General features: G+C 70.5%; 147 protein-coding genes and 4 pseudogenes (1 of these 151 running past the window's edge). 82 read left to right on the forward strand and 69 right to left on the reverse strand.

Annotated elements, in window-relative coordinates; translation table 11 throughout:
• From IPI43_08820 to IPI43_08860, 9 genes are all read left to right on the forward strand, one after another.
• Positions 1-1114 carry the 3' portion of a glycine--tRNA ligase subunit beta gene (locus IPI43_08820; protein MBK7774231.1) on the forward strand. It extends 950 nt beyond the left edge of the window, so only the last 1114 of its 2064 coding nucleotides appear in the window; its start codon lies beyond the left edge, outside the window; its stop codon occupies positions 1112-1114.
• A gap of 39 nt (positions 1115-1153) precedes the next feature.
• Positions 1154-3880, forward strand: coding sequence for a pyruvate, phosphate dikinase (locus IPI43_08825; GenBank protein MBK7774232.1), 2727 nt, complete (start codon positions 1154-1156; stop codon positions 3878-3880).
• Between the two features lie 203 nt (positions 3881-4083).
• Positions 4084-5637 (forward strand): protein kinase, encoded by a 1554-nt coding sequence (locus tag IPI43_08830; protein ID MBK7774233.1) that lies wholly within the window; start codon positions 4084-4086, stop codon positions 5635-5637.
• Positions 5638-5753: 116 nt separating this feature from the next.
• On the forward strand, positions 5754-7262 hold the full coding sequence (locus IPI43_08835; protein MBK7774234.1) for a hypothetical protein: 1509 nt from the start codon (positions 5754-5756) through the stop codon (positions 7260-7262).
• On the forward strand, positions 7262-9763 hold the full coding sequence (locus IPI43_08840) for a hypothetical protein (protein MBK7774235.1): 2502 nt from the start codon (positions 7262-7264) through the stop codon (positions 9761-9763). Before IPI43_08835 ends, IPI43_08840 begins: the two co-directional genes overlap by 1 nt.
• 12 nt (positions 9764-9775) lie before the next feature.
• Positions 9776-12397, forward strand: a complete 2622-nt coding sequence (gene mutS, locus IPI43_08845; GenBank protein ID MBK7774236.1) for a DNA mismatch repair protein MutS — start codon at positions 9776-9778, stop codon at positions 12395-12397.
• Positions 12398-12490: 93 nt separating this feature from the next.
• A complete protein-coding gene (gene hisC, locus IPI43_08850) occupies positions 12491-13606 on the forward strand; it encodes a histidinol-phosphate transaminase (GenBank protein MBK7774237.1) in 1116 nt (371 codons plus the stop codon).
• The gene (gene aroA, locus IPI43_08855; GenBank protein MBK7774238.1) at positions 13603-14955 is read left to right on the forward strand and encodes a 3-phosphoshikimate 1-carboxyvinyltransferase; all 1353 of its coding nucleotides are present in this window, start codon (positions 13603-13605) and stop codon (positions 14953-14955) included. The genes hisC and aroA overlap by 4 nt, the downstream gene beginning before the upstream one ends.
• On the forward strand, positions 14952-15638 hold the full coding sequence (locus tag IPI43_08860; GenBank protein ID MBK7774239.1) for a (d)CMP kinase: 687 nt from the start codon (positions 14952-14954) through the stop codon (positions 15636-15638). Before aroA ends, IPI43_08860 begins: the two co-directional genes overlap by 4 nt.
• Positions 15639-15668: 30 nt before the next feature.
• Here the strand turns inward: IPI43_08860 and IPI43_08865 are convergent, their stop codons facing one another.
• Positions 15669-16214 (reverse strand): hypothetical protein, encoded by a 546-nt coding sequence (locus IPI43_08865; protein ID MBK7774240.1) that lies wholly within the window; start codon positions 16212-16214, stop codon positions 15669-15671.
• A 74-nt stretch (positions 16215-16288) separates the two neighbouring features.
• The gene (locus IPI43_08870) at positions 16289-17371 is read right to left on the reverse strand and encodes a 23S rRNA (adenine(2503)-C(2))-methyltransferase RlmN (GenBank protein MBK7774241.1); all 1083 of its coding nucleotides are present in this window, start codon (positions 17369-17371) and stop codon (positions 16289-16291) included.
• 105 nt (positions 17372-17476) lie between these two features.
• Between IPI43_08870 and IPI43_08875 the strand changes: the two genes are divergently transcribed.
• Both IPI43_08875 and IPI43_08880 read left to right on the forward strand, forming a co-directional pair.
• On the forward strand, positions 17477-18736 hold the full coding sequence (locus IPI43_08875; GenBank protein ID MBK7774242.1) for a HipA domain-containing protein: 1260 nt from the start codon (positions 17477-17479) through the stop codon (positions 18734-18736).
• Position 18737: 1 nt separating this feature from the next.
• On the forward strand, positions 18738-19016 hold the full coding sequence (locus tag IPI43_08880) for a helix-turn-helix transcriptional regulator (protein ID MBK7774243.1): 279 nt from the start codon (positions 18738-18740) through the stop codon (positions 19014-19016).
• Here IPI43_08880 and IPI43_08885 read toward each other — a convergent pair.
• The 5 genes and pseudogenes from IPI43_08885 to IPI43_08905 form a co-directional block, all read right to left on the reverse strand.
• The gene (locus tag IPI43_08885) at positions 18960-20495 is read right to left on the reverse strand and encodes an outer membrane protein transport protein (GenBank protein MBK7774244.1); all 1536 of its coding nucleotides are present in this window, start codon (positions 20493-20495) and stop codon (positions 18960-18962) included. The two genes, IPI43_08880 and IPI43_08885, sit on opposite strands and share 57 nt — an antisense overlap.
• The gene (locus IPI43_08890; protein MBK7774245.1) at positions 20495-23971 is read right to left on the reverse strand and encodes a hypothetical protein; all 3477 of its coding nucleotides are present in this window, start codon (positions 23969-23971) and stop codon (positions 20495-20497) included. The genes IPI43_08885 and IPI43_08890 overlap by 1 nt, the downstream gene beginning before the upstream one ends.
• A gap of 153 nt (positions 23972-24124) precedes the next feature.
• A pseudogene (locus IPI43_08895) lies at positions 24125-24657 on the reverse strand (gamma-glutamylcyclotransferase).
• A gap of 59 nt (positions 24658-24716) precedes the next feature.
• Positions 24717-25739 carry a hypothetical protein gene (locus IPI43_08900; protein MBK7774246.1) on the reverse strand — a complete coding sequence of 341 codons (1023 nt, stop codon included), beginning with the start codon at positions 25737-25739 and terminating at the stop codon, positions 24717-24719.
• Positions 25740-25749: 10 nt separating this feature from the next.
• Complete coding sequence (locus IPI43_08905; GenBank protein ID MBK7774247.1) at positions 25750-26391, reverse strand: hypothetical protein; 642 nt, start codon at positions 26389-26391, stop codon at positions 25750-25752.
• Between the two features lie 577 nt (positions 26392-26968).
• Between IPI43_08905 and IPI43_08910 the strand changes: the two genes are divergently transcribed.
• The gene (locus IPI43_08910; GenBank protein ID MBK7774248.1) at positions 26969-28753 is read left to right on the forward strand and encodes a 30S ribosomal protein S1; all 1785 of its coding nucleotides are present in this window, start codon (positions 26969-26971) and stop codon (positions 28751-28753) included.
• A 118-nt stretch (positions 28754-28871) separates the two neighbouring features.
• On the opposite strand, the gene IPI43_08915 is transcribed toward IPI43_08910, so the two are convergent.
• Together IPI43_08915 and IPI43_08920 are read right to left on the reverse strand one after the other, a co-directional pair.
• Positions 28872-30281: a hypothetical protein gene (locus IPI43_08915; protein ID MBK7774249.1), complete on the reverse strand. Its 1410-nt coding sequence runs from the start codon at positions 30279-30281 to the stop codon at positions 28872-28874.
• Positions 30278-31237 carry a hypothetical protein gene (locus tag IPI43_08920; protein ID MBK7774250.1) on the reverse strand — a complete coding sequence of 320 codons (960 nt, stop codon included), beginning with the start codon at positions 31235-31237 and terminating at the stop codon, positions 30278-30280. The genes IPI43_08915 and IPI43_08920 overlap by 4 nt, the downstream gene beginning before the upstream one ends.
• 97 nt (positions 31238-31334) lie before the next feature.
• On the opposite strand from IPI43_08920, the gene IPI43_08925 reads away from it, so the two are divergent.
• Positions 31335-31826, forward strand: coding sequence for a nitroreductase family deazaflavin-dependent oxidoreductase (locus IPI43_08925; GenBank protein MBK7774251.1), 492 nt, complete (start codon positions 31335-31337; stop codon positions 31824-31826).
• Between the two features lie 6 nt (positions 31827-31832).
• On the opposite strand, the gene IPI43_08930 is transcribed toward IPI43_08925, so the two are convergent.
• The gene (locus IPI43_08930) at positions 31833-33215 is read right to left on the reverse strand and encodes a carotenoid oxygenase family protein (GenBank protein ID MBK7774252.1); all 1383 of its coding nucleotides are present in this window, start codon (positions 33213-33215) and stop codon (positions 31833-31835) included.
• Between the two features lie 43 nt (positions 33216-33258).
• Positions 33259-33504 carry a DUF1244 domain-containing protein gene (locus tag IPI43_08935; protein MBK7774253.1) on the reverse strand — a complete coding sequence of 82 codons (246 nt, stop codon included), beginning with the start codon at positions 33502-33504 and terminating at the stop codon, positions 33259-33261.
• Positions 33505-33591: 87 nt separating this feature from the next.
• On the opposite strand from IPI43_08935, the gene IPI43_08940 reads away from it, so the two are divergent.
• Genes IPI43_08940 through IPI43_08955 form a run of 4 tightly spaced genes read left to right on the forward strand, consistent with a single transcriptional unit; the run spans position 33592 to position 37781 of the window.
• On the forward strand, positions 33592-34323 hold the full coding sequence (locus IPI43_08940) for a hypothetical protein (protein ID MBK7774254.1): 732 nt from the start codon (positions 33592-33594) through the stop codon (positions 34321-34323).
• A 17-nt stretch (positions 34324-34340) separates the two neighbouring features.
• Positions 34341-35402, forward strand: coding sequence for a MaoC family dehydratase (locus IPI43_08945; GenBank protein ID MBK7774255.1), 1062 nt, complete (start codon positions 34341-34343; stop codon positions 35400-35402).
• Positions 35403-35458: 56 nt separating this feature from the next.
• The gene (locus IPI43_08950; protein ID MBK7774256.1) at positions 35459-36892 is read left to right on the forward strand and encodes a hypothetical protein; all 1434 of its coding nucleotides are present in this window, start codon (positions 35459-35461) and stop codon (positions 36890-36892) included.
• Between the two features lie 7 nt (positions 36893-36899).
• On the forward strand, positions 36900-37781 hold the full coding sequence (locus IPI43_08955) for a hypothetical protein (GenBank protein MBK7774257.1): 882 nt from the start codon (positions 36900-36902) through the stop codon (positions 37779-37781).
• A 9-nt stretch (positions 37782-37790) separates the two neighbouring features.
• On the opposite strand, the gene lipB is transcribed toward IPI43_08955, so the two are convergent.
• The 3 genes from lipB to IPI43_08970 are packed head-to-tail and all read right to left on the reverse strand — an operon-like array spanning position 37791 to position 41052.
• Entirely contained in the window at positions 37791-38492 is a 702-nt protein-coding gene (gene lipB / locus IPI43_08960; protein ID MBK7774258.1) for a lipoyl(octanoyl) transferase LipB, read from the reverse strand.
• Entirely contained in the window at positions 38489-39901 is a 1413-nt protein-coding gene (gene lpdA, locus IPI43_08965) for a dihydrolipoyl dehydrogenase (GenBank protein ID MBK7774259.1), read from the reverse strand. The genes lipB and lpdA overlap by 4 nt, the downstream gene beginning before the upstream one ends.
• Positions 39902-39936: 35 nt before the next feature.
• Positions 39937-41052 (reverse strand): 3-methyl-2-oxobutanoate dehydrogenase, encoded by a 1116-nt coding sequence (locus tag IPI43_08970; protein MBK7774260.1) that lies wholly within the window; start codon positions 41050-41052, stop codon positions 39937-39939.
• Positions 41053-41106: 54 nt separating this feature from the next.
• Here IPI43_08970 and IPI43_08975 point away from each other — a divergent pair, with 54 nt between their 5' ends.
• Both IPI43_08975 and IPI43_08980 read left to right on the forward strand, forming a co-directional pair.
• Entirely contained in the window at positions 41107-41637 is a 531-nt protein-coding gene (locus IPI43_08975; GenBank protein ID MBK7774261.1) for a hypothetical protein, read from the forward strand.
• A gap of 38 nt (positions 41638-41675) precedes the next feature.
• A complete protein-coding gene (locus tag IPI43_08980) occupies positions 41676-41930 on the forward strand; it encodes a hypothetical protein (protein ID MBK7774262.1) in 255 nt (84 codons plus the stop codon).
• A gap of 32 nt (positions 41931-41962) precedes the next feature.
• Here the strand turns inward: IPI43_08980 and IPI43_08985 are convergent, their stop codons facing one another.
• From IPI43_08985 to IPI43_09015, 7 genes are read right to left on the reverse strand one after another with little or no spacing between them, the layout of a single operon-like run.
• Positions 41963-42460, reverse strand: a complete 498-nt coding sequence (locus IPI43_08985) for a Mov34/MPN/PAD-1 family protein (protein MBK7774263.1) — start codon at positions 42458-42460, stop codon at positions 41963-41965.
• Complete coding sequence (locus IPI43_08990; protein ID MBK7774264.1) at positions 42450-43370, reverse strand: cysteine synthase family protein; 921 nt, start codon at positions 43368-43370, stop codon at positions 42450-42452. Before IPI43_08990 ends, IPI43_08985 begins: the two co-directional genes overlap by 11 nt.
• A gap of 16 nt (positions 43371-43386) precedes the next feature.
• Positions 43387-43761: a hypothetical protein gene (locus IPI43_08995; GenBank protein ID MBK7774265.1), complete on the reverse strand. Its 375-nt coding sequence runs from the start codon at positions 43759-43761 to the stop codon at positions 43387-43389.
• Between the two features lie 4 nt (positions 43762-43765).
• Positions 43766-44044, reverse strand: a complete 279-nt coding sequence (locus IPI43_09000; protein MBK7774266.1) for a MoaD/ThiS family protein — start codon at positions 44042-44044, stop codon at positions 43766-43768.
• Between the two features lie 11 nt (positions 44045-44055).
• Entirely contained in the window at positions 44056-44805 is a 750-nt protein-coding gene (locus tag IPI43_09005; protein ID MBK7774267.1) for a HesA/MoeB/ThiF family protein, read from the reverse strand.
• On the reverse strand, positions 44802-45728 hold the full coding sequence (gene cysK / locus IPI43_09010; protein MBK7774268.1) for a cysteine synthase A: 927 nt from the start codon (positions 45726-45728) through the stop codon (positions 44802-44804). The genes IPI43_09005 and cysK overlap by 4 nt, the downstream gene beginning before the upstream one ends.
• Before the next feature lie 13 nt (positions 45729-45741).
• Complete coding sequence (locus IPI43_09015; protein MBK7774269.1) at positions 45742-46197, reverse strand: Rrf2 family transcriptional regulator; 456 nt, start codon at positions 46195-46197, stop codon at positions 45742-45744.
• 952 nt (positions 46198-47149) lie between these two features.
• On the opposite strand from IPI43_09015, the gene IPI43_09020 reads away from it, so the two are divergent.
• Positions 47150-48820, forward strand: coding sequence for a protein kinase (locus IPI43_09020; GenBank protein MBK7774270.1), 1671 nt, complete (start codon positions 47150-47152; stop codon positions 48818-48820).
• A 15-nt stretch (positions 48821-48835) separates the two neighbouring features.
• On the opposite strand, the gene IPI43_09025 is transcribed toward IPI43_09020, so the two are convergent.
• From IPI43_09025 to mutL, 6 genes and pseudogenes are all read right to left on the reverse strand, one after another.
• Entirely contained in the window at positions 48836-50749 is a 1914-nt protein-coding gene (locus IPI43_09025) for a DUF2723 domain-containing protein (protein MBK7774271.1), read from the reverse strand.
• Positions 50746-51741 carry a flippase-like domain-containing protein gene (locus IPI43_09030; GenBank protein ID MBK7774272.1) on the reverse strand — a complete coding sequence of 332 codons (996 nt, stop codon included), beginning with the start codon at positions 51739-51741 and terminating at the stop codon, positions 50746-50748. The genes IPI43_09025 and IPI43_09030 overlap by 4 nt, the downstream gene beginning before the upstream one ends.
• Positions 51738-52406, reverse strand: a complete 669-nt coding sequence (locus IPI43_09035; protein ID MBK7774273.1) for a hypothetical protein — start codon at positions 52404-52406, stop codon at positions 51738-51740. The genes IPI43_09030 and IPI43_09035 overlap by 4 nt, the downstream gene beginning before the upstream one ends.
• Positions 52403-53368, reverse strand: coding sequence for a tRNA (adenosine(37)-N6)-dimethylallyltransferase MiaA (gene miaA, locus IPI43_09040; protein MBK7774274.1), 966 nt, complete (start codon positions 53366-53368; stop codon positions 52403-52405). Before miaA ends, IPI43_09035 begins: the two co-directional genes overlap by 4 nt.
• Positions 53369-53371: 3 nt before the next feature.
• The gene (locus tag IPI43_09045; GenBank protein ID MBK7774275.1) at positions 53372-54094 is read right to left on the reverse strand and encodes a hypothetical protein; all 723 of its coding nucleotides are present in this window, start codon (positions 54092-54094) and stop codon (positions 53372-53374) included.
• A 142-nt stretch (positions 54095-54236) separates the two neighbouring features.
• Positions 54237-55217 (reverse strand): annotated as a pseudogene (gene mutL, locus IPI43_09050) (DNA mismatch repair endonuclease MutL).
• 178 nt (positions 55218-55395) lie between these two features.
• On the opposite strand from mutL, the gene IPI43_09055 reads away from it, so the two are divergent.
• The 4 genes from IPI43_09055 (at position 55396) to IPI43_09070 (ending at position 61601) form a co-directional block, all read left to right on the forward strand.
• Positions 55396-57042, forward strand: a complete 1647-nt coding sequence (locus IPI43_09055; GenBank protein MBK7774276.1) for a protein kinase — start codon at positions 55396-55398, stop codon at positions 57040-57042.
• A 47-nt stretch (positions 57043-57089) separates the two neighbouring features.
• Complete coding sequence (locus IPI43_09060; GenBank protein ID MBK7774277.1) at positions 57090-59498, forward strand: Smr/MutS family protein; 2409 nt, start codon at positions 57090-57092, stop codon at positions 59496-59498.
• 60 nt (positions 59499-59558) lie between these two features.
• Positions 59559-60548, forward strand: a complete 990-nt coding sequence (locus IPI43_09065) for a tetratricopeptide repeat protein (GenBank protein MBK7774278.1) — start codon at positions 59559-59561, stop codon at positions 60546-60548.
• A 75-nt stretch (positions 60549-60623) separates the two neighbouring features.
• A complete protein-coding gene (locus IPI43_09070; GenBank protein MBK7774279.1) occupies positions 60624-61601 on the forward strand; it encodes a hypothetical protein in 978 nt (325 codons plus the stop codon).
• Positions 61602-61950: 349 nt separating this feature from the next.
• On the opposite strand, the gene IPI43_09075 is transcribed toward IPI43_09070, so the two are convergent.
• Positions 61951-63165 carry an SRPBCC domain-containing protein gene (locus tag IPI43_09075; protein MBK7774280.1) on the reverse strand — a complete coding sequence of 405 codons (1215 nt, stop codon included), beginning with the start codon at positions 63163-63165 and terminating at the stop codon, positions 61951-61953.
• A 275-nt stretch (positions 63166-63440) separates the two neighbouring features.
• On the opposite strand from IPI43_09075, the gene IPI43_09080 reads away from it, so the two are divergent.
• Positions 63441-67022, forward strand: coding sequence for a hydantoinase B/oxoprolinase family protein (locus tag IPI43_09080; GenBank protein MBK7774281.1), 3582 nt, complete (start codon positions 63441-63443; stop codon positions 67020-67022).
• Positions 67019-67615, forward strand: coding sequence for a DUF2062 domain-containing protein (locus tag IPI43_09085; protein MBK7774282.1), 597 nt, complete (start codon positions 67019-67021; stop codon positions 67613-67615). Before IPI43_09080 ends, IPI43_09085 begins: the two co-directional genes overlap by 4 nt.
• On the opposite strand, the gene rsmA is transcribed toward IPI43_09085, so the two are convergent.
• The 4 genes from rsmA to IPI43_09105 all read right to left on the reverse strand — a co-directional run bounded on the left by rsmA (position 67612) and on the right by IPI43_09105 (position 72290).
• Positions 67612-68460, reverse strand: a complete 849-nt coding sequence (gene rsmA / locus IPI43_09090; GenBank protein MBK7774283.1) for a ribosomal RNA small subunit methyltransferase A — start codon at positions 68458-68460, stop codon at positions 67612-67614. The genes IPI43_09085 and rsmA overlap by 4 nt on opposite strands.
• A 105-nt stretch (positions 68461-68565) precedes the next feature.
• Positions 68566-70035 (reverse strand): DUF58 domain-containing protein, encoded by a 1470-nt coding sequence (locus IPI43_09095; protein ID MBK7774284.1) that lies wholly within the window; start codon positions 70033-70035, stop codon positions 68566-68568.
• A 1-nt stretch (position 70036) separates the two neighbouring features.
• Positions 70037-70939 carry a MoxR family ATPase gene (locus tag IPI43_09100; protein ID MBK7774285.1) on the reverse strand — a complete coding sequence of 301 codons (903 nt, stop codon included), beginning with the start codon at positions 70937-70939 and terminating at the stop codon, positions 70037-70039.
• Between the two features lie 97 nt (positions 70940-71036).
• Positions 71037-72290 carry a hypothetical protein gene (locus tag IPI43_09105; GenBank protein MBK7774286.1) on the reverse strand — a complete coding sequence of 418 codons (1254 nt, stop codon included), beginning with the start codon at positions 72288-72290 and terminating at the stop codon, positions 71037-71039.
• Positions 72291-72525: 235 nt separating this feature from the next.
• Here IPI43_09105 and IPI43_09110 point away from each other — a divergent pair, with 235 nt between their 5' ends.
• The gene (locus IPI43_09110) at positions 72526-72705 is read left to right on the forward strand and encodes a hypothetical protein (protein ID MBK7774287.1); all 180 of its coding nucleotides are present in this window, start codon (positions 72526-72528) and stop codon (positions 72703-72705) included.
• 2 nt (positions 72706-72707) lie between these two features.
• Here the strand turns inward: IPI43_09110 and IPI43_09115 are convergent, their stop codons facing one another.
• A complete protein-coding gene (locus IPI43_09115) occupies positions 72708-73598 on the reverse strand; it encodes an SDR family oxidoreductase (protein ID MBK7774288.1) in 891 nt (296 codons plus the stop codon).
• Here IPI43_09115 and IPI43_09120 point away from each other — a divergent pair.
• From IPI43_09120 to IPI43_09135, 4 genes are read left to right on the forward strand one after another with little or no spacing between them, the layout of a single operon-like run.
• On the forward strand, positions 73597-74322 hold the full coding sequence (locus IPI43_09120) for a DUF1361 domain-containing protein (GenBank protein ID MBK7774289.1): 726 nt from the start codon (positions 73597-73599) through the stop codon (positions 74320-74322). The two genes, IPI43_09115 and IPI43_09120, sit on opposite strands and share 2 nt — an antisense overlap.
• Before the next feature lie 32 nt (positions 74323-74354).
• Positions 74355-75647, forward strand: a complete 1293-nt coding sequence (locus IPI43_09125) for a dipeptidase (protein ID MBK7774290.1) — start codon at positions 74355-74357, stop codon at positions 75645-75647.
• The gene (locus tag IPI43_09130; GenBank protein ID MBK7774291.1) at positions 75644-76840 is read left to right on the forward strand and encodes an FHA domain-containing protein; all 1197 of its coding nucleotides are present in this window, start codon (positions 75644-75646) and stop codon (positions 76838-76840) included. Before IPI43_09125 ends, IPI43_09130 begins: the two co-directional genes overlap by 4 nt.
• 57 nt (positions 76841-76897) lie before the next feature.
• A complete protein-coding gene (locus IPI43_09135; protein ID MBK7774292.1) occupies positions 76898-77338 on the forward strand; it encodes a CoA-binding protein in 441 nt (146 codons plus the stop codon).
• Between the two features lie 24 nt (positions 77339-77362).
• On the opposite strand, the gene IPI43_09140 is transcribed toward IPI43_09135, so the two are convergent.
• Positions 77363-78418, reverse strand: a complete 1056-nt coding sequence (locus tag IPI43_09140; protein MBK7774293.1) for a 3-oxoacyl-ACP synthase — start codon at positions 78416-78418, stop codon at positions 77363-77365.
• A gap of 148 nt (positions 78419-78566) precedes the next feature.
• Here IPI43_09140 and IPI43_09145 point away from each other — a divergent pair, with 148 nt between their 5' ends.
• Together IPI43_09145 and IPI43_09150 are read left to right on the forward strand one after the other, a co-directional pair.
• Entirely contained in the window at positions 78567-79499 is a 933-nt protein-coding gene (locus tag IPI43_09145) for a M48 family metallopeptidase (GenBank protein ID MBK7774294.1), read from the forward strand.
• 7 nt (positions 79500-79506) lie between these two features.
• Positions 79507-81246 (forward strand): dynamin family protein, encoded by a 1740-nt coding sequence (locus IPI43_09150; GenBank protein MBK7774295.1) that lies wholly within the window; start codon positions 79507-79509, stop codon positions 81244-81246.
• A gap of 14 nt (positions 81247-81260) precedes the next feature.
• On the opposite strand, the gene IPI43_09155 is transcribed toward IPI43_09150, so the two are convergent.
• The 6 genes from IPI43_09155 to IPI43_09180 form a co-directional block, all read right to left on the reverse strand.
• A complete protein-coding gene (locus IPI43_09155; protein ID MBK7774296.1) occupies positions 81261-81683 on the reverse strand; it encodes a hypothetical protein in 423 nt (140 codons plus the stop codon).
• On the reverse strand, positions 81680-82810 hold the full coding sequence (gene carA / locus IPI43_09160) for a glutamine-hydrolyzing carbamoyl-phosphate synthase small subunit (GenBank protein MBK7774297.1): 1131 nt from the start codon (positions 82808-82810) through the stop codon (positions 81680-81682). The genes IPI43_09155 and carA overlap by 4 nt, the downstream gene beginning before the upstream one ends.
• The gene (locus IPI43_09165; GenBank protein MBK7774298.1) at positions 82807-84105 is read right to left on the reverse strand and encodes a dihydroorotase; all 1299 of its coding nucleotides are present in this window, start codon (positions 84103-84105) and stop codon (positions 82807-82809) included. Before IPI43_09165 ends, carA begins: the two co-directional genes overlap by 4 nt.
• Positions 84106-84175: 70 nt before the next feature.
• Positions 84176-84442 carry a hypothetical protein gene (locus tag IPI43_09170; protein MBK7774299.1) on the reverse strand — a complete coding sequence of 89 codons (267 nt, stop codon included), beginning with the start codon at positions 84440-84442 and terminating at the stop codon, positions 84176-84178.
• A gap of 238 nt (positions 84443-84680) precedes the next feature.
• The gene (locus tag IPI43_09175) at positions 84681-86087 is read right to left on the reverse strand and encodes a hypothetical protein (protein ID MBK7774300.1); all 1407 of its coding nucleotides are present in this window, start codon (positions 86085-86087) and stop codon (positions 84681-84683) included.
• 127 nt (positions 86088-86214) lie between these two features.
• Positions 86215-86829: a hypothetical protein gene (locus IPI43_09180; GenBank protein ID MBK7774301.1), complete on the reverse strand. Its 615-nt coding sequence runs from the start codon at positions 86827-86829 to the stop codon at positions 86215-86217.
• Between the two features lie 292 nt (positions 86830-87121).
• Here IPI43_09180 and IPI43_09185 point away from each other — a divergent pair, with 292 nt between their 5' ends.
• Positions 87122-88084: a homoserine kinase gene (locus tag IPI43_09185; GenBank protein MBK7774302.1), complete on the forward strand. Its 963-nt coding sequence runs from the start codon at positions 87122-87124 to the stop codon at positions 88082-88084.
• A gap of 55 nt (positions 88085-88139) precedes the next feature.
• Here IPI43_09185 and IPI43_09190 read toward each other — a convergent pair whose 3' ends face one another.
• Positions 88140-91208 carry a PDZ domain-containing protein gene (locus IPI43_09190; protein ID MBK7774303.1) on the reverse strand — a complete coding sequence of 1023 codons (3069 nt, stop codon included), beginning with the start codon at positions 91206-91208 and terminating at the stop codon, positions 88140-88142.
• A gap of 210 nt (positions 91209-91418) precedes the next feature.
• Between IPI43_09190 and IPI43_09195 the strand changes: the two genes are divergently transcribed.
• From IPI43_09195 to IPI43_09220, 6 genes are all read left to right on the forward strand, one after another.
• On the forward strand, positions 91419-94067 hold the full coding sequence (locus IPI43_09195; GenBank protein ID MBK7774304.1) for a tetratricopeptide repeat protein: 2649 nt from the start codon (positions 91419-91421) through the stop codon (positions 94065-94067).
• A 27-nt stretch (positions 94068-94094) separates the two neighbouring features.
• Entirely contained in the window at positions 94095-95504 is a 1410-nt protein-coding gene (locus tag IPI43_09200; GenBank protein ID MBK7774305.1) for an HD domain-containing protein, read from the forward strand.
• Positions 95501-96235, forward strand: a complete 735-nt coding sequence (locus IPI43_09205; protein ID MBK7774306.1) for a protein tyrosine phosphatase — start codon at positions 95501-95503, stop codon at positions 96233-96235. The genes IPI43_09200 and IPI43_09205 overlap by 4 nt, the downstream gene beginning before the upstream one ends.
• Positions 96236-96255: 20 nt before the next feature.
• A complete protein-coding gene (locus IPI43_09210) occupies positions 96256-97344 on the forward strand; it encodes a flippase-like domain-containing protein (protein ID MBK7774307.1) in 1089 nt (362 codons plus the stop codon).
• A 146-nt stretch (positions 97345-97490) separates the two neighbouring features.
• Positions 97491-97937: a hypothetical protein gene (locus tag IPI43_09215; GenBank protein MBK7774308.1), complete on the forward strand. Its 447-nt coding sequence runs from the start codon at positions 97491-97493 to the stop codon at positions 97935-97937.
• Between the two features lie 64 nt (positions 97938-98001).
• The gene (locus tag IPI43_09220) at positions 98002-98916 is read left to right on the forward strand and encodes a hypothetical protein (protein MBK7774309.1); all 915 of its coding nucleotides are present in this window, start codon (positions 98002-98004) and stop codon (positions 98914-98916) included.
• A 20-nt stretch (positions 98917-98936) separates the two neighbouring features.
• On the opposite strand, the gene IPI43_09225 is transcribed toward IPI43_09220, so the two are convergent.
• Positions 98937-100577 carry a hypothetical protein gene (locus IPI43_09225; GenBank protein ID MBK7774310.1) on the reverse strand — a complete coding sequence of 547 codons (1641 nt, stop codon included), beginning with the start codon at positions 100575-100577 and terminating at the stop codon, positions 98937-98939.
• A gap of 91 nt (positions 100578-100668) precedes the next feature.
• On the reverse strand, positions 100669-101700 hold the full coding sequence (locus tag IPI43_09230; protein MBK7774311.1) for a hypothetical protein: 1032 nt from the start codon (positions 101698-101700) through the stop codon (positions 100669-100671).
• 145 nt (positions 101701-101845) lie between these two features.
• Here IPI43_09230 and IPI43_09235 point away from each other — a divergent pair, with 145 nt between their 5' ends.
• From IPI43_09235 to IPI43_09250, 4 genes and pseudogenes are all read left to right on the forward strand, one after another.
• Positions 101846-102499 carry a hypothetical protein gene (locus tag IPI43_09235; protein MBK7774312.1) on the forward strand — a complete coding sequence of 218 codons (654 nt, stop codon included), beginning with the start codon at positions 101846-101848 and terminating at the stop codon, positions 102497-102499.
• Positions 102500-102698: 199 nt separating this feature from the next.
• Positions 102699-103139: a host attachment protein gene (locus tag IPI43_09240; protein MBK7774313.1), complete on the forward strand. Its 441-nt coding sequence runs from the start codon at positions 102699-102701 to the stop codon at positions 103137-103139.
• Between the two features lie 75 nt (positions 103140-103214).
• Positions 103215-108688: pseudogene (gene uvrA, locus IPI43_09245) on the forward strand (excinuclease ABC subunit UvrA).
• Positions 108685-110130 (forward strand): AI-2E family transporter, encoded by a 1446-nt coding sequence (locus tag IPI43_09250; GenBank protein MBK7774314.1) that lies wholly within the window; start codon positions 108685-108687, stop codon positions 110128-110130. The pseudogene uvrA and the gene IPI43_09250 overlap by 4 nt, the downstream one beginning before the upstream one ends.
• A gap of 7 nt (positions 110131-110137) precedes the next feature.
• Here IPI43_09250 and IPI43_09255 read toward each other — a convergent pair whose 3' ends face one another.
• On the reverse strand, positions 110138-110896 hold the full coding sequence (locus IPI43_09255) for a serine/threonine-protein phosphatase (GenBank protein ID MBK7774315.1): 759 nt from the start codon (positions 110894-110896) through the stop codon (positions 110138-110140).
• A 199-nt stretch (positions 110897-111095) separates the two neighbouring features.
• Here IPI43_09255 and IPI43_09260 point away from each other — a divergent pair, with 199 nt between their 5' ends.
• The 4 genes from IPI43_09260 (at position 111096) to IPI43_09275 (ending at position 115840) form a co-directional block, all read left to right on the forward strand.
• Positions 111096-112178 (forward strand): trypsin-like peptidase domain-containing protein, encoded by a 1083-nt coding sequence (locus IPI43_09260; GenBank protein ID MBK7774316.1) that lies wholly within the window; start codon positions 111096-111098, stop codon positions 112176-112178.
• A gap of 47 nt (positions 112179-112225) precedes the next feature.
• The gene (locus IPI43_09265; GenBank protein ID MBK7774317.1) at positions 112226-113608 is read left to right on the forward strand and encodes a tetratricopeptide repeat protein; all 1383 of its coding nucleotides are present in this window, start codon (positions 112226-112228) and stop codon (positions 113606-113608) included.
• An 82-nt stretch (positions 113609-113690) separates the two neighbouring features.
• The gene (locus IPI43_09270) at positions 113691-114263 is read left to right on the forward strand and encodes a hypothetical protein (GenBank protein ID MBK7774318.1); all 573 of its coding nucleotides are present in this window, start codon (positions 113691-113693) and stop codon (positions 114261-114263) included.
• A gap of 11 nt (positions 114264-114274) precedes the next feature.
• On the forward strand, positions 114275-115840 hold the full coding sequence (locus IPI43_09275) for a matrixin family metalloprotease (protein MBK7774319.1): 1566 nt from the start codon (positions 114275-114277) through the stop codon (positions 115838-115840).
• Here IPI43_09275 and IPI43_09280 read toward each other — a convergent pair.
• Entirely contained in the window at positions 115800-117464 is a 1665-nt protein-coding gene (locus IPI43_09280; GenBank protein ID MBK7774320.1) for a hypothetical protein, read from the reverse strand. The two genes, IPI43_09275 and IPI43_09280, sit on opposite strands and share 41 nt — an antisense overlap.
• 122 nt (positions 117465-117586) lie before the next feature.
• Here IPI43_09280 and IPI43_09285 point away from each other — a divergent pair, with 122 nt between their 5' ends.
• The 5 genes from IPI43_09285 (at position 117587) to IPI43_09305 (ending at position 120847) form a co-directional block, all read left to right on the forward strand.
• A complete protein-coding gene (locus IPI43_09285) occupies positions 117587-117925 on the forward strand; it encodes a P-II family nitrogen regulator (protein MBK7774321.1) in 339 nt (112 codons plus the stop codon).
• A gap of 267 nt (positions 117926-118192) precedes the next feature.
• Positions 118193-118870 (forward strand): MotA/TolQ/ExbB proton channel family protein, encoded by a 678-nt coding sequence (locus IPI43_09290; GenBank protein MBK7774322.1) that lies wholly within the window; start codon positions 118193-118195, stop codon positions 118868-118870.
• On the forward strand, positions 118870-119349 hold the full coding sequence (locus IPI43_09295; protein ID MBK7774323.1) for a biopolymer transporter ExbD: 480 nt from the start codon (positions 118870-118872) through the stop codon (positions 119347-119349). Before IPI43_09290 ends, IPI43_09295 begins: the two co-directional genes overlap by 1 nt.
• 9 nt (positions 119350-119358) lie before the next feature.
• Complete coding sequence (locus IPI43_09300; protein ID MBK7774324.1) at positions 119359-120180, forward strand: TonB family protein; 822 nt, start codon at positions 119359-119361, stop codon at positions 120178-120180.
• Positions 120181-120241: 61 nt separating this feature from the next.
• On the forward strand, positions 120242-120847 hold the full coding sequence (locus tag IPI43_09305; GenBank protein MBK7774325.1) for a hypothetical protein: 606 nt from the start codon (positions 120242-120244) through the stop codon (positions 120845-120847).
• Positions 120848-121373: 526 nt separating this feature from the next.
• On the opposite strand, the gene IPI43_09310 is transcribed toward IPI43_09305, so the two are convergent.
• The 3 genes from IPI43_09310 to truD all read right to left on the reverse strand — a co-directional run bounded on the left by IPI43_09310 (position 121374) and on the right by truD (position 125109).
• Complete coding sequence (locus IPI43_09310) at positions 121374-123101, reverse strand: methyltransferase domain-containing protein (protein ID MBK7774326.1); 1728 nt, start codon at positions 123099-123101, stop codon at positions 121374-121376.
• Complete coding sequence (psd, locus tag IPI43_09315; GenBank protein ID MBK7774327.1) at positions 123098-123850, reverse strand: phosphatidylserine decarboxylase; 753 nt, start codon at positions 123848-123850, stop codon at positions 123098-123100. Before psd ends, IPI43_09310 begins: the two co-directional genes overlap by 4 nt.
• A gap of 200 nt (positions 123851-124050) precedes the next feature.
• Entirely contained in the window at positions 124051-125109 is a 1059-nt protein-coding gene (truD, locus tag IPI43_09320) for a tRNA pseudouridine(13) synthase TruD (protein ID MBK7774328.1), read from the reverse strand.
• 92 nt (positions 125110-125201) lie between these two features.
• On the opposite strand from truD, the gene IPI43_09325 reads away from it, so the two are divergent.
• The gene (locus IPI43_09325) at positions 125202-126272 is read left to right on the forward strand and encodes a beta-lactamase family protein (GenBank protein ID MBK7774329.1); all 1071 of its coding nucleotides are present in this window, start codon (positions 125202-125204) and stop codon (positions 126270-126272) included.
• Here the strand turns inward: IPI43_09325 and IPI43_09330 are convergent.
• The 4 genes from IPI43_09330 to IPI43_09345 form a co-directional block, all read right to left on the reverse strand.
• Positions 126254-128446 carry an ATP-dependent RecD-like DNA helicase gene (locus IPI43_09330; GenBank protein ID MBK7774330.1) on the reverse strand — a complete coding sequence of 731 codons (2193 nt, stop codon included), beginning with the start codon at positions 128444-128446 and terminating at the stop codon, positions 126254-126256. The two genes, IPI43_09325 and IPI43_09330, sit on opposite strands and share 19 nt — an antisense overlap.
• 11 nt (positions 128447-128457) lie before the next feature.
• Positions 128458-129663: a lamin tail domain-containing protein gene (locus tag IPI43_09335; GenBank protein ID MBK7774331.1), complete on the reverse strand. Its 1206-nt coding sequence runs from the start codon at positions 129661-129663 to the stop codon at positions 128458-128460.
• 108 nt (positions 129664-129771) lie between these two features.
• Positions 129772-130380, reverse strand: coding sequence for a septal ring lytic transglycosylase RlpA family protein (locus IPI43_09340; protein MBK7774332.1), 609 nt, complete (start codon positions 130378-130380; stop codon positions 129772-129774).
• Positions 130380-132065: a hypothetical protein gene (locus tag IPI43_09345; GenBank protein ID MBK7774333.1), complete on the reverse strand. Its 1686-nt coding sequence runs from the start codon at positions 132063-132065 to the stop codon at positions 130380-130382. The genes IPI43_09340 and IPI43_09345 overlap by 1 nt, the downstream gene beginning before the upstream one ends.
• Positions 132066-132255: 190 nt before the next feature.
• Here IPI43_09345 and rpsP point away from each other — a divergent pair, with 190 nt between their 5' ends.
• The 10 genes from rpsP (at position 132256) to IPI43_09395 (ending at position 143703) form a co-directional block, all read left to right on the forward strand.
• Positions 132256-132513, forward strand: coding sequence for a 30S ribosomal protein S16 (rpsP, locus tag IPI43_09350; GenBank protein ID MBK7774334.1), 258 nt, complete (start codon positions 132256-132258; stop codon positions 132511-132513).
• Positions 132514-132606: 93 nt separating this feature from the next.
• Positions 132607-132846: a KH domain-containing protein gene (locus tag IPI43_09355; GenBank protein ID MBK7774335.1), complete on the forward strand. Its 240-nt coding sequence runs from the start codon at positions 132607-132609 to the stop codon at positions 132844-132846.
• The gene (rimM, locus tag IPI43_09360) at positions 132843-133406 is read left to right on the forward strand and encodes a 16S rRNA processing protein RimM (GenBank protein MBK7774336.1); all 564 of its coding nucleotides are present in this window, start codon (positions 132843-132845) and stop codon (positions 133404-133406) included. Before IPI43_09355 ends, rimM begins: the two co-directional genes overlap by 4 nt.
• Entirely contained in the window at positions 133406-134176 is a 771-nt protein-coding gene (gene trmD, locus IPI43_09365) for a tRNA (guanosine(37)-N1)-methyltransferase TrmD (protein MBK7774337.1), read from the forward strand. Before rimM ends, trmD begins: the two co-directional genes overlap by 1 nt.
• On the forward strand, positions 134173-134748 hold the full coding sequence (locus tag IPI43_09370) for an RNA methyltransferase (protein ID MBK7774338.1): 576 nt from the start codon (positions 134173-134175) through the stop codon (positions 134746-134748). Before trmD ends, IPI43_09370 begins: the two co-directional genes overlap by 4 nt.
• 100 nt (positions 134749-134848) lie before the next feature.
• A complete protein-coding gene (rplS, locus tag IPI43_09375) occupies positions 134849-135208 on the forward strand; it encodes a 50S ribosomal protein L19 (protein ID MBK7774339.1) in 360 nt (119 codons plus the stop codon).
• Positions 135209-135335: 127 nt separating this feature from the next.
• Complete coding sequence (locus tag IPI43_09380) at positions 135336-136043, forward strand: hypothetical protein (protein MBK7774340.1); 708 nt, start codon at positions 135336-135338, stop codon at positions 136041-136043.
• Positions 136044-136084: 41 nt separating this feature from the next.
• The gene (locus tag IPI43_09385; protein MBK7774341.1) at positions 136085-137827 is read left to right on the forward strand and encodes an ABC transporter ATP-binding protein; all 1743 of its coding nucleotides are present in this window, start codon (positions 136085-136087) and stop codon (positions 137825-137827) included.
• 47 nt (positions 137828-137874) lie between these two features.
• Positions 137875-139686, forward strand: a complete 1812-nt coding sequence (locus tag IPI43_09390) for an ABC transporter ATP-binding protein (GenBank protein MBK7774342.1) — start codon at positions 137875-137877, stop codon at positions 139684-139686.
• 21 nt (positions 139687-139707) lie between these two features.
• Positions 139708-143703 carry a protein kinase gene (locus IPI43_09395; protein ID MBK7774343.1) on the forward strand — a complete coding sequence of 1332 codons (3996 nt, stop codon included), beginning with the start codon at positions 139708-139710 and terminating at the stop codon, positions 143701-143703.
• A 21-nt stretch (positions 143704-143724) separates the two neighbouring features.
• Here the strand turns inward: IPI43_09395 and IPI43_09400 are convergent, their stop codons facing one another.
• Complete coding sequence (locus IPI43_09400; GenBank protein MBK7774344.1) at positions 143725-145476, reverse strand: amidohydrolase family protein; 1752 nt, start codon at positions 145474-145476, stop codon at positions 143725-143727.
• A 58-nt stretch (positions 145477-145534) separates the two neighbouring features.
• Positions 145535-146401 (reverse strand): NAD(P)-dependent oxidoreductase, encoded by an 867-nt coding sequence (locus IPI43_09405; GenBank protein ID MBK7774345.1) that lies wholly within the window; start codon positions 146399-146401, stop codon positions 145535-145537.
• A 65-nt stretch (positions 146402-146466) separates the two neighbouring features.
• Between IPI43_09405 and IPI43_09410 the strand changes: the two genes are divergently transcribed.
• Both IPI43_09410 and IPI43_09415 read left to right on the forward strand, forming a co-directional pair.
• Positions 146467-147702, forward strand: coding sequence for a beta-lactamase family protein (locus IPI43_09410; protein MBK7774346.1), 1236 nt, complete (start codon positions 146467-146469; stop codon positions 147700-147702).
• An 81-nt stretch (positions 147703-147783) separates the two neighbouring features.
• Positions 147784-148974, forward strand: coding sequence for a beta-lactamase family protein (locus IPI43_09415; protein MBK7774347.1), 1191 nt, complete (start codon positions 147784-147786; stop codon positions 148972-148974).
• Between the two features lie 2 nt (positions 148975-148976).
• Here the strand turns inward: IPI43_09415 and IPI43_09420 are convergent, their stop codons facing one another.
• The 3 genes from IPI43_09420 to IPI43_09430 all read right to left on the reverse strand — a co-directional run bounded on the left by IPI43_09420 (position 148977) and on the right by IPI43_09430 (position 152047).
• The gene (locus IPI43_09420) at positions 148977-150554 is read right to left on the reverse strand and encodes a hypothetical protein (GenBank protein ID MBK7774348.1); all 1578 of its coding nucleotides are present in this window, start codon (positions 150552-150554) and stop codon (positions 148977-148979) included.
• Between the two features lie 70 nt (positions 150555-150624).
• Positions 150625-151116, reverse strand: a complete 492-nt coding sequence (locus IPI43_09425; GenBank protein MBK7774349.1) for a pyridoxamine 5'-phosphate oxidase family protein — start codon at positions 151114-151116, stop codon at positions 150625-150627.
• Positions 151117-151150: 34 nt separating this feature from the next.
• The gene (locus tag IPI43_09430) at positions 151151-152047 is read right to left on the reverse strand and encodes a MerR family transcriptional regulator (protein ID MBK7774350.1); all 897 of its coding nucleotides are present in this window, start codon (positions 152045-152047) and stop codon (positions 151151-151153) included.
• Between the two features lie 108 nt (positions 152048-152155).
• Between IPI43_09430 and IPI43_09435 the strand changes: the two genes are divergently transcribed.
• The 3 genes from IPI43_09435 to IPI43_09445 are packed head-to-tail and all read left to right on the forward strand — an operon-like array spanning position 152156 to position 155413.
• Positions 152156-152542 carry a DUF393 domain-containing protein gene (locus IPI43_09435; protein ID MBK7774351.1) on the forward strand — a complete coding sequence of 129 codons (387 nt, stop codon included), beginning with the start codon at positions 152156-152158 and terminating at the stop codon, positions 152540-152542.
• A complete protein-coding gene (locus IPI43_09440) occupies positions 152542-153696 on the forward strand; it encodes a flavin-dependent monooxygenase (protein ID MBK7774352.1) in 1155 nt (384 codons plus the stop codon). The genes IPI43_09435 and IPI43_09440 overlap by 1 nt, the downstream gene beginning before the upstream one ends.
• 34 nt (positions 153697-153730) lie before the next feature.
• On the forward strand, positions 153731-155413 hold the full coding sequence (locus tag IPI43_09445; protein ID MBK7774353.1) for a formate--tetrahydrofolate ligase: 1683 nt from the start codon (positions 153731-153733) through the stop codon (positions 155411-155413).
• A 10-nt stretch (positions 155414-155423) separates the two neighbouring features.
• Here the strand turns inward: IPI43_09445 and IPI43_09450 are convergent, their stop codons facing one another.
• Both IPI43_09450 and IPI43_09455 read right to left on the reverse strand, forming a co-directional pair.
• A complete protein-coding gene (locus tag IPI43_09450; protein MBK7774354.1) occupies positions 155424-156011 on the reverse strand; it encodes a DNA-3-methyladenine glycosylase I in 588 nt (195 codons plus the stop codon).
• 52 nt (positions 156012-156063) lie between these two features.
• A complete protein-coding gene (locus tag IPI43_09455; GenBank protein MBK7774355.1) occupies positions 156064-157371 on the reverse strand; it encodes a proprotein convertase P-domain-containing protein in 1308 nt (435 codons plus the stop codon).
• A gap of 228 nt (positions 157372-157599) precedes the next feature.
• Between IPI43_09455 and IPI43_09460 the strand changes: the two genes are divergently transcribed.
• Positions 157600-158526 carry a DUF3829 domain-containing protein gene (locus tag IPI43_09460; protein MBK7774356.1) on the forward strand — a complete coding sequence of 309 codons (927 nt, stop codon included), beginning with the start codon at positions 157600-157602 and terminating at the stop codon, positions 158524-158526.
• A gap of 10 nt (positions 158527-158536) precedes the next feature.
• On the opposite strand, the gene IPI43_09465 is transcribed toward IPI43_09460, so the two are convergent.
• Complete coding sequence (locus tag IPI43_09465; protein ID MBK7774357.1) at positions 158537-158860, reverse strand: hypothetical protein; 324 nt, start codon at positions 158858-158860, stop codon at positions 158537-158539.
• 255 nt (positions 158861-159115) lie between these two features.
• On the opposite strand from IPI43_09465, the gene IPI43_09470 reads away from it, so the two are divergent.
• Entirely contained in the window at positions 159116-159781 is a 666-nt protein-coding gene (locus IPI43_09470; GenBank protein ID MBK7774358.1) for a hypothetical protein, read from the forward strand.
• 21 nt (positions 159782-159802) lie between these two features.
• Here the strand turns inward: IPI43_09470 and IPI43_09475 are convergent, their stop codons facing one another.
• The 4 genes from IPI43_09475 to IPI43_09490 all read right to left on the reverse strand — a co-directional run bounded on the left by IPI43_09475 (position 159803) and on the right by IPI43_09490 (position 165464).
• Positions 159803-161173 (reverse strand): MFS transporter, encoded by a 1371-nt coding sequence (locus tag IPI43_09475; protein MBK7774359.1) that lies wholly within the window; start codon positions 161171-161173, stop codon positions 159803-159805.
• Complete coding sequence (locus IPI43_09480) at positions 161166-161990, reverse strand: hypothetical protein (protein ID MBK7774360.1); 825 nt, start codon at positions 161988-161990, stop codon at positions 161166-161168. Before IPI43_09480 ends, IPI43_09475 begins: the two co-directional genes overlap by 8 nt.
• Positions 161987-162919 (reverse strand): hypothetical protein, encoded by a 933-nt coding sequence (locus tag IPI43_09485; GenBank protein ID MBK7774361.1) that lies wholly within the window; start codon positions 162917-162919, stop codon positions 161987-161989. Before IPI43_09485 ends, IPI43_09480 begins: the two co-directional genes overlap by 4 nt.
• A gap of 847 nt (positions 162920-163766) precedes the next feature.
• On the reverse strand, positions 163767-165464 hold the full coding sequence (locus tag IPI43_09490; GenBank protein ID MBK7774362.1) for a hypothetical protein: 1698 nt from the start codon (positions 165462-165464) through the stop codon (positions 163767-163769).
• Positions 165465-165537: 73 nt separating this feature from the next.
• Here IPI43_09490 and IPI43_09495 point away from each other — a divergent pair, with 73 nt between their 5' ends.
• The 3 genes from IPI43_09495 (at position 165538) to IPI43_09505 (ending at position 170610) form a co-directional block, all read left to right on the forward strand.
• Positions 165538-166206 (forward strand): TetR/AcrR family transcriptional regulator, encoded by a 669-nt coding sequence (locus IPI43_09495; GenBank protein MBK7774363.1) that lies wholly within the window; start codon positions 165538-165540, stop codon positions 166204-166206.
• Positions 166207-166269: 63 nt separating this feature from the next.
• Positions 166270-167430: an efflux RND transporter periplasmic adaptor subunit gene (locus IPI43_09500; GenBank protein ID MBK7774364.1), complete on the forward strand. Its 1161-nt coding sequence runs from the start codon at positions 166270-166272 to the stop codon at positions 167428-167430.
• 3 nt (positions 167431-167433) lie between these two features.
• The gene (locus IPI43_09505) at positions 167434-170610 is read left to right on the forward strand and encodes an efflux RND transporter permease subunit (protein MBK7774365.1); all 3177 of its coding nucleotides are present in this window, start codon (positions 167434-167436) and stop codon (positions 170608-170610) included.
• A 16-nt stretch (positions 170611-170626) separates the two neighbouring features.
• Here the strand turns inward: IPI43_09505 and IPI43_09510 are convergent, their stop codons facing one another.
• Positions 170627-172018: an amino acid permease gene (locus IPI43_09510; GenBank protein ID MBK7774366.1), complete on the reverse strand. Its 1392-nt coding sequence runs from the start codon at positions 172016-172018 to the stop codon at positions 170627-170629.
• A 74-nt stretch (positions 172019-172092) separates the two neighbouring features.
• On the opposite strand from IPI43_09510, the gene IPI43_09515 reads away from it, so the two are divergent.
• Entirely contained in the window at positions 172093-174567 is a 2475-nt protein-coding gene (locus IPI43_09515) for a hypothetical protein (GenBank protein MBK7774367.1), read from the forward strand.
• 48 nt (positions 174568-174615) lie between these two features.
• Positions 174616-175014 (forward strand): DUF302 domain-containing protein, encoded by a 399-nt coding sequence (locus IPI43_09520; GenBank protein ID MBK7774368.1) that lies wholly within the window; start codon positions 174616-174618, stop codon positions 175012-175014.
• A gap of 49 nt (positions 175015-175063) precedes the next feature.
• On the opposite strand, the gene IPI43_09525 is transcribed toward IPI43_09520, so the two are convergent.
• Positions 175064-176056 carry an NAD(P)-dependent alcohol dehydrogenase gene (locus IPI43_09525; protein ID MBK7774369.1) on the reverse strand — a complete coding sequence of 331 codons (993 nt, stop codon included), beginning with the start codon at positions 176054-176056 and terminating at the stop codon, positions 175064-175066.
• Positions 176057-176129: 73 nt separating this feature from the next.
• Here IPI43_09525 and IPI43_09530 point away from each other — a divergent pair, with 73 nt between their 5' ends.
• The 4 genes from IPI43_09530 (at position 176130) to IPI43_09545 (ending at position 180841) form a co-directional block, all read left to right on the forward strand.
• Positions 176130-177044, forward strand: coding sequence for a LysR family transcriptional regulator (locus IPI43_09530; GenBank protein MBK7774370.1), 915 nt, complete (start codon positions 176130-176132; stop codon positions 177042-177044).
• Between the two features lie 701 nt (positions 177045-177745).
• Entirely contained in the window at positions 177746-178453 is a 708-nt protein-coding gene (locus IPI43_09535) for a hypothetical protein (GenBank protein MBK7774371.1), read from the forward strand.
• Positions 178454-178743: 290 nt separating this feature from the next.
• On the forward strand, positions 178744-179199 hold the full coding sequence (locus tag IPI43_09540; protein ID MBK7774372.1) for a hypothetical protein: 456 nt from the start codon (positions 178744-178746) through the stop codon (positions 179197-179199).
• Between the two features lie 106 nt (positions 179200-179305).
• On the forward strand, positions 179306-180841 hold the full coding sequence (locus IPI43_09545) for a hypothetical protein (protein ID MBK7774373.1): 1536 nt from the start codon (positions 179306-179308) through the stop codon (positions 180839-180841).
• A gap of 212 nt (positions 180842-181053) precedes the next feature.
• Here the strand turns inward: IPI43_09545 and IPI43_09550 are convergent, their stop codons facing one another.
• Entirely contained in the window at positions 181054-181917 is an 864-nt protein-coding gene (locus IPI43_09550; protein MBK7774374.1) for a hypothetical protein, read from the reverse strand.
• 40 nt (positions 181918-181957) lie between these two features.
• On the reverse strand, positions 181958-182176 hold the full coding sequence (locus IPI43_09555) for a hypothetical protein (GenBank protein ID MBK7774375.1): 219 nt from the start codon (positions 182174-182176) through the stop codon (positions 181958-181960).
• Between the two features lie 79 nt (positions 182177-182255).
• On the opposite strand from IPI43_09555, the gene IPI43_09560 reads away from it, so the two are divergent.
• Entirely contained in the window at positions 182256-186284 is a 4029-nt protein-coding gene (locus tag IPI43_09560) for an AAA family ATPase (GenBank protein ID MBK7774376.1), read from the forward strand.
• Between the two features lie 457 nt (positions 186285-186741).
• Here the strand turns inward: IPI43_09560 and IPI43_09565 are convergent.
• Positions 186742-186903: pseudogene (locus IPI43_09565) on the reverse strand (ISNCY family transposase).
• Between the two features lie 852 nt (positions 186904-187755).
• On the opposite strand from IPI43_09565, the gene IPI43_09570 reads away from it, so the two are divergent.
• On the forward strand, positions 187756-190286 hold a 2531-nt coding region (locus IPI43_09570), incomplete at its 3' end, for a hypothetical protein (GenBank protein ID MBK7774377.1).

Genomic DNA, 190286 nt, shown 5'->3' on the forward strand with positions numbered 1-190286 from the left:
CCGCGTGCTGCGCGCGCGCCTGGCCGACGCGCAGTTCTTCGTGCGCGAGGACCGCAAGGTGCCGCTCGCCAGCCGCATCGCGCGCCTCGATCAGGTCACCTTCCAGACCAAGCTCGGGTCGGTGGGCGCCAAGATCCGGCGCGTGGAACAGCTGGCCCGCGCGCTCGCGCCCGCAGCGGGGGTGCCCGTGGACGAGGCCTCGCAGGTGGCCATGCTGTGCAAGATGGATCTCGATGCGCTCATCGTGTTCGAGTTCCCCGAGCTGCAGGGACTGATGGGCCGCTTCTACGCGCTCGCCGAGGGGCTCCCCGCGCCCATCGCGGACGCCATCGCGGACCACTACAAGCCCACGGGCGCCTCGGACGCACCCGCGCCCACGGCGCTCGCCAGCGTGGTGGCGGTGGCCGACCGCGCCGACACCCTGGTGGGCTGCTTCGGCATCGGGCTGGTGCCCACGGGCTCGGCCGACCCGTTCGCGCTGCGCCGCGCCACGCTTTCGCTGGTGCGCACCGCCGTGGACGGCGCCATCGACGTGAACATCACCGCGCTGCTGGCAGCCGCCTACGACGGCTTCCCCGAGGGCGTCCTGGCCCCGCGCGCCGAGGTGCTGGCCCAGCTGGACGAGTTCGTGCGGGCGCGCCTGCGCGCGTTCTACCGCGAGCGCTTCCCGGGCGACGTGGTGGACGCCTGCGTGGCCGCCTGGCCGGGCGGGTCCGTGCGTGACGTGCAGGCTCGCATCGTGGCCGTGGACGCGTTCCGCACCCGCCCCGAATACGAAGCGCTGGCGGTGGCCTTCAAGCGCGCCCACAACATCACCAAGGACGTGGCCCGCAGCGAGGTCTCGCCCGCGCTGCTCGAGCCGGGCGCCGAGCAAGCGCTGGCCGAAGCCTGGCGTGGGGCGCGCGCGCTCATCGCGACCGCCACCGCCGAGGGGCGCTATCAGGACGCTCTGGCCGTGGTGGCCACCGACCTCCGCGGGCCCATCGACAGCTTCTTCGAGACCGTGTTCGTCATGGTGGAGGACGAGGCGCTGCGCCAGAACCGCCTCGGGCTGCTGGCCGAGATTGCGGACACCGTGAGCCGCGTGGCTCACTTCCATGCCCTTTCCACCTGAGCTTGCGTATGCTGCGGGCGGACGCTGCTCCGCCTGCTCATGTCTGCTCTGACCTACAGCTTCGATCACCCGGCCGGTGAGCCGCTCGACGCGCTCTGCCTGCGCTTCGGCGCCAAGGCCGTGGGGCTCATCGAGATGACCCGGTTGGGGCTGCCCGTTCCGGCGGGTTTTGCCATCAGCGTGGACGCGGGTCGTCCCCTGATGGACCCGGACGCCGCTTTCCCCGATGTGCTGCGCGACGCTGTGCACGACGGGCTCTCGCGCATCGAGGCCGCCACCGGGCTGCGCTTCGGCGACCCCACTCAGCCACTGCTGGTGTCCGTGCGCTCCGGTGCTTCGGCGTCCATGCCGGGCATGCTGGACAGCGTGCTCAACGTGGGGCTCGACCGCGGGACGCTCCCGGGCCTCGCGCAGCGGGGCGGGCGGCGCTTCGCCTTGGACGCGTACCGCCGCCTCCTGCAGATGTTCGGGGACGTGGTGTTGGGCGTCCCGCGCGACGTGTTCGAGAAGCTACTGGCGGGCGCGAAGACCCGCCTCGGTCGCCCGGCCATGCTGGACTCCGAGCTGGACGAAGCCGCTCTCGACGCGCTCACCGCCGCGTTCGAGGCCCAGCTCACCAACGCGCAGCCCGCGCTCTTTCCGTGCAGTCCGCAGCGCCAGCTCGAGCTGGCCATCACCTCCGTCTATCGCTCGTGGAACAACCCGCGCGCGCGGCGTTACCGGGCGCTGCAGAACATCCCCGACGAGCTCGGCACCGCCTGCGTGGTGCAGGCCATGGTGTTCGGCAATCACGGCGCGCGCAGCGGCGCCGGCGTGGCGTTCACGCGCAACCCCAGCACGGGTGAGCGGCAGCTCTACGGTGAGTTCCTAGCCGAGGCGCAGGGCGAAGACGTGGTGGCCGGCGCGCGCACCCCGTCGTCCCTGGGGGTGCGGTCCGCCGTTCCCGGCCGCGAGGAGCGCTCGCTCGAGCGCACGGATCCCGAGGCCTTCGCCCGCGTGGAGCAGCTCGCGGCACAGCTCGAAGCCCACTTCCGCGACGTCCAGGACATCGAGTTCACCGTGGAGGACGGGCGCGTCTACCTGCTCCAGACGCGCAGCGCCAAGCGCACCGCAGAGGCCAGCGTGCGCATCGCCGTGGGGCTCGCCGACGAGGGCAAGGTCACGCGCGACGAGGCGCTCGCGATGGTGGACGCCAACGCCATCGCCACGTTGCTGCGCACGCGGCTGCCTTCCGCCGAAGACCTCTTGGCGCGCGACATCCGGCCCATCGCCACTGGCCTCGCCGCCAGCCCCGGTGTGGCTGTGGGGCGCATCGTGTTCGACCCCGAGGCGGCCGAGCGCATGGCGGCCGAGGGGCAAGACGTGCTCTTGGTGCGGCGCGACACCACGCCGGAAGACATCGTCGCCATGAAGGGAGCGCGCGGCATCCTCACGGCAGCCGGTGGGCTCACGTCGCACGCAGCGGTGCTCTCGCGTGCGCTCGGGAAGTGTTGCGTGGCCGGCGCGAGCACGCTGCAGGTGGACTACGCCGCCGGCACGCTGACCGCTCGCCCGCGCCGCGGCTCGAACGACGCACCGCGCACCTTCAGCGTGGGCGACACGCTCACGGTGGACGGCAGCACGGGGCGCGTCTACGCGGGCGCACTCGATGTGGTGGCGGCCAGCACGCTCCCCGAGCTGGACACGCTGCTGGCCTGGGCCGACGAGCGCCGCACCATGCGCGTGCGCGCGAACGCCGACACCCCGCGTGACGTGCGCGCGGCCGCCGCCTTCGGAGCCGAGGGCATCGGCCTGTGCCGTACGGAGCACATGTTCTTCGCCGACGAGCGCCTCGAGGCGCTGCGCTGCGTGGTGCTGGCCAGCGACGAGCGTGAGCGCGAGCGCTGGGTGAACCGCATCGAGAGCATGCAGCGCGGCGACTTCGAAGAGATCTTCGAGGCGATGGCGGGGCACCCCGTCACCATCCGCCTGCTGGACTGGCCGTTGCACGAGTTCATGCCGCGGGACGATGCCTCGCTCGCAGCCGTGGCCACGGCGCTGGGGGTGCCGCTGCGCGAGGCACGCCGCCGCGCGGGCAGCCGCAACGAGGTCAACCCGATGATCGGCCACCGCGGCGTGCGGGTGGGGCTCACCATCCCGGCCATCTACCGTGCGCAGATCCGCGCGGTCGTCAGCGCGGCGGTGACGGTCTCGTTGCGTGGGCTGCCAGTCGCCCCCGAGCTGCTCATCCCGCTCACCGCCGTGGGTGAAGAGGTGCGGCGCGTCGCCGAGGCCGTGCGTGCCATCGCGGAGGAGGTGTTCTCCGAGCTGGGCGCGCGGGTGGCTTTCAAGGTCGGCACCATGATCGAGCTGCCACGCGCCTGCCTGGTCGCTGGCGAGATGGCACGCCACGTGGACTTCTTTTCGTTCGGCACCAACGACCTCACGCAGACGGCCTTCGGGATCTCCCGCGATGACTCCACGCACTTCATCCCGGCCTATGTGGATGAGCTCGCCGTGCTGCCCCAGAACCCTTTCCGGACGCTGGACATCGTGGGCGTGGGCGAGCTCATCACCATGGCCATCGATCGCGGTCGCGCGGCGCACCCGGCACTCGAGCTGGGGGTCTGTGGCGCACAGGGCGGGGAGAGCCGGTCCATCCAGTTCTTCGCGGACCACGGAGTGGACTACGTGTCCTGCGCCTTGTCCCGCCTGGTGGTGGCTCGTCTGGCAGCCGCCCAAGCCGCCGGGCGCCTCGACCCAAGGACGCCGCCGCAGCCGGGGTAGGAACGCTGTGGCGCAGCGTACCAAGGGCGCCATCGGGCTATGCGGACTTGACGGTTTGTATAACCCCTGAGAGGCTGTGGGAGCCTGGCATGGGTTCCAACCGCAGGCTATCTTTGCTAGCACCGTTGTTTTATTGAAGTCGCTTTGTGTGTGCACGCGGCTCCAAAGCCGCCCGTTCGACCGCACTGCCCGAGGAAATCAGCATGACCCAAGAAGCGAGCACCCAAGCGGATCTGCGCGTGATCGAAGGCGAAACCAAGGGAAACACCGACCCCCTCATCGGCACCACCATCGACGGACGCTACTTCGTGGAGCGCGTGCTCGGCGAAGGCGGCATGGGTCTGGTGTACCTCGGGAAGCACATCGTCCTGAACAAGCCCCTCGCGATCAAGGTCTTGCGACCGGACGTCTCGAAGGACCAGGAGATCATCACGCGCTTCCGCCAAGAGGCGCAGAGCGCGTCTTCCATCGGTAACCAGCACATCATCGACATCTCGGACTTCGGCACCCTGCCCGACGGCTCCACGTACTTCATCATGGAGTTCCTGGACGGCACGGACCTCTCCGGCGCCATCGAGAAGGCAGGCCAAATGCCTGCCAATCGCGTGGTGCACATCGCCAAGCAGCTGGCGCAGGCGCTCGGCGCCGCGCACGAGAACGGCATCGTCCACCGCGACCTGAAGCCGGACAACGTCTACCTGATCAAGCGCGGCGGCGACACGGACTTCGTGAAGGTGCTCGACTTCGGTATCGCCAAGGTGGGCGGCAGCAACAGCAAGCTCACGCGCGCCGGTCAGGTGTTCGGCACGCCGCATTACATGTCGCCCGAGCAGTGCTCCGGCAGCAACGTGGACCACCGTACGGACATCTACGCCATCGGCGTCATGCTCTACGAGATGGTCACGGGTGATGTCCCGTTCGACGCCGACAACTTGATGGGCATCCTGACGAAGCACCTCTACGAGGATCCCGTCCCGCCGACGCAGCGCAACCCCAACCTGCCGCGTGAGATCGAGGCCGTCATCCTCAAGGCGATGTCGAAGCAGACCGAGACCCGCTACCAGAACATGGCGGAGTTCTTCGACGACCTCGTGCGCGTGAGCGAGGGCCTCCCCGCGCTGGCCATGGCCGACGGCACGGGTGCGTACTCCACGCGGCGCGCTGCGCCCACCGTCGGTGGCATCACCGCGGCGCCCACGTCGGCTCCCAGCAACAAGGGCATCATCGTGGCCGTGGTGGGCGCCGTCCTGCTGCTCGCCGCCGGTGGCGCGGCGTTCGTGGCCATGAACGGCCAGCCCGAGGAGCCGGCGGTCGCCGTGGTGACGATCCCCGAGCCGGTCGCCACGCCGCCGATCCCCGTCCCGCCCACGCAGGCCGAGGCTGCCAACACACCTCCTCCGGTCGCGGAGTTCCTCATCTCCATCTCCTCCGAGCCCGTTGGCGCGCAAGTCTGGCGTGGCAACGAGCTCATCGGCACCACGCCCTTCCAGCTGCCGCGCCCCGCCACCGAACGCCTGGACCTCCAGCTGCGCCTCGATGGCTACGAGAGCAAGGATTTCGCGGTCTCGCCCCTCACCCGGGCCGAGAGCATCAGCTTCTCCCTGGACCCCGAGCGCCGCAGCAGCAGCGGTGGACGCCGCCCCGGAACCACCACGGGCACCACGGGGACCACGACCCAGGCCGCCGAGCCCCCGCCCGCCATGACCACCGCCATGCGCCCCACCGGCTCCGAGGTGCTGGACCCCTGGGCCAACTGAGGTCCTCGACCCCGTTCCGCACGAAAGAAGGCCTGCGAAAGCAGGCCTTTCCTTTTTTGGCGCAGCGCCGCGGCGCCGGTTGCTCCCCCCATGGGTTCCGACTACCTTGCGCGCCGATGTCAACCGACCTTGCCCCGTCCCCCGACCGCGCGCCGCGCGTCGCTTCGAGAGAGGGTCGCGGGCTCAGCCACGTCCTCGGCCGGGCGCGCGCGCTGCGCCTCGCGCTCCTGAGTGGGCTGCTCGGAGGCTGCCTCAGCAACCCGGGCGCGCCGCCCCCGGAGGGGCTGCTGCTCTCGCCCATCGCGGTGGCCATGCGGCAGCCGGACACGGGCGCGCCCACGCACCTCATGGTGCTCAACTCCAACTTCAACCTGCGCTACAACGCAGGCTCCCTCCAGAGCTACGATCTCACCGTCCTCAACCAGGCCATCGACGAGGTCTGTGTTGCACCCCGGGCAGGCCTGACCGACGAGCAGTGCCGCGACACCGAGGGCTGCGCGGTCGCCGCGAACTGCGTCATCGTGCCCGACGTGCTGGACCAGGTGGACGATGCTGGCGGACAGCTGCTCATCACGCGGCTTCCGGGGCTCATCAGCGGTGAGGTGCGCGTCGGCAGTTACGGCTCGACCATCGCGCTGAACGCCACGGGCGACCGCGCTTACCTGGGCATTCGCTCGGACGCCGACATCACCTCCGTGGACGTGGACCTGGCCTCGGGCGGCCTCGCCTGCGGCGACAGCGCGGACGTGGTGCACCGCTGCACTGGTGCCTTCCGGCACGTGGATCAGTCGTTCGCCGCGGCGCGTGACATCGAGCTGCCCACCGACCCGCTCGGCATCAGCGTGCGGCCCCTGGACGAGCTGGTCGCTGGCGAGACCGGCAGCGCCCTGTTGGTGGTGCATCGCGCTGGCGCGGTCAGTTACCTGATCGACCGAGGCGATGGCCTCGTGCTCGTGGACACGCTCACGGGGCTCAGCGACGAGCTGCTCGCGGCTTCCTTCGGGCCAGACGAGCGTGTGTGGGTGCCGAGCGCCGTCTCGCCGCTCATCACGCGGGTCGGGGTCACGTTGGACGGCATGGCGGACCAAGTGGCCGAGGACGGTCTGGTCTACAACGCGGGCATCGCCCGTGTGGTGGGCGTCACCGGTGACGGAACGCTCGACGCGCGGGGCGTGGCCTTCGACAGCGCCGGTAACGCGCTGGTCCTGACGCGGCAGCCGGGCACGCTGGTGGTCGCGAACGGTGGCATCCAGCCCGACGGAACGCTGTCCATCGCGGACAGCATCGAGGTGGGAGTGGGACCCTCTCGCCTGCGGGTGGCCACGCTGCACGGGCGGGAGTTCGCGTTCGTGAGCTGCTTCGACAGCCGCGACGTCTATGTCGTGGACCTGCTCACGCGCGAGGTCGCGGCCGTGATGCGCGGCATGTCCGGCCCCTTCGAGTTCGAGATCGACGCGGTGCGCGAGCGCGTCTACGTGGCGGACTTCCGCACGTCGGTCATCCGCGTGGTGGACCTGGCCCCCATGCTGGCCTGCCTCGATGAACCCGGGATGATCGACCGCGAGTGTGCGCCCGAGCTGCTGGGCCTCGTGGGCCGCCCGACCACCCTCGATGGAGGCCTCTGATGTCTGCTGCCCGTGAGGCTTCCTTGGCGCGCTACACGCCGCTGCTGGTGCTGCTGGCGGTGCCCGCCCTGCACCTGCTGACGGCTTGCGGCAACACTGGCACCGTCATCCAGCCGCGCACCTTCGACCGCCCCGAGCGTGTGGCGTTCGCTTGCTACGATCGTACCAACACCAGCTTCGTCCCGCTCGCCAGCTGCGATGCCGTCGAGCTCGACCGCGACAGTGAAGCCTTCGCGCTGATCGCGCTCGTCACACAGACCGCGCAGGGAGAGATCGCTGCGGTAGACTTGGACGAGCGGCTCGTGCTGGACGCCGATGTTCGCGTCCCGGGCTTCACCTTCGTGCTGGTGGGCGAGAACCCCACCGCCGTGGTCGTCCCCGCGCTCACCGCCCGGCACGCCTATGTGGCGAACCAGACCAGCCGCACCATCTCGTGGCTGCCGCTCGCGCAGTTCCACCCCGACGCCACGGCCACGTCCGATGTGGGCGGCGAGCTAGCGCTCCCGGGCTCCCCGGCGGACATGGTGCTCTCGCCCAGCGAAGACTTCTTGTACGTGGCGCTGCCCGACAACGGCACCATCGGCGAGATCGCGGTGGACGCCACCAACCCCACCGCGCCGCTGACGTTCGTGCGTGAGATCCCGCTCGACGCCACCGTCCCGGCCGCGGTGGCCGAGGTGGCGGGTGACGCGCCGTACCAGCGCTACTGCCCCGAGGGCTTCGAGGCCAACATGCCGCGCCCTGCCGTCGGCGCGCCGCGCGTCCCCACGCAGCTGGGTGCCACGCCCCGGCCCGTGCAGCTGGTGGTAGACCCCTTCGCCACGCCGCCCGTGTTGCTGGTCGCGGACGCCAACCTTCCGCGTATCCATCGTTTGGTGCTGGACCCTGCGGGTGCGGACGCCGCGCTGCTCGCCGCGCTCGCGCCAGCCGTGCCCACGCGCGAGGTCGCGCTGACGCCGCCGGTGCCGGCCTCGGTCGGGGAGCGCAGCGCCACCCAGCGCTATGTCTACGCCATCGACGCGCTCGACAACTCGGTGCTGGCCATGGACTACACGGAGGGCTCGCTGAACTTCGGGGCCGTGCTCGCGGTCAACACGGGCCACGAGGCCAACGACCGCATCGCCACGCGCGCGGGCGTGGGGCGCCTGCGCGTCATCACCCCCGGCTACAGCGTGGCCAGCGGAATGGCGCCCGAAGAGTGCGACCCAACCGTGACCACGGAGGCCGAGGAGGCGCTGCCCGCGGCCCTGCGCGGCGTGTTCCTGATGGCCGGGCAGGTGGACGGCAACCTCACCATCGTCGACGTCTACGACCTGGACGCGACCTGCCGCGGCGGCGCAGGTTGCAACGACCCAGAGCAGACCAACGACGTCAACGTGCGCATCGAGCGGCATCGTCCACGCATCGGCGGGCTCGTCGAGGACGATCCGACTCTGCTCGGTTTCCCCACGCTGACGTTCGACGGGAGCCCCGGCCAGATTCAGGACGACGGCATCGCGTCCACGCTCTCCGGGCCGCGGCTCGAGCCCTTTGCCACGTGCCCCAGCGGCATGGTGCGTGCGTTCCCGGAGAGCGGCACGTCCATCGTCTGCGTCTCGGCCGACCCGTGGTCCAGCCCGTCTCAGACGTGGGTGGGCGACTGGGAAGGCCAGCTCCCGTTCGCCGTGGGCGCAGGGCGCTTCGACGCCACGGACGGCACGCTCTTCCGCACCTCCGACGGCAACTTCTGCGGCTGGGGTGTGCTGGGTGAGGCCGACGTCGCCGCCTCGGCGCTCTCCGCCGATGACCCGCTGTCGGGCTACGTGGGCGACCGCATCGTGTTCACGGGTGCACTGAGCCCGTCGGTCCAAACCGCGCTGGCAGCCGGCACCGACTCTGCTTTCGAGCGCTGCCGTCCGTTCCTGGACGTGGAAGACCGTGACCCGGTGTTCCTCGAGATCGTGGAAGCCCGCGAGGGTGAAGCGGTGCTCCGTGCACCGATCCTACGTGACGTCACAGGCAGCCCCGTCGCGGGCGACTCGCCCGTGGCCTACACCCTCGAAGACGTGCAAACGTGCTTCGCAGGGGTGACACCGTTCGCGGTGCACTCGCGCACGTCGTACGTGGTCCGCAGTTCGTTCGCTTCGTATCTGCACCGCGTGGTCTCCGTGGGCGGAAGCTGCCGTGTGGACGCCACGCTCCCGGTCGACCCGGCCAATCCGCAGACTCGTGTGGAAGGCCGCGCTTTCGCCAACCGGGCCTACATCAACCCCTACGTGGCGTTCCACATCGGCGCCCGTCGTTCGGACGGAACGGCCATCACCACCATGGAGGGCCTGACCTCCACGCTCACGATCACCACGCGTCTGCTGCCGCCCATTGCGCTGTTGGACCTGGGCCGCATCGTGTCGGACCTCACGCTGACACCCAACGGGCAGGACATGCTCGTCATCGACGCGTCGTCGGCTTCGCTGGCGCAGTACGCTCTAGACCCACTCATCCGCATCACCACGGTGCAGTAGGGCGGGGGTCCGGTGGCCGCGAGCAAGGGTCACTCCCCCGTCATCCTGCAGTTCCTGCGGGCCAAAGAGCAGTACCCCGACGCGCTGCTGTTCTTCCGCATGGGGGACTTCTACGAGCTCTTCTTCGACGACGCCGTGCGCGCCGCCGAGCTGCTGGGCATCGTGCAGACGTTCCGCGGCAAGGACCCCGACGGCAACCCCATCCCCATGGCGGGCGTGCCGCACCACGCCGCCACGGGCTACCTCACGCGCCTCCTGCGTCTCGGACAGAAGGTGGCCATCTGCGAGCAGATGGCGGACCCGTCCACCGTGAAGGGCGTGGTGCCCCGTGAGGTGGTGCGCGTGATCACGCCCGGGCTGTGCCTCGAGCCGGACGCGCTGGACGACCGCGCGGACCACTATCTGGTTGGCCTGCATCCCGGGCGCGAGCGTGTGGGCTTGTGCGCGTTCGATCTCTCCACCGGTTCGCTGAGGGCCTGCGAGCTACCCGACGTGCGCGCAGCGCTGGCGGAGCTAGCTCGCTTGGACCCGCGCGAGATCCTGCTGCCTCTCCTCGAGGGGGCGCTGCCGGACGCGCTGCGCGAACAGCTCCCGGCCACCCCGCTGCAGCTCGCGGCGCCGCTGACGGCCTCGCTGCTGGACGAGGTGCTGGGTGCGACGCAGGCCGCGGACACGCGCGCCGCGTTCGGGCGCGAGGCGCTCGCAGCCATCGAGAGCGTCATGGCCTATGCCGCTGCCAGCCAGCCCGGCACGGCCCTCTCGGTGCAGCGCGTGGGCCTCTACGACCCGAGCGAGCAGCTGATCCTGGACGAGGCCGCCGTGCGCAACCTGGAGCTCGTGCGCACGCTGGGTGGCGAGCGGCAGGGCTCGCTGCTGCATCACCTCGACGCCACGAAGACCGCCATGGGTGCGCGGCTGCTGCGCCGCCGCTTGCTGGCGCCGCTCACCGACGTGGCGCGCATCCGCCGGCGGCAAGACAAGGTGGAGGCGCTGGTGGGCGACCCGCTGCTGCGCGGAACGTTGCGCGCGATGCTGGCCCAAGCGGGTGACCTCGAGCGTCTGGCCACGCGCGCCGCGATGGGCAGCGCCACGCCGCGTGACCTCGGGCAGGTGCGGGCCACGCTGCGTGCGGCCCACGACATCGCTGAGCTGCTGGGCGGTGCCGGTGGTGGGCTCATGGATGATCCGCTGCGCGATGCCATGCCGCGCGCGCTGCAGCCGGTGCTGCACGGCCTGCTGGCGGCCGACCTGGTGGACGACCCGCCCACCAGCGAGCGCGGCGGCGGCGTCATCCGCGAGGGCGTGGACGCGGAGCTGGACGAGCTGCGCGGCCTGTCCGAGTCGGGCAAGGACGTGGTCCTCGAGCTCGAGCGCAAGGAGCGCGAGGCGAGCGGTATCGGCTCGCTGAAGATCCGCTTCAACAAGGTGTTCGGCTACTTCTTCGAGATCACGCGCTCGAACTTGGCCAACGTGCCGCCGCACTTCATCCGCAAGCAGACCATCGCCAACGGTGAGCGCTTCGTGACCGAAGAGCTGGTGGTGTTGGAGGAGCGCATCCTCACGGCCGATGACCGTGCCAAGGCGCTCGAGGCCACGCACTTTGCGCGGCTGTGCGAGGCGGTGCGTGCGGCCGCCGATGGACTCCGCGCGCTAGCCCTCGAGCTGGCCGTGCTGGACGTCCACGCGGCCCTGGCCGAGGTGGCGCACCGCTACGACTACGTGCGCCCCACCGTGGACAACTCGAGCGGGCTCAGCTTGCTGGAGTCGCGCCACCCCATCGTGGAGCGCCTCGCAGCGGCGGGCGAGTTCGTGCCCAACGACGTCCAGCTCGACACGGATGGGCAGCGCCTGATGATCCTCACGGGGCCCAACATGGCGGGCAAGTCCACGGCCATGCGGCAAGTGGCGCTGGCCGTGATCCTGGCCCAAGCGGGCGGCTTCGTGCCTGCGAAGAGCGCGCACATCGGCGTGGTGGACCGCGTCTTCACGCGCGTGGGGGCCAGCGACAACCTCTCGCGCGGGCAGTCCACCTTCATGGTGGAGATGAACGAGACGGCCGCCATCCTGCGCGGCGCCACAGCGCGTTCGCTGGTCATCCTCGACGAGATCGGGCGCGGCACCAGCACCTATGACGGCCTCAGCATCGCCTGGGCGGTGGCCGAGCACCTGCACGACGCCATCGGTTGTCGCGCCATCTTCGCCACGCACTATCACGAGCTGTGCGAGCTGGCGGAGACCCGCCCGGGGGCCGTGAACTTCAACGTGGCGGCGCGTGAGCACGGGGAGACGGTGGTGTTCCTGCACAAGCTGGTGCCGGGCAGCGCCAACCGCAGCTACGGCATCGCGGTGGCTCGGCTGGCAGGCGTTCCGCCGATCGTGCTGGCGCGCGCCAAGGCGCTGCTGCAGGACCTCGAGCGCGGGGCGGCGCTGCCGTCTGGCGCCCACGCGCGCATGCGCCCGGTAGACGAGGCGGGCAAGGCTCAGCTGTCGCTGTTCGTGCCCGCCAGCGAGGCCGTGCGTGGCCCGTCCGAGGTGGAGCGCACGCTGGCCGAGCTGGACGTGGACCGCATGACGCCCGTGGACGCGTTGGTGGCCCTCTCGCGCCTGCGCGGCCTCCTCGCGCGGCAAGAGTAGCGCCGCCGGAAACGTGGTTGCTGGCAGGGCGCGAGACAGCATACTGCGGTGGCCAGCGCGGACCCGTCGGCCCCGCCGGTACAGAGAGAGCCGATGTCCAGCCTCGTTCCACCGCACATTCAGCGCCTCGCGCCCTACGTCCCAGGGACGCCCATCGACCAGATTCGGCGCGAGTACGGCATCGAGCATCCCGTGAAGCTGGCCAGCAACGAGAGCGCCATCGGGGCCTCGCCGCGCGTGGCCCAGGTGGTCACGCGGCTCATGGCGGAGGTGCACCGCTACCCCGACCCACGCGCCCACGACCTGCGCACCGCCGTGGCGGCGCACTGGGGCATCACCCCCAGCGAGCTGGCCTTCGGCAACGGCAGCAACGAGCTCATCGACCTGATCAGCCGCGTGTTCGCGGGCGGTGACGACCACGTGGTGTTCGGGGACCCGTCGTTCCTCTGCTACCGCATCGCGTGCGTGGCGGGCGCGGTGCCCTTCACGGACGTGCCGCTGCTGAATGGTCTGGCTTGGGACGTGCCTGCCATGCTCGCGGCGGTCACCCCGCGCACGCGCATCTTGTTCCTGTCCAACCCCAACAACCCGACGGGAGCCTACGTGGGTGGGGAGGCGCTGCGTCATCTGCTCACGTCCCTCCCGCACGAGGTCATGCCCGTGCTGGACGAGGCCTACGCCGAGTTCGTGACGGCGCCCGACTTCGTCAGCGGCATGGCGCTTCGAGACCTGCACCCGCGCACCATCGTGCTGCGCACCTTCTCGAAGGCCTACGGCCTCGCCGGGCTGCGCGTGGGCTACGCCGTGGCTCAGCGCGACACCATCGACTGGCTCGAGCGCCTGCGCGCGCCGTTCAACGTGAACCTGCTGGCCCAGGCGGCCGCCATCGCGGCGCTGGGTGACCACGAGCACTTGCAGAAGGCCATCGCGCTCAACGCCAGCGAGCGCACGCGCGTGGTCGCCGCGCTCACGGCCCAGGGCTACGAGGTCGCCCCCAGCGAAGCCAACTTCGTGCTGGTCAGCGTCGACGCGCCCTCTCCCGTGGCCTACGAGTGGTTCCTGCGCCGGGGCGTCATCCTGCGCGCGTTCGGGCCGCCGCTCGGACACCACCTCCGCGTGAGCCTCGGCTCGCCGGCCGAGAACGACACCATGCTGGAAGCCTTCGCCGCGTTCCGCGCGCGCGACACCGAGCCCCCAGGGACCCCATGAAGCGCTACAGAGTTCAGAAGAGCGGCCCCCTGCGCGGCTCGGTCGCCATCCCCGGCGACAAGTCCATTGGCCACCGCGCCATCATCTTCGGCGCGCTCTCGCGCGGCGAATGCCACGTCACGGGCCTCTCCGGCGGGCTCGACAACGTGGCCACGGCCGATTGCTTCCGCGCCATGGGCGTGGACATCCAGCTCGGCGACCGCTCGGCGCGCATTCGCGGCGTGGGCCTGCGCGGCCTGCAGATGCCCAAGCAGGTGCTGGACTGCGGCAACTCCGGCACCAGCATGCGCCTGCTGGCGGGGCTCTTGGCGGCCCAGCGCTTCGGCTCGCGCATGGTGGGTGACCACTCGCTCATGCGGCGCCCCATGGGGCGCGTCATCGAGCCGCTGCGCGCGCGCGGGGCCCACATCGCGGGCACGTCCGGCGCAAAGCCCAACGCGCTGTATCCGCCCATCTCCATCGCGCCCCTGGTGGAGGGCGAGTCGCTCAGCGGCATCGAGTACGACATGCCCATCGCCAGCGCGCAGGTGAAGAGCTGCATGCTGCTGGCTGGCCTCTACGCCAGCGGCCCCACCATCATCCGAGAGCCCGTGCTCAGCCGCGACCACACCGAGCGCATGATGATCGCCCTCGGGGTTCCGCTCGAGACTGTGGGCTCCATGTGCAAGCTGGACCCCAACGACCCCAGCTGGTCGGGCGGCTGGGACCCGTTCACCTGGGAGGTGCCGGGCGATCCGTCGAGCGCCACCTTCATGCTGGCCGCGGCGCAGATGGTGCCGGGCAGCCGCGTGTGCACCACCGGCGTGGGCGTGAACCCCACGCGCACGGGCTTCTTCGACGCGCTGCGCTTCATGGGCGTGGCCCCCGACATCGAGTCCCAGGGCGACGGCGCAGGTGGCGAGCCCGTGGCCAACCTCACGGCGTCGTTCGCGCAGGCGCGCGGCACCACCGTGGGCGGCGAGCTGCTGGTGCGCATGATCGACGAGGTGCCCGCGCTGGCGGTGCTGGCCGCCACCGTGAAGGGCCGCACCGAGATCCGCGACGCCGAGGAGCTGCGCGTGAAGGAGAGCGACCGCATCGCGGTCATGGCCAAGGCCCTGCGCGACTTCGGCTGCCCGTGTGAAGAGCTGCCCGACGGCATGATCATCGACGGGGGCGGTCCGCTGCACGCGGCGCGTGTGGAGAGCCAGGGCGACCACCGCATCGCCATGAGCGCGGCGCTGCTGGGCTTGTGTGCCGAGGGCGAGACCATCGTGGACGACGTGGAGTGCGTGGAGACCAGCTTCCCCGGTTTCCCCGAGCTGCTGCGCTCCCTGGGCGCACGCATCGAGGTGGAGGTGGTCTCGTGAGCGCCGGTCGCGCGCGGCCCGTGGTGGCCATCGACGGTCCGGCGGGTGTGGGCAAGAGCACCACGGCACGCAAGCTGGCGGCGGAGCTGGGCTTCGTGCTGGTGGACACCGGCGCGCTCTACCGCGGCGTGGCGCTCGCGGCGCAGGACGCGGGCATCGCGTGGACCGACGCCGAGGCGCTCGGCAAGCTGGCCAGCGAGCTGGACCTCACCTTCGTGCTGAGCGCCAGTGGCGAGCCGCGCCTGCACATCGCCGGCGTGGACCGCGCCGACGAGATTCGCACCACCGACATCGCGGCCGGTGCCAGCAAGGTGGCCACTCATCCGCCCGTGCGTGACGCGCTGCTGGGGCTGCAGCGGCGTCTCGGCGCCGAGGGTGGGGTGGTGCTCGAGGGCCGCGACATCGGCACCGTGGTGTTCCCCGACGCCGAAGTGAAGGTGTTCCTCACGGCGGCCGCCACGGAGCGCGCCAAGCGCCGCGTGCTGGACCTGGCCGAGCGTGGGCAGGTGGCCAGCGAGTCCGACATCCTGCAGCAGATCGAGGCCCGTGACGCGCAGGACAGCGGCCGCGAGGTGGCGCCGCTTCGTCCAGCCGCTGATGCCGTGCACCTCGACAGCACGCACAAGAGCATGGACGCGGTCATCGCCGAGATCGCGGCACTGGCGCGGGCTGCCGGGGCTTGAGACAAGGCCTGGATGGCGGGTGTGGTGGGATCAAGCCGCGCGACGCGCAGCCCACAGCAAGAACGGCAACGCCAAGAGCACCCAGGTGAAGCCGCTGCACAGGCCCACCACGGGCGGCAGCACGAACGGCGCGACGCCCATCATGACCGCGGCGACCATGAACAGGACGACGTCGATCGGGACGGTCACCAGGTAGAGCACGGATCCTGCCCAGCCGTAGTGATCCCACAGCCAGCCGGTGAGGATGAAGTCGACGGGGTCCTCGTCGAGCAGTGCCGTGAGCAATGTCTGTTCGCTGACGAACAGCAGCCCGATGGCGAGCCCGACGGCAACCCACGCCACGATGACGCCAGGGCGCCCAAAGCCACGTGGCAGCATGCCGAGCAGCGCGCCCAGCGGCAGCCCCGTGACGAACGTCGCGCCCGCTGCGAGCAGCACAGCGGAGGCCACCTTGGTAGCGTCGTGGACTTCGCCGTGGGCGAGCATGACCACGTAGGTGTTCACGCCCACCGCCAGCGCGAAGAGGGCGCTCCCCAGCCAGAACAGCAGCTGCGTGGAGCGTGGGGTGGGGGTCATGACGCTGCCATCCTCGCACCGGAAGAAGCACGCTGTACACCAGCTCAGTCGGCCACCGCCTGAATCGATCTGCCTCAGTCCGTCGTTCGCCCGCCTCGCCGCTCCAACAGCGACTGCGCCTTCACCAGCTGACCACACGCCGCTTCGATGTCGCCACCCAGGCTGCGGCGCACCGTGGTCGTGCGCCCGGCCTGCTTCAGGCGCGCGGCGAAGCGCCGGCAGTCCTCCATCGTGGTGCCCACCAGCTCGGGCGCGCTCGCGATGGGGTTGTAGGGGATCAGGTTCACGTGGACGCTCAGCCCCTCGCTCCACGCGAGCAGCGCTGCCAGATCCTCGTCGGTGTCGGTGAGGCCAGCCAGCATCAGGTACTCCAGCATCACGGGGGCGGGCTGCAGCGCGTTGAGCGCCGCCACGCCGCGCCGCAGGTCGTCCAAGGGGAAGCGCTTCCCCAGAGGGACCAGCTGCTCGCGCACGTCTTGCCTGGTGCTGTGCAGGCTGAGCGCCAGCCGCACGCGCGGGAAGCGTTGGGCCAGGCGCAGCATGCCGTCCACCACGCCCACGCTCGACACCATGACCTTCTCGGGCGCCAGGTTGAAGCCCGCGGGGTCCACCAAGAGCGCGATGGCCTCGGTGACGTGGGTCTCGTTGTGGAAGGGCTCGCCCATGCCCATGAACACCACGTTGCGCAGCCGCCGGCCTTCCTCGCGCAACAGGCGCCCCGCGATGACCACCTGCCCCAGGATCTCGTCCACCGCCAGCCCGCGGGCGACGCCCATGCTGCCTGTGGCGCAGAAGCGGCAAGCCGCCGCGCAGCCCACCTGGCTGGACACGCACAGGGTGGAGCGCCCACTCGCCGCGCGCAGCACCACTGCCTCGGTGAGCTGCCCAGCGGTGGTGCGCAGCAGCAGCTTGGAGGCGCCGTCCAGCGACGAGTCGTGTCGTTGCGTCAGGACGATGGTCTCGAGTTGGATACGTTGCGGCTCGGGGAAGCTGGCGAGCGCGGTCTGCACCGTGGCAAAGTCCTTCAAGTAGGCGTTTCGAACGGCACGGAGGTGCTGCGGGTGCAGTCGCAGCGCCTTGCGCAGCTGGTCGAGACCGCCCGTATCAAAGATGCTCGCCTGCGCTGGAGCGCCCTCCGTTACCCGGGCTTCGTCCATTATATGAATGCTTTGGTTTGCATTTGACGCTTCGTATCGCCAAGTCTTGCCGTTAATGGTCTGTATGATAGTCTTTTGAAAGTGACCGAATCCTGCTCTATCGAAGTGTACGTCCAGAACGCCTTTCATACCGGCGCAAACGTCCTCCTGTTGGGTGAGCGGCGGGACTCTGGAGCAGCCAGCCTCCTGGACTACGACCTCATCTACGTGGAGCAGGCGTTGGGGGCTCGTGACTGCCGAGCGGTGTCCGTGCGCCACCCCGTGACCTACGAGCACTGGCGCTGCACAGGTTTCCCCGCGTTCCTGATGGACATGCTGCCGCAGGGCGAGGCGCGGCGCGAGGTGGTGGCCAAGCTGCGGCGAGATGGCCTGCCCACCAGCGACTGGCACGTGCTGCAGGCGGGCGCTCGCAACCCTGTGGGCAACCTGCGCGTCAGCGCCGCCGTCACGTCCACCGAGGAGAGCCTGGACGGGGTCGAGCTCGCCGAGATTGTGGCCCGAGGCGATGCGTTTCGCGCGTGGGCCGAGAGCCAGCGCATCCCCATGACCGGCTCCAGCGACACGGGCGGGGCGTCTCCCAAGCTGCTCATGACGGCGGACCCTCATGGCCGGCTCCACGCCGATGGCGCGCTCCCCGATGCGCGCGCCCACCAGCACTACATCCTCAAGTTCCCACGCGGACGCACGCGTCAAGACGGCGCCGTGCTGGCCAACGAGGCGCCGTACCTGGAGGTGCTGCGCGCGCTCGGCCTGCGCTGCGGGCAGCCGCTGCGTCACGTGGACGGCACGTTGGTGGTGCCGCGCTTCGACCGGCGGCGCGTGGGCTCCGTGGTCCAGCGGCTGGGCATGGAGAGCGCCTACTCCGTGATGGGCGTCATCGAACCAGGGGCCAGGCTCCTGTTCGAAGAGCTCGCGGTGGCCTTCGCGGCCGTGGTGGACGACCCCCGCGCGGACCTCCTCGAGCTGCTGCTGCGCGACGTCGCCGCCCTGGCACTCGGCAACCCCGACAACCACGGGCGCAACACGTCTCTCTTGAAGCACGCCGACGGGCGCGTCGAGCTGTCCCCCGTTTACGACTTTGCGCCCATGTTCCTCGACCCAGACCTCATCACGCGACAGACGCGCTGGGAGTCCGAGCGGGGAGGCCCCCCCGATTGGAATCACGTGGTGACGGGGCTCGCGCTGCGCCTGCCCGCCGTCGTGCCACGCGAGGTCACCGCGCCCGCGCTGCGTGCGTTCGGGGTGCGGCTGAGCACGGCCGCCCAGCTCATGCGGGAGGCCGGCGTGGACGCCGACGTGGTCACGCGCCGTGAGCGGGCCATCGCCGACACCTGCGCCGCGCTCGCCGCGGTGGAAGGAGGCTGACATGGGCCGGATGAAGAAGCTCAGCGTGCAGGAGCGCCAGGCCGCGCGCGTGGCGCTGTTCGAGGACCTCGACGCCGGACGCCTGGACCTCGCGGAGACGGTGCGCCGCATGCGCCAGGTCACGGGCATGACCCAGGGTGAGTTCGCCGAGAAGGTGGCGGGCGTGTCCCGGCTGACCATCGCGCAGATCGAGCGCGGCGAGGGCAACCCCACGGTCGAGACGCTAGAGCGCGTCGGGAGCGCCTTCGGGCTGCGGCTGGGGTTCGTCCGCGCCAGTTGAGGGCGCAGCTTCGGGCTCGGCCGGCGGGGGCTCGGCAGGCGCGTCCCCCGCGTCGAACTGGTACCGCAGCCCCACCGCGAACATGTCGGCCGACCACTCGTAGCGGCCGTTGCCGATGTAGACCGCGTCGGCCCCGCTCGTGGGCGGGCGGATGCCGTTGGGCTGCTGCACCGCGCTGTTGGTGACCGTGCGGTTCTGGAGAAACACGTGCGCGTAGGTGACGTCCAGGTAGAAGCCCGGGGTCACCTGGATGCTGCCGCCGAAGCCGAGCGACACCTTGCGCGTGTCGATGGTCATGGCCGTGAGCGTGCGGTTGTCGAAGCCCGAGCTCTCGAACGCCACGCCGGCGCGGAGGTCCATGCGCCCGTCCAGCACGCTCAGCTCGCCGCCGAGGCGCAGGGAGATGGTGTCGTTCATGTCGCGCAGGATGCTGAGCGCGCCCACGGCGTAGTCACCGATGGCGGTCACGTCGGTGAGCGTCACGTCGATGGGCTGGATGGAGATCTCCTCCTGCCGCGACCAGCGCTCCCACACGAACGCGCCCTCGAGGCGCAGGCTGTCCAACAGGCGCACCTCGGCGCCCACCCGGAAGATCACGGGCAGCTCGATGTTCACGCGTGCCTTGTCGCCGTCCACCGCAGCGCCCTCGAAGAACGGGTCGGCGGGCAGCCGCACGCGCAGGTCCGCCGTGCCTTGTATGCCCCGCGGATAGAAGCGCAGCGAAGCCCCGAGGCGCAGCTTGTCGAGGTCCACGATGACGCCCACGTGCGGCGCGAGGTCCCAGAAGCGCTCGAGCGACATGGAGGCGCGCGCGTCGAAGTCCGGGTTCTCACGCTGCGCGCAGATGGCGTTGTCGCAGGCGCTCAGGCCCACCTCGGCGTTGAAGTTCCCGAGCAGCACGCCCAGGCCTGCGCCGAACGAGATGCGCGGGTGCGGACGCCACGCGAGCGCCATGTCCAGCTGCACCAGCGCCGTGCCCGCCAGGCTGTAGAGCGAGTAGCGCTGCGGTGCGGCCTGACATGCCGGGTCCTCGTCCGGGTTGCAGGGCGCGCCGTCCGCCGTGACGCCATCCGGGTAGTCCCCCAGCAGCGCGTTGGGCACCAGGAGCCCCACGCCGAGCGTGAACTCGTCGCTCAGCGGGTGGCTGTAGGCCAGGCCCGGGATGGGCAGCGGGATGGTGTCGAGGTCGATGGTGGGCAGCGTGTTGCCGCCCGAGTCCACGCGCGTGTACTCGCCGCGGAACCACGTGAAGCTCACGTCCAGCAGCAGCTGCTGCCCCGAGTAGGCCAGGCCCGCCGGGTTGTAGTGCAGCGCCTGCGGGTCGTCGGCGCCGGCCACGAAGGCGAACCCGCGCCCGGCTGGGCGAGTGCCGCGGTCCTGGAAATAGAAGCCGCCGGCCTGCGCGGGAGACGCGCTCCCCAGCAGGCCCAGCAGCAGGCCGAGGCTCGCGGCGCGAAGCATCTTGTTCTGTCGGGTCATCACTCGCCCTCCCGGGACTGCACCACGGCGTAGAGGCGCTCGAGCCCGCGCTCGGGATCGAGCAGGAAGTCGCTCACCTCGTGGAAGAGGACGGTGTGGTCGGCCGCCCGGAAGGGCGTCTGCGTGTGCGGCGCCGTGCGGTTCACCTCCGCGATGACGTCCAGCAGCGTGTCCATGGGCGTGCTCACGTCCGTGTCGCTGCGTGGGGTCACCGCGCGCGCCAAGAGCTCCGGAAGGGTGTCGTTCGCGTCCAGCGCCGCGAACTGCCGCAGCAGCTCCACCGTCTGGTCCGCCACGCTTCCGTCCACCTGCACGGGCGCGCCGCTCGCGATGGCGTCGCGCACCTCGGACGCCAGCGCCGTGGCCAGCACGCTCCCGAGCGGGCGCATGTTGTCGTCGTCGTCCAGCACCTGCAGCAGGTCGTGCGTGGCCACCAGCGTGGTGAGGTAGCCGCCGTCCTCCGCGATGAGATGCGACAGCAGACCGAACAGGCTGCTGCGCGCCGCCGGGTCGGCCGACATGGCATCGAACAGGTGCAGCAGCGCGGTGGGCAGCGGACCGCTCAGCGTGGTCTCGAGGCGCGCGGTCAGGCCACGCGCCCAAGGGCCAAGGTCCCCGTCCGCCACGTGCTCGTCGATGCGCTCGGTGAGGAAGTCCACCACCACGCTGAGGATGCCCAGCGCGCGTCGGTTGGTCAGGCTGAAGTCGGTGCCGCTGTGAGTGACCGTGAGCAGCTGGTCCACCACCGTGCCGCGCGCGCGCAACCAGCGCTCGTGCTGCTCGGGCGCAGCCTCCCACGCGTCGTCCACGGCGGAGAGCGCGTCGAGCAGCAGGTAGACCGGCGAGTAGTTCACGGTGCGGCTGCCACTGTTGGTCTGGGTGGTGCGGCTGCCCCCGCGGTTGCGCAGGGTGGGGTGCTGGCTGCTGTCCACCGCCATCTCCGTCACGGCCGTCAGCGCGTCGATGCCGTCCACGCCCGCGCGGATGGTGAGCCCGTCGGCCGTGCGGAGCAGGCGCCCGAGGCGCGTGATGAGCTGCGCCGCCGCGCTGGGCTGGCACACGCGAGGCCCGCCCGCCGTGACCCACGCGCAAGCCCCCAGCAGCTGCGTGAGGATGGGCTCGTAGGCCACCGCGCCGTCAGCGTGCGCGTAGCCCACGCCGGCCGGGTTGGTCTCTTGGTACATGCTGTTCGCGGCCGTGGGGTAGTGCTGGTGCAGCGCCCCCGACAGCGCGCCGAACAGGTAGTCCCCCGTGCGCGTGGCGGCCGGGTCGAAGTCCGTGAACACCGAGAGCAGCGGCGTGAAGGCCTCGTAGAACGTGATGTTCTGCACCGCGCCCGCGCAGGTCTGGCCGCCCTCCAGCAGCTGGTCCCCGCAGAAGCGGAAGTTGCGCTCCCACGCCAGCAGCACGTTGCCGCTGTGGCGCGTGGCCACGTCCACCCCGTCGCGCGTGGTGGGGCGCTCCAGCATCTCGGTCAGGAACTCGTTCCACTGCGAGTACACCAGGCGGTTCATCGCCTCGGGCGTGGGCGTGGTGGTCAGCCCCGGGATGCCGCTGTTGTCCTCGAGGATGCCGTCCAGCGTGAGCGCGCCGATGTTGAGCGCGTCGGCGATGTCGGTCAGCAACGTCAGGTAGCCCGGCAGGGCCGCGCTGATCTGCGGCTCGAGATCCAGGCGCCCCTGGATGGACAAGACATACGCCTCGGTGGTGTTCTCGAGGCGCAGCAGCTCGCAGCGGTCGAACGGATCCAGCTCCAGCCCGAAGACGCGGAGGATCGCGTTGTCCATCAGGTCGATGCGCAGGCCCGCGACCCGGATGATCATGTGCGCGTCCTGCTTGTTGCAGAACTCCGCGCCGTTGAGCTCGTGCATGGCGCTCAGCGTCTGCTGCAGCAGGCTCTGGTTGGCCCCGTTGTCCGGGCTGCTGCGGTTGACCGCGGTGGTCCACTCCTGACCACGGAGCAGCGGCGTGTCGCGGCCGCCGTTGGCCGCCGCCAGCGTGGGCCGGTCGCGATGACGCGCCATGTCCGCCAGGATCTGGCCCAGGCGGTCCGAGCGCGGGTCACTCAGCGCACGCAGCAGCGCCTCCATCATGCCGGGCCGCCGCGCCATGCGCTCGGCCACGGAGAGCACGTCGTCCCATAGCTCGTTGTCCGTGCGCAGCGCCACGTCCGGGAAGTCTTCGGCCACGGCGTCACCAAAGAGGCCAGCGTCGATGAGCGCCGTGAGCTCGCTCTCGTGGTCGGCGAACAGCTGCTGCGCCAGCGTCAGGGCGTCGCGCGTCTCGGGCTGGTCCAGCAGCGCACCGGTGGCGTGCACCAGGTCGAACGCGGGCCCCGCGCTGGTGTCGAAGCTGGTGTACGGGTGCGCCAGCTCGCCGAAGTCGCGCGTGGTGGCCACCTCCGGCCCCAACTGTGCGGTGAGGGCCACTGCGGCGTCCTCCACCACCGGTGTCTCCCCCGCGAGCCACGGGCGCGTCTCGCGCAGCAGCGCCGCCAGCAGCGTTCCGTCCGCGTTGCGAGCGGTGTACATGGGCAGCCCGCCTTCGCCCGCGGCCAGCCCACGCGCGTCACGCAGGGCCGTGTCACCGATCGCCTCGAGCGCGGTGGCGTACGGCGTAGGCAGGAACAGCTCCTCGCCGTCGGCATCCACGAAGCGCGCGTCCGCGTTCACGTCCGCCAGGCCATCGCCGTCGCCATCCACGAAGCCGTTCACACCCAGCGCGCGCGGCACCGGCAGGCCGCGCTCGTCGCGCACCGCGTACCAGCCCTCGAGCCCGCCAGAAAGCGTGGGGTGCGTGCTGGCCAGCAGCGCCCGTGACACGTCCAGCGTCCCCGCCTCGGACGGGTCGTCGGCCTGCAGCGTGGCCAGCTCGAGTGCCAGCGCGCTCGTGAGCTCCACGAAGGCGCCCTCTGCGACACCGCCATCACCCAGGGCGCCCAGGGCGGTGCGCGTCACGCCGGGCAGGTCGGGGTAGAGCAGGGCGGGGGCCATCACCCCCAGCTGCAGCTCGGTGCTGCGCAGCCCGCGCCGCGCGGCCATACGGCCCAGCGCGTTCGTGGCTTCGGTGTCGGCCTCCATGCGCTGCAGCAGGGCACCCAGCTCACGCGTGTTGGACGGCAGCACCTCGGCGGGCAGGTCGTACAGCGACAGGATGTTCACGAGCATGGCCTGCAGGTCGTCCTCGGCGCTGGCGGGCAGCACGCGGTCGAGGGCCTCCACGGTGGCGCCGCGCTGCTCGGCCAGCGCCTGCAGGCGACCCGGGGCGGCCGTCTCCGGGCCCGCGAGCCCGCGGCACAGCTCACGGCTCAGATAGCCGCTCACATCGCTGGGGTAGGCCTCCCGGGCGATGCGCTGACAGGCGATGCGATAGACCTCCTCGCCCAGGGTCCCGCGTGCCACCGCCTGGCGCTCGGTGTCCATGGTGGGCGCACACGCCAGGAGCCCCAACACACCTGCCCCAAGCGCGATTCTCATTCCTACTCGTGTCATGGCCTCTGACCTTTTCCCACGTTGTAAGCGCCACCCGACATGCACCGAAATGTGTGCCGAACGCAGTTCAATTAGTGGATTATTGTCCACCTGTCAACCCCATTCGTGGGCCCCCCTCCTGGGCGGCGTGGCCTCCGCTCAGCCCGCCGCGGTCAGCAGCCGCGCCAGCGCTTCCACGTGTTCGTCGCTTGCCTGATGCTCCCGAAGGGCCTCGGCCAGGCGCAGCACGTAGTCCACGTTGCTTCCGCTCGGCCCGTGCGAGGCCCGCACTTGCGCCGCGATCTCCTCGAGCGGCGCCTCCCCCAGGTACTCCTCGTTCTGGGCCGTGGCCACGTACACGAGCGCCTCCACCACCTCGCCCCCGGCCAGCTCCACGTCCGCCGCGTGCCGCGCATAGCCCCCTGCTCACGGTGGTCGAGCATCCCCAGCACCTCGCTCCGCAGCTCCTCCGCCACGAGATAGGCCACCCCCCAACACCGCGTCCCGGCCTCGGGCACCAGCGTCACCACCCGCCCCGGAGCCCCCGGCACCCCGCGATGGTCCGTGCTCCCCTGCCAGAACCGCCGCGCATACCCCGTGACCCACCCGGGCTCGCGCCGCAGAAAGGCGAACGCCGGCCGGAACACGAGCGACCCATACCCGAACACCCAGAGCGGAGCCTCAGCCGACACGGCGGGAACCTAGCACTACAAGCCGAGCCCGCCTGGACCAGCGGCTCGCTCGCGTGGTGCTAGCGCCTGACCTGGAGCACCTGCCCGGCGGTCACGGCCGCCAGCGCCCGACCTGCAAGGTGCTCCACGGTTTGCTCGACAGCTGGCTGCCACGCGTCCGGTGCGTCGCTGAGGCGGAACGGGAGCGCCCCCACGGGAGGTGACGTGGGGCCGAGCAACCGAACGGACAGCAGCTCCAGCAGATCGACGTCGACTCGGTCGCAGCCACATTCGCGGGCCATCGCCGTGAGTCCGTCGACCATGAACGCTCCCTGTCGTGCCCAGTCCACTCCTAGGGCGCGGTCGAAGACAGTTCGCACTCCGTCGCAGTCTCCGATCGCAGCCGTCATGTAGTCGGCGAAGCCATTGCGATCCGCACGACCGTCGAGCTCCAGCTCGATCTCGCGTAGGCGGTCTCTGCCGCCCTCGGGCGCGGCCGCGCGCGGTGTCCACGGCGCCGTGCGCACCACGAGTTGGAGCTCGACGTTGCCCGGCAGGGCAGACAGCCACGCGGTCAGCCCCGCGACGGGCACCCGCGCACTGGCCAAGACATACACGGGCCACGTGTGGCGCACCGAGTCAGGGTGAAGGATGCGATAGTTCTCCATGACGCGAACCACCCGCTCCGCAACCGCCTCGGGTAGTGGCGCATCGATGACGCCGACCCGCGTCCCGTCCACATAGACCACCCCATCCTCGAAGCGGAGCTCCATGGCCTGCGTGTCGGGTGGGCGCACACCAGGTAGCAAGGGAAGTTGGTCGAGCGGCGGACCGAAGAGCATCCGGCTCGGGTGAACGTCGAGCTCTTGCAAGCGGCTCTCGAAGCGGGCGAGGCGTCGCGGACAATCCGCCGCGTCCGCTTCAGACCATCCCGTATCGAGCGGGGTTCCCAGCGGCTTCGTCCCGTCCTGCTGCGGGGTGGCCAGCGGTTCAGCGGCTTCATGCCCTGCGCTCGACTGGGCTGCCGGCGCGCTGCGGCTCGTGCATCCGCCCAGGAGGCAGCTGATGAGCACGAAAGCCGAGAGTTGCGTGTGGGAGCTCATGCAGACCTCGCTAGGGACGCGACATGTGGGCGATGGCCGCCCCCCACACGATGTCTTCGGGGAGCGCTGGTTCGATGGGGAACACGACCGTCACGTCGTGAAGCAATGGCAAGGATTGCCCCAACACAGCAGCTTCGACGCAGGTGCTCGCGGGGGTTTCCCCGACGAGCGGCCCGAGGCTGGTGCCACGCACGGCGGCGCTCGTCACCACGCCTGTGTCCGAGATGACCGCCCGCACGTAGAACGTCTCCCTCGAGGCTTCGGGGACACACGACCGGAGGCTCGGACGCACGCGCACGCCGGATCTCCCTGGATCGCCATGCTCTTGGGGGGCGGTACGCTGCTCGGTAATGCGCGAGTCATCCTCGCGCGTGGCGTCGAAGTAGGATATCGCGAAGCCGACCGCCAGGGAGCCGAGGACTATGGCGACCGAGACCCCCGAGCGCTCTCTTGCGGGGCTCGGGGCCTTTGCAGTGATGTCTTCGCCGCTCAGAGCCTTCTCTTCTGTCGCGACTTCGCACACGCGGGCGAACTCATCCTCGACCGCGTCCTCGGCCTTCAGAGCCTCCAACTCCGCCGTACGCTCTTCGAGATCCCTCCGAAGGGCATCGCGCTCTGCGATCAGCGCTTCGCGATCATCCCTGTAGCCCATGCCGGTCCCTAGCATACCGAGCGGGAGGACCCAGTCCCAAGCCTTCGCTGTCCATTCCAGGTCCGCGCAACGGCGCGCGCCGTCTGGTGACGGACACCGAGGTGTCCTCGAGCGAGGGGTTCACGCCAGCGCCCCCCGCGTTCCCATGCAGGCTCACCCGGATGCCGACTCGAGACGTCACCAGCAGCCGGGGCGGGGCGGGGGTCAGCAAGGGCGTGGGGGGACCCGGAAAACAAACGGAGCGCAGCGAAGTGCGGTTTTCCAGGGAGTCCCGACAGGACGCGCCAGCGCGTCCGTGCCCGCCGCGACCCCGCCGCCCCGGCGGATCGATCACGCCACCCACGCGCCACGGCTGCGTGCATTGACACGCCACCCCCCCGCTGCTATCGATTCGGCCCCCACGGGTTTCCCGCGGGTTCATGCTCCAATTGGCCGGTGGCGCTGCCACCCCTGCTTCTCCTGACGGGAGCGCGCGGACAGAAGCGCAACGTGGTCGGCCAAGCGGATATTCCCAACACCCCAACCGGGCTTCGGGCCGGGACCATTCTGGTCACCCCCAAGGCACGTAAACCACTACATGACCGACACAACTCAGGCCCGCACGGCCAACCCCGCCGCCGAATCGTTCGCGGCACTCTTCGAAGCGTCCACCACCCAGTCCGATCAAATCCAGGAAGGCGACATCGTCTCTGGTTCGGTGCTCAAGGTCGGCAAGGACACCGTCGTCGTCGACATCGGCTACAAGTCCGAGGGCGTCATCTCCATCCACGAGTTCTACGACGCCAACGGCGCCGTGAACGTTGCCGTGGGTGACCGCGTGGACGTCCTCGTCGAGAGCAAGGAGAACGAGCACGGGCTCGTCATGCTCTCCAAGGAGAAGGCGGACAAGCTCAAGGTGTGGGACGAGATCAGCGCCGCGTGCGAGCGTGACGAGCTGATCGAGGGCACCATCACCCAGCGCGTGAAGGGCGGCCTCTCGGTCACCATCCCGGGCGGCGTGAAGGCCTTCCTCCCCGGCTCGCAGGTCGACCTCCGCCCCGTGCGGAACCTCGACAAGCTGCTCGGCCAGACCTTCGACTTCAAGGTCATCAAGTTCAACAAGAAGCGCGGGAACATCGTTCTCTCGCGCCGCGTCCTCCTCGAGAAGGAGCGCGACCGCTTGAAGGCCATGACACTGGAGAACCTCCAGGAGGACCAGATCGTCACCGGCACGATCAAGAACATCACCGAGTACGGTGCGTTCGTGGACCTGGGCGGCATCGACGGCCTGCTCCACATCACGGACATGAGCTGGGGCCGCGTCAACCACCCGTCGGAGATGTTCGACGTGGGCGACGAGGTCACCGTGCGCGTCCTCAAGTACAACGCCGAGACCGAGCGCGTCTCTCTGGGTCTCAAGCAGACCATGGAAGACCCGTGGAACCAGGCCGCGGACATGTACGCGCCGGGCAAGAAGATCTCCGGCAAGGTCGTGTCCATCACGGACTACGGCGCCTTCGTGGAGCTCCAGCAGGGCGTCGAGGGCCTCATCCACGTCAGCGAGATGACGTGGACCAAGCCCAAGCACCCCAGCAAGGTGCTCGACATGGGCCAAGAGGTCGAGTGCATCGTCCTCGACATCGACGCGCAGAACAAGCGCATCAGCCTCGGCCTCAAGCAGCTCGAGCCGGATCCGTGGACGGTCTTCACCGACAAGTACAACCCCGGTGACGTCATCCTCGGCAAGGTGCGCTCCATCACGGACTACGGTGTCTTCATCGGCATCGAGGACGGCGTGGACGGCATGGTGCACAAGTCCGACCTCAGCTGGACGCAGCGCATCAACAACCCGGCGGAACTCTACCGCAAGGGCGACGAGGTGCAGGCCATCATCCTCTCGGTCAACGACGAGGAGAAGAAGGTCAGCCTCGGCATCAAGCAGCTCTACGAGGACCCGTGGATGTTCATCCCCGACCGTTACCCCGAGGGTACCGTCGTGGAGGTCCGCGTCGTCAGCACCAACGAGTACGGCGCCCACGTCGAGCTCGAGCAGAACGTCGAAGGCAGCATCCCGCGCGCCGAGATCCACCACGACCTGTCGGTGGACCCGGGCTCGGTGCTCAACGCCGGCGACATCGTCAAGGCTCAGGTCATTCGCCTGGACGACGAGGACCGTCGCATCACGCTGTCCCTCAAGAGCGCCGAGGGCTCCGAGGTCCGCAGCGAGATGAAGTACGACCCCGAGGCTCAGAAGTCGCGCCCGCGCGTGGCTGCCCCGAGCTCGCGGCCGAGCGCGGCTACCCTGGGCGACCTGCTCAAGGGCAAGCTGGGCGGCCTGAGCGTGGCGCCTTCGGCCGACGCGGACGACGACGACGACGAGTGAGACATGGAGCGTGCGTGAGCGCGCTCCCCTTCGGCGCGGGCCGGCCTCTTCGGGGGTCGGCCCGTTGCCGTTTAACCTCGCTGCAGTGCGCCTGACTACGACCCGGCGACGTGCGTCCTCACTGCCGCGGTCCTGCCACGCTGAGTCGCTGCACGGCCCGCAGGGTGTCGACGTCCACGGAGGGCGCCTCCTCCGCGGGGCCCTGCAGCCGGATGGCATAGGGCTCTAGGCCGAAGTGATCGTCCTGGAGGGTGAGCTTCCACAGGCTGAAGCCCCGCAGTGAGGGCAGCGCGCCGTCGGCCAGCACGGCCGCCAGTGCGTCCAGCGCGCGGACGCGCTCACTCGGGTCCAACGGCTGCCGCGACCACTCCACGCACTCGCGCTGGCCCTCAGACGCGCTCGGGAGCACCTCGAAGCCCTCGTAGGACCAGGGGCGCACGGCGCTGCCCGCGCGGCGCGTGAAGCCCAGCTCGCCCAAGTACACAGGCAGGGCGGGACGGCTGGGGCGGGCTTCGGCCACGCGCGCGAGGTTGCGGAGGTGGCGCTTCCACGCGGCCTCGAAGTCGCCGCGTTCACCTGCGCGGCGCAGCCCGAAGTAGGCCGTGGACACGATGGCGTCGGTGGCGTCCCAGAAGCCCACCTCGGCGTAGGTGTCGAAGCCGGCGCCGTAGCTGAGCAGCCCCGGAAAGCGCGCGCGTGCCTCGTCCAAGAGGGTGCGCCAGTGGTCCTCGTGGCGTTGCCGCCGCTGCCGTAAGCGCGTGGCGCGACCCGTGTCGGGGCCAGCCACCGCGGCACCCCACGCGCGCAGGGCGCGGTGCTCACCGGCGACCGCGCTCGGGAGGTCCGGGTAGGTGCCTCCGTCGTGCCAGGTGACGGGGCCCGTGGCTGCGCAGGTCGCGAGGTCGTTCGCTTCGCGGTCCAGCTGCGCGTCGCTCAGCGCGTGGGCCAGCACGCCGGGCACGTCCACGGCCGTGCTGGTGAGCGCGTTGAGCTCGTTGCCCACCACCAGCAGCGCCACACCTTCCTGAGCGGCGAGGTCGGCCGCCCACAGCACGTAGTCGCGGTACTGCGCGAAGAACGCGTCCAGCTCTGCGTCACGCGGCCAGGCCAACCCATGCCACAGGTGGCGGTTGGGCGGGCTCGCAGGGTCCAGCCGCACGCGCAGCACCAGCATGACGGAGAGGCCCGCCTCGCGTGCCGCCCGCAGCCGCGCTTGCAGCGCACCGGGCTCGGACTCACCGAAGTCGAGCGACGCGCGGTCCCACTCGCGCAAAGTGGCCTCGTGCGACACCTGCAGGGTGGTGAGCCCCACGGCACGCATGGCGCGGGCCAGGGGCACGAGGTCCGTCTCGCCCACGTCCACGCCTCCGCTCAGCCATGGCGCGTTGGCCAGGGGGCTGCCCGCGCTCGCTCCGTGGTCTGCACCCTGGGCGCCCTGCTGCGCCATGTTCCCCAGCAGGAGCGCCCCCAGAAGCACCGCCGCAGCGAACGCGAGCACTCCACGCCGGGAGTGGGGGCCCAGCCTCATGAGGAGGCGCGGCGCCCCACCTGGAGCTTGGTGCGCGAGGCGATGGCCGCCAGCAGCGGGTGCCGGGCCCGCACCGCCTCGAAGATGTGGTCGAGCCAGAGGATGTCCTCGGTCTCGTCGTTGGTCCCCACCACGATGGGCAGGATCCAGTTCTCGCCCTCGGACAGGGCGGTGAAGGCGCGGTTGAACCCACGCGGGATCACGATGGTGTCGAGCCGCCCCAGCTCTACCTTGTGCTCGCCGTGGTCGCCCCAGCTCACCTCGAAGCGGCCCTCGAGCACACAGAACATCTCGGTGCTGAGCGTGTGCACGTGCAGCGCCGGGCCCGTCCCGCGCGGCGTCTGCACGAACACGGCCACCAGCTCGTCGGGGCCCGCCACGCGGAAGCCGACGGGGCCGCGCGCCGTGGGTCCCAGCGCCAGGTACAGGTCGCGCGGGCTCAGGAAGTCGCCGATCTCGTCGGGCACCAGCGAGAAGGGCGGGCGCGAGCGGAGCGGGCGCAGGTCGCGCTGACGCGCTACGCGACGCCCCGGCACCAGAGGCCGGCCGGTGCGCGGCACGAAGGTCAGCTGCAGCACCTCGGCGGGGGTGTCGCCATTGGCCAAACGCACACGCTCCCCGGGCTCCGCCAGCAGCATGCTTCGCGCAGGGAGCGCCTCGCCACTGCTGCTGCGCAGCTCGCCGCGCACCACGATGTAGACGCACACGCGGGCGGGCTCGTCGGCGGGGGTCAGCACTTCGCCCGGGGCCACGCGCTGGAGGGCCAGCGAGAACCCTGGCGGTCCCTGCACGGCTTGCTGCGAGGCGGCCGCGGCCTGCCGCGCGGGGGAGGGCTCCTGAATCAGGAAGGTGCGCTCGCCACCTGCGGCCTCTTGTTGCGCGATGCGCCCGACCGCGGCGTGCACCGGCTGCGGGTCGGCGGCGGCGGGGAGTTCGAGCGTGTGCATCGCGAGCATGAGGAGCCTCCGGGTCAGGGCTGGGAAGTATGCCACTTCTGGTGGTCGGGTTCCGTGCCGCGTTGCGCCTCCGCGAGCGTGCCTTCACAACCGGCGCATGGCCAAGAAGCAAGTCGTCCGCGAGCGTCCCGAGGGGCTCGACAAGCCCTGGGTGAAGCCCTTCATGAACCGCATGACCAAGGCGAACGTCTGGGTCTACCAGAAGACCAACGGGCTGATTGGGTCCAAGTGGCGCGTGGGCGCCGCGTTCCCGCAGGGCGTTCCCGTGTGCCTGCTGACCACCACGGGCCGCAAGAGCGGTGAAGAGCGCGTGGTGCCGCTGCTCTACCTCATGGAGGGCGAGAGCGTGGTGGTGGTGGCCTCGACGGGCGGCATGCCCAAGAACCCGGCCTGGTTCTTCAACATCAAGGACAACCCCGAGTGCGAGGTGCAGGTCATGGGCAAGAAGTGGCGTGCCCGGGCCCGCGTCGCCGACGCCGCCGAGCGCGCGCAGCTGTGGCCCAAGCTGGTGGAGCTCTACTTCGACTACGACAACTACCAGCGCTGGACCGACCGCGTGATCCCGGTGGTGGTGCTCGACCCCATCTGAGAGCCGCTAGCCGGGTGCTCCTGGCGCCCACGCGCCGTGAAAGCTGATGGGCAGCGGCGCGTCGAACCACAGCTTGCAGACCGGGCCGTCCGAGAGGCGGTCCGCGTGCAGCACGGTCACGCAGGTGCGGTCGCGCGTGAGGTCGAGGCAGTGCGTCAGCACGTAGGCGTCTTGTTCGGGCTCGCCCACGGGGGCCAGCACGGGCTCACCCAGCCACTCGTCGGCGCCCGCGGTGTGGGCCTCGAGGGCGCCCGTCTCCGTGTCGATGCGCAGGATGCCGCTCGGCGTGTCGCGCCCCTCGGCCTGGCACCAGATGTACCGATGGCGGTGGCCCACCCGCTCGGCGCGCACCACCGGGAACTCCGCCGGCAGGTCCGAGAAGCGCTCGAAGCGGGCCACGCCGGAGGCGCTCACCGAGAGCCGCTCCATCATGGGCGGGGCCGACTTCTTGCCCGAGCCAATCTCCTCGAGGCTGCCCAGGTCGGGGTACTTCGACAGGTCGATGACCAACCCCTCGCCGTCCTCGAAGGCGTTGGCGATGTGCCACGTCCAGAAGGGCTCGAGGGGCACCGTGCGGAACTCGCTCGGGGCCGACAGCGGCGCGATCAGGAGGCGCGCACCCAGCTCCGGGTGGAAGCGGAACCAGGTGTCGAAGGAGCCCAACCGCAGCACCGCGCGGTGCGTCACCAGCTTGGCCGGGCAGAGCAGCACGCACACGTGCTTGTCGGTGACGGCGAAGTCGTGGATGAGCCCGGCCCAAGGGAGCGTGAAGCCGCCCAGCTGGCGCACCGGGCCGCTGTCCGGCAGCGCAATCAGCTCGAAGCGCGGCTCGCGGCCGTACTGCACGTGGAAGTTGAAGGTGGTGCGGAGGCTCGCCACGCGGTGCGGGTGCGCGCTCATGCCCTGGGTCAGCACACCTCCGAAGTTCTGCTCGCCCAGCGTGTGGAGGTCGGCGGAAAGCTCGGTGGGCAGCGAGAGCTCCACCTGCGCGAATAGGCGGTCCTGAAACAGGACGGGGCTGGTGTTGGCCACGTTCTTGGTGAGCCCGCGCAGCGACCGCGGCAGGCGGTCCACCAGGCGCGCGCGGCTGCTGTAGAGGTGGCGCCCCGCGCGCTCTTCTTCTTGGAAGCCGCGACCACGCACCACGCGCACGGCCCCTTTGGCCTGGCCGTCGGCGATGCGCACCGCGCTCATCGCGCCGTCGGCCTCGAACGGGTGGTTCACGCGGCGCCCGAAGCGCTCGAAGAGCCCGGGGCCCACGCGGTAGAGCGTGCCCTCGAGGTCGGGTGGGAGTGTCCCCTCCACTTCCATGGGCTCGAAGCCGTGCTCACGCCGGAGGTTGCGGGTCAGGGCGGCGTGGATGGCGCCCGCGGTCGTCGTGCTCTTCATTGCCTCTTCCCATACCCGGACATGCGGGTAGTGCGCCAGCCCCTCAGCGCTGGTGCTTCGCCTTCCACTCCTCGTAGGGCATTCCGTAGACCAGCTCGCGCGCGGCCGGGTCGCTCAGCGCCACACCGCGCTCCTCGGCGGCCTCGCGGTACCACTTGGACAGGCAGTTCCGGCAGAACCCCGCCAGGTTCATGAGGTCGATGTTCTGCACATCGGTGCGACCGCGCAGGTGACCGACCAGGCGGCGAAAGGCGGCGGCCTCGAGCTCGGTACGGGTGGCGGCGTCCATCGAAGGCGTGGTGATGTCTTGCTGGGTCATGGGCCGAGCATGCCCAGCCCGTGCTGGGGGCGCTAGCCGCGTGCTAGGGTGCTGCGCATGGAACAGCGTGTTTGGGGCTTTCGTGTAGTGGTCATGGGGGTGCTCGCCCTCGCGTCGCTGCCTGCCACGCGGGTTGCGGCGCAGGGGGACCCCATCGCGCCACCGCCCGGCGGTCAGGACGACTACTACGTGCCGCCGGGGTACGCGAGCGATCCGCCGCCGCCCGCGCAGACGTACCCCGCCCCCGCCCAGCCGTATCCGGCGCCCGTGCAGCCGCAGCCGTATCCGCAGCAGCCGTACCCCGACCAGCCGTATGCGCAACCGTATCCACAGCAGCCGTCCGCGCAGCCCTACCAGGACCCGGCAGCTCAGCCCTACCGCGGGCGGCGTCGCCTCGAGCGCCTGCGGGGCGACGAGCCGGTGCCTGCTGGCGTGGAGGTCATCGAGCGTCGCCGCCTGGTGCTGTCGCTCATCGGTGTCGGCGTGTTCGCGGGCTCCTACATCCTGCCCGTGGCCGTCATGGTGGACAGCGGCCTCGACAGCCGGCGCGTCTTCGTGCCCGTGGTTGGTGCCCTGCTCGAGAACGGCCACAGCGACTATCTCTTCGGTGGCTACTGGGGCCTGGCGGTCTTGGACGCCGGCGTGCAGGCCGTGGGGCTCACGCTCTTCGCGCTCGGCATGCGCCGCCAGCGCTACGCGGTCTACTACGTGGACACGGCTCGCGGCCGCACCCTGGCGCTGTCCCCCGGCGCCGGCCCGCGCGGGCTCTCGCTGCACATGGCCTTCTGACGTGGTAGACGCGGGGCATGTCGCTGAAGACGAACCCGGGCAACTACTTCGAAGACTTCGTGACCGGCGCCACCTTGGTGCACGCCGTGCCGCGCACCATCACGGAGGGCGACCAGGCTCTCTACGTGGGCCTCACTGGCGACCGCTACCCGCTGCACTGCTCGGCGGAGTTCGCGCGCACGCTGGGCTACCAGCGCGAGACCGTGAACGACCTGTTGGTCTTCCACATGGTCTTCGGCAAGACGGTGAACGACGTCTCGCTCAACGCCGTGGCCAACCTGGGCTACGCGTCCGTGAAGTTCCACCTGCCGGTGTATCCCGGTGACACGGTGCGCACGGTCAGCGAGGTCATCGGCAAGAAGGAGAACAGCAGCGGCAAGAACGGCGTGGTGTGGGTGCGCAGCACGGGCACCAACCAGCGCGGCGAGACGGTGCTCTCGTTCTACCGCTGGGTGATGGTCAACAAGCGCGACGGCAACACCCCCACGGGCGCCAACGACGAGCCCGCCATGCCGAAGGAAGTTCCGGTCAGCGAGCTGGTGGTCCCAGCGCACCTCGACCTCTCCCACTTCCCCGCGTGGGCCGCCGGTGGCCGTGCCTTCCTCGACGACTACCAGGTGGGCGAGCGCATCGACCACGTGGACGGCATGACCATCGAGGAGTCCGAGCACGCGATCGCCACGCGCCTCTACCAGAACACCGCCAAGGTCCACTTCGACTCGCACCAGGCCAAGAACACGCGCTTCGGCAAGCGGCTCATGTACGGCGGTCACGTCATCAGCGTGGCGCGCGCGCTGTCCTACAACGGGCTCGAGAACGCGCTGGGCATCCTGGCGTGGAACGGCGGCGCGCACGCCAACCCCACGTTCGCAGGCGACACGCTCTACGCCTACAGCGAGGTGCTGGACAAGCAGCCGCTGCCCGGCCGCACGGACTGCGGCGCGCTGCGCGTGCGCCTGGTGGCCGTGAAGAACGTGGACCTCGCCACCGAAGAGGTGCCGCTCAAGGTGGAGGGCAAGTACCACCCGAGCGTGGTGCTCGACCTCGACTACTGGTTGCTCATGCCCACCGGCAAGTGAGGGCAGGGCGCGCGGGCACGGTTGCCGCCCCGCACGGCGTGGGCGAGTATTCAGCCATGCGCCGCTCCGCCCTCGCTCCCGCTGTCGTCTCCCTGGCGCTGGTCCTCGCGCTGCAGTCCACGGGCTGCGGCGGGAACGACAACACCCCAACGCCCGACGGGGGCGACATGGGGGGCGGGTTCCGCGACAACGGTATGATCGACATGGGGCCGGACCTCGGGCCGCTGGTCTGCACGGCCAGCGCGCTGGCTGGGGAGATTGGCGGCGCGTGCCGCGGCGTGGCGCGGGAGTGCAACGGCACCCAGGTGTGCATCGGCGAGCTGCGGTCGACCGTGGGCGGCGTGCAAGACCCCATCTTGGACGTCCCCGATGGCGGCCCCGAGAGCTTCGAGCTGGTCGACTTCCCGGGAGACTACTGCGCCCCCGCCTTGGCCACGGCACTGCGCTGCTCCACCGCGGACCGCGCGGCGTGCGCCTCTGTGTGTGGGGTGTGCGTCAGCAACATCTTCAGCGACGCCAACCTCTGCCTCAAGCAGTGCACGCCCAACGCGGTGGACAACGACATCTGCCGCAACAACTACGAGTGCAACATGCTGAACGGCGCCTGCGACACGGGCTGCGCCTCGGATGACGAGTGCCGCACCTCGCGCGAAGACACCGACATGAACGGCATGATCGAGCCGTTCGATGTGGACACCGGCCTGGGTGACCGGATTGTGTACCGCCCCGAGTCTCAGGCCTTCTGCAGCCCAGACACCTTCCGCTGCGAGCACCCAGGCACCCCCGGCGCCGAGGCGGGTGACCCGTGCGAGTCGAACGACGAGTGCGAGGCCAACGGGCGCTGCCTGGACGAGGTGCGCTTCGAGTTCCCGGGTGGCTATTGCAGCAAGTACCGCTGCGACTTCGAGGGCAACAGCTGCGCGGGCGCGGGCTCGGTGTGCAACAGCCGCGGTGTGGGCTTCCCGTCGTGCTTGGCGGGCTGCACGCTGGGCACCGGCGTCACGCAGGGCGACACCTCCACGTACCTGAACAACACGCAGGGCTGCCGCACGGGCTACGCCTGCGTGTGGGACGGGCGCAGCGCGGCGGAGCCCATGAACGGCAGCTGCTTGCCGGGTGAGTACAACAGCGTGACCGAGCCGAACATCGGCGCGCCGTGCAGCACCACCGACGACTGCTACTCGCCCTTCGGCCAGGGCGTGTGCCTGACCACGGGCTACCCCGGCGGCTACTGCTCCGTGCTGGACTGCGGCACCGTGGGCATGCCCGCCGACCTGTGCGGCCCCTCCGCAGCGTGCGTCATCATCGGCGCGGGCACCCGCGTGTGCCTGGCCAGCTGCAGCACGGCCGATGACTGCCGCCTGGGCTACGCGTGCGGAGACATCGACAGCGACCCGCTCACCCCGGGCTCCACCTGCTTCGCCGACTGCCTCTCGGACGAGGAGTGCCGGGACGGCGAGACCTGCGTGTCGGGCTCCTGCGCGGACTGAACCCCACATGACGCAACCACCGTGGCGCACTGAGCTCGAGGCCGGACGAATCGCCGTCCGTTCGTCGCTTCGTCGCGGGGAGTGGTTGGTGCGGGGTGTCAGCGGATACTTCGAGGTGCGCTTCGACGTGGACGAACTCGTGGCGCTCGTCCCGATCCCACCTGACCAGGCGCGAGAGTTTCTCGACGGAGAGGCCGCGAAGGACGACGTCATCACGCTGCCTCTCCACCCGTGGAAGCACGCCGACGTCGCGGCGAAGACCGACTTCGACCGGTACGCGGAGGTGCTCGAGACCTCAGCCATCAGCATGAAGTGGGGCTCCACCAGCGAGAGCGGGGGAGGGACGTCGTTCACGTCGCCCGAGCAGCTCGCCACGTTCCACACGCGCCGTAGCGAGCTCCTGATCTTCGCGCTCGAGTTCACCCCGAAGGTCCCCGGCTCGGGCGGGGCGAGGCTCACTGCGTTGGTCGACGCCGTCCGTCGGCGGGAGGCCACCGTGATGGCGTCCCTCGGGCCAGAGCACGGCGCGCTCGTCGCCGCGCCCGCGTCGTTCGCGGGACACCCGTTCGGCTTGGCCACGTTCGATGGCGACCGCGTCGTTCGGCTGTTGCTCCCTTTTGGCACGGGCCTCCTCGACGGCATTCGGAAGCGGATGGTCGCAGAGGACGTGCCCCTCGTGCGGCTGAGCGCTGCGCAAGCGCAAGAGCTGGCGCGTAAGGGCGACCTCGCCCGCTACGGCGAAGTGCTCGCTGTCGAGTCCGTCACGCTCCACGGAGCGGTGAGTCCGGCGCCAACCTTCGACTCCCCCGACCGCGTTGACGAGCTCCGTGCCGCGGTCCGCGCTGCGTTCAGCTCACGCCTCGAGTTCACGGTGCGCTCACCCAACTGAGCGGGCGGGTCAGGCCGGCGTCTCGGGGAGCACGGGCGGCCCCTCGTGCCAGCTCACGTCCGCTTCGTAGATGGACGCGAAGTGGTGCGCGGCGCGGTCTTCCAGCTCCCGCATGGGCACGCCCTGACCCGTCTCACGCTCGAGCGAGGTGACGCCCTTGTCGGTGATGCCGCACGGCACGATGAGCTGGAAGTGCGACAGCTCGGTGGTGTTGTTGAGCGCGAAGCCGTGCATGGTGACCCAGCGGCTGATGCGCACCCCCACCGCGCCGATCTTGCGCTCGCCGTCCACCCAGGCGCCGTTGAACCCCTCCATGCGTGCAGCCGTGACGCCGTAGTCCGCGGCCGTGCGGATCATGGTCTCCTCGAGCGAGGCCACGTACTTGCGCACGTCCTGGCGGTCGGGGTGCAGGTCGATGATGGGGTAGCCCACCAGCTGCCCGGGGCCGTGATAGGTCACGTCGCCGCCGCGCCCCACTTCCTCCACGCTGACCCCTTGAGCCGTCAGCACCTCGCGGCTGAAGAGGATGTTGTCGGCCTTGGCGCCACGCCCGAGAGTGAGCACCGGGAGGTGCTCCAGCAGCAGCAGCGTGTCGCCGATGGTGCCCGCCTTGCGCGCCTCCACTAGCGTGCGCTGGAGCGCGTGGGCCGCGTCGTAGGGCATGACCCCCACGCGGTACACGTCGAGGTGGCGTGGCGCGCGCGGGATCACTTCTTGTTCATCACGTGGACGGCCTCGCCGATGGCGTGCTTGAACGACTCCATCATGCCTTCGCCCAGGGTGGGGTGCGGGTGCACGGTGAGCGCCACGTCCTCCGCGAACGCGTCCATCTCGATGGCCAGGGCGGCCTCGCTGATCAGGTCGCTGGCCTCGGGGCCCACGATGCCCACGCCCAGCACCTGGTTGGTGTCGGCGTCCACGATGGTCTTGATGAAGCCGTCGGTCTCGCGCACGGCCATGGCGCGACCGCTGGCCGCGAACGGGAACTTGCCGATCTTGATGTTGCGACCCGCCGCGATGGCCTGCGTCTCGCTCATGCCGGCCGTGGCGATCTCCGGCTCGGTGAAGATGGCGGCGGGGATGCTGCGCCAGTCGGTGGCGCGGTTGTGGCCCGCGATGACCTCGGCGCAGATCTCCGCCTCGGCCGACGCCTTGTGCGCCAGGTAGGGCCCGCCCTTGACGTCGCCGATGGCGTAGATGCCGTCCACGTTGGTGCGCAGCTGCTGGTCCACGATGACGTGGCCGCGCGGGTCGAGCGCCACGCCCACTGCGTCGAGCCCGAGCCCTGCCGTGTTGGGCTTGAAGCCCACCGCCACGAGCAGGATGTCGGCCTCGATGGTCTCTTTCTTTCCGCCACCCTCGACGGTCACGCGCACGCCACCGGCGGTCTTCTCGCAGGCCACCGCCTTGGTCTCGAGGCGCACGTCCACGCCGCCCTTCTTGAGGTGCTTCTGCACCACCTTGACCATGTCGAGGTCCACGCCCGGCAGCAGCTGGTTGGTGAGCTCCACCACCGTGACCTTGGTGCCGAGCTTCATGTAGACCATGCCCAGCTCGAGGCCGATGACGCCACCGCCGATGATGCACATGCTCTTGGGCGCCGACTGCAGCGACACGGCCTCGCGCGCGGTGATGATGGTCTCGCCGTCCGGCTCGAAGCCGGGGATGCGGATGACCTGCGTGCCCGTGGCGATGACGATGGCCTTGCTGGCGTCGAAGGTGAGCGTCTCGCCCGTGGCCGTGACCACCTGCACTTCGCGCGGGCCCGTGAGCGCTGCGTCACCGATCACGATGTCCGCGCCGTTGCCCTTCACGAGCGAGGTGATGCCGCCCGTGAGCTTCTTGACGATGCCGTCTTTCCAGGCCTGCATCTTGGCCACGTCCACGGACACGTCGCTGACCGTGATGCCCATGTCGCTGGCGGTCTGGATCTTCTGCACCAGGTTGGTGGCCGCGATGAGCGCCTTGCTCGGAATGCAGCCCCAGTTGAGGCAGATGCCGCCCATCTCCTCTTTCTCGACGCACAGGGTCTTGATGCCCAGCTGGGCGAGACGGATGGCGGCGACGTAGCCACCAGGGCCGCCTCCGATGACGATGGCTTCGTAGGACTTGTCGGACATGGTCAATCGCTTCCGGGGGTATCGGTCGGGTTCGGTTAGGCGCGAGGGTAGCGCAAGAGCTCGTCCCGTTGGGACTCGAGGTGCGGTGGGCGTGCTGCGTAGACGTCGTCCATGAGCCCCTCGCGTGACACGGGGGGCTGGGCCTCGGTGGCCCGGATGGCCACTGCGATCTCGGCCTCGAGGGCGGCGTCGAGCGCCTGCTCGCCTTCGGGCGTGAGCTGGCCCGTGTGGCGCAGGTGGGCGCCCAGCCGCGCGATGGGGTCCCGCGCGCGCCAGCAGTCCACCTCGGCCTCGTCGCGGTAGCGGGTGGGGTCGTCGCTCGAGCTGTGCGCGCCGATGCGATAGGTCAGACACTCCACGAGCGTGGGGCCCTCACCGCGGCGCGCGCGCTCGGTGGCGCTGTGCACCACCTGGAACACCGCCAGCGCGTCGTTGCCGTCCACGCGCACGCCGGGCATGCCGTAGGCGCTGGCCTTCTGCGCGAAGGTGGCCGAGGCCGTCTGGCGCGAGGCCGGCACGCTGATGGCCCACTGGTTGTTCTGCACCACGAACACCACCGGCGCGCGGAACACGGCGGCGAAGTTGAGCGCCGCGTGGAAGTCGCCTTGGCTCGTGGCCCCATCGCCGCTGAACGCGATGGCCACCATGTCGTCCCCGCGCCGCACAGCCGCCATGGCGGCGCCCACGGCCTGCGGCAGCTGCGGGCCAATGACGGATGACCAGCTCACCACACTCGCGCTGCGGCCCGCCATGTGGCTGGGCATCTGGCGGCCCTTCGCCACGTCGCCCGCGTTGCCATAGACCTGCGCCAGGTACGTCTCGAGGGGGAAGCCCCGGGTGAGCAAGATGCTGCTCTCGCGCAGGGCCGGGAACACCCAGTCCGTGGGGCGCGTGGCGAACCCGCAGGCGATGGGCACGGCCTCTTGGCCCGTGACCGACCCGTAGAAGCCCACCGCCCCCTGGCGCTGCTTCGCCAGCATGCGCTCGTCGAGGCGTCGCAAGAGCCGCATGCCGCGGTACATGGCCAGCTGCGTGGGGCCATCGGGCAGGGCTCCGAAAGCCCCCGCGTCCGCTGCGCCGGGCACCAGCTGACCCTCGTCGGTGAGGGCCCGAAAGAGGCCGAGCGCGGGGTCCTCGTGCGGCGCGTGCATCGCGCGAGATATTGGTCCCTGGGTGCGTGTGGGTCAACGTGCTATCCCCTCGCCATGAGGCAGCCGACGGCTCTGGGACCGCGAGCGCGGAACTCGGTCCACCTCGCGGCCGAGGCTCCCCGGCTGGCGGTGTTGCTGCTCGCCCTGCTGTCGCTGCTGGCCTGCCAGGAGGCGCCCCCGCCCGGGCCTGCGGACACGGTGCGGACCTTCTTGCGGCTCATGGACGAGAGCGGCATCCGCAGCGGACCGTCCGGTGAGGTGCTGGCCGACGAGGTGGCGCTCCAGGAAGCGTTCCAGCTGCTCTCGAACCGCACGCAGAGCGCGCTGCGGGAGCGCGCGGACCTCGCCGCGTCGCTGGCCGGGGGCGAGTACCAGGCCCACAACATCCTCATCCCGGGCCGCTTCCGGCTGCGCTTCGAGCCCGTGACCTTCGACGAGATCATCCAAGAAGAGCGGCCCCGGCGCGCCACCGTGCGCGTGCGTGGACGCGGCCCGGGCGAGCTGGCCGAGATCCCGCTCGTGGAAGAAGATGGCCGCTGGCGCATCCCGCTGGACATCCCGCCGGCCGCTGAGAGCAGCTTCTAGAGAGCGACGCCTAGACCTCCCGGTGTATCGTGCGCCCCATGCGCAACTTCCTCCTCGGTCTCTCCATCGCCGGTGCATTCATCGCTGGCTCGCTCTTCTCGGGTGGCTCCCCTCAGTCAGCGGACGCGCAGCAGGGCGTCCAGCGCTGGGAGTACCACTGCACGGAGGGCTACAACGCCCCCACCATCATGGAGCGCGCCAACGCCGCAGGGGCGTCTGGTTGGGAGATGGTCAGCGCCGTGGGTAGCACTCGTGTCGCTGGGCTCTGGTGCTTCAAGCGTCCGAGGCGCTGAGCAAGCACAGCCGCGCGCGTGGTCTCGCCTCGCTACACCAGGGTGAGCGGGCTCTCCACGAAGTCGTTGGTGCCGGGCACGTGCACGTGCAGGCGGTGCTCGGCCACCTTGCCCTGCTGGATGCTCACCACGATGTACGCGCAGGGCCACATGAGCTGGCCGCTCTGCGCGAACGTGGCCGCGTCTTCGGCGCTGAAGTAGGCGCCGGCGTCGCAGTGCGAGTGGTAGATGACCTTGAGCGGCCGGCCGCTGTCTTCACCCGCGGTGAACGCCCGCTGCGCGCGCAGCTCGTTGATCTTGAAGTACATGGCGCTCGTGCGCGGGAACGTCTCGGGGTCTAGCCGGTGGTACTTGTCCGCCTCGTTCTCCTCGCGGCGCGCTTCGTCCAGCAGGTCGGGCTCGCCCGCGGGCCCCATCACGAAGCCGCAGGCCTCGCTCGGGTAGCACTCGAGCGCGTGCGCCTCGATCTCGGCCATGACGGCGGCGGGGATGCGCAGGTTCCCAGCGATCCAGGGCTTGTCACCAGACATACTTCTTCTCCCACTTCAGCGGCGCGAAGTACCGGTCGTGCCGGTCGCACGCGATGGTCACCACACAGCCCGGCTCGCCCTTGGCCACCAGGCGCTTGGCCAGCGTCAGCGCCGCCGCCACGTTGGCGCCGCTCGAGTGCCCCACCATCAGGCCCTCTTGCTCGGCCAGACGGTCCGACATGTCCCAGCCATCGTCGGTGCTCACGGGCAGGATCTCGTCCGGCAGCGTGGGGTCGTAGATGGCGGGCACGATGCTGCTGGCCATGTGCTTGAGGCCCTCGAGCCCGTGCAGCGCCTCTTTGGGCTCGGCCGCCACGCACACGATCTTGCGGTGGTGCTCGCGCAGCCGGCGTGTGGTGCCCATGGCCGTGCCGCTGGTGCCGAGCGCGGCCACGAAGTGCGTGATGCGGTCGCCCACCTGCTCCAGGATCTCGACGCCCGTGCCCAGGTAGTGAGCACCCGGGTTGCTGGGGTTGCTGTACTGGTCCGAGTAGAAGTACTTGTCCGGGTTCTCGGCCACCAGCTTGCGCACCAGCCGGATGGCGCCGTCGCTGCCCTCCATGGGGTCGCTGTGGATGAGCGTGGTGCCGAACGCTTGCGTGATGTCCTTGCGGGGCTTGCTCACGTTGGCCGGCATCACCAGCGCAATCTTGTAGCCCAGCGCCGCGCCGAACAGGCTGTACGCCACGCCCGTGTTGCCGCTGGTGGCGTCGATGAGCGTCTTGTCCTTGGTGAAGCGCCCGCTCTCGATGGCGTCCAGCAGCATCTGGCGCGCGGGGCGGTCCTTCACGGAGCCACCGGGGTTCATGTACTCGAGCTTGAGGTACAGCTCCACGCCCGGCACGTCACGCTCGATGGCGTGGAGGCGCACCATCGGGGTCTGACCCACGGCCTCGATGATGGATTCCATTCGGCGGAAGCGCACTTCAGTCGTCTCCAAGCAGGAAGAGGTTCGCGGGCAGCTCCGCGGGCTGGCCCAAGTCCAGCAGTTGCTTGATGCCCTCGACGGCCGTGAGGGCGCCGAGCAAGAGGTCTCTGGCGGGCCCGAGCGCAGCAGGCGCCAGGAGCGGCCCCAGCAGCTCGAGCGGGAGCAGATCGACCTCCTCCGCGGCGGAGTCGGGGTCGGTGTGCACGCTCACGCCCGCGCGCTGCAGGTAGTCCGCAGCGTGGGCACGCGAGGCCGGGGTGCCGCCGAACAGCCAGACCACGGCGTCGTCGAGGACCGCTTGGCCCTCGGCGCCCACCTCCGCGAGCATGCGCTGGCGGACGTGACGTGCTCCGTGGTCGGCGGGCAGCGTCATGCGCTCAGCGGCCGCCTGCGATGGCCGGCACCACGCTGATGGAGTCGCCGTCCTTCACGGGCGACTCGAGGCCGTCCAGGAAGCGGATGTCGTCGTCGTTGAGGAAGATGTTCACGAAGCGGAGCACCTTGCCCTCGTCGCTGAGGACGCGCTCCCGGATGCCGGGGTGAGCCGCCTCGAGCGCCGCGATGGCCGCGCCAACGGTGGCGCCCTCGACCTTGATCTCGTCGGCGCCGCCGGTGAGGGTGCGGAGCGGGGTGGGAATGCGAAGCGTGACGGCCATGGTGCAGGTTCCTAGTTGGGGGGCGGGACGTAGCGCTCCATGCGCAGGTCCTTGATCTCGCCCGCGCAGAGCGGGCAGCCCGGGCGCGGCCGAGCTTGAAACCGACGCAGCTTGCCGGCAAGCGCGTCGTAGTGGAAGAGCGTGCCGAGCGCGAACGGGTCGCCGGCCAGGTGCGCCAGCACCAGCGCGCTCTGGAGCGCAGCCACCACGCCCACCACGGGGCCCATCACCCCGGCGGTGGCGCAGGTGTCGGCGCGACCCGTGGGCAGGTCCTCGAACACGCAGCGCAGGCACGGGCCTTCTGCCGCGGTGCCGGCGCTCAGCAGCGCCCAGCCCGACCAGCGCACGGCGCCCGCGTGGGCCACGGGCACGCCGCGCAGGCGCGCCGCGTCGGCCGTCAGGAACTTGGTGGCGAAGTTGTCGGCGCCCTCGATGACCAGGTCTTGTTCGGCCAGCAGGTCTGGCGCTTCGGCGGGGCGCAAGCGTCCCTGCACGGCCACCACCTCCGTGGACGAGTCGGGGTGATCCGCACGCAGCCGCTCGGCCGCGCGGGTGACCTTGTCATGGCCCACGTCGGCGTCGGTGTAGAGCGTCTGGCGGTGGAGGTTGCTCACGTCCACCGCGTCGTCGTCCAGCAGGGTCAGGCGTTTCAGCGCACCACTCGCCATGAGCACCCGGCTGGCGGGCGAGCCGAGGCCGCCGCAGCCCACCACCAGGGCGCGCGTGATCGTGCTGCGCGACGTGGCGGGGAGGGCGCTCACTCGAAGTACTCGGCCAGGCTGAAGTAGCGCTCGCCCGTGTCGCACAGGAACGTGACCACGTTGCCGCCCGGGCCAATCTCGCGCGCCAGCTGGCACGCCACGCTCACGTTCGCGCCCGCGCTGATGCCCACCAAGAGCCCCTCTTCGCGGCTGAGGCGCTGCTTCATCTTCCATGCCTCGGCGTCTTCCACCGTGCGCAGGGCGGTGACCACGCTGGGGTCGTAGTTGTCGGGCACGAAGCCCGCGTTGAGCCCCTGGATCTTGCTGGGGCCGGGCGCCCCACCGCTCAGCACGGGGCTGGCCGCGGGCTCCACCGCCACCACCTGGATGCCCGGGCGCGCCTCTTTCAGCACGCGGCCCACGCCGGTCACCGTGCCGCCAGTGCCCACCGCCGCCACCAGCGCGTCCAGCCGCAGCCCCTCGAACGCCGCGAGGATCTCTTGCGCCGTGGTCTCCCCGTGCACCGTGGGGTTCGCCTTGTTGGTGAACTGCTGCGGCATGAACGCCCCGCGCTCCTCCGCGATGCGCAGCGCGGCCTCGAGGGCGCCGTCCATCACGCGCTCGGGCTCGGTGAGCACGATCTCCACGCCGTAGCTCTTGAGCAGCTCGCGCCGCTCGAGCGACATGCTGGCCGGCATGGTCAGCACCAGCTTGTAGCCCTTCTTGCGGCACACGATGGCGAGGCCGATGCCGGTGTTCCCGCTGGTGGGCTCCACCACGGTCATGCCCGGCCGCAGCGTGCCATCGCGTTCGGCGGCCTCGATCATGGCGAGGCAGATGCGGTCCTTCACAGAGCCGCCCGGGTTCAGGTGCTCGCACTTGACCCACACGCTGGCGCTGCCTTCTTCGACGACGCGGCGGAGGCGGACGATGGGGGTGCGACCGATGAGATCGAGGACGCTCGAGACGACGGGTGCGGACATGCGGGCTCCGGAATCAGATCGAGTAGACATAGCGCCTGGGTGGCCCGCGTCGAACGCCATCGGCTTCGCTGCGCGCGCACAGATCCTGAAGGTTGAGGGCGTCGAAGCACGCCTCGATGCTGGCCGAGAGCTCCTCGAAGACGTCCTGCGTCACGCGCCGGCTCAGCGGGTCCCCGCCCACCAGCTCGTCGCTGTCCGCCTCAATCTGCGTGGGCCCTTCGAGCGCCCGCACGATGTCCCCCACGCGGATGTCCCCGGCGGGCTGCGCCAGCGCATACCCCCCACGCGGCCCCCGCTTGCTGGTGACCAACCCCGCCCGCTTCAAGTCCTGGAAGATCTGCTCCAAGAACCGCGGCGGAATGGCCTGCCGCGAGGCAATATCCTTGATCTGCGTGGGGCCGCCGTCGTTGTGGAACGCGATGTCGAACATGGCGCAGACGCCGTAGCGGCCTTTGTTCGAGAGCTTCACACACCGTATATGCGTTTCCCCATCGGTAACGTCAAGAACATCCTTCGGGCGCTTGCTCACCTGCTGGCCGGTCGGGGCTTCCCTGGCAGTTCTGGAGGCGGGATCGTGAGGGGAGGTGGCCGGCAGACCTGCCTGCGGGGCCGGTCGCGCTGGCGCTCCCTCGGGTGCCTCCGCCCAATTCGGCGCGTCGTTCCGACGCTTGAATTGGGGCCCCCCCCACCCCCGCTGGCAGGCCCGCCGGCCCCCTCCCCGCGCGAGCGCCTGGCGGTGCGCGTGGAGCCCGACGGGGAACGGGTGGGGCGCACCCGGGGATGTCCTCTCCTGGGCGGGATTTACGCGACTGAGCGTGGGGAGCTCGCCGAGCCCAAGGGACACAGCTCGATGCGCCGCCGCCCCCCCGACGGGCATGTGCGCGCCGGAGCCGGCTGCCGCACTCAGCCGCACTTGGAGTGACCCTGCCCGACCCCTCGCGGTCCGAGCCAATCCGCACTCCGTCGAGCACCCGCGGGCACCCCCCATAAGGTCGTGCAAACTCCCGCGGCCCCGCCCGCACCGGAGGGCCGAGCCGAGTCCATCCCCGCTTCGGTGCACGCCCCGGATGCCCAGCCGAGACGGTTGCGTGGGGCCGGGGTGGGACGGGCCTCCGAGAGGGGGTGGGGGGGGCCCCAATTCAAGCGTCCGCAGGACGCGCCGAATTGGGCGGAGGCACCCGAGGGAGCGCCAGCGCGACCGGCCCCGGCAGGAGGCCTGTCCCACCCCGGCCCCTCACGATCCCGCCACCGCCTTGAACACCCGCCAGGTGAGCCCACTCGAGCAGGGGATTTACACAGCGCCACCCCGGTGCGACCATGAACCCACTGTGAAAGTTTGCACGATCTGCCGTGCCCGGTATCGAGGCAACCCCACGTCTTGTCCGCTGGACGGTGGGGCGCTTCGGGATCTGCCCGATCCGTTGATCGGCCGCACGGTGGCGGGGCGCTACCTCATTCAGGAGCGCATCGGGCAGGGCGGGATGGGGACCGTGTATCGGGCGCGACACGAGGTGGTGGGCCGCGACGTCGCGCTGAAATTCCTGTCGAGCGACCTCGCGCATCGCCCTGCGCACAAGACGCGCTTCCTGCGTGAGGCGCGCGCGGCGAACCGCATCAACCACGAGCACATCATCGACATCACGGACTTCGGCGAGACCGACGACGGCTTGGTCTACCTCGCGATGGAGTTCTTGGACGGCGTCCCGCTCAACAAGCAAATTGCCAAGCGCGACCTGAACGTGACGCGCTCGTTGGGCATCGCGCTGCAGGTGGCGCAGGCGCTCGGGCGGGCGCACGAGCTGGGCGTCATCCACCGCGACATCAAGCCGGACAACATCTACCTGCTGTCGGGGTACGCCACCGACTTCGTGAAGCTGCTGGACTTCGGGCTGGCGCAGATGAAGGGCGAGCTGCGCGTGACGGCCACGGGCACCGTCTTCGGCACGCCCGAGTACATCGCCCCCGAGCAGGCCCGTGGCGCGCCGCTCACGCACGCGTGTGACCTCTACGCGCTGGGGTGCGTGTTGTTCGAGATGCTGACCAGCGAGCTTCCGTTCCAGGGCTCCACGTCCGAGCTGGTTCTGGCGCACCTGCGCACACCGCCGCCCACCCCGTCGAGCCGTGGGGTGAACGTGCCGCCCGAGCTGGACGCGCTCATCTTGCGGCTCCTCTCGAAGCAGCCCGAGGCGCGCCACCCGAGCGCCTATGCGCTGGCCGGTGAGCTCAGCGACATGCTGCAAGCCATGGACGCCGCGACCGTGGAGCCCATCCCGCTCACCCGCAAGAGCCTGGCGCCGAAGCCCGGTGAGCCGCGCAAGGCGGTCAGCAAGGTGGAGGAGAACATCGGGCTCGACGGGGTCATCTCGTCTTGGGAGAACCGCCTCGAGGTGCTCGAGGACGTGAGCCGCAGAGCCCACGTCGGGTCGCAGGCGCCCGCTTGGCTGGACGAGCACCTGACGCGCATGCGTGGCCACGTGCAGGCCATGACCAAGGCGCGTGCGCGGCTGAACACGCAGGCCGGCGCCATCACGGAGGACGAGCGCAAGGTGCGCGAGCAGCGGCTGCAGATCGGGCGCGCTCTCGACGCGCTCGGTGGCGACGAGGCGCGCGCGGCGCAGCGCATCGAGGAGCACGCCGTGGCGCTCGGGAAGGGCCGCATGCACCTGGACCAGGCCCTGGTGGCGTGGCGTGCCGCGCGCATCGAGCTGGTCTCGCTGGTCCCCACGTTGCCCGACACGGGGCTGAACGAAGCGCAGCTCTCGGTGCTGGCGCAGGTGGGCCAGGTCGCCGAGCGGCAGCTGCAGGCCAAGCGCGCCATCGACGCGAACATGCGCGAGCTGGCCAAGGCCCGCGCCGAACACGAAGACATCCGCTTCCAGATGGCGCAGCTGAAGGGCCGCATGGGCTCGTTCAGCGCGGGCGCCGAAGTGGACATCAGCCCGGCGCGCGAGGAGCTGGTCGCGCTCGAGCGCGAGATCCGCGAGCACCTCGATCAGGTGCTGGGTGACGCCGAGCCGGTGGTGCGCCACCTCATGTCCTTCCCGCACCTGCGGGACCGCATTCGCGCCGCTGCCGAACCTGCCGTGGGCTAGCGGAGCACCGCACGCTCAGCGCGGCGCGGTCTCGGCGTGGGCGCGCAGCAGCATGGCGAGGCCCGGCTGGTGGGCCGCCTGCGCGAGTTCGGCCGCTCGGAGCAGGTTGCGCTGCTCGGACCCGAGACCGTCCGTGGCAACCTCGCTCGGCGGCAGCTGGAAGGGCGGCACGCGCTCGGGGACGGCGCGGAGGTCCAGCTCGCCCAGCGTGAACGTGAGCAGCTGGAGCGCCGCGCGTGCGTGCCCTTCGGCCGCCAGGGCCTGCGCACGCGCCTCCGCCACCTGGGCCAGCAGGCCGGCGGTCCCGGGCGCGCCGTTGCCCAGCTGAGCATGAGCCTGGCGCAGCAGGGGGAGCAGGCCATCGGCGGGCGCCGTTCCCGTGCACGGCGCGAGCGTCAGCAACACACCCGTGATGCAGCTCGGGGCCCCCATCCGGCGCGCTAGCTCGGCGTCCGTGGTGAAGCGTGGGCGCTCGGGGTGGGCGTCCAGGAAGCGCCGCACGCGCGGGTCACGACCACCGGGGCCGCGCAGCGCGAAGGGGCGCAGGTCGGGGTGTCGCCGGTACACCAGCTCCCATAGCCAGCCCGAGCTCGCGAGCCCGAGAGGGATGACCACCACGTCGGGTCGCTGACCCTCGACCTCTTGCAGGTACATCAGGGGCGCCGCGTTGTGGTCGGCCTCCACCAGCAGCACTGCGTTAGGGGGCAGCTCTGCGAGGGCGGCCTCCGCCAGCACGCGGGTGAAGCGGTCGTCCACGCGCGTGCGCTCCCAGGGCGCGGGCGTAGCGAGGCCCGCCACCGCCAGCAGCGTGATCAGGGCCGCCACGTGCACCACACGACCACGCGTGTGGGCCCACTCCGCCGTGAGCGCGCAGCCTCCCGCCATGAACCAGAGCGGCGCGCCGAGGTACCCCAGGTAGTCCAGCACGCCCGGTGCGAACGGGTCGTAGCGCGCGTACCAGCCAACGTTCAGAAGCAGCAAGAGCGCACAGGGCAGCAGCAACCGCCGCGCGCGCAGCGCCACCCCCAGCAGCCCCAGCAAGGGCAGCGCCAGCAAGCCCACGCGTCCCGCCCAGCTCACGAACGCGCCCACGTTCGCCGCGAAGCCCGCCGAGGCCAGCGCCACCGACTTGCCCTGGTAGTCGGCGCCGCTCAGGTAGGCGCGCAACGTGGGCCAGTCGCTGGGGCGACCCCAAGCCACCACGTCGGGGTCGCGCGCGGCCAGCGGGACGTAGAGCCAGATGAGCATCCCCAGCAGCGCCGCTCCCACCGCTGGGGCGAGCGCGCGCAGGGGCAGCGTGCGGCGAAAGAGGGCCAGCAACACGAGCGGCGACATGGCGAGCGCGAAGAACGACGCGGTGACCGCGTTCGCTCCGCTGGTGAGCGCCAGCAGCAGCCCTGCGAGCGCCATGAAGCGTGTCCGGGTGCGGCCCTCGGGCGCATCGAGCGCGGGCAACAGACAAGCCAGCGACAGCGCGCCGAGCAGTGTCCCGAGAGGATAGACCTCGATGCGCGAGGCCGGCTCCCAGAGGCTGGCGTGCACGCCCAGCAGCGCCACCACGAACGGACGCGCGCGGCCCACCCAGCCGGTGGGGCAGGGCGCCACTCGGTCCAGCACGCTCACCACGGGCACCACGGTCAGCGCGCACGCCAGCGCCGAGAGCAGGTTCAGGCACACCAGCGGCGCGACGCCCAGCAGCCCACCCAGCCCCACCAGCCCGTGACCCAGCAGCGTGTGCAGCGGCTGGCCGATGGGGTGACCCACGCCTCCTTGCACCGCCACCAGCGCCAGCTCGGGGCTGTCGTAGAAGCCCATGTCGCGCGACATGCTGAGCGCGTAGTAGAGCCCCAGCGCCGCACACGCAGCCGCGGTCTCGCGCGGGTGAGCGAGGAAGCGTGGGGTCTCGATGGGCTGGGTGTCGGCCGTCATGCGGGCGGCTCGGTGGCGCGTGGGGCCGGAGAGAGGAGGCTCAGCAGCCCGCCAACGCCCGACACGGCGAGCTGTGTGGCGAACAGCGCGAGCGAAGCCGCCACGGCCACGGCGCCCGGCACGCCCAACGGCCGGTACAGCTGCACGAAGGCCCCCTCGCGGATGCCCGCGCCGGCGTGTGTGAGCGGGAAAAAGGCGGAGACGGCCGCCAGCGACACCACGGTGAGCGAGTGCGTCACCGCCACATTGGGCGCCAGGTCGGCCACCAGCACATGACCGCTCAGCGCGGTGAAGGTATGGGTGAGCGTGGACAGCGCGAGGGCGAGCACGAAGGGGCCACGCCGCTCGAGGGCCGGTACACGTGCCGTGATGCGCGCCAGGAATGCGGGCAGGTGGGGCGTGAGCTTGGGGGCCAGCGCCACGGCCAGCACCCCGCCCAGCGCCGCCAGGATGGCCAGCCCCGCGTACACGATGGGGACCTGCACGCCGGGCAGCGGCCACAGCGAGAAGCTGACGCCCACGAAGAAGAAGAGGCCAATCAGCCCGCACAAGCGCTCCACGAACACCACCGTGAGGCCCGCGGTGGCGCCTGCGTCGCCGAACACCTCGCGGCTGGCCACGCCGCGCACCAGGTCACCGCCCACCCCGCCAGGCAGCCACAGGTTGTAGAAGAACCCCATGAAGTAGAGCGAGAGCAGCCGGCCCGGGCCCGGCAGGTGCTGCGCCCCGTAGGCCCGCATGACGGCGGCCCAGCGCCAGGTCCCGATCACGGCCGTGAGCGCGATGAGCGCGGCGCTGCTGAGGAACGCCTGCGCGGAGATGCCCTGTAGCGCACGACCCAGCTCGGTCGGGTCATTCCGCACGATGACGAAGGCCAGGATGCCCACCGAGAACGCCACCTTCACGGCCAGCCACGTGTAGCGGCGGGTGCGCGACGCGCTCTTGGTTGCGACGCCGCTCGGCTCGCTCGTGCGTTCGTCGCCGGGGCTCATCGCGCAGTTGTAGCGTGGGAGCGATCCGGCCGCAGCAGTTCGTGCTGCTGGAGGTGCGCCATGAGCGTGTCGGCTTGGCGCTCCACCTCCGGCGCCAGCGTCTCCAGCACCTCGGCCACGCGCGCGCGGTCACCCGGCTGGAAGCACAGCCGCGGCCGGCGGGAGAGCGCGCGCTCCAGGAACTCGGCTACGCGCACAGGCTCGCGGTAGGCGTGCGGGGGGCCGGCGTCCCGCAGGCGGCGCAGCAGCAGCTCGAAGCCCACGCCCTGGTCACGGAACCCGAACACCAGCGGGTCGTGCTGCGCGATGGCGTGCGCGGCCTCGAGTGCTTCCACGTACGGCTCGCTCGCGTGGCGTGTCAGCAGCACGCCGTCCAGCAGCAGCTCGGTGCCCACGTGGGCCACCGCGCGCGCCGTGCCCCAGCCCACCTCGCGCTGCTCGAGCGCCTCGCGCGCGATGCCGGACAGCAGGAGGAACGTGGGCGCAGCGTGGAACGCATCGTCGGTGCGGTGATGCAGCGCCACGCCTTCCGCCACGCGCGCCTCCGTGACGGTGGAGAGGCGCGTGCCCGACATGGTGGCGAAGTCCGGCAGCATGCTGCCCAGCACGAAGCGTGGCTCGCGCTCGAACCAGCCCGCGACCACGGCGTGACCGAAGAAGTTCATGGGGCCTCCGGCGCGCCGGACAGGAAGCGCTCCAGCTGGGCGAAGCGCTCCCCGCCCAGCAGCGCGCTCGCGTCGCTGAAGAGATCCACGCTGGGGTCGCTTCCGAACCACGTGCGCTGCCGCCGCGCGTACGTGCGCGTGGCCTTGCGGATCAGCCGGCGGGTCTCGTCGAGCGACACGCCATCGCGCAGGTGCGCCACCACCTCTTTGTAGCCCACGCTGCCGAACGCGCGCGCGCTGTCGGCATGGCGCTCCCGCAGCGCGCGCACCTCGTCCACGAAGCCCCCGCTGAGCATGGCGTCGAGGCGCTGCTCGATGGCGCGCGTGAGCTGGTCGCCCGGCGGGTCCAGCACCACCATGAGGGACGCGTAGCGCCGGCCCCCCAGCGCGTGCTCCGCCTGCAGCTCCCCGAGGGCGCGTCCGGTCTGCTGGTACACCTCGAGCGCGCGCACGATGCGCAGCTGGTCGTTGGGGTGCACGGCGGCGGCCACCTTGGGGTCCACCAGCGCCAGGCGCGCGTGCAGCGCGGGAGCACCGAGGGCCGCGCTCTCGGCCTCGAGCGCCGCACGCAGCTGGGCATCCACCGGGGGCAGGGACACCAGCCCACGCAGCAGCGCCCGCAGCCACAGCCCCGTGCCGCCCACCACCACGGGGACCTTGCCGCGCGCGCGCACGTCCGTGATCGCCGCGCTGGCGCGTCGCTCGAACTCGCCCGCGTCCATGCCGTCTTCCGGCGCGAGGATGTCCACCAGGTGGTGCGGGAGCTGCGCGCGCTCGCTCGCCGTGGGCTTGGCGGAGCCGATGTCGAACCCGCGGTAGACCTGCACGCTGTCCGCGCTGATCACCTCGATGGGGAAGCGTTCGGCGAGCGCGAGCGCCACGCGCGTCTTGCCGCTGGCGGTGGGGCCGGCCAGCACCAGCAGCCTGTCCTCCGGCGCGCGCTCGTTCGGGGTCTCGGTCATGGCTCAGCGCCCCAGCCGCTTCTCGAGCTCGGCGAACGAGACGTCGTAGACCACCGGGCGCCCGTGCGGGCAGTGGCCGCGGAACTCGCCCACCTCGTCCATGGCGCGCAGCAGCGCCTGGCACTCGGGCACGCTCAGCGTGTCGCCGCCCCGGATGGCCGCGTGGCACGCCATGGTGGCGATGGCCATGTCCACAGCGTCCCCGTAGGCCCGCTCGCCCGCGCGCGAGAGCTCGTCCAGGAGGTCCTTGATGAGGCGCTCGGGCGAGGCCCGCCGCAACAGCGTGGGCACGGCGTGCACCGCCAGGGTGCGCGCGCCGATGGCGCTCAGCTCGAAGCCCGCGCGGGCGATGGCGTCGTGGGCCTCCTCGGCCAGCGCCACGTCGTGCTCGGTCAGCTCGATGCGCTCGGGGAACAACAGCCGCTGCGTGCTGACGCTCTTGTTCGCGAACGCGGCCTTCATGCGGTGGAACACCACGCGCTCGTCGGCCGCGTGTTGGTCCAGCACCACCAGGCCGTGCTCGCCTTCGCACACGATGAGCATCTGGCGCACTTGCCCCAACACGCGCAGGCGGCCGAACACGCCCTGCGGCGGGAAGAGCACGGCATCGCTGGCCGAGGGGAGGGCGGGGCCTGCCTCGAACACGCTCGAGAAGCTGGCCTGCGCCGGCTGCCCACGTGCTGCCGACGAGCCTCCCCACCAGGCCCACAGGCTGCGGCCCAGCAACGGCGAGCGACGCCCCCGCGTAGGGCACGGGCGTGGCGCCGGCCGAGAGGGGAGGCGTGGGCGCGGCACCCAGACCACCGAGGCGACCCTCCCAGAACCCGCTGCTGGAGCGGCTGGCCGGCCCGCCGAAGGCCTGCGTCCCCAGCTCCTTAGCGAGCACCCGTGTGACCGCCTCGTAGGTGGCCGAGCCGGCGGCGAAGCGCACCTCGCTCTTCTGCGGGTGCGCGTTCACGTCCACCTCTTCGGCGGGCAGGTCCACGTGCAGCACGCCCGCCGGGAACCGCCCGGGCGGGATCACGCTGCCGTAGGCGAACGTCACGGCGCGCGCGAGAGAGGCGTCTCGCACCGGCCGCCCGTTCACGAACAGGTAGAGGTTCTTTGCCCCCGTGCGCGCCCGCTCCGGCGCGCCCAAGGCGGCCCGCACCCCCAGGCTCGCGCGCTGCCCCTCGATGCGCTGCAGCGTCTCGTCGCCGAAGTTGGCCTGCGCGCGCGCGAACCAGTCCTTGGCCGGCAGCCACTCGCCCACGCGCCGCTCGTTGCTGAACACGTGCAGCCGCAGCTCGGGGTGGGCCAGCGCCACGCGACGGCACACGTCCATGACGTGGCTGGTCTCGGTCTGCCTGGCCTTCAGGAACTTCCGCCGCGCCGGCACCGCATGGAACAGGTCGCGCACGCTGATGGTGGTACCGGGCGCGCACCCCATGGGCTGCAGGGGCTGCACGTCCCCGCCATGCACGCGCACGCGCACGCCTTCCACGTCCTCGGCCCGCCGCGTGGTCAGCTCGAACCGGCTGACCGACGCGATGGAGGGCAGCGCCTCGCCCCGAAACCCCAGCGTCTTGATGTGCGTGAGATCGTCGAACGAGCGGATCTTGCTGGTGGCGTGCCGCTGGATGGCCAGCGCCGCGTCCGCGGGCCCCATACCGTGCCCGTCGTCGTTCACCACGATGCTGTCCACGCCGCCCTCGAGGATGGTGACCGTGACGGACGTGGCCCCTGCGTCGAGCGCATTCTCCAGCAGCTCTTTCACCACGCTGGCAGGCCGCTCGACGACCTCGCCCGCTGCGATCTGGTCGATCAGCGCGTCGTCCAGCAACCGGATGCGCGGCTCGGCCTGACTCATGGCAATCCGGGTACCAGAGGCGGGCTCGCCCCGCAACGTTCGCGGTCGCTGTGCCCAAGGGTGGTTGGTGTTTGAGTTTCCAAGCAGTTAGCGTGACTTGGGCAGGGCCTTTCGTTGACCCCCAAACACCCCGGTGATACGGTCCCTCGTCCTGCGCTAGCCCGTTCCCTGCTTAATGATGGCCACCAAGATCTGCCCAGTTTGTAAGAGCGAGTACGAAGGCGGCGAGGTCTTTTGCCCGCTCGACGGGGCCCGCGTGGTGACCCACACGCAGATGGAGTCGGGCGACATCCCGGACGATCCGCTCATCGGGCAGATGCTCGACAAGTACAAGGTCATCCGGCAAATCGGCGAGGGCGGCATGGGCCTCGTCTACGAGGGCATCCACACCGTCATCGAGAAGCGCGTGGCCATCAAGCTGCTGCGCGACGACTTCTCGAGCCGTCCCGAGGTGGTGGCGCGCTTCCGCCAAGAGGCCAAGAGCGCGTCGCGCATCGGCCACGAGCACATCGTCGACATCAGCGACTTCGGCGAGACCATCACCGGCGCCAGCTACTTCATCATGGAGTACCTGGAGGGCGAAGACCTCGCCAACGTGCTGGAGCGCGAGGGCGTGCTGGCCGTCCAGCGGGCCATCGCCATCGTCAGCCAGTGCTGCCGCGCGCTCGGCGCCGCGCACTCGAAGGGCATCGTCCACCGCGACATGAAGCCCGAGAACATCTTCTTGGTGTCGCGCCACGACAACGCGGACTTCGTGAAGATCGTCGACTTCGGCATCGCCAAGATGTCGGACATCGAGACCCCCGGTGAGCCCGGTCGCAAGCTCACCAAGACCGGCATGATCTTCGGCACCCCCGAGTACATGTCGCCCGAGCAGGCCGCGGGTAAGCACCTGGACCACCGCGTGGACGTCTACGCCATGGGCGTCATCCTGTTCGAGTGCGTCACCGGGCGCGTGCCGTTCGTGGGTGACTCGTTCATGGGCATCCTGACGCAGCACATGTTCGAGGACCCACCTCCGCTGGCCGAGGTGAACCCGCACGTGGAGTGCAGCGCCGAGCTGGAAATGGTCATCTACAAGGCGCTGGCCAAGGCGCCCGAGGATCGCTACCAGGACATGCCCGAGCTGCTGGAGGCGCTCGAGGCCGCGTCCGAGGGCCGCGTCGCCAAGTCCACGCTGGCGGGCTACGGCGAGCCCGTCAAGGCGCAGCGCAAGGCGCCCCGCTCGCTGGCTCCCGGCCGAGCCGTGGCCCCCGTCGCCGCCCCCGAGCGCAGCAAGCTGCCCATGATCCTGGCCATCGTCACGGTGCTGGCCCTCGGCGGCGGCACCGCGGCGTGGTTCATCAGCCAGCGCCCCGTGGTCGTGGCCGAGACCCCCGACGTGAACACGCCGCCCGACGCGGCGATCGTGGACGCGGGTGGGCAGCCCCAGGTGGCGGTCGCGCCCGAGACGGGCCTCGCCGAGGACGCTGGAGCAGAAGGCCCGGCCATGACCATCGTGCGCGTGGAGACACGCCCCGAGGGCGCCAGCGTGCAGGTGGCCAACACCCAGCAAATCTGCGGCCCCACGCCCTGCACGCTGGAGGTGATCTCGGGGGTGCCCATCGTGCTGCAAGCGCGTCACGGCCTCTCTGTGGGTGACCTCGAGATCACGCCCGAGGGGTCCAGCACCACCGTGCAAATGGCCCTGGTGCGGCGCACCGGCGCGGGTCGCCCGCCCACCACCATGGGCACCACCGAGACGGGCAGCGACACGCGCATGACCGACGGGCAGACCAGCACCATGATGAGCGGCGACCTGAAGGTGCCGGACATCTTCCGCTGACGTCGGCGCTTGCGCTTGGTGCACCGGGGCCCCAGGGTGCCCGCGCCATGACGCGCCAGGATCCGGATACCCTAGAAAAGACGCTCGCCGACCTCGAGTGGGACCGCCTCTCGCAGGCCGTGGCGGAGCGCTGCCGTGGCCCGCTGCGCGCGCGCTTGCATCGCCTGCCCATCGCCGAGACACGCGAGGGCACGGTGCTGGCGCTGGCCGAGACGCGCGAGGCCATGACGCTCGCGTCCATGGGTGAGGCGCTGCGCGTGGACGGCGCGCGTGAGGTGCTGCCGCAGCTGCAGCGTCTCGAGAAGCGTGGCGCGCTGGACGGGCCCGCGCTGCGTGACCTGATGAGCGTGCTGGGCGTGGCCCGTGCGCTGCGGCTCTTCCTGGGGCGTCACCGGCACGTGGCCCCCACGCTGCATGCGCGCTGCGCGCTCGACCCCACGCTGGACGTGCTGCTGGACGAGCTCGAGAACGCCATCGAGTCGGATGGCAGCGTGTCGGACCGCGCCAGCCCCGAGATTCGGCAGCTGCGCACCGAGGTGGCCAACCTGCGCGCGCGCTTGATCGCCAAGCTCGAAGAGATCCTGCACGAGAAGGCCGCCATCCTGTCCGACGGGTTCTACACCGAGCGCGATGGTCGCTATGTGGTGCCGGTGCGGCGCGACGCGCACGAGACGCTGCCCGGCATCGTGCACGGCACCAGCGCCAGCGGGCACAGCGTGTTCGTGGAGCCGCGCGCGCTGGTGCCCTTCGGCAACCGCCTGAAGATGGCGCAGGGCGAGCTCGACCGCGAGATCACCCGGTTGCTGGCGGTGCTGTCCGAGCTGGCCGCCGAGCGTCTGCCCAGCCTCATGGCGGCGGCCGATGCCATCGATCACGCGGACCTGCGTGGCGCTTGCGCGCGCCTCGGCGAAGACCTGCGGGCGCGCGTCATCGACCTCTGCGACGACGCCGAGATCGACCTCAAGGCCGCGCGCCACCCGCTGCTGCTGCTGGACGGCGTGGACGTGGTGCCGAACGACCTGCCCATTGGTGCGGGCCGCGCGCTCGTGCTCTCGGGGCCCAACGCGGGCGGCAAGACGGTGGCGCTCAAGACGCTGGGGCTGGCGGCGCTCATGATGCGCGCGGGCCTGCCCATCCCGGCCGCAGACGGCAGCCGCTGTGGCTTCTTCACGCACGTGGCTAGCGACGTGGGGGACGACCAGAACCTCCACAAGAACCTGTCCACCTTCTCGGCGCACGTGACGCGGCTGGTGCGCATGCTGGACGAGTGCCAACCCGGCGCGCTGCTGCTCATGGACGAGCTGGCGGGCGGCACGGACCCCGAGGAGGGCAGCGCGCTGGCCTGTGCGCTGGTGGACACCCTCTGCCGGCGCGGCGGGGCCGTGGCGGTCACCACGCACTACGAGGCCTTGAAGGCCATGGCCATGCGCGACGACCGCCTGATGAGCGCCGCGGTGGGCTTCAACGTGGCGGCCATGCTGCCCACGTTCGAGGTCACGCTGGGCATGCCGGGGGCCTCGAGCGCGCTCGACGTGGCCCGCCGCTTCGGGGTGCCCGAGATCGTGATCGAGCGCGCCCGCGCCGTGCTTCCGGAACAGACGCGTGACTTCGACCAGCTGGTGCGCAGCATCGAGGTGCTGCGTGAGCAGACGCAGCGCAGCCTGAGCAGCGCGGCCGAGCGTGAGCGCGCCGCCGAGGCCCTGCATCAGAAGGCCCAGGCCAAGCTGGACGCGCTCATGGTGGCCGACCAGCGCAGCGTGGAGCGCGCCACCACCAAGCTCTTCGACGACCTGCGTGACCTGCGCGAGCGCATCAAGGAAGCGCGCAAGAGCCTGCGCGAGGCGCGCGACGAGCAGACGCTGCAGTCCCTCCTGAAGAGCGCCGATGACGCGCTGCGGGGCGCCAACAACCTGGTGGCCGAAGCGCGCGCGGGCCGCGAGGAGCCGCGTGGGGACGCAGCGGCCGTGACGCCGGCCGGTGAAGCCGACGTGGCGGTGGGCAAGACCGTGCACGTGGCCCGCCTCGGGCGCAGCGCCGTGATCGTGGAGGGGCCGCTCAAGGGCAAGGTGCGGGTGGCGGCCGGCGCCCTCAAGCTGTGGGTGGACGTCAGCGAGCTGGGTGGCGCGCCCAAGGACAAGGCGGCCGAGCGCGCCGCCCCGCTCGAGCCGCTGAGTGTGCCGATGAGCGCGGCGCCCAGCACCCCCACGGCGGACAACACCCTCGATCTGCGCGGCATGCGTGTGGACGACGCGCTGGCCCTGCTGGAGGCGTTCCTAGACCGCATGTTCGGCGCCGGGGAGACCACGGCCTACGTGCTCCATGGGGTGGGCAGCGGCGCCTTGCGGGATGCCGTGCGCACCCAGCTGCGCGAGCACACCCGCTATGTGCGGGACCAGCGACCGGGGGAGCGCGACGAGGGCGGCGAGCGCATCACCGTGGTCCACCTGGTGCGGTAGTACCGCCTCATTCCCATCAACACGCTTGAACCCGCCGCAGGGCCCGGTTATAGGAACGACGTGAGCGAACGCGGGCAACCCACTGTGAGGGAGCTTCAGCATCGAGCCGAGCGCGCGCTCGAGGGCGGTCGACGCGCGGATATCGAGCGCACGCTCATCGAGCTGGCGCGCGTGGCCCCGGTGGGCAGCGACGCGGCGTTGTTCGCGCACCGCCACCTCGCCGAGCTGCACCTCGAGGACAACCCCTGGCGCGCGGCACTCCACCTGCGGCGGGCCATCGACGCCGGGCACCCGCGCCACGGCGACGTGCTGCACGCGCTCATGGGCCTCTGCCAGGCGCTGCTGGGCAACTATGCATACGCCGCTCGCTGCTACCGCCGCGCGCTGAGCTTCGCGCCCGGCACCCCGTGGTATCACCACAACCTTGGCCACCTGCTGGACGTGGGCCTCGACGACCTGCCGGGCGCCGAGCACCACCTGCGCCTCGCTTACGAACAGGAGCCCCTGCACGACGAGGTGGTGGCTTCGCTGGCGCACTGTTTGGCGCGTCGCGGCAACTTGCCCGAGGCGCTGGTGCTGGCACGCGAGGCCGTGTCCCTCGCGCCCCGCCACAAAGAGCACCGGGCCCTCAAAGACTGGATAGAGCAGGGGGCGCCGGCCAAGCGTCCCCGCACCGTGAAGCGCGTCATGGGGCGCGTGGGCGGTGCACCCAGCGCGGGCGCCGAGTTCGACGTCGACGCCTCCGCCTACGAGGACGAGTTCTCGGAGTCGGTGGCCGCGCTGCTGGTGGACCAGATGATCGCCGGTGGCTTCGACCCAGACGACATCACCTGCGCGCGCGATGTGCTGGACGACTACATCGGCCTGCGAGACGCGGTGGGCAGGCCCGACGTGCTGGCCGCCGCCGTGGAGTACACGGTGTCGCAGCTGCGCGGGCTGGGTCGCAGCCAGCAGAACATCGCCGACCGCTACGGCGTGACGCGGGGCGCGCTGGGCCACCGTTCGCGCGACATCCGCACGGCGCTGTCGCTCCATCCTCAGACGCGCTGAGCCGGCGCTGCTCTTGTCCGCGTCCCAATCGCCGGAAAGTTGCCGGCGATCGCCGCTCCGTCGTATGCGTGGCTCGTGGATCGACTGCCTGCCGCCACCTCCCTCTCCCGTGCCCTTCTGACGCTCTCACGCTCGTCGGCGACCGGAGTCTTGGACGTCGTCGCGAGCGGTGTGGAGCGTGGCCCGTCTCGAGCCCGCGTCAGCGTGGTGGCAGGGACGCCGCGCGCCATCGCGCTGTCTGAGCCGGACGGTGACTCTCTCGGCGACCTGCTGGTGGCTTCGGGTGCGCTGCGCGTGGCGAGCGCGCTCGGCATCGAAGCGGCGCTCGGCGGCGAGCACTCGGCCATGCGCCCCGTGGGCGAGTGGTTGGTGGCGAGCGGGCTGGTCTCACAGCGCGACGTGGAGACCGCGCTCACGCTCCAGCTGCGCCGCCGCTTGATGCGCCTGTTCGCGTTCCGCGACGCGGACTACCGCTTCACGGCAGGCACCCCCGAGGTGGGCGTCCCGCTCATCGATGCTCCCGTGAACGTGTCCGAGCTGGTGCTGGGCGCCATGCGCGAGGCGCTGTCCGACGAGAGCCCCACTCAGCTGCGGCGCCGCTTGGGCGAAGAGCTGCTGGAGCTCACGCCGCTCGGTGAACAGATGTTGGAAGAAGCCGCGCTCGATCCGAGCGAGCTGGCCATGGTCTCGCTGCTGCGCGCGAGCGCGTGTCAGGTGGAGTCCGTGCTGGCGGCATCCAACGGCAGCTTGCGCGCGCTGCGCACGCTGGCCTCGTTGAAGCTCGTGCGTGCGGTCGCGCCGCGCGGGCCCGACTCCTACGGGCTGCTGCTGCGCAAGCACCGCGAGGTGCAGCGCCACGCGAGCGCCTGGACCCTGCTGGACCTGCCGTCCACGGCGGCGCCCGATCAGGCACGCGCAGCGCTGCGTCGCCTCGCGCGCAGCCTGCACCCGGACCGCTTCCAGGGCAGCGGCTCCACGTCGGCGCAGCGCATCTCGCACGAGGTGCTGACCGCGCTGGTGAGCGCCGAAGCGGACCTGCGCTCCGGTCGCTGAGGGCGCTCGCAAGCCGTCAGCGGAGAGTCAGAGCGCATCGTGAGCGTTGTCGTGAGCGTTGTCGCGTCCCTACCCGGCCCTCAATCGGGCCCGGACTTGGCGGGAGGTTCCAACCGCAGGGGAAGTCAGCCCAACGGCCCGACTGGGAGTTCCGAAGCCCTGGATGAGGCTGAAATCGAGACCCATCCAGCCTTGAACCACGCAGTCCGCGCCCGGTAGGGTGTCGGTGACTTCCGTCGCCGTCGCCGTCGCCGTCGCCGACAACGATCACGTCAACGGCTACGCACGGGCTCGTTTCGAGGGTACGTCCTGGCGCCTCTGTGGACCCATACGGTCCAGACCGCGCGACCTAGCGGCGCGCCTTCTTGGGCGCGGGCTTCTTTGTGGCTTTCGCCTTTGGTGCGGGCTTCTTGGGAGCAGCCTTCTTCGCCACGAGCTTGGCCTTGGGTGCAGTCTTCTTGGGCGCGGGCTTCTTGGGAGCAGCCTTCTTCGCCACGAGCTTGGCCTTGGGGGCAGTCTTCTTGGGCGCGGGCTTCTTCGAAGCAACCTTTGCTGCGGGCTTCTTGGGCGCAGCCTTCTTCGCCACGGGCTTGGCTTTGGGCACAGGCTTCTTGGGGGCAGCCTTCTTGGCTGCAGCCTTCTTGGGCACAGCCTTCTTGGGGGCAGCCTTCTTGGGGGCAGCCTTCTTGGGGGCAGCCTTCTTCGGAGCGGGCTTGGCCTTGGGGGCAGGCTTGGCCTTGGGGGCAGGCTTCTGCGCGGGCTTGGCCTTCCCCGCTGGGGCAGCCGTCTTGGCCGGCACCGTAGCCACGCCGGTCCTCGCCGCCGCGGCTTTTTCCACCGCTCCGCTCGTGGCGCCGGATGCGGGCTTCGCAGCCGCAGGCTTCACGGGCGCAGCAGCCACCACCGTTGGCACCACGGGCTTGGCCACCAGCGTGACCGGCTTGAGGTTGGCCGGCTTCAGCGCGGGGGCCTTGGGCTTCTCCACCGGGCTCGGCGGACGCTCCGAGGCGGAAGCCCCGCTCCCGCTGACGACTCCGTCCTTCTTCTTGCGCAGGATGACGCGGCGCGGCTTGGTGCGGCCCTCGTCGCTGGCGCTCGAGCTCGCGCTGGTGATCGCTGGAGCGCTCACGTTCCCCGCCGAGGTGATGGGCGTCAGCGCGTGGCGCATGCCCACCATGTCGGCCGTGGGCATTTGACCTGCGCGGGTGGCCGCGCGGTGCGCCGCTTCCATGGCGCCGGTCTTGCCGAAGTAGCGCTTCATGGGGTCCAGATACAGGCTGCGCCAGATCTCGCGCGCGGCGGCCGCATGCCCCGCCGGGATCTGCGAGTGCTGGATGCTCACCTTGGTGCCACCGGCCGCAGGCTGCAGCAGCACATCCACCTGAGAGTCTGGTGCGTCAGCGGGAAAGTCTTGCGTCCGCCAAGCCAGGAGGATGCGCTTCCCGGTCTCGAGCTTCACGTGGGTGGCCTCGATGAAGCGAGCACGGGCGGTGACCCGGCCTCCGACCCACGGATTGATCACTGCCACCGAGCCCGTGATGGCGCTGTGCCGCCGAGAGTCCATCCACGCAGCGTAGATGGCGTTCGGGCTAGCCGGTATCAGTGATGAGACTTGAACCTCTTCGAGGGACATGGCGGTGCTGATCCGTCGCGTGTCACGAGAAAGAAGTCCACAAAAACCTTGACTCGCTCACCAACTTTGCAACGGGGCGTTTCAAAAACGCGAACAATTTCAATGTGACAATTATCAGCCAGTTGTCGCCGTTCGACGATCGTGGACACACCCCCGGATTCCTGCGCGCTCGCCTCGGCCGGCCATTCGCTCTAGTCTCGCGCGCGGTGACCCCTCGTCTCCATCCGATCTACCTCGACCGCGGCGGCACGTTCTGTGACGGAGTCACGCGTGATCCGCGCACCGGGGCCGTGCGCGTTGCGAAGCAGCTCTCCACGGACAGCGCCCCGCTGGACGTCATCCGCGAGCTGCTGGAGCTCGCACCCGGAGCACCCATCCCGGCCTGTCACGTGCGCATGGGCACCACGCTGGCCACCAACGCCCTGCTGGAGCGCCGTGGGGCGCGTACGGCGCTGGCGATCACGCAGGGCTTCGGGGACCTGTTGCGCATCGGTGACCAGTCCCGCCCCAAGCTGTTCGAGCTCGACATCGTGCGCCCGGAGCCGCTGTACGAGCGCGTCATCGAGCTCCACGCGCGTGTGGCCGCCGACGGTGCGCGCTGCGTGAGCTTCCGTGCCGACGCGCTGCGCCGCCATCTCGAGCGACTGCGCGCCGAGGGCATCCAGTCGCTGGCCGTGGCGCTGCTCCACTCACCCACGGCGCCAGAAGACGAGCTCTCCGTGGCCGCGCTGGCGCGCGAGGTGGGCTTCGAGTGGGTCACGCTCTCGCACGAGGTGGCACACACGCTCGGGTTCCTGGCGCGCGCCGAGACGTGCGTGGTGGACGCGTACCTCACACCGGTGATCCGGGCCTACGTGTCCGAGCTGGAGCGCGCGCTGCCCGGCAGCCGCATCGAGCTGATGCAGAGCGGCGGCGACATGATGGAGGCGGCACGCTTTCGCGGGCGTGACGCGGTGCTGTCGGGGCCGGCGGGGGGCGCTGTGGCCGTGGCAGACGTGGCTCGCCGCGTGGGGGCGCGCGAGGCCATCGGCTTCGACATGGGCGGCACCAGCACCGATGTGTGCCGCTTCGCGGGTGAGCTCGAGCGCGTCTACGAGGCGCGTGTCGCCGGGGCCCGCCTGCGCGTCCCCATGCTGGACATCCACACCGTGGCGGCGGGGGGTGGCTCTCTCTGTCGGCTGCAGGGGCGCCGCTTGGTGGTGGGGCCCGAGAGCGCAGGCGCCCGGCCCGGCCCGCTCTGCTATGGCGACCCCAACGCCACCGAGCTGGCGCTCACCGACGTGGCGCTGTTCCTGGGGCGTGTGCCCGACACGCGCTTTCCATTCCCGCTGCGGCGCGAGCGGGTGGCGCGGCGGCTCATGGAGCTGAGCGACAGCCTGGGCTTCGGTCAGCACGAGCAGGGCGCGGCCCGCGTGGCCGAGGGCTTCCTGGAAGTGGCCGCGGCCACCATGGGCGAGGCCATCCGCAAGGTGTCGGTGGCGCGTGGCCACGACGTGCGGGACCACGCCTTGGTGGTGTTCGGCGGCGCGGGCGGTCAGTACGCGTGCCGTGTGGCGCGCACGCTGGGGGTTCGAACCCTGGTGTTCCATCCGCTGGCGGGTGTGCTGTCGGCCTATGGCATGGGTGTGGCGGAGACCGCCTGGCACGGGCTGCGCGATGTGGCGGGCGTTCCGCTCGAGGAGGCCCAGCTGCCGGCGCTCCAGCGCCTGGCCGACGAGCTGGCCGAGGAAGGGCGCAGGCTGCTCGCGTCGAGCGACGTCACCGAGGCAGGCTTCGACGTGGAGCAGAAGGTGGACCTGCGCTCGGCCGGCACGGAGACCTCCCTGTCGGTCGCACTCGCTGACGCCGCCGGCATGCGCGCCGCGTTCGAGCGCGCTCACGTGGCGATGTTCGGCTACGTGCGTGCGCAGCCCGTGGTGTGCGCGGCCGTGCGCGTGCGGGTGGTGCTGCGCGCCACGTCGCTCGGCCCGTCGAACGACGCCACTAGCGTCCCTCCGGTGATGCCAGACCACCCCACCACCCGAGAGGCGGCGACCACCTCGCTCTTCCTGGACGGTGCGTTCCGTGATGTCCCGCTCTACGCACGCGAGCAGCTGCCTACCGAGGTGGCGGGCCCCGCGGTGATCACGGAGGCCACCGCCACGCTGGTGATCGAGCCTGGCTTCACCGTGCACCGCCGCGCCGATGACATCTTGGTGTGCACGGACGAGCGCGACCCCCGCGCGGGCCTCGCCCCCGTGCAGGAGGACACGCGTCTCGACCCAGTGCGCCTCGAGATCTTCCACCATCGGTTCATGTCCATCGCCGAGCAGATGGGGGCTGTGCTCGAGCGCACCGCCATGAGCACCAACATCCGCGACAGGCTGGACTTCAGCTGCGCCATCTTCGACCGCGCGGGCGCGCTGATCGCGAACGCGCCGCACATCCCCGTGCACCTCGGCGCCATGAGCGAGTCCGTGTTGGCCGTGTGTGCGGCGCATCCACGCATGGCGCCGGGAGACGTGTTCGCCACCAACGACCCCTCGGGCGGCGGCTCGCACCTGCCCGACATCACGGTGGTGACTCCCGTCCACCTGGACGACACGGGCCCCGCGTACTTCGTGGCGTCGCGTGGCCACCACGCGGACGTGGGCGGCATCACGCCCGGCTCCATGCCGCCGTTCTCCCGCACCCTCGCCGAAGAGGGCGTGGTGCTGCGCGCGCTGCAGGTGGTGGTGCGCGGTGAGTTGCAAGAAGACGACCTGCGCGCGGCGCTCGGCTCAGGCCCACACCCGGCGCGCCGCCCCGAAGAGAACCTGGCGGACCTCGGCGCACAGATCGCCGCCAACCAGCTGGGCGAGCGGCTGCTGCGCGAGCTGGTGGCGCAGGTGGGCCAGCCCGTGGTCGATGCCTACATGGCGTACGTGCAGGACGACGCGGCCGCGTCCGTGGCCGAGGCCATCACCGCGCTCCCCGACGGAGAGCATCGCTTCGAGGACGCGCTCGACGACGGGGCGCCCATCTGCGTCAGCGCACGCATCACGGGCAGTCACCTCGCGCTCGACTTCACGGGGACGGGGCAGGCGCTCGACACCAACCTCAACGCGCCGCGGGCCGTGACGCGCGCCGCCGTGATGTACGTGCTGCGCTCGCTGGTATCGCGTGAGATCCCACTCAACGCAGGCTGCGTGCGCGCCGTCACGCTGACCATCCCGCCCGGATCGCTGCTGGACCCGCCGCCCGAGTGCGCTGTGGCGGGTGGCAACGTCGAGACCTCGCAGCGCGTGGTGGACGTGCTGCTGGGGGCGCTCGGCCGCGCCGCCGCCAGTCAGGGGACCATGAACAACCTCACGCTGGGCGACGACCACTTCGGCTACTACGAGACGATTGGCGGTGGCGCCGGTGCCAGCGCGGCCCATGCTGGCGCCTCGGGCGTGCACACGCACATGACCAACTCTCGGATCACCGACGTCGAGCTCCTGGAGGCGCGCTACCCCGTGCGTGTCCGGCGCTTTGCGCTGCGGCGAGGCTCGGGTGGCGCAGGCCGGCACCCGGGGGGCGAAGGGCTCGTGCGCGAGCTGGAGTTCCTGGCCCCGCTCACCGTGAGCGTCATCTCCGAGCGCCGCACGCGTGCTCCCTTCGGCCTCGCGGGCGGGCAACCCGGCGCCCCGGGAGCCAACTTCCTCAACGACGCTGCATTGCCGGGAAAGTGCTCGGTGCGCGTGGCGAGCGGCGACGTGCTGCGCATCGAGACCCCCGGGGGCGGCGGCTTCGGGCCTCCACCCATGGCGGGAAAAGCGCAGCCGTGAAGCTCTGGACGCGGCTCAAGAACGTCGTCGTCAGCGGCATCCTCGGGCTCGACGACTCGCCGCAGCGCATCGCGCTCGGGGTGTTCTTGGGCTTCGTGGTCGCCATGACCCCCACGCTGGGGCTCCAGATCGTCATCTACGTGGCGCTCGCCGCGCTGCTGCGCGTGAACAAGGTGGCCGGTGTGCCCATCTTGTTCATCACCAACCCCGTGACGGCCGTGCCGGTCTACGGCTTCTGCTGGTGGCTGGGCAACCTGGTGCTCCACGGTGGGAAGGGCGAGTCCAGCTGGGAAGAGGTTCAGGCGCGCCTCATGGCAGCCGAGTCGGGGAACAACGAGAGCCTGTGGGAGCAGATGCTCTCCGCCGACTTCTGGAGCCGCGTGGGCAGCGCCATGGCGCAGCTGGGGGGCGAGCTGTGGCTCGGCTCGCTGGTCAGCGGCGTGGCGCTCGGGCTCCCAGCCTACGGCCTGGTGCTGTGGGGGGTGGGCGCCTATCGCAAGCGCACGCGCGAGAGCGTGAATCCCGAGCCCGCGCTCCCCGAGGCCATCGTGCGCAACGAGCGCTCGACGCCCCCGCCACCGCCACCGCGCTAGACCAGCTCGGCCGGCAGCAGCTCCGCGAGCCGCGCGAACTCTTCCACGCTGAGGGTCTCGCCGCGACGCTGGCCATCGATGCCCGCTGCCGCGAGCGCCGCGTCCAGCTCCGTGGTGTCCGGGAAGAGCCCGCGCAGCGCGTTGCGCAGCGTCTTGCGGCGCTGGTGGAAGGCGGCGCGCACCACGGCCTGCAGCTGGGGGGTCTCTTCGGCCCGTGGCACGTCGAGCGGCGTCAGCCGCACCACCGCGCTCTCCACCTTGGGGGCGGGGTGGAACGCGCCGCGCGGCACGTCCAGCACGTGGTCGATGTCGTAGACCGCGGACAGGAACACGGACGGCGCACCGTACGGTCGCTCACCCGGCGCCGCCAGCCAGCGCTCGGCCACCTCGCGCTGCACCATGACCACCACGCGCGCGATGCTGCGGTGCTGCTCCACCAGGTTGCGCGCGATCATCCCGGTGATGGCGTAGGGTAGGTTGCCCACCACCACCACGCGCTGGTCACTGCCCGGGTCCATGAAGCTTCCGAGGTCCACGCTCCCGGCGTCCCCGTCCACCACTCGGAAGTTGGGCGCGTTGCCGTACTCCTGCCGCAGGACCGCGATCATGTCGGGATCACGCTCGAGGCCGATGATCTCGGCGCCCGAGTCGATGAGCGCCCCCGTGAGCGTGCCGAGGCCGGGGCCCAGCTCCACGCAGCGCTCGCCGGGCGAGAGCCCTGTGGCCTGGGCGATGCCGCGCACCGTGACCTCGGAGATCAGGAAGTTCTGCGAGTAGTGGCGCTTGGCGCTCAGGCGGTGGCGCCCCAAGACGGCCCGCGGATCCTCGAATTGCCAGGTGTTCACGAGGCGAGCCTGCCAGAGGGCGAGGCATACGCCAGCGCGGACGCGGCGTCGGCCCCGTCCGACACCCGCAGCGGCACCCCCAGCCGTCCGAAGAAGGCGCGCGCCTCACGCAGCTGGCGCGCCTCGGTGCGCCCGTGGACGGCGGCCTCGAGCGGGGTCTCGGGGCGGCTGGTCAGCATCAACACCGTGAGCGCGTGTCCGTGGGCCTGCAGCAGCTGCACGGTGCGCCGCAGCGCGTCGGTGTTCACCACGCCGTGGAAGTCGGTGATGAGCGTGATGGAGCGCGGCGCGCGCTCGCGTGAGGCGGCCAGCTGCAGCGCCTCGGCCAACGCCGTGCCCTTGCGCCCGTAGTCCGCCTCCGGGGCGGTGAGCGAGCGGCAGCCCGCGGCTGCGACAGAAGGCCCGCAGCGTGCGCGCCTCGGGCGTGTCGGCGTGCACGTTCTGCTCGAAGGCCTCGCGGTCGAGCGATGCGTGCACGTGCCGCACCAGCGAGCGGTAGCGCCCCGACTTACCCGGCGAGAAGTCGAGCCCGTCCTGATGCCGGATGTAGCGCGCCACCAGGGCACCCACCTGATCGTCGTCGAAGGCCGTGAGGTCCGCGTCCACCACCTCGGTGGCCGCCAGCATGGCGTCGTACAGCTTGGGCAGCTGCATGGCGCCTTCTCCGACGGGCACGTGCGCGATGGGACGCTCGTCCGCCAGCACCAGGCCCACACGGTCTCCGTCGCGCAGCGCCCGCAGCGAAAGGGCCGCGCAGGCGTCGATGGCGTGGTCCAGCTTGCGCGCGCCCGGCTCGCCGCCGCGCATGCTGCCCATGACGTCCAGCACCACCACGTGCGCCTCTTGGACCTCCTGCTCCACCTCCTTGATCAGCAGGCGCCCGCTGCGCGCGCTGGCCTTCCAGGCGATGGACTTGAACGAGTCGCCGGGCTGCAGCTGCCGCAGCTCGTGGAAGTCGGTGCCGCCCCCTCGCCGACGCTGCGCCGTGCGGCCCGCGCGGCTCGCGGCATAGCCCGTGCGCGGGTGGCTGCGCCGGGCCAGCGCCGCCGCGCGTGGCAGCACGCGCACCACCAGCGGGTTCGGGAAGTAGAGCGGCATGCTGAAGAGGCCAAAGGGACCGCGCAGCGAGACGGCGAGCCCGTGCAGCACCACACGCCCCACGGCCCGCGCGCTCAGCCGGCAAGTGAACTCGGTGCGCGAGCTGGGACCCACCCGCAGGTCGCTCTCGGGCAGCGGCAGCAGGTCCACCGCCTCGGCAGCCAGCGGCCGCACGTCGGTCAAGGCCAGCGGCTCACCCCCGCGGTGACGCACGTAGCAGCGCACCTGGAAGGGCGCGCCGGGGACGATGGTGCCGCTGCTGCCGCTCGCGCGGTCCAGCCACCACGCAAACTCGAGCCGCTGTTTGCGCACGCGCCGACCGAGCGGGACCGTGCGCGCCGCCGAGAAGGCCAGCGTCAGCAGCGTGGCGGACGCCAGCGCGACGGCCGGCGCCGAGGACAAGACCAGCCCACACCCCAGGAAGCCCACGGCCGTGATGAAGAGCAGGCGAGCCTCGAGTGAGGGGACGGGCAGCATCTCAGCCTCGCCGCAAGCTCACGCGCGAGAGGGTCTGCGTCAGGATGTCGTCCGCGCTGGTGCCGTCCATCTCGGCCTCGGGAGTGAGCACCAAGCGGTGCGCCAGCACGCTCGCGCTCAGCTGCTTCACGTCGTCGGGCAGCACGTAGTCGCGCGCGTCGAGCAGCGCCTTGGCTCGCGCCGCCTGCACCAGCGCCAGCGCCGCGCGCGGGCTGACGCCCAGCAGCAGCCGGCCGTGCGAGCGCGTGGCCCGCGCCAACCGAACCACGTACTCCAGCACCTCGTCCTCCACGTGCACGCGCTCCACCAGGCTCTGCAGCTCGAGGATGGTGGCCGGGGTCAGCACGGCGGGCGGCATCTGCGGCGGGCGCGCGAAGCGCCGCAGCACGCCCAGCTCGGCTTCTTCGCTCGGATAGCCCAGCACGATGCGCACCAGGAAGCGGTCGATCTGCGCCTCGGGCAGCGGGTAGGTGCCGCCTTGCTCCACGGGGTTCTGGGTGGCCAGCACCAGGAACGGCTGGGGCAGGGCGCGCGTCTCGCCCTCCACGGTCACCTGGCTCTCCTGCATGGCCTCGAGCAGCGCGCTCTGGGTCTTGGCGGGCGCGCGGTTGATCTCGTCGCCCAGCACCACGTTCGCGAAGATGGGGCCCGTGCGCAGCTCGAACGTGCCGTTGCGCGGGTCCAGCACGTACGTGCCCGTGATGTCGGCCGGAAGCAGGTCGGGCGTGAACTGGATGCGCCGATAGCCGCAGCCCAGGGTGGAGGCGAAGGCCTTCACCAGTGTGGTCTTGGCGACTCCCGGAACGCCCTCGAGCAGCACGTGGCCACGCGCCAGCAGGGCCACCAGCAGCAGCTCGGGCACCTCGCGCGGGCCCACGTAGACCTGCTGCACGGCCTCCACCACCGCGCGTGCGCGCTGCGCGGCGTGCTGAAGGAGGTCTGCCGGGATGGCGGGGGTGTGAGGACGCGCGAGCGCGTGAGCGGGGTCGTTCACAGGTGGGTCATCCGGCGAGTTCGGGGGTGGAGTGGCCCAGCGGGCCCGTGGTGGTGCTCGGCTCTGGCAATGCGCGCAGCAGCGCCTCGCCTTGTTCTACCATGGAAGCGAGCGTGGCCCGGCTGAGCCGAGGGGGGCGTTGGGGGCGGTCCACTTGGTCGGCCAGGCGGTCGAGGCGCCGCAGCGTGCTCCCACCTGCGGCCACCAGCTTGGGTGGCAGCCCGGCCGTGGTCAGCGCGCGCAGCACGTGCGGGGTGGCGGTGTCCGGGTGGAGCCGCAGGCGACGACGCAGCTCCACCAGCAGCTCCATGCGGTAGACCAGCGCGGAGGGCAGCGCATCGCCGCTCCCGCGCAACTGGTCGAGCCGACCGCCGGTGCCACCCAGCTTGGTGGGCGGCGAGGGCAGGAAGATGCTCCTTTGATACGGGGACGTGCGCGGCAGGGCGGACGCGGCGAACAACAAGAGGATGGCCGCGATGGCCCCGGCCAGCATGCGCACCATGACATCCGGCAGGTCCAGCGCGGTGGCCCGTGTCAGTGCGAGGCGCGTCCGCTCCAGCGGCCGGTCGGCGTTCAGCGTGCCGAAGCGCCCGTGGAGCGTGGCCTCAGGCAACATCAAGTAGACCTTTCCGGAGCCGCCATTGGAGGTCAAATACTGAAGTAGATTCAGAGCGAAACGCTTGTTTCCTCGAAACTGCATCATGTTGTTGATGAGCACGCTGGGGTCGCCCAGCACAATCAGCCGGCCCGAGCTGACGGCCCCCGCCAGCACCACCGCTTCGGGCGGGTCGCCCACCGAGAACACCGGCACCAGCTCGGGATGATGCAGGGTGGTGGGGTGGTTGGTGACCAACGCGCTGACGCCGGCGGTGATGGGATGGGACCCCCGAGGGGCGGCGATGGGCAGGTTGGGGTTGCCCCGCAGACCGCTGGCCGAAGTAGCCTGACGACGGATACCGAAGCTGGTGAGGAAGTCCCCCGCCGCCCCGAAGTCGTCGGCGATGGCCACGCGCCCGCCCTCGGCCATGAAGCCGCCGAGGCCCGGTGGGAGCGCGCTGCCCGGGAAGAGGATCACGATCGCGTCGGTGGACTCGAGCGCACCAAGGTCCAGGTCGGCCGGCGTGTCGACTTCGATGTGGTTCTCTTCGGCCAGCGCCATCAGCTCGCTCAGCCCGTTCCACTCGGTGTTGTCGGGCGCGTATTCCTGTTGGGCTTGGGCCAGCGGGGTGCCCACAGCCAGCGTGATGGCGCATGCCAGCAAGGCGCTGCCCCAGCCGGGGCGGCACGAGCGCGCCCCGGAAAGGGCCCTTTTGGCGAACGGATTCCACATGCGTGACAACGAACCTACAACACCGACACCACCGGTCGCGAAACGTTTCCCATCGGTACACGACTCAAGCATCAGGGCGTCTGTCAGAGCCTGCCCGAGAAAAACATAGTGTGAATGTTGTTCCCTACACCGCGCTTGGTATAGTGAACACCGAACGAACAACATCGTGCTTCCACCGTTCATCATCGACCAGATTCGGCAGCGTGAAGAGCGGGAGCGGTCCATCCGCGACCAGCCCGCCATTCAGCTCCCCATGCCGCCTCGGCGTCCGCCGATGCCGCAGCTGGATGATCCTGGTCGCGACCCCGACGCCGGCGAGCGCGGCGTGGTCATCATCGACCTCTGAGCTCAGCGCGTGGCCATGTCCCAGTGCTCGCGGATCTCGTCGAGCGTCAGCGCCGCGTCCGTGTCGCCGAAGTAGCCGTCGGTCTCCAAGGCGCGGTGGGCGAAGAAGCGTGAGCCGGCGATGCCGAGCACCTGGCCCGACACGTCTCGACTTTGATCCGACAGCAGGAACGCCACCAAAGGCGCCACGTGATCAGGCGTGAGACGCGCGCTGCCCTTCTGGAACAGCGGCAGGTCGGCCGTCTGCCGCGTGAGCGCCGTGGGGGCCACCGCGTTCACGCGCACGCCGTCCGGCCGCAGCTCGAGGGCTGCAGTGCGCACCATGCCCACCAGCGCGGCCTGCGCCATCGTGGCCGCCAGGTCGCGGCGCTGCCCCTGGAATGCGGCGCCGCCGGTCATCACCACCACGCTGCCGCCACCGCCGCGCTGCATGGGCGCATGGGCGGCTTGGGTGAGCGCGAGTGGCGCCTCGACGCCCACTGCGAACACCCGCTGCCGTTGCTCCGGGGTGGTGCGGGCAAAGCGAGCGCGCTGCGTGACGCCAGCACAGGCCAGCACCCCATCGAGCCGCCCGAAGCGGCTCACGGCCAGCTCGGTGAGCGCCGTGGCGGCGTCGGGGTCACACACGTCGCGCGCATCGGGCAGCACGTCGGCAGAGGCCGAGAGCCCAGCGGCCGCCCGCGCGATCAGCTCGGGATCCGCGCCCTCGCCGGCTTCGTCGCAGCCCAGGTCGTTCAGCACCAGCCGCGCCCCGAGCCGCGCCAAGAGCGTGGCGCACGCGAGCCCGATGCCCCGGCCCGCGCCCGTCACCACGATCACCTTGTCGCGCAATTCGGCGTCCACCGTGCGGGTGTATCCCAGGTGCCCGCTTCGTGCATCCGGGAATGCCGCCATGAATTCTCCTCGTTGGCGCCCGGTGCACGCCACGTCCCACCGCCACGCTCTCGGCATGCTCTTCCTGCGCATCCTCCCTCTCGGCCTGTTCAGTGTGCTGGCGCTCGCGTTGCTGGTGGCCCGCGTGGTCTTCACTCAGAATTCCGTCTTCCTGGTGTTCGCCTGGAACCTGTTCCTGGCGTGGGTGCCGCTCGCCCTGGCGCTGGGCCTCGAGCGCGCCTCTCGGCTGGGCAGCGCGTCCCTCCTCGGTGTGGCCTGGCTAGCGTTCTTCCCGAACGCCCCGTACTTGGTGACCGACTTGGTGCACCTGCGGCACCGGGCGCCCGTGCCGCTCTGGTACGACGTGGCCTTCTTCGCGACGCTGGCGCTGGCGGGCCTCTTCGTGGGGCTGGCCTCCCTCGAGATCGTGCATCGCGTGCTGCGCCGCCACGTGAGCGCCCGCGCGGCGTGGGCTCTGGTGCTGCTCATCTCGGCGCTGAGCGGCTACGCCATCTACCTGGGGCGCTTCTTGCGTTGGAACAGCTGGGACCTCTTCACCCGTCCGCTGGGCGTGTTGGCCAGCGTGGCCAGCGACGTGACTCACGCGCGGCCGTGGGGCGTGAGCGTGGTCTTCGGCGCCATCGTCTTCGCCAGCTACGTGGCCTACTGGGGGCGGCAGCACGGCCCACGGGGGATCGTCGCCGCCAGTTCCGAGACGCCTCCCGAGACCTACGCCCCTTCTTGATGGTGCCGCGGCGCCGGAGTACACCCCCGCCGATGTCGAGCCTTTGCCCGCACCCCGTTCGCCGACGCTTCGCCCGGTGGTTCCCCGTGGCGGCGCTGCTGCTGGCGGGAACGGGCTGTTCTGGGACAGGGACCGAGAGCGACCCACAGCCTCCCGCCGTGCCCGTGATCCCGGAGCCTCCGCCGGCCGAGCCCCCAGTGACCGAGCCCGCGCCGGCGCCAGCGCGCATCTTGGCCATCGACACGCACTCGGACACCACCCAGCGCATGCTGGATGAGGACGCCGACCTCTCCCAACGGCTCCCTGATGGCCACGTGGACCTGGTGCGCATGCAGGAGGGCGGCCTCGGTGGCGTGTTCCTCAGCATTTGGGTGGACCCCCGCAAGTACCGTGGGGAGCGCGCCTGGCGGCGGACCCTGTCGCTGATCGGCGCCGTGGAAGAGCTGGTGCGGGACCACCCGGAGCAGGCCGCGCTCTGCACCACCAGCGCCGAGGTGCGCGCGGCGTTTGCGGCAGGCAAGGCAGCCATCCTGATGGGCGTGGAAGGCGCGCACGGGCTCGGCACGAGCGACGTCGAGGAGGCCCTCGACCGCACGCGCCAGCTCTACCGGCGTGGCGTGCGCTACATGACCATCACCTGGTCCACCGACAACGACTTCGGCCACAGCTCCACCGGGCGCCAGCCGCTGATGGGGCTGACCGACGCGGGCCGTACCCTGGTGGCCGAGCTCAACACGCTCGGCATGATCGTGGATGTCTCGCACGTGAGTGACGCCACCTTCGAAGACATCCTGGGCGTCACCACGCGCCCGGTGCTCGCGTCGCACAGCTCCTGCCGCGACCTCGCCGCGCACCCGCGCAACGTCTCCGACGCCATGATCCGCCGCATCGCCAGCAACGGCGGGGCGGTGTGCCTGAACTTCTACGCGCAGTTCCTGGACGCCGACTACCGCGCCGGCCGGCGCCGCGTGCAGCGTCAGCACCCCGAGGAGTTCGCCGCCCTGCAAGAAGAGCACACCCACTACCGCGCGCGCTCCTCCGCGGCGCGCGAGCTGGCCCAGCGCCTGGACCCTGCGCTGCGGTACCCAACCCTCGAGCGCCTGGCGGACCACATCGCGCACGTGGTGGAGGTGGCTGGCCCGGGGGCGGCGTGCCTCGGCTCGGACTTCGACGGGGTGGGGGAGCTCCCCGCTGGAATGGAAGACGTCTCCGACCTGGGCGCGCTGCGAGCGGCGCTCGAAGCACGTCAGCTCCCCGTGGCGGCCGTTTTCGGCGAGAATGTGCTGAGGGTGCTGGAGGCACAGCACGCCGAGCCCACGGAATGACAGACAGCCATCAAATTGTCGTTGGACGGTCGCGGGACTGCGGGTTGGTCATCAGCGACGGAACGGTGTCCGGTCGCCATGCCCGCCTGACGTGGCACGGGGCGGTGCTGCTCGTGGAAGACCTGGGCAGCGCCAACGGCACGTGGGTCAGTGGCCAACGCATCACGCAGATGGAGATCCGCCCCGGGGATGACCTGCGGCTCGGGGCCGTCTCGTTTCCGTGGGGCCACCCCAACCTCTACGGCTTTCTGCGCAAGGGCGCGGCGGGCGACACCATCCTCGGCATGAGCATCCCCGGCCGCAAGTACATCTGCGGCGCGTGCGGGCAGACCGGGCTCATCCCGCATGGATTCGACGGCGGCACCCTCGCGTGCATCAAGTGCCACACCGCTCTCATCGTGGGCAAGAAGCCGCCGCCGGAGGCTCGCGCACAGGGGAAGGGCGGCTCTCGTGTGGGAGGCGTGCTCGGATCACTCGTGATGCTGGCCATCGCGGGAGGCATCGGCCTGTGGGTCTGGCAGAACGGCGGCGAGGAGCGCGCGCGCGTCGTGCGCGAGCAGCTTCAGCCCATTGGCCCGCGGTCCACCAGCGACGAGGAGCTGTCGGTGCGCGTGCACTCGCGGGACCGCATCGTGGCCTCCATGGACAGCAGCAACCCCATCGTGCGGAACGCGGCGGCCCGGGTGGCGGCGGGCGAGCAGGGCTCGTTCAGCGTGGAGCAGGTGGCGGCCGTGTGGAGCCACGTGCGCGGCCAGTGGCGCTACGTGAACGACCCGCAAGGCAGCGAGTACTTCGCGCAGGCCAGCGAGACCATCGACAACAGCTTCGTGGGGGACTGCGACGACTTCGCCATCGTGGTGGCGTCCATGATCACCGCCATCGGCGGGCGCACGCGCATCGTCATGATGAACGGCCCCGAGGGTGGGCACGCGTACCCCGAGGTGTGCCTGGACGCCGAGGCCGAGGACGTGCGCGCGCGGCTGGACACGCACTACCGCGCGCTCACCGACCGCGAGCTGCGCCAGCGCGTGAACGGCATCCACTTCCGCCCCGCGGGAGACTGCCGCCTGTGGCTCAACCTGGACTGGAATGCCGGCGTGCCGGGCGGGCCCTACGAGCCCGAGAGCTGGGCCATCGCGGTGTATCCCGACGGCAAGACCGAGACGCTGGCGGTGGCGGCCTCGGGCGGCTGACCCGGCGCGCGTGCGGGCCGTTGCGGGCGGGTGCCGTGGCGTCCACGCTTACGGGCGATGACATCCCCCCATCCCCTCCTCATCACCGAGCCCGCTCAGATTGGCGTGCTGGCTCTCGACGCGCGCCGCGTGGCCGTCCTGGGCATCAAGCCCGACTCGCACCGCGACCAACCGGCGTACTACGTGCCTGCGTACCTCGACTCCGTGGGCATCGAGGTGATCCCGGTGCCGGTCTACTACCCCGAGGTGAAGGAGATCCTCGGGCTCCCGGTGGAGCGCGACCTGCGCCGCTTGCGCGACATCGACATCTGCGTGGTGTTCCGCCGCTCCGAGGACGTGGCGGACCACGTGCCGGCGCTCATCGCCATGCGGCCGAAGTGCGTGTGGATGCAGTCCGGCATCCGCGACGACGAAGCCGCGCTCACGCTCGCCAAGGCAGGCATCGCCGTGGTGCAGGACCGCTGCATCATGGTGGAGCACCGGCGCGCGCGCCTCTGACCTGCACGCGTGGAGCGGCGCCGCTCAGAGCCGAATGAGCGTGGCACCCCAGTTGAGGCCCGAGCCCAGCGCGAAGAAGCAGATCAGCTGGCCGGACTTGGCCCGCCCGTCGCGCAGCATCTCGTCCAGCAGGATGCCGATGGTGGCCGCCGACGTGTTCCCGAAGCGCGCGATGTTGCTGGGCACCTTCTCGGCCGGGATGCCCAGCGCCTTCTGCACGGCCGCGTTGATGCGGTCGTTGGCCTGGTGCGCCACGAACCAGTCCACCTGGTCGAGCGAGATGCCGTGCTTCTCGGTGAGCGAGCGCACCACGCGGTTGAGCTCGGTGACCGCGGTCTTCATCAGGTCGGCGCCCAGCATGCGCGGAATGTGCTCTTCGCGTTCGAACATCTCCGGCGTGAAGTACGGGCGCGTCTTGAAGCCGCCGCTGGCGATGTAGATGCGGTCGAACAGGCGGCCATCGGTGTGCACCTCGGTGCCCAGGTAACCCGAGCCCTCGGGGGCGCGCTTCACCACCAGCGCCGCCGCGCCGTCCCCAAACAGCACGGCCAGGTTGCGGTGCCGGGTGCCCTTGGCGCGCGCGTCTTCCGTGATCTCGCGGTCGGCCTCGCCGGTGAGCACGTCCCAGTCGTCCCACGGCATGAAGCCCGCGTGCGCGTCGGCGCCCAGGATGAGCACGTTGGTGGCCTCGCCGCCCATCACCAAGCCGTTGGCCACCTGGAACGCGTAGGGCATGGCCGCGCACTGCTGCCGGATGTCTAGAGCCGGCACGCGCGGGATGCCCAGCTTCGCACCCAGGAGGCCGCCCGAGCCGGGGAAGATGTGCTCGGGCGTCATGGTCGCGAAGATGATGTAGTCAATCTCCTCGGGCTCCATGTTGGCGGCCTTGAGGGCACGCCGCGCCGCGATCAACGCCAGGTCGCTGACGCCCTCGCCCTCGGCCACGAAGTGCCGCTGCTCGATGCCCGTGCGCTGCTTGATCCACTCGTCGTCGGTGTCCATGACCCGCGTGAGGTGCGCGTTGGGGATGGGAACTCCGGGGACGTAGTGCCCCGTGCCGACGATGGTGATTCCAGCCATGTGTGGTCTCCTTACCCACATCTTGCCAGCTGGCAACGCTACGCGGGTGAACGGCCCTGGCCCGGAAAAGTAAGGCCCGAGGGAGCAAGGTTGCGTGCTCGCGCGTTGTCGGGATAGATCGCTGGACGCCGCGCGTACCTTCCTCCGCATGCCCAACCCGCCCCCCGACTTCCAGAGCTACGTTCGCTCCCAATCGCAGGGTGGGGCGGCGGTGCGGCCCAGCGGCGCGCCGGACTATGCCTTCTCGGCCGACGTGGCCATGCTGCGGGCCTTCGAGCGCATGCGCCCTGTGGAGCTCGCGGCGGCCTCGGTGGTGCGGGCGAGCGCCCAGCTCATGGACGCGCAGCAGCTGGGCACCATGCTGCGTGTCACCGACAAGCAGATCCCGCACCTACACCACATCGCCAAGGGCTGCGCGGACACGCTGGGCATCGCGCTGCCCAAGCTCTACGTGGCCAACAGCCCGGTCATCAACGCCTACACCTTCGGCACCAACCAAGACGCGTTCATCGTGGTGCACGCAGCGCTGGTGGACCAGTTCGACGACGACGAGCTGCGCTTCGTGATCGGCCACGAGATGGGCCACATCCAGAACCGGCACGTGGTGTACGGCACCGTGCTGCGCGTGCTCAAGACCAGCGCCGCCATCTTCCTGCGCTGGATCATCGCGCCGGCCGAGATCGCGCTGGCCACCTGGTCGCGCCGCGCGGAGATCACGTGTGATAGGGCAGGGCTCCTGTGCAGCCGCGACCTGCGCAGCGCCACGCGCAGCTTCCTGAAGCTGGCCTGCGGCAGCCAGAAGCTCTACGACCAGATCGACCTCGACGTGTACCTCCAGCAATTCGAGGACGCGCGCGGCAACCTGGGGCGCTACCAAGAGGCCTTCGCCACGCACCCGTATCTGCCCAAGCGCATCCACGCGCTCAAGGTGTTCGCCGAGAGCGCGCTGTACCGCGAGGCGGTGGGCCTCGGGCAGGGCGGCGTGGACATGGCCGAGGTCGACGCGCGCACCTCGCGCATCATCGAGATTGCGGACCCGACGCTGGACCAGGCGCCGCGGCCCGAGAGCGGGAACCCCTGAGGTACACGTGGCAGTAGACTACTCCGAGCTGAAATCCGAGGCGCTCCAGCGGCTTCGCAACGTGGCGCGCCTGGCCAAGAGCGCCGGTGCCACCACCATGGCCAAGACCCTCGAGCAGGACCGCATCGCGCGGCTGCGCGACGAGCGCTTCCACCTGGTGGTGCTGGGCGAGTTCAACCACGGCAAGACCACCTTCGTGAACGCGCTGCTGGGCGGCCCGGTGCTGCCCTCGGGCGTCACGCCCACCACGGCCGTCATCCACCGCATTCGGCACGGGGCCGAGCGCAGCGCCACGGCGGTCCGCACCGATGGCACCGAAGAGTCGGTGCCCTTCGAGAACCTGGCGGACTACGAGGTGGGCGGCTCGGCCATGGCCGACGGCGTGCAGCACCTGGACCTCGAGTACCCGAACACGGTGCTGGGCGAGGGCGTGATCCTCGTCGACACCCCGGGCGTCAACGACTTGAACGACGCGCGCGCCGAGATCACCTACGAGTACATTCCGAAGGCAGACGCCGTGCTCTTCCTGCTGGATGCCGGGCAGATCCTGAAAGAGAGCGAGCGCCAGTTCATCGTGGGCAAGCTGCTGAGCGGCAGCCGCGACAAGGTGGTGTTCGTCATCAACAAGATGGACCTGCTGGACGCTGACGAGAAGGAAGAGGCGCTGGCCTACGCGCGCACCAACCTGGCCAAGCTGGTGCCCCAGCCGCGCGTCTTCGGCATCAGCGCCGAGCGGGCCCTCGAAGGCCAGCCGGACTCCGGGCTCGCGGAGCTGAGCGAGTTCCTCACCCGTTACCTGCGCGAGGAGCGCGGGCGCGTGCTCATCGACAACGGCCTCGAGGCTGGCATCCGCGCAGCGCAGACCCTGGTGGCCAGCATCGAGGTGCAGCAGCGCGCGCTCAAGATGGAGACGTCCGAGCTCACGCGCCGCCTGGGCGCGCTCGAGGCCGACTTGGACGCCAGCGACGAACGCATCGCTCAGCGCAGCGCGCGCATCCGCGAGAACATCGCCGCCGTGAAGGCGCTGGTGCGCGCCGATGTCACCAGCTTCGGGCGCAGCTTCGCGCAGTCCCTGCCCGGCGAGATCGACGCCGCGGACGCGAAGGACCTGCAGGCGCACCTGGCCGGCTTCATCGAGGCGCGCTTCCGGGGCTTCGCCGAGGATCAGGCGGAAGAGATAGCCAAGCGCCTCGAGCGCGTGGCCGAGGAAGCCATCGCGTTCGTCAGTGAGGACGCCAAGACCCAGGCGGAGCGCCTGCGCCAGTCGCTGGGGGAGGGCGGCCCCGCGCTCGACCTGGCGGTGAACACGCTGGCTTATGACGTGTCCGTGTTCGCCGTGGGCGCCTTCGGCGTCACGCTCATGGTGCTGAGCAACATCGTGGTGGGTGGGGCCATGGCGCTGGCCGCGCCGGTGCTGGCCTACATCTTCCGCGGGCGCGCCGAGAAGCAGACCAAGGAGCGCGCCAAGGCCGAGGCGCCGAAGGTGGTGGAAGACGCCGCCGCCAAGATGGCCGACGCTTTCGATGCTCGCATCGACGAGTTCGGCAAGCGGCTGACCGACTTCGTGGCACAGGCCAACGCCGAGATGACGCGCAGCGTGGCCGAACTCATCCGCGGTGCCCGTGACGCCCGCAGCCGCGGCGAGGGCGCGCTGGCCGAGCTCAGCTCGGGGACCGGCATGACGCTGGTGCAGCTGGCCGACGAGCGCAGCCACATGGAGAAGCTGCGCGCGTCGCTCTGGGCATAGCGGGAGGGACGCTGCTACTCCCGAGCGAATAGCCGAATGGCGGTTCCCTCGGGCCCCACCACCAGGTCTTCACGCTGGAACACGGCGCGCCGCGAGCAGTCTTCCAAGCGCACGCGCCACGTCCCCTCACCCACCTCGAAGTGGCGCGCGCTGTCGGGGTCGATCACCTCGGCGGGCGGCAACCGGTCCTCGCCCCAGGTGGCAGCGTCCTGCGTGATGTACGCGTAGCAGACCAGGTCCGGCGTGCGGTTCTCCACCGTGAGCGAGCCCGCAGCCACGCCCTGCACCAGCAGGTTGCGTGCGTCGGGCGTGGGCACGTAGGCACGGCAGCCGCTCAGCAGCGCCAACGTGAACAGCAGGAGGGCCAGCCGCTGCCGTAACCGAGCGCCCCCCAGAGGGCGCCGTGGTCGCGACCTGGCCTCCCCCGGCGTGCTCATGCGCTCGCGGCGTTCATCCGCTCGATGAAGCGCTCGAAGAGGTAGCGCGAGTCGTGCGGGCCAGCGGCCGCCTCGGGGTGGTACTGCACCGCGAAGGAGCCCGTCTCGGTGTGTTCGAAGCCCTGGCAGGTGCCGTCGTTGAGGTGCACGTGCGTCATGGTGGCCTTGCCGCCCATGGAGTCCACGTCCACCGCGAAGCCGTGGTTCTGGGTGGTGATCTCGATGCGCCCGGTGCTCAGGTCCTTCACGGGCTGGTTGAGCCCGCGGTGCCCGAACTTCAGCTTGTAGGTCTTGCAGCCGAGCGCGAGGCCCAGCAGCTGGTGCCCGAGGCAGATGCCGAACAGCGGCGTCTTGCCGATGAGCTGCTGGATGGTCTCGATGGCATACGTGGCGGCGGCCGGGTCGCCCGGGCCGTTGGACAGGAACACGCCGCTGGGCTTCATGGCCAGGATGTCTGCCGCCGAGGTGCGCGCGGGGACCACGGTCACCTTGCAGCCCGCGTCCACCAGGCAGCGCAGGATGTTGCGCTTGATGCCGAAGTCCACGGCCACCACGTGGTGACGGTTGCTGGCGGCCTGCGTGGTCCAGGGGGTGCCCGACTCGGTCCACTCGTAGCGCGTGGCCGTGGTGACGTGCCCGGTGAGGTCCAGCCCGTCCATGGAGGGCGCGGCCTTGGCCTTCTGCACCAACGCGGCCGGGTCACCCGTGCCGATGACGCCGGTCTGCGCGCCGTTGTCGCGGATGTGCCGCGTGAGCGCGCGCGTGTCGATGTTGGCGAGGCCCACGATGCCGTGCTGCACCAGGTAGTCGTGCAGCGAGCGGTTGGAGCGCCAGTTGCTCACCACGGGCGACAGCTCACGCATGATGAAGCCCGCGAGGTAGGGGCGGTCGGTCTCAGGGTCCTCGTCGTTGATGCCCGTGTTCCCGATCTGGGGCGCCGTCATGGTGACGATCTGCCCGCAGTACGAAGGGTCGGTCAGCACCTCTTGGTAGCCCGTCATGCCGGTGGTGAACACGGCCTCGCCGGTGGTCTCGCCCTCGGCGCCCACCGAGATGCCGGTGAAGATGGTTCCGTCGGCCAGGGCCAGGTGCGCCTTCTTGGGCGTGGTCTGCGTGGTGGTGGTCATGAGCGGGGCGCCTCGTACACGACTTGCCCCGCGGCGATGGTCCGGTGGACGCCGCCCGTGACTTCGTGGTTCAGCAGGGGGGTGTTGAACGACTTCGAGCGTAGCGCTTCTCGCGTGACGGTCCAGCGACGGTCGGGGTCGATGACGGTGATGTCCGCCCGCGCGCCAGCCCGCAGCGTGCCGGCGTCCAGGTCGGGCACCAGCTTGGCGGGCGCGAGCGACAGCGAGTCCACCCAGCGCATGGGGCTGAGGTGACCGCTGCGCACCAACGCGAGCGTGCTGGCGATGGCCGTCTCGAGGCCGTTGATGCCCACCGACGCCGCCGAGAACTCGCAGTCCTTCTCGAGCGAGGAGTGCGGCGCATGGTCGGTGGCGATGCAGTCGATGGTGCCGTCGGCCAGGGCCGCGATGAGCGCCGCGCGGTCTTCTTCCGAGCGCAGCGGCGGGTTCACCTTGCAGTGCGTGTCGTACGTGACGAGCGCCTGCTCGGTCATGGTGAGGTGGTGCGGCGTGACCTCGGCGGACACCCGCAGCCCACGCGACTTGGCCTCACGAATCAAGCGCACCGCGCCCATGCTGGAGATGTGCGCCACGTGGTAGCGAGCCCGCGTGCGCTCCACCAGGATGAGGTCGCGCGCCACGATGATGTCTTCCGCCTCGCGCGGCCAGCCCCGCAGGCCGAGGCGCGTGGAGATCTCGCCCTCGTGCATCTGCGCGCCCTCGGTCATGTGGTGGTCTTCGGCGTGCTGCGACACCAGCAGGTCGAAGGTGCTGGCGTACTCGAGCGCGCGGCGCATGACCGCGGCGTTCATCACGCAGCGGCCGTCGTCGCTCACGCCGATGGCGCCGGCTTTGCGCATGTCGCCCATCTCGGCGAGCTCTTCGCCGGCCAGGCCCTTGGTGAGCGCGCCGAAGGGCAGCAGCCGCACGCCGCGCCCCACCGACTTGGCCCCGCTCATCATCATCTCGGTGATGGCGCGGTTGTCGTTGCAGGGCTTGGTGTTGGCCATGGGGCACACCGTGGTGAAGCCGCCTGCCGCCGCGGCCGCGAGGCCCGACGCCAAGTCTTCCTTGTATTCATGGCCCGGCTCGCGCAGATGCACGTGCAGGTCGATGAACCCAGGCACCACCCACTTGCCGGTGCAGTCGATGCGCTCGACCTGGTCGAGCCCGGCAAACTCACCCGCGGCGCCTGGCCCCACCCGAAGGATACGCCCCGCGTCGACCACCACATCCGCCGTCTCGTCTCGACCGGTGGAGGGGTCGAGCACGCGGCCACCGAGAAGGAGCAGCATGGGCCTCGCGATTACGTGAGGGGCAGGGGCAAGTCAAGCTGCCCCGCACCAACACGCGGGATGCGTCTGCTCAGCCGACCTTGGCGCTCGCGGCCGCGTCGGTCGCGTCGTCGCTCTCGTCACGCGGCGAGGCGATGGTGCCGACCGAGGAGTGCGCCAGCACGTCCGCGTCCTTCTTCTCGTGCACGCGCTTCTTCATGGTCATGACCTTGCGGTAGACCGACGCGAAGTCCTTGTTGCGCGTGGCGAGGTGGGGAGACCCGCCGCGAAGCAGAGTCTGGAGAATGAACTCGAGGACTTGGATTTCGCCCTCGGAGAAGCTGTTGGAGATCCGCATGCCGACGATCTACCACCACGCTCACGCCATGACAATCCGTGACGTGCAACGTAGGGTCACAAGACATGATGTCACTCGACGTATTGCTCCGTAAGCAACCGGTATTCATCAGGATTTCGGCACCACGAAAATCGCCCGTGCGATCGTGTTTTTTCGTCTCGATCGCTTTTGGACGAATGGATCGCTTTGACAAACGAAGCCAATCCGTTTCGCGACGAACCGTTCTCGCGCGCGCGCCTCAGCCCTTGCGGGCGAGGATGATGCGCTTGAGCGCGTCGCCCACGGACTGCGACAGCGTCTCGATGCGCTCGCGACCGTCTTCGCCGAAGCGCACGTCGTCTGCCACGAGCACCGCGACGGTCTTGCCCATGACCTCCACGGGGCAGACCACCACCACGCCACCGCGGCTCCCCGTGGCTGCACGGAAGAGATTGTCGGCCGCGGTCGCGCCGTATGGGCCCGCGTAAGTGGTGCCCTCGGCCACCACAGCACGGAACATGGACGGCGTGGACAGCGGGATCCACAGGTTGCGAACGGCGTCGGCGGTGAGGCTCCCGCCCAGCCCCGACCAGCCACGCAGCACCTGACCGCGCAGCGCCAGGAACACGGCGGCACGGGACACCAGGAGCGCGGCTTCGCAGCCCATGGTGAGCACCGCGTCCCGGTCGCGAAGCGTGCGCATCTGCGCCAGCGTGGTGCCGATGTCGCCCGGGACACGCACGGGCTTGTGCGTGTAGGACCGGCGCGGTGAGCGCGGCGTGGTCAGCGCGATGGGCGCATCCGAAGGCCGCTTGATCTCGACGACGGGGGCGTCCAGGTCGTCCCACGAGTCCGAGATCTCGATCTCGATGGAGCCTTGATGGGCGCGGCGCGGGGGCGGGTTGCTGTTCCACGCCTCGCTCACGCTGGGCAGGCTCACCCGCGAGTTCGTGAACGTGTCGACGATGACCTCGGGGTCCGACAGGCTGGTGCTGGCGGGCGGCGGGTCGCTGTCGGGAGGGCCGGGGGGCTGCGAGATGCGCGGGCCCTCCACACCCGGGGGCTTGGTGAAGCGCCGCGTCGCGGTGACGGGCGCATCGGAGACGGGGTTGGTGGCTGCGCTGCCGTTCCCCTTCGGCCGCAACAGGGGGACGAAGTCGTCCTCGTCGGGCGGGGTGGCGTCGCGGTTCAGCCCGCTGGCGGGGGTGCGCGGGCGGGTCAGCTCGAACGTGATGTCGGGCTCGTCGTCGTCTGGGCTCGGTACGTAGTCGGGGTAGGCGCGGTCCAGCGCTGCGCGCAGCTCGGACACCAGCGCCACCCGCGGCACCAACAGCGCGCCGCTGATGAGCGACAGCTCGCGTGTGGTGTGCGCGTCGCTCGGGTCGGCCATGGCCACCACCAGGCCCTCTTCTTCCATGCGCAGCGGCAGCGCCCAGAGGCGTTGGGCCACCCCGCTCGGTAACCGCGCGAGGGCGTCGTGCGTGGGATTGAGCGCGTCGTCGCTCTGGTAGCCTTCGCCACGCAGGAACGACTCGAGGATGAACTCGTCCAGCCCGCCTTCGACCAACGCAGGCGCCAGCGGCATGCGGCTGCGTGCGGCTTCCGCCACCTGCTGCGCGCTCACCAGCGTGGCTGCCAGCAGCCTCCCTCCGAGATCGTCAGGCACGAGCGGTCCTCGCTCTCGCTGCGAACTCGACGTCGATCGATCCGATTCGCTCCATGGGGGGCCGTGACTCTACCACGGGTTCGCGATCTCGCCCGCAGCAAAGCAGCACCGCGGGAGTGGCCTGTGCTCAGAGCTTGTGGGGAGGCAAGGACCCGGAGCTGTGTCGGTCTCCCACGCTCGGCGCATCGGGCTCGCCATCGAGGGCGCGCAGCGCCGCCGAGATGCGTGAGAAGCCCGCGGTCTCCGCCGCTGCCTTCTGGAACACGGTGGTGGCCCGCATGGCCCGAACGCCGGCGCTCGAGCCGAGCTCGGTCTCGCGGTCCAAGAACGACTCGAGCGAGCCGTAGCCCTTCACTTCGAAGAGGCGGGACTCTTGGACCTCGGTGAGCAGCTCGCCCACCTCGAAGAAGGAGCGCTCCATGGTGCGCTTCAGCGTGCGGAGCTGCGCGATGACGCTCGAGATGCGGCCGAGCCGGACTTTGAGGTCGTCGGCCTTGGCAGGGGTGCGGATGGTGTCGATGGGCGCGATGGGATCACGCATGCGACCCGCTGTTCCGTCCTTGGCCACGTCCTTCGCCATGTCATTGGCAGTCGCCTTGGTGGAGTCCTTGGTCCGCGACTTTTCGGCCTTCGCAGGCTTACCCGCCTTTTTGGCCGCCGGCGCGGGGGCCGCCTTGGCCGTAACGGCCGCCTTGGCAGACGGTGCCGGGGCAGCCTTGCCCGCGGGCTTCGTGACTTTCACCGGTTTCTTGGGTGCCGTCGGCTTCGGCGCTGTGACCGCGCGGACCGTCTTACTGGCCGCCGCCGCCGCGTCGCCGCGCTTGGGTGCTGCCGCCTTCTTGGCTGGGGCCGCGACCGACGCGGCTCCACGCCCAGCAGGCGCTTTCGTTCTCGCACCCTTGGATGAGCTCTTCGATGCCTTGACCACGGCCTCTCCTAGCGCTTCCGGATAGACCCCCCGGTAGTGCGTCTGCCCCATATCACTTGTGGTTTCCGTTTGTAAAGTGCCGTCGCCATGCGACAACCCGCGAATCATGGCGGTCTACACCTCGCTCAGCCCCGAAGACGCGAGCCGTATCACCAATGCGCACGCTCTCGGACCCTGCCTTCACATCACGCCCGTCTCCGCGGGCAGCGTAAACTCCAACTTCTTCCTTGTTTCCGAGGGGGGCAGGCACTTCCTCCGCATCTATGAGGAGCAGGGCACGGACGGGGTGGAGTACGAGTGGCAGCTGCTCGACTTCCTGGGCCGGGCAGGGGTGGCGGTCCCGAAAAGAGTGACCGGTACCCTCCCGGGGCAGATCTGTGTCGCCGGAAAGCCCACCGCTCTGTTCGAAGTCGTGACCGGCCAGGACATCTGCGGCGGGCTCTTCGACACGGCGCGAGCACAGCGGGTGGGGGCTACGCTCGCCGAAATCCACCAGGCGGGCAGGGCGTTTCCGGTGCGACGCGAGAGTAGGTTCAGGCGTGATACGCTGCCGCAGCGGCTCGACGTCGCCGAGGGCCACGGCCGTCCCGAGCTGGTGGAGCCCATCGCCACGCTGCGCGCCATGTGCGCGGAGGTGGACGGGGGCTACCCCACCAACCTGCCGCGCGGGGTCATTCACGGAGACATGTTCCGGGACAACGTGTTCTGGGAGGGCACCCGGGTGTCGGCGGTCATCGACTGGGAGAGCGCTTCGGACGGGGATCTGCTCTACGACCTGGCGGTGGTGTTCCTGGCCTGGTGCTATGGCGACGACTTCCGCTGGGATGAGGCGCGGGCGCTGTTCGCCGGGTACACGGCCATCCGGCCGCTCGAGGCCAGCGAGGTGGCCGCGCTGCGCACCCTCTGCTTGGCGGGTGCGGCGCGCTTCTCCACCACACGTATCCTGGACTTTCACCTGCGCAGCGGCGGGGTGGGGGAGCGCGTCATGAAGGACTACCGGCGGTTCCTGGCGCGGGCCAGCACCCTGGCCGCGCTCACCAACGACCAGCTGGCGAGCCGGTTGCTGTAGGCTGCGTTGCCCCCGCGTCCCAGGCCGCGAACGGCCCGGAATCACGGGTGAGCCGCTACTGGTGGACCATGTCGTAGAGCTCTTCGTCGAAGCGCGGCGTCTCCATCAGCGTACCGTCCGCGGCATCTCGGCGAATCTGGATCACCTCGCGGGAGATGACCTCATCGCTCTCGCGGGCGAACACGGTGATGTAGTTGATGCCGCCGTGCAGCGGGATGCTCTGCTCGAAGGCCAGCTCGCGCGTGTCGTTGGAGGGGGCCGCCTGGTAGAGCACCTTGCGCGCGCCCACGAACACGTAGATGTCGCGCACGCGCTGGTCGTCGCGCGCCACGCCGCGCAGCGTGAACGTGGCCTCCCGGGTGACGTGCACGTCGTGGGTGGCGATTTCGATGGTGGGCGCCCGGTGCGTGAGCGGGAAGTCGATCTGCCCTCGCCCGTTGCCCGTGCCCGTGGCCGACGTGGCCACCCAAGCGGGCCGGCCTTCGCCGAGATCCACACGGGTGAACTCGCCCAGCGTGGCCGTGCGGGGCAGCGCGACGGCGCCTCGGGCGGTGCCCACGACGGGCGCATCCGCTGCCGCCCACGCGCGCAGCGGGGTATCGGCGTTGATCTGCACGCGCCCGGTGGCTGCCGTGGTGGCGCGGGCCACGCCGGTCAGCGGGACCGCCACGTTCTCGACCACGGCCTCGCGCAGCTCGGTGTCGTAGACCGAGATCTCCAGCTTGGCCTCCTCGCGCCGGAACTCGGGCAGCACCTCGAAGGTGAAGCGCACCAGCTGCTCGGCCCCGGGGGCGATGGGCTGGAGCTCGAAGCGCCCTGCATGAAGCAGCACGCCCGTGCCGCTCAGGTTGCGCAGGTTGGCCTGCACCGCGAACGTGGTGCCGGGCCCCACGTTGCGGACACGCATGTAGATGCTGCCCATCTCGCCCACCTGCAGCTGCCCGTCGCCATTGCCGCGCACGTCGTCTGCGGTCTGCACGGAGTAGGCAAACTGCGGCCCCTCGATGGCGCGAATCTCCGTGCGGATCTCGGCGGTGGCGGGCGCGCGGCCGTGCGCTTCCACGAACTCCACCTGGATGGCGTCGGCGCGGTCGATGACGTCGCGCGGCAGGCGACACACCCGCTGGTTGCGCGGCTGCTGCGTGCTGCACTGCCCGAGGGTGATGGTCCACTCGCGCGTCTCACCCGGGTTGATGCGGCCGAAGACGAGCTCACGGCCGTCGAAGAGGCTGTAGTCGCTCTCGGTGATGGCGCGCACCTGGTAGAGCGGATGCTCCCCGCGGTTGGTGACCCGCGCGGTCAGCAGGAAGTCCTGCCCGCCCACACCGAGGTTGTTCGGGGTGCTGGTGCTCAGCACCACCTCGGCCGCGCTGGGACCGGCGTTGGGGCCCGTGGACCAGTCCACCCCGAGGGTGCGGAGCTCGGCCACGGCGCGCTCCATCTCGCGGGCCTGCGTGGTGCTGATGACCTCGCCAGCGTCGGCCAGCATCTCGAGGCGCCCGGGGCGCTGGGCCCCGCTCAGGATCTGCTGGGCGAAGCGGATGAGGAACTCGGCCTCTTCCTCGTTTTCTTCGGCCTCTTCGGGGGGCGCCTCGGCCAGCACGCGGCGGGCCGCAGCGTCGAAGTAGTAGCGGACCGCCGGCACCGCCGTGGCGGACTCGCGCGCGCTGTCGTGCGTGAGCGCCGCGTGCAGGTCCGACTCGCGCAGGTACGTCTCGTCGGGCGAGAGGTCCATGATCTCGCGGTCCACCGTCATGGGCACCACGTTGATGTCCGGCACGATGCCCACGCCCTGGATGCTGATCTCGCCGGGCGTGAGGTACTGCGCGATGGTGAGCTTGAGCGCCGAGCCGTCCTCGAAGTTCTGCAGCACCTGCACCGAGCCCTTGCCGAAGCTGGTCTGGCCGATGACCAGCGCGCGGTTGTGGTTCTTGAGGGCGCCCGCGACGATCTCGCTGGCCGACGCGCTGCCCCCGTTGATGAGCACGATGATGGGGTAGTTGGGCTCCGTGCCCTCGGGCCGCGCGAACTTCTGGTCGCGGTTGCGGCTGTCACGGGCGTCGGTGCTCACGATGGGGCCACTGGACAGGAACAGGTCCGCCATGCGGACGGCCTGATCCAGGAGGCCGCCGGGGTTGCCGCGCAGGTCCAGCACCAGGCCGCGCATGTTCTCGCGGTGCAGAGCCACTAGGGCGCGCTGCAGGTCCTCGGTGGTGTTCCCCTGGAAGCCGCTGACCTTCACGTAGCCGATGTTGTCGGCCAGCATGCGGTGCTCCACGGACTCGATGTGGATGATGGCGCGCACCAGGCGCACGCGGCGCGGGGCCGACCAGGTGGTGCCCGAGGCGCGCGTGAACCACACGTCCACGGGAGAGCCCGGCTCGCCACGCAGGCGCGACACCGCCTCGGCGAGCGGCATGTTCAGCGTGCTCTCGGCGTCGATCTTCACGATGCGGTCGCCCCGCTCGAGGCCACCACGCGACGCTGGCGTGTTGGGCATGGGGCGAATGACGGTCAGGTGCCCGTCGCGAATGGAGATGACGATGCCGAGGCCGCCGAACTCGCCGTGCGTGCTCATGCGCATCTCTTCGAACACGTCGGGGGTGAGCAGCGAGGTGTGCGGGTCCAGCGTGCGCAGCATGCCGTTGACCGCGGCGTACTCCACGTCGCGCAGGTCGAGGTCGCTCTCGCCACCCAGGTTGGCCTCCAGGAACTCGAACACGCGGCGGAAGCGGTCGGTCAGCGCCCACGGGGAGTTGATGTCGCGCACGGCGAACGACGCGCGCTCGGCGCGCACCTGCAGGTGGACGCGCCCCTCGGCCTCGCGATAGTCCACCATCACTGGCGCCACGCTGCGCTGGATGGCGTTCAACCCGGCCAGGAACATGCGCTGGTGGTTGACGCGGTCGGGGTCCACGTACCCGTCGGACACCTCGCGGATGGCACGGCTGAGCACCCGCACCTGCGACAGCCCATAGGGCTCGCGGGCGCGCGTGACGGTGGCCGACGGGGAGGGGTCGGCCTGCTGGGCGTGGCTGCGGTGGTCCGACTGCGACAGGCGGAACGCCAAGACCACGGCGAAGAGCGCGAGCAGGGGAGTGCCAAACTTCTGAAGTTGCTTCATTTTGTCTGTCTTGCGGGCGCCGCGTGGGGCCTGGGTCGCGCCGTCGTCCGAGTGTAACGACGGCCAGCGCACGTGGCTACCACGCCAACCCGGACCTGGGCACGCGGATTCCAAAGCTTTCCGGCATGTCTGGGTGGCGGGGCCGGTGATTCGCGTTGACCTCCATGGGCCACCCGCGAATCCTTGTCGCTGCGCCGCGCGCTCTCCCTGATGTCCTCGACCGACCGAAACAGCACCGACTCGCGCCTGACCGACCCACAGGGCAACGGCCCGCACGGCCCCGCGGCGCCCTTGCTGGCCGCTGGGCTGGTGGGGCGCGAGCAGCCCCTGGCCGAGCTGATGACCGCCCTCGGGCGCGCGATCGCCGAGGGGGAGCCGCGCGTGGTGACGGTGGTGGCCCCAAACGGGCTCGGCAAAACGCGCCTCTTCGACGAGCTGGTGAAGGAGGCGGCGCGCACCCACGGCGACGGGCTGCGCGTGCTGCGCGGGCGCATCCACCCCACCGGCCCGGCGCTGGGCGTCATCGGGCGCATGCTGAAGGCGCGCTTCGGGATGCACGGCATCCACCGCGCCGAGGAGCGCGAGGCACACCTGCGCCGCTCGGTGTCGGACGTGCTCGGCGACCAGCGCGTGAGCGAGTTCCTGCACTTCCTGGGCGGCTACCTGGACATTCGCTTCTCGGAGTCACCGCTCACGCACGCCATGGAGGACGACCCGCTGCCGCTCGCGCAGGTGCGCCGCGCGGTGCTGCGGCGCTTCCTCGAGATCGACGCGGGAAAGACGCCGCTGGTGCTGATCTTCGACGAGGTGACCGGCGCCCCGGCCGAGCTGCTGGAGCTGCTGGCGTATTTGGCCACCGCCCTGCGCGGCGCGCCCATTCTGCTGGTGTTCGCGGCGCGCAAAGAGCTCTTGGTGGAGCGCCCCGACTGGCTGCGCGGGGGGCACCACGAGCTGCTGCGCCTGCTGCCCCTGAGCGAGGCCGAGTCCAGCGCGCTGGTGCGCGAGTTCTTGGCGCGCGGTGGCTCCGTGCCCGACGAGCTGGTCCGCGCGGTGGTGGCCGCGGCGGGCGGCAGCCCCTACCTGGTGCGCGAGACGCTGCGCACGTACTTCGACGAAGGCGTGCTGGTGCCCGAACCCAATGGGCGCTTCCGCGTGGAGCTGGCCCGCGTGGCGCAGGTGCCAGCCCCCACCAGCGTGGAGCAGGCCCGCGACAACCGGCTCTCGGCGCTGTCACCGGTGGAGCTGGCGCTGCTCACCAAGGCCGCCTGCGTGGGCGACGTGTTCTGGCTGGACGCGCTGGTGGCCCTCGAGCACCAAGACCACCCGCCGCCGGACCTGTGGGGCGGGCACGAGAGCCGTACCACGGACTACGCGCCCACACTCGAACAGCTGGCCCGCCGCGAGTTCGTCGTGGTCAACGCCGAGCCGCTGGTGCCCGACGCGGTGGAGTACGCCTTCTGCCAGCGCGCCGAGTGGGAGGCGCTGCGGGCGCGGGTCACCCCGGACGAGCGCACGCGCAACCACGCCACCGTGGCGGACTGGCTCGAGGTCCGGCTGGGGGAGCGCGACGAGGCGCAGCTCGAGCTGCTGGCCACGCATCACCAGGCAGGGGGTCACCTCGAGGACGCGGGCCGCTACTGGGTGCGGGCGGCCACGTTGGCGAGGGCGCGGCACGCCACCGAGCACGCCATCAACTACTACGCGCGCGGCGTCCCGCTGCTGCGCGAGTCCGACGTGCGGCGGCGCCTGGACGCGCTGCACGACTACGGCGACGTGCTGCAGCGGGTGGGCGACTACGACAGCGCCATCGCGCGCTTCCGCGAGATGCTTGCCATCGCGTATCGCCTGGGTCTCAAGGCCAAGGGCGGCGTGGCGCACAACCGCATCGGGCGCGTGCATCGCGCCAGTGGTCGGCTGGACGAGGCGCTGCGCCACCTGGGCACCGGTCACGCGCTCTTCGACGCGGTGGGGGATCAGCGCGGCATCGCGGCGTCCTTCGACGACGTGGGGCGCGTGCACCTGCTGCGGGGCGACTACGCGGCCGCTCGCCGCTTCGCACGCAAGTCGCTGGACATGCGCCGTGAGCTGGGCGACCCGCGCAGCGTGGCACTCAGCCTCGACAACCTGGGCGCGGCGTACTTGGCGAGTGGTGCCTTCGAGCGTGCGTCCGAGGCCCTCGAAGAGTCGCTCGCCCTGCGCCGGAAGATTGGCGACGAGGGCGGCATCGCGGCGTCGCTCACCAACTTGGGGCGCGTGCACCGCGACAACGGCCAGCACGCGCGGGCTCAGGAGCTCTTCGAGCAGGCCCTCGAGGCGGCGCGCGCCGCCGGTGACCGCGCGCTCGAGGCGCACGTGCTCACGCTGCTGGGAGAGGGCCACTACCGGCTGGTGGACCCCGAGGCCGCCATCTCGCTGCTGACCGAGGCAGACCAGCTCGCCACGCGCCTGGGCGACCGGCTGCTGGAGGGCGCCGTGCGACGGGGCCTCGCGCAGGCCCAGTTGCTCATGCAGGAGCCCGAGGTGGCGCGTCACCACATCGAGAAGGCCATCGCGCTCTTCGAGGCCGCGCGCAGCCAGCCCGCGCTGGCACGGGCGCTGGTCACGCGCGGCGAGATCGAGGCTGCGGCCGGTCAGCCTCAGCGCGCGCGGGCGGCCTTCGAGGAGGCGCTCGAGATCTTCGAGCACGTGGGGGACGAGCTGGGCGTGGCCGACGCCTGCAGCGCGTTCGCCACGTTTGCCAGTCACACGCCGGGGCTCGGGGTGGACGCCGAGGGGCTGGCCATGCGCGCCCGCAAGATCCGCGAGCGCCTGCGGGCCAGCGAGGAGTACCTCATCGAGCCGCTCGAGCCCATCTCCTGAGCGGGCGCGGCGTGCTAGAACGCCGCCATGATCGCGCTCACCCCGACCCAACGAGAGGCCATCCCCGACGACGTCGTGGACCTCTGCCGCCGCCTGCACGAGCACGGCGAGCGGGGCTGGATCGTGGGCGGCTGCATCCGTGACGTGCTGCTGGGGCGGCCCATCTCCGACTGGGACGTGGCGACCAGCGCCACGCCGGACCGGGTGCAGCGCATCTTCCGCAAGGTCATCCCCACGGGCATCGAGCACGGCACGGTCACGGTGCTGCACCGCGGCACCCCCTACGAGGTCACCACGCTGCGCGGCGAGGGGGCTTACACGGACGGACGGCGCCCCGACGAGGTCTTCTTCGTCACGGAGATCGATCGCGACCTGGCGCGGCGCGACTTCACGGTGAACGCCATCGCGTACGACCCGCTGGACGACAAGCTGATCGACCCCCTGGGCGGGCTCGCAGACCTCGAGGCCAGGCTGCTGCGCGCCGTGGGAGTGCCCGCCGAGCGCTTCGGCGAAGACGGGTTGCGCATCCTGCGCGGCGCGCGCTTCACGGCCACGCTGGGCTTCGAGCTCGAGGCCAGCACCGAGGCCGCCTTCGCGGGCGCCATCGGCGTGTTCACCAAGGTGAGCCGCGAGCGGGTGCGCGACGAGTGGCTGAAGGCCATGAAGGCCCAGCGGCCCTCCGTGGCGTTCGACGTGATGCGCCGCACCGGCATCCTGGACGTGACGCTGCCGGAGCTCACCCAGCAGTACGGCTGCGAGCAGAACCGTTGGCACGCCTACGACGTGTGGCACCACACCATGGCCGTGCTGGACGCGGTCACGGGCAACGCCGTGGACAAGCTGGCCGGGCTGCTGCACGACGTCGCCAAGCCGCGGACGCGCGAGCTCAGCCCGAAGACGCAGGACTACACCTTCTACCACCACGAGCGCGTGGGGGCCGACATGGCCGACGCGTTCCTGCGCGAGTACCGCTTCAGCAACGACGAGCGGCAGCAGGTGGTGCACCTCGTGAGGCATCACTTGGTCTGTTACGAGCCCAGCTGGACGGACTCGGCGGTGCGGCGCTTCGTGCAGCGCGTGGGGCGCGACGGCGTGGACCCGCTGCTGCGGCTGGCGCACGCGGACGCCATCGGGAAGGGTCGGCCGGTGGAAGACGAGCTGGCCAAGCTGGCCGAGCTGCGCGTGCGCGTGGACGCGCTCATGGCGGCGGGGGCGGCGCTCTCCACGGGCGACCTCACGGTGGACGGGCGGGACGTGCTGGCGCGGCTCGACGGCCGGGGCGGGCCCGTGGTCGGTGAGATCCTGCGCGAGCTGCTGGAGGCCGTGCTGGAGGACCCCGCTTTGAACGAGCGAGACCAGCTGCTGCGCGCGCTGGACCAAGCGGTGGCGCGCCGCGCCCGTGGCGAGGTGCCCCCCAAGAGCGAGGTGAACCCATGAGCGCCGCGTCCGGCCTGGTGTGCCTGCACCTCCACTACCTGCCCAACGTGGACGACGGGGTGAAGAGCCTGGAGCAGGGCATCGCGCTGTGCCGTGGGCTCGCCGAGCTGGGCTACACCCAGCTGGTGACCACGCCGCACATCCGCAGCGAGATGTTCGAGAACCGGCGCCCCGCGCTCCAGGCGGCCTTTGCCGCGTTCCAGGAGGCCGCCGCCGGAGAGGCGCTGCCCACGCTGGGGCTGGGCGCCGAGCACCACTTGGACGACATCGTCTGGGCGCTGCTCGAGAACGGGCAGGGCGTGCCCTATCCGGGGGGCAACGCGGTGCTCATCGAGCTGCCCGAGGCGCACGTGCCCGCCGGGCTCGGCGACCGCTTCTTTCGGCTGCGGGTGCGCGGCATGCGGGTGGTGTTGGCGCACCCCGAGCGCTACCGGCCGTTCTTCGATCGCACCAACCAGCTGGACCCGCTGCTGGACGCGGGCGCGCTGCCGCTCCTGGATCTCATGTCGCTCACCGGCCGCTACGGAAAGGCGCCGCAGCGCGCCGCCGAGCGCATGCTGGACGAGGGCACCTACTTCGCGGCCTGTACGGACGCCCACAAGCCCGAGGATGTGCCCGAAGTGGAGAAGGGCATCGCGCGCCTGCGCGAGCTGGTGGGCCCCGCCGAGGCCATGGAATTGCTTTCCACGAACCCACGACACATCCTGGCCGGCACGGCCGAGTACGACTGACCCTGCCCGAGTGGAACGCCTTGCTTACTGAACCTCTTGCTGCCCCTGCGGCCCCGCCTCCGGGGCTCGCGCGACGCATCCTGCCCAAGCTCGTGGTCTCCCTGATCCTGGGCGGCCTGTTGGCGTGGCTGACGGTGCGCAGCGGCGTGGCCATCGTGCCCACGGACTCGGCGGCCTGGGCCAACGTGGCGCCCTGGGCCATCCCGGCGTACGCCCTGTCGCTGCTGCTCACGCACTTCCTGCGGGCCGCGCGGTTTCGCTTCCTCATTGCTCCCATAAAGCCGCTGCCGCTGCGCGAGGTGGTGCTCATCAACTGGATTGGCTTCTTCGCCATCTTCGCCCTGCCGCTGCGCCTGGGCGAGTTCGCGCGGCCCGCGCTCACCAAGCTGCGCCACGGCGTGAGCGTCTCGGCCGGCATTGGCACCGTGGCCGTGGAGCGCGTGCTGGACGGGCTCATGACCAGCTTCTGCGTGGCCTGGGCCCTGTTCGTGCTGCCCCGCCGCGTGGTGGACGACCCGCTGGCGCGCGCGCTCCCCGGCTATGGGCTGGCCGCGCTCGCGCTGTTCACCTGCGCCTTCCTGGCGCTGGGCGTCTTCCTCTGGAAGCGCGCGTGGGCCGTGCGCACCACCGAGCGGGTGATCGGCATCGTGAGCAAGGGCCTGGCCGGCTTCCTGGCCACCAAGGTGGGCGGGGTGGCCGACGGGCTCAAGACCCTGGCGGATCCGCGCCTGGCTTTTGGCTTCGTGCTCGAGACCTCGCTCTACTGGGCCAGCAACGCGTTCGGCATGTGGCTTCTGGCGCAGGGCTGCGGGCTCGAGCTCAGCTTCGGGCAGGCCGTGGGCGTCATGGGCATCCTGGCCATAGGCATTCTGCTGCCCGCCGGGCCGGGTCTGTTCGGCAGCTTCCAGCTGGCGGTCACGCTGGCGCTGCAGCTCTTCTTCGCCAGCGAGATCGTCTCGGGGGCGGGCGCCATCTACGTGTTCCTGCTGTTCGTCATCCAGGCCATCGGCATCGTGCTGGCGGGGGTGATCCCGCTTCTGGCCATGCGCCTCCGGCTGGCGGACCTCATGCCGCGCCTCGACGGGCTCACGTCCGAGGGCGCCGGCTGACACCCGCCGGGCGTCCCAGCTAGGGTAGGGGCCGCCCCGAAATTTTGGTGGCGCTGGAGCACGGGCGTAGCTTCGCCGCATGTCCCGCTCCGCTCGCCGCCTGGTCGCCGTCGTCCAACTGTCCGTTCTGTCGCTGTGCCTTTTGCTTGCACCGAGCCGCCGCCGCGCGCCGCACGCTGGACATGGGCTACCGCTACGATCAGGTCTGGACGGCCGCGGTGCGGCTGGTGCGCGTGGACTACGGCTTCAACGTGACCGAGCGCGACCAGGAGCTGGGCTTCGTGATGTTCGAGTACCTTGAGGGCACGCAGACGTTCAACGGCTCCATCGAGGTGCTGCGTACGGCCGACACGCTGGGGCGCGAGCGCGTGCGCGTGGTGGTGGTGGTCCAGGGCCAGCCCGAGTACGTGGAGCGCATGATCACGGATCGCCTCGAGCGGAAGCTGCGCGGTGACTACGGTGCCCCGCCGCGGCCGGAGCCCACGCCGCCCGTGGCCACGCCGCCAGCCGCTGCGACCGGCGCGACCGGCGCGACCGAGGAAGAGGCGGCCCCGTCCGAGGACGCCGCGGCTCCGGAAGAGACCGAGCGCTGACATCTGCGGCCGGCTCCGCTGTACGGGTTGGGGTCCTGGAAACGACGGGGCATACTGCCGGGATATGCTTCGACGGCTCGTGTGGATTGCTTGTGGGGCGCTGCTCTTCGGGAGCCTGGCCCCAACGTTCGTGAGCGCGCAAGGGCGTGAGGGCGCCGGATCGCTGGCCCCTCCGAGCGCGCCCAGCGGGATCTTGCCCGGGCCTGCCGGCGTTCCCGGGAGCACGCCATCATCGCCGCTGGGTGACGTGCCGCCCCCACCCCCGCCGCCCGGCTCGGGCTATGGCATGCCCGCCGCGCCGGGCTACGCACCCCTGCAGCCGCAGCCCACCGGCTTCCAAGTGGACGCCGACACGGCCACGCGCCTGCGCGTGCTGGACTCGGATCTCCAGCAGCTGGCGCGCGCCGGCAACCCCGTGGCGGGCGGCGTCATCACCATGGCCACGGGCGGCCTGTCCATCGCGCTGGCCTTCCTGGCCACGGAAGATGACTTCCTGCGCAACTACCTGGTGCTCTACGGCGCCGCCAACGTTCTGACCGGCATCACCGAGCTGGCCATTCGTCCCAACGCCAGCGGCCCGTCCATCGCGTTCACGCACATGCCCATGGGCAACGAACAAGAGGCGCAGGCCCGCTTGCTCTTCGGCGAGGAGGCCCTCGAGCGCATCGCTCGCCGCTCCCGTGCTGCGCGTCTGATCACCGCGTCCATCGACGTGGCCGTGGGCCTGGCCATCATCCCCATCTTTCTGGGCCCCAACGACTTCTCGGTGCGCGACCCGTTCGACTACTTCGTGCTGCTCGGCAGCGGCATCTCGGTGGTGACCGGGCTCATCAACCTGGTCACGCGCTCCACCGCGGAGAAGTACTGGGCCGCCTACACGGAGCTCAACGAGCGGCTCAGCGCGCCACGCACCACGGTATCACTGGGGATCACGCCGCTGCGGGGCGGCATGAGCTTCTCGCTGACCGGGACGCTGTAGTCTCCCTCGTGGAGCGCGGGTCAGTCCGGAACCAGGCTCCCGCTGCCGAGCAAGCCGACCGACATCCTGGAGCAGAAAGAACCCACGAATAGGTCGCTGAGGACGTCGGGGACGGCCGAGAGATGGTCTTGATAGTTCACCCCACCGCCGATGATGGGAATGAGCGCGACCAGCATGTTCCCCAAGTCCGTGGGGTCCATGGCCCCGCCGACGATCAGGTTGGTCAGCGACTCCTGGCTGAGCGTCCCCGACACCGTCACGTCGTAGATGCGGAAGTTCAGCATGACGGTGCCAGCGGCGGTCCGCTGCGGGATGGCGAGGGTGAAGCTCGACGCGCGGCCGATGAAGTCTCCCCCGGCCGAGGGAGTGCCCGCAAACGGCCCGGCGAGCGTGTTGCCTGCTGCATCCTGGATCTCGATGCGGAGACAGCCGGTCCCCGTCTGGACGAGAACGAAGAGGTCCAGACGCGCGCAGGTTGGGCCGGACGCCACGCAGTCCAGAGACGCGGAGATCTCGTCCTGAAAGCTGTAGGGGTCGGCGCGGTTGAGCCACGCCAGAAGGCCGACCAGATCGATCAGCGAGTTGTCCACGCTCCCCGCGTAGTCGGGGGCGCCACACGCGTTCCAAGCGTCGTCCAGGTCATGGCCCACGATGGCGCCCGCCTCGGCCTCCGCGGCGGAGGGGACACGGAGCATGTCGATGCGATACAGAGACGGAGCGCCAGTGGCGCTGCACGTGTCGGTCGAGACGCACGCCGCCCCGCAGCACGGTGCGCCCGGTGTGCTCGGACACCCGAGGCACGCGCCCTGGTTGCAGGTCTCCCCCTGCGCGCAGGCTCGCCCGCACGCTCCGCAGTGAGACTCCGAGCTCAGGAGCGTCAACGGGTCGGAGAGAAGCGTCGCGTCGTTGTCCACGACGCCGTCGCAGTCGTCGTCCACCCGGTTGCCGCAGGTCTCGAGGCGGCTCGAGCCGACGTCGTCGTCGGCGTCGTTGCAGTCCGTGCCACCACACACCCAGGGCACTTCCCCGTCTTGGTCGCTGTCCGCGACCTGGAACTCGCAAGTGCCCGTGGACGCGTTGCAGGTCTCGAGGGTGCAGGGGTCGCTGTCGGCGCAGTCGGCCGGGGAGCTGCAGGCGGCACCCGCGACGCAGCCCGAGACGGGGTTACAGCTTGTCTCCGCTCCACAGAGCGCCGAAGTGGGCGCATGGAGGCAGCTGCCGGAGGCGCTACAGCTGTCGACGGTACAGGCCACGTCGTCATCGCAGTCGGCGGCGGCTTCGCAGCCCACATGGGCACATGTCACGCCGTTTCCCGCAAAGCCCCGATGGCATGAGCAGGTGTACGCACCGGGGGTGTTCACGCACATCGCGGTGGCCGCGCAGTTGTCGCTGCCGCGCGCGCACTCGTCGACCCGAATGAGGGAGGTGCAGACGCGACCGTCGCCTCGGTAGTCCGATGGGCAGGCTCCACACACCACCCCCCGGTCGCTCGTGCCACACGCGACCATGGGTGTGGTCGAGCAGCCGCCGTTGTCCACCTCGCACGAGCCCGGCGCGCCGCCGCCGTCGATGATGGGAGAGCTAGCGTCACCGCTGCAGCCCGCGAGCAGCATGGACGCACCGAACGAGAGTGCCAGCCAACGTGCGGCGGTCGCTTGCATGGTGATGTCGCTCCCCAGTGTCACGGTCCATGAACCATGACACAAACGGGCTCGTCCGCAGAAGGGCGCTCGGTTCCTGCGTCGGCGACCGCTAGTGCGGCGCGGGCGCGATGGCGCGCAGCGCCTGCCGGGCGCCGCGATGCTCCGGGTCACGCTGCAGCGCATCCTCCAGAGCTTCGCGGGCGTCGTCACGCCGGCCGTCCCGGGCCAGCGCCAGACCCAGCACGTAGCCGGCTTCGGCGCGATGATCCGGCACCCCCACAGCACCCGCAGCAGCGGCCTCGGCCGCGTCGGGTAGAAGCGTCAGCAGCCCACGCGCCAGCTCGGCGGCCCGCGTCAGCTGACCGGACTCGAGCGCCACGCGCGCGCGCAGCAGCCCACACTGGCGGGGACAGCGGGCGATCACGCGGCCCAGCGTGGCATCCGCTCCGCGTGCATCCCCCGCCGTCAGCTGCGCGCGCGAAAGCGCCAGGTGCAGTGGTACCGACTGCCCCTCGAAGCGCAGCGCCGCGAACAGCAGCGGAACCGCCCGGGGTGCATCTCCGCGCGCCAGGTGGACGTCGGCCAGGCGCATCGCGCGCGCTGCGCTGGGGTCCAGCTCGAGGGCCAGGCGCAGCGCGTCTTCGGCGCATGCGAGGTCGCTGCGCTCGGCCGCCAGGAGCGCCAGCGCGTCCAGCACCGGGAGCAGCTCCGCGGTGGCCATGCGGGGGGCGCGCGCCAAGAGGGTGAGCGCCTCGCGCTGCCGGCCCAGCGCCACCAGCGCGGTGGCCTCCACCCGCTGGAGTTCTTCGCGCCGCGGCACCTCGGGAAACGCCTCGAGGGCCAGCAGGATTCGCTCCGCCCCGCGCACCTGCTGCCCGGTGGCCTCGGCCGCTTGAGCCTCGATGGGGGGCAGCAGCGCGCGTGAGAGACCCGAGATGCCCAAAACGGACTCGGGGTCGAGCTGCAGGGCCCGCGCGAAGGAGCGCTCGGCGGGGCGGCGCTGCTGGCGCGCCAGTTGGTCGTTACCGCGCGCGAGCACGCGGGCCAGCTGGGCGTCGCGCGCGGTCGTCTGCGCGCTGGCTGTGCATGGGCTCACTCCGAGGATGCCCACGACGAACGACACCATCACTAGCCGCGTCACCGGCCTAGCCTAGCAGCCCATCGAGACTGATGGAGCGCGCGATCATTCCGATGGAGAGGGGCCACCGATGGGCCTCGCCCGCGGAACATTCCGGCGTGCTTTCACCGAACTTCCCTGCGGCACACCGGATGCACTGAGCGGCCGCATGAGCCTCCACGTTCCAGCGACGCGATCCCCTCGCGTCTCCATCCTCGTCTTCACCGTGACCATGGCGCTGGCCCAGCTCGGCTGCATGGCCACCGTCAGCTACAGCCACCCCGTGGCGCCCACGCGCTTGGTGGCCGTGTCCCCCGGCGTGTGGGTGGTCTACGACTACCCGGAGGCCATCTTCTACAGCGACAACGCCTACTGGTGGTGGAACGGCGGGGCCTGGTACACGTCGCGCTACGCCGATGACGGCTGGGTGGTGGTCAACGTCGTGTCGGTCCCCGCGCCCCTCCGCCAGGTGCAGCGCCCCCAGACGTACGTGCACTACCGTGTGGAAGCACAGTCGCGGCCCGTGCCCCGCGCCCACGTGCGGCGCACCTATGTGGTGCAGCCGGCCCCGCAACGAGCGCACGAAAACGGCCGAGGTCGCGGCCAGGCAGCGCCCCCGCCACGGCGGGACGATGGGCGCGGTCGAACACCGCCGCCGCGCGCCGAGCCGCACGACGACGGCCGTGGCCAGGGCGGTCCCACCCACCAGCCCGGCAGTGACGCACGCGGGCGCGACCACGACGACCGAGGTCGTGGACGGTCCGACGACCACGACGACCGTGACCGCGGACGGTCCGACGACGACCGAGGGCGCGGTCGCTGAGAGCTCGGCCCTGGGACGCCAACACGGTCCGCGTGTGCGCAAGCGCTGCGCGGTCTAGCTCCGCATGCGCGCGCCGTGCGCGCCGGCCCTGCAGCGCGCCAGCCCGACTGGTCGGGTCCGCCCAACATGTCGAGGCTGCACCCGCAGGTCCGGGTCTTGCACCCACGAGCCCGAAGCTCACCCACTGGGAGGCCACACCTTGACGACCTGGATTCTTGTCGCACAGCGCTCCGGCGCGCGCATCTTCGAACACGAGGCCCCCGGCGCGGGGCTGCAGCTGGTGAACACCATCCTCCACGAGGAGGGCCGCGCTCGCGACGGGGAGCTGAGCGCCGACCGTCCCGGCGGCTCGGTGGACCGCAACTCCCACGGTCAGCACAGCATGCAGAGCGAAGAGTCGCCGCACGAGCGCGTGGTCGCCGACTTCGTTCGGTCGCTGGCCAAGACGCTGGAGGCTGCGCGCGTCGAGCGGCGCTACAGCAAGCTGGTGCTGGTGGCCGAGCCTCGCATGCTGGGGCAGCTGCGCGAGGCGCTCGACGCCCCCACCACCGCGCTGGTCATCGGTAGCCTCGACAAGGACTACTACCCACGCGACCAGGACCACCTGGTGAAGGCGCTCGGCGAATTCATCAGCGTCTGAGCCCGCCGAACGCGTGTCGGGGAAGCCACGCGTCCGCATGAACGCGCGTCGTGGGCCTGCTAGAGCCACCACCCCATGCGCATCACCCGACTCCGCGGCGCCCGCACCCACAACCTGAACGGCGTGGACCTCGACCTGCACCCCGGCACGCTGGTCGTGGTGGCGGGGCCGTCCGGTGCTGGGAAGTCGTCGCTGGCCTTCGAGACGCTGCACGCCGAGGGGCAGCGCCGCTACGTGGAGAGCTTCAGCGCCTACGCGCGGCAGTTCCTCGAGCGCTCGGCGCGCCCTGCGGTGGAGAGCCTGGACCCCGTGCCGGTGAGCATCGCGGTGGACCGCAGCGCGCCCATACGCACCAGCCGCAGCACCGTGGGCACCATGTCCGAGGTGAACGACTACGTGAAGTCGCTCTACGCGTATGCGGCCACGCTCTACTGCCCGGGCTGCGGCGACGAGGTGGCGCGTGATGACGCCTCCGCCGCCGCCACGCGCGTGCTCGCGGAAGCGCCGCAGCAGCGCGTGGTGGTCACGTATCCCGTCGAAGTGGAGGACGTGGAGAGCTACCTGGGCGTGCGCGAGACGCTGCTGGCCGCGGGCTATCGGCGGCTCTTCGTGGATGGGCGGGTGCAGGACGTGGACGCGCTGACCCCCAGCGAGGTGCTGGCAGGGGGCACGGGCCGGGTGCGCGTGGTGGCCGACCGCGTGGTGGCCGACGCCGAGTCGCGCGGGCGCTTGGTGGAGGCCCTCGAGGTCGCCCTGCTGCGTGGCGGTGGTCGCGCCGAGGTGGTGCCCGTGCCGCGCGATGACGACGCTGCGGCCAAGAAGCCCGCGCCGGGCATCTCGTTCTCGCGCGGCCTGCACTGCGCGCGCTGCGACCGCCGCTTCGGCGCGCCCACGCCGGGGCTCTTCTCGTTCAACAGCCCCATCGGCGCGTGCCCCACCTGTCGTGGCTTCGGGCGCACGCAGGGCGTGGACTGGAAGAAGGTGCTGCCGGACGAGTCGCTCACGCTCGCAGGGGGCGCCATTCGCGCCTACGCGGGGCCGTCCGCGGAGTGGGAGCGAAAGGACCTCCAGAAGTTCGCCAAGCGCGCCGGCGTGCCCATGGACGTGCCGCTGCGGGACCTGACGCCGGCGCAGCGCACCTGGCTCATCGAGGGGGAGACGCCCCCGCGCAAGGGCGCGTGGTACGGCCTCGCCGGCTGGTTCCGCTACAAGGAGAGCCGCGCCTACAAGATGCACGTGCGCGTGTTCCTGGCGCGCTACCGCAGCTACGACCTGTGCGTGGCCTGCGACGGAACGCGCCTGCGCCCCGAGGCCTCGTGGTGGCGCCTGGGGGCGTGAGCCTGCCCGAGCTGTACGCGCGCTCCATCGCCAGCACGCGGCAGCTGCTGGCCAGCGAGGCGGCGCGCTTTGCCCCGGACCGCGCGGCGCGCACGCTGCACGGCGAGACGCTGCGGCGCCTGGAGACGCTGGAAGAGGTGGGGCTCAGCTACCTCACGCTCGACCGCCAGGCGCGCACGCTGTCCTTCGGGGAGGCGCAACGCGTGTCCATGGCCACCGCCCTCTCGGCCTCGCTCAACGGCGCGCTCTTCGTGCTGGACGAGCCCACGGTGGGGCTGCACCCGAGCGACGTGCAGCGCCTCATGCCCGCCGTACGACGCCTGGCCAGCGGCGACAACATCGCGCTCATGGTGGAGCACGACGAGGCCGCGCTGCTGGCGGCCGACCGGGTCATCGAGCTGGGGCCCGGCGCGGGCGACGACGGCGGCAACGTGGTGTTCGACGGCACCCCCGAGCAGCTCGCAGGCAGCGCCACGCTCACCGGGCGAGCACTGCGCGGCGAGGTGCTGCCCGCGCGCGCGCCCCTGCCGGCGGCAAGCACCTTCATCGAGCTGCACGGCGCCACGGGCCACAACCTCCGGGGCGACCTGCTGCGCCTGCCCATGGGCCGGCTCACGTGCGTGACGGGCCCTAGCGGCAGCGGCAAGAGCAGCCTCGTGTTCGGCACGCTGCTTCCGCTGCTGGAGAGCGCGCGCGGGGCCACCCCGGAGGAAGAGCCGCTGCCCCACGAGCGCCTGAGCCTGCCGCGCGGCATCGACCACGTCATCGCGGTGGACCAAGGGCCGCTCGGGCGCACCGCGCGCGGCAACCCGGCCACGTACCTCGGCGTGTGGGACGCCTTCCGCAAAGCGCTGAGCAACACCCCGCTCGCGAAAGAGCGCGGGTACCAGGCGGGCTTCTTCTCGTTCAACGTGGCCGGCGGCCGCTGCGAGACGTGCCGCGGGGAGGGCGCCGAGACGGTGGAGATGCAGTTCCTCTCCGACGTGACCTTCTCGTGCGCCACCTGCCAGGGGCGGCGCTTCGTCGGCCCCGTGCTGGACGTGCGCCTCGGCGACCACAACGTCGCGGACTTGCTGGAGCTCACGGTCACGCGCGCGCTCGCCCTGTACGGCAGCATCAAGGCGGTGCGCACGGGGCTCGAGCCGCTGGCCCGCCTGGGGCTCGGCTACCTGCAGCTGGGGCAGTCGCTGGCCACGCTGAGCGGTGGCGAGGCGCAGCGCCTGAAGCTGGCGGCGGCCCTGGCCACCACGCGCCCGGACGCGCTGGTGCTCATGGACGAGCCCAGCGCGGGGTTGCACGCCGCCGACTTGGCGCCGCTCATGGCGTGCCTCGACGAGCTGGTCCGCAAGGGCGCGACGGTGGTGCTGGTGGAGCACGACATGCGCATCGCGGCGCGCGCGGACCACGTCATCGACCTGGGTCCGGGGGCCGGCGCCGAGGGCGGCCGTGTGGTGGCTGCGGGAACACCGGCCGAGGTGGCTGCGACGTCCAGTCCCAGCGCCGCGTTCCTGCGGGCGCTGCTGAACCCGGCCGCGCCCACAAAAACCACACGTGCCACGAAGGCTGCCGCCAAGAAGAGCCTTGCCGCCAAAGACCTGGCAGCCCCGAAGGACCTGGCCGCGCCCATCGAGATCCGCGGCGCGCGCGAGCACAACCTCAAGAACCTGACGGTGAGCATCCCGCGCGAGCAGCTGGTGGTGGTCACCGGCCCGAGCGGCAGCGGCAAGAGCAGCCTCACGTTCGACGTGCTCTTCGCCGAAGGCCAGCGGCGCTACCTCGAGACGCTGGCGCCCTACGCCCGGCAGTACATGCCGCAGCTGCCGCGCCCCGCGGTGGATCTGGTCACCAACGTGCCGCCCTGCGTGTCGCTCGAGCAGCGCAAGACGCGCGGCGGCGTGAACTCCACGGTGGGCACGCTCACCGAGGTGGCCCACCACCTGCGCGTGCTGTGGGCGCGGGCCGGCACGCTCTACTGCCCGGACTGCGACCTGCCCATCGAGGCCAGCACCCCCGAGGCCATGCTGGCCACCATCACGCGCGCGCTCGAGCAGCAGAAGCCGAAGCCCGACGCCGTGATGTTCCTCGCCCCCATCGTGCGCGGCCGCAAGGGCCACCACCGTGAGCTGCTGGAGCGCCACCGCGCGCGCGGCGTCACGCACGCCCGCGTGGACGGCGAGCGCACCGAGCTGGTGGGAGGCCTGGCGCTGGCCCGGCACCGCGAGCACGACGTGGAGCTCGAGATCGGGAGCGTACTCATTCCGCGCGGGAAGACCGCCACGCCCGCACCCGATGCCCTGCGGCACGCGCTGCTCCGCACGCTCGAGGTGGGGGAGGGCAGCGCCCTCGTGGAGCTGGGCGCTCAAACGCTCTCCCTCTCGTCCTCGCGCACCTGCAAGCGCTGTGGTGTGGGCTACCCCGAGCTCGACCCGCGCTTCTTCTCGTTCAACACCCGCCAGGGCCAGTGCGAGCCCTGCGAGGGCGCCGGCGAGATCACGCGCGAGGTGGGCCGCGGCAAGGCCAAGCGCATGGTCACCACGCCGTGCGAGACATGCGGCGGATCACGCTTGAGCCCGCTACCGCGCGCGGTGCGCTTCGAGGGCCGGCGCATCGAGGAGCTGCTCTCGCTCTCGGTGGACGCGGCCCTCGGTGAGCTCACCACCCTCGAGACCAACGCGCTCGACCCACGCTCGGCCGCCATCGCCGAGGTGCCGCTCAGCGAGGCGCGCCGGCGGTTGGGCTTCCTCTCGCGCGTGGGCCTCGGCTACCTGGGCCTCTCGCGCGCGGCCAGCACGCTGAGCGGCGGCGAGCTGCAGCGCGTGCGCCTGGCGGCCCAGCTGGGCAGCGGGCTCACGGGGGTGCTGTACGTGCTGGACGAGCCCACCATCGGGCTGCACCCGCGCGACACCGGCCGGCTCATCGAGGCGCTGCGCGCGCTGGTGGACTCCGGCAGCTCCGTGGTGGTGGTGGAGCACGACGCCGACGTGATCCGCGCGGCCGATCACATCCTGGACATCGGCCCCACGGGCGGCGTTGGCGGTGGCTACGTGCTGGCGCAGGGTCCCAGCGCCGAGGTGCTGGCTAGCGAGGCCTCGGTCACGGGCAAGGCCCTCCGCAGCGCCGCACCCAGCCCACGCGGGCGCGACATGAAGTCTCCCGAGTGGCTCACCTTGCGCTCTGTGCAGATGCACAACCTGCGCGACGTCACGCTGCGCGTCCCCCACGGGCGGCTCACGGCGGTCACCGGCGTCAGCGGCTCGGGCAAGAGCACGCTGGTGCGCGCGGTGTTGCTTCCAGCGCTGCGTCAGGCCCTGGGGCTGGTGCAAGAGACACCCCCGGGCGAGCACGCGGGCCTCGACGGCGTGACCGGGCTGCGGCGCGCGGTGGAGATCGACCAGTCGCCCATCGGGCGAACGCCGCGCTCGGTGCCGGCCACCTACATCGACATCTGGAACCCCATCCGCGCCTTGCTGGCAGGCACCCAAGAGGCGCGCACCCGAGGCTACGAGCCCACGCGCTTCTCGTTCAACACCGCCGGCGGGCGCTGCGAGACATGCGAAGGCAACGGGTCCTCCGTGGCGGAGATGTCGTTCCTGCCGGACGTCATCGTGCCCTGCGAGACCTGCCGCGGCGCGCGCTTCGACGAGAGCACGCTGGCCGTGCGCTGGCGCGGCCTGGACGCCGGGGCCCTGTTGGATCTGGATGTATCCAGTGCGATCCGCGTGTTCGAGAGCGTGCCCAAGGTGCGCCGCCCGCTCGAGCTGCTGGCGGACCTGGGGCTCGGCTACCTGCGCCTCGGGCAGCCCAGCCACACCCTCAGCGGCGGTGAGGCGCAGCGCCTCAAGCTGGTGTCCGAGCTCAGCAAGGCAGCTGGCGCCGGCCCCACGCTCTACGTGCTGGACGAGCCCACCACCGGCCTGCACCGCGATGACGTATCGCGCTTGATCGAGGTGCTGCAGCGCTTCGTGGATCGCGGCGACAGCGTGGTGGTCATCGAGCACCACCCAGACTTGATCGGCGCGGCCGACTGGGTGGTGGACCTCGGCCCCGAGGGCGGCGCAGGCGGCGGACGCATCGTGGCGGTGGGCTCCCCGGCCGACATCGCGGCGAGTGGCTCGCACACGGGCCGGGCGCTCGCAGCTCAGGGCGACACGGCGCAGGAGCCCGCGCCGATCTCGCGTCGCGCGCGGCAACGTGCTACTTCGCCCTCGTGATCGAGCCACCGCCTCCCTCTGCGGAGAGTTCTGACGCCGGCACGCGGGGACGCCTCCCAGCCGCCCTGGTGTCGCGGGACCTCCAGCAACGCATGATCTTCTACGGCCTGTGGGGTGCGTTGGCCCTCGCCATCATCGTGGTGTTCCGTGAGGTGCTGCTGCCCTTCTTCTTGGCGGTGGTCGTGGCCTACGTGCTGGCTCCGCTGGTGGACGTGCTCGAGCGGCGCATGAAGCGCTGGGTGGCCGTGGTCACCATCTACGCCCTGCTGGTGGGCAGCATGGTGACCTTCGCGGTGCTGGGCCTGCCCCGCCTGGCTGCCGAGATCGAGAAGCTGGCGCGCGAGGCTCCGCATGCCCTCGCACAGGTGCGCGACACCTGGCTGCCGGAGATGGAGCGGCAGATGCGCGACTCCATGGGTCAGCTGCCACGGGTGGAAGCGCCTGCGCCCGTTCCGACGCCGAGCGGCGACCCGAACGCCGTCCCCGCTGACCCCGGCGCCGAGGCAGGCACCGACACGGACACCGCGGTGGACCCCGCGGCAGACGCCCCCGTGGCCACCAGCGACGCGCCCATCACCGTGCGGCGAGTGCGTGGCGGCGGCTACGACATCCACCTCCCGGCAGATGGCTTGGTGGTGACCCCCGAGGGCGACGGGTACATCGTGCGCACCGCACACCACGAGAAGAGCGACGGCGACGTGGCCGCTGCCTTCGTGGAGGCCGTGCGAGGCATCACGCGCAACACCCAGGACACCGCGGCCACGCTGCTGGTGACCGCGCAGGCCATCGTCCGCAAGGTGGTGAAGGGCGTCTTCACGTTCTTCATCATGCTCATGCTGTCGGCCTACCTGCTGGTCACCAAGGACCAGGTCATCGGCTTCTTCCGCAACTTCGCGCGCCCCGAGCGCCGCCGCGTGTTCGACAGCCTGCTCTCGCGCATCGACCGTGGCCTGTCCGGCGTGGTGCGCGGCCAGCTGCTCATCTGCCTCATCAACGGCGCGCTCAGCGGCATCGGGTTCTACCTGCTGGACCTGCCGTACTGGCCCATCCTCACGCTCATCGCCACGCTGTTCAGCGTCATCCCCATCTTCGGTGCCATCCTGAGCAGCGTCCCGGCGGTGGTGCTGGGGCTGCAGCACGGCGTGGCCACTGCGGCCCTGGTGGTGCTCTGGATCGTGGTCATCCATCAGATCGAAGCCAACCTGCTCAACCCCAAGATCATGGGCGACGCGGCGCACGTGCACCCCGTGTTGGTGGTCTTCGCCCTGCTGGGCGGCGAGCACCTCTTCGGCATCGCCGGTGCGCTCTTGGCCGTGCCCGTGCTCAGCATCTTGCAGAGCCTCTTCCTGCACTACCGTGAGCAGGTGCTGGGTGTGCCCGCGCCGCGCCGCGCCGACTCGTCCAGCACCAGCTCCTCGGGGACCACGTCTAGCCCTGTGTGATGAACGGTCAGGGGTGCGACTGCACCACGATGGCCGTGATGTTGTCGCGGCCGCCGCGCTCGTTGGCCAGGTCGATGAAGCGGCGCACCGCGGCGTCGGGCCCCAGCTTGACGATGCCCGGGATCTCCGGGTCTTCCACGTGGCCATGAAGCCCGTCGCTGCACAGCATGTAGGCATCGCCCGGCGTGATGTCGAAGAAGCGCGTGTCCACCTGCACGTACTCGCGGCTGCCCACGGCGCGCGTGATTACGTTGCGGTGCGGCGAGACCAGCGCCTCGGCCTCGGTGATGATGCCCTGCTTGAGCTGCCAGGCGACCAGCGTGTGGTCCTCGGTGAGGGGGGAGGCCTTGCCGCCGCGCACCAGATAGACGCGGCTGTCGCCCACCTGGGCGGTGATGCCGTAGCGACCGCAGATGGCCAGGGCCGACAGCGTGGTGCCCATGCCCTGAGAGTCCGGGTCGTGCTGGGCGATGCCGAAGACCATGTACGTGGCGGCCTGGACGGCGCTCTCGAGCACCCGAATGGCAGCGCGGAGCGCCTCTTCCGAGGTGTCCCCTGCGGCCACGCGGCGCAGCTTCTCGCGCTCGTTGCGGACCATGCCGTGCACCGTGTCCACGGCCTCCGAGCTGGCCACGTCCCCTGACGAGTGCCCACCCATGCCGTCCGCGACGACGTAGAGCCCTAGCTCGTTGTCGAGGAAGAACGCATCTTCGTTGAAGCTTCTTCGTTGGCCGATGTCCGTCAGCCCAGCACCAGTTACCCGCACGCGCACCCCGCTCGAGGAGCAATGTTGGACACCCCTGCGGTGCCCGCCCGCGCACCCTAGCCCTTCTGACCAAGGCCGCCAACCCCCCAAGCCACCCGCCCGTGAATGAACCTGGCGGACCGGGTGTTGTGGGCACGTACGGACGGAGACCAGGAACGTGACCCAGCCAACTCTTTCTCGCTCTCGACGCACTCTCCCCATGCTGGCGCTGCTCGGCGCCGCGGCCCTCGCCCCCCTCGCACCAGCCCGTGTGGGGGCTCAAGACCTCACGGACGCCCGGCGCGTGGCCATCGCCGAGGCCCTCAACACCAGCACCGTCTCGGTGCAGATCGGCCGCAGCAGCGGCTCGGGCTTCGTGGCCACCCGCGACGGGTGGGTGGTGACCAATGCCCACGTGGTCCAGGGCGGCCGAGGCGCTGCCCGGCTGCGACTGGGCAGCGGCCAGCTGGTCGGGGCCCGCGTCATCGCCGTGGACCCGGCCCACGATCTGGCCGTGCTCGCCCCCCTGGACCGCAGCGCCATGCCGGCCCCGCTCGAGCTCGCCGACGTGGAGTCCGTGCGTGTGGGGCAGACCGTGCTCGCCTTCGGCAGCCCGTTCGGCCTGGACGGCACCCTCACCCAGGGCATCGTCAGCGCTCGACGCGACCTCCCCACCGGCGGGGGCGGCCAGATCGAGGGCGTCATCCAGACCGACGCCACCATCAACCCCGGCAACTCGGGCGGCCCGCTGGTGAACACGCGCGGTGAGGTCATCGGCGTGAACACGGCCATCCTCTCCCGCAGCGGGGGCAGCCAGGGCATCGGCTTCGCGGTGCCCGTGAACTACGTGAAGGCCCTGCTGGATGAGCTGCGCGAGTCCACCCGGGTGGCCAGCGCGGCCGAGCCCGGCCAGGCCGAGAGCCCACGCGCCACGCGGCCTGCGGCGCCTGCCCAGGCTGGCCAAGACGGGCCGGCGCCTTCGGTGTGGCTCGGCATCTACGCCGTGGACGTGCGCGGCGGCGTGCAGATCGAGCGCGTGGTCCCCGGTGCCGCGGCTGCCCGAGCCGGCCTACTGGGCCGCAGCGACCCGGCGCCCCGCTTCGTGCACCAGATGGGCGTGCCCTGGACGGGCCACATCATCCTCGCCGTGGAGGGCCAGCGTGTGCATTCGCTGGCCGAGCTGCAGCGCGTCCTGGACGGCCGCCGCGCCGGCGAGCAGGTGCGCCTGATGGTGGCCGTGGGCAACGGCGAGCTCAGCGGCGAGACGGTGGTGCAGCTGGAGCCACGCCCCGCCAACCCCTGAGCCCCGCGACGTGGCGTCTGGGGGCGTTTCGCGTAAGCTCGCGCGCGATGACTGTCGACGTGCTCGCGCTGCGCCAAGCGGCTCTCTCTCACCTCGAGTCCGGCGACAAGGCGGGCGCCTGGGCCGCGCTCGAGCCGCACCGCGCCATGCTCCCGAAGGACGCTGAGCTGGCCTGGCTGTGGCTCGACCTGCTGAGCCAGTCGCCAGGGCGCCCCACGCTGCTGGCTGAGGCGCGCGACGTGCTGGCCGCGTTTCCGCACGATCCCGCGCTGGTCATCGCGGCGTGCGACGCGCTGAACCGCTCGGCCGAGCGCTTTCCCATGGACACGCCCCCGCTGCGGCGCGAGGGCCCCGCGCAGCTGGCCGCCGACGCGGCCGCCGCGTGCCTGCGTGCGCTCCCCGAGAGCGAGCAGCGCCGCGTGGAGACGGCGGGCTACCTGCACATCAACCGCGCCAACGCGCTGCGCATGGCGGGCCCCGACCGCGACGCCGAGGCCCAGTCGGCCTTCGCCGAGGCGCTGGCCATCGACCCGAACAACGGTCACTGGTGGTTCGACCTGGGCGTGCTGCACAAGTGGCGCGGCCGCTTCAAGGAGGGCCTCGACGCCACCCTGCGCGCGCGCTCGCGGCTGGGCGAGACCAAGCCGGTGCAGTGGAACATCGCCATCTGCGCCACGGCGCTGGGTGACGGCGACCTGGCCGGTGGCGTGTGGAAGGCGCTGGGCATGCCGGTGGAGCTGCAGCCCAGCGGCATGCCGCTGGTGCCGGGGCTGCCCCCCATGCAGGTGCGCGTGCTGGCCAAGGGGCCCGGAACGGGGCCCGACGCCACGGTGCCCGACAGCTCGGTGAGCTTCGAGCTGGTCTGGGTGGCGCCGCTCTCGCCCTGCCACGGCGTGGTGCAGAGCGCGACGTTCCGCGAGGCTCCCATCGACTACGGCGACGTGGTGCTGTGGGACGGCGCGCCGGTCTCGGTGCTCAAGACGCCCGAGGGCCCGGTGCCGCGCTTCCCGCTGCTGGAGATCCTGCGGCGCGGCGACGAAGAGCGCATGCGCTTCGTGGCCCTCAGCGAGGAGCCCGGGCGGCTGGCCGAGGTGGAGGCCGCGCTGCCACCCTATGCGCGCATGTTCGTGCACCGCGAGCAGGTGGAGGTGGCCACCCCCAGCAGCGAGCAGATGCTCCCCGTGTCGGTCAGCGGCGCCCAGGCCCCGCACGAACCCGGGCGCTTGGCCTACGGCAAGATCGTGCTGCCCGCGGGCGCCGACCTGCGCGGCTTCCGCGCCGCGTTCGAGAAGGCCATCGCGCGCAAGGGCTTCGCCGTTGCCATTCCGCGCCTGTACGAGCTGCTGGGCGAGACCAAGCGCGCGGGCCAAGAGCACCAGGCGTGGCGCGGGGTGGAGAAGAAGGCCATCAAGCGGGGCCTGCTGACGTGAGCGCGCTCACGGGCCGGCGCGCTGGGACCACACGGAGGACTACCCCCTCGCTGGTCCGGCCCGATATGGTGAGCGTGGCGGCATGACCACGCAGCTCACGCGCACTCGGCTGGCCTTCGCCCTCCTGGGGCTGCTGGCATCACTCCTGATCCCGCCGCGAGTGCACGCCACCACGCTGCGCTATCAGACCGTGGACCAGCTGGCCCAAGACGCCGAGCTGGTGGTCTGGGGCCACGTGAGCCGTGTGGGCACGCGCATGGAGCGCGTCGCGGGTGGCGGCCTGCGCCCCGCGCGCGAGGCCCGCGTCGACGTGCGCGAGGCGCTGCTGGGGCAGGCCAGCGGTGCGCTCGCGGTGCAGCTGCTGGGGGGCGCCCACCGAGGTGGCGAGCGGCGGGTGCATGGCGAGGCCGAGCTGCGCGAGGGCGAAGAGGTGGTGCTGTTCCTCACGCGCTCGGGCGGAGAGCTGCGCGTGCTGGGCATGGGCATGGGCGTGCTGAGGGTGGTGCGCCCGCCAAACGGCGCGCCGCGCCTGCTGCGGCAGCTGGACGACGCGGCGCTGCTGGACGCGCAGGGCAGGGTGCTGCCGGCGCTGGACGAGAGCCTGAGCTTCGACGAGCTTCGCGCCGCCATCGGGCGCGCGCGCCAGGCGCCATGAAAGAGCACAGCATGAGAGCAGCGCGCGCCGAAGCCACGACCACGTCCCCGACCCTGACCGCGGGCCCGCGCTCGCCCCACCGATCCGCACTCGGGCTGCTGGTGCTGGTGCTGGGCGTGCTGGCCCAGGCGCTCGTGGCCCCGGCTCCGGCGCGGGCCTTCCGCTGCCTGCGCTTCGGCTGCCCCGCGTGGTGTGGCCCCGTGCCCATGACGCTCACCTCGCTCAGCGCGGACCTCGAGGCCATCGCGGCGGGCACCACGCGGAGCACGGTGGACCAGGCCTTCACCGACTGGACGCGCGTCAGCTGCACGTCGCTCGAGGTCTCGGTCACCGAGTCCCTCAGCGGCGGCATCCCCTTCTTCGGCGACGGGGCCTCGCACGTGGGCTTCGTGGAGACCGACTGGCCCTTCGACCCGAACGCCATCGGCATCTCGGACGTGCAGGTCATGAGCGGTTGCATCACCGAGGCCGACACCCTGCTCAACGGGCAGAACTTCACCTGGGTGCTGGGCGCGGGGGACGCGGGGCTGGTGAACGCCTACGGCGCGCTGCTGCACGAGTCCGGCCACCTCTACGGCTTGGGCCACTCCCAGGAGGCGCGCTCCGTGATGTGGTTCCTGTACCGCGGCGGCCGGCCCATCCTCGAGCAAGACGACTTCGACGGCATCTGCGACCTGTACCCGCGTGCGGGTGCCCCAGCGGACTGCGCCGTGACGGGCTGCCCTCTCGGCTGGGCCTGCGAGGCGAGCGTGTGCGAGCCCCTCGGCACGGCGGGCTGCATCCGCCACGAGGACTGCGAAGACGACGAGCGCTGCGACGCGGTCACGGGCGCGTGCGTGGTGGGCGTGCCCACGGGCGACGTGCTGGGCGCCCCTTGTGTGGACGACCTCGACTGCCTGAGCGGCCTCTGCGCGCAGCTCACCACGGGCGGCGTGTGCACCGAGGCCTGCGATGGCCTGGCCCCGCGCGCGGTGGCCTGCCCCACGGGCTTCCTGTGCGACGGCGATGCAGTGGGCGTGTGCGGCACCGGGCTGTGTCTCGCGGGCCGCCCCGGCGACGCGTCGCTCGGCGCCCCCTGCGAAGAAGACTCCGACTGCGCCAGCTCCATGTGCGACGACGCGGTGTGCGCCACCCCGTGCGACCCGCTCATCGAGGGGGGCTGCCCCAACGGCTTCGTCTGCGAGCCCGGGCAGGCCGCCGGCTGCGGCGCCTGCAAGCCGCCCCTCCAGCTGGGCGCGCGCTGCCGCTTCAACGAAGACTGCGCCGACGGCTACTGCATCACCAACGAGGGCGCCGAGACGGGCGCTTGCGCCACCGAGTGCGACCCGGCAGCCGGACGCGACGCCTGTCCGGATGGCTTCCGCTGCGAGGCCATGGGCGAGCTGGCGCTGTGCGTGGCCGACCCCATCGGGCGCCCCAGCCTGAGCGGCGGGTCGTGCAGCGTGAGCGTGGCTGACGAGCGGCCGAGCCTCGCAGGGCTGGCGGTGCTCGGGCTCCTGGCGCTGGTCGGCCGGCGCGCTCGCCGCCGCTCGGGCTTCAGTTGCCCGGGCCCTTCTGCCAGCGCTCCACGCGCTTGAGCACGAACACCAGCGTGGCGTGCGCGGCCCCGTAGGCCACCGCCATGCCCGCCGCGATGCCGCCGGGCCACCACTGCTGGGCGGCCATCAGGATCGCGCTCGATACGAACAACGAGCCCACCACCATGCCGCTGAAGAGGCGCCGGCCCAGCTTGTCGGCGGTGCTCTGTATGTCGTCGTCGGACACCTTCAGGCGGAAGGCCCCGTTGCGCAGGTCTTCCAGGATCTCCTGCACCTGGATGGGCACGTCGGTGGCGGCGGCGCTCAGGCGCATGGCCCCGCGCATGAGGTCCTGCGTCATGCGCTCGGGCGCGTAGCGCTGCTTGATGAGCGTGAGGAAGTACGGACGCGCCTCCTCCAAGAGGTCCAGCTCCGGATAGATCTCCTTGCCCACGCCCTCCACCGTCATGAGGCTCTTGCCCAACATGAGGAAGTCGGCCGGCATCTCGATGCTGTACTTGCGCGCGCCGCCCACGAGATCACGGATGAGACCGCTGAACTCGATGTCGCCCAGCTTCTTGCCCAGGTACTTCTGCGCCAGGAACGCGACCTCCGCCTCGTAGGCCTGGCGGTCGATCTTCTTGGTGGGGCGCCCGATGGCCAGCAGCGCATCGGCGATGCCGCGGTAGTCCTCGCGCACGGCGGCGATCATCAGGTCGATGGTCTTGTCGCGCATCTGCGGCGAGAGGCGCCCCACCATCCCGAGGTCCACCATTCCGAAGACGGGGTTCTCGGCGTCCCCCATCATGATGATGTTCCCGGGGTGCGGGTCGGCGTGGAAGAAGCCGTCCTCGAAGACCTGCTGCACGATGACCTGGATGGCGCGGCGCGCGATGACCTCGCCGCTCATGCCGTTGCGGATGGCCTCGTAGATCTTGTGCCCGTCCAGGTACGACAGCGTGAGCACGCGCTTGCTGCTGCAGTCGCGGTACACGAGCGGGAACACCACGCCCCGGTTGCCCTCGAAGTTGCGCCGGAACACGTCGCAGTTGTCGGCCTCCTCCACGTAGTCGAGCTCCGACATGATGGAGCGGTCGAACTCCTCCACGAGCCGCACCGGGTGGTAGAGCCGCGCCTCCGGGATGCTGCGCTCCACGGTGCGCGCCAGCCAGTAGAGCAGGTCGATGTCGCGCTCGATGATCTCCTTGCAGCCGCTGCGCTGCACCTTGACCACCACGTCCACCACGCCGTTCGGGGTCTCGAGGGTGGCGCGGTGCACCTGGCCGATGGAGGCGGTGGCCAGCGGCTTCTCGTGGAAGGTCTCGTAGACCTCGGCCAGGTCACGGCCCAGCTCGGCTTCAATCTGCGCGCGGATGTCTTCGAACGGGGCAGGGGGCACGTCGTCCTGCAGCTTCTTGAGCTCCATGACGACCTCCTCGGGGATCAGGTCCGGCCGGGTGGACATGATTTGCCCGAGCTTGATGAAGCTGGGCCCCAGGTCCTGCAGCACCAACCGGACGCGCTCGCCCAGCTTGGTGGCGTGGTCGCCGTTCTTGGCGGTGCCGGGCAGGAGGGACCCGAGCCCCGTGCGCTGCACCACTTCGCCGAAGCCGTGGCGCGCCAGGACGGACACGATCTGACGCAGGCGCTCGAGGTCACGGACGGTGTTCAGGATGCTGGGCATAGGGGGGGCTCGGGAGGCTCAATGTCGCAGAATCTCTCGCCTTGGGCCTATTTTTACTGCCACGAAATGATTGCGAAACAATCGGCGGGTAGACCACAATCGAACTACCCCAGGAGGTTCCCGTGAAGAAGGTGGAAGCCATCATCAAGCCGTTCAAACTCGACGAGGTCAAAGAAGCCCTCGGAGAAGTCGGCGTCAAGGGCATGACCGTCACCGAGGTGAAAGGCTTCGGCCGCACCGGCGGCAAGCGTGAGGTCTATCGAGGGTCGGCCTATGTGGTCGACTTCGTGCCCAAGGTCAAAGTCGAGGTCATCGTGCCGGACGCGCTCGTCGTGCCCGTGCTCGACGCCATCGAGAAGGCAGCGAAGACCGGTCGCATCGGCGACGGTAAGATCTTCGTCTCGCCCATCGAGGAGGCGATCCGGATTCGTACCGGAGAGCGCGGCGAAGACGCGGTCTGACCACCGCACAGGTCGAGCCCTGAGGCGCCCGCCAACACTCCCTCGTGGAGTGAACCCGCTGGCGCCTCGAGGGGGCTCCCGACTCGCTGCCCGAAAGCGTTGTGAAGAAGTAACGAATATACGCTGCACCCGTGGGTTGGTGACACGCAAGGCGTTCGCCAGCGTGCGCGAGCGCCTTGCCGCTCCCCACCTCGCCCTCCATATTGCACCGCACTTGTAACTGGCGGCCGGTGCTCGGCGACGCAACACGAGAAGCTGAAGGAAGACATGGACATTCAGGAACGACTTACAGCCTTTGCGATGCTCGGCGCCGGCTGGGTGATGTGGCTTCTCGTGGCGCTCTCCATCGTTGCCGTGGCCATCGCCATAGAGCGTGCCTACGTCTTCTTCTCACGGCGCGATGACGCGCGGGCGCTGCGTGAAGACCTGCAGCGCTTCCTGGGCAAGGGCGACGTGGCCGGCGCACAGGCCCGCATGAAGCAGAGCAAGAGCTTCGAGGCCGAGGTGGTCGGCGCCGCGCTCGGCATCGCCGACCAGGGCGCGTTCGCGGTAGAGCAGCGCCTCGAAGGCGAGAAGGTCGTCGCGCGGGCCGCCATGGAGCGCAACCTCGCGTTCTTGGGCACCGTCGGAAACAACGCGCCCTTCGTGGGGCTGCTCGGCACCGTCATCGGCATCATTCGGGCGTTCGCCGCGCTCGACCAGGACAACCTGGACGCCACCGGCGCCGTCATGGCCGAGGTGGGCGAAGCGCTCGTGGCCACCGCCATCGGCCTCTTGGTCGCTCTGCCAGCGGTCGTCTTCTACAACTACTACCAGCGCGTCATCCGTGGCCGCCTGGTGTGGGCCGACGCCATGGGCCGTGACGTGGTGGGCTTCGTGGGCGCCGACCCGGCGCCTGCCAGCGCCAGCAAGGCCGACAAGGCGAGCGGTAAGGAGAAGAGCTGATGGCCGGCGGCGCCGACCAGGGCGACGACGACATCATCTCCGGCATCAACGTCACCCCGTTGGTGGACGTCGTGCTGGTGCTCTTGATCATCCTGATGGTCACCGCAAAGCAGCTGGTGCAGCAGGACGCCATCGCCATGGATCTGCCGCAGGCGCCCACGGGGGAGTCGCAAGAGGCGGTGCCCACCGAGATGCGCATCAGCCTCGAGGCCGACGGCACGCTGCACCTCAACATCACGCAGAACGGCGAGCAGACCCTGGCGCAGACCCAGGTCACGCAGGCCCAGTTGCTGGAGCGCGCCCGCGCGGCTCACGCGGCCGACCCAGAGGCTCGCGCCATTCTCTCGGCAGACTCGGCGGCACCGCACGGCTCGGTCATCGGCGTCATCGACGTCTTGCGTCAGGGCGAGGTCAACCGCTTCGCGTTCAGCACACGTCAGCCCTCCGAGCTCCCCAGCAACCAGCCGGCGGCGGAGTAGGGCGCGGCCATGACCATCGAGCAGCGCGGCAAGTGGGTCCTTCTCGGCGCCATCTTGTTCTCGTTGCTGGTGCACGGCGCGGCCTCGGTGGCCCTGGCGCTGCTGCCGTCCCCGTCCGAGATGCTGGCCGTGCTCCAGCACCGCACCATCGAATTCGAGATGGAGGACGACGAGCTGCCGCCCCCCGCCGTGCAGCCCGAGCCGGAGCCCGAGGCCCCTACGCCCGACGAAGAGGTCCCGCCCACCCCGCGTGACGAGACCCCGCCGCCCCCGCGCGACCCGAACACGCCGCCGCCCGCCGAGACGCCGGAGCCGCCCGCGCCGCTGGCCGAGCAGGTGCACGACTTCAGCGGGCAGGTGCTCACCACCACGGGTAGCGGCGCCGGCTGGGCCACCGCCGTAGGCAGCGGCCAAGACACCCGCGGCCCCATTGGCAACCCCGTCGCCCGCACCACCGGCCGAGACGTGGCCGGCAGCTCCACTGGCGCGGTCGGCGGCACCGGCACGGCGCCCGCTGCTCCCGCCGCCGTGAACTACACCCGCCGGCCTTCTCAGCCCCCTGGCATGGGTGGCCACCTCCAGCGTTTCTACCCCACGGGCGCGCGTGCCCGCGGCGTCGAAGGCCGCGCGCGCGTCATGATTCGCATTCTCGCTGACGGCGCGCTGGACGTGCAGCGCGTGGTCTCCGAGAGCCCCGCGGGAGAGGGCTTCGGCCAAGCCTGCATGGAAGCGCTCCGCCGCTCCCCCGGCTGGACCTCCGCGCTCGATGAAGCGGGCGAGGCCGTCGCCAGCCCTCCGCGCCCGTTCGACTGCACCTTCCGCCAGCAGTAGCCGTGCGCGGGCAGGTCACAAAGTTGACCAAAAGCCCACGCGCGAACTACGAGCCACGGTCATGGCCATGCGTGGAGCGTCTCTCTTGATTCTGATGGGGTGCCTCCTCGGTCTGCCGCTCGCGGGATGCCCCCCGGTGGACCCGAGCGGAGAGGTCGTGGGCACCTACGACGTGACTGGCAGCCTGGTGGTAAACAGCTGCGGCAGCACGGCCTTCGACGCGGTCGATCCCCTCTCGTTCGTGGTGGAGCTGCGCTCCGAGGATGACGGCCCGGCGTACTGGCGCAGGCCCAACGCGGCCATCGTGAACGGCTCTCACACGGGTGACGACTATCGCTTCCGCACCGAGATCCCCGTGCAGCTCTATGGCCCGGACATCGAGACGCAGACCCCCGGCTGCGTCCTCTCGCAGATCGAGACCATTCGCGTCACGGCCAAGTCGGACTCGCTCGACGGGGGCGTGCCCACCGACCAGGGCACCAGCACGGGCGACGCGGGCGTCCCCGCCAGCAGTGCCTTCCGCGGAACGAGTGTCATCGAGCTCGCGCCCACGGCCGGGTCCAACTGCCTGCGCGCCGTGGCCATCTCGGGAGGGCCGTTCCTCACGCTGCCTTGCCGCGTGGAGTACGACCTCAGCGGGTCCACGCGGTCGTCGGTGTTCGAGTAGGCGAAGCTCGCCCCCAAGCTGCCCACCTCTTTCAAGGCAAGCTGGGAGCCGGGTCAACGGGCACCCACGGCTTCAGCCTGAGGATTCAACACATCTTGCTGGGGGGCCGAATCGGCTTGCTGCAAGGCACTATGGGCACCCCGGGTTGAAACCCGGGGCAGCATCCCGGGCCTGGATCAATTGCGGAAGTCCGCCCCCTGCCGGGCGCGGACTGCGTCGTTCAAGGTCGGATGGGTCTCGAGTTCTGCGTCATCCGCGCCTTTGCGCTCAACCTTTCTCCTGCTTGGAACTGCCCAGTCCGGGCCCGTTAGGGGCTGGACTTCCGCGCCTGTCAGGGCGGGGGATGCTGCCCCGGCTTTCAAGCCGGGGTGCCAATTCCCCTTGAAACATGACCGATTCATGCTGACCAGGGCCTGCCAAGACTTGTGTTGAATGACCAGGCTCGACCCGTGGGCAGCAAACTGGGCCTCGGCATTCCGAAAGTCCGACCTTCGGGCGGACTCGGCCTTCAGCCGTGGCTCCCCGCTCAGGAGCCGCTGGTCTCGCCGCCGTCGTCACCCGCAGGCTTCGCAGCTTCCGCCTTGGCGGCAGCCTCCACCTTTGCAGCCTCGACCTTCGCAGCCTCTGCCTTCGCCGCATCCCCGTTGCCAGCAGGCGGGGGAGGGGGCGGCACGCTCGGCGTGGACGACGGGGGTGGCGTGTCGCGCACGGACACGCGGCGCTCGGCGAGCACGATCATGCGCGGGGATTGGGCCCCGAAGAACACGCCCGGCGTGGCGTAGCGGCCGGTCACCTCCACGGTGCGGAAGCCCTGCTGCTGCAGCAGCATGCCCAGCTCGTGTAGCGCGTAGAGGCGAATGCTGTAGTGCCGGTCGTGCTGCCGGCCGTTGTCCAGGATGACGTTGCGCTTCACGTTCAGCCGGGAGGAGAAGTAGTTGAAGTCCGTCTCCTCCATGCAGATGCAACCGTCGCCCTCGAACCACACCAGGTTGGGCTGCGACTGGATGACGTGGTCGCGGTTGACCACGTCGATGAGCAGGCGGCCGCCGGGCTTGAGCGCGCTGTAGAAGCGCTCCACCACGCTGCGGTTGCCGTCGTCGTCGAAGTACCCGAACGTGGTGCCCCAGCAGAGCACGGCGTCGAAGCCGCCCTCGAACGCCATCTCGCGCATGTCGGCGTGCAGGAAGTTGATCTTGATGCCCCGGTCCTGCGCCTCGTCCGCCGCGCGCGAGAGCATGGGCAGCGAGAGGTCGAGGCCGATCACGATGTACCCGCGCATCGTGAGCTCGATGGCATGCATGCCGAGGCCACAGCCCACGTCGAGGATGATGGCGCCTGGGTCCAGCTTGAGCATGGCCAGGATGGCGTCGCACTCGCGCGCCACCTCTTTGGGCGTGGGCGCTCGCACCGTGCGCAGGTAGTCGTCGCTGAAGAAGTCGTCGAACCACGGCTTGCGCTTGGCTGGCCCGGGCGGCGCGAGGGGCGCGGACGCCGCAGCCGGAGCCGCGGGGGGCGCGGCGACGGCAGCCGCAGCCGGAGCCGCGGGGGGCGCGGCGGCTGCAGCGGGCGCCGCGGGCGCCGCATGCGCGCTCGGCACCGCGGGGGCAGCCGGGATGGCGGGCGTGGTCTTGGTGATGGGCGGCTTCGTGGGGGAGACCTCCTCGAGGTCGTCCATGTCCAGCACGTCGTCGTCGCCGCTCGCGTCCGCCACGTTCTCGATGGTGATCTCGGAGGAGACCTCATCGTTGAAGCGAGGCTGCACGGGCTGCTCTGCCTTCGCTACGGCCTCGGCCTCTGCTGCGGCGGCCGCTTCGCTCTCTGCGGCGTCGGCAATCTCAGAAGCGGCGCTCGCGTCGGCGGCTTCCACGACCAGGTCGAAGTCCGCCGAGTCCCCCGCTAGGGCCGCGGCAGGCTCGGGCGCAGGGGCCGGCGCCGCTGCCGGAGCGGCTTCGGGCTCCACCTGCTTCAGGCTCACCAGCGGAACGGGGTCTTGTGACTCGGCCGGCATGGCGGGGGGCGGCTGCGAGAGCTTGCGGCTCGCCATGCCCGTGACGATGACCGACTTCATGGCCACGACCGACGCCCGCGAGGGCTTCGCCACCACTGGCTCCGGCGCGGCTGGCGCAGCCGGGGCAGCTGCTTGGGCCCCTTCTTCTTGGGCGGCCGACGAGTGGCGCGCCACCTCGTCCACGGGGACTCGCAGCGGCCTGTGGCGCATGCGGCTTCCACTGGGATTGGCGGCTTCTTCGCTCATCGCGGCCTCCGAGGGACAGCCACACGCTGTCCCATGCGCACCATGTCACCGGGCGAGACACGCCACTCGAGCGGCGCTCCGGGCGGCAAGAAGACCACCGCGGTGGACCCCAGGTGGAAGACGCCCAGCTCCGCGCCCCGCGCCAGCTGCACGCCACTGTCGCCGTAGCGCTTGAGACCGGACTCACGCCCCACGTTGGTCTCAATGTTGTCGTAGGACATGGAGATGTGCCCCACGCCGATGGCGCCCACCATGATGGTCACGACTTGGCCGTGCTCGGGGCTGTCCTGCAGGGTGACCACACGCTCGTTGCGTGCGAAGAGACGCGGCACGAAGTCGGTCCCGATGCGGTTCACCGGGTAGAGCGTCCCCGGCACGTGGCGCGCGGCCGTGACCCGGCCTGCCACGGGGGTGTGCACGCGGTGGTAGTCGCGCGGCGAGAGGTACACGATGAAGTAGTTGCCGCCCTGATACGCGTCGCCCAAGCCCACATCGCCGAGCAGGTCGCCCACGCGATACGGCTTGCCCTTCACGGTGACCGAGGCCGCCAAGTCCACTGCACCGAAGTCTTCGATCTTGCCGTCTGCGGGCGAGATGATCACGGAGGGATCCGCGTCGATGGGGCGCGCGCCGGGCTCGAGCGCCCGCGTGAAGAAGTCGTCGAAGCTGCGGTAGCCGCCGCTCGGCACGATGGCCTGCGCCATGTCTACGTCGTAGGCACTCACGAACGCGTCGATGGCACGGCTCACGAGGGGCTGGGGCGCGCGCGTTTTGGCGATGGCTCCCAGCGCGCGGCTGATGCGTTTACGGGGGAGCAAACGCAAGGCGTCGGCTGCCAATCGAGCTGGGCTGAGCTGCATCGTCTAGGGTTCCGACCAAACGGACCCGGCAATGCTATCGAAACGATTCAGAAAAGGTCAATTTTTACTGCGACCGACCTCTGCTCGGCTCAGAGCGGCGGTAGCGCCACCTTCATGATCTCGCGCATGACCACCGTGGCGTAGCTGCCTTTGGGGAGCACGAAGCGGATGGTGTAGCCATCTTCTGCAGGCTCGATGTCCAGCTCCGGGAGCGGGACGCGCACGTAGCGGCGCGTGCCCTCACCCCAGCGCGCGATGCGCTCGAGGTCTTCCTGTGAGATGTCGTTGCGCGCCAAGAGGGCATCTTCGCGCTGCCCGGCGTCTTCCTCGGGGCGCCGCATCTTGCTGCCGAACATGGGCCCGGTGGCGCTCAGCTCCCACGCATCGGCGCGGGCCTGCACCTCGTGCACGTCGTCCACCACGAACATCCCGCCCGAGGCGTGCTTCTGGACCAGGTCGCCACGCCGCACCCGGCCCAGCTCGCCGGCGGTCACGCGCTCGGCCACCACCTGGTTGAAGAGCTCCGACTGCAGGGCCGAGACCAGCAGCTTGCGCTCGAAGGGCGCCTTCGGGGCCCGCGCCTCGCCCTTCATCCAGGCCTTCGCACGGATGGCGTTGTCGAAGTCTCGCCCGAAGCGCTGCGACCCGAAGTAGTTGGGCAGCCCCTGGGCCTGAAGCTGAGCGGCCACGGCGCGCACGGCCCCGAGGTCCACCCCGGCCGCGTCTCGCACGCGCAGGGTGAAGCGGTTCCCGTGCAGGTGCCCCGTGCGCAGCTTGGTGCCGTGCGGGACGGCCTCGAGCACCTCCATGTCCGGCAGCTCGAGCGCCATGGCGGCATCGGCCTTGGCGCCGAACAGGCTGACCCACTGGGTGGTGGTGGCCTGCCGGTCCTTCAGGCCCGCATATCCGGCCGCCCGCTCGTCCACGCCCAGCGCCTGGGCGAGCGCCCGCACGGCGTCGGGGGTGGTCCGGTTGCGCTTTCGAAACCGCACGAAGAGGTGGTCACCGCTCCCGGTCGGGGCATAGGCCGGGACCTCGTCCACGACGAAATCATCAGCAGTTGCGCGGAGTGACCCGCCTGTTGGGGGGATCTCGGCGCTCAGGTAGGGGAGCTGCGCGGTGGGGTCCACGCGGGGGTTCGATTCCATGGACAGCTAAACTTTCGATAGACCGTAGAGGGTTCAATCAAGTACCTATCAGATCGGTGGGCAAGCCGAGCGTCGATCGGTTGAAACGTCAGATGGGCCGACTCTTGGAGTCCGGCGCAGCCGGTGGCGTGTACCCGGGAGCCAGCGCGTGCGTGATGTACCGCGACGCGGACGGCCAGCTGGTCACCGTGAGCGCGGCCGGCGGCGTGCTCTGCCGGGGGGAAGCCGCCGTGCGCGAGACCACCACGTTCGACCTCGCCTCGCTGACCAAGCCGTTCGTCGCCAGCGTGGCGGCCCGCATGGTGAGCCGCGGGCAGCTCGACTTCGGCGTTCGGGTGGACGACGTGCTCTCCGACGCGCGTGGGACTCCCCTCACGGGCATAACCCTCGAGGACTTGCTGGCGCATCAGAGCGGCCTCGACGCCTGGGGTGGCCTGTATCTGGACGTTCAGCACGAGCCGGGCAGCGCCGCCGCGCGCCGCTGGATCGTGAGCGAGGCCATGCGGCGCGACGGCGACCACAACCGCGGCATGGTCTACAGCGACCTGGGCTACATCGTGGCGGGGGAGCTGCTGTCGAAGGCGGCCGGCAAGCCGCTGCAGGACCTGGTGGAGCTGGACGTGCTGGCCCCGCTCGGGCTCGCGGGGCGCGTGTTCTATGCGGGTGCGCTCCCGACGGCGGCGCGGCATCAGCTGGCTCACGATGTGCCTCCCACCGAGCGCTGTGACTGGCGCGGCCGCGTGGTGCGCGCCGAGGTCCATGACGAGAACTGCGCGGCTCTCGGCGGGATCGCCGGCCACGCGGGCTTGTTCGGAGACGCCGAGAGCGTGGCCCGGCTGGGGCTCGAGTGGCTGGACGTGCTGGCGCGCCGCTCGGCGTTCGTCACGCCTGCTGTGCGCGACCGGGTGTTTGCACCACGGCCGGGGAGCCACCGCATCGGCTGGGACACCAAGAGCGACACGGGCAGCGCGGCGGGTCAGCGCATGGGGCCGCGCACGTTCGGGCACCTGGGCTTCACCGGCACCAGCGTGTGGTGCGACCCCGGCCGCGACTTGGTAGTGGTGCTGCTCAGCAACCGCGTCCACCCCACGCGCACCAACACCAAGATCCGCACGTTCCGGCCGGCGTTCTACGACGGGGTGGTTCACACGTTCGACGGCTGAACCGCCGCCTTTAGGCGCGCGCACAGCTTGCTGTTCAGCTGGCTCACGTCGGCGTTCTTGGCGGCCTTGGCCATGGCGCGCGGGTCGCCCAGCAGCACCACCAGGCGCTTGGCACGCGTGACCGCCGTGTACAGCAGGGCGCGGCTGAGCAGCATGTGATGCGAGCCGTGCAGCACCACCACGATGCCCTCGAACTCACTGCCCTGCACCTTGTGGACGGTGCTGGCGTAGGCCAGCGTGAGCGCGTCCAGGTGCTCGATCTTGTACTGCACCTCGCGGCCGTCGACCATCACGTAGGTGATGCCGCCCTGGATGCGCCGCACCGTGCCGAGGTCCCCGTTGTACACGTCGCGCTCGTAGTCGTTGCGCAGCTGCATGACCTTGTCGCCGGGGCGCAGCACCGCGCGGGTGGGCTCGGTGGTGGCCTCAGCCGTGGGCAGCGTGGGCGTGGCGCTGGGGTTGAAGCGCGCCTGCAACACCTCGTTGAGTTTGAGCGTCCCGGCGGGGCCGCTGCGCATGGGCGACAGCACCTGCAGGTTGTTCATCTCGATGCCGTAGACGGTGTTCATGCGCTCGACCAGCTGCACCAGCTTCTCGTGCAGGGCCTCGGGCGTGTTGGCGCGGATGGTGAACAGGTCGCCCTCACCGCGCTCGCCTGCGGGCGTGGGCTCGGGCAGCTCACCGCGCAGGATGGCGTGGGCGCCGCGCACGATGGCCGAGCGCTGCGCCTGCCGGAACACCTCGCCCAGGCGCACCACCGGGCAGATGCCGCTGTCGATCAAGTCGCGCAGCACCTGCCCCGGGCCCACGGGCGGCAGCTGGTCCACGTCGCCCACCAGCACCAGCGTGGCGGAGGGGGGCACGGCCAGGAACAAGCGCTCGGCCAGGCGCACGTCCAGCATGGAGGCCTCGTCCACCAGGATGAGCTCGGCGTCGATGGGGTCGTCGTCGTACTTCTGGAAGCGGGCCAGCGCGGGGTTCCACTCGAGCGTGCGGTGCACGGTCTTGGCCTCGTGCCCCGTGGCCTCGGTCATGCGCTTGGCGGCGCGGCCAGTGGGCGCGCAGAGCACCACGCGGCGGCCCAGCGCGCGGTGCGCCGCGACCACGGCCTTGATGGTGGTGGTCTTGCCGGTGCCGGGCCCGCCCGTGAGCACCATGAGCCCGGTGGTCAGGCTGGCGCCCACCGCGGAGCGCTGCGTCTCGCTCAGCGGCGAGCCGTCCAGGGCCGCGGCCACCGCGGCGTCGGCACCCGCGGGGAGCTTGCGGGTGCGCGCCAGCGTCGCCAGCAGGTTGGCCACGCGACGCTCGGCGCGGTGCAGCGGGGGCACGTAGAGGTCGCCCTCGTCTTCGATGACCAGGCCCCGCAGGAACAGCGTGGGCAGGGCCGCCTCCACCGCGTCGGTGGGCACCCGCAGCAGCGTGCAGCCCTGCAGGAGCTGGTCGCGCGTGAGGAACAAGTGCCCGTCGTCCGCGGCCTTGCCCAGCAGGTGCAACGTGGCCCCCGCGGCGCGGCGCGGGTCGTCCTCGGCGATGCCCAGCCCACGGCCGATCTGGTCCGCGGTGCGGAAGCCGATGCCGCTGACCTCCTCCGCCACCATGTACGGGTCCTCGCGCACCTGGCGCACGGCGTCGTCCTGGTAGCGCCGCATCACCCGGTCGGCGGCGGCCTGACCGATGCCGAGGCCACGCAGGAACACCATGGTCTCCACCAGCGCGTGCTTCTCGCGCACGGCTTTGGCAATGGAAGTGGCGCGACCTGCGCCGATGCCCGGCACCTCGCGCAGGCGCTTGCTCTGCTGCGTGATGATGTCGATGGTCTCGTCGCCGAAGTGCTGCACCAGGCGCTCGGCCAGCCCCTTGCCGATGCCCCCGATGAGGCCGCTGCCCAGGTAGCGCACGATGCCCGGCGCGGTGGTGGGCAGCACGGGCGTGAAGCCGTTGACCTGGAAGCGCCGGCCGAAGCGCGGGTGGTCCGAGAAGCGCCCGCGCAGACGCAGCGTCTCGCCCACGCTCACGTTGCCCAGGTTGCCCACGGCCGTGACGTCGGCCGCCTCGGCGCTGTCACGCGTGCGCACGGCGCGGATCACCGCGAAGAGACCGTCTTCGCTGCGGAAGAGCACGTCCTCCACGCTGACCTCGACGACCTCTTCGTGGCGGTTCGGGGGTTCGTTCACCGACCAGGCGCTTACCACGTTTCGCCGTCTGCGGCGCCCCCGGGAGTGCAGCTGGCCCGCGTGATGAAGGCCCCTGGTTCTCCCGAGCGAGGATCATCTCCGACACGCTGCGCACAGCGCCCCTCGACGCCACCGGCGACGGCCGGCACCGCGGACAGCCGGCGCCCCTGTGCATCTCGCAGGTACAGCGGCTCGCCCGAGTTGGTGAGCCCGCCCGTGGCGATGGGCCCCTCGAGCCGCACGATGGGCACGCCCGGCGGGATGGGCGCATCACCGTGCATGGCGCCGGCGTCGAAGCGCGCCGCCACCAGCAGCACGCGCGCCCCGGGCGCGAGCACCACCCCGCTGGTCACCTCGTCGCCCTCGCGTTCGGGCGCGTCGGCCAGCGTCAGGCCCGCCAGGGGCAGCGGCACCGGGCCGTGGTTCAGCAGCTCCACGTACTCTTGGTCGGGGTCGGGGCCCAGAGGGTCGGCCAGCACTTCGGTGATGCTCAGCTGGGCCAGCGGCGGGTGCGTGCGCACCAGCGTGTCCACCGTGGTGGTGGCGCCGCTCAGGCTGAGCGCCTCCATGCGCACGGTGTAGAACGTGTCGGCGTCGAGGCCGCGCAGCCAGAGCGTGGTCTCGGCGCGCTCGGCCAGGGAGCGGGCCACCACGCCCCCCGCGCCCAGCTCCACGATGGCGCTCGCGGTCAGGAACGCGCGCACCCGCAGGGCGTCGTCGCTGCGCAACAGGCAGAACCCCGAGATGGACTCTTCGTCGCGCTCGCAGTCGGTGGCCGAAGGAAGCGCGGGGTCCACCTCCGCGCCGGTCACCTCGAAGCGCACGAAGGTGGGCATGACGGGGGCGCCCTGCGCGTCGAGGCTGCCCTCGTCCACGCCCAGCTCGTGCTCGCCCGAAGGGAGCCGCGTGAGCGGATCGAGCCGCAGGCAGACGGCCGCTTCCACGCCCATCTCCGTGCATGGCCGCTGCTCCGCGCGGTGGGCGATGGCCCCGAGGGGCCCACGCCAGCCCGTCTGGATGCGCATGCTGGGGCCCTCCGGACCGAGCGCGATCCACGCGCGCGGCAGCTCGTCAGGAACACCCGCGCTCCCGTGCGCGGGCCACGTGGCCACTAGTAGTGGCGAGGGCAGCACGCCAGCGTCAGCCGCAGGCGGCTCACGCGAGGGGATGCCCACGTCGAGGCACGCCCCGAGCAGGAGGGCCGCGCTAGAGGGCACGAGCTGGTGGTGAAGGCATCGCGCACGAGGCGGCGACAGACGGCGGGCAGCAGTGGGCGGCATGGCCCGGGTATCGGGCGCCAACGAGCGCGGTTGCGCAGGTCCCGCTCACCGCGCTGGGCGGTGCACGATCTCCACGCGTACGGGCACGACTCCGGCGCGGATCATGTCGAGCTCCTCGGCCGCCGCGCGCGAGAGGTCGATGATGCGGCGCCGGTCGCCGAAGGGGCCTCGGTCGTTCACCCGCGCGTAGGTCACCGCGCCGGTGTCTTCGCGCGTGACGCGCAGGATGGTGCCGAAGCGCAGATCGCGGCTGGCCGCCGTGAATTCGGTGGTGCGGTAGGGCTCGCCGCTGGCGGTGCTACGGCCCGCCAAGCGGTCGCTGTAGTAACTGGCACGCCCCGTCAGCGTCTCGAGCGCCGGCGCGCTGCTGTACTGGGCGGCGTAGGGGCTGCCGCTGGTGGCGCTGCTGGCCGTGACCGAGTGCGTGGTGGACCCCGCTGGGTCAGTGGCCGCGCCGCTGCCGCTCTCGGAGGTGGCGGCTTGTTCGCCGGCGGTGCCTTCACTTCCGCTGGACGCTGGGGCGGAGGCGCGTGCGGCGCTGGACCCGCCGGACCCACCGGACCCGCCACCGCAGCCAAGGGTCAGCAGCAGCGCGCCAAAGAGCCCCGCGCGGAGCGTGCGCGCTGTAGGGCGGCGCCCCGGGTGAGTTGGCATCATGGGGGACCTCCAGCCGCCGGCAGCCCGTGGCCGGGCACGAGCAGCGTCCTGCGGAACGCGTCATACAAAAAGCGGTCGCTGTGCTCGGGGTTGTGACAGCCGGTGCACACGCTCGCCGGCACGTCACGCCGCGCCGGCGCCACGCTGCCTCCGGAGGCCACGTGCGCGCTGCCCGGACCGTGGCAGTTCTCGCAGCCCACGTTGATGAGGGCGCCGTCGCCCAGCTGCGTGACGGTGGAGCCGCCCGGCTGCAGGTAGCCCGTCACGTGGCACCCCACGCAGCTGAGGTTGAACTGCTTGTGGCGCACCTCGAGCGTGCTGTAGGCCCGCCCGTGCGGGTGCCCACGCCACCACGTGTACGCCGCGCTGTGGCAGCTCTCACATGCCGCCGAGCCCAGGTAGTGCGGCTCTCCCGCAGCCACGGGTTCGGGTGCCCAGTCGGCCAGCGCGACCCGGTTGTGCTCGTTCACCCGGCGCGCCAGGGCCTCCATGGCAGCGGTCACCTCGGCGTCTTGCGGCGCGTCGGGTGGCAGCTCGAAGAACGTGGCCGCTAGGGCGAGTTGGTCCGGGGGCAGGGCGGGTGGAACGACCCCCGCGAGCTCCGCCTGCATCCCGCTCAGGCGGCCCCGCTGCCGCGCGATCTGCTGTGCGTCGGCGCCCTCCTGCTCCCAGCGCGCGAGGCTGGCCGAGAGCTCCTCGATGTCCGCCTCGAGCGTGGTGCGACGGGCCGCCGCGCTCCATGGGCTCACGTCCACGATGGGGCTCGCGGGCGCGGTTCCCGGCGGCGGCAGGTAGATGCCCGCCACGGTGACCCCTTGGCCCTGCCGGCTGGCGTGCAGCACCAGCGCGTCGCCCGCGCTGCCCGGGGGGAGCGCCTCGTCCACGTCCGCCCCGCCCAGCACCACCACGTGCACCCCGGCCACCTGAGCCACCGCCCGGGCCGTCCGGCGCCCGCCACGTGTGAGCACCACCACCAGATCGCGCGTGGCGTTGGCTGGCGCATCCAACAGAGCACGCGTGGCGTCGGCGGCCGCCCGGGGCTCCTCCTCGGTGATGCCCAGCACCAGCACGGTGCGCCCCGCCACCTCGCGCCGCACCGCGTCGCTGGCCTCGCGCCCCAGCAGCGGCAGCCGCGCCCGGGTGGCCAGCGCCTCGAGCGCCTGCGGCTCGGCCCTGTCGTGTGCTCCGGGCAGGGCGGCCGCCACCTCGAACCGTGCCACCACGTCGGCCACCGCCTCGGCGTTGAGCGCGTCTTGGCCCGCCTGGGCACGGGCGGCGAAGCTGGGGCCGTCCGCGCCGTCTGCAGCCGGGGCGCCTTCGTCCGGAGCGCCATGCGCGGCGGCGTGTGGGCCGTGCGACTGCCCGGAGAAGAACAGGTCACCCGCCATCAAGGTGAGCGTGGGCCCGGCAGCCCGTGTGGCCGCGATCCGTGCGGCGACCCGATCGATGCCCCCGAGGGGACGGCTGGTGCAGCCGCAGGGCTCGAGGTAGCCCTTGAGATCAGTAACGATGGCGAGGGTGAAGGCGGGGGGGGGCAGGGTGGCCTCCACCAAAGGCGACTCGCCCCCATCCGGGTCCCCACCGCAGCCCCGCGCCGTACACGCTGCAAGCAGGAGACAGCAGCCGAGACCCCACAGCCGCGCCGTGAGCCTCGAGCCGCGCGTGGCGTTGACCTCTGGCATCGCAGGCACTCATAGCGATAAAGTGCTCGGGGAACAAAGCATTCCCTCCTGCCCAGGAATCGCGCCCGCTCGGCCACACAATGCGCCAGTCGCCTTGACGCTTGTCTGCAAGCCCGCTAGCTTCCGCCGCCGGTTGCCCCCGAGGACCTTTCCTTGGCGCAAACATCCCGGAAAAAAGAGGAATCTCCCCATGGTCGTGGTTCGACTTGCCCGACGTGGCGCCAAGAAGCGTCCGTTTTATCACATCGTCGTCACCGACAAGCAGAACGCGCGTGACGGCCGTTTCATCGAAGAGATCGGCTACTACGATCCCTCCCGTGAGATCACCGAGGCCCACGTTCTCTACGACCGCCTGGCCCACTGGGTTTCGCAGGGTGCTCAGCTGAGCGAGCGCGTCGAGAAGGTCGTCAAGGCCCACAAGAAGGCCAGCGCAGCCGCGGCTGCCTGAGCCCGAGCCAGCTCCAGCCGTGCCGGTCGCCGCTTCTTCGGCGCCACTCAGCGGAGCTGGTTTTCTCACTTTCACTCGAGGCTCGTCGGTACCTTGCAGGACCTCAAAGATCTCGTCGCCTACATCGCCCGTGCGCTCGTGGATGACCCCGACTCCGTGGAAGTCTCCGCGGTCGAGGAAGACCGCGCCATCGTGCTGGAGCTGAGCGTGGCCGAGGACGACCTCGGGAAGGTCATCGGACGCGAAGGCCGGACGGCACGCGCCCTTCGCACCGTGGTGGCCGCTGCCTCCACGCGCTTCGACAAGCGCGTGGTGCTCGACATCCTCGAGTGACCGGCAAGCGCGAGAGCAGCGCGCCGGATGGCAGCGAGTCCAAGTGGGTGGCCCTCGGGGCCATCACGCGGCCGCACGGCGTCCGGGGCGAGCTGCGCGTGCACCTCTTCAACGCGGACTCCGACCTGCTGAGCACGCTGCCGCGCGTTCACCTGCGGAACGCCGATGGGCACCTGCAGATGTACTCGGTGCGCTCCGCGCGCCGCGCGCCCAAGACGTGGCTGTTGGCGCTCGACGGGGTCACCACGCCCGAGTCGGCCGAGGCCCTTCGCGACCACGAGGTGTGCATCCCCCGCGCGGAGATGCCCGTCCCCGACGCCGACGAATTCTACCTGGGCGATGCCGTGGGCCTGCCCGTGATGCGCGCCGGCGAGAAGGTGGGTGAGGTGCTCGAGGTCATGCTGTATCCGAGCATGGAGTGCTTCCGCTGCCGCTTCGAAGACGGCATCCGCGAGGTGCCGGTGATGCGCCCGTGGGTGGAAGGTGTGGACATCGAGGGCGGCGAGGTGCGGGTCGGTGATCTGGACGATCTCCCGCTCGAGAAGCTCGGCGGGGCCTGATGCGCTTCGAGGTGGTCACGCTCTTTCCCGAGCTCTTCGCCGCAGCCGACGTGGGTCTGCTGGGCAAGGCGCGCGAGCGGGGGGACGTGTCGCTCACGCTGCTGTCCCCGCGCGAGTTCGCCACGGACAAGCACCGCTCCGTGGACGACTACCCTTATGGCGGCGGCAGCGGCATGGTGCTGATGCCCGCGCCCATCGTGGAGGCGCTCGAGCACCTGGATGCCCAGCGCTCGGGGCCCACGCGGCGCGTGCTGCTCACCCCGCAGGGCGCGCCCTTCACGCAGCGCACGGCCGAGCGGCTGTCCACGTACCCCGCGCTCACGCTCATCTGCGGGCGCTACGAGGGCTTCGACGAGCGCATCCGCAGCCACGTGGACGAGGAGCTCTCGCTCGGTGACTTCGTGTTGTTGGGCGGTGAGATCGCCGCGCTGGCGGTCATCGAGGCCACCGCGCGGCTGCTGCCCGGGGTGCTGGGCAACGAGCGCTCCGCCACGGACGAGTCGCACGCCGGCTTCCTGCTGGAGTACCCGCAGTACACCCGGCCGCCCGAGTTCCGGGGGCAGGGCATCCCGGACATCCTCATGAGCGGACACCACGCCAAGATCGAGGCATGGAGGCGGCGCGAGTCCGTGCGGCGCACCTTGCAGCGCCGGCCCGATCTGCTCGAGGGGCGCACGCTTCATGCGGAGCTCGCCAAGCTGGTGGCCTCGGTGAAGGCCGAGCTCGCCGCCGAGGCGGAGCAAGCGCCCACCGACGGGGACGCCACGTGAGCCGGCGTGTCTACTGCGCCCTGGTCCACCACCCCGTGAAGGACCGCGATGGCGCCACCGTGGCGACTTCCATCACCAACCTGGACGTCCACGACATCGCGCGCTCCTCGCGCACTTACGGCCTCGCGGGGTACTACCTGGTCAGCCCCATCACCGCCCAGCACGCCATCGTGGACCGCATCCTGGACCACTGGCGGCCGGGCCAGGCCGGGGCGGGGCGTGTGCCCCAGCGCGCCGAGGCGCTTCGATTGATCGAGGTGACCCGCAGCATCGAGGAGTCCATTGCGCACATCCAGGCGCGGGAGGGCCAGGCGCCACGCGTGTGGGCCACCGGCGCGAGGGCCCCCGAGGGCAAGGCCATCCTGTCCTTCGTGGAGGGGTCACGCGTGCTGCATGATGACCCTGGTGTGCCGACCTTGATCCTGTTCGGGACGGGCCACGGGCTCACGAACGATACCGTGCTCGGCGCCGATGCCGTGCTGGCCCCGATCCGCGCGGGCAGCGACTACAACCACCTCTCGGTGCGCGCCGCCGCGGCCATCATCTTCGACCGGCTCTTCGGCGAAGGCTGACGGCGCCGAGATGGATATTGGATTGACATCCCTCGGGATCAGGCTAAACAGCGACCCCCAACGCCACCGGGCATGTTGTCCCGCGAGACGCAGGTAGACCATGAGCAAAGCTGTCCCTCTCATCCAGGCGATTGACGCCTCCCAGGCCCGCACCCTGACCCCCTTCCGGCCCGGCGACACCGTCCGCGTCCACTATCGCATCCGCGAGGGTGAGAAGGAGCGCGTCCAGGTGTTCGAGGGCGTCGTGATTCGCCGCAAGAGCGGCGGCGCTGGCGCCACCTTCACCGTCCGCAAGGTCTCGTACAGCGTCGGCGTCGAGCGCATCTTCCCGCTCAACTCGCCCCGCATCGAGAAGGTGGAAGTGCAGGCCCGCGGCCACGTGCGCCGCGCCAAGCTGTACTACCTCCGCGATCTGGCCGGCAAGAAGTCCCGCCTGCGCGAGACCAAGAAGCACCGCTGAAGCCCCGCGGTCCGAAGGGATCGCGTGCGCAGCCGTGTGTTCGTCACGAACGCCCTCGAACAGCCTGTTCCGGGGCGTTTCGCCGTTGGGTCGGGCGTGCTCCCGGCATGCCGGGTATGCTCGCCGCGTGCGCATCGACGAGCACTACGACGAGTACGAGACGCTGGCCGGGGGGCGCGTGGTGCACCTCCGCACCATTCGGCCGAGCGACAAGGATCTCATGCGGGAGGGCTTCGAACGCCTGGGTCCGCAGTCGCGCTACGCTCGCTTCTTCACCGGCAAGAAGGAGCTGCACGACGCGGACCTGGTGTACCTGACCGAGGTGGACGGCGTGGACCACGTGGCTCTGGTGGCCGGCGAGAACGACGGGCACGGGGTGGAGCATGGCCTCGGGGTGGCGCGCTTCGTGCGCTGCCTGGACGACCCGCACGTGGCCGAGCCCGCCATCGCGATCGTGGACGACGCACAGGGGCTGGGCCTGGGCGGGCTGATGCTACGGCGCCTCACGGACGCGGCGCGTGAGCGTGACATCTGGCGCTTCCGCTGCCCCGTGCTGGCCAACAACGAGGCCATGCAGGCGCTGCTGGCGGAGATCCAGCCCGACGTGCGGCGGAGGGCCGACGCGCCCGGCGTCACGCTCTTGGAGATCGCGCTGCCGGGCACACCGGCCACCGATGGCGGTGAAACGGGCACCCCGCCCGAGCGCGGAAGTGGGCTCTACACGCTGACGTCGGCCATCCAGCGGCTGCTGGCGTCCGTGGCGCGCCAGGCCGTCGCGGTGCCGTACCGCTTCCGCGGCGGCAGCCCCCCGGACGACACGGACCCCTTGCCATAATTCGTGCGAGCGCCATGGTTCCGGACTTGGCTGCGCCCCCCATGAAGACGCTCGGGTCCTACTTGCGACCCTACTGGCGATCGCTCGCCATCGGCGGCGCGTTCTTGTTGCTGACCAACGTGGTGGACAAGAGCATCCCGTGGCTGCTGCAGCACGCCATCGACGCGCTGATCGCGCAGGACCTCACGGTGGTGCGGAACTATGCGCTGGTGGTGCTGGTGCTCGCCGCCGTGATGTGGATCGTCCGCATCTTGTCGCGCGTCTACGTCTTCAACGTGGGCCGTGACGTCGAGTTCGATCTGCGCAACGAGATCATCGACAAGGTGCACACGTTGGGGCCGAGCTTCTTCCGCCGCATGCCCACCGGCGAGATCATGAGCCGCGCCACGAACGACCTCGGGCAGCTGCGCCTGCTGGTGGGCTTCGGCGCGCTCAACGTGGTGAACTCCGTGATGGCGTACGTGGGCGCCATCGCCCTCATGACGGCCATCTCCCCGCGCCTCACGCTGCTGGCGCTGGTGCCGTACCCGGCGTTCATCCTGGTGGCGCGGGGCTTCGGAAAGGCGCTCTACGACCGCTCGCGCGACGCGCAGGCGGCGCTCGGGACGCTCTCGGACCGTGCACAGGAGAACCTGGCCGGTGTGCGCGTGGTGCGCGCCTTCGGGCTCGAGCCGCAGCAGAACGCGCGCTTCGAGGAGGCCAACCAGGACGCCATCCGCGCCAACATGCGCTTGGTGGTGACGCGCGGCTTCATGTGGCCCGCGCTCATGCTCATTGGGTCCGTCGGCACGCTGATCGTGCTCTGGCAGGGCGGCGCCATGATCCTCCGCAACGAGCTCACGGTGGGGGAGTTCGCGGCCTTCAACGCCTACCTGGCCTCCCTGGTGTGGCCCACGCTGGCCTTCGGCTACATGCTCTCGGTGGTGCAGCGCGGGCGCGCCAGCTTCGAGCGCGTGCGTGAGATCCTGGATGCCCAGCCCGACATCGCCGACGCGGAAGCGCCCGTGGCCATGCGCGGGCAGGGCGCTGTGCGCGTGGCGAGCCTGGATGTGACGCGCGACGGAACGCAGGTGCTGCACGGAGTGTCGCTCGAGGTACCTGCGGGCGGCTCGCTGGCCATCGTGGGGGGCATCGGCTCGGGCAAGAGCACGCTGGCCGCCACCCTCCCGCGCCTGCTGCCCACGCCGCCCAGGACGGTGTTCGTGGACGACCAGCCCGTGGAGGCGCTCGCGCTGCGGGACCTGCGTCAGAGCGTGGCCTACGCCCAGCAGGAGCCGTTCCTGTTCTCCACCACCATCGAGCGCAACATCGCGTTCGGGCTCGGTAACGACGACTCGCTCAGCCCCGCGCAGCTGCGGGAGCGGGTGCGAGCCGCGGCCGACGAGGCCAGCATCCTCGACGAGATCGACAACATGCCGGGGGGCTTCGACACGCTGGTGGGCGAGCGTGGCGTGCAGCTCTCGGGCGGCCAGAAGCAGCGCATCTCGCTGGCGCGCGCGCTGCTCAACGCCCCGCGCGTGCTGGTGCTGGACGACCCGCTGAGCGCCGTGGACGCCAAGACCGAGGCGCGCATCCTCGAGGCCCTCGACCGTGCAGGCGAGGGGCGCACGCTGATCCTGGTGACGCACCGCGTGGCTGCCGCGGAGCGCATGGATCAAGTGGTGGTGCTGGAAGCCGGCCGCGTGGTGGAGCGCGGCACGCACCGCGAGCTGCTAGCGACAGGCGGCCGCTACGCGCGCATGGCCGCACGGCAGGCCCTCGAGGCGGAACTCTCCACACTATGAAGCGCCCCGCAAAGAAGGCACAGCGAGCGCCCGGCAAGCGCCTGCTCATGGTGGAGTCGGCGCAGGAGTCGCTGGCTCCCTCGGGCGAGCCGGGCAGCGACATGCAGCTGCTCCGCCGGCTGGTGCCGTTCGCGCGGCCGCATGCCTGGCTGTTCGTGGGTGCGTTGGTGACCATGCCGCTGGCCGCGCTTGCGGCGCTCGTGCAGCCGCTCATGGTGAAGGGCGCCATCGAGGCCACGCTGGTGTCGCGCAGCGCGGACGCGCTCATGGTGGTGGTGTTCGCGTTCGCGGCCGCCATCACCGTGGAGTTCATCACCAAGTTCGCGCAGACCTACCTCATGCAGCTGGCCGGGCAGCGCACTACGGCCGACCTGCGGCGCGCGGTGTTCGAGCACGTGCAGCAGCTGCGCGTGAGCTACTTCGACCGCGAGCCGGTGGGGCGCGTGGTCACGCGCATGACCAACGACATCGACGCCATCACCGAGCTGTTCGCTTCGGGCGCGGTCACGGCCATCTCGGACCTCATGATGCTGGTGGGCATCGTGGGCTTCATGCTCTACCTGGACGTGGAGCTCACGCTCATCGCGCTGCTGGCCGTGCCGCCGCTGGTGCTGGCGGTGAACCTCTTCCGGCGCTGGGCGCGCGAGGCGTTCCGCAGCATCCGCGTGCACGTGGCGCAGCTCAACGCGTACCTCAACGAGCAGGTGCAGGGCATCGCCGTGGTGCAAGCCTACGGGCGCGAGGCCGAGTGCGCCGACGAGTACCGCGAGATCAACCACGACTACCGCGAGGCCAACTACCGCAACATCCGCTGCGACGCGCTGCTGTACTCGGTGGTGGAGTCGGTGGCCACGGCCTGCCTGGCCATGGTGCTCTACTACGCCGCCACCGCCGCGGGCTTGCTCGAAGGCAGCGCCGCCGTGGCCGTCTACGTGGGCACCGTGGTCGCGTTCTACGACTACATCCAGCGCTTCTTCGTGCCCATCCGCGACCTGGCCACCAAGTACACGGTCATCCAGAGCGCGCTGGCCTCGGCGGAGCGCATCTTCGGGCTGCTGAACCATCAGGAGCCGGACTGCCCGGCCGTGCCCACGGCAAGCGCCGCCGTGGAAGCCACCGAGAACGCCATCGAGTTCCGCTCCGTCACGTTCGCGTACAAGCCGGGGCAGCCCGTGCTGCACGACCTGCAGCTCACCATCCGGCGCGGCGAGCACGTGGGCATCGTGGGCGCCACGGGCTCCGGCAAGACCACGCTCACGGCGCTGCTGCTGCGCCTCTACGAGGTGCAAGAGGGCCAAGTGCGCGTGAACGGGCAGGACATCCGCGCGCTCTCTCGTGACGCCCACCGCGAGCGGTTCGCCACCGTGCCGCAGGACGTGTTCCTGTTCACGGGCAGCGTGCTCGAGAACATCGCGCTCACGGCCACCCCCGACCGCGAGCGGGTGCGCGCCGTGCTCACGCGCGTGGGGGCCTGGGACTGGGTGGAGGCCCGCGGTGGCCTCGACGCTCGCGTGGAGGAGCGTGGGTCCAACTGGAGCGCGGGAGAGCGGCAGCTGCTGGCGTTCGCGCGCGCGCTGTACCGCGACGCACCCATCCTGGTGCTGGACGAGGCCACCGCCAACGTGGACAGCGAGACCGAAGCGCGCCTGCAGCACGCGGTGGGCAAGGTCATCGAGGGGCGCACGGCGCTGGTCATCGCGCACCGCCTCTCCACCATCCGCGCGCTCGACCGCATCCTGGTGTTTCACCACGGCCGCATCGCGGAGCAGGGCTCCCACGAGGAGCTGATGGCGCAGGACGGCATCTACGCGCGCCTGCACGCCCTCCAGCTCGCGAGTGAGGGCGTTGCGGCGGAGTGATGGTGATACACTCGTCAGCCGATGGCTGAAGGGAATGTCACCTACGGGAAGTACCAGCTGCTCGAGCGCATCGCGCGCGGCGGCATGGCCGAGGTGTACCGCGCCAAGAGCCACGGTGTGTCCGGCTTCGAGAAGGTGCTGGTCATCAAGCGCATCCTGCCCGAGTACGCGTCGCACCCCGAGTTCGTGGAGATGTTCATCAACGAGGCCAAGATCGCGGTCTCGCTCACGCACGCGAACGTCGTGCAGGTGTTCGACCTGGGCTACGCCGAGGACACCTACTTCATCGCCATGGAGTACGTGCCCGGCCTGGACCTGGCCACGCTGCTCAAGCGCGCCCGACGCGAGCGCGTCCCGTTGCCGCTGCCCACGCTCGCGCTGATCGCGTCGTCCGTGGCCCGCGCGCTCGACTACGCGCACCACAAGCGGGACCTGGCCGGGCAGCCGCTGCACATCGTGCACCGCGACGTGTCGCCGCAGAACGTGCTGGTGAGCCTCGACGGGGAGATCAAGCTCACGGACTTCGGCATCGCCAAGGCGCGGACCAGCGTGTTCGGCACCGAAGAGGGCATCGTGAAGGGCAAGTTCACGTACATGTCCCCGGAGCAGGCACGCGGTGAGCTGGTGGACCCCAAGACGGACATCTTCGCGCTGGGCACGCTGCTCTATCACGCCCTCTCCGGCGTGAACCCCTGGAAGCGCGAGAACACGGCCGAGACGCTGCGGGCCGTGCGCGAGGCGCGCGTGCCGGATGTGCGCACCCACGCGCCGCTGGTGCCCATCGAGCTCGCGCGGCTTCTGGGGGCGTGCCTGTCGGCCGACAAGGCCGCGCGGCCCGAGAGCGCGGGGCAGGTGCACGAGGCCCTCCAGCCCTTCTTGTTCGAAGGCGGGCGCAAGGCGCGCGCGGCCGACGTGGCGTCCATCGTGAAGCGCTTGCGCGGGGACGAGAACTCCTACTCCACGCTCGACGACGTGGTGCCGCGCCTGTCCAAGTCGTTCGGCAGCGCGCGCCGCACGTCGCGGCCACCCGGGCGAGCCGAGGGCATCCTCCACCGCGGGCTGTCGGCCACCCCCATCGAGCGTCCGCGGGCATCGCGCTCGCAGCCACCTTCGGGGTCCACCGCCACCACCACCAGCTCGAGTGAGTCCAGCCGCGAGCGGGCGCTGGGCGTGGCCCGCCCCCAGGCCGAGCGGCGCGACGTGACCGTGGTCGTGTTCGGGCCGCTGCCGCAGCCGCTGCCCAGCGTGGTGGTGCAGCGCGTGGCTTGGTTCGGGGGCCGTCTGGTGCACTCCGACGGGCCGCTGCAGGCCGCCATCTTCGGGCTGGACGCACCGGACGGGCGCGAGGGCGAGGCGGCGGCGCGCGCGCTGCTGGACCTGCGACGGCGGGCAGCCGACCTGGGCCTCGGGCCTCTGCAGATGGGCCTGCACACGGGCCGCGTGCTGGTGGACATCTCCTCTGCGCTGGTGGCCGACCACCACCTGCGCGCACTGCTGGCAGGTGGCGAGGCGTGCGCCGAGGCCGCCATGCCCGGGCAGATCCTGGCCACGGTCGCGGCCCAGCGGGTCATCCACCGCAGCTTCGACGTGCGCCGCCTGGTGGGCACCGAGCACCGCCAGGTGCTGGGGGAGAGCGCCATCACCATGACGGCAGCGCCCTTCGTGGGCCGGGCCCCGGCGCTGCGGCTGGTGGGCGACGAGATCGCGCGCGCGGCCTCGGGGGACCGCCGGCTGTTGGGCATCGCGGGGGACGCGGGCAGCGGCAAGACGCGGTTGCTGCTCGAGGCCATGGCCAGGCTCCGGCGGGACCACCACAACGTCTCCATGTTCCTGGTGCGCATCGAGCCCGCGCGGCAGACGTCGCGCTTTGCGGTGCTGCAGGAGCTGTTCCGGGTGGTGCTGGGCATCGACGAGCGCGACACCGACGAAGAGGCCCGCGCCAAGTTGGCACGCCTGCCCGAGCTGGGCGCCGACGAGAACGGCGCGCGCGCCGTGCGGCAGCTCTTGGGCTATGCCACGCGTGAGTCCGAGACGGGCGACTCTCTCGACAACGCGCTGCGTCGGGTCATCTCGCGCGTAGGCCGGCGCATGGCCATGTTGCGGCCTCTGGTCATGGCGTTCGATGGCGTGGAGAGCGCCGACCGCGCCAGCTTGCGTATCCTGCGCAGCATCCTCGAGCAGCCGGAGCGCGCCCCCATCCTGGCTATCCTCACGTACCGGCCGGCCCCCGGGCAGCCCTGGCGGCGCCTGCCCAACTTCGTGGAGCACACGCTCGCGCCGCTGGACGAAGAGGAGACCACGCGGCTGCTGGCGGAGCGCCTCGGCACCGACGAAGTGCCCATGCGGCTGGTGGGCGAGGTGCTGCAGAAGAGCGGCGGCAACCCGCTGTTCGTGGAGGAGTACGCGCACGCGCTGAGCGAGGCGGGCGCCGTGCAGATCACCACCGACGGGGTGGTCTTCCGCGACGACATCGCGGTGGGTGTCCCGAAGACGCTGCGCGGCATCATCCGCGCGCGCCTCGAGCTGCTGTCGCCCACCGAGCGGCACTTGCTGCAGGTGGCCGCGCTGCTGCCGCGTGAGTTCGAGGCGCGCACGCTGGCGCGTGTGGTGGACGAGGACCTCGACACGGTCGAAGAGGCGCTGGGACTGCTCGAGCGGCGGGGCATCGTGCACCGTACGGAGCGTGGGCACGCGTTCGTCAGCGACAGCACCGTGCAGGTCATCCACACGGGGCTCACGCCCGAGGCGCGGCGCGAAATCCACAGCGCCATCGCCGTGTCGCTCGAAGAGCTCTACCCCGACCGCCTGGACGAGCTGGCCGAGGAGCTGGCCGCGCACCACGAAGAGGGCGGCTCCATCAGCGAGGCAGTCGCCTACCTCGAGCGCGCCGCGCAGCGCAGCTCGGTAGAGGGAGGCTACGCCGCCGCGTTCGCATCGCTCGAGCGGGCCATCGAGCTGACCGCCCTCGGGGCCGATGCCAGCCACGACGTGCGCCTGCGCCTATACCGCGCGCTGGGCGACGTGGCCTTCGCCGGGCGCGTCCTGGCGCAGGGGGCCGAGCGCATGGCCGCGGCGTTCGAGCTGGCCGACGCCCTCGGGCGGCGCGAGGACGCAGCGCAGTTCGCCATGCTGCGCGGCCTCTTGCTGTGCCACGCCAACCGGGTGGAAGACGCACGCCGCTGGCTGGACCGCGCGCGCGCCATCGCCCGCGAGCTGGGCGACGGGAAGCTGCTGTGCGAGGTGACGGTGGCCACGGCCGACGCGGTAGCGCGGGTGGGGGATCACGGAGCGGCCACCAGCCTGCTGCGCGAGGCGCTCCCGCTGGCCCGTGCCGCGCGCGACATCGACGTGCAGGTGCGCTGCCTCGCAGGGCTGGCCACCTCGTATGCCGCCGCGGGGGACGCCAACGGGGCCCGCGACGCCATGTGGGAGGCCTGGGAGCGCACTCCGGTGGAGGCGCCCGCCTATCGCCGCTGCTTCCTGCACGGCGCCGACATGCACGTGCAGGCCACGGTGGGGGACCTGCGCGACGCCATCGACGCTGGCCGCCGCGCCGAGACCATCGCCAAGGAGCACGGCTTCGAAGACGAGGAGGTGGAGGCGCTGCTGGTCATCGGTGAGTGCTACCTGCGGCTCGACGAGATCTCACGCTCCTTCGCGTCGCTGCGGGTGGCGTACGAGCGCGCCCACGAGCGCGGGCTCACGCGCCGCGAGCACCAGAGCCTGCGCCTGCTGGGCTTCCTGGACGCCTCACGCCACGGCAGCCGCGAAGGGCGTGAGCGCATCGAGAAGGCGCGCGCTTACGCCGCCGCCGAGGGCTACGCCGTGGACATGCTGGAGTGCGACTACCTGCTGGGCTACCTGTACGCGCGCGAGGGCGACCGCATGCGCGCCATGGGCACGTTCCAGCAGACGCTGGCCCTGGCCGTGGGGCTGGGCAACCGGCACTACGCCGCCTTCTCGGAGCGCGCCCTGGACGCGCTGCGCGCGGGCGAGCCGGTCTCGCTGGCCCGCTGAGCCCCGCCCCTGTTCAGCCGCTCAGGCGGTCACGCGTGCCAGGCGCCCTGGGCGTGCGCCCGTGAGCTTCCCCTCGCGGGCGATCATCTCACCGCGCACCAGCGTGGCGATGTAGCCGGTGGCGCCCTGCATCAGGCGCCGGCCACCGGCAGGCAGGTCCGCCTGGATGCGCGGGTGCTCGAGCGCCAAACGCGCGTGGTCGATGACGTTCAGGTCGGCCCGCTGTCCCACGGCCACCAGCCCTCGGTCGCGCAGGCCCACGAAGCGCGCGGTGTCGTGGCACTGCATCTTGATGACCTTCTCGAGCGGCAGGCCGTCCTTCCGGTCGCGCGCCCAGTGCGTGAGCATGAATGTGGGGAAGCTCGCGTCGCAGACCGTGCCCACGTGCGCGCCACCATCGCTCAGGCCGGGCAGGGCCAGCGGGTGCTGCAGCATCTCGTGCACCTGGTTCAGGTTGCGCTCGATGTAGTTGTAGAGCGGGAAGTAGAGCAGGGCGCGGCCCTCTTGCTCGAGCAGCGCGTCGTAGATGACGTCCAGCGTGCCGCGGCCACTCTTGCGTCCCTCCACATAGAGGCACGTATTCGGGTCGGGCTCGTAGTTGGGCTGCTCGCCCAGCTTGAAGAGGCGCAGCGCGATCATGTCGATGCGCGCCAGCAGGTGGTCCGCGAGCGGCGGGATGGCGCTGCCGTCACCGGAGAGGGGCTCGTTCTTCTCGGTGAGCAGCTGCGCCTTGAAGGCCGGATCACGCATGATGCGCACCTGCTCCTCGAGCGGCAGCTGCGAGATCTTCTTGTACGAAGGGAACCCGATGAACGGGTGGAACGTGGCCTGCAGCCCGAGCATCAGGCCAATGCCGCGCGCGCCGACCTGCACCTTCATGTCGAGCCCACGTTGAACGGCGGCCTCCACGCGCTTGAGCACGCGGCGCCACTGGCCAGGCTCGTGGTCGCGCTGGATCAGGGAGAGGCTCAGCGGACGACCCGACGCCTCGGCCATGCGCTCCAGCAGGTCGAACTCGCCGTCGAACAGCTCGGGGCTCTTGGCCATGTCGAAGTCGCTCACGCCCTGCAGCACGCCATGGCTCAAGCCCTTGAGGCCCTCGGCGATGCCCACCAGCTCTTCGATGCGCGCCTCGGACGCGGGCGTCTCTTCGCCGCGGATGGAGCGGTGGTTGTCACTGCGGCCCGTGCTGAAGCCCACGGCCCCGGCCTTCACGGCGGCGCGCACCAAGTCGCGCATGGCCCCGATGTCGTCGCTCGTGGCGATGGAGTTCGCCACGCCGCGCTCGCCCATCACGTAGACGCGCAGCGCGTCGTGCGTCACCTGCGCGCAGAAGTCGATGGTGTGCGGGAAGTCGATGCGGTCCATGTACTCGGGGAACGTCTCCCAGCCCCACGGGATGCCCTCGGCCAGCGCAGCGCCCGGGATGTCCTCAACACCCTCCATGAGCTCGATCAGGCGCGTGTGATCCGAGAGCCGCACGGGCGCGAAGCCCACACCACAGTTGCCCATGATGGCGGTGGTCACGCCGTGCAGCGACGATGGGGTCATGTCCGGATCCCAGCTGACCTGACCGTCGTAGTGCGTGTGCAGGTCGGTGAAGCCGGGCGTCACCAGCGCCCCATCGGCGGCCAGCGTTTCCTGTGCAGAGCCATCGCAGCGCCCCACCGCCACGATGACTCCGTCCTTGATGCCCACATCGCCGGTGTAGCGGGCACCGCCGGTGCCGTCGACAATGGTTCCACCGGTGATCTTGAGGTCGTACGTGCTCATCGTGGCGCTCCTGGGTCCGTCGGTCCGATACGGTGGCACTCGGTGCCATTTATGTCAATCATCCCATCGAGGGGTGTCTTCGGCCCAACACCGCCACGTCCAGCTCGCCCGCACCGGCCTGCTGCAACGCGTCGAGGGCGTGGTCGACGGCCGCGAGCGCGCCGAAGGATTCCCCGGGAGCGCAACCCAGCATCAAGGCCACGTCCTTGCGCGCCACGTCCACCGTCCAGAGCGGGTCATACTGGCCGGCCGCCATCGCGCGCCCCCGCCCGTCGATGACGAAGCGTACGTCGATGATCCCGAAGACCGCGAGCGCCTGCTCCGGCGTGACATCGAGGCCCCGCGCCATGGTCAGGATGTCCGCCAGCCCGTTGAGCATGCTCAGGTTCATGGCGTTGCCGATCAGCTTCATGATGGCCGCCAGGTCGGCGCGCTCGCCCACGTGACGAAGCATCGCGCACATGGGCGCGAGCTTGGCTTCGTGAGCATCGAAGCCCGCCCTCGGACCTGCCACGATCACGGTGCCCTGCGCCGCGCGCGCCGCGTTGGGGGACATGAACACGGGCGCATGCAGGTAGGTAACTCCCCGTTCCCAGAGCTGAGCCGCCCGGGCCGCCGTGCCTGCCGGCGACGTAGTGGAGTGGTCCAGCAGCGGCACGCCGCGGCGCACCAAGTCCGTGAGGCTGGTCTCGAGCTGCGCCAGCACGCCGTCCACGGCTGCGTCGTTGGTCAGCACCAGGTGCACCACATCGGCCCCCACCACGGCCTCCGCAGGCGTGGGAGCCAGCGTTGCCCCGTGCTGGGCCAGCCCCGCTGCGCGTTCGAGGGTGCGGTTCCACACGCTCACCGTGTCGCCGCGCCCGAGGGCGCCCTCTGCCATGCCGGTGCCCAAGAGCCCGGTCCCGAGAAATGCGCGTGCGTACATGGTGCGGGAGGATGCCCTCTGCTCTCGGGCTACCACAACGGTCTTGCGTGATATCTTGGCACCGGATGCCTCGACCACTCGCTGCCGCCCCTCCCGTCACGATCCACGGCCACCACGACCCGCGCTGGACGCGGGTGCGCGATGCATTCGCTGCGGGCTTCGCCTCGGGAGACGAGTGGGGCGCGAGCCTCGCGGTGTGGCACGCCGGCGAGCTGGTGGTGGACCTGTGGGGCGGCATGGCCGACGTGGAGCGGCAGCGCCCGTGGCAGGCCGACACGCTGACCACGGTGTTCTCGTGCACCAAGGCGCTGGTGGCGCTCGCGTTCCTGATGCTGAACGACCGCGGGCAGCTGGACTACGACGCTCCGGTGGCGCGCTATTGGCCGGGCTTCGGGACGCACGGGAAAGAACGCATCACGGTGCGCACCCTGCTCAACCACCGCGCTGGCCTGCACGGGCTCGACGGCCCCGTGACGTTGGACGACATCGAGCAGCGCCCGGAGCAGGTGACCGCGCTGCTGGAGCGCCAGTCGCCGCGTTGGACGCCGGGCCAGGATCAGGGCTACCACGCGGTCACCTACGGGCTCTACGCCGACGTGCTGTTCCGCCGCATCGCGGGCGAGTCCATTGGCACCTTCCTGCGACGCGAGGTCACGAAGCCCCTGGGCGCCGACGCCTTCCTGGGCTTGCCGGTGGAGTACGAGACGCGCGTCGCCACCAACTACCCCGTGACCACGCGCGAGCGGCTGCTGCGCATCATCCCGAAGGCAGCCGCTTCGCAGGGCACCGAGGGGCGCGTCTACCGCAGCGTCATGAGCGGGGGCGATGCCGCCCGCGCCTTCGCCTACCCACGCGAGCTGGGCCCGGCCGGCATCCACAACTTCAACACCCGCCGAGTGCACGCCATGGAGCTGCCGTGGGGCAACGGCATCGCGAACGGACGCGGCCTGTGCCGGGTGTTCGCGGCGCTGGCCAACGGCGGCGAGCTGGACGGCGTGCAGCTGGTGCGCGCAGAGACCATCGAGCCTGTGATGCGTCGGCAGGGCTGGTCCGAGCGCGACCGCGTCCTGAACAAGCCCATCGGCTGGAGCCAGGGGTTCCTGAAGGAGGGCACCGCCGTGTTCTCGCCCAACACCGAGAGCTTCGGTCACAGTGGCGCGGGGGGCGCGCTGGCGTGGGCCGACCCCGTCGCGCGCGTCTCCATCGGCTACGCCATGAACAAGATGGACCACATGATCCGCTCGCCGCGCGCGCTCGCGCTGTGCCACGCGGTGTACGAGTGCGTGGGCCCGCGGCGCTGAGGTTCGCCCCCGTGGGCCGCTTCTGGCACGATGCGCCAAACGCTCGCCACCTTGGCGATGCGCACTTGGAGCTTCCCCCCGATGCCTCTCCGTCGCTTCCTCGCGCTTCCCTCCACGTGGAGTCTGCTGACTCTCGTATCCGTGCTCGCGCTCGTCCCGGCTGCCTCGTGCGGTGAGGGCACGGGGCCTGCCCCCGAGCTCGACTTCAGCGCCTTCGACACCGCGCTCGAGGCCTTCCTCCTCGAGAACGAGCTCGAGGGCGCGAACGTGGTCATCGTCCACCGGGACTGGGGCGTGGTGCACCAGCGCGCCTTCGGGTCGTTCACGCTCGACCGCATCTCGCTGCTGGCGTCCGCGAGCAAGATCCTCTCGGTGGGCGTCATCATGCGGCTCCACGACGAGGGCGTGCTGGACATCGACGCGCCCATCTCGACCTATGCGCCAGTCGCCTCCGATACGGTGATGGGCTGGGAGGGCGACCGCTCCATGACGCTGGCGCAGATGCTCTCCAACTCCTCCGGCATGGTGGGGCTCGTGGATGATCCCACGTACCCCGACTACCTGTGTCAGTACGCGTTCCTCGGCACCCTGCAGTCGTGCGGGCGGAACATCTACCAGGCGGATGACGCCGATGACCTGGTGCCGCCCGACACGCAGTTCCGCTATGGCGGCGGGCAGTGGCAGCTGGCGGGTGCCATCGCAGAGCTAGCCAGCGGCAAGTCGTGGGCGGAGCTGGTGCAGGAGACCTACGTGGACCCCTGCGGCCTCGAGACGCTGGCCTACACCAACCAGTTCGCGCAGGCGTTTGCCGACGGTGGCGTGGACGCGGCGCTGGGCTACCCCACCTTCTTCGACGGCGACATCTCGGTGCTGCCGTTCACACGCAACCCCAGCATCGAGGGCGGCGGCTACACCACCGTGGCCGACTACGGTGAGGTCCTGCTCATGCACCTGCGACAAGGCGTGTGCAGCAGCGGAGAGCGCGTGCTCAGCCGCCGCTCGGTGGCCCGCATGCAAGAGGACCGCATCCTCGCGGAGTACAACGGCACCAGCATCGACCCCACCATGCCGGGCTACGGCATGGGCTGGTGGGTGAGCCGCTCGGAGCCCGGCGTGGTGTCCGACGGCGGCGCCTACGGGGCCATGCCCTGGCTTGACGTGGAGCGCGGGTACGGGGTCATGATCCTGATCGAGGCCGACGCCGAGGACGGCGCCTACGCGCGCATCGCGACCAAGCCAATCCTGGACGCCATCTTCGACGCGGCCGATTGATCTCAGCGGCGGCGCCGGCGCAGGATGAAGGGCAGGGCGAAGACCGCGAGGGCCAGGCCCAGCGGCATGTCCTGACCAGGGGCCGGGACGCGGCAGCCGCAGCCGCTGCTCACGCCGGGGCGCGGGCGTCCGCCAGCGTCGTCACCGCCGCCGTCGTTGCTGCCACCGTCACCCCCGTTGCTGCCACCGTCGCCGTTGTTGCCGCCGCCGTCGGGGTTCACGCCGCCATCACCACCGTTGACCGGCGGGATGTCCACGCACACGCCCATGGTGCACATCTCACCGTCGGGGCAGACCGCGCCGGTGCAGGCGTCCACGCACTGGCCCGTGGTGGGACTGCAGAAGAGGCCCGCAGCGCAGTCCACGTTCACGCAGTCGGGGTCCACGCACGAGCCCGAGGACTCTTCGCAGCTGAGCATGCTGCCGCAGCCCGAACACGTGCACGTGTCCACGCAGATGCCGCCCGAGCACACCTTCATGGCGCCGCACACCACGTTCGCGCACGCGTCCACGCAGGCACCCACGCGGCACACCTGCTCACCCGGGCAGACGATGCCCGCGCACGGACCGACGCATTCGCCCTCGCGGCAGACCTCGCCGGACGGGCAGGTCACGTTCACGCACGCCGCCTCGTAGCACTCGCCCGTCTCGCTGTCGCAGGTGAGCGCGGGGTTGGCGCAGCCGAACTCCTCGCACCGGCCGACGCACCCACCGTTCACGCACACCTCGCCGCTGGGGCAGAGGTTGCCATTGTCCACCATGCCGTCGCAGTTGTTGTCGAGTCCGTCGCACTCCTCGGGGCCGGAGACATTGACCGGGATGCAGATCAGGTCCGCGCCGTCGCACTGCGTGAGGCCTTGCGCACAGATGCCCGTAGCCAGCGGGACGTTGCACGCCTCCCCGGCGCCCGAGCAGGTGATGCCCGTGAAGAAGAAGACGTAGTCGTTGTAGTCGCCGTCGTTGTCCCACCCGTCGCTCTGCGCGTTGCCGTCTTCGAAGGCCACGTAGAACGCGTTGGGGGTCAGGGAAGACTGGTAGCTCAGGCTCATGATCCAGCGACCGTTGTAGGCGGGCGGCGGGTCGTCACAGTCACCCGCGTTGCACAACGGGTTGTACTGGCGCTCCGTGAAGTAATAGTCGGGGGCGTTGTCGCGAATGAGCGCGAAGCCAATCAGGCCGCCCGCGTAGTTGGCGTTCTCGCGGATGGCCTGCCCCGTGATGGTCACGCCCACGGACGCGTCGGTCAGGTCCCCTGGAAAGATGGGATAGATTTGCGCGGGGGTGGGCTGAGTCCCGGTCACGTTGTACCAGCCCACGTTCAGCGTGGAGCTCGACTCCTTGAGCAAGAGCGTCGCCGTGAAGTCGCACAGCGGCGAGAACGTGTTCGGCTGCTCGCTCGCGTCGTTCACCCAGTCCACCGCCTCACCGCGAGTGGTGAACAGTGTGAAGAGCTGTGTCTCCCCGTTGTCCGAGTCCACGGGATACACGTTGCCGTCGGGCTGCGTGATCTGCGCCGCAGCGAGCGACGGTGCACCAACGAGAAGCAGGAGGGCAACCAGAGCGAGGCGGGTGACGCGCATAACGCTGTCACTATAACGGACGTTCCACCGTATGAGTGGCGGTTTTGAGGCGATATTCCTGACTGAAGGGTCAGTGATGCAAGCTGCCCGAGCCCGTCCCCGCCCCAGCGTCGCTCATGCGCGCGCTGTAGTCCCAGCTCTCGATGCGCACCGGGTCGAGCACCAGCGCCAGCTCTTCGCTGCGCCGCGACAGCAGCCAGCGCGCCAGGTGCGAGTCCACGCTGCCGAGGTAGCGCAGCAGCAGCTGCTCGAGCACGTCACCGCCGCGCGTCTCGTCCACCCGCACGGTGGCCTGTCCGCGAACGCCACGGTAGGGCGGCGTGTTGAGCGCGATCTCGAACGCGCAGCGCGGGTTCTCCTCGAGGCGCCGAACGATCTTGGCGTCTCGGTGGACGGCCGCCACCAGCGTGCCCTCGTGGCGTACGAACCACAGCGAGAGCAGCACGGGGAAGCCCCCAGAAGTCTGCACGGCCAGCCGCATGGGCACGATGGTGCCGTCCATGAAGTCCGCGACGCGTGCGTCGGAGTAGGGGCCTCGAACGGGGCAATGAAACGTGGTCATGATGGTCCTCCGGGCGTGGTGGTTGGGCGGGCACTCAGGGGGCTATGGAGCGAAGCAAGACGTCGAGATCGGCGAGGCCCGGCAGCTGCTCGACGCGCGTGCCTTCGACTGAAATGGAGGCCGCGCCGCCCATGATGATGCGGGTGGCGGCGGGGACTACGGCCGAGAGCGAGCGCGCCACTTGCCGCACCTCGGCTCGCGAGAGGTTGATGACGGACAGCAGCACGAGCTCGGCGTTGCGCACCTCCGCCACGTAGGCGATCTCGTTCTCCGGCACGTCGGCGCCCATGTACACCACCGCGAAGCCGCGCAGCGCGGCGAGCATGGCCACCATCAGCGCTCCCACTTCGTGGCGTTCACCGCGGGGCGCGGCCACCACGACGGCGCCTTGCTGCTCACGCGGCGGATAGAGCCGAGCCAGGCTGAACAGCAGCCCGCGAGCGGCCCCCGTCGCCACCCGCTCGTGCGCGATGCGGAATTCCTTTCGCTCCCAGCGCGCTCCCACCTCGCGCAGCGCCGGGGACACCATGTCGATCAGGAAGCGCTCGGGAGCCATGGCGACGGCTGCACGCGCCATGACGCCTTCGGCTGCGCCTACGTCCAAGCGCGCCACCGCGTCGAGGAACGCCTCCACAGGCGAGCTCTGCGTCTGGGTCTCCGACTCGGTCACGCTGCGCTCGGAAGTGGCAGAGAGGCGCGCGAGATCGCGATCCGAGAGGGTGGCCACCGTGCCGATGGCGTGCCCGGCGTCCACGAGGTCGCGCAGCAAACGCAGCCGCTGCACGTCCTCGCTGGTGTAGAGACGCCCGCCCGCGTCGGTTCGTCCGGGCACCACCGCCCCATAGCGCCGCTCCCACGTTCGCAGCGTGTGGGTGGTCAGGCCGGTCAGCTTGGCGACCATCCCAACCCGGTGGGAGCTCTCGGAATTCATCTTGCGGACCATATCGGAGGACTTCGGCAAACGGTGATCAGCAGGGGGAGTCTTGCGCTTTCCCGGTTCTTTGTCTAGGATGTGTCTATGAAAACTTCGCCAAGACCGATGCACGCAGTGGAGCGCCTGGAGCTCTTCTTCGATGGCGAGTGCCCCCTGTGCCTGCGCGAGGTGCGCATGCTGCGGCGCCTGGACCGCCACGCCCGCATCCTGTTCACGGACATCGCCGAGGTCGGGTTCCAGCCCCCCACCGACGTGGACTACGCGACGCTGATGGACCGCATCCACGCCCGACGTGGGAGCCAGTGGTTCGAGGGGGTCGAGGTGTTCCGCCAGCTGTACGCGGCGGTGGGCCTCGGGCCACTGGTCGCGATCACGCGTGCGCCCGGCATCAAGCAGCTGTTGGACCTGGGCTACCGGGTCTTCGCCAAGAACCGACTGCGCCTCACGGGGCGCTGCAACGACGGCGTGTGCGCCGTGGGAGAGGCCACCTGATGAGCCCGAACAGTGACGCCATCATCACCGAAGACACCCTCGTACAGCGGGCCCGCGCGCTGCGGCCGTGGCTGCTGGAGCGCACGGACCAGGCCATCGCCCTGCGGCGTGTGCCGGACGAGACCATGCGCGACTTCGAGGCCAGCGGCTTGAACCTGGCTGTGGTGCCCAAGCGCTACGGCGGCTACGAGCTCAGCCCGCGCGTCATCTTCGACATGCAGCTGGAGCTGGGGCGCGCCTGCCCGTCGAGCGCCTGGGTGTTCGGCGTGCTCAGCGTGCACACCTGGCAGTTGGCGCTGTTCCCCCTCGAGACGCAGGACGAGATCTGGGGGCAGGGGCACCACCCGTGGATCGCGTCTTCGTACATGCCGGTGGGCAAGGTGGTGGCCGTGGACGGCGGCTACCGCATCAGCGGGCGTTGGTCGTTCTCGAGCGGCTGCGATCACTGCGAGTGGATCATGCTGGGCAGCTTCGCGCCGGTGGCGGAGGGCTCGCCGCCCGACATGCGCACATTTTTGCTCCCCAAGAGCGACTACGAGATCGTGGACACCTGGTACGTGACGGGGCTGCGCGCGTCGGGCAGCAAGGACATCGTGGTGAAGGACGCGTTCGTGCCCGAGCGGCGCACGCACAAGTTCTCGGACGGCTTCCGCGGCAAGAGCCCGGGCAACGAGGTGAACGAGCGCTCCGCGTACCGCTTTCCCTTCGGGCAAATCCACACGCGCTGCGTGTCCACGCCTGCGCTGGGCGCCGCGCTCGGTGCGCTCGAGCACTTTGCCAAGGAGCGCGCGGGGGATGCCGCGGCAGAGCGCCTGGTGGAAGACTGCGCCGCCATCTTGGACCGCGAGCTCTGGGTGCTGGAGCGCAACTTCGACGAGATGACCGGCCACCTCGAGGCCGAGACCAGCATCCCCGTGCCGCGTCGCGCGCACTTCCGACATGACGCTGCCGCCGCCGTGACCGCCGCGGTGAGCGTGGTGGATCGCCTCACCGAGGCCTACGGGCGGGCCGGGATCTTCGAGCGAGACCCCATCAACCGCTTCTTCCAGGACACGCACGCCATCCGCGCGCACCACGCCAATCAGATAGAGAAACCGGCCGCGAACCTGGGCGGCATCCAGTTCGGCCACAAGAACGCGGACTTCTTCATCTGACGGGCGGCCCGCGGGCTGCGTAGACTGCTGGCCCATGCCCCCCACGACCGTCCCCGACCTCGCGCGCGAGCACACCGCCCAGCCCATCTCCCACATCGCTGCCAGCCTCGGCGTCCACCCGGACGACCTGGTTTCGTATGGGCGCGAGATGGCGAAAGTGAGCCTGCGGGCGCTCGAGCGCGAGTCCCCGCTGGGCGAGACGCGCCGCAAGCTGGTGCTGGTGAGCGCCATCACGCCAACGCCCGCCGGCGAGGGCAAAACCACCACGTCCATCGGGCTCGGGCAGGCCTTCACTGCGCTCGGCCACAGCGTGTGCCTGGCGCTGCGCGAGCCCAGCATGGGACCGAGCCTCGGGCTCAAGGGCGGCGCCACCGGCGGAGGCCGTGCCCAGTTGATCCCGGCGGACCGCATCAACCTGCACTTCACCGGGGACTTCCACGCCATCACGTCGGCGCACAACCTGTTGGCGTCGCTGATCGACAACCACCTGCACTTCGGGAACGCGCTGGGCATCGACCCCGGCCGCGTGGTGTGGCCGCGCGTGTTGGACCTCAACGACCGCGCGCTGCGCCATGTCGTGGTCGGGCTGGGTGGGGTGGGGCAGGGCGTCCCGCGCGAGACGTCCTTCGACATCACGGCCGCGAGCGAGGTGATGGCCATCCTGTGCCTGGCGCGCGACATGGCCGACCTGCGCGCGCGCCTCGAGCGCATCCTGGTGGCCTTCACGCACGCGGGCGAGCCGGTGTACGCGCGAGAGCTCGGGGCTGCTGGCGCCATGTTGGCGCTGCTGCGCGACGCGCTCGACCCGAACCTGGTGCAGGCCGTGGGAGGTACCCCGGTGATCTTGCACGGAGGTCCGTTCGCCAACATCGCGCACGGCTGCAGCTCATTGGTGGGCACGCGCCTCGCCATGCATCTGGCCGAGTGGACGTTCACGGAGGCGGGCTTCGGCTTCGACCTGGGCGCCGAGAAGTTCCTCGACATCAAGTGCCGCACCGGTGGCCTCGCGCCCGATGGCGTGGTGCTGGTCACCACCATCCGCGCGCTCAAGATGCACGGCGGTCAGGACCTCGCGAAGGCCGCAGAGGTGAGCCCCGAGGCCGTCCTCGCGGGCCTGCCCAACCTGGACAAGCACATCGAGAGCGCGCGGCGCTTCGGGCTGCCGGTGGTGGTGGCGCTGAATCGGTTCGGGGCCGACGACGACCGCGAGATCGGCGTGGTGCGCGCGCGCTGTACGGAGCTGGGCGCCACCTTCGCGGTGTCCGACCACTTCGAGCACGGCGGCGAGGGCGCGCTCGAGCTCGCGCGAGCGGTGATCGACGCGTGCGGCGGGAGCACCAGGCCCGAGCCGGTGGTGCTCTACGACCTGGACGAGCCCGTTCCCGAGAAGATCCGCCGCGTGGCTCAGGAGATGTACGGCGCGTCGGCGGTGGTGCTCACCAAGGCGGCCGAGCGCGAGCTGCGCGACATCGAGCGCTTGGGCCACGCGGGGCTGCCGGTGTGCATCGCCAAGACGCAGAATTCGCTGTCGGACGACCCTACGCGGCGCGGGCGCCCACGCGACTTCACGCTGACCGTGCGCGGGCTGCGCGTGAACTCCGGTGCAGGCTTCATCGTGGTGCTCACGGGGGACATCGTGCGCATGCCGGGCCTGCCGCGGCGCCCCCTGGCAGAGCAGGTGGACGTGCAGGACGGCGTCATCGTGGGCCTGCGCTGAGACCCTTCCCCTAGCGGGCGCGAGCCACCTCGGCGTGGCGCGGGCAGCGCACCTCGTGGTCGTTCACCATGCCCACCGCCTGCATGCACGCGTAGACGATGGTGGGCCCGCAGAACTTGAAGCCGCGCCGCTTCATGTCCTTGGCCATGCGCTCCGAGAGCTCTGTCTTGGTGGGCGCGTCACGCCAGCGGTTCAGCCGGTGGTCGATGGGCGTGCCGTCCACGAAGCCCCACACGTAGTCCGAGAACGAGGTACCCGCGTCGCGCAGCGCCAGGTACGCCTGCGCGTTCCCGATGGAGGCGCGGATCTTGGCCGGGCTGCGGATGATGCCCGGGTTCTCGAGGGCCTTTTTGATGCGGGCCTCGTCCCAGCGCGCGATCACCTCGGGGCGAAAGCCCTCGAACTCGGCGCGCATGGACTCGCGCTTACGGAGGATGGTGATCCAGGAGAGCCCGGCCTGGAAACCATCCAGTTGGAACTTCTCCCAGAGGGCCCGCGAGTCGCGCTCCGGCACGCCCCACTCGGTGTCGTGGTAGCCGCGATAGAGCGCGTCGGTCGCAGGGGCCCAGCCGCAGTGCAGCTCACTCGGGTCACTCATGCGCCGAGCGTCGCACCACGTGGGCGAGCCGTCGAGGCCCGCCCGTCATGGGTCACGGCTGCAGCTGGATGGAGTGAACGGCGTAGTCGAAGGTGCCCATGTCGCCTTCGCGCGCATCGCCCACGCACACCTGGTAGCTGCCGCTGGCCGGACCACCGAGCAGCGTCTCCGCCGACGCCCAAGGCAGCGCGCCGGAGTTGCTGCTGAACACGCAGCTCGAGTCCGGCGCGCACACGATGTCTTCCGTGGCGATGCCCTCGCCCATCGTCTCTGCGCTGGGGTAGGCCACGAGGCCACCCACATGAATCGCCACTCGGGGGCTGGTGGTCAGGTTGGCGACCGCACCCACGCCCGAGCCGCTGCCATCGGCCCCTTCGTTCATCCCGGGCCGGACGGCCAGCGCGTGCGGCTCGCCCGCCGGGTCCACCAGCGCGAAGACCAGGTCGCCCACGTTCGGATGAGTGACACCGAACTGCACATCGAAGCTCAGGACATCGAGCGCCGAGTCCAGGTCGGTGAAGTCGAACGGTCGGCAGGTCATGGAGGCCACGGTCCCGTCGAACGCGCCGTCTGCGATGGCGGTCATGAGCACCTCGCCACCCTCGGACCTGTCTTCCGGGACGGTCGTCGCGCCCAGGTCCAGCGCCACCGAGGTGACGGTCCCAGTGTCACCGCTGGCAGCGTCGCCCACGCACACGCGCCAGGTGCCCGCCACGGGTTCGCGCTGAATCTCGTCGGGGCCCACCGTCGAGACCCCGACGTAGTTGCAGTAGATGTTGTCGCGGCAGGGAGCCTGCGCGGCGGTCAGGTTGGTGCCGAGCGCTTCGGACATGAACCCGCCGATGCCGCGGGCGAACGTGACGGGGTGCGTGGACACCAGGTCGGCTCCGTTGCCCCCGGACAGATCCCCATTGTCCATGGGTGAGGTCAACCCGGGGCGATGCATCAGCGTGCTGACGTGCCCGGAGGGCGCCACCAGCTTGAGCACCAGGTCGCCCACGAAGGTGTGGTCCATGGTCAGCTGCACGCTGAACGCCGTGTTGTTCACGTAGCCGCGCGTGCCCTCGGGGATCACCACGTCGAGGCACGTCATCGACGCGATCGTTCCGTCGTACCCGTTGTCCGTGATGGCCACGGGCGAGGCGGGCGTGGTGCCCTGCATGACGGGGTCCACCGTGCACTCGGTCTCGTTCCGGCCGCGACAGTCTGCCAGGCAGCTGATGCTGCCACCGGTATAGCCGAGCGACTCGCACGAGGCGCTATCCAGGAGGTCGCCGTCACAGGGCTCCCCCTCGTCCAGCTGCCCGTTGCCGCAGAGTTCCACAGGCCCCCCGTCGTCGGGGCTGCCGTCGGGGTTCATTCCAGAGTCGTTTCGACCCCCGGGGCCGCCGCCGCCGCAACCCGCTGCCACCATCGCCACCACTGCCATAACTAGACTCGACTTCATCGTGCTCATTCCGGTTTGGAACCTCCGGCCCCGAGTAGAGCACGGGTCCCTTCTTGGGCACGCTCCCGCAAACACGGGGGGCCACGCGGGGGCCGGGTCCCTCTGGCTCGGCTCTGCGGCATCGGATAGCTTGTGCGCGCCATGAAGACCGCCACCGCCATGCTCGCCGCCGTCGCAGCCGTCACGCTCCTGCTCCCCTCGGGCCACGCCCTGGCCGATGCGCGGAGCGACAAGCTGGACCTCTACATCGAGGTCCACAACATGTTCACCACGCGCATGCGGGCCAACCACGACAACTACGTGCCCACGCTGGCCGGGTTGGACCCCGAGAACCCCTGCACGCTCGAGCGCCAGCCGGGCGGCGACATGTACCACACGGCCGACAGCACCGGGGCCATCGACGGGTACCGCCGCCGCCTGCGCCGCGCGCCGCGCCTCCCCCAAGACCGCTTGGTGACCGCCATGCTGGACGCCGCCGCCATTCAGGTGCCCGCGTGGAACGCTGCCTTCGACTACTACGGCCGGCGCGTCTACACCACCGACCAGTGCGCTCAGGGCAACGTCTACCACCGCCAGCTCATGGCGGCCTTCCAGGCCTACTTCGCAGCGGACGCCGAGCTGCTGGTCTTCATCGACACCGAGAACCGCGCCCGCCGTGTCACCGCGCTCCAGCAGACCGAGCGCACCCACGGGCGCAACTTCCGCTTCTACCAGCTGAGCTTGATGAACGAGGTGGAGACCATGCGCGACGTGCTCAGCGCCCCCACGCTGGACGTGGATGCGCTGGCCCGAACGGGGGAGGCCATCGCCACCGGGGTGGCCGAGATCAAGCCGCGCGCCGAGTCGGCTCCGCGCGAGATCCACTCCGACCTCTACGAAGGGCAATACCTGGGGTTCCTGCGCAGCCTCGAGACGCTGGCCGAGACCACGCGCAACCTGGTGGCCGCGCTGCGAAACCCGAGCGCCCGGCCGAACGACCGCGAGCGCCGCATGGGTGAGCTGCAGCGCGCGTTCACCGCCGCGATCCAGGCCGCGAACAGCGTGCGCTACAGCGACCAGGTGCACTGACGCGCGGCGCTCAGAAATCGAAAGACCAAGTGACATGAAGCGGCGCAGGCGGCGCGACGGGATCGTCGAAGCCGGCCCGTTGCAGCTGACGCCGCTGACGTCCGATGGCACCCACCCCGAGGAAGGCAACCACTGCCACCAAGCCGGAGCCGAGCATGATCATCAACGGGGCTTCAGCGCCAGGCACATGGACCGTCTCGCTCTTGTTCGCGAGGAGGGCGAACAGGCCGAACATCGCCGCGGCCAGCCCTACGCCAGAGACCCCCACCAGCGCGTAGCGTCTCCGGCGCTGTTGAAGTTCGGCATCGCGGGCGAGGAACTCGGGCTCGGTCAACGCCAGGAACCCACTTCCAACCGGCTCTTGCGCGGACGCGGGGGCGACAGCCACCGAGTTCAGGGCGCAGACGCTCGCAACGAGTAGGGCCACGCATCGCGTGGGGGCCGGCCGCCGCCATACCGACTCCACTACCTCCGCGCCGGCGTCGTGCACGCACGTACACTAGCCAGTGCTGCGCGGCTGCGTGAAGCAATTCCGTCTGCACACGCCACGAATCGAGCGTGATAGGGTGGCCGGATGCAAGGAGCACCGATGGGAACGAAGCCGTCATGGTTCTTGGTCGCGGCCCTCGGCGTCTGGGGTTGCGGAGGCGAGGGGGAAACGTCACCCACGGACGCTGCGCTGGACGCATCAGGCCCGGGCTGGGTGCTGGAGGCACCAGGAGTCGACGTGGGTGGACAACTGGTGGTGCTGCACTGGAGCGACAGCGGCGGCGCTGCCGGGGAACCTGTCGTCGTGGGAACGTGGCCAGAGGGGGCCGAGACTTTCCCACTGTCCCTGGTGGGACTCGCGTCACCGCCTGCGCATCGCATGGACCTCTCGCTCGTTGGCGAGTCCGGCACGCTGAGCTTTGCGTGGCTCGTGGTCGCCGACGCAGCGGGGGCCTCGAACCTCGAGACAGCCGCTGTCGTCGCCAGCGCCCCGAGCGCCATGTTGGTGGAACTGAGTGAAGTCGCAGCACCGAACTCGTGGGCTGCACGACTCTTGAACGGTCCTGTCGCGGCGGGTGTGCACGTGATCGATATCCGCGAGTACACCCAGAGCGAGATTGATGCCCTCACCGCTTGCATGGAGAGCGCGGTCGGGGACCCCGATCTCGAGTGCCCCGCGCTCCGTGAGCATGTGTCCCTTGCGGATCCGGGAGCTGGACAGGTCATCCAACTGGCGGCTGGGGACGTGGTCCCCGATCTGAGCTGAGGACTGCCGCGGATGACCGCGCTAGCGCGCGCTCTGCGTCGGCACGTGCTTCGGCAGCACCATGGCGCAGCCCAGCGCCAACACGAGCGACACCGTGAAGTAGTGCAGGGTGCGCTGGTGCTCGACGAGCGCGATGTCCGGCAGGGGGCTGCCGCTCCAGACGAAGCCGAGGACGATGATGCCGGCGATGCCCCCGAGGTAGCGCAGCGTGGCGAGCAGCGCCGCACCCACGCCGCTCTGCTCGGCGGGGATGGCGCTCATGGCCGAGGCCTGTGCGGGTGACGACGACAAGCCGATGCCGAGGCCCAGCAGCACCAGCCCAGGGATGGCCGAGCGGGCGGTCTCGAGCGGGACGAACACCAGGGATCCGATGCCAGCGAGCGCGACGCTGCAGCCGGTGACCGCGACCAGCCGTGCGCCCAAGCGGTCGGAGAGGCGGCCGGCGATGGGCGACGCGATGACCATGGACACCATGAGCGCGCCCAGCAGCGGGCCGGAGTGCTGCGTGCCGAGGCCCAGCACCTTGTCGAGCGCGCTGGGGAGCTCGAAGAGCAGCGCGTACATGGCCAGGTTGTGCAGCGCCACGATCAGCCCCCCCGCCACGAAGACCTTCCGGGTGAGCAAGTGCAGGTCCACCACGGGCTCCGGGTGGCGCTGCTCCCACAGCCCGAACGCCACGCCCAGCGCGACACCTCCACCCATGGTGACGACGCGCAACACGCCGTCCAAGCGCGTGCCCACCACGATGGCCGCGAGCGACGCACCGAGCAGCAGCGAGCCCACTCCGTCGAACCGAAAGCCGCGCAGCGTGGGCTTGGGATCGCTTCCGTTCGCGCGAGGTGAACGGGCCAGCTGCGCGGCGATGGGCAGCACCAGCAGGTTGACCAAGAACGTGGCGCGCCAAGAGACATTGGCCGTGATGAACCCGCCGATGACGGGACCTAGCGCCGCGGACAGGGCCATGGCCGCGCCAAAGGCCCCGAACGCCTGACCGCGCTTCTGTGGGGGCAGCTCGATGCGCAGCAGGGCCGTGGCGCTGGGCACGATGAGCGCTCCGCCGGTGGCCATGATCACGCGGGCCAGACCCAGCAGGGCGAACGTGGGGGCGAAGAAGGCGGCCACGGAGCCCAGCAGGAAAGCGACCTGTCCGTAGGCCAGCGTGGTGCGGTGGCCCAGCCGGTCACCCAGCTTGCCGGCCGGCGCCTGCATCACGATGCTGGTGATCAAGTAGCTGGTGACCAGCACGTGCGTGAGCATGCCGTCGGGCTGCCGGAACTCGCGACCGATGGGCCCCAGCACCACGCTCAGCATGGTGCTGTTGAGCGGGGTGAGCATGGACGACATGACCAGCGCCGCCACGAGCCGCCGCGGGAACTCCCTGTCCTCACCCACGCGTGATGGCGCGTCGCTGGAGGAGGTGGACGGTGTCGCCGTAGATGGCGAACTCGAGGTCTTGGCTACCACCGAACACGCTTTCGCACCGCGTGCACAGCGCGTCCAGCGCCGCGAGCGTGGCGTCGCTCAGGCAGAGGTCGCTCACGCGGGAACCCGTGACGGGGCGCTCCTGCGTGCCGCCGTCGGCCGCCCACGTGATCATCAGGTCTTTGTCGCCCGGGTCTCGTGAGAGGACGGTCCCGCCGCGCGCCACGCGGAAGCGGTCGGGCGTCACCAGCCCCTGGACCACGGCCTCGCCGAGGCCCCAGGAGGCCTCGATGACGCGCACGTCGTCGCCGCTGATGGGGTCGCGGCTGAAGAGCACGCCTGCGGCATCGGCCTGGATGAGGCGCTGCACCACCACCCCCATGCTGGGCGCGAGGGGCAGGCCCAGCTTGGTGCGGTAGGCCACCGCCGAGCTCGTCGCGGCCGAGGCGTACACCTCCGCGAGCGCCTCGACGAGACCATCCACCGAGGTCACGCCCAGGACCGTGGCGTGCTGCCCCGCGAAGCTGGCCGTGGCGGAGTCTTCGCCCACGGCGCTCGAGCGCACCGCCACCAGGCCTCCCAGCGTGTCCAACATCCGTGCGAGCGCGTCGCGGGCCGGGCCCCCTTCGAGGCCTCCGGTGGTGTCGCAGGCGAGCGCGAAGCCATCCGGCACCGGCAGCCCCTCACGGATGGCGCGCGCACACTGTGACGCCTTGCCGCCGAAGCGGGACTCGTCGAGGGCGTCGCGCAGCGGCACATGCTGTGCGAGCGTGAGGGGGCCGGTCACGAGCCCACCGCCGACAGCACCACGACCTCACCCTTGGTGCCATCCACGCGCACGCGCGCCCCATCCGGGATGAGGCGCGTGGCCTCCTTGGTGCCCACCACACCGGGGATGCCGTACTCGCGCGACACGATGGCGGCGTGGCACAGCTGCCCCCCGCGGTCCGTGACGATGGCCCCCAGCAGCGGCAACACCACGTTGAAGTACGGCGCCGTCGCGCGCGTGACCAACACGTCGCCTTTCTGCAGACGCTCGAACTGCGACGCGTCCTCGATCAGCCGCGCGGTGCCCTCGTACACGCCCTCGTTCACCGACAGCCCGCGGATCACGGTGGCCGTGGACGTGGTCTCGGCGTCGCGAAACAGGTTGGACAGCACGGCGTCCACGGCCCTGGCGGCCCGACGAGCCGGGGCCGGGAGCAGGTTCGGATCGGGCGGTGGCCCGGGCATGCCCCCGAGGTCGGCCGGGATGTCGGCCACCGTCTTGGTGGTGCGCCACGTCACGCGCGCAGCCACTTCGTCTGCGGACGGGCCAGGGCGGCCGAGCAGCAACGCGACGGCCTCGTCCACCTCGAGGTCCACCGCGTGCTCGGGATGCGCGAGCAACCCACGCGCCGTGAGGCGCCGGCCCGTCTCGAGCAGCGCGCGGCGGGCAATCCCAATGGCGAACCCGTCAGCGTAGATGCCACGCTCGTCGCGCAGCCGGTTGATGACGCGGGCCTCCTCGAGCATCTCGTCGAACGTGCCGTGGTGGGCAGCCGGCACCTTCTTGCGGATGGCCTGAATCCTCGATGCCGAATTTCCGCGCTCGTCATTGGCCACGCCACTGACGGTGGCCCGCACAGCGCCCAGCAGCATCTCGGGCATCTCGCCCGCCGACTTCGACGAGATCTCGTAGCCGACCGCGCGATGCGCGATGGCATCGAAGAACACGCGGGCGGCGCTCCCTACGTCGCCGGGCAGCACACAGCTCGGCGATGGCGCCCGCGGCGTCGCTCGAGGTCAGCAGCTCGCGCGCTCGGGCATCGCCTCGCACGGCGCTGGCCAGCGCCGTGAGCTCCTCCGCCAAGATGCCCCGGGAGATGGGCGTCGAGCCGCGCAGCATCTCGAGAATCGAGCTGGGCGACTCGCCCGTCCAGTCGGCCACGTGGGCCATCAGGTCCCCCACGGGGAGGATGCACGGGATGGTGTACTTGTGGTGCAACCCCACCATCGCCTCGGTGTGGGCGTCCACCTCTCGCAGGTGCGTCGCCAGCGTCTCGTCGTCACACACGGCGAGGTCCACCGCCAGCAGGGTGGCGTGACGCTTCAACGCGGCTGGCTTGTCTACCTCGTCCCAGCGCCGCAGGTCTTCCCGCCACACCTTGTTCGCGAACGCGTCGCGGCTCGCGCGGATGCGCGCACGCATGCCGGGGTGCAGCCGCGTCAGCAGCCAGAGCACCGGGCCAGGGGGCGGCCCCTTGGCCCCCTTCGGAGCGCCGAACGCAGCGGGCTGCTGGTACCAGAAGCCGTTCACGAACTCGACCTCGAAGTGGCTGAGCAGCAACCCATAGCGCGCCGTGCCCTCGGCGAAGCCGGACATGAACGCGCGCCGAATGCCCGCGCGGCCAAAGCGCGGGATGGGCTTTGGAAAGTGGGTCCCTTCGGCCTCCCAAGGGCCGGGCCCGGGTGCGGTCCACGAAACGGTGCTGGTCTCAGTCATGGCTGCCTCGGTCGAGTCGTCCGTGCGACGAATGCAACGAGAGGGTAGCCCAAGTGTCGCGCGCGCGACGCAGAGGATTCAGCGCGGCCGGTAACGGCTGATGCCCGACCAGGTCCCTTGGTAGAGCGAGCCGTCGGGGCCGATCTCGGCCGCCGAGTACGCGGAGTTCTCGCAGCTATGGGGCAACCGCTCGATGACCTCCCGCGATGCGGCGCGCTCGAGGAACGGGAGGTAGTCCAGCACGGTGGCGCACTCCTGATCCGGCGCCGGCTCGAAGAAGGCGCTCTCCCCCGTGTCGAAGTCGATGGCCTCGAGGCCCCACACGCCGTCGCGCTGACCATGCGCGTAGATGAGGCCCGTGCGCTCGCTCATGGTGGGGATGGCGTTGGGGATGCTGGGCGCGGGGTTCGCCCAGACCACCTCGCACTCGCGCGTCACGGGGTTCCAGTCGATGCGCTCCACGCCGTAGGGTGCCTGCGCGGGGTCACCGCCCGCGAGCGCGCTGTTCAGGTTCTGCAAGATGGGCAGCTGGCCGGCGAACGCGTCGGGGTCGGCCAGCAGGTTGTTCACCACGATGGACGCGTACCCCCGCACCAGCACGCTCTGCTCCGAGAGCGAGGCCGTGGCGTCGTCGTCCCCGAAGGTCACGGGGATCTCGCAGGCGATGCGCCGGTCGCGGCCCTCGGCGATGGGCTCCCAGTCCGCTGGCACCTCGTCACGCCACATGAGCACCAGGTGCATGAGCTCCTGACCATCGGTGAAGACCACGAAGCGGTCGTCGGTGGGCGCCGTGCCCATGAGCGTCGGGGTCGAGCCCGACCCCGCGCCGAGGCGCACGCCCACTTGGCCCGAGCCGGCCTGGTAGGCCGCGCGCCAGCCCAGCGAGAGCGCCGCGCCGTCCCAGTCGAAGCGGTACATGGCCGCGCTGGTCACCACGTAGATGCCGCCGCTCTCGTCGGCCGCGATGCTGTTGGAGGTCTCCTCGAGCGTGGCTGCGCCGTCGTCGCACGAGGCCGCGTCGTTGATGGCGTACGCGACCACGTTCTCCGGGAGCATCTGCGCGGGCTGGCGGGGCAGGGTGGCCACCACCCCGCGCGCCGTGGCCACGGCGATGCGTCCGTCGTAGGTCATGGTGATGCCCACGATGGTGTCACCCGCGCCGCACAGAAGCGCGTCCGGAAGGGTGAAGCGTGTCACGAGCCCGATGCGCGAGCGGCGATCCCCCGGCACCTCGTCCGCGAACACCTCCACCGCGCGGCCCCGCGCGACGATGAAGTGGTCGTCCACGTCCACCAGGCTGTAGGCACCCGAGACCCCGAGCGGGGCGGGTGGGGCGTCGGGCTCACGCTCACGCGGCACGTACTCGTCGAGGATCTCCAGCGTCTCGGCGTCCAGCTTCACGACGGTGGCGAGGCTGCTCACTGGGGAGGACCACACCGCGCGCCCCCCGTCGGCGTACTGGCCCGTAAAGCCGAGCACCACGGGCACGCCGGTCACGTACACGTGCTGCTTGTCGAGGCGCTGGCCCCGCCGCGGTCCCTCCAGCGGCGATGACCCCTGCGCGTAGCTCGAGCGGTGTGCGCCGGCCCAGGGACCATCGGCGAGAGCTGGGTTGCACGGAGGCTCACTCGGCAGCGACTCGGGGCAGGTGTTGCCCGGCGCGCCGCCGCGGACACGCCCGTCCACGTCCGAGCCGCACGCCACCACCAAGAGAACCACCCACAGGTGCGCGCCCGAGACCACCCGAAGCCGGGTCGACCACTTCTGATGTCGCATGCCATCACTTTAGCGAAGGCACGCCGAGACATCAATACCCAAGGCGAAGCGCGCCCTGATGTACGGTGTGCCGATGACTCGCAGCGCCCGCGTCTACGGAGGCCAAACCGCCGAGCAGCGACACACCGAGCGACGCAAGCAGCTGATCGAGGCGGCGCTGCGGATCTGGTCGGAGGAAGGCTGGACCGCGGTGACCATGCGTCGCGTGTGCTCCGTGGCTCGGCTCACGGACCGGTACTTCTACGAGAGCTTCGCCGACCGCGAGGCGCTGCTGGCAGCCGCCTGGGACTTCCTTCGGCAGGACACCCTCCAGGTGATCATGACCGCTACGTTCGCCGAGCCCGAGGCCACTGCAGCCGAGCGCCTTGAGGTGGCCATCGGGGCGTTCGTCGACAGCTTCGAGTCCAACCCCGACCGCATGCGCATCCTCTTCGCCGAACACTCCGGCAGCGAGGCGCTGGAGCGACTCATGCGCGACACCGTGATCCAGTTTACGGACCTGTTCGTGACGCTGGCCCGGCCGCATCTGCGCCAGCCAGCCGACGAGCGCGGGCTGCGCATGACCACCCTGATGGCCATCGGCGGGTTCCTCGCGCTGCTGCGCGCACGTCTCGACGGCGTCATCGAGGTGAGCACCGCCGAGTTCGTCCGTCACGCGGCGACGGCGGGCGTGGACCTGGCGGCGCGCTACCTCGAGCCCGGCGCGCTCCAGCGGCGAGTCGGGCGAGCGACGTCGGCGTGACGGCTTGCCCCGGCGCGCGAACGGGAACAGAAACGCTCGCACACACGAACGTCGAGCCACGCCATGGAAGAAGAAATCGTCATCCATCCGCCTGCGCCCCTCGCCAAGCGCATCGCGCTCTTGGTCGCGGTGCTGGTCATCTCCGGGCTGGGAGTGGCGATGGCCCTGCGGCTTCAGATCGCCTTTGCCGCGGAGGCTGAGCGAACGGCTGCACGTGACGCCGCCGCAGCCGACGCGGGCGCAGCGCCCCGCGTCGCCGTCACCACACCCGTGGACGCCGAGATGGCCCCGTTGGTGGTCATCTCGGGGACGCTCCAGCCAGTCCAGTCCGCAGACCTCGGCTTCGAGTTCGCAGGTCGCATCCAGCGGGTGAGCGTAGAGCTGGGTCAGCACGTGGACGCAGGAGACGCCTTGATCACCCTCGACCGGGCTTCGGTCGCGGCGATGGCGACGCAGTCGGAGGCGGCCATCGCCGTGGCCGAAGCCAACGCGGCCATGCTCCGCGATCGGGTCGAGCTGCTGGGCAGCCTGGTCGCGGTGGGCGCCACCCCCTCACAGGATCTCACCGCCGCCGAGCGGCAGCTCAGCGTGGCGATGGCTCAGATCGAGCAAGCGCGCGCCGTCCGGCGCAGCACCGGCGTCACTGCGGCGGACCACACGTTGCGCGCTCCGTTTGCCGGGGTGGTCACCCGCGTCCCGACCGGCGTGGGCGCCGTGGTGGGGCCGGGCATCGTGCTGGTGCGCATCGAAGACCTCTCGAGCCTGCGCCTCGCCTCCACGGTGAGCCAGGCCGATCTCGCCGCGCTGCGCACCGGGATGACGGCCACCCTCGAGGCGCGCAACGGGGTCGTCGAGACGCAAGGCACGATCGCGCACCTGGTGCGGTCGCTCGACCCGTCCACCCGCCGCGCCCCCTGTGAGGCGATGTTCCCCAACGCAGACGGGGCCCTGGTGGCCAACGCGTTGGTGCGCGCCCGGGTCGTCGTCGGCGCCCCACTCCCCGCGCTCCGCATTCCGGCCACCGCTCGTCGCCCCGATGGCACGGTCCTCGTCCTCGACGGCGACGGCCGCATCGAGTCGCGTCTCGTCGAGGCTCAGTCCGACTTGGACGGCAGCTGGCTCGTGAGCTCCGGCTTGAGCCGTTCGGACCGCGTCATGGTGCGGGCCGCCGAGGGGCGCGAAGGCACGGTCGTGGTCGCCGATTCGACCCCATCGGCGAGGTAGCGCGTGACGCTCTCCGACGTCTCCATCAAGCGCCCCGTCTTCACGATCATGGTCTCCTTGGCCATCGTCGTGCTGGGCATCATGGGCCTCCTCCGGCTCGGAGTGAACCTGTTCCCGGACGTGGAGTTCCCCATCGTCACGGTGACCACGGTGTACCCCGGCGCCAGCCCCGCAGAGCTCGAGAGCCAGGTCAGCCAGCACATCGAGGACGCCATCGTGTCGGTCCCGGGCGTGAAGCACATGACCAGCTTCTCGCGCGAGTCGGTCTCGTTCATCCTCATCGAGTTCGACCTCTCTGCGGATGCCGCCGAGTCCGCCGCGTTGGTGCGCGAGCGCGTGGCTGGCGCGCGCAGGCTCCTCCCGCGAGAGGCGGAGGAGCCCACCGTGGCGCGCTTCGACGTGAACGCCACGCCCATCGCCACCTACGTGCTCGCCGGTGAGATCAGCGAGACGCATCTGCGTGACTTCGCCGAGGACACGCTCAAGCCGGCGCTCGAGACCCTCGAGGGCGTCGCCAGCATCGAGATCGTGGGCGGCCGCGAGCGGCAGGTGAACGTCCTCCTCGACCTGGATCGAATCCAGGCGCTCGGGCTGACGCCACTCTCGGTCGTCGAGCGCATCCGCAGCGAGAACCTCTCGGTGCCCGGAGGCAACTTCGACGAAGGAACGCGCCGCATCAACGTCCGCACGCTGGGCGAGTTCGAGTCCGTCGCGGAGCTCCGCGACCTGCCCATCACCACGGGCGCGGACGGCTCGATCGTGCGCCTAGGGGACTTGGCCGATGTCGAGGACGCCTTCGCGGATCTGAGCGAGGTGGTCCGCGCCAACGGCGAAGCCGCCATCATCTTCAACGTCTTCAAGACCTCCGGGGGCAACACGGTGGAGGTGTCGGCCACCGTGCGTGAGCACCTCGCGGCCATGACGCTCCCGTCGGGGATGGAGACGCGCCTGATCATCGATCAGTCGGAGTACGTCCTCGAGAACATCCACGAGGTGCAGATCTCCCTCTGGTTCGGAGGCGCGATGGCGATCCTCGTCATCCTGCTGTTCCTGCTGGACCTGCGCAGCACCTTCATCAGCGCGCTGGCCCTGCCCACCTCGGTGCTCGGCTCCTTCTTCCTGATGTGGCTGCTGGACTTCACGCTGAACATGATGAGCCTCCTCGGGCTCTCGCTCGCCATCGGCCTCTTGATCGACGACTCGATCGTGGTGCGCGAGAACATCATGAAGCACCTCGAGCGAGGGGCTGACCCGAAGACCGCCGCGAGCCAGGGCACCAAGGAGATCACCCTCGCGGTCCTCGCCACCACCGCGACGCTCTGCGCCGTCTTCGTGCCGGTGGCGTTCACTGGCGGCGTCGTCGGGCAGTTCTTCCGCGAGTTCGGGCTCACCATCGCGGGCGCCACGGTCATCTCGGCCTACGTGGCGTTCACCCTCGATCCGATGCTCTCGGCCTACCTGGCCAAGACCAAGAAGCACGGTGAGCAGCGCGAGTCCAGCATCTGGGACTTCATCGTGAAGCCCCTCACGCGCTTCTACGACACGCTCGACAGCCTCTACCACGCGTTCCTCGCGTGGGTGTTGAAGAGCCGCGTCTCCATGGGCGTGGCGCTGCTGTTCGCGTTCGGCGTCGCGTTCTCGTCCTGCGCGCTCGTCCCCTTGATGGGCAGCGAGTTCACGGCGCCCGAGGATCGCGGGCAGTTCAACATCGACATCGAGCTCCCCGCCGGCACCCGCCTCGAGGAGGCCTCGCGCCTGTCGCTCCCCGCCGAGCGGGAGCTCGTCGCCGACCCGAACATGGTCACGCTCTACAGCCGAGTGGGATCGGGTGGGCGGTCGAACCTCATCACGTGGCGTGTGGTGGCGGTTCCGAAGAACGAGCGCGAGGCCACCCAGAACGACCTGAAGGCTCAGGTCCGAGCGCTCATCCTGCGACACATCCCGGGGGCCGAGATCTCCATCTCCGATCCGGGCATCGTGGAGGGCGGCCGTGACTACCCCATCCAGATCGCCGTCATGGGCGACGACCTGGAGCAAGTGGCCGTCACCGCGAACCACTTCGCGGACGTGCTTCGTCGCACCCCCGGCGCCATCGACGTGGACGTGCAGCACTCACCCGGCGCGCCCGAGCTGGACGTCCGTGTCGACCGGGACCTCGCCTCGCAGCTCCACATTCCCTTGGCGCTGGTAGCGAGCACCGTCCGCGCCTCGATCGAAGGCGAGGTCGCGGGCCTCTACCACGATGACGACGACGACATCGACATCCGAGTCCGCCTGCGCGAGGCCGATCGAGCCAACGCGCGCCAAGTGGGGGGCCTGCGCATCCCCACCACCGGGGGGTTCATTCCCCTCACGGACATCGCCACCGTCGAGCGCGGCGAGGGGCCGGCCGAGATCCAGCGCTTCGACCGCCGACGCGTCGTCATGGTCACAGGATCGTCGGCGGGGCGCGCCGTGGGCGACGTGGTCACCGAGTTCGAGGCCGTCATCGGCGCCGAGACCTTGCCGGTGGGAGTGGACTACCTGATGCGCGGCCAGGTCGAGCAGATGAACGAGTCGAACGAGAACATGATGCTGGCCATGCTCCTCGGCCTGGTGTTCGTCTATCTGGTGCTGGCGTCGCAGTTCGAGTCCTTCATCCACCCCATCTCGATCATGATGTCGATCCCCATGGCGTTCGTGGGCGCCTTCATCGCGCTGTTTCTCCAGGGCAGCTCCATGTCCATGGGCGCGACCATCGGGCTCATCCTTTTGATGGGCCTGGTGACGAAGAACGGCATCCTCCTGGTGGACCACGCCGTCACCAAGGTGCGCGACGAGGGGTGGACGCCCCACGAGGCCATCCTCCACGCGGGCCCCGCCCGAATGCGACCCATCCTCATGACCAGCGCGGCCATGGTGCTCGGCATGCTGCCCACGGCCGTCGGCGACGGTCCGGGATCGGAGTTCCGGGGGCCAATGGCCATGGGCGTCATTGGGGGGGTGATCAGCTCCACGCTGCTCACCCTGATCGTGGTGCCGATCTTCTATCTGTTGCTCGAGTGGGTCAGCCGAAGCGCGCGCCACCTGTGGGTGCGCTGGATCCTGGGCAAGAGCCTCGAAGAGCGCCGCCTGGTGCACCGCAAGTCGAGCGCCGAGGCGGAGCCCGTCGAGACCGTGGGCTCCGCCGCGGAAGAGTAGGGCCCAACTCCCGGCTTCAGCCTTCCTCCGCCGGAGGACGAGCACCGGTGAAGCGCCGATGCAGTCGCTCCACAGGAACCCCCACGAACACGATGAGCAGCGCAACTCCGGTGCTGCTCGTCACGTCACGCATCGCTCCGGCCATCGTGCATGCAGCGCCCACGAGGAAGACGGCGGGCACCAGCGGGTAGAGCGGCACACGGAAAGGGCGATGCAGCTCGGGCTCGAGTCGTCGCAGCCGAATCACCGCCGCGACTCCCAGCATGTAGAAGGGGAACAGCCCCACCACGAACGCGTTCGTGAGCTGCTCGAAGGACTGCACCAACACGTAGAGCACGCCGAGGATCGCGCTGATGAGCACGGCGCGGCGCGGGACTCCCGAGCTCGCCTCCACACGGCCGAGCGACTCGAAGAACACCCCGTCGGCGGCCATGGCCACGAGGACACGCGGGCCGGTGAGCAGGGTGGACATGCTCGCGCCGAGGCACGCCAGGAACACCAGCGCGGCGAGGGTCTGCAGGCCGATGGGGCCGAGGGTGGCGGTGGCGAGGTTGGCCGCGACCATGTGCTCCCCCACCGTGGAGCGCGTGACGCCCTCGAAGCCGAGGACCCGCGCATACGCAGCGTTCACCGCGAGGTACACGAGGGTGGTCGCCAGCGTGCCGATGACGAAGGCGCGCGGCAGCGTGCGGGTGGGGTCCTTCACCTCGCCGGCCAGCGAGGAGAGGTCCGACCAGCCGTCGTAGGCCCACATCACAGCCACGAGCGCCGCGAAGACACCGCCCGCGCTGAGGCTTGAAGCAACGGGGTCGGTGGACGCGGGCCACTCTGTGAAGGACAGCGGGCCCGCCGCCAGCGTGAGCCCGACCACCCCGAGGGCGAGCACGCCGACGTACTTCACCCCGGTGACCACCGCTTGCTGGAGCGCCGAGACGCGAACACCGGCGAGGTTCACCGCCGCGCAGACGACGATGACCGTGATGGCGACCGCGTCCAAGTTGGCGGGGGTCGAGGGCAGCCCGACGAGCGCCACCAAGGCTTCGGCGGCGAGCTCCGCGAAGCTCCCCAGCGCGCTCGGGATCAGCAGCACGAGCCTTGTGTAGCCGAGCAGGAAGGCCGGCGTCTCGCCGAACGCCCGCCGGATGTACTCGTAGAGTCCGCCCGTGCGAGGCATCGCCGCCGCGAGCTCGGCGAGCGAGAGCGCCCCCGCGAGCGCGATCACGCCACCCGCGACCCACACGAGCATCATCGCCTCGATGGACCCGACGAGCCGCGCGATGGGCGCCGACTTTTTGAAGATGCCGGTCCCGATCATGGCGTTCACGCCCACGAGCGTCCCCGCGACGAGCCCAATCTCGCGCCGGAGGGCGGCTTCGGTCCGGACACGGCGGCCTTGGGCATCGCTCACGCGGCCGAGACTACGTCGAGGAGCGGAGCGTTCGCCACCACGGTGCGGGACCCCGTGTCTGGTACGATGGCGGCGTGCTCACCCACCGACGACGCTCCGCGCGGAGGCTCGTCCTCGCGCTCTCCACGTTCCTGCTGGCCGCCTGTGGTGGCGACGGCGGCACCAGCACCCCTGCCGTCACCCCTCCGCCGGCGAGCGTGTTGGTGCCTCAGGTCGGGCCAGGGCCGCGGCTGCAGAGCTACGGTTGGATCCACGGTGGCCCGCTCGCCTACGTCACCACGGAAGGCACGTTCTGGATCTGGGACACGGCGGCCAACCGCATCCTCTACCTGCGCGCCTTCTCGACGGAGTCCCTGAGTGCCTTCTCGACGGAGTCCCGGCGCGTCTTCGTCGGCCCCACCAGCGTTCGCTTCGGCGCCACGCTCGTCTCGCTCACCACGGGCGAGGAGGTGGCGCTGACGCACCCCGAGGGCAGCGTGCTCGCCCCCTCGCTCGACCGCAGCGCCGAGGTCTTGGTCGACGAGCGACGTGAGCTGGTCCTGTATTCGCTCGAGGGCGAGACCGCGCGCGTCGGGGTCAGCGACGTGTCCTTGGCGTTCGCCCCGGACGGTCGGCACATCGCGACATGCTCGCGGGAGGGGATCCAGCTCCGACGCACGGACGGTGGCGCGTGGGTCCGTGGGTGGGATGGCAGCGCGGACGGCGGCTGCCGGTTCGTGAACGAGCGGCTCATCGTCGCCTACCACGACGAGTACGTGGTCCACACCGGCGGCAGCTCGACGGCCACGCTGCTCGACGCGTCGACGCTCCGCCCGCTCGGCGCACCGCTGCGCGACGCGACTCATGTCGTCGCGTCACCCGATGGCTCTCGTCTCGCGATGATCGTCCGCGGCCAGCTCGTGATCGTCGATACGGCGACACAGCGCGAGAGCGCCCGTCCTGGGGTCCAAGCCACGCTGGAGCTGGTGACGGTGGGGGACACGGTGGTGACCGATCCCCGCGAGCCCACGGCCACTCAGGTGTCGCTCACCACGGGCGAAGTCCTGCAGCGCGGCGGCCCCATCGACACCCGCGCGCTCCGCGCCGACGGCACGCGACTCGCGCTCGTTGGCAACGGAGACGCGGCGCGGCTCTCGGTGGTCTCTCCAACCGGCGCGCCGCTGGTGCGGCTCGACCTGCCTGCTCTCGCTGAGCTCGGCGTCGAGGCGCCGCCGACGTGGTCTCCCGCCATGCGGGGCCTCACGGAGCGCGACGCGGTGCTCGTGGCCTACCTGGGGGAGACCACTTTCACGTTCGATGCTGCGTTGGTCGCGCGCCCGGTCGCGAGCTGCCGGCCAAGGCCCCCCGTGCCCAGCGCCGTCCCCGAGCCTGTGTACGGCCGCAGGGAGTTCGCGCTGGAGCGGGTGATTCATTCCGCATTCGTCCCGACCGAGGACGGGCGCGCGTTCCTGCTCTCGACGGACTGCATCGGTCGGAATGGTGCCGCGGCGGTGCGGGGGCCGTTCGACCCATACGCCATCTCCGGCGATCACCGCAGCTTCGTCTCGATCGAGAGCGGCGCCATCGTCGTTCGTGGCGTGGACGGAAGCGCGCGCGCCACGCTCGCGCTGGAAGCGGGAGAGGAGCCTCCCTGCGAGAGCGCGACCTGCGGTATGCCCATCGAGCTCTCTCACGATGGTGCGTGGGTGGCGGTGGCCCGCGACGCCGAGCTCCGGCTGTTCGATGCATCGACAGGTGTCGGGGTGGGCCGCGCGCGCGTGTCGCCGCGCACGCGTCAGCTCGCGTTCGCGCCGGACGGAACCTGGCTGGTGCACGTGGGCGCCGATGGGCGACGCACGCGCTTCGACGTGCCTGGTCTCCGCCCGCTGGCACGGTGGGCCGGACCGCCGGACCCGTATGGCCAGGGTCCAGTGGTGTTCCTGACGGCCGACGCCGTGGTCGACGGGAACGTCTCCCGTTCCCTCTCGGGAACGCCCATCGCTGGCCCGTGGCCAGACCTGACGGACGCATCGCGAATGAGTTTGGTCGCGGGCCATCTGGTGCGCGCGACCTACGGCCACGCGTTGGCTCCCCCTGGCGCCCCGCGGCCCGAGGTCCGCCGCACCGACATCGCGTCGCTGCCAGGGCTCGAGGTGGTCTCGGAGCTCGCCGGAGCGTGGGCGGCCGCCACACCGACGGACGTCTTCAGCTGCGACGAGAGCGCCGACATCCTGACTTGGACGAGCCTGTCAGGGCCCCCGAGGAGCCGCGTGATCGAAGGAGGGTGCCCGACGCTCGGGGTCGTCGCGCTCGGGACCACGGCTCTCGCGATCCGCGATGGCGACCTCGGCATCCGCCTCGTGCGGCGCTCCGACGGCGCCATGCGGCGCGTCATCGCCGTGACGTCCGGTGCCGGGATCCGCCTGGTACCGCTCGACGGGGGCGGAGACCGCAGGGGTGTGGAGTTCTCCCTGCGGAGACCGCGAGTGGAATCCGAGGGGATGATTGCAGCCCCGGCGACCGAAGGCTCGCTCGAAGCCTGGCTCGCGGCAGGCGCGGAAGCCCCGTAGAACCGCTACAGTCACGGGTCCCCGAGAACATCTCGGAAAGGAGCTGACATGTACGGATCTCACGCCACGCTGAACCTCGATTTTCCCGACGCGGTTCGCAAGGTCATCGACGCCCTGAAGCAAGAGGGGTTCGGCGTCCTGAGCGACCTCGACATCCAGGCGACCATGAAGGAGAAGCTCGGGGCTGACATGCGGCCGTACCGGATCCTCGGGGCCTGCAACCCGCCGTTGGCTCACAAGGCCATGAGCGCCGAGCCGGACATCGGCTTGCTGCTGCCGTGCAACGTGGTGGTGCGACAGGAGGAAAGTGGACTCGTCACGGTCGCCTTCATCGACCCGCAGACGATGGTCGCTCTCACGGACAACCCACAGGTCCGCGAGGTGGCGGACGACGCGAGTGCACGGCTGCAGCGCGCGCGCGAGCGGCTGACGGCCGACCTGGGCTGAACCACCCCGTGGTCAACCTTGGCGGAACCCAGGCTCCGCGCCCCTCCCGTCAGGGCTCGGAGACACGCAGGTTGACGTTCCCGCGGGCGCGGTGGCTCGCCATCCGCGCCACGGCCTCGCCGGCCTCCGCGAGCGGGTAGACGCGGTCGAGTGTGCACCGTGTCCGACCTTCAATCAGTGCCGCGGCGATCCCCTCGAGGTTCTCGCGACACGGGTCGTGTGTGACGGTGCGGGTCCTCCCACCCGCGAATGCACTGGCGGCGAGCCACCCGAGGGGCCCGAACACCGGGTCGGGCCCGACGCTGTTGGGGACGAGCACGCCTCCCGCCGCGAGCACCGCCAGCTGCCGCCGGACACCGTGGTTGGCGACGTTGTCGAGGATCACGTCGAAGCGGGCCTCGCCCCGGGTGTAGTCCGTCACCTCGTAGTCGAGCACCTCGTCGGCACCCAGCGCGCGCACGAGGTCTGCGTTGCGCGCCGAGCACACGGCGGTGACATGCGCGCCCGCCGCCTTCGCGAGCGGCACCGCGAACGTGCCGATACCGCCAGAGGCGCCGTTCACCAGCACACGGTGGCCGGTGCGCACCGGCGCGACGTCGCGGAAGGCCTGGAGTGCGACGACCCCGGACATGACGGCCGCCGCCGCGTCGTCGAAGGAGAGCTCCGGGGGCTTCCGCGCCACCAGCGCTGCTGGCGCCACGGTGTGGACGCGGAAGGTGCCAGGAAAACCCGCCACGAACGGGTTCGTCCCGACGCTGCCAAATACGGCGTCTCCGGGTTTCAGGTGTGATACATTTGCGCCGACTGCCTCGACGATGCCAGCGAAGTCGCTCCCGCGCACCGGGACCCTTGGCCGGGTCCAGCCGTAGAGCGGCCGGAGTAGGGCGGGGTGGCCGAGCGTACACAGCCAGTCGGGCGTGTTCACGGCCGCAGAGACGACCCGGACCAGCACGTCGCCGGGACCGTAGGTGGGGGTGGGGAGCTCAGCGGGCCGGAGAACGGCTTCGGGAGCGCCGAAAGCTGCCTGGATGATCGCGTTCATGTCCGGACCGTAGCCGTGCACATCCGTGCGGGCACCGCTTGTTCTCGTGATGCGGGCGTGCGATTCTGCACGCATGGACTGGGACGAGCTGCGGTACACCCTCGCGGTCGCCCGCACGGGCAACCTCACCGGGGCAGCGGTCGCGCTCGGGGTCACACGCACCACGGTCGGTCGACGGCTCGCCGCCGCCGAGGCGCGGCTGGGGGTGAGGCTCTTCGACCGCACGCCCGACGGGCTCGTCGCCACGGCGGCCGGGGCCGAGCTCGTCGCGGCGGCCGAGGCGGTCGAGGGCGAGGTGAACGCTGCAGAAGGTCGGTTGCTCGGGCGGGACGCCGAGCTGCAGGGGAGCCTGCGCGTGTCGACCCTCGACGTGCTCTGGCTCGGCTTCACCGACGTGTTCGCCACGTTCGTCGCGCGCTACCCGAGCGTGGTGCTGGACGTGCAGATCTCCAACGCGTTCGCGTCCCTCCGCCGTCGGGAGGCGGACGTCGCGCTCCGCTTGTCGAACGACCCCGGCGACGGGCTCCACGGGCGCCGCGTCGGTGAGATGCACTTCGCGGTGTACGCGGCGCGCGCGCTCGTCGAGCGGGTGGGGGCCGACGCGCCGCTGCAGGGCTACCCCTGGATCAGCAACGACGAGCGGAGCCCCACGCCCTGGCTGGACGCCTGGCTCGCGCGCCACGCCCCGGGGGCACGTGTCGCGTTCCGAACCGATGACTACGTCGTGCTCCGGCGCGCGGTCTCGGCGGGGATCGGTGTCCATTTCCTTCCCTGCTTCGAGGGGGACGGGGACCCTGGCCTCGTATGCCTGGGCAACCCCTTGAGGGAGGAGGCCCGCGGCATCTGGGCGCTCACGCTCCCCGAGCTGCGGACGAACCGACGTGTGCGCGCGTTCCTCGACCACTGCGCGGAAGAGTTCGGGCGGCACCGTGCCGCCCTGATGGGGAACGCCGCCGACCCGAGCTGCGCGTCGCTGACAACCGCGTGAGGGACGGCTACCGTCGGGCATGGCGACCTCCAAGAAGCAGACGACCAAGAAGGATCCACTCGAGCGTGAGCTCGCACAGCTGCGCGGCATACGTGCTCCCGTGGTGACGATGGAGCCGCTTGATGCGGCCGGATCCGACGAGCGGCTTCGCGCGGGGTGGCTGGCTCGGTGCCCCATGTTCGAGAAGGGACTTGACCGCGCGAGCGAGGGCGGGCGAGCGCTGTTCGCTCGCGCCAAGGCATTCGCCGATTCGGGGATGCCCCTCGGTCCGCGGCCAGCGGACGAGCAAGCCGCGTTCTTCACCATCGCGGCCGGCGCCGCCATACAGAACGCGCCGCGCTGGCCCGACTTCATCGATCGCTGGCTCGCGAGCGGGGGGCTGGCTTACGCCATCGAGGTCGCACTGCAGCTCCCGGTCGCCCGACACCACTCGCCGAACACGGAGGTGGCGCTGCTCCCCGGGGTCACCGACCTCTACACGTATTGGGTGCTCGCTGCGCTGCGTCCGCACCTTTCTGCGCTCCCCGAAGACGAGCGAGCCGCCGTCCGCGCGAAAGTGGCGCCGCTCACGGCCACGAGCACGCCCGCCGCGCTCGCCGCGCTCGCGCTCCTCTTCAGCGATCCCGGGGTTCGCGAAGGAAGCCGTCACCCGCGCCGACGACGAACAGATCGACTACCGCGACCCGTGGCCCGTCGCGTTCTTGGACGTGGTGCTCGACGGGAACGACTTCGCGCACCTGCTCTCGCGCGGCGGCGCCAGTTTCCAGTTCTATGGCGCTGGCTACGTGCTCGGCGCGCGGGGCCGCGTGCCCGACACCGCCATCGCCGATGCCCTGATCCGGTTCTTTGCGGCAGCCATGGCGGAACCTCGCCGCATCCGCGACACCTACGCCACTCGCTTCGCGGCGGTCGCGTGCACCATCCCGGATCCGCGCCTCGCGTGGCTCTTCACCGAGCACGGCAAGCACAAGTGGCTCAAGAAGCACGCGCCGTTCTACTTCGCGCGCCATCCCGACGTGGCGCCCGAGAGGCCGAGTGACGACGCGCTGTCGGCTCGCCTCGTCCCTTCGGAGCCGCGCAAACGCCCGTCCGGATACAGCCGAGCCGAGCTCGCGGCGCTGACGCCAGCCGAACGCGAGGCCAAGCTACTCGAATCGTTTTCGCGTTCGAACACGAACCTGCAGGTCGTCGGTCACCTGGGGGCCATGCTCGTGCTCGACGTCCTCGCGGATCATCCCATCCCAGCAGTCGCGGTGGCGCTCCACGAGCAGATTCACTCGCCCGACTTCTCGACGCAGATGCCGAAGCCCGGCTTCCACAAGGAGATCCGGGCCGACCTGGCGGCGCTCGCGAAGAAACACCCCGACATGGAGAAGGCCATCCTGGCGGCCAAGAAGGGCAAGAAGTAGCCACGGTGACGCTCGTGTTACCTCTGCGCACCATGGACCAGCACCTCCTTCTGTCTCGTGTCGCTCGGCTCACGCTGGTAAGCATCGCACTCCTCCTGGGGTGCGCCCACGAGAGCGTACCTGCAGCCACGACGCCACCGACTACCGAAGCGGAGCCCGAGACCACCGAGGCGGATACGGACACCACCGCGGTTGACGCGACGGACGAACCCGCTGCCACCGTGGCCGAGGTCGAGCCCGCGCCGACCCCGGAGCCTGTCGAGGAGCCCCCGCCGCCGGAGCCTGTCGACATGACCCCCGCAGCCGCCCCGGCGTTGTGCGCTTCGCTGGTGGAGCCCGGGACCCTTCGGCGCGCCGCGTTCAAGCGCGGCGGTGTCACGCTGCACAACGACTGGCGCGCGGATGTGCTCGAGTGCGCGTTCAGAGCCGAGATCGGCGTGGAGGTCTCCGCCTACCTCGTGCTCCGCTCGGCGAGCGCGGCGCCGTTCGCCCCCGCACCGCAGGTACTCGGCTCGTCGTACGACATCCCGGGCATGAGCGTGTCCTATCGGCTCGGCCCGATCGAGCGGACCTCCACGGGCATTCGCATTCGCGTGACGGACACGGAGACCATCTACCCGGACACCGGCTACCCCGGCTCCGGTCGCGCCGACGTGACCCGCTCGCAGCTCGTCGTCACGTGCACGTTGGACGCGGAGTTCGGTGCGTACGACTGCGAGCGTGAGGAGGCGCTGAACGGGGCCTGACAGCCGCAAGCGGCCGTGTGGCGAACCCCGCCCGCTGCATCTCCCCCGCCGCAGGAATAAGGCTCGAATAAGACCTGCATGGCACGCGGGCACCTACCTTCGCGTCATGAGCGACCTCGAACCCTCCGTGCGCGAAGCGGCGAACCGATACCTACGAACGGGTGAGCACGTCCAGGGCGTGGGGGCGGTGTCACGCGCCGTCCCAGCGCTGGCGGCCTCCGTGAGCCTGCTTCGTTCCATCTACCTGGAGCACTTCCTGGTGGTGGCGACCAACGAGCGCCTGCTCTTCTTTCCGACGAACGTCGGATTGCTCGGCGGCGTGAGCGCGCCCACCAAGGCTCCCTTTGCGCTGCCGTACACGGACCTCGCGCGCCTCGAACCCTGCAGAACACTGGTGATCGGCGCCTCAGCCATGCGCTTCACGCTTCGTGCAGGCCTCCAGCACGAGTTCACCTACCGTGCGACGGTGCCCAACCTCGCGTCGCACGCAGCCTTCGGGGCGGGCTTCCCAGGGTGGCTGGCTCCGCTGATCGAGAGCGGCGCGTTCGCTGCTCGAGGCGCCGCAGACCCTGCCTCGACCCCCGCGTTGGCAGCGCTGCCGGGGCGTCCGATGGTCGGCGCGTGGCTGTTGTTGCTCGCTGGCGGCTTTGCGCTCTTCGCAGGCCTGATGATGTCGCTCATGGCGGTGGCGAGCGGCTTGACCGAAGGCCTGCTCGCCATGCTTCCAGTTCTGCTCCTCGGAGCGGCCGCCATGGCGGGTGGGATGCACCTGCGTCGTCAGCGCGCGGCCCAGCTGGGCGAGACCGTGGTCCCGCTGGCGGAGCTCTTTCGGCAGAACAAGAAGGTCTATGTGCGTCGGGCGCTCATGGTCGGCCTGCCGCTCTCGTTTCTCTGCATCGTCGGGATGATCGTGTCCTTCGTTCAAGCCAGGAACCGCGCCCAGTCCGACGCGGACTTCGCCGACCTGCGGGCAGCAGGCGAGGCCAGGGTCGCCGCCGCCCAGGCCCAGGTCGCTGCACAACCCGCGCTGAGCGCCACGGCGCCGGCAGCCGCCCAGGATCTCCCATCCGAGATCCCGATCACCGGCACACTGCTGACCGAGGCGAGCGCCCGCACGCGGCTGGAGGGCTTCGGGTTTCGAGTGACCGCCGCGCCTGCTCCTACGACGCCAGGGCGCGCCTGGTCCTTGGTGGCGACGGGCAGCGCGGGGCAGGTGCTCACGTACACGGCTCTGACGACCGCACCTTCCCAGGACCAAGCGGGCGCGGTGTTCACGCGCAGTCGGCGCGCCGACGGTGTGGTGCTCGTGAGTGGCCCCGACGCAGCGTTGCGCAGCCGCATCGCCCAGCGGGTGGGCGCCGATGCACAAGCGTGCCTGGGCTTTGGGAATGAGCGTTGCTGGGCGGAGCTCGGCGGCACCGCAGGGACCGTGCTCGCCGCGGGCATGCCGCTTCAGATCGGCGCTGCGAGGTACCAAGTCACATGGGACGTGAAGCCGACGTCCACCTCCTGCGCCACCAACGAGACGGGCATGCTGTGTGTCGCGGTAGACCTCAGTGGCGCCTCGATGGACAGCTACGCACGGATGCAGAACCAGAACCCCTGGACTCGCTGGGCGTTGAGCGCGCTCTCACACCCCTGAGCTGCCGCTCCGGCATGACCGAGCCGCGCGAAAGACGTTCGCGGTGTGCGTTGTGCTCGCTCACGAATGTCCGCTGAACGGGGGTCCGTTCGCGCACAGCCCGGCCGAGGTCGAAGCGCTCATCGCCAGCGCGGGCTTCACCGCACCGGCCTAGAGAGCGCGAATGCCCCGATCCCGGACGCTTGCCGCTGAGCCAACCGCGATGCCCGAGGTCAGGCGAGCAGCACGATGCGCGCCTCGAACGTTTCGTTCGCACACGTCAACGCCAGAGCACGCGTACGGGCGCCATCGAGGATGACCAAGCGACCATGGCCCGCCTTCGCCCACACGCGCGCGAGCACCGCTGGCGTCTCCGCGTAGACCGCCAGGCTGGCGACGTACGGCGCACCCCCGAGCGATACTTCGTACGGCCCCAGCTCACCCGGCATCCGATGGTCGTCGAGTGCGGGAGCGGTGGTGCGCCAGCGCTCGAACGCATCGGCGAACCAGGTGTCGCGACGCTGAGGAGGCGAGGACGCTGGGAGCGTCGTGAACACGGGCGCGAGGAAGAGCTCGTCGGTCCGCAGAGAGATTCGGGCGGGGGGATGCGCAACACGGAGGAGCCCGGCAACATCGGATAGCGCCGAATCCAGCCGCTCGCGGTCCGCACGGAGCGCCAGGACATCCGTGGTTCGATGAGCGAGCGCCAGCAAGTCCGGGATGCCAACGACCCCCAAGACCATCACCAGTCGGCTTCCGTCCTCGGAGAGCAGCAACGCCATGTCCACATGCGTCGCCCACACGCGCGCCAACCAGCGGGGGTCGGATCCCGGCGCGATGTACATCCACTCGGCGCTAGGCTGGTCGAACATTGCGTAGTAGCGCTCGGAGGGCCCGAGCGTCTCCAGTTGCTCGTTCAGCCAGGCCGCGCGGGCGTCGTCGGACCTCACGCGTGGGAGGCGCGACGTCACCGAGTCGCCGTAGAAGACGTAGAGCTCCGCCAGGAGTGTGGGAGCCGCGACACCGCCGGGTGCCAACGGAGCGGCCTCCAGTACCGGCACGCCAGCGTTCGCGAGGGCACGGAGCGAGGGCGTCATGGCTGGGTGGTAGCCACCCGAGGGATGGACCGTCAAGCGCTCAGGGGGCACGAATCGCCGGCCCCGAAGGCGACGCCGCGACCCAGTCGCATCCCTCCGTCTCCACGCACTGTACCAGCGCGAGCGACGCGCACGGGGTCACGGTCCCGACGCACTGCGGCTCGGCCTCGCACGTGGTGCCGTTGCATTCGAAGGTGGTGCCGCCGCCGCTCGTGTCGAAGTAGCAGTCCGTGTTGGAGGTGCATGGATCGCCCTCCATCCCGGGGTGACAGAGGTCGGCTGGCCCACACGCGAACTGGCAGTCGGCGCGACCATGCTCACGTGATAGCGTCGCATTCGTGGCGAAAGCGACTCCTCGAGCCGACCCGCGGGACATCGTCAGTTTCCTCCCGGCGGCGCTCGCGCACTGGATGGAGGAGACGCGTTCCCAGCCTCTCGAGCCGGAGATGCGGGTCCGTCGGGTCGCGGTCCTCTTCGGGGACATCGCGGGCTTTACGAAGCTGGGCGAGAAGCTGGCCGCTCAGGGAAATCGCGGCGCCGAGGAGCTCTCGCGCGTACTCGAGGCCTACCTCGGGCGGCTGGTCAGCATCGTGGCCCTCCACGGGGGCGAGATCGTGCGATTCGCGGGGGATGCGCCCATCGTGCTGTGGTCGGGCGACGATTCGCTCGAAGCAGCCACCCGCCGCGCGGCCCAGTGCGCGCTCGACCTGCAGGCCCAGCTGCACGACCATGTCGTGACCGAGGGTTCAGCGCTCGGGCTCCGGATTGGTGTTTCCGCCGGCACCGTCACCGAAGCCATCGTCGGAGGCGGACAGGGCCGCTGGGAGTACGTGGTTCTCGGCAGGCCCATCGTGGAGGCGGGCGCAGCCCAGTCGGGTGCCGCCCTCGGACAGGTGGTGGCCACCGCGGCCGCGTGGCAGTGGCTCGAGGCTTCCTGCCAGCGCGAGCAGGCCCGTGTCTTGGCCGTTCGCGACCCTCTCCCACTCGAACCTCTGATCTATCCCCAGCTCTCCCCGGAAGCGACACGACGCGCGGCCGCTTTTGTCTCGCGCGCGCTGACCGCCCGCCTCGAGGCGGGTCACGCCGACTGGCTGCCAGAGCTCCGACGCGTCAGCGTCCTCTTCGTGTCGCTCGAGGGGCTCGACGAAAGCGGGCCGGACGCGCTGGACCGGCTGCAGGCCGCGACCCGCGTGCTGCAGGCGGCCGTCTACCAGTTGGACGGGAGCGTCAACCAGTTCCTCGTGGACGACAAGGGCACGGTGCTGTTGGCGGTGTGGGGCGTGCCCACGCGGACGCATGAGGACGATCCGGCCAGAGCCGTCCTGGCTGGCCGCCAGATCCTGGCCGGGCTGCGCTCCCTGGGCATGAAGGCCTCCGCTGGTGTATCGACCGGGCGCGTGTTCTGTGGCTTCCGGGGAGGCGCGGCGCGGCGCGACTATGCGGTGATGGGCGCGACCGTGAACCTCGCCGCACGGCTCATGGGGCTCGGGGACGGGTCGGTCATGACCGATGAGACGACCGCCAACGCGGCTGCGTCCCGGCTCGCCTTCGAGGCCCTCCCGGCGAAGCAGATCAAAGGCAAGCATCAGCCGGTGATTCCCTATCGCGCGCTGACCACGGTCGTCCGCGCGGAGGTGCACCCGGCGACGCCGGTCTTCGGCCGGCGGGCGGAGCAGGAGATCCTGAACCGGGCCCTCTTCGGGCTTACCCAGCGACGCGGGTCCGTCGTCGTGCTGGAAGGGGAGGCCGGCATCGGCAAGTCGTGCCTCACGCTGGCGTTCGAGCGCGACGCGCGGGCGCAGGGCGTCCAGATCCTCCACGGCGCCACCGACGGGATGGAGCATGCCACCCCGTATTTTGCATGGCGGGCGGTTGTGGCCGGGCTGTTCGGGCTCGCGGATACCGACGAACTGCCGCGCCGGCGTGAGGTGGTCCTGCAGCGACTGCAGCAGGAGCCGGCGTGGACGCCGCTCGCGGCCTTCCTGAATCCATTCCTCGGGACGGACTTCGCGGATTCCGAGCTCACGGCGAGCATGCAATCGGAGGGACGATCCCAGGGTACCCAGAACCTGGTCTTGGGGCTGCTGCTGAAGGCTTCGGCCGCGCGGCCGACGCTCCTGATCGTCGACGACCTGCACAGGCTCGACTCGAGCTCGTGGGAGCTCTTGCGCCTGCTCGTGGTCGACGGCCTGCCCCTGCTGCTGCTGGTGACCACGCGGCCTCTCGCGCAAGGTCCCAACACCGCGTACGAGGTGCTCGTGCGCGCAGCGGGGACGGGACACCTGGTCCTCGGGCCCTTGTCGCCGGACGGAACGTTCGAGCTCGTGTGCCACCGCCTCGGGGTTCGCCGGCTCTCCCCGCCCATCGAGCGCTTTCTCACCGAGAAGGCCGAGGGACACCCGTTCTTCAGCGAAGAGATTGCCTGCGTCCTGCGCGACACTGGGCTCCTCGTCATCGAAGGCGACGAGGCCCAGCTCGCGCCGCACGCAGGGGATCTCTTCGCCCTCGGGCTGCCATCGACTCTGGAAGGGATCATCGGCAGCCGCATCGACCGGCTGACGCAGGCGCAGCAGCTCACCCTCAAGGCGGCGAGCGTGATCGGCCGTGCCTTCACCCACTTCCTGCTACGGGCCGTGCATCCCATCGCAGGGGAGCGGGCCCTCCTGCCGCGCCAGCTCGAGACACTGACGCAGCTCGATCTCACCCTGCTCGACCCGGGCGTCGGGGATGCAGACGCGTATCTCTTCAAGCACGTCGTCACCCAGGAGACGGCGTACAACCTGCTCCTCTTCGCGCAGCGCCGGCAGCTCCACCAGGTGATCGCGGAGTGGTACGAGCGGAACTTCGCGGGCGATCTGACGCCGTATCGGGGGCTGCTGGCCCACCACTGGGTGCGCGCGGAGGTGCCGGCGAAGGCGATGGACGCGCTCGAGAAGGCGGGGGAGCAGGCGCTGCAGTCTCACGCCAACTCGGAGGCCGCCGACTTCTTCGCGCAGGCGCTGCACATCGGGTCGACAGAGCACGTGCCCATGCCCCGGCGCGCGCACTGGGAACTGCTGAGGTGCGAGGCACTGTACAAGACCGGCCGTTTCGAGGAATCCCTGGTCGGGGCCCGTCATGTGTCGGCCCTCCTGGGTCACCCCGTGCCGGAGACGCCGCTCCGGCGAGTGACCGGGACACTGAAGGCGCTGGCCAGGGTGCTCGTGCGCCGCCAGGCCCCGCGAATGCCGATCGTCCGCTCGGACAGCGGGGATCAGAGGCTGCTCGAGGCGGCCCAGGCGCACGGCATCGTGATCAGCGTGTCGTTCTGGGCGGCGGACGCCCTGACCATGACGTACGCCACCATCACATGCGTGGATCTGGCGGAGCGCTTCGGCCCCTGCAGCGTTCTGGTCCGCGGGTATGCGGGGATGGCGCTCGTGCTGGGTGTTGTCCCCTTGCACAGCCTGGCGCGTGCGTACGCAGCCAAGGCGGTTGCGCTGGGAGAGGCGATTGGTGACGCGGACAGTCTCGCTTTTGCGCGCTTCCTCTGCGGGCTCTATCTGAGCGGGGCAGGGCGTCTCGATGAGGCGGCGGCCCAGGTGAAGCTCGCCTTCGAGGACTACGAGCGGCTCGGAGACGGGAGGCGGTTCGAAGACGCTTCGAACGTGTACTCGTCCGTCCTCTACTACCAAGGCCATTGGTCCATGGCGACGACTGTGGCCGAAGAGGGGCACCGGTCCGCGAAGCGTCGAGGGGACCCCCAGAGCATCGTTGCACCCCTCATTCTGACCGCGATCATGCTGGCCCGACGGGGCGACCACGAGGGGGCGCTGAGGGCTTTCCTCCGGATCCCGCTGGCGCCCGGGGATCATGTGAGCCGCATCGACGTCCAGGGCGAGATCGCCTTGCTCTACGTTCAGCTGGGGCGCTTCGATGACGCGCGGGTGGCGGCGGAGGAGGTGGCCGGCCTCCTCTCCGGCCGGCGTCCGGCGACCGTGGGCGTGCTCGTCGGGACACTCGCCTTTGCCGAGGCCTGCCGGGAGCTCTGGGTGCGGGCGGTCAAGCTCGGACTGCCCGAGGCACCCTCCCTCCAGCGGGCCGCCTGGAGCGCCGTCGGGTCGCTCGCTGTGCTCGCCAAGGTATTTCCTCTCGCGGAGGCTGGCGCCCAGCTCAAGCGCGGGGCCTTCGAGCTCGTGCGGGGGCGGCTGCGGCGGGCGCGCTTCGAGTTCACCCGCGCGCTCGAGAACGCACGCGGGATGGGGATGGTCATTCACATCCTGGAGGCCCATGAGCGCCTGTGCGCCGTGACGGACGGCGCTGAGCAGGGGGAGCACGCACGAAAGGCCGCCTCGCTGCGGAAGCAAATGCTGGCGGGCCCGGGCTGAGTTGCCAGCAAAGTTCCACGAGACGGCTGAAAGCGGGATTGTGTCTCGACGGGCGGTGCGGTCGCTCCCGCTTGGTCCGAGAGTGCTCGACCCGCTCGTTCTCGGTGTCGACTTGCTGTTGCCGAGCCATCTCCAGTGCGCGGCCGAGCAGCTTGTTGTCCACCACATCTCCTGGCTGAATCCGGGCCTTGGGTACCCGGTCGAAAGCCTCGGCGCGGAGTTCGCCACCAGCTTCGGTACGGATAGTCACTCTCCCTGCGTCGTCCTCGTAGAGCATGACGTGCTTGCCCATCGTGGCGCGGGCGCTGTCGGTCTTCTCGAGCACGTAGAGCGTGCGCTGGTAGTTGATCGTCAGCTGTCTCGAGACCTTCCGCCGGGCCTGGAGTTGGAAGATGTCCTTCAGTGGCGCGGTGGGCAGGAGAGGGCGGTGAGCGTCGAGGTCGCTCTCAGGAGCGCGGGCAAAGCGTCGGTTGAAGTCATCTCGGAAGTGAGCATCGAGGAAGTCGTTCGCCGCTACGATGTCGCTGATGCCCTGGAGTCTCAGCTCCTTCACGAGTCGGTCCTGCAGCGTCCTGTTGGCGCGCTCGACGCGGCCCTTGGCGGGTGCGGAGTTGGCGCACCGGCTACGCGGGAGCTAGTCGAACCGCTTCAGCAGAGACTCAACGCGCTCGGCTATGACGCCCGAATCTCCAAACCGAGCACGCATGGCCTTGACACTTACCCTGCTAGTCGGCAATCTGGCGGCTGCCAAGGAGTGACGGAGTGAGTAGCAAGAAGCCAATCTGGTTGTCCGGAGCCGCATTAGTTGTGATTCTAGCGTGCGGCCCGGCGGCCCTTGAGACGCTGGACGCAGTCATCGCCTCAGATGCGGCGGCGCAGGTGCCGACATACTCTGAAGCTAGTTGCGTGGAGGTTGAGTCCAGCACAACCGTGACCACGCTTCCGCGACTCAGCGGCGGTACGATCGTCACCACACAAACGGTCCAGCTCTTCGGCTACACGTGGACAGGTGAACCAAGCAGCTGGCGTGTGCGACGTACGCCCGCTGTTGCGACCGACGGGGTCACCCACCGCTGCGTATCCGGCGGCTCATCCTCCTGTGTGCGTAGTCCCATCTTAGAAGACGCGTTCGAACTCACGTATGCTCACGAAATGTCGTTCCCGCTCTCGGACGGGGCGAATGGGTTGTTTGCCTCCTGCGGATCACGTACGGCGAGGGTGATCGAGACCTTCAACGGGGACGGGACGCTTCAGGCCTCCAATGAAGACCCCGCCGTTGAACAACGATTCCGAGTCTGGACCGCGCAAATTCGATAGCGCCACCCATCACGGGCTGAGCCGACGTTAACACCCTTTCTGGTCTGGTCCGTCGAGCGCTCGATGTATCCAGACTAGAACGTCTGACCGTCAAAGTCATACGCGCCTCCTAGAGCACGACACGATGCGACACGAAATGAATACCCTAAGCGATATGAACCGCGTTCAACGCGTGCCGGGGTTACGCAACAGGAATGCCGCTCTGGCATCGATCGTGTGTTTCCTCCTCTCGGCCAGCTTGGCACAGACTGCTTCGGCCCAAGACGGCACGGGACCGGTCTTGTGTGTCGCGGACACCCTCCCTCCGTTTGAGTTTGAGGGCGCACTGGTTGAAGCAAGTCCGTTACTATCGCTTCAAAACTTCACGGTCCAGGGGTGGTACAGTCGGACCAACAATGACGCACTTCCGGACAGCTACTTCCATATCCTGTTTCACCTACACGACCTAAACCAGGGCGTAACCCATCTCGCCGTAGTGGCGCGCGACTTGGCTGACGGACGCCAGGGCCTTGAGATCCAGAACGAACGGGCCGTGATCTTCATTGAGACCACACCCTTTGAGGTCGACGAATGGAATCATGTCGCCATAACCTTCGATGGGCAGACACTGTCCGTCCTCGTCAATGCCGTTAATCTAGCGAACGTCGACGCCGGGCCGGGGACCGAGCTTTGGCTTAACCGAGACTACGACGAGTATACCGATCTCCAATTTACGCTGGGAATTGGTCGCGCCGCGACAGCGTCGCTTCACTCAACGAACGGGTACCTCACTGAGGTTGTGGTCTACGACCATAGGAGGTTCTCTGGAGAGATTAGCGACACATACAGACGGCGAACGAGGGCTTCAGCAGCCGTGGGGGTCTGGCCTTTCGATGAGGGCCCCAGTGATGCAGCGGGCAGGTTTGTGACACGCCTGACAGGCGCAGCAGAGATCTGCTTGGTCGACACCACCCCTTTCCCAACCGTCGTGGAAGACACCACGCGACCAATCGTGGCGTGTTCGCTTGCCCCATCGACAACTGAGCTCCACGGCAGGTACCCACGAGTCACCTCTCACACTCCAGATGTGCAGTACTCGGCCACGGATGACGTGGATCTGGCCTCAGTGGAGGTGACAGTTAACGGGGTGCTTGTGGCTTCCGCGACTGCTGACCTGATGGGCACCAACGACAGGCGGTTTGGAGGAAGCACTCCGCTGCCCTTCTCACTCGACTTTGGAGGAGACCATCGGATCTCGTGCGTCGCAACCGACGCAGCGGGAAATGTTCAGACCTCGACGATGGCGTTTGCAGTCGTCGACTCGCAACCCGTTCCGCTGACAGTGCTGATCGGCGTCGATCCGCCTCATCCTAGCCTGGGCGATACGGTGACGTTCACAGCGTATGCCATTGATCCGCTGGGCCGAAGGATCGAGTATATCGCGTTCAACGGTGAGGGTGCTGCGGAATGGTTCGAGTGCTCCAACCTTCAGCCTGCCGACGAAGGTTTCGTGTCTTGCACATCGCCTCCAGTTACGCTTGACAGCGAACTCCCGGGATGGTTCTCGAACCTCGCGGTCGCTGAGACGGAGGGTGGGACACTAGGCTATTCGCGCGGTATCCGTGGCGTCTACGGTCCCGCCAGCGGCGGAAGAGATGCAGACAACGATGGCTTGTCCGACCTCGTCGAGGCGACGTACTGCACGTCTCCAACGAACCCCGACACAGACAATGATGGTCTGGTAGATGGTTGGGAGTTTGGTGGTCTCGAGTTCTCGGACGGTCGCAGCGTGCCCCTAGTCGACCTCGAGGCACATCCCTGCTTTGAGGATCTCTTGGTGCAGCTCATCATAGAGGAGGGACTGGAAGCCGATACCCCTGAGCTAGGACGCAGAATCGACGACGCACTCGATGCGGTTCGCGAAGTGTTTCAAGCAGACTTGGGGGTCCATGTGGTCTTCGAACGCAGCACGATTCCTCGCCTTTTCGGTCGGCACCTTAGCGTGATGCAGTCGACGTCTGCGCGTGATGTTTCGACCGGGCGTTTTGCGCTGCCACCCGAACGAACATGGACCCACAGACCTGTACTCATCACTGCCGGAGGCGGCGCCGGTTGGGCAGACCCATGGTACGGAGCCGCTACGCTACCTGGGTACGGGGTGGGGGGATCGTGTGACTGCCCGGAGGGCGAGGAGTTGGAAGCGTGTGGTTGTACTGTCGCCCCCGGACTCGCGGACGTGCTCGTGCACGAACTCGGGCACGTGATCCTGCTGAGTCACGCTGGTCGATCGGGCGCGTCAGAGGAGCGCATCCATACCCCCAACGGCCGCGTGGTGTATCCTGGGTTCGACCTTGGTCGACCAAACAGAATTCCCTGGTACCACAGCGTCATGAACTACCTTGCCGGCGGTGGAGCCGCCTCGTCTGGAGTTAGGTACTCGCGCATTCGTCCGATGACCGACACCCGCGCCGAAGTGGGCGCGGCATTTTCGCAAAGATCCATCTACACGACCACCGAGCAAACCTACCTGCAGGACGGCGTCTTGGTGGGCGGTCTTGACGAGCGTCCGGATGCACCCTGGGTGCAAAGGCTTCTCGGCAGTCGGCCCATCTGGCTGGACTCGAACCTGCATGCGGAGATTAGTTGGAGTTGTCCCGATGGGACGGGTCGACGGGGATGGGGAAGTCACACGGACAACGGCCAAGA

The organism is Sandaracinaceae bacterium, assembly GCA_016706685.1.
Classification (GTDB): Bacteria; Myxococcota_A; Polyangia; order Polyangiales; family Houyiibacteriaceae; genus JADJJE01.

Bases quoted from the DNA above. Each gene is read 5' to 3' on its own strand.
- IPI43_09540 (MBK7774372.1), top strand. From the start codon at position 178,744: ATGACCCCCGCAGCCGCCCCGGCGTTGTGCGCTTCGCTGGTGGAGCCC.
- rplS (MBK7774339.1), top strand. From the start codon at position 134,849: ATGAGCAAAGCTGTCCCTCTCATCCAGGCGATTGACGCCTCCCAGGCC.
- IPI43_09200 (MBK7774305.1), top strand. From the start codon at position 94,095: ATGATCGCGCTCACCCCGACCCAACGAGAGGCCATCCCCGACGACGTC.
- IPI43_09235 (MBK7774312.1), top strand. From the start codon at position 101,846: ATGAGCCTCCACGTTCCAGCGACGCGATCCCCTCGCGTCTCCATCCTC.
- IPI43_08975 (MBK7774261.1), top strand. From the start codon at position 41,107: ATGAGGCAGCCGACGGCTCTGGGACCGCGAGCGCGGAACTCGGTCCAC.
- IPI43_09220 (MBK7774309.1), top strand. From the start codon at position 98,002: ATGCTTCGACGGCTCGTGTGGATTGCTTGTGGGGCGCTGCTCTTCGGG.
- IPI43_09155 (MBK7774296.1), bottom strand. From the start codon at position 81,683: ATGAGCACGCCGGGGGAGGCCAGGTCGCGACCACGGCGCCCTCTGGGG.
- IPI43_09195 (MBK7774304.1), top strand. From the start codon at position 91,419: ATGTCCTCGACCGACCGAAACAGCACCGACTCGCGCCTGACCGACCCA.
- IPI43_08905 (MBK7774247.1), bottom strand. From the start codon at position 26,391: ATGGGCTACAGGGATGATCGCGAAGCGCTGATCGCAGAGCGCGATGCC.
- IPI43_09325 (MBK7774329.1), top strand. From the start codon at position 125,202: ATGGGCCGACTCTTGGAGTCCGGCGCAGCCGGTGGCGTGTACCCGGGA.
- IPI43_08880 (MBK7774243.1), top strand. From the start codon at position 18,738: ATGGGCCGGATGAAGAAGCTCAGCGTGCAGGAGCGCCAGGCCGCGCGC.
- IPI43_08990 (MBK7774264.1), bottom strand. From the start codon at position 43,370: ATGGAATCCATCATCGAGGCCGTGGGTCAGACCCCGATGGTGCGCCTC.
- IPI43_09205 (MBK7774306.1), top strand. From the start codon at position 95,501: ATGAGCGCCGCGTCCGGCCTGGTGTGCCTGCACCTCCACTACCTGCCC.
- IPI43_08900 (MBK7774246.1), bottom strand. From the start codon at position 25,739: ATGAGCTCCCACACGCAACTCTCGGCTTTCGTGCTCATCAGCTGCCTC.
- IPI43_08825 (MBK7774232.1), top strand. From the start codon at position 1,154: ATGTCTGCTCTGACCTACAGCTTCGATCACCCGGCCGGTGAGCCGCTC.
- IPI43_09225 (MBK7774310.1), bottom strand. From the start codon at position 100,577: ATGCAAGCGACCGCCGCACGTTGGCTGGCACTCTCGTTCGGTGCGTCC.
- IPI43_09435 (MBK7774351.1), top strand. From the start codon at position 152,156: ATGCACGCAGTGGAGCGCCTGGAGCTCTTCTTCGATGGCGAGTGCCCC.
- IPI43_09055 (MBK7774276.1), top strand. From the start codon at position 55,396: ATGGCCACCAAGATCTGCCCAGTTTGTAAGAGCGAGTACGAAGGCGGC.
- IPI43_09430 (MBK7774350.1), bottom strand. From the start codon at position 152,047: ATGAATTCCGAGAGCTCCCACCGGGTTGGGATGGTCGCCAAGCTGACC.
- rpsP (MBK7774334.1), top strand. From the start codon at position 132,256: ATGGTCGTGGTTCGACTTGCCCGACGTGGCGCCAAGAAGCGTCCGTTT.
- IPI43_08985 (MBK7774263.1), bottom strand. From the start codon at position 42,460: ATGTCTGGTGACAAGCCCTGGATCGCTGGGAACCTGCGCATCCCCGCC.
- IPI43_09305 (MBK7774325.1), top strand. From the start codon at position 120,242: ATGGCCATGCGTGGAGCGTCTCTCTTGATTCTGATGGGGTGCCTCCTC.
- IPI43_08835 (MBK7774234.1), top strand. From the start codon at position 5,754: ATGTCAACCGACCTTGCCCCGTCCCCCGACCGCGCGCCGCGCGTCGCT.
- IPI43_09135 (MBK7774292.1), top strand. From the start codon at position 76,898: ATGACATCCCCCCATCCCCTCCTCATCACCGAGCCCGCTCAGATTGGC.
- IPI43_09190 (MBK7774303.1), bottom strand. From the start codon at position 91,208: ATGAAGCAACTTCAGAAGTTTGGCACTCCCCTGCTCGCGCTCTTCGCC.
- IPI43_09130 (MBK7774291.1), top strand. From the start codon at position 75,644: ATGACAGACAGCCATCAAATTGTCGTTGGACGGTCGCGGGACTGCGGG.
- miaA (MBK7774274.1), bottom strand. From the start codon at position 53,368: ATGACCGAGACCCCGAACGAGCGCGCGCCGGAGGACAGGCTGCTGGTG.
- IPI43_09415 (MBK7774347.1), top strand. From the start codon at position 147,784: ATGCCTCTCCGTCGCTTCCTCGCGCTTCCCTCCACGTGGAGTCTGCTG.
- IPI43_09525 (MBK7774369.1), bottom strand. From the start codon at position 176,056: ATGAACGCGATCATCCAGGCAGCTTTCGGCGCTCCCGAAGCCGTTCTC.
- IPI43_09185 (MBK7774302.1), top strand. From the start codon at position 87,122: ATGGCGGTCTACACCTCGCTCAGCCCCGAAGACGCGAGCCGTATCACC.
- IPI43_09555 (MBK7774375.1), bottom strand. From the start codon at position 182,176: ATGGAGGGCGATCCATGCACCTCCAACACGGACTGCTACTTCGACACG.
- IPI43_09500 (MBK7774364.1), top strand. From the start codon at position 166,270: ATGGAAGAAGAAATCGTCATCCATCCGCCTGCGCCCCTCGCCAAGCGC.
- IPI43_09390 (MBK7774342.1), top strand. From the start codon at position 137,875: ATGGTGGAGTCGGCGCAGGAGTCGCTGGCTCCCTCGGGCGAGCCGGGC.
- IPI43_09165 (MBK7774298.1), bottom strand. From the start codon at position 84,105: ATGCTGCTCCTTCTCGGTGGCCGCGTGCTCGACCCCTCCACCGGTCGA.
- IPI43_09145 (MBK7774294.1), top strand. From the start codon at position 78,567: ATGCCCAACCCGCCCCCCGACTTCCAGAGCTACGTTCGCTCCCAATCG.
- IPI43_09075 (MBK7774280.1), bottom strand. From the start codon at position 63,165: ATGGACTCTCGGCGGCACAGCGCCATCACGGGCTCGGTGGCAGTGATC.
- trmD (MBK7774337.1), top strand. From the start codon at position 133,406: ATGCGCTTCGAGGTGGTCACGCTCTTTCCCGAGCTCTTCGCCGCAGCC.
- IPI43_09170 (MBK7774299.1), bottom strand. From the start codon at position 84,442: ATGCGGATCTCCAACAGCTTCTCCGAGGGCGAAATCCAAGTCCTCGAG.
- IPI43_08980 (MBK7774262.1), top strand. From the start codon at position 41,676: ATGCGCAACTTCCTCCTCGGTCTCTCCATCGCCGGTGCATTCATCGCT.
- IPI43_08840 (MBK7774235.1), top strand. From the start codon at position 7,262: ATGTCTGCTGCCCGTGAGGCTTCCTTGGCGCGCTACACGCCGCTGCTG.
- IPI43_08925 (MBK7774251.1), top strand. From the start codon at position 31,335: ATGGCCAAGAAGCAAGTCGTCCGCGAGCGTCCCGAGGGGCTCGACAAG.
- IPI43_09440 (MBK7774352.1), top strand. From the start codon at position 152,542: ATGAGCCCGAACAGTGACGCCATCATCACCGAAGACACCCTCGTACAG.
- aroA (MBK7774238.1), top strand. From the start codon at position 13,603: ATGAAGCGCTACAGAGTTCAGAAGAGCGGCCCCCTGCGCGGCTCGGTC.
- IPI43_09280 (MBK7774320.1), bottom strand. From the start codon at position 117,464: ATGCCCAGCATCCTGAACACCGTCCGTGACCTCGAGCGCCTGCGTCAG.
- IPI43_09530 (MBK7774370.1), top strand. From the start codon at position 176,130: ATGGACTGGGACGAGCTGCGGTACACCCTCGCGGTCGCCCGCACGGGC.
- IPI43_08940 (MBK7774254.1), top strand. From the start codon at position 33,592: ATGGAACAGCGTGTTTGGGGCTTTCGTGTAGTGGTCATGGGGGTGCTC.
- IPI43_08950 (MBK7774256.1), top strand. From the start codon at position 35,459: ATGCGCCGCTCCGCCCTCGCTCCCGCTGTCGTCTCCCTGGCGCTGGTC.
- IPI43_09345 (MBK7774333.1), bottom strand. From the start codon at position 132,065: ATGCCAGAGGTCAACGCCACGCGCGGCTCGAGGCTCACGGCGCGGCTG.
- IPI43_09310 (MBK7774326.1), bottom strand. From the start codon at position 123,101: ATGAGCGAAGAAGCCGCCAATCCCAGTGGAAGCCGCATGCGCCACAGG.
- IPI43_08930 (MBK7774252.1), bottom strand. From the start codon at position 33,215: ATGAAGAGCACGACGACCGCGGGCGCCATCCACGCCGCCCTGACCCGC.
- IPI43_09410 (MBK7774346.1), top strand. From the start codon at position 146,467: ATGCCTCGACCACTCGCTGCCGCCCCTCCCGTCACGATCCACGGCCAC.
- IPI43_08915 (MBK7774249.1), bottom strand. From the start codon at position 30,281: ATGAGGCTGGGCCCCCACTCCCGGCGTGGAGTGCTCGCGTTCGCTGCG.
- IPI43_09095 (MBK7774284.1), bottom strand. From the start codon at position 70,035: ATGCTGCCCGTCCCCTCACTCGAGGCTCGCCTGCTCTTCATCACGGCC.
- IPI43_09385 (MBK7774341.1), top strand. From the start codon at position 136,085: ATGAAGACGCTCGGGTCCTACTTGCGACCCTACTGGCGATCGCTCGCC.
- IPI43_08885 (MBK7774244.1), bottom strand. From the start codon at position 20,495: ATGACCCGACAGAACAAGATGCTTCGCGCCGCGAGCCTCGGCCTGCTG.
- IPI43_09260 (MBK7774316.1), top strand. From the start codon at position 111,096: ATGCTGGCGCTGCTCGGCGCCGCGGCCCTCGCCCCCCTCGCACCAGCC.
- hisC (MBK7774237.1), top strand. From the start codon at position 12,491: ATGTCCAGCCTCGTTCCACCGCACATTCAGCGCCTCGCGCCCTACGTC.
- IPI43_08870 (MBK7774241.1), bottom strand. From the start codon at position 17,371: ATGGACGAAGCCCGGGTAACGGAGGGCGCTCCAGCGCAGGCGAGCATC.
- IPI43_09550 (MBK7774374.1), bottom strand. From the start codon at position 181,917: ATGACGCCCTCGCTCCGTGCCCTCGCGAACGCTGGCGTGCCGGTACTG.
- lpdA (MBK7774259.1), bottom strand. From the start codon at position 39,901: ATGTCCGACAAGTCCTACGAAGCCATCGTCATCGGAGGCGGCCCTGGT.
- IPI43_09490 (MBK7774362.1), bottom strand. From the start codon at position 165,464: ATGCGACATCAGAAGTGGTCGACCCGGCTTCGGGTGGTCTCGGGCGCG.
- IPI43_08995 (MBK7774265.1), bottom strand. From the start codon at position 43,761: ATGACGCTGCCCGCCGACCACGGAGCACGTCACGTCCGCCAGCGCATG.
- IPI43_09420 (MBK7774348.1), bottom strand. From the start codon at position 150,554: ATGCGCGTCACCCGCCTCGCTCTGGTTGCCCTCCTGCTTCTCGTTGGT.
- IPI43_09290 (MBK7774322.1), top strand. From the start codon at position 118,193: ATGGACATTCAGGAACGACTTACAGCCTTTGCGATGCTCGGCGCCGGC.
- IPI43_08935 (MBK7774253.1), bottom strand. From the start codon at position 33,504: ATGGACGCCGCCACCCGTACCGAGCTCGAGGCCGCCGCCTTTCGCCGC.
- IPI43_09395 (MBK7774343.1), top strand. From the start codon at position 139,708: ATGGCTGAAGGGAATGTCACCTACGGGAAGTACCAGCTGCTCGAGCGC.
- IPI43_09455 (MBK7774355.1), bottom strand. From the start codon at position 157,371: ATGAACCCCGACGGCAGCCCCGACGACGGGGGGCCTGTGGAACTCTGC.
- IPI43_08865 (MBK7774240.1), bottom strand. From the start codon at position 16,214: ATGACCCCCACCCCACGCTCCACGCAGCTGCTGTTCTGGCTGGGGAGC.
- cysK (MBK7774268.1), bottom strand. From the start codon at position 45,728: ATGTCCGCACCCGTCGTCTCGAGCGTCCTCGATCTCATCGGTCGCACC.
- IPI43_09450 (MBK7774354.1), bottom strand. From the start codon at position 156,011: ATGAGTGACCCGAGTGAGCTGCACTGCGGCTGGGCCCCTGCGACCGAC.
- IPI43_08910 (MBK7774248.1), top strand. From the start codon at position 26,969: ATGACCGACACAACTCAGGCCCGCACGGCCAACCCCGCCGCCGAATCG.
- IPI43_09125 (MBK7774290.1), top strand. From the start codon at position 74,355: ATGTCGAGCCTTTGCCCGCACCCCGTTCGCCGACGCTTCGCCCGGTGG.
- IPI43_09115 (MBK7774288.1), bottom strand. From the start codon at position 73,598: ATGGCGGCATTCCCGGATGCACGAAGCGGGCACCTGGGATACACCCGC.
- IPI43_09120 (MBK7774289.1), top strand. From the start codon at position 73,597: ATGAATTCTCCTCGTTGGCGCCCGGTGCACGCCACGTCCCACCGCCAC.
- IPI43_09140 (MBK7774293.1), bottom strand. From the start codon at position 78,418: ATGGCTGGAATCACCATCGTCGGCACGGGGCACTACGTCCCCGGAGTT.
- carA (MBK7774297.1), bottom strand. From the start codon at position 82,810: ATGACCACCACCACGCAGACCACGCCCAAGAAGGCGCACCTGGCCCTG.
- IPI43_09265 (MBK7774317.1), top strand. From the start codon at position 112,226: ATGACTGTCGACGTGCTCGCGCTGCGCCAAGCGGCTCTCTCTCACCTC.
- IPI43_09275 (MBK7774319.1), top strand. From the start codon at position 114,275: ATGAGAGCAGCGCGCGCCGAAGCCACGACCACGTCCCCGACCCTGACC.
- IPI43_09030 (MBK7774272.1), bottom strand. From the start codon at position 51,741: ATGAGCCCCGGCGACGAACGCACGAGCGAGCCGAGCGGCGTCGCAACC.
- IPI43_08970 (MBK7774260.1), bottom strand. From the start codon at position 41,052: ATGCACGCGCCGCACGAGGACCCCGCGCTCGGCCTCTTTCGGGCCCTC.
- IPI43_09460 (MBK7774356.1), top strand. From the start codon at position 157,600: ATGAAGACCGCCACCGCCATGCTCGCCGCCGTCGCAGCCGTCACGCTC.
- IPI43_08830 (MBK7774233.1), top strand. From the start codon at position 4,084: ATGACCCAAGAAGCGAGCACCCAAGCGGATCTGCGCGTGATCGAAGGC.
- IPI43_09295 (MBK7774323.1), top strand. From the start codon at position 118,870: ATGGCCGGCGGCGCCGACCAGGGCGACGACGACATCATCTCCGGCATC.
- IPI43_09520 (MBK7774368.1), top strand. From the start codon at position 174,616: ATGTACGGATCTCACGCCACGCTGAACCTCGATTTTCCCGACGCGGTT.
- IPI43_09300 (MBK7774324.1), top strand. From the start codon at position 119,359: ATGACCATCGAGCAGCGCGGCAAGTGGGTCCTTCTCGGCGCCATCTTG.
- IPI43_09425 (MBK7774349.1), bottom strand. From the start codon at position 151,116: ATGACCACGTTTCATTGCCCCGTTCGAGGCCCCTACTCCGACGCACGC.
- IPI43_08945 (MBK7774255.1), top strand. From the start codon at position 34,341: ATGTCGCTGAAGACGAACCCGGGCAACTACTTCGAAGACTTCGTGACC.
- IPI43_09470 (MBK7774358.1), top strand. From the start codon at position 159,116: ATGGGAACGAAGCCGTCATGGTTCTTGGTCGCGGCCCTCGGCGTCTGG.
- IPI43_09035 (MBK7774273.1), bottom strand. From the start codon at position 52,406: ATGAACTTCTTCGGTCACGCCGTGGTCGCGGGCTGGTTCGAGCGCGAG.
- IPI43_09000 (MBK7774266.1), bottom strand. From the start codon at position 44,044: ATGGCCGTCACGCTTCGCATTCCCACCCCGCTCCGCACCCTCACCGGC.
- IPI43_09445 (MBK7774353.1), top strand. From the start codon at position 153,731: ATGCCCCCCACGACCGTCCCCGACCTCGCGCGCGAGCACACCGCCCAG.
- IPI43_09495 (MBK7774363.1), top strand. From the start codon at position 165,538: ATGACTCGCAGCGCCCGCGTCTACGGAGGCCAAACCGCCGAGCAGCGA.
- IPI43_09340 (MBK7774332.1), bottom strand. From the start codon at position 130,380: ATGCCAACTCACCCGGGGCGCCGCCCTACAGCGCGCACGCTCCGCGCG.
- IPI43_09060 (MBK7774277.1), top strand. From the start codon at position 57,090: ATGACGCGCCAGGATCCGGATACCCTAGAAAAGACGCTCGCCGACCTC.
- IPI43_09405 (MBK7774345.1), bottom strand. From the start codon at position 146,401: ATGTACGCACGCGCATTTCTCGGGACCGGGCTCTTGGGCACCGGCATG.
- IPI43_09400 (MBK7774344.1), bottom strand. From the start codon at position 145,476: ATGAGCACGTACGACCTCAAGATCACCGGTGGAACCATTGTCGACGGC.
- IPI43_08890 (MBK7774245.1), bottom strand. From the start codon at position 23,971: ATGAGAATCGCGCTTGGGGCAGGTGTGTTGGGGCTCCTGGCGTGTGCG.
- IPI43_08955 (MBK7774257.1), top strand. From the start codon at position 36,900: ATGACGCAACCACCGTGGCGCACTGAGCTCGAGGCCGGACGAATCGCC.
- IPI43_08920 (MBK7774250.1), bottom strand. From the start codon at position 31,237: ATGCTCGCGATGCACACGCTCGAACTCCCCGCCGCCGCCGACCCGCAG.
- IPI43_09270 (MBK7774318.1), top strand. From the start codon at position 113,691: ATGACCACGCAGCTCACGCGCACTCGGCTGGCCTTCGCCCTCCTGGGG.
- IPI43_09545 (MBK7774373.1), top strand. From the start codon at position 179,306: ATGAGCGACCTCGAACCCTCCGTGCGCGAAGCGGCGAACCGATACCTA.
- truD (MBK7774328.1), bottom strand. From the start codon at position 125,109: ATGGAATCGAACCCCCGCGTGGACCCCACCGCGCAGCTCCCCTACCTG.
- IPI43_09025 (MBK7774271.1), bottom strand. From the start codon at position 50,749: ATGACGGCCGACACCCAGCCCATCGAGACCCCACGCTTCCTCGCTCAC.